Raw genomic sequence first — 230,686 nt, forward strand, 5'->3', positions numbered from 1 at the left:
ATGCCGTCTATGCCGAACGACAAGGTGTAAGGCGCGCTCTGTTGCATGGTACGGTTCCTGTAGCGATATTGTATGCCTCCAGGATCGGCTATCCAATCGTGGGAAGGTCAAGCGCATTGTAGCGCCTACCGCATCGACCGGCGCGTGCCTGCCGCGAACGGGCGCTCAGCGCACCACGCAGTCGGGACCGGCCGCCTTGTCTGCCGGGGCTGCGGGCGAGTCCGCCGTGCTGCCGCCGAACCTGGCAGGCGGCGTAAACGGCAGACCGGAACCGTTCGGCACCAGCACCGGCGGCGTGCCGGCAGCCTGCGTGTAGCCGAACTGGCCGGCGGCGACTGCCAGCGTGCCGCCCGCGTTGCTGACCACGATTTGCCCGGTGGTGACCGAGGTGTACAGGCCCGGCGCCAGCGCTGGCGCGGCCGGCCTGCCGGCCACCGGGACATCGATGCCGCCGGCGCCCAGGTATTCGGCAGTGAAATACGTGCCGCGGATGCCGATGGTGGCGACCGGCGTTTTCAGGCTGAACTTTTCCTTGTTACGCTTGCCCAGCAGGCCGGACAGCGAACGCAGTCCGCCCTTGACCAGGTTGAAACTGGCGCGGTCGTTGTCGGGCTGGCCGGCCTCGTAGGCAAACTGCTCCACCACGAACGTGGTGGCCGGTTTCAGCGTGACCTCGCTGTTGTCGATGAATTTCACCAGCGCATAGGTGTTCTTTTCGGTGATCAGCGTGTCGCCGGACTCCACCTCCGATCTGAGCGCCAGGATCCTGACCTTGCCGTCGGCCTTCCTGGCCATCATCGGACCGCTCAGCTGGGTGACCGTGCCGGCCACCTGGGCCAGCGCCGGCAAGCTGGCSCCTGCCAGCGCCAGCCAGCACAGGGCGGCCGCCAGCAGCGACCTAGTTGCAGTAGTTTTTCTTGATACCGTGCGTGGCGTCATCTGGTGCTTTCGTCGAGGCGTCCGATGTCGTGCCGGCCAGGAGCGGGCTGCTGACATCGTTGGGCGTGCTGAGCTGGTTGAGCGGGTGATAGGTGCTGGTGAGCGCCGTCACGGCGCTGCCGGCCAGCGCGGCCGGCACCACCGGCACGGTGGCGGGCGGGCTCACCGGCGGAGTTACCGGCGGACTCACCGGCGTCGTCACCGGCGGCGTGACCGGTGCAGCAACGATCACCGGGGCCGGCACCAGCACCTTGCCGTTGGGCGCCAGCAGGGACAGCGGCGCGCCGCGGCTGTTGATGCGCACGGTGTCGTCGGCGGTCAGGTCGCCGTTTTGCGCCAGCACGGCGATGCTGCCTGCCGCCTGCGTATCGACGGTGGCGGCACCGGCAAACGTGACGCCGGCGCCGGCAGTCACCGCCACCGTGCGCGCCGCGTTGACGCGCGCGCCATCGCCGAAGCGCACGTCGGTGCTGGCATCGATGGTCACATCGTTGGCGTCGATGGCGCCCAGCACGTTGACCGGGCTGTGCGCGACCAGGGTCACGTTGCCGCCACGGGTGGCGATGGCGTGGCTGTCGATGCCGCCCGTGCTCTCGATGCGGACATCGCCGGCGCCGGTCGCCAGGCTGCCCAGCACCAGCACGTCGGGCGCGCTGGTGGCGCGCAAGGCGATGCCGCCGCTGCCGCTGTTGCTGGCACTGAAGTGTTGAAGACGGTTGCCGGCGTCATCGAGCAGCGTGCCGTCCTGCGATTGCGTGACCAGGCTGCGGGCCACGACGGCGCCGCTCTGGCCGATGGCGCCCGTGCTGGCAGTCAGGCTGATCGTATCGGCTGTCAGCGCGGCAAAACGCAGGTCGCCTGCCGCCTGGCTGATGGTCAGGTTGCCGCCGATGTTGATGGCGCCGCCCGTCTGGCTGAAGCTGCTGCCGATGGCGACATTGCCGGCGCCGCCGAGCAGGCCGCCGTTCTGCACATAGCTGGCGGCGCTGAACAGGCCATCGACCACGAGGCTGCCGCCGCTCTGGCCATAGCTGGCAGCGTTGAAGGCGCCGCTCACCTGCAGGCTGCCATCGCTCTGGGCATAGCTGGTAACGTTGAAGGCGCCACCCACCTGCAGGCTGCCATCGCTCTGGGCATAGCTGGCAACGGTGAATGGACCGCCCACCTGCAGGCTGCCATCGCTCTGGGCATAGCTGGCCACGTTGAAGGGGCCGCCCACCTGCAGGCTGCCGCCGCGCTGGGCATGGTCGGCAGCGCTGAAGGCGCCGTTCACCAGCAGGCTGCCGCCGCTCTGGACATAGCTGGCCACGTTGAAGGGTCCGCTCACCTGCAGGCTGCCGCCGCGCTGGGCGTGGTTGGCAGCGCTGAAGGCGCCGTTCACCTGCAGGCGGCCGCCGCTCTGGCCATAGCTGGTCACGTTGAAGGGCCCGCTCACCAGCAGGCTGCCGCCGCTCTGCGCATAGCTGGCAGCGCCGAACGCGCCGTTGACCGCCAGGCTGCCGCCGCTCAGGCTCAGGCCGCCGCGCGAAGTAAAACTGTTCAGCACGGTATCGCCGGCTGCGGCGGTGTACAGCACGTTGCCGGTGGCGGCAGCCATGTCGGCGGCCAGCACGTTGTTGCCACTTGGGGCCACGCCGCCTTCCCAGTTGGCGGGGTCGCTCCACAGGCCGCCGCTGGCGCCGGTCCAGGTGGCCAGCGCGCGTTGCGCGATGCTGGCCTGCGTCAGGCCGCCGGTGGACGTCAAGCTGTAATTGCCGGCGTCGCTGCCGGTCAGCTGGAAGCCGCTGACCTGCACGGTCTTGCCGGTGCCGGCGTTGCGGTCGGCAAAGACGCCGCTGGCGCCGGTCAGGCTCACCGCATCCTGGCCGATCACACCGCTCACGGTGCCGCTGACGCTGGCTGCCAGGGTGCCGTCGTAGACCTTGTCGCCGGCGCTGATACTGTTCAAGGTCAGCGCGGCGCGGGCGATGCTGGCGGTCGTCACGCCGGTGCCGGTGGCCACGGTGTAGTTGGCCGCATCGCTGCCGGACACGCCGGCATTGCTGACGATGACCGTCTTGCCGCTGCCGGCATTCTTGTCGAGGAAGGCAGCGCTGGCGGTGGCGGTCAGCACGTCGCCGGCGATGCGGTCGTCGGCGATGATCAGCGTGGCGGCAGTGCTGCCATCGTAGGTCTTGTCGACGCCGGTATAGACTAGCGTGAGCACGCGCGCGGTGATGGCAGCGCTGGTGACGCCATCGGCGGCGTCGAGCACGTAGTTGCCCGCATCGCTGCCGGTGAGACTGCTGCCGGCCACGCTGTAGCGGACGCGCTTGGCGGCGCCCGCGTTCTTGTCGCTGAAGCTGGCGGCAAGCCCCGACAGCTGGACCTGGTCGCCGCCGATCACGCCATCGAGGCCGGCGCTGACGCTGGCGCTGGTGTTGCCGTCATAGACCTTGCCGGCGGCGCTGACCGTGCCCAGCCCCAGCGTGGCGCGCGCGATGTCGGCAGTGCCGCTGGCGGTAGGCGCCACGCTGTAGTTGCCGCGGTCGGCGCCGGTCAGGGTCAGGCCGCTGACCGTGACCGGTTTGCCGGCGCCGGCATTCTTGTCGGCGAATTGCGCGGTGCCGGCCGCGCCGACGCTGTCGCCGGCGACGGCATTGGTCAGGCTGAACGTGGCCTGGGAAAAGCCGAGCTGGCCGTCGTACACCTTGCTGCCGGCCACCGTCACCGCAAGGGCGCGCGGCGTGATCGACAGGCTGGTGGCGCCGGCGTAGCTGATATCGTACCGGGTGGACCAAAGCCCGCCCAGTGCGTAGGTGCCGACATTGCGCGCCGCGCCGTAGCTGGCCACGCCATCGGCGGCCAGGTCGCCATCGAGCAGGCCGGCATAGCTGAGCGGGCCGACGCCGGCCACCTGGCCATCGTAGACCTTGCTGGTCGCACCGCTTGCCGTCACCTGCAGCGGGGTCAGGAAAGCTTTCAGCAACGGCGTGGTATGGCCGTCGTAGATGCGCCAGACCGGATCCGCGCCGAAGCTGAAGCCGCGGTAGCTGTCCTGCTTCAGCATGTCGGCCGCACTGCGCCCGGTGGCGCCGCCCTGGTCGGCCACGGTGCCGGCCGTGCTGTTGTCGAAATATGCCGGTCCCACGGCTGCGCCGGCATCGGCGCGCCCGACCACGGCGCCCACGGTGCCGGCAGCAAAACCGCTGCCCGTCACCGTGCCGGAAAAATACAGCCGGGTCGCGCTGCTGCCCGCAGTGGTCCAGCCGATCACGCCGCCGGCATTGCTGCGCGCGATGCTGTCGAGGGAGCTGGCCAGGCCGACCACGCCGCTGGCGTAGGCGTCGGCAACGGTGCCGCCGTTGCGCCCGACCAGGCCGCCCACACTGGCGGCGCCGCTCACGGCGCCGGTGGCGTAGGCCTGCTCGATGGCGCCGTCGTTATTGCCGACCAGGCCGCCTACCTGCTGGCCCGGTGCAGCGATGGCGCCGGTAGCGCGCGCCACGCTGATGCTGCCGGCGCTGTCGTTGTTGCCGACCAGGCCGCCGATGGCCGACGTGCCCACGCCCGAGGCCAGGCCGGTCACGCTGCCGCTGGCGCTGGCATTGCCGAGCGTGCCGCTGTTGAACCCCACCAGGCCGCCGACATTGCTGGCGCCGCTCACCGCCATGCTGCTGCTGACATTGCTGAGCGTGCCGCCGCTGTTGGTGCCCACCAGCGCGCCGACATTGTTGCCGCCGACAACGCTGCCGCCGACCATCGCCAGGTCGCGCACAGTCGCGCCCGAGATCCGGGCGAACAGGCCGCTGCCGAAGTACGGCGGGTTGACGCCGCCATCGATGGTCAGGCCGCTGATGCGGTGATGGCCGCCATCGAACACGCCGGCGTAAGCATGGTCGTCGCCGGTAAACAGCGGTGCGAAGCCGGTGCGGCCCGCGCCCCGCTGCCAGTTGGCCGTGCCGCTGGCGTCGATATCGGCCACCAGCACCATGTTTTTATCGTAGCGCTGGGTGCCCATGCCTTGCAGGCCGTACACGTCGGCAAGCTGGTACGGCGTTGCCGCGTCGCCGGTGCCGCCCTTGACGCGCAAGAAGCTGCCCTGATTGATGCTGAAGCTGCCGGCGCTGAATAGGGGCAGACTGGCGCTGTTCTGCACCCAGTTGCCGCCGTCGAGCACGAAAGCGCCGCCGACCGTGACGCCGCCGCTGGCGGTCACGGTACGGTCCGACCCGTAGCCGCCGGCTGCCAGGGTCACATCGTTCGGCACGGCCAGGTCGCCGTTCAGGTTGATGTTGCCGCCGGTGCGCAGTGCCAGCAGGTTCAACCCGGCCGACGTGCCGAGGTTGAGTGCACCCTGCAGCGTCAGCGTCCCGGTCAGGTCGGCGCTGCCGATCGCGATGGCCGGTGCACTAACCGATTTCAGTTCGCTGTCGCTCAGGCCCAGCGTGTCGGCGCTGTCGGCTGCGGCGCTGCCGATGGCGATATTGCCGCCGCTGCTGCGGCGGTTCAGGCTGACCGTGCCGCTGCCGGCGGCGATCGACTGGGCGGCGCCGCCCAGGCGCATCTGGTCGGCCGCCAGGCTGACCGACGTGCCGGCCGCGAGCCCGCCGCCGCTGGCGACCGTCAGACCGCCGCCGGCCGTCACTGCCAGCGTGCTGTCGTCGCGCCGCAGGGACAGCTTGTTGGCGGCGGTCACGGCGCCGCCCGTTGCCAGGCTCAGGTTGCGGATGCCGCCTGCCGACTGCTGGCTGGCCAGGTTCACCGGCGCACTGATGGTGAGGTCGCCCGCAGCGCTGTCGCCGAGAATGACGGTGTTTGCCGCCACGCGGTTCAACTCGGCGCTGGTCAGCCCCAGCACGGCGAACGGTTTGTTGCCGAGATCGATCTGGCGTCCCGCCGTCAGCGGCTTGAACGTCAGCGTGGCGCCCGCGCCCGCGCCGCCGAAATTGAGGTTGCCGGTAAAGCTCATGTTATCGGCCTGCAGCAGCACGGTCTGCCCGGACGCGCCGCTGCCCAGCAGCTGGTCGCCGCTGCCGTTGAGCAGGATGCCGCCACCGGTCAGGTTGCTGCTCAGGCGCAGGTTGCCGCTGCCGACATTGATCGCGCCCGTGCCGATGATGCTGGCGGCCGAGAGCACCGCGTTGCCGTTGTTGGTGCTGATCGGGGCCAGCAGGATCAGGTTGCCGGTCAGGCCATACGCGCCGCCACCGCTGGCGTCGTTGGCGGACAAAGTGACCGCGCCGCCCCGGGTGGTGACCGGTGCATTGACATTGATCGCTTCGCCCGCGGTGGCGCTCAAGCCCACGCCATCGTTGACCATGGCAATGGCGCTGTTGATGTTGATGCGGTGCGTGGCCTGCAGCACCACGTTGCTGCCGGCGCTGGCAATCGTGCCGGCGCCGATGACGGCGCTGGCCGGCGCATCGGCAAACTGGTCGACGTTGGACAGGTCGCCGCCGGTGCCGGCCACGACATCGATATCCTCGGGATCGAGCAGCCAGGTGCCGCGCCGGCCGCGCGCAGCGCCGGTATCGACACGGATGCCGTCCACGGCCAGATAATGGCCCGAGGTTTCCACCACGCCGCCGTTGCCCGATGCCGCACCGCCCCGCGCCGAAATGGCGCCGGCGACGCGCGCGGTCTGGTCGCCCCACACCACCACGGTGCCGCCGTCGCCGCGCTCGATGGCATCGGCGGCGATCGTGGCGTCCTTGCCGACCGCGACCTGGCGCGCATGGGCGACCTCGGGATTCCTGCCCTGGTAATCGCCGCCGAGCAGCACCGTGCCGCCGCCGGTGGCGCCGCTGGCTTCCACCCTGGCATCGCCCTGCATGCCGACCTGCTCGCCCAGCACCATGACCGCGCCGCCCTTGCCGGCCGCAGCGGTGGCGCTGGTGACGCTACCGCCTTCCAGCAGTGCCTTGCCGCTGGCTTTCAGCACGATCTTGCCGCCCTCGCCGATCACCGCGCTATTGGCGTTGAGCACGCCGCGCTGGTTGAGCAAGGCGCCAGCCATGCCGATGCGCCCGCCTTGCGCCACCACCTGGCCGATGTTGAGGGCCTGGTCGCCCGGCGCCGACAGCACCACGCGCAAGTCCGGGTTGGCGGCGTCCGCCAGCTGCACGCTGTGGCCGGCCGCCAGCAGCACGTCGCCGTTGGGCGCCGTGATGATGCCGCTGTTCTCCACGCTCGGCGCGATCAGCAGGATCTGGCCGCCGCTGCCGGCGGTGAGCGCGCCCCGGTTGATCACGGCGCCGGCCTGCTCGCCGGCCTTGAAGCGCAGTTTGCCGGCCAGGAAATCCTGGTTCGACAGCGCCAGGCTCGACGCCACCAGCCCCGCCACGTCGACGCGGGCATCGCGCCCGAACAGCACGCCGTTCGGATTGATCAGGAACACCTTGCCGTTCGACTGCAGCGCACCGAGGATCTTGCTGGGATCCTGACCGGTGATGCGGTTCAACACGCTGCTGTCCGCGCCTTGCTGGACGAACCGCGCGACCTCGCCCGCCGCGACCGAAAAGCTCTGCCAGTTGATGATGGTGTTCGGGGTATTGGTGATGGTGAACAGATTGCCCTGCTGGTTGAACGTGGCCTGGCCGTGCACCACCTGCGGCGCGACCGGGCCGGCATGCGCGGCGTGGAAGCAGGCGGCGATCAGCGCAGCCAGCGTGGTGCGGCGCAGCGACACCGGCGCGGGGCCGGCGGAACCGCCGGGGCCACGGGCGGGCGCGGTGTGCAACAGTTGGGCTTGATTCATCATGGTTATCCTTGAAGCGCGGTACCTGCGGTACATTAATACGACAACGCCACCCGGAAATGCAGGCGGTTGGCGTCGCGGCGCCCGGTGTGGCCGGGGTTGACCACGTGGGCAACATCGAGCTGGGCGTTGATGTAACGGTCGAGCAGCATGCGCACGCCGAGGCCGGCCGAACCGATCGCCGTGCTGGCGACTTCACCGGGCAGCACGTGGTTGCGGCGCACCCAGCCCGTGTCGTAGAAGGCCAGCGCGCGGCACTGGTAGCGGCCGGTACCGCACCAGCTCGGCGTGTACAGTTCCAGGTTCAGGTTGGCGCCGCTGTCGCTGGCCACTTCGCGTTCGAGGAACCCGCGCACCGACGCTGCGCCGCCGACGCCGAATTGCTCGCCGGGCACCAGCGCGTCGGGCGTGTACTGGCCGTTGAACAGCGCCCGTCCCTGCCAGTCGCCGCCCAGTACCTGGCCCAGGCTGGCGCTGAGGCGCACGGTGCTGTAGTCGGCCTTGGCGCCCGCGCGCGCCATGCTGAAGTCGCGCTGGCGGCCATGCTCGCCGCCGGGCAGATTGCGCGCCAGGGTCAGGCCCAGGTTGGCCTCGCCGCCGGGCAGGCTCCAGGCGCCGAGGTAGGCGATGCTGAGCGGGTGCACGGTCACGTCGGTGCCGAGTTCGGTACCGACATACTGCAGGCTGTTGCGGTAGGCCTTGAAGTCGACCCCATAGACCAGCTTGGGCTCGTAGTTGTCGCGTTTGCCGAAGTTCTGGTTGTAGCGCGCGCCGGCAGTGAGGCCGCGTCCGCTGACGGCCAGATCGACGATGCCGGCCGATACCGTGCCCGAATCGACGTTCGAGTAGCTGGCGAAAAAGTCCAGCGCGTCGCCGAGCGCATACAGCGGCACGTGGTAGCCGGCGCCGTACACGCCGATCTGGCTGCCATGTTCGAGCGACGTGGTGTATTGCAGGCTGGCCACGTGGTCGCGGCCCCACAGGTTGGCGTGCTGCAGCACCACGCCGGCGTGCGTCTTGCCGGACGCGTCGCTGCCGGTGTTGTCGAGGTTGAGCGTGGCTTTCCACGGGTTCTCGTCCACCACCGTGACGGCGGCGTCGAGGGTGGCATCGGTGCCATCGGTGCCATCGGTGGCATCGGTGGCGCCATTGGCCAGCTTGACTTCCAGCTTGCGGGCCGGGTTTTCATTGGCCAGCTTCAGGCTGCGGCCCAGCTCTGCCATATTCGGCGTCTGCCCTGCCACCAGGGCCGGCAGCGCGCGCCGCACATTGGCGTCATCGACGTAGCGCTGGCCGGAAATGACGATCCGGCCCACCGGCATCTCCAGCACGTTCAGGCGCACGGCGCCCTGGTCGAGTTCCTGCTCGGGCAGCATGACCTGCACCAGCGTGTAGCCGCGCGCGCGGTAGGCGTCTTCCAATGCCTCGACCGCTTGCTGGATGGTGCCGAAATCGCGCTGCGGGCCCGTAAACGGCGCCACCAGCGCCTGCACCAGCGCGGGGCCGAGCAAGGTGTCGCCGCTGACCTGGTAGCGGGCGATCGTGAAACGGGGCGTGTCGGCCACGGCGGCGGCCGGTTCTGCAGCGAGGGTTTCCTGGGGCAGTGCGCTGGCGTAAGACGCGCCCAGCAGCAGCGCCGAACCTGCCAGCAGGTGCACCAGACGATGGTTCATGAGTGAGATTTCTGTGGTTGGCTGGCCCGCGGCGGCGTTACCGGGCCATCATGGAATGACTGGCAAATTTTAGACCGTTTTTTCTTTCCAGTCAGAAATTTCTTTACTACCAGTGGCTATTTCGTGTCGAAATTGGTCACACCGTCCCAGTCCGCCGGGGGCGGCGACTGGCGGTAGCCGCGCAGCCGCGCCGTATACAGCCGGCGCAGCCCGTCATCGGGCAAGGCCCGCAGCAGCGCCTCGGCGCCATCCCAGTCGCGGCTGCGCAGCAAGTCCAGCACGCGCGACCAGTTGGCCAACAAGGCGTGCTCCGCCGCATCGGCGTCGCCGAGCAGGCCGCGCGGCTCGAAAATCGTCACCGGCGCGGTCTTGCCCTTGACCCGCACGCGGTCCAGTTCACGGTACGCGAACTGCGGCGCCTGCGCCCGGGTGAACTCGCTCACGGCGATGCCCACGCCGTACACCTTGGTCAAGCCTTCCAGCCGCGCGCCCAGGTTGACGGCGTCGCCCATCACCGTGTATGCGCGGCGGATGCGCGAGCCCATGTCGCCCACATGCATCAGCCCGCTGTTGATGCCGATGCCGATCTGCAGCGGCGGCCAGCCGCGCGCCGCGAATTGCCGGTTCAGGCGCGCCGCACTGCGCTGCATCAGCAAGGCGCTGGACACGGCCCGCCGGGCGTGATCGGCAAACGCCACCGGGGCGCCCCAGAACGCCATCACGGCGTCGCCGATGTATTTGTCGAGCGTGCCGCCGTGGCTGTCGCGGATATCCTCGGACATGGCGGTCAGGTACAGGTTGATGTATTCGCGCAGCTCCTGCGGCGCCATCCGTTCGGAAATGGCGGTAAAGCCGCGTACGTCGGCAAACAGCACGGTCAGTGCGCGGCTCTCGCCGTCCATGTCGTAGCGGTCGGGATGGTCGGCCATCTGCGCCACCAGTTCCGGCGCCACGTACTGGCCGAAGCGCGACACCAGCGCCCGGCCTTTCCTCACCTCGAAAACATAGCCCCAGGCCAGGTTGGCCAGCAGCAGCGCGACGATCAGCAGCAGGAGAACGGCGCAATCGAGCACCGCGCCGGCGCTGTGGTACAGCCACCAGTTCAGCGCCAGCACGCCGGCCAGCGCGGCGGCGGCCAGCAGCACGGCCATCGCCGGCGCAGCCACCGCCAGCGCCGCGCCCAGCAGCAGGCCGACCAGCACCACCTGGCCGAACTCGATGGCCAGCGCGTAATCGGGCCGCGACGTGAACTGGCCGTCGAGGATGGACTTGATCAGGTTGGCGTGCACTTCCACGCCGGGAAACTCGGCATTGACCGGGGTCGCGCGGAGATCGTTTAAGCCGGCAGCGGTGGTCCCCACCAGCACGATGGCGCCGCGCAGCACGTCGGCCGGCACCGCCCCGGTCAGCACATCGGCTGCCGACACGTAGCGGAAGGCGCCGCCGTCAGGACCGCCCCTGCCGCGAAACACGATGGTGGTGGTCAGCGCCTCGCCGACCGGGATGGTGCGCTGCTCGCGCGGCGTAAACACGGCGATGCGGTCGATACCGCCATGGGCGCGCTCGGCCTGCGACATCGCGTCGGCCGCCTGGCCGAACACGGGGGCGATCGCGTGCGCCTGCAGGTACACGCTGGCCGTGGCCAGCGACAGCGACGGATAGTAGCCGTCGCCGATCCGCTGCAGCAGGGTCGAGGACCGCAGCACGCCGTCGCTGTCGGTCAAGGCCGTGAAGATGCCGGCGCCGCGCGCCGCCTGCTGCAGGCGCGCCAGGTTGGCCTCGTAGCCCGGTGCGCTGAACGCGGTCACCGTGCGGCCGCCCAGGTCGGCCAGCGTGAACGCCGGCGCGGGCAGGACGCCCTTCCTTTGCCGGTCCGACACGCTGTAGCCGAGCACCACCGGCTGGCCGCGCATGGCGTCCGCGAACAGGGCGTCGTAATCCATCTGCGGCTGCAGGCGTTGCAACTGCTGGCGCAGGCCCGGCACGCCGGCCAGTTCGGTGCTGGCCAGGCGCGCCAGCACGTCGTAGCCGGAACTGGTATCGGGCTCGGGAAACGCGATATCGAAGCCGACCACGGCCACGCCGTAATGACGGGTCAGCTGCGTCACCAGGCGCGCCTGGACATCGCGTCCCCAGGGAAAGCGGCCGATCCGGTTCAGGCTGGATTCGTCGATATCGACGATGACGATGCGCCGGTCCAGCTGCGGCGTCTCGACGCGCATGCGCATGTCGCCGAGCATGGCGTCGAGCCGGCCGATGGTGTCGCTGCCGAACAGGCCGATGCTGGCGGCGGCAGCGGCCAGCGTCAGCAGCGCGCCCAGCAGCAGCCGTGCAGCGTGGCGCGACCACCGCGGTGCCGGGCGCCAGCCCATCAGGGCACGTAACCGGGAATGCGCGACTCGTCGATGGCGTCGAGCTGGCGCGGGTCCATGTACTGCTGGGCAAAAGCGAGATAGACCTTGCTGCGGATGAAGATGTCGAACAGCTGCGGGTCGATGTGGCCGTTCAGCGCGAACCTGCCGAGGATGGCAAGCGCCTCCGACAGCATCTTGCCCTTCTTGTAGGGACGGTCGCTGGCCGTCAGCGCCTCGAAGATATCGGCGATCGCCATCAGCCGCGCCTGCACCGACATCTGGGCCCCGGTCAGGCCGCGCGGATAGCCTTTGCCGTCCATGCGCTCGTGATGGCCGCCCGCGTACTCGGGCACGTTGCGCAGGTGGCGCGGCCACGGCAGCGATTCGAGCATGCGCACGGTGACCGCGATGTGGTTGTTGACGATCGTGCGCTCGTCGTCGGTCAGCGTGCCGTACCGGATCGACAGGTTGCGCACCTCGTCGGCGTCAAGCAGGGTGCGCGCCGCGCCGTCGAGATCGGTCCAGGTCCGCGCGCCGATGGCGCGCACGCGCTGCTGGTCGGCCGGCGCCATGCCTTCGCCGCCCACGTTGGCCGTGCGCAGGAAGGCGCGCTCCGCGCGCAGCGCCTGCTGCTGCGCCGCCAGTGCCGCATCGATGGCGGCCATGGCGTCACCGTTCGCTGCGGCTGCGGGGGCCGCGCTGCCGGCGGCATCGGTCAGCAGCGCCAGCTTCCGTTCCAGCGCCGCGATACGGGCATCGCGCTCGAGCACTTCGTAGCGGGTATCGACCAGTGCGATGCGGTCGAAGATGGTTTCCAGCTTGGTGGCCTTGTCCACCACGTGGACCGGCGTGGTGATCTTGCCGCAGTCGTGCAGCAGCGCTGCCATCCACAATTCCTTGCGGTCGGCGTCGGTCATGCGGAAGTCGGCCAGCGGGCCGCTGTCGGTCGCGTCCACCGCTTCGGCCAGGCGCATGGTCAGCTCCGGCACGAACTGGCAGTGGCGGCCCGTGTAGGGCGACTTCTCGTCGATGCCGATGTTGATCAGGTTGACCAGCGACTCGAGCAGCGTCTCCAGCTGCGCGATCAGGCGCTGGTGCGTGAGCGCCACCGCAGCCTGCGCCGCCAGCGCCTCGATGAAGCGCTGGTCGGTCCGGGTAAAGGCGATGATGTCGGCGCTGGCGCCGCCCTGCGGAGCACGCGCATTGACCAGCTGCAGCACGCCGGCCAGCTCGCCCTCGTGGTCGCGCATCGGCACCGTCAGGATCGATTGCGAGCGGTACCCGTGTGCGCGGTCGAAATCGCGCATGCCGGAAAAATTGAAACCGGCCGCCTGCGGCTGGTACACATCGGCCACGTTGACCGACTGGCCCCGGTGCGCCGCGTAGGCCGCCACCGCCGACAGATCGGGCGCACCGGCCGCATCGACCAGCGGCAGCGGCGGGATGCGCACCGGCGCCCCGCCGGGGCCGCCCTGGCGGATCTGCAGCGTCTCGTTGATCAGGATGTGGAACGCGAGGGCGCGGCGGTCGTCGCTGGGCAGGTACAGCGTGCCGCCGTCGGCATGGGTCATGCGCATGGCCACCTGCAGGATCTGCTCGAGCAGCGCGTCGGTGTCGTGGGCATTGCCGAGCGCAACACTCAGTTCGGTCAACAGATCGAGGCGTTGGGCGATTTGCGGTGGCGTAGGTTCTTGCATTGAAGAATTTTATCCTCGGTGCAAGTCCGTGTACACGCCAAATTACCGGCCCGTGCCACTTGCGCGCCGGCTGTTGTGTTTTTACCCCCGGTCAGGGAAATACCGCTATCATCGGCCTGCACGACGACACGACAACGCGACACCAGATCGCTGGCACAACAGGGAACCGCATGAAATTCACATTCTGGGGAGTGCGTGGCTCGATCCCCACGCCGGGACCGCGCACGGCGCGCTACGGCGGTAACACGACCTGCATCGAAGTTCGGACCGACAACGACACGCTGCTCATCCTCGACGCCGGTACCGGCCTGTTTCCGCTGGCGCAATCGCTGGTGCAGCGCAAGGGCGACACCGGTGCAGACATCGAGGCCAATATCTTCATCACCCACAGCCATTGGGACCATATCCACGGCCTGCCGTTTTTTACGCCGCTGTTCATGCGCGGCAGCCGCGTGCGCCTGCATGGCGCGACCGACCCCGACACGGGCCAGGGCATCGAGCACGTGATGAACGTGCAGCTGCAAAACAGTTATTTTCCGGTCAGCGAAACGCAGCTGAGCGCCGTCATCGAATACCGCTCGCTGACCGCCGGCATACCGGTCACGGTGGGCGACGCAACGATTTGCGGCGTGGTCATGAACCACCCGGTGATCAACCTCGGCTACCGCATCAGCTGCTGCGGCAAGTCGCTGTTCTTTACCGGCGATCACGAACCGTTTTACAACCCGTATCCGGCCGACCATCCCGGCCATGCGGCAGCGATGCAGCAGATGCACGCCCGCAGCGGGGCGATCGACGCCGTGGTGGCGGGTGTCGATGCGCTGATCGTCGATTGTTCCTACACGCGCGAGGAATATCCGGCCAAGCGGGGCTGGGGCCATGGCACCTTCGACGCGGCGGTGGAACTGGCGCTGCGGTGCGGCGCCAGGGCGCTGTACTGCACCCACCACGAACCGACCCGCAGCGACGACGCGCTGGAAGCGGTGTTTGCAGAGGTGATGGCGCGCCACGCGCCGCGACTGGGCCAGCTGACAGTCACGCTGGCTTACGAGGGATTGCAGGTCGCGCTATAGGCTGCTAGCGCAGGCGGCGCCCCGCGGTGGGGGCCAGCCGGGTGGGTGCACGGGGCACGTGACAGGCACGTGACTGAGGAGGTCAAGCCAGCTCATGCACTGAGCTTATGCTGATGCATTAAGCGGCCATCGGTGCAGCCTTGGTGCGCGGCAGCGAACGGCGGTCGGCCAGCGCGCGCAGGCGCGCCACGGCGGCCTGCAGGTTGAACGATTTGCCGGCGCGCAGCGCCGACACCATCTGGGTGGCGATACGCAGCGCCGGTGCGGCAGCAGCGCGGGCGCTGGCGCCGTACGGCAGCACCAGGCGGTAGCGCCCGTGCGTGCGCGGCACCACGCCGACGAAACCGACCGAGACTTCATTGAGCGCCAGCCGGCGCAGCTCCATCGCGACCTGCTGCACCACGCGCACGATTTGCGGCACGCCCTCGGCGCGCATGCCGACCATGGCAGCCTGGTTGCGCACGCCGGGCAGCAGCGCCAGCAGGCGCTGGTCCAGCGACGCCATCGCTGCCGCATTGGCAGCGGTCTCGTCCACTTCGAGGATGCTGAGCAGGCAAGGTTGGGTGGAGTAGCGGTTGTCGCCGGCCATGTAACGCTGATCGATGATTTTCATGTTCTGCTTTGATGATTGAAACGTGCCGGTATTGTGCCGGTCGGACCGCGTTTCGGTAAGCAGCTAAAGGAGTATTCTTACGTAGGAGCACTCCCACACTTAAGCCCTGCGTAATCAACAGTCGGTAGGAATGTGAAGGGCAGTCACACGCATGGCGCGTTGCAGCATATTGTAGCCGACCGCGGCGACAAAGCCCGCACGCTTTGGGTATGCTGGCAGCAAACGATGTCCGCCTCATCCTTTACCAGGAGCCCCCGATGACCACCGACTTCCCTGTTCCGGCTAAAGACCTCCGCCTCGACGACGACCTTGCCCACGCCGCCACCATCACGCGCCTGCAGGCCACGCTGGCCGCGCGCGGCCTGACGCTCGAAGAATCTGCGCTGCAGCATCCGGTGCCCGGCGTGTGGTCGCTGCGCGTGCAGGACCGCGACTGCCCGCTGCTGTTTGCCAACGGCAAAGGCGCCACCGAGCTGGCCGCACGCGCCAGCGCCTACAGCGCATTTGCGGCGCGCCTGGCCACCCGGTATTTCTGGGCCTACTATCACCTGGGCGCCGAGCGGGCCAACGCCCCCGTGGTCCACGATGTGCGCGAAAAATGGTTCGTGCCCGGCGCCGGCAACGCCTGGCCGGTGGATCTGCTCAACCCGGCGCTGCATGCGCTGTACAACCCGGACGGCGATATCCCGGCCAGCGCCCTGGTCGATCTGAACTCGGGCCATGCCGCCCGCGGCATCTGCGCCCTGCCCTATACCCGCCTGCGCGATGGCGCGACCACCTGGTTCCCGGTCAACATCATCGACAACCTCTACGTCAGCAACGGCGTGGCGTCCGGCCAGACGCTGACCGCAGCGCGCGTGCAGGCGCTGACCGATATCGTCGAGCGCGCTATCAAGTCGCGCATCATCGCGGAAGGCCTGTGCCTGCCCGACGTGCCCGACGACGTGCTGGCGCGCTTCCCGCGCCTCGGCGCCGGCATCGCGGCGCTGCGCGCAGCCGGCTTCGGGGTGCTGGTCAAGGATGCTTCGCTGGGCGGCAAATACCCGGTCATGAACGTGACGCTGGTCCACCGCGGCGACCAGGGCGTGCTGTCCGCTTACGGCGCCCACCCGCGCATGGAGATCGCCCTCGAGCGTGCACTGACCGGGCTGCTGCAAGGCCGCCCCCTCGCCGCCCTGGCCGGCCTGCCGCCACCGGGCTTCGACATGACCGAGATTCATTCCGTGGTGAACCTGGAGAGTCATTTCATCGACTCGAGCGGCGTCGTCAGCTGGAACTTTTTCAGCGACACCTACGATTATCCGTTCGTGGACTGGCATTTCAGTACCGGCGCCGTCAGCGACGAGCAGTGGCTGGTCGAGACGCTGCAGGCCGAGGGCCATGACATCTACGTGGCCGACTTCGACGAGCAGGGCGTGTCCGTCTGCCGGGTCGTCGTGCCCGGCTTTTCCGAGATCTATCCGATCGACGACCTGGCATGGGAAAACAATAGCGCGGGCAACGCGCTGCGGCCGCTGCTGGCGCGCCTGCACCAGCTCTCGGTGCAGGAATGCACCTCGCTGCTGGCCGCGCTGCAGACGTCAACCTTCAGCGATGAGCGGCCCGTGTGGCAAATCCTGGGCCTGGCCGTGGCGGCCGGCACGCCGTGGAAGCAGCTGCGCATCGGCGAACTGAAAACCCTGCTGGCGCTGGTGGTCGGCGACGAGGAAGCCATCCTCGCGGGCTGCGACTGGATCGGCCACTACCGCGATTTGCCGGCGCAGCGCCTGCTGGTGTACCGCTGCATCGAAACCATCCTCAAGCTCGACGAGCCCGAGAACTACCGCCAGTCGCTGGCCCTGCTGTACGGCGAATCCACGCTGGCCCTGGCCGAAGCGCTGCTCGACGGCGCCGAACGCTTCTTCGGCCTCGACCCGCTCGGGCCGAACTTCGAGGGCAGCGCCTTGCACCAGTCTTTGCTGGCGGCGTACGATAAATTGGCGCAGTTGTGAGCTGAACTTGTCGGCGCGCGCCAGGTCAAATCATGGTTGATAAAGGAGGCGCCATGCACGCGACCAAGGCATTCAAGACCGGCAATTCGCAGGCGGTCGAAATTCCGGCAGAGCTCGCTTACAGCACTACCGATCTCGACCTGGAAATCGAAAGAGTGGGCGAGGAACTGCGGATCCGTCCGGCCCAGCGATCGCTGGCTGGCGTGCTCCGAAAATTCGCCCGTTTTTCGCCCGATTTTCTGGTTGAAGGCCGCGGCCCGCAGGAGCAGGAAGACCGCGAGAAACTCTGATGTCGCGCTACATGTTGGACACCAACATCTGCATCTACCTGATGACAAACCAGCCTCCTGCGGTAGCCCGGCGGTTTGCAGCATGCCGGGTTGGCGATGTCATCATTTCAGCCATCACATTTGCCGAACTGGAGTTTGGCGTCGCAGCCAGCCAGCATCGCGCGCGGCAACGCAAGCATCTCAACGATCTGATCAAGTCTATCCCGGTCGCGCCCTTCGACGCGCGCGCAGCAAGCGCGTATGGTCCTGCACGTTACGCCACGCGCGAGCGAAAACGCGATCAGCTCGACAAACTGATCGCAGCGCACGCATTGTCGCTAAAAATTATTTTGGTGACGAACAACGTCCGCGATTTCGCTGCCTATCCTGGTCTGCGCATCGAAAATTGGCTCGACACATCTGACCCGGCACCCTAGTGGCGTTCGGCATCCACCAGCAACCGCGCCTGCAACGCCCTGATCCGCAGTTCGGTGAAGTAGCCGCCCGCTTCGTTGTAGCGCAGGTAGTGGCGGCCGCAGTCGCGGCAGCGGGCCACCTGGCTGAGGTTGCAGGGGTAGTAGCGCGGCGCGATCGGGGCGTCGGGGCTGTCGTAGCGGGTGCCGTGCGGATGGTATTCGGCGAAGGTCGGTTCGTCGTACGGGTCATCGACCAGCGTGCCCACTTCCTCGAAGCGGTCCAGCTCCAGCGTCATCGGCAGCGCCTGCCACGCGGTCAGCGGGACGCGGTTGCAGCGGCAGTCGCCGCTCACCGCATCGGACGCCAGCGCCAGGTCCAGCAATTGTGAATAGATGATTTGTGCCATAAAAAAAGGGGAGCTTGCGCTCCCCTTCTCCGTTTGCAAATTTACAGGAGGTGACGGCCGGCCCACCAGGCGATCGCCGCCACGAAGGCCGACGCTGGAATGGTGAAGATCCAGGCCCAGACGATATTGCCGGCCACGCCCCAGCGCACGGCCGACATCTTTTGCGAGGCGCCCACGCCGACGATGGCGCCGGTGATGGTGTGGGTGGTCGAGACCGGCACGCCGAGCGCGGTGGCCACGAACAGCGTGACCGCGCCACCCGATTCGGCGCAGAAGCCGCCGACCGGTTTGAGCTTGGTGATCTTCTGGCCCATGGTCTTGACGATGCGCCAGCCGCCGAACAGCGTGCCGAACGAGATCGCCGTGTAGCACGAAATGATCACCCACAGCGGCGGCTGGGCGTCGCCGGCCTGCGAATAACCGGCAGCGATCAGCAGCATCCAGATGATGCCGATGGTCTTTTGCGCGTCGTTGCCGCCGTGGCCGAGGCTGTACGACGCGGCCGACAGCAGCTGCAGGCGGCGGAACCATTTATCGACCCGGCGCGGCGTCGAGCGGACAAAAATCCACGACACGATCAGCATCATGATCGAACCGAAGATGAAGCCCATCACGGGCGCCAGCACGATGAACACGACGATCTTGATCAGGCCGGCCGAGATCAGCGCGCCGGTGCCGCTCTTGGCCACTGCCGCGCCCACCAGGCCGCCGATCAGCGCGTGCGACGACGACGACGGAATGCCGTAGTACCACGTGACGATGTTCCAGACGATGGCGCCGACCAGCGCCCCGAATATCACGTACTGGTCCACCACCGAGGGGTCGATGGTACCCTTGCCCACCGTGGCGGCCACGGTCAGCTGGTGGAACACGAAGATGGCGATAAAGTTGAAGGCGGCGGCCATGGCCACGGCCGTTTGCGGCTTGAGCACGCCGGTGGAGACCACCGTGGCGATCGCATTGGCGGCGTCGTGGAAGCCGTTCATGAAGTCAAACACCAGTGCCAGGGCGATCAGTATGCCCAGCACCCAGATGCTGATTTGAATGGAATTCATCTGTTGTTCTTTTTCTGTTGGTTACGCGTTTTCGACGATGATGCCTTCGATGATGTTGGCCACATCTTCGCAACGGTCGGTCACGGTTTCCAGGATTTCGTAGATGGCTTTCATCTTGATCAGGTTGCGCACGTCCGGTTCGTCGCGGAACAGCTTGGACATGGCGGCGCGCATCACGTGGTCGGCGTCCGATTCCAGGCGGTCGATCTCTTCGCAGATGGCGACGATGGCGCGCGAGTTGTCCATATTGTGCAGCAGGCCGACCGCCTGCTTGACCTTCTCGGTGCAGGCCAGCACCAGCTCGGCCAGGCGCTGCGCTTCCGGGGTCACCGAGTGCAGGTCGTACAGCGAGACGGTCTGGGCCGCGTCTTCGAGCAGGTCGAGGATGTCGTCCTGGCGCGTGATCAGCTTGTGGATGTCGTCGCGATCGATCGGCGTGATGAAGGTCTTGTGCAGCAGGTCCACGGTCTGGTAGGTGATCTTGTCGGCCTGTTTTTCGATGCTCTCAATCGCGTGCACGCGGTTTTCCAGGTCGTCGAAGTTGGACATCAGGCCCAGCATTTCTTTTGCACCTTTGACGCACAGGTCGGCGTGTTGGTTAAACAGGTCAAAAAATTTGCCCTCGGAGGGCATCAAACGTCCAAACATGTGTTTCTCCGATCAATAATTCGTCATTACTACAGATTGCCGGCCCGTGGTACGGGCGCGGCGTCAGGATGCGTCGATCTGGTGCAGCCAGGGTTTAATCACCCTGGTACAGGGCCAGGTTACCGACGTAATTGCCAAACTTGGTGTACTGGCCGATCCAGGTCAGGCGTACCGAGCCGATCGGGCCGTTACGCTGTTTACCGATAATGATTTCAGCCGTTCCCTTGTCCGGCGAGTCGGGGTTGTACACCTCGTCGCGGTACAGGAAAATGATCACGTCCGCATCCTGCTCGATTGCGCCCGATTCGCGCAGGTCGGACATGATGGGTCGTTTGTTGGGGCGTTGTTCCAGCGAGCGGTTCAGCTGCGACAGCGCGATCACCGGGCAGCCCAGTTCCTTGGCCAGGCCCTTGAGCGAGCGCGAGATCTCGGAAATTTCCGCGGTACGGTTGTCGCCCTGCTTGGAACCCTGCATCAGTTGCAGGTAGTCGACGATGATCAGGCCGAGCTTGCCGCACTGGCGCGCCAGGCGGCGCGCGCGGGCGCGCATCTCGATCGGATTCAAGGCCGGGGTTTCGTCGATGAACACCTGGGCGTCGTTCATCTTCTGGATCGCATGGGTCAGGCGCGGCCAGTCCTCGTCGTTCAGGCGGCCGGTACGCAGGCGGTGCTGGTCGAGCTGGCCGACCGAACCGAGCATACGCATGGCCAGCTGGGCGCCGCCCATCTCCATCGAGAAGATCGCCACCGGCAGGCCGGCGTCGATGGCAACGTTTTCGCCGATATTGACCGAGAACGCAGTTTTACCCATCGACGGCCGGCCGGCCACGATCACCAGGTCGCCTGCCTGCAGGCCCGAGGTCATGCGGTCGAGGTCGATAAAGCCGGTCGGCACCCCCGTGATTTCGGACTGGTTGTCGCGCGAATACAGTTCGTCGATGCGCTCGACCACTTGCGTGAGCAGCGGCTGCACCGGCAGCCAGCCGGCGGCGCCGCGGGCGCCCTGCTCGGCAATGGCAAAGATCTTCGATTCGGCCTCGTCGAGCATCTGCTTGACTTCCTTGCCTTGCGGGCTGAAGGCCTGGCCCGAGATCTCGTCGGCCACCGTGATCAGCTGGCGCAGGATCGAACGATCGCGGACGATCTCGGCGTAGCGGCGGATATTGGCAGCCGATGGCGTGTTTTGCGCCATCGCGTTCAGGTACACCAGGCCGCCCACGTCGTCCGCCTTGCCCAGCTGGGTCAGCGTTTCGAACACGGTGATCACGTCGGCCGGCTTGGACGCGTTGATCATCTTGACGATCTGTTCGAAGATGATGCGGTGATCGTACCGGTAGAAATCGTCCGGATTCATCATGTCGGCGATGCGGTCGAACGCGGCGTTATCGCGCAGCAGGCCACCGATGACGGACTGTTCTGCTTCGATGGAATGCGGCGGGACGCGGAGCGAATCGACTTGCGGATCGGAGGGGGCGTTCATGGCGCGAATTATACCTGCTTAGTGCAGTTGCTTAGGCCGAGCAACCAAAAATTTGGCATGAAAAAAGCCGGGCGAACCCGGCTTTTTCCAAGATAGTAACAACTCGACGGGCCGAAGCCCGGTCAAGTCTTAGGCAGCTTCGCCTACGACAGCAACGGTCACTTCGACCACCACGTCGGTGTGCAGCGCAACGCTCACCGGGAATTCGCCGGTGGTTTTCAGCGGGCCGGTTGGCATGCGCACGGCAGCTTTTTCAACGGCGAAACCGGCTTTGCTCAGGGCTTCAGCGATGTCGAAGTTGGTCACGGAACCGAACAGGCGGCCGTCAACACCGGCTTTTTGCGAAACGGTCACGGTCATGCCGTTCAGTTTCTCGCCTTGGGCCTGGGCAGCAGCCAATTTGGCGGCAGCGGCTTTTTCCAGTTCGGCGCGCTTGACTTCGAATTCCGCAACGGCAGCAGCGGTAGCGCGGCGGGCCATTTTTTGCGGGATCAGGAAGTTACGTGCGTAACCGTCTTTGACTTTAACGACTTCACCCAGGTTGCCCAGGTTAACGACTTTTTCCAACAGAATGATTTGCATAGTTCTTCTCCAGATGCTTGTCTAAACTACGCAATTAAGCGTGGTGCAGATCGGTGTATGGCAGCAGGGCCAGATAACGGGCGCGCTTGATCGCGGTGTCCACTTGACGCTGGTAGTGCGCCTTGGTGCCGGTCAGGCGTGCTGGCATGATCTTGCCGTTTTCCTGGACGAAGTCTTTCAGGGTGTCCACGTCTTTGTAGTCCACTTGCTCAACGCCAGCGGCGGTGAAGCGGCAGAACTTCTTGCGCTTGAACAGTGGATTTTGTTGCTTGCGCTTTTCTTTCAGCTTGAGCTTGTTTTTGTCGAACTTTTTACCGAATGCCATGTGAGGCTCCTGTATCTAAATTGAGCTGTCTGTGACAGCACTAAAATCAATGATGTGAAACACCAGGCTTTTGCTATTGCGTGTCTTTTTGTTCAGAAAACCGGTGAACCGGTATACGCCGCCCAGCGGCGCCGCGTCGAACCTGCCTGAGATCTCGCCGGCAGCGACTGCGGCAATCTCGAACTCGCTGGTCCGGGCGATCCCCGCCTCCACTTGCTGCGACCGATGCTGGAGTACAGCATTGATGATCGGCATGCCGGCCGGGGTGTAACGCAAGGCGTCACGCTCGGCGATGAGGGCGGTGAACTGAAGCTGGTTCAGCTCGGTTCCTTGAACAATCAGGCTGCGGCAGGAGCAGGAGCAGCTGCTGGCGCCGGGGTTTCTGCGCGATGCGACTTGGCCGCATCTTCACGCTGAACCGTCTTCATCATTGGCGAAGGAGCGGTTTCCGCTTTCTTCTGCTTGACGGTCAGGTGACGCAGCACGGCATCATTGAATTTGAATGCGGTTTCCAGCTCGACCAGGGTCTCGTTGTCGCATTCGATGTTCAGGCAGATGTAGTGTGCCTTGGCCAGTTTCTGGATCGAGTAAGCCATCTGACGACGGCCCCAATCTTCAACACGGTGCACGGAACCACCGCGCGACGTTACGGTGGTTTTGTAACGTTCGATCATCGCGGGCACTTGCTCGCTCTGGTCCGGGTGGACGATAAATACGATTTCGTAGTGACGCATGAAAACTCCCTTAAGGACTTGTGAATAGTGCCCACCCTGGCGTCAAGACAGGTGTGGGAAGAGGTAAGCCCGCGACTATAACAGCTTTTGGGGCGGAAATCCAGCGCCTTCGGCCGATGCCGGCATGCTAAGCTTTATGACATGTAGAAAGATTTCAACGGAGTCCATCTTGCCGATCATTCGTAAGCTGCTGCCTGCGCTGATGCTACCGCTGCTCGTATTGGCGCAGGCTGCCGATGGTGGCGGTAACGCCACCGCTGCAGCCCAGCCAGCGCCGGTCTATCCGGCCGTCGCCACCCGCGCCTACGGTACCCGGCAATTCCTGCTGGCCCTGCGCCAGGATACCCAGACCCTGGCCCGCCTCGACCCGGTCAGCGAACCGGCGTTCGACTTCGTGCCCGGCGCACGCAGCGCCGAGCGCCAGTTCGACGGCTATGCCCACATCGGCGACCTCAACCTGCGGCTGCGGTCCGGTGCCGAGCCGGCATGGCGCGACTACGCGTCCTCGCGCAGCCGGCGCCCGATCCGCGCCCTGCCCGCCGGCGGCGCCACGCTCGCGGCCGCCGACATCACGGCCACCATGGGCGACGGCCTGCCGCTGCGCATCGAGCGCCGCTGGCTCGACCAGGACGGCGTGCTGGTGCTGCGCTTTACGCTGATCAATCCCACCGCTGCCCCGATCGAGATCGGCGGGCTCGGCATGCCGATGGTGTTCGACAACATCATCACCGACCGCACGCTCGAACAAGCACATGCCAGCGCCAGCTTCGTCGATCCGTACATCGGCCGCGACGCCGGCTACCTCCAGGTCACGCGCCTCAATGGCAAGGGGCCGGCGCTTCTGGTGCTGCCCGACGCGCGCACGCCGCTCGAAGCCTGGCGCCCGCTCGACGACCGCAGCCCGCGCGCGCAGACCGCAGAAGGTTTTTATGACTGGACCGTGGCCAGCAAGGCTTACGCAGAGCAGGACTGGAAAAACGCGGGCGAGCAGTGGAACACCCCGACCAGCATCACGCTGGCGCCGGGCGCGCGGCGCGAGATCGGCGTGCGCTTCACGCTGGCGCCCGCCATTCGCGCCATCGAATCGACGCTGATCGCCCAGCGCCGGCCGGTGGCGGTCGGCATTCCCGGCTATGTCGTGCCCACCGACCTCGACGCCACGCTATTCCTGCACAGCCCGCAAAAGGTGACCGCCATCGCCAGCGCGCCGGCCGGCGCGCTGGTGGTCACGCCGGCTGCCGCCCAGGCCAGCCCCAGGGGCTGGCGCCGTTACACGGTGCAGGGCCGCAGCTGGGGACCGGCGCGGCTCAGCATCAGCTATGCCGACGGCAGCGTGCAGACCGTCAGCTACTTCGTCACCAAGCCGCTGGCGCAGGCGGTGGCCGATCTCGGGCGCTTCACCACCACGCGCCAGTGGTTCGACGATCCGCGCGATCCGTTCGGCCGGGCGCCGGCCATCCTCACCTACGACCGCGAGCAGGACCGCATCGTGACCGACGACGCGCGCGTGTGGATCTCGGGCATGAGCGACGAGGGCGGCGCCGGCAGCTGGGTGGCGGCGATGGCCAAGCAGCTCGACAATCCCGACGCTGAAGAGGTGGCCAAGCTCGAACGGCTGGTGAACGAGACCGTGGTCGGCAAGCTGCAGGTGGCCGACGGCCCGCACACAGGCGCCGTGCGCAAGAGCCTGTTCTACTACGACCCGGCCGCCTTCCCCGGCTACTACGCTGCCGGGACCGACTGGCGCACCTGGACGTCGTGGTCGAAAAAACAGGCGGACGACCTCGGCCGCGCCTACAACTATCCGCACGTGGCGATCGGTCACTGGGTGCTGTACCGTCTGGCGCGCAACCACCAGGGCCTGGTCACGCGGCACGACTGGCGCTGGTACCTCGAGCACGCCTACCGGACCACGGTCGCCATGATGCGCGACGCGCCCGAATACACGCAGTTCGGCATGATGGAGGGCGATGTGTTCATCGACATCCTGAGCGACCTGCAGCGCGAAGGGCTGACCGCCGAAGCGGCCGACATGCAGCGCCTGATGCAGCAGCGCGCCGACCACTGGCGCCGTTTGACCTTCCCGTTCGGCAGCGAGATGGCGTGGGATTCGACCGGCCAGGCCGAGGTGTATGCCTGGATGCGTTACTTCGGCTTCCAGCCGCAGGCCGACATCACGCGCGAAGTGATCCTCGGCTACGACCCGCTCATACCGAGCTGGGGTTACAACGGCAACGCGCGCCGTTACTGGGACTTCCTGTACGCCGGCAAGACTGCGCGCATCGAGCGCCAGCTGCACCACTACGGCTCGACGCTGAACGCGGTGCCGCTGTTCGACGCCTACCGCGCCAACCCGGCCGACCTGCACCTGCTGCGCGTGGCCTACGGCGGCCTGCTCGGCGGAATCACCAATATCGACCGCGACGGCTTTGCTTCGGCCGGCTTCCACGCCTGGCCCGACATGATGCGCTGGGACGCCTACAGCGGCGACTACGGCATGGGCTTCTACGGCCACGCGATCGCCAGCGCCACATATCTGCTCAAGGATCCGACCTTCGGCTGGCTGGCCTTTGGCGCCAACCTCGCGGTACAGGCCGACGGCACCGTCGATATCACCCCGCGCGACAGCGCCCGCACGCGCCTGTTCGTGGCGCCGGCGCGGGCCTGGATCACGCTCGAAGCCGGCAAGATCGACGGCGCCCGCTACGATCCGCGCAGCGGCGCCATCACGCTCGAGCTGGCGCCGGCCACGCCGGCCACACCAGCGGCGCGGCTGCTGGTGCAAAGTCCGGGCAATCGCCTCAAGCCGCGTGAGTCCGCGCCCGGTCAATTGTTAATTGACCGCGGTGGCTACACGGTCCCGCTGACCAGCACGCCGCTACGGGTGGTGCTGGCGCCGCTATGAGGACCGGTCGAGGACGGGTCGAGGACGCGCTGAGGACGCGCTGAGGACAGCGATTGATGACGGCACCAACAAATTTTTTACATTATTTCGCTCAATACAAGAAATTCCCTTGCATTGCGGGGCATACTGTACAAAAATACAGACTGTCTATATCTACAGCCTACTTGGTTGATCCAGTCCACCCTTTCACCGCTTACGCCCATGATCAAGCTCACCGCACGCCAGGAACAAATTCTCAATCTGATCAAGGACGCCATCGAAAACACCGGTTTTCCACCGACCCGCGCCGAGATCGCCAACGAACTGGGCTTCAAGTCCGCCAACGCTGCCGAAGAACACCTGCAGGCGCTGGCACGCAAGGGGGCGATCGAAATCGCGGCCGGCACCTCGCGCGGCATCCGCCTGCTCGGCGCGCACGCCGAACCGGCCGCACCGAAGGTGCCGGCTGCGCTGATGATGTCGCTGCCGCTGATCGGCCGCGTGGCTGCCGGTTCGCCGATGCTGGCGCAGGAAAATCTGGAAACCAACTACAGCGTCGATCCGGCCATGTTCTCGGCCAAGCCCGACTACCTGCTCAAGGTGCGCGGCGAATCGATGCGCGATGCCGGCATCATGGATGGCGACCTCCTGGCCGTCAAAAAGATCGACAGCGCCAAGAACGGCCAGATCGTCGTGGCCCGCATCGGCAACGAGGTGACGGTCAAGCGCTACCGCAAGACCGGCTCGCTGGTGGAACTGCTGCCGGAAAACCCCGACTTCAAGATCATCAAGGTCGACCCGGAGGCTGACGAATTTGCCCTGGAAGGGCTGGCGGTAGGCTTGATGCGCACCTGGCACTAACAACCAATTGGATCCCCGCCTGCGCGGGGATGACGTCGCGCCGGTCGGCGGTGTAACCGCCAGAGCCGACGGGCCAGAAACCGTCACCCCGGCGCCGGGTCCGTCACGTCACGCAGATCCGTCATCCCCGCGCAGGCGGGGATCCAGTTGAATCAGCTACCCGCCAGCGCGCAGCGGAAGTCTTCCAGCAGGTCGGCTTCGTCCTCGATGCCGACCGAGACCCGGATCAGCGACTCGGCGATCCCCATCGACGCCCGCCGTTCGGCGCCCATCTCGTAAAAGATCGTGTGCGCCACCGGGATGATCAGCGTGCGCGTGTCGCCGAGGTTGGAGGCGGGAATGGCCAGCGTCAGGCGGTTGAGGAAGTCGAAGCAGTCGATGCCGTCCTGCAGTTCAAAGCTCAGCAGCGAGCCGTGGGCGCGGAACAGCGCGCTGCTGGTGCCATGCTGCGGGTGCGAGGCCAGGCCCGGGTAGTACACGGCCGCCACCCGCTCATCCCCTTCGAGCAGCTGCGCCAGCGCCAGCGCGTTGCTGCTGGTGCGCTCCATGCGCAGCGCCAGCGTCTCGGCGCCGACGGCAATGTGGTGCGCCGCTTCCGGCGCCAGCGAGGCGCCGAAGTCGCGCAGCGCCTTGGCGCGCAGTTGCGCCAGCCCCCATTGCTGCGGCTGGGCCTTCTTGTAGTTCTCGTAGATATTCGGAAAGCGGGTCCACTCGTAGGCGCCGGTGTCGGTGACGCTGCCGCCGAGCGCATTGCCGTGGCCGCCGATCGACTTGGTCAGCGCATTGACCACCAGCCCGGCGCCGACCGACTTCGGACGGAACAAATACGGCGTGGTCATGGTGTTGTCCACCACGTACAGGATGCCGCGCGCCTGGCACAGTTCGCCGATGCGCCGGAGATCGGCTACCTGGGTGCGCGGGTTGGCGATGGTTTCCACGAACACCACGCGGGTCTGGTCGGTGATGGCGGCCGCGACGTTGGCGACATCGGTGGCATCGACGAACGACACGCCCACGCCCTGCGCCATCGTGGTCTGCCACAGGCTGTTGGTGTTACCGAACAGGAAAGACGACGACACCACGTGGTCGCCGGCGCGCAGCAGCGCCTGGAACACGGCACCGATCGCGCCCATGCCGGTGGCGAAGCAGATCGTGCCCACGCCCTGCTCCATCTGGTTCACCTTGTCCTCGAGCGCAGCGATGGTCGGGTTGCCCTGGCGGCCGTAGCGGAAACCCGGCTCCTTGCCCTGGAACACCGACGCCAGCTGGCGCGCATCGGCATAGCCGAACGCTACCGACGTGTGGACCGGCTTGTGCAGCGAGCCGTGCTCGATGCCCTTGCGGCGGTCGTTGTGCACGATGGTGGTGGTGAAGCCGTAGCTTTTCTGGTCGCTCATGCGCTCAGGCCTCGTTGGTGGCCAGGTTCAGATTCAGCTGCGAACGGGCCGCGTCTTCGGGCGGCTTGGCCTTGGTCGGGTTGTTGCGCGCATCTTCGAGCTTGTCCAGGTATTCGCGGCTGACGTCGCCGGTGATGTAGACACCGTCGAAGCACGAGGCCTCGAAGTTGGTCAGCGCCGGGTTGACGTCCGAGATCGCGCGTTTCAGGGCGTCGATGTCCTGGTACACCAGGGCGTCGGCCGTGATTTCGCGGCACACTTCCTCGACCGTGCGGCCGTGGGCGATCAGCTCGTCCCGGGTGGGCATGTCGATGCCGTACACGTTCGGGAAGATCACCGGCGGCGCGGCCGAGGCGAAGATCACCTTCTTGGCGCCGGAGTCGCGCGCCATCTGCACGATTTCGCGGCTGGTGGTGCCGCGCACGATGGAGTCGTCCACCAGCAGCACCACTTTATCCTTGAACTCGTCCGGAATCGCGTTGAGCTTCTGGCGCACCGATTTCTTGCGCGCCGCCTGGCCCGGCATGATGAAGGTGCGGCCGATATAGCGGTTCTTGATGAAGCCTTCGCGGTACTCCTTGCCCAGCGCCAGCGCCAGCTGGATCGCTGCCGGACGCGACGAGTCAGGAATCGGCATCACCACGTCGATGTCGTCGGCCAGGCCCTGGCGCTGGATTTTTTCGGCCAGGTATTCGCCCATTTTCAGGCGCGTGTTATAGACCGAGGCGCCGTCGATCACGGAGTCGGGACGGGCCAGGTAGACGAATTCGAACACGCACGGGTTCAGCGACGGATGGTCGGCGCACACGCGGCTGTGCAGCTGCTTGTCGTTGTCGATGAACACCGCTTCGCCGGGCGCGATGTCGCGCACGAAGCGGAAGCCCATGCCTTCGAGCGCCACCGACTCGGACGCGATCAGGTATTCGTTGCCCTGCTCGGTTTCATTGATGCCCAGGCACAGCGGACGGATGCCGAACGGATCGCGGAAGGCCAGCAGGCCGACACCGGCGATCTGCGCCACAGCCGCATAGCCGCCGCGCACGCGGCGCATCAGGACGGTCACGGCCTGGAAGATGGTTTCGGCATCGATCGAGATATCGACCGTGGCTTTCTGGATTTCGTGGGCCAGCACGTTCAGTAGCACTTCCGAGTCGGAATCGGTGTTGATGTGGCGGCGGTCGTTCTTGAACATCTCTTCCTTGAGCTGTTCCCAGTTGGTCAGGTTGCCGTTGTGGGCCAGCGTGATGCCGAACGGCGCATTGACGTAGAACGGCTGCGCCTCTTCCTCGCTCGACGAACCGGCGGTCGGATAACGGCAGTGGCCGATGCCCGAGTTGCCCTGCAGCGTACGCATATTCCGGGTACGGAACACGTCGCGCACCAGGCCGTTCGCCTTGTGCATCGCGAACATGCTGCTGTGATTGGTTGCGATACCGGCCGCATCCTGGCCGCGGTGCTGCAGCAGCAGCAGTGCGTCATACAGCAGTTGGTTGACAGGTTGATGGGAGACGACGCCGACGATGCCACACATGTTGAGACTCCTGGACTGGACTAGCAGATTAAGACGCTATTTCAAAACACTTAACTTCAAAAATTCACATGCTGCGACATCGCAGCGGGAAGGTAGTCCTTGACCATGCGCGCGCCCAGTTCGCAATACGGGCTCAGCAGCGCATCCTTCCACAGCGGTTCCTGCGGCAATGCCGTCATGCCACCCAAGATGACGGCGGCCAGCACGATAACAAGGCCCCGCCCGAGACCGAACACGGCGCCGAGCAGGCGATCGAACAGGCTCAGGCCACCGGCATCGAGCAAGGCGCCCAGCACCATGGACAGCAAGCCCATTAGTATCCGGGCGCCGATGAACAGCGCAACGAACGCCAGGATCAGCCGCAGCACCTCGCCCGGCACCGCTGCCGGCAGCAACAGCGCCAGGTGCGCCGCGTAGGCATTGGCCACCACGAAGGCCACTACCCAGCCCGCCAGCGACAGCACTTCCCTGACCAGGCCGCGCACCATGCTGATGACCACGGACGCCGCCAGCACGAAAATCACCAGGTAGTCGAAGATGGTCACGGCAGCCGGCTCGGAAAATCAGGCGAATTGGCCGATCAGACCGTTTCCAGGCGGCCGGCCAGGCCCATGCTCTGCAGCTTGGCGCGCACTTTTTCCGCCTCTTCCTTGCTGCCGAACGGGCCCACGCGCACGCGCGTCACCTCGCCCGACGGCGCTTTCTGCGTGTACGAGCTGATGCCGGCCTGTTTCAGGCGCTCACGCAGCTCGCTGACCTTGGTCTGGTCGCTGAGCGCGGCCACCTGCAGCACGAATTTCTGGCCGGCGTCCGGCGTCACGTTGGCGGCATTGGCCGGCTTGGTCGGCTTACCTTCGAGAATGGCCAGCGCGCGGGCGTCCTGCGCCTGCTTGCTGTCGGCGGCGGGCTTGGCGGCGGCTTTCGCTTCCGCCGCGCGGGCGTCCACCAGCTTGCGCTCGGCATCCGCCCTGGCCTTGGCGTCTTCCCTGGCTTTCAGGCGAGCCTTGGCTTCGGCATCGGCCCGGGCTTCCGCCTTGGCGTCAGCGAGCTTGCGCTCGGCATCGCGCCTGCGCTCGAGTTCGGCGCGGCGGTCGGCTTCCTGCTTGTTGCGGGCATCGGCTTCGGCCTTGGCGCGCGCTTCGCTGGCGGCTACCGAACGGTCGAGCTCATCGGAATGGGCCTGGGCCTGCGCCGACAGGCCGCTGTCGGGCCGGGTTGCGGGCTTGGCTGCGGCGGTTGCAGCGGCAGACCTGGCGTCGGGCTTGCCATCAGGCTTGACGTCGTCGACGATTTCCTCGCGGCTGTCGAGGGTGTCGCTGTCCGGAATCGGCACCGGCTTGCGGTCGGTGCGCGCGGCATCGGCCGGGCGGTCCTTGGACGGAATCTTGATGTCGATGTCGGACGCCAGCGGCTTGGGCTCGGAATCGAGCACCATCGGCAGGCCGATGGCGACGGCCAGCGCCAGCGCAATGGCACCGACCAGGCGCCGGCGCGCACGTTTTTTCTCGGGCAGGATGGGATCGTCCGCTTCGCGGTCGCGCGTGCGGCGGCGCGGTCCGTCGTTGTTGGACGAGGCGCGCTTGGAACGGGCGCGCTCCAGTGCGGCCTGGTCATCGGCACTGGTGTAATAGCCGCTGTCCTGCGCGGATGCTTGCTTGTTTTTGCCGAATTTCGAGAACAAGCCCATGCGTGATTTCAGTCCTGTGTGTTCAATGGAATGCGGATTTTCGCGCTGCCATGACGCCGGCAACGGTGAGGAAAGATCCAAAGACCACAATTCTATCATTCTCGCCGGCCCGGCTGACCGCATTTGCGTACGCCGCCGCCGGATCGTCGAAGATGGTGATCGTGCGTTCGGCCCGGTCCGGCTGCACGATCTGCACCTTGGCCGCCAGTTCCGACGCCGTGGCCGAGCGCGGCGATGGCAGCGTGGCCAGGCACCAGTGATCGACATGCTCGGCCATGGCGGCAATCACGCCATCGATATCCTTGTCCTGCATGGAGCCGAACACGGCATAGGTGTACGGGTGGAAGCCCATGTTGCCGAGGTTCTGGTTTAGCGCCGAGGCCGCATGCGGATTGTGGGCGACATCGAGGATCACGGTCGGGCGGCCGGGCAGTACCTGGAAGCGGCCCGGCAACTCGACCGTCACCAGGCCGGTGCGCACTTCCTGCGCGCCCACCGGCAGTTCGATGCGCAGCGCTTCGAGCGCGGCCAGCGCAGCGCAGGCGTTGAGGATCTGGTTGGCGCCGCGCAGGCTCGGGTACGCCAGCGCGTTGCGGCGCTGCCCGCGCCCGCCGTAGTTCCACTGCTGCTTGTCGCCGGCGTAATTGAAGTCGCGGCCCATCAGCCACAGGTCGGCGCCAATGGCCTCGGCGTGGTCGATCAGCGTTTGCGGCGGCACCGGGTCCGAACAGATCGCCACTTTGCCGGCACGGAAGATGCCGGCTTTTTCGAAACCGATCGCTTCGCGCGTATCGCCGAGGTAGTCGGTATGGTCGATATCGACGCTGGTGACGATGGCGACGTCGGCATCGACGATGTTGACCGCATCGAGCCGCCCGCCCAGTCCCACTTCCAGGATCACCACGTCCATGCCGGCGCCTGCCAGCAGGCGCATGATGGCCAGCGTGGTGAATTCGAAATACGTGAGCACGGTGTCGCCGCGCGCGGCCTCGACCGCATTGAAGGCCTCGACCAGCGCAGCGTCGCTGGCCAGCTCGCCGTTGACGCGGGCGCGCTCGTTAAAGTCGAGGAAATGCGGCTTGATGTACAGCCCCACCTTGTAACCGGCGCGCAGCAGTATCGACTCGAGCATGGCGCAGGTCGAGCCCTTGCCGTTGGTGCCGGCGACCATGATCACCGGGCACGAAAATGCCAGCTGCAGGCGCTGCTTGACGGCGAGCACCCGGTCGAGGCCCATGTTGATGACGGTTTCCGCATGGCGCGACTCGAGCAGCGCAAGCCAGGCGGGCAAGGTGGTGGGGAGATTGGACATGGTGGGACTCAAAATGGGAAACGGCGCGCAGACCGGATCATATCCGAATGCGCGCCGCGTGGTGGGAACCTCGCCAACCTGCTGCGCGATCCGCTATCGCCGCTGCGTTGCTCAGCGTACATGCGTACGCTTGCGCTACTCCCGACGATAACGAAGCGCTCGCGGCGGTTGGCGAGGTCCCTTTAGGCGATAACTTCTGCAGGTTGATTTTGTAACAAGGCGAGCAGGCGGGCGATTTCTTCGCGCATCTTGCGGCGGTCGACGATCATGTCGATCGCGCCCTTGGTCACCAGGAACTCGGACCGCTGGAAGCCTTCCGGCAGTTTTTCGCGCACGGTGTTCTCGATCACGCGCGGGCCGGCAAAGCCGATCAACGCTTTCGGTTCGGCCATCACCACGTCGCCCATGAAGGCGAACGAGGCCGAGACGCCGCCCATGGTCGGGTCGGTCAGCACGCTGATGAAAGGCAGCTTTTTCTCGGACAGCCTGGTCAGCATCGAGGTGGTCTTGGCCATCTGCATCAGCGACAGCAAGCCTTCCTGCATGCGGGCGCCGCCGGTGGCGGTAATGCAGATGAACGGCACTTTCTGTTCCAGTGCAGCCTGGGCGCCGCGCACGAAGCGCTCGCCGACGACCGAGCCCATCGAGCCGCCCATGAATTCGAATTCGAAACACGCCACCACGACCGGCATGCTGAGGATGGCGCCGCCCATGACCACCATCGCATCGGTTTCGCCGGTGGCTTCCATGGCCTGCTTGAGACGGTCAGGATACTTCTTGCTGTCCTTGAACTTCAGGGTATCGACCGGCAGCGTGTCCATGCCGATTTCGTAGCGGCCGCCAGCGTCGAGCAGGCTGTCGAGCCGTTCGCGCGCGCGGATGCGCATGTGGTGGTCGCACTTGGGGCACACGTGCAGGTTCGATTCCAGATCGGTACGGTACAGGACCGACTCGCACGACGGGCACTTGACCCACAGCCCTTCGGGCATGGTCTTGCGCGCGGCGACGTCGGTACGCTGTATGCGCGGGGGCAGCAGTTTTTCCAGCCAACTCATTATTTCTCCTTGCAGCTTACTCGTGGCGGCAGTGTAGCCGTTTCTGGCGACCGTGTCGAACATTGCAATACATTAATTTTGAACTTTCGTCATGCATGCAATGGCGCTTTAGAGGGAAATACCCAACCGTTCGACCGCCAGCGAAGCGGGCGGTCGAACGGACCATCAGGCGTCGAGCGCGCTGCGGATGCCGGCCACGAAGGTCTGCACCGCGGCCACGGCGCCGTCCGCGCCATGCTGTTCGATTTCCTGGATGATGCGGCTGCCGATCACCACGGCGTCGGCCACGTCGGCCACGGCGCGGGCGGTGGCGCCGTCGCGGATGCCGAAGCCGACGCCGATCGGCAGCGTCACGTGCTGGCGGATCGCGGCCAGGCGCTGGGCCACGTCTGCCGTGTCGATATTGCCGGCGCCGGTCACGCCCTTGAGCGAGACGTAATAGCTGAAGCCGCCACCGACGCGCGCCACCTGGCGGATGCGCGCTTCGGTGGACGTGGGCGCCAGCAGGAAGATCAGGTCGAGGTCGGCAGCGCGCATGGCGGCAGCGAACTCCTCGCACTCCTCGGGCGGATAATCGACCACGATGGCGCCGTCGGCGCCTGCCGCCTGCGACCGGGCGATGAAGGCCTGGGCGCCGATGCGCTCGATCGGGTTGGCGTAACCCATCAGCACCACCGGCGTGGTCTGGTCGGTCTTGCGGAATTCGGCAACGTAATCGAACACGTCGCGGATGCCGACGCCGTGCGCCAGCGCGCGCTCGCAGGCGCGCTGGATCACCGGGCCTTCGGCCATCGGGTCCGAAAACGGCACGCCGAGTTCGATGATGTCGGCGCCGCCGGCCACCAGCGCGTGCATCAGCGGCACGGTCAGCGCGGGGCCGGGGTCGCCGGCGGTGATGAAGGTAACCAGGGCGGTCTTGTGTTGCGCTTTTAAAGCGGCAAAGGTGGCAGCGATACGGGACATGGCAGGCTTTCTATGGGGTGGAATGGGGCAATCGTTTCAGGTCGACTTCAGCTGAAATTGAGCCCCATCCGCTCCGCCACCGTGTGCATGTCCTTGTCGCCCCGGCCCGACAGGTTGGCCAGGATGATCTGGTCCCTGGGCAGCGTGGCTGCCAGCTTGACTGCATAAGCGAGCGCATGGGCCGACTCCAGCGCCGGGATGATGCCCTCGATGTGGCAGCAGTCGTGGAATGCCTGCAGCGCTTCCTCGTCCGTGATCGACACGTATTCCGCGCGGCCGATATCTTTCAGGTGCGCGTGCTCGGGCCCCACGCCGGGATAGTCGAGGCCGGCCGAGACCGAGTGTGTCTCGATGATCTGGCCGTTCTCGTCCTGCAGCAGATAGGTGCGGTTGCCGTGCAACACGCCCGGATAGCCCTTGGTCAGCGAGGCCGCATGCTTGACGCCGTCGAGCCCCTCCCCGGCCGCTTCCACGCCCACCAGGCGCACCTGCTGCTGGTCGATGTACGGGTAGAAAATACCCATGGCGTTGGAACCGCCGCCGATGCAGGCGGTCACCACGTCGGGCTGGCGTCCCGTCATTTCCGGCATCTGCACCAGGCATTCCTCGCCGATCACGGACTGGAAGTCGCGCACCAGCATCGGGTACGGGTGCGGGCCGGCCACGGTGCCGATGATGTAAAAGGTGTTTTCGATATTGGTGACCCAGTCGCGCATCGCTTCGTTGAGCGCATCCTTGAGCGTCTTGGAACCCGATTCGACCGGCACCACGGTCGCGCCCAGCAGCTTCATCCGGTACACGTTCTGGGCCTGGCGCTTGACGTCCTCGCTGCCCATGTAGACCACGCATTCGAGGCCGAAGCGGGCGCAGATGGTGGCGGTGGCCACGCCGTGCTGGCCGGCGCCGGTCTCGGCGATGATGCGGCGCTTGCCCATGCGGCGCGCCAGCAGCGCCTGGCCGATCACGTTGTTGATCTTGTGGGCGCCCGTGTGGTTCAGGTCTTCGCGCTTGAAATAGATTTGCGCGCCGCCGGCGATCTCGGACCAGCGCCGCGCGTGGTAGATCGGCGATGGCCGGCCGACAAAGTGCTTGAGCTCGTAGCGGAATTCCTGCAGGAAGTCCTGGTCCTTGCTGTAGCGCTCATAGGCGGCGTTCAGTTCGGCCAGCGCATAGGTCAGGGTTTCGGCCACGAACGCGCCGCCGTAGGGGCCGAAGTGGCCGGTGGCGTTGGGAAAATCGTAACCGGTGGCGTGGAACAGGGGCGCAGCGGCGCCGCCGTCGATGGAGTCTTGCTTGGTGTCTGGCGTGATGGTGTCTTGCATGATGGTGTGCTTTCAGGAAGCTCTGTCGAACTGGTCATCTCCGGCCCGCACCGCCGCGATGAAATCGGCGATCTTGCGGGCATCCTTGATCCCCTTCGCTGCTTCGACACCACTGCTGATGTCGACCGCGTAGGGACGTACGTCGACCACCGCGTCAGTGGCGTTGTGTACGCTCAAGCCACCACTCAAAACGACCCGAGGCGCGAGCTCTTTTGGAATGAGAGACCAATCAAAACCCTTTCCTGCGCCGCCATAGGCATCCACATATGTATCCAGCAACAGGCTGGCAAACAGGGGACTGGCGGCACGGCATAGACGCTCGTATTCTAGCAAATCGGCTGGCGCCGTGTCAGGCTTGACCCGGAATACGCGCAGGAACTGGCGTCCGCAGGCGGTGGCGATCGCGGCCGACTGCGCGATGGTCTCGTCGCCATGCAGCTGCACCAGCGAGACCGGCGCCACCTTGACCGTTGCCGCCACTTCGTCCGGCGCAGCATTGACGAACAGGCCGGTACAGGTGACGAACGGCGGCACCGCTGCGATCAGCGCAGCGGCCTGCTGCGGCGTGACATAGCGCGGACTTTTCGGATAGAACACGAAGCCGATGGCGTCGGCGCCGAGCGCCACTGCCGCCTGCACGTCTTCCACGCGGGTCAGGCCGCAGATCTTGATACGGGTACGGTGCATGATAGTCCTCGGCAGCCCTCAAAACCAGGGCAAGGGGCTGGTGGTTTCCAGCGGCAGCTCCCACTTGGGGTCGTAATCGATCCTGGCCAGGTAGAGGCCGTCCGGCATGAAGGTCGGCGCTGCTGCGTGGCGGTCCTTCGATGCGAGCAATTCGCCGAGCCATTCCGGCCGCTGGCGGCCGGTGCCGATGTACACCAGCGAGCCCACCAGGTTGCGCACCATGTGGTGCAGGAAGGCGTTGGCGGTAATCGTGAACACCACCAGCTCGCCGTGGCGCCTGACTTGGATATCGTGCATCAGCTTGACCGGCGACTTGGCCTGGCACTGCGCTGCGCGGAATGCGGTGAAGTCGTGCCAGCCCAGCAGCGGCTGCACGGCCTGCTGCATCAGGTCCACGTCGAGCGGACGGAAGCAGAAACCGGCGCGCCCTTCCAGCAATGGCGAACGGGTGGGATTGTTGTACAGCACGTAGTGATAGGTGCGCGCGCGGGCGCTGAAGCGCGCGTGAAAAAAATCATCGACGCCCGGGTCGCCGGGCAGCTCCCTGGCCCAGCGCACCGCGATCGACGGCGGCAGGAAGGCATTCACGCCGCGCAGCCAGGCGTGGGTATCGCGGCTCAGATCGGTATCGAAATGCACGACCTGTTCCAGCGCATGGACGCCGGTATCGGTGCGGCCGGCGCAGGTGGTGGCCAGCGGCACCCGGGCAAACCGTTCCAGCGCCTGTTCCAGCTGGTCCTGCACCGTGCGGCCGCTTTCCTGCTTCTGGTAGCCGTGCCAGGCGCTGCCGTCGTACTGCAGGCCGATTGCGATCCGTTTCAATTGCTGCCCAATCTGAATTTCCGAATCGGCCATTATAGCGCCTGCGCCTGCCGCGATCAGCCCAGCTTTTCCTTCATCGCAGTAGCCTTGGCGACCTGCTCGTCGCTGCCGCCGCGCAGCACTTCGTCGAGCAGCTCGCGCGCGCCTTCCTTGTCGCCGATTTCCTGGTAGGCCACTGCGAGGTCGAGCTTGGTGTCCATTTCCATCTGCAGCGCAGACATGGGCTCGGCACGGCCAGTCTCGGCACGGCCAGTCTCGGCACGGCCAGTCTCGGCACGGGCGGTGTCAGCAGGGCCAGTCTCGGCACGGTCGGTCTCGGCACGGTCGGTCTCGGCACGGTCGGTCTCGGTGCGGCCGGCATCGGCACGGTCGGCATCGGCACGGTCGGCATCGGCACGGCCAGTATCGGCACGGCCAGTGTCGGCACCTGCCGTATCGGCGGCCTGCGCCGGGGTCGGCTCGCTGCTCAGATCGAAATCGATGCCGGAGAGGTCGAACTCGGGCGGCGCTTGCTTGTCGGCCACGGCCGGTGCTGGGGCGGCCGGCTCGGCCCCGAGCGACGGTTCGGCCGGCGGCACGGCCAGTGCCGGTACGTCCGGAATGGTGAAGTCGGCGGCATCGAAGTCCAGCGGCACGCGGGTGGCTTCAGCGCTGGCGTCCGGTGCCGGCGCGGCGCTGGCCGGGGCGGCAGGGTCGGTCGGCAGATCGAGCGTGAAGTCCATGCTCGGGTCGTACGCCGGCTCGGGCGCCGGCGCCGGCGTGTCATACGACAGGTTGAAATCGTCGTCCTGCAGGAACGGTGCCGCATCGGCCGGCACCTTGGCCAGCGGGTCTTGCGCGTAAGGGTCTTGCGCGTAAGGGTCGGGGGCAGACGAGGCCGGCGCGGCCTGTTCTGGCGCTGCGAAGTCCAGGTCGCCCAATCCGAAATCGGCCTCGTGGGATTGCGCAGCCATCGAAGCGGGCGAAATGGCGGCATCTGCCGCTGGCGGCAAGTCCTGGTCGATTCCGCCATCGCGTTCGCCATCGACACCGGCGTCGTAGGCGCCTGGCGCAGCCGCTGCCGCAACCCCGGGTTCGCCATCGTCGTGATCATACGCGGCGTAGGCGGCGGCAGCGGTGGCGGCAGCGACTGCGCCAGCCGTCGCGGCCAGCGGCGCAGCGCCGAAACCGTCCGCGCCTTCCGGCGTGGCGCTGGCGTACAGCGGATTACCGGGCTCGAGCTCGCGGCCCATGCGGGCAGCCTGTGCCCAGTCGTCGCCCTGCCCGCGCGTGAGCGCATACAGTTCCGACGCCTGGGTTTCGAAGGCGCGCGCATCCTGGCGGTTGGCATAGATCTCGAGCAGTTTCAGGCGCACGGCGTCGCGCTCGGGATGGGTGCGCAGCGCTTCCTTGAGCAGTTCCTCGGCCTGGGTATCGCGGCCGTAGGCGATGTACACATCGGCTTCGGCCACCGGATCGACGTCGTTGTTATCGAGCTGGCTGGCCGATGGCGCGAACTGGGGATCGAGGTGGGCATCGAGGTGACTTTCGAAGGCGCTGCGCTCATCGCCTGCCTGCGAGGCTGCAGCGGCAGCGGCAGCTGCAGCGGCTGGCGCCGCCGGCGCCGGATCCCAGGCCGGCGCTGCATCGAGACCGTCCGGGCCCGCGTCGTCGCGCGGCACCACGAACTTGCGGCGGCGGCGCGCGGCCACGGCGGCCAGCGCCGCCACCACGGCCACCAGCAGGCCGGCAACCAGCAAGCCCACCATCTGCGAATTGGCCATCAGCTTGCCGAACAGGCCCGGCTCTTCGAGCTTGCGCGGCGGAATGACCGGCGCCATTTTCGCCGGTGCAGCCGGCGCGCTGGCAGCGGGCGCCGTGCCAGCGGGCGCCGTGCCAGCGGGCGGGCTGGCCGCAGGGGCCGACGCTGCAGCAGTCTCGGCCGGCGCAGTAGCGGCCGACTTGCTTTTCACTTCCATCAGCTTTTCAAGGTCCGTAACGTTTTTTTCCAGTTCCTTGACCCGCGACGACGCATCGTCCACCTGCTTTTGCCGGGCGATCTTGTCTTCGACGGCGGCGCCGGTGTTGCCCTCGCCGGGCTTGCCGGACGTGGCCTTGGACAGGGTGAGCTTGTCGCGCGCGGCATTGACCGCGTTCGGCTTTTCCTCGACCTTGGCAGTGATCTTGCCCGACGAATTCTGGCCGGTGCCGGCGTCGGCAGCTGGCGTGCTGTTGGCGACCTGGCCCGCCAGGCGCGCGCGGTAGGCGTTGAAGTCGCGCGCATGCGCCACCACCACGCTACGCGCGCTGGCCTCGGCATCGCCCTCGCCCGCGTTGGCGGCGCGGATGGCGCCGGCGTCGGGCACGGCCAGGATCTGGCCGGACTTGAGGCGGTTCATATTCTTGCCCATGAACGCTTCCGGATTGGCGCGGTACAGCGCCACCAGCATCACGTCGAGCGACACGTCTGCCGGCTTGACCTGGTTGGCGATGGCGGTCAGGGTGTCGCCGCGCTTGACGGTGACTTCCTCGACCGCTGGCTTGTCCTTCTCCTTGCCCTTCTCCTTGCCGGCTTCGCCGGCTGCAGGCGGCCTGGCCGCGGCCGGGGCGGCCGCAGGTGCCGCAGGCGCAGCCGCTGCCGTAGTGGTTGGCGTGCGGGCAGGCCCCAGGTCCACCGGCGCGGCAACCTGCGGCGAGCGGGCCGCGCGCATTTCCGGCGGATCGAGCAGGAACGTGTATTCGCGCACCATGCGTCCACCGTTCCAGTTCAGTTCCAGCAGCAGGTCGACGAACGGCTCGTTGAGCGGCTGGCTCGATGACACGCGTACCAGTGGCCGGCCGTTGCGCTGCTCGACCTCGAAACGCAACGCCGACAAGGCGGGATTGAAGTCGATATTGGCCGTGCGGAAGGCCTCTTGCGACGCCAGCCGGACCGACAGGCCGCCGGCCTCCTCGGCGGTCACGGCGCTGACCTCGATTTCGGCGCGCAGCGGCTGGCCCAGCGCGGACAGCACGGTCAGCTTGCCGAGTCCAGCAGCGTTAGCCGATATCAGCACCGCACTGGCAACGGCGCCGGCAAGGGTTTTCAACGCGAATGAGACGATGCTGGAGCGATTGTTTACAGGCATGGTGGGAAGACGGCAAATGGTTGTTAGAGGAAAAATGTTACTTTCCCAGATATATCAACATAACATCATGGACCCACCGGAGGCAAGCCTCGCACGCCGCGACGCCCCTTTGCCGCCGCCCGTGCGGCAAAAAATCCACCCTCTACCGAGCCCGTGCGGTTACCTGAAACGCCCACCGCGCCCCGCTTTTTTTCTCGTCAAGCGATCCCGCATCAATTGATTTACGCGTAGGCAGAGATAATCTGCAGCGGCCAATTTCTATATCGAATGACAGCAGAAATGAATCTTAATTCATGTGCCAGCCATTATTGCAGCGCTCAACCGAAAACAGTTAAACGGAATATTTTTATTTACATCATCTGAATTGTTTTTTCGATACTTTCTGCGACGGCGCAGAATGACGCTGAAATGTGACACCTAGTGAAATAATCAACGCGAAAAGTTAAATTTTCCGTTACCATGGGAAATAGTTTCCTTGCGGATTCAAAATCATCGTGGGCCGCCTATTAACTATTCCACAGGAAACGATAGATTTGGAGAGTATTGAAAACTCCATCGCTATTTAATTACCACATCCAGGGGATAAACAATGAAGTTTTCAACGAAGAAGCGCGCTACCCGCCTTGCCGCAATCGCCGGCCTGCTTGCTGCAGCTTGCAGTCCCAGCAGCTTTGCGTGCACCGACACGCCGGTTCTGGCCAGCATCTGCGCGATGGCAGTGCCTTACACATTCGGCAATTTCAATCACCAGTACATGCTTGCGGCCGGGCAGGAATTATCGATCAATCAGTACACGGCGCTGTATGCGCTGATCGGCACCACGTATGGCGGCACTGGCACGACCACCTTCAAGCTGCCGGACCTGCGCGGCAAGTTCATGGTCGCTGCCGATGGCGGCGCGACCTACCCGACCGGCGGTACCGGCGGCAAGAACAGCGTGGCGCTGACCAGCGCCAACCTGCCGGCGTTCAGCTTGCCGCTCAATGCGGCCACGGTCAACCTGGGCCAGGTCACGGTCACCACGACGCTGCCGACGCTGAGCGGCACCGCAAACATCGCCGCCGTGGCAGCGACCGGCACCGTGTCGAATCTGAAGCTCAATGTCGTCAACACCAGCGGGGGTGCCGCCACGCCATCGGGCAACTATCTGGGCAAGAGCGCCAGCAGTTCCGGCAATATCTATTCGGCTGCAGCGCCGGACGCCTCGCTCAATCCCGGTGCCATCAGCGGCGGCACGGTCGCGGTCAACGTTCCAGCCAGCAGTGCGCCGCTGGTGCTGACCTGGACCGGCGACACCAAGAGTGTCGTGGGCGGCACGGCCACTGTAGCCGGCAACGCCGTGTATCCCGGCACCGGCGTGGCGTTCGATGCGCGGCCGCCGTACATGGCGCTGACGTACTACATCGCCGCCACCAACGGTCTCTATCCAAGCAGAGACTGAGACTGACTGCTGGCGCACCGGGTGCGCCAGTTGCGGTGGCAGGCCGACACGTCTGCCACCGTCGATGAATTAACCAGGAATACTATCGTGCGCACCGCCGCCGCTCTCACCTTCTCTGCCCTGCTGGCGGTCACCCTGCATGCAGGTGCTGCACCGCGCAATCTGTCCGAAGAACTCAAGCCTGCCGACCGCGCCCTGGCTGCGCAACAGTATGCGCGCGCTTACAGGCTGTATGCGCGTGCAGCGCCACGCAATCCGCTGGCGCAATTCAGCCTCGGCCTGATCGAGCAAAAGGGATGGGGCCGCCCGGCCAACCCGGTGGCGGCCTGCGCCTGGTATGGCAAGGCAGCGCAGGGCAATATCCCGGCCGCACAACAGTCGTTTGCCGACTGCCTGGCCAGCGGCACCGGTCAGGCGGCCGACGGCCAGGCTGCGCTCGCATGGTACCGGAAGGCCGCCGAATCGGGCATCGCCTACGCACTCTGTTCAGCCGGCGAACTGTCGATACGCGGCAAAGTCGTCGCCAAGGATGTGGCCCATGGCCTGGCCCTGTGCACCCAGGCCGCCCAGGCCGGCCTGGCGCCGGCCATGCTGCGCCTGGCCGACTACTACCGCGATGACCAGGACGTCCCGCAGAACCTGGCCGCTGCGCGCGCCTGGTACCAGCAGGCAGCGGAACACCGCCTGCTGGTGGCGCAGTACCGCCTGGGCCTGATGCTGAGCCAGGGCGAAGGCGGCGCTGCCGATCCCGCCGCGGCATTGTCGTGGCTCGAACATGCGGCCTCCGAAGGGTATGCACCGGCGTATCTGCCGGTTGCTATCTTGTATGGCAACAGTGCACCGGATCCGGCCACCGGCGCGCTGACGCCGGAACACCTGGCAAAAATTTACATGTGGACCAGCGCTGCCAAAGCCACCGCGACCAGTCAGGCCGACCGGGCCGAAATCGACAAGATCGAGCAGCTGGTCGACCGGGTGATGCCGGCGCAATGGAAACCGGAACTCGACCGGCGTGTGGCCGAACACCTCGGCAAATTCGCCGCGCCCTGAACCACCCGCGCGTCGCCCACCGGGCGACCCGGACAATTCAAGCAATCCAAGCCAATTCAGCTCAGGCACCTCAACCAGGAAAAACCATCATGCATGCTTCCATGAACAGAATCTATCGCCTCGTCTGGAGCCATGTGCACCAAACCTGGGTGATCGTGCACGAGCGCGCCAGGGGCCGGGGCAAATCCGCCAATCGCCGCCTGCTGGCCAGCGTGCTGCTGGCCGCCTCGCACGCAGCCATGGCGGGGCCGACCGGTGGACAGGTCACGGCCGGCAATGCCACGATCAATCAGAACGGCGCCACCACCACGGTCACGCAAGCGAGCCAGAACCTGTCGCTGAACTGGCAGTCGTTCAATACCGCCAACGGCGAGACCGTCAACTTCGTCCAGCCCTCGGCCAGCGCCATCGCGGTCAACCGCATCAGCGACAACAACGCCACCCAGTTCTACGGCGCGCTCAACGCCAACGGCCAGGTGTACCTGGTCAACCCGAATGGGGTCGTGTTCGGCAGCGGATCGCAGATCAACGTGGGCGGGCTGGTGGCCTCGACGCTCGATGTCAGCGATGCCAGCCTCAACAGCGCCACGCGGCAATTCAGCGGCGCCGGCACCGGCAGCATCCTCAACCAGGGCACGATCAGCACGGCGCGCGGTGGCTATGTCGCCCTGCTCGGCAACACCGTGCGCAACCAGGGCGCCATCCATGCCGGATCGGGCGCCGTGGCGCTGGGGGCCGGCAGCGATGTCACGCTGTCGTTCGCCGGCAACAGCCTGGTGCAGTTGCAGGTCAACCAGGGCACGCTGAACAACCTGGCGGACAACGGCGGCCTGGTCAAGGCAGACGGCGGTGCGGTCTGGCTGTCGGCAGGCGCCAGGGATGCCGTGCTGGCCAGCGTGGTCAACAACACCGGCATCATCGAGGCCAAGAGCGTCGCGCAGGTGGGCGGCACCATCATCCTCGGTGCCGGCAGTGCCGGCACCGCCAGCAATAGCGGCACGCTCGATGCGTCGGCCAGCCAGGCCGGCGGCGTGGGCGGCACCGTCAAGGTGCTGGGCGGCGCCGTCAGGCTGGCGGCGGGCAGCACCATCGATGTCTCGGGCGACAGCGGCGGCGGCAGCGCGCTCATCGGCGGCAATTTCCTCGGCACGGGGCCGGAAATGAACGCCCACGCCAGCACCGTCGAGACGGGCGCCACCATCCGCGCCGACGCCATCACGGCGGGCCACGGCGGCAACGTGGCCGTGTGGTCCGACCATGCCACCCGCTTCGACGGCAGCATCAGCGCGCGCGGCGGCGCGGTGTCGGGCAATGGCGGACAGGTCGAGACCTCGGGCCAGCAGCTCGGCATCAGCGCCGGCGCCACAGTCAGCACGGCTGCGCCGCACGGCAAGTCGGGCGAATGGCTGCTCGATCCCGACGATATCGTGATCGGCAACGGCAGCGTGCGCCCGGCAAGCGCCAACATCAATGTCGATGTCCGCGCGCTGACCAATGCGCTCAACAGCGGCAACGTCACCATCAAGACCACGGCGTCCACGGCCAGCTGCAGCGGCACCCTGTGCACCGGCAATGCCGGCAATGGCGACATCATCGTGCTGGACCTGATCGGCACCGGCACCGACTACGCCAATGGCAACCAGGGTTTCAACTGGACCAGCAACACCAGTCTCACGCTGAGCGCCTACCGCAACGTGGTGTTCAAATACACGCCCAACCTGGCCTATCCCGGCTTCACCCAGGATGCGATCGGTGGCGTCTACGCGGATGGACTGGCCAATGTCGTGATCAAGTCCGACAATACGGCCAGGGGCACCGGCACCGTGATTTTCGAGGCGCCCGGCCAGTTCAACATCTACCTCTACGATCCGGCCAGCACGGCCAGCATCTACTACAACGCCAACAACTACACGCCGGTCGACTACACGCCGTACATGGACGGCAGCGGCTCGCTGACCACCTACATGGCGGTCAACGTGGCCGGCGCGGTGGCGTCGAAAGTCTATAACGGCACGACCGCCGCCAGCCTGACGCTGACGCCGCCGGCCTCCCTGCCCTCCGGCGTGACGCTCGATACCAGCAACAGCGCAGCCGTGTTCAGCGATAAAAATGTCGGCACCAACAAGGCGGTGACCATCACCGGCGTGAACTTCACCGGTGGCGGCACCACCATCAGCCGTAACGGCCAGAACTACTACATCAATGGCCTGAGCAGCGCGACCGGGACCATCACCGCCAAGGCGCTCGGGGTCAACGTCTCCGCCAACAGCAAGACCTACGACGGCAACACCACGGCGACGCTGAGCGGCGCCACGCTGGCCGCGGGCGGTGTCATCGCTGGCGACAACGTCACGCTCAACGCTGCCAGCGGGGTCGGAACGTTTGCCAGCGCCAACGCCGGCGCCAGCCAGGCGGTCACGGTGGCCGGCTACACCCTGAACGGCACCGACAGGAACAACTACACGGTCACGCAGCCGACCGGCGTGACTGCCGCCATCGCCAAGGCCAACCTGGTCCTGACCGGCACCCGGGCCTACGACGGCACGTCGGCCGTTGCCGGCGGCACCCTCACGGCGACCGGCGTGAGCGGGCAGACATTTGCGATCACCGGCGCCGGCGACGTCTCCAACCTGGCCAGCAAGAACGTGCAAGGCAGCGCAGCCCTGGCCAGCATCACCGGCCTGGGCGTGGGCAGCAGCAGCAACGGCGGCCTGGCCAGCAACTACAATGCGCTGACCACGGCCGGCAGCAGCTACAGCGTGACCGCGAAGCCGCTGACGCTGACCGGTCTCACCGTCAACAGCAAGACCTACGACGCCACCACGGCTGCCACACTCAATACCGGCGGCGTCGGCTACACGGGCGTGATCGCCGGCGACAGCGTGTCGCTGTCGGGCAGCGGCACGGCCTCGTTCGTGAACAAGAATGCGGGCGCCAGCAAGGCGGTCAACCTCTCGGGCTTCAGCCTCGGCGGCGCCGATGCGGGCAACTATGTGCTGACCCAACCGGCCGGCCTGACCGGCACCATCGGCAAGGCCGACATCGTGGCGACCGGGATCGCTGCGGCCAGCAAGACCTATGACGGCACCACGGCCGTGACCCTGACCGGCACCCCCACGGTGACCGCCTTGGCCAGCGATGTGGTCACCATCGGCGGCACCGGCAGCGGCAGTTTCGCCGATGCCAACGCCGGCGCCGGCAAGGCGGTCACGGTGACCGGCTATACGCTGGCCGGCGCCGATGCCGGCAACTACAACCTGGTGCAGCCCAACAGCGTGAGCGCCACCATCAACCAGGCTGCCGTGACCTTAAACGGCAGCAAGACCTACGATGGCACGACGGCGGTGGCCGGCAGCACGCTCACCGCGGTCGGGATCGGCGGCCAGACGTTTGCCGTGACGGGCACGGGCGACATCTCCAACCTGGTCAGCAAGAACGTGCAAAGCGGTACAGCGCTGGCCAGCATCGCCGGCCTCGGCCTGGGCGCCAGCAGCAACGGCGGTCTGGCCAGCAACTACGTGCTGAGCACGGCAGGCAGCAGCTACGCGGTCACCCCGAAAGGCATCGTGCTGACCGGCCTCACTGCACTTGACAAGGTGTATGACGGCACGACCGCCGCCACCCTCAATACCGGCAGCGTCGGCTACGCGGGCCTGGTCGGCGGCGACAGCGTGACGCTCGCCGGCAGCGGCAGCGGCGCGTTCGCATCGAAGAACGCGGGCGCCAACAAGGCAGTCATCGTGTCCGGCTACAGCCTGGGCGGCAGCGACGCCGGCAACTACGTGCTGTCGCAACCGGTCGGCCTGAGCGCGACCATCGCCAAAGCCGACCTGGTGGTCGCCAACCTCGCCGCTGCGAACAAGACCTACGATGGCACCACCAGCGCCACGCTGAGCGGCACGGCCATGGTCACGCCGCTCGGCAGCGACGCGGTCGCGCTGACCGGCTCCGGCAGCGCCAGCTTTGCCAGCAAGAACGCGGGCGCCAACCAGCAGGTCACCGTCACCGGCTACACGCTGGCCGGCGCCGACGCCGGCAATTACAACCTGGTGCAGCCGACCGGCCTGACGGCCACCGTCAGCAAGGCCAACCTGGTGGTGACCGGTGTGACGGCCGCCAGCAGGGCTTACGATGCCACCACCGTCGCCACGCTGAACGGCACGGCCACGGTGGCAGCGCTGGGCGGCGACCTGGTGTCGGTCGGCGGCACCGGGACCGGCGCCTTTGCCGACCCCAATGCGGGCGCCGGCAAGGCCGTCGCCGTCTCCGGCTACACGCTCGCCGGCCTCGATGCCGGCAACTACAACCTGGTGCAGCCGAGCGGCTTGAGCGCCACCATCAGCCAGGCGACGCTGTCGCTGGTCGGCAGCAAGATCTACGACGGCACCACGTCGGTGGCGGGCAGCACGCTTACCGCGGTCGGGGTCGGCGGCCAGACCTTTGCCGTGACCGGCGCGGGCGATGTCTCCAACCTGGTCAGCAGGAATGTGCAGGGCGGCGCAGCGCTGGCCAGCACCACCGGCCTGACCCTGGGCGCCAGCAGCAACGGCGGCCTGGCCAGCAACTATGTGTTCGGCACCGCGGGCAGCAGCTATGCCGTGACCCCGAAGGGCCTGACCTTGAGCGGCATTACCGCCTTCAACAAGGTCTACGATGCCACCACGGCAGCCAGCCTCGATTCCAGCAACATCAGCTACGCGGGACTGGTCATTGGCGACAGCGTGACGCTGGCCGGCAGCGGCACCGGCACCTTCGCCAGCGCCGATGCCGGCATCAACAAGACCGTCACCGTGTCCGGCTACAGCCTCGGCGGCAGCAGCGCCGGCAACTATGTCGTCTCGCAACCGGCAGGCCTGAGCGCCACCATCAGCCGCGCCAGCGTCACGGTGAGCGGCAGCAAGATTTACGACGGCACCACCGCCATGGCGGGCAGCACGCTGACGGCGACCGGCGTCGCCGGCCAGACCTTTGCGGTCACCGGCGCCGGCGACGCGTCCAACCTGCTCAGCAAGAACGTCCAGAGCGGGACCGCGCTGGCCAGCACCACCGGCCTGACCCTGGGTGCCAGCAGCAACGGCGGCCTGGCCAGCAACTACGTGCTGAGCACGGCAGGCAGCAGCGTGGCCGTCACGCCGAAAGGCCTGACGCTGAACGGCATCACCGCCCTCGGCAAGACCTACGACGCCACCACCGCAGCCAGCCTCGATACGAGCAACGTCGGCTACTCGGGCCTGGTGGGCGGCGACAGCGTGACCTTGTCCGGCAGCGGTACCGGCACGTTTGCCAGCGCCGATGCCGGCAGCAACAAGACCGTCACCGTGTCCGGCTACAGCCTGGGCGGCAGCGACGCCGGCAACTACGTGGTGTCGCAGCCGAACGGCTTGAGCGCCACCATCAGCCAGGCCAGCGTGACGTTAAGCGGCAGCAAAATCTACGACGGCACGACGGCCGTGGCAGGCGGCACGCTGACGGCGACAGGCATCAACGGCCAGACGTTTGCCGTGACCGGCGCTGGCGACAGCTCCAACCTGGCCAGCAAGAACGTGCAAGGCGGCGCAGCGCTGGCCAGCACCACCGGCCTGGTTCTTGGCGCCAGCAGCAACGGCGGCCTGGCCAGCAACTATGTACTGGACACGGCCGGCAGCCGCTATGCCGTCACGCCGAAAGCACTGGCCTTGACCGGCATCAGCGCGCTCGACAAGACCTACGACGCCACCACCGCCGCCACGCTCGACAGCCGCAACGTCGTGTACGCGGGCCTGGTCGCCGGCGACAACGTGACGCTCGCCGGCGGCACCGGCACCTTCAGCAGCAAGGATGCGGGCGCCAATAAATCGGTGACCGTTTCGGGCTTCGGCCTGGCTGGCAGCGATGCCGGCAACTACGTGGTGGCGCAGCCCGGCGTGCTGAGCGCCGCCATCACCAGGGCCAGCCTCGCGGTCGGTGGCCTGAGCGCTGCCGACAAGACCTACGACGCCACCACAGGCGCCACGCTGACCGGTAACGCCACGGTGGCGGCGCTGGGCGGCGATGCAGTGTCCGTCAGCGGCACCGGGGTCGGTACGTTTGCCGACGCCAATGCCGGCGCCGGCAAGGCAGTCAGCGTGACCGGCTACACCCTGGCCGGTAACGATGCCGGCAACTATGACCTGGTGCAGCCAGCCGGCGTGACCGCCACCATCCGGCAGGCCAGCGTGACCCTGAGCGGCAGCAAGACCTACGACGGCACGACCGCCGTGGCAGGCAGTACGCTGACGGCAACCGGCATCAACGGCCAGACGTTTGCCGTGACCGGTGCCGGCGACAGTGCCAACCTCGCCAGCAAGAACGTCCAGGACGGCGCAGCGCTGGCCAGCACCGCGGGCCTGGTTCTTGGCGCCAGCAACAACGGCGGCCTGGCCGGCAACTACGTGCTGGACACGGCCGGCAGCCGCTACACGGTCACGCCGAAAGCACTGGCCTTGACCGGCATCACCGCGCTCGACAAGACCTACGATGCCACCACCGCCGCCACGCTCGACAGCAGCAACGTCGCCTATGCGGGCCTGGTCGCCGGCGACAATGTTACGCTCGCCGGCGGCAGCGGCGCATTTTCCAGCAAGGATGCGGGTGCCAGCAAGTCGGTGACCGTGTCCGGCTATCGCCTCTCCGGCAGCGACGCCGGCAACTATGTACTCGCGCAACCGGCCAGCCTGACCGCCACCATCAACAAGGCCAGCCTGGTCGTGTCGGGGATCACGGCCGACAACAAGGCCTTCGATGGCACCACTGCCGCAACGGTCAATACCGGCAATGCCACGCTGGCCGGCCGGCTGGGCACGGACGTGGTCACGCTCGCTGCAACCGGGCAGTTCGCCGACGCCACTGCCGGTACCGGCAAGCCGGTCAATCTGACCAGCAGCTATGGCGGCGCCGATCTCGGCAACTACACCATCACCGGCCAGTCGCAGGCGTTTGCCAACATCGTCGGCGCGCCCGTGGTGGTGCCCGATACGCCGGCCCCTGCCACGGCGCTGCCGCAGCCGGTGCAAAACGTCGTCACCCAGGTGCAGGCGTCGCTGCTGCCGCCGCAGGCGACCACGCAGCCGCAGGTGCTGACGCTGTCTTCGACCCTGGTGGTGCAGCAGACCGCCGATGCCGGAGGCAACGGCAGCAGCAGCAGCAGCGACAGCAGCGCGGAACGCACCCAGGAGCGCAGCGCCGTGCCGGTCATCAACACGACTGCCGCGTTCGGCATGCCTGCGCCGCTGCTGCGCATCCAGAATGGCGGCATGCAGTTGCCGCTCGTCGCCACCAGCATCAAGGAATAAGCCACCCCATGACACCCATGCACAAGCCTCGCCCCGTACTGAAACCCCTGCTGGCCGCCCTGCTGGTCGGCGCCGCGCCCGCCCACGGCTTGGCCCAGGTGGCGGCCCAGGTGCTGGCCCAGCAGGCGCCGCCCAATGCCGGCGCCATCCTCCAGCAGATGCAGCCGCCCGCACCGCCGGTCGCCCCGCAGAAGTCGCCGACGCTGGAAGTGCGGCCGAAAAGCGACGCCGGCCTGCCGACGTCGCAGCCGATTGCCGTCAAGACCCTGCGCATCACCGGCAACACGGCGTTTGCCACCGAAACGCTGCATGCGCTGGTGGCCGACCAGGAAGGCAAAAGCCTGACGCTGCAGCAGCTGGAAGCGGTGGCCGCACGCATTACCGCCTATTACCAGGCCAATGGTCATCCGGTCAGCCGGGCCGTGATTCCGGTGCAGTCGATCACCGACGGCACCATCATCATCCAGGTGGTCGAAGCCCGCTACGGCAACGTACGCCTGAACAATCGCAGCGGTGTCGGCGACGCCGTGCTGAACGCCACGCTGGCGCCGCTGGTCGCAGGCGCGCTGATTGCCGATGCCGCGCTCGACCGCACCCTGCTGCTGCTGTCCGACGTGCCGGGCGTGGGCGTGAACGCCGTGCTCAAGCCGGGGGCGACGGTGGGCACGTCCGATATCGAGATCGAGGCGCGCGAGACCGGCACGTCGTTCGCCAACCTGGCGCTCGACAACTACGGCAACCGCTACATCGGCCGTGCGCGCCTGAGCGGCAATGTCAGCGTACTCAATCCCCTCCATGCCGGGGACGTCCTCAGCGCCGGCATCACCACCACCGGCGACGGCATGAACTACGGCCGCCTCGCGTACGACGCCCTGCTGAACGGCCAGGGCACCCGGGTCGGCAGCGCCTTCTCGGCCCTGCGGTACCGGCTGGGCAGCACCGCCAGCGCGCTCGACGCCAATGGCACGGCCACGGTGGGCAGCGCCTGGATCCGCCACCCGTTTATCCGCAGCAAGCAAACCAACCTGTACGCGCAAGTCCAGTACGACGCCAAAAAGCTGCGCGACCATATCGATGTCTCCGACCTGCGCACCGACCGCCACCTGCGGAACTGGATCGTGAGCGTCAATGCCGACCAGCGCGACACCGTGCTGGGCGGCGGCATGAGTACCGCGACCCTGAGCTGGACCAGTGGCCGCAGCGTGTTCGACAATGCCGACGCGGCAGCAGCCGATGCGGCGACCGCGCGCGCGCGCGGCGGTTATGCAAAGTGGAACCTGAATCTGGCGCGGCTGCAGGGTCTCACGCCGCGCGATACGCTGTACCTGGCGTTCGGCGGCCAGTGGGCCGACCGCAACCTCGATTCGGCGGAGAAGATGAGCGCGGGCGGCCCGTACACCGTGCGCGCCTACGACATCGGCGCGGTGTCGGGCGACACCGGCTACACGGCCAGCGCGGAACTGCGCCACGAGCTGGGCACGCTGCTGTCGGGCAGCTGGCAGGCGCAGGCGTTCATCGACAACGCCCGCGTCCGCATCAACCGCCAGCCCTGGACCAGCGCCGAGAACGGCGTAACGCTGTCCGGCGCCGGCGTGGGCCTGAACTGGACCGGCCCCGACCAGTGGCGGGCGACCGCCGCAGTGGCAGCGCGCCTGGGAGCGGCCCCTGCGCTGCTGAGCAGGCAGTCGTCCGTGCGGGCCTGGCTCGTCGTCAACAAGAATTTCTGACGGCCCGCCGATAGGGAACAGAAGCACGGGGCAGACGCGCAAGCGTCTGCCCCGTCGTCCTTATGCCTCGAGCACGATGCGCAGCATGCGGCGCAGCGGTTCGGCGGCGCCCCACAGCAGCTGGTCGCCGACCGTGAAGGCCGACAGGTAGTCCGGCCCCATGCTCATCTTGCGCAGGCGGCCGACAGGAATCGTCAGGCCGCCGGTCACCGCTGCCGGCGACAGGTCTTTGACCGACGCCTCGCGCGTGTTCGGCACCACCTTGGCCCACTGGTTGGCCGAAGCGATGATGTCGGTGATTTCGTCCAGCGGCACATCCTTTTTCAGCTTGATGGTCAGCGCCTGCGAGTGGCAGCGCATGGCGCCGATGCGCACGCACAAGCCATCGACCGGGATCGCCGCCGAACCGAAGTCCGCACCGAGGCCGAGGATCTTGTTGGTCTCGGCGCCGGCTTTCCACTCTTCTTTCGACTGGCCGTTGCCAAGGTCCTTGTCGATCCACGGAATCAGGTTGCCGGCCAGCGGCGCGCCGAACTGTTTGATCTCGTCGGCCGACAGGCCGTGCTGGGTCGCCAGCACCTGGCGGTCGATTTCCAGGATGGCCGACGCCGGGTCGTCGAGCAGCGGTTTGACGGCGCCGTTGATGGTGCCGAACTGGGTCAGCAGTTCGCGCATGTGCTGGGCGCCGCCGCCCGATGCGGCCTGGTAGGTCATCGACGTCATCCAGTCCACCAGGCCATGCTGGAACAGGCCGCCGAGGCCGATCAGCATGCACGACACCGTGCAGTTGCCGCCGATGTAGTTCCTGACGCCCTTGCCCAGCGCGTCCTTGATCACGTGCATATTGACCGGGTCGAGCACGATCACGGCGTCCTTTTCCATGCGCAGCGTCGAGGCGGCGTCGATCCAGTAGCCGTTCCAGCCGGCTGCACGCAGTTTCGGGAACACCTCGCCGGTGTAGTCGCCGCCCTGGCACGAGATGATGATCTCGCACTTTTTCAGTTCATCGATATCGGTCGCGCTCTTGAGCGTGGTTTCGTTCTTCGCCATCGCCGGCGCCTTGCCGCCCGGGTTGGACGTGGTGAAGAACACCGGTTCGATGTGGGCAAAATCGCCCTCTTCCTGCATGCGCTGCATCAGGACCGAACCGACCATGCCGCGCCAACCTACGAGACCTACGAGTTTCATTGTTAATCCTTGAATATTATTTAGACGATCCATGACCGCACCAGCGTCGTACCCGCGCAGGCGGGTATCCAGTCTTCCGGCGCCGTCGCACATCGCATGGGATCCCCGCCTGCGCGGGGATGACGACTTTGCGGCCTCAGGCTGCCAGCGCTTTCACCACCGCGTTGCCCATCTCCTCGGTGCCCACCCTGGTGGTGCCCGGCTCGAAAATGTCGGCGGTGCGCAGGCCTTGCGCCAGCACCGACTTGACGGCCGTTTCGATGCGGTCGGCCTGCTCGGTCTTGTCGAATGTGTAGCGCAGCATCATGGCCGCCGACAGGATGGTGGCCAGCGGGTTGGCGATGCCCTTGCCGGCGATGTCGGGCGCCGAGCCGTGCGACGGTTCGTACAGGCCCTTGTTGCTGGCGTCGAGCGAGGCCGACGGCAGCATGCCGATCGAGCCGGTCAGCATGGCGGCGCAGTCGCTGAGGATGTCGCCGAACATATTGCCGGTGACGATGACGTCGAATTTCTTCGGCGCACGCACCAGCTGCATGGCGGCGTTATCGACATACATGTGCTCGAGCGCGACGTCCGGGTATTCCTGGTGGACGTCGGTGACGATGTCCTTCCAGAACTGGAACGTCTCGAGCACATTGGCCTTGTCCACGCTGGTCAGGCGCTTGCCGCGCTTTTGCGCCGCCTGGAACGCCACGTGGGCGATGCGGCGGATTTCGCCTTCGGCATAGCGCATGGTGTCGTAACCTTCGCGCTGGCCCTGGAACGGACCGTCGGGACATTCGCGCACGCCGCGCGGCTGGCCGAAATAGATGTCGCCGGTCAGTTCGCGCACGATCAGGATGTCGAGGCCCGACACCACCTCGGGTTTCAGGGTGGAAGCGCCGGCAAGCTCCGGATAGAGGATGGCGGGACGCAGGTTGCCGAACAGGCCCAGCTGCTTGCGCAGGCCGAGGATGGCCTGCTCGGGGCGCAGTGCGCGTTCGAGCTTGTCGTACTGGTAGTCGCCGACCGCGCCGAACAGCACGGCGTCGGCCGCTTTCGCCAGCGCCAGCGTGTTCTCGGGCAGCGGGTGGCCGTGGGCGGCATAGCCGGCGCCGCCGACGGGGGCGGTTTCGAGCTCGAACGATTCGCCGAGCACGTTCAGGACCTTGACGGCCTGGTCGATGATTTCCGGGCCGATGCCGTCGCCCGGGAGGATTGCGATTTTCATGTGGTCTGTCTCAGATAGCGTTGGCCAACCAGGGTTGGTTTGCCAGATGACGCTGTTCGAAGTCGCGGATAGCGTCGGCATGACGCAGGGTCAGGCCGATATCGTCGAGTCCGTTCATCAGGCAATATTTGCGGAAGGCGTCGATCTCGAAGGGATACGAGACGCTGCCGTTGCTGGTGGAAATGCGTTGCTGTTCAAGGTCCACCACCAGGCGGTAACCGGGGAAGGCCTTGACTTCATTGAACAGATGATCGATCTGCGCTTCGGGTAAAACGATGGGCAACAAGCCGCTCTTGTAGCAGTTGTTGAAGAAGATGTCGGCGAACGACGAGGCGATGATGGCGCGGAAGCCATACTGGTCCAGCGCCCATGGCGCATGTTCGCGCGAGGAGCCGCAGCCGAAGTTTTTGCGGGTCAACAGGATCGAGGCGCCCTGGTAGCGCGGCTCGTTGAGCACGAAATCCGGGTTCAGCGGCCGCCGGCTGTTGTCCATGCCCGGTTCGCCGTGGTCGAGGTAACGCCATTCGTCGAACAGGTTGGGGCCGAAACCGGTGCGGTGGATCGATTTTAAAAACTGCTTGGGGATGATGGCGTCGGTATCGACGTTGGCGCGGTCCAGCGGCGCGACCAGTCCTTCATAAATCGTAAATTTTTCCATGATGCTCTCGATGGGCGGCCGCTGCGGCGCCGGGCGCCGCGCAGCCGCTGGTGTCATAGTCAATGGCCTGAGGCGCCCTGCACCGCCTGCCCGGCGCGCTGGATATCCTTGCCGACGCCGGCAACAGTATTGCAGCCGGTGAGCAGGACGGTGGCGATCAGGGTGAGGGTGGCGATTTTTTTCATGCTGGGCTTTCTGTCAGACGGTAGGTTTCATGTTCGGGGCGGCGCCTGGCGCCGCCCGCAGGCGGCAAGGGTCAGCGCAGGCTGCGCACATCGACGAAGTGACCGGCAACGCCGGCCGCAGCGGCCATGGCCGGCGACACCAGGTGGGTGCGCCCGCCCTGGCCTTGCCGGCCTTCGAAGTTGCGGTTCGAGGTCGAGGCGCAGCGCTCGCCCGGTTCCAGGCGGTCGGCGTTCATCGCCAGGCACATCGAGCAGCCCGGTTCGCGCCACTCGAAGCCGGCATCGCGGAAGATGCGGTCCAGGCCTTCGCGCTCGGCCTGTTCCTTGACCAGGCCCGAGCCGGGCACCACCATCGCCAGCTTGACGTTGGACGCGCGCTGTTTGCCGCGCACCACGGCCGCTGCCGCGCGCAGGTCTTCGATGCGCGAGTTGGTGCAGGAACCGATGAACACCTTGTCGATGCGGATGTCCTCGATCGCCGTGTTGGGCCGCAGGTTCATGTACACCAGCGCTTTTTCCATGGCGTCGCGCTTGACGCTGTCCTTTTCCTGGTCCGGATCGGGTACGCGGCCGTCGATGGCCACGACCATCTCGGGCGACGTGCCCCAGGTGACCTGCGGCTTGATCTGGGCCGCGTCGAGCGTGACCACCAGGTCGAATTGTGCGCCCGGGTCCGAATGCAGCGTGCGCCAGTAGGCCACGGCCTGGTCCCAGTGCGGACCGGCCGGCGAGAACGGCCGGCCCTTGACGTACTCGATGGTGGTGTCGTCGACGCCGATGATGCCGGCGCGCGCACCGGCTTCGATCGCCATGTTACAGACGGTCATGCGCCCTTCCATCGACAGCGCGCGGATGGTGGAGCCGCCGAACTCGATGCAGTAACCGGTGCCGCCGGCCGTGCCGATCTTGCCGATGATGGCCAGCACGATGTCCTTGGCCGTCACGCCGGCCGGCAGTGCGCCATCGACCTGCACCAGCATGGCTTTCGATTTCTTCTGCAGCAGCGTTTGCGTGGCCAGCACGTGCTCGACCTCGGAGGTGCCGATGCCGTGCGCCAGTGCGCCGAAGGCGCCGTGGGTGGACGTGTGCGAGTCGCCGCAGACGACCGTCATGCCCGGCAGGGTGGCGCCCTGCTCCGGTCCGATCACGTGGACGATGCCCTGGCGCTTGTCGTTCATGTTGAAATACGTGAGGCCGAACGCGGCGGTGTTCTTGTCCAGCGTTTCGACCTGCAGCCGCGAGACCGGATCGGCAATGCCGTCCGCGCGGCCGGTGGTCGGCACGTTGTGGTCGGCCACGGCCAGGTTGGCCGACACGCGCCACGGTGCGCGGCCGGCGCCGCGCAGGCCGTCGAACGCTTGCGGGCTGGTCACTTCATGCACCAGGTGACGGTCGATGTAGAGGATGGTGGTGCCGTCGTCTTCGGCCTTGACCACGTGGGAATCCCAGAGTTTGTCGTAAAGCGTCTTCATCATGATGTGTGCTGCTACAGCCTGTGTGAGTGATGCTGGTTGATTATGCCATAGTGTGCAAATGGAAAGCAGCCGCCGGAGGCCGGCCTCGTGAGCCCGCGCGGTTCCGCCTTTTCCTGCACTGCCCATGACGCCCAAGAAAACCGTCAAAAATCGGTAAAAAAAAAGCCTGCAAAACGCAGGCTTTTGATATTGCTGGCCGAGTCTACCGACTCAGGCCGCCATGCGTACACTACCCCGACAACCGTCCATCAGGAACGATAGGCCCACCACTAGCACCAGTTCGCCTTCGGCGGAACGGGCGGTACCGGTAATGCCCTCGACGGTAATCGCGGTCATCGGCTTGATCACCAGGTCGGCGGTGCCGTCCACCGCTTCCACGGCCAGGATGTAAGGCTGTGGCGCCGAGACAACGATACCGACCTTCTCGCGGCAGCTCTCGTAGCCGAGCGAGTCGGCCAGCGAGCGTACCGGCAGCGGCCGGCCCTGGTCCTTGAGGACCGGGGCGCCGCCCACTTCCATGAACACTTCCGGCAATTCCACCACGCGCTGCACCACCGCCATCGGCAGCGCCAGCGCGGCGCCGGACGTGGAGACCAGCATGGTCGGCACGATCGACAGCTCGATCGGCAGGCGGATCGAGAACTTGGTGCCCTTGCCGAGGCCGGACTCGATATGGATCGCGCCACGGTTTTTCTCGACTGCGGTTTTCACCACGTCCATGCCCACGCCGCGGCCCGACACGCTCGACGCCACTTCCTTGGTCGAGAAGCCCGGCAGGAACACCAGCTGGTAGCATTCCTCGGTGGTCAGGTTGGCCGATTCGCTGATCAGGCCTTTCTGGGTTGCCTTGTTGCGCAACATCACTGGGTCCATGCCCTTGCCATCGTCTTGCAGCACGATCATCACGCTGTTGGCTTCCTGCCACGCCTTGAGCGAGATGTACGACTTGGCGGGCTTGCCGGCAGCGAGACGGTCGGCCGGCGACTCCACGCCATGGTCGAGCGAATTGCGCAGCATGTGCACCAGCGGATCATACAGGCTGTCCACCACCACGCGATCGACTTCGGTTTCCGCGCCTTCGATGGTCAGTTCCACTTCCTTGCCCAGGTCCTTGGCCAGCTCGCGCACCAGGCGCGGGAATTTCTGGAACAAGCGGCCCACCGGCTGCATGCGCGTTGCCAGCGTGGCGCGCTGCAGCTCGGTCGAGTAGCGCGACGCCCGCTCCAGCGTTTCGGCCAGCGTGGCCATCAGGGTCTGGGCCTGGCCTTCGAACTTGAACTGCATCAGGCGTTCGAGCAGCACGGCAGCCTGGTTGGCGGCCTGTACCGATTCACCGGCCACTTCGAGCAGGGCGTCCAGTTTAACAGCATCGATGCGGATCGACTCTTCTTTGGCCGGCGCGCTTTGCGGACGTTCGTCGCGTTTCTCCGGTGCTTCGCGGCGTGCCGCCGGCGCAACCGGCACCACGGCCGCGGTTGCGACAGCAGGCGTGGCCGCTGGCGGTGCCGACGCCGGCGCTACCGCGTTGGCAGCCGTGACGGCAGCAGGCGCCACCGCAGCGACCGTCGGGCGGGTATAGCTGCCGGCCGGCATGACCGCTTCGTACATGCCTTCCCAGTCCAGGCCGTCTGGCGAAGCGGTGGACACTGGCGCAGCGGGGGCTGCGGCGACCGCGGCCGCTGGCGCAGCCACCGGCGCGGCAGCAACTGGCGCCGGCGCAGCCGGTGCAGCGGCAGGCGCGGCAGCGGCGGGCGTGCTGTCGGTCTTGCCGGCAATGGCGTCGTTGAGCAGGCTTTCCAGGTCCTGCGGCAAGGCCGGCAGGGTGTCCGGCTGGGCGCCGTTGTTCAGCTCGGCCAACTGGTCGGCCACGAAGCCCGACGCCTGCAGCGCCGCTTCGATCGCCAGCGGCGTCACCGGCGCGGCGCCCGTGCGCAGCGCATCGAACAGGTTTTCGGTCAGGTGACAGGCGGTCACCATGGCCGGCAGGCCCATGAAGCCGGCGCCACCCTTGATGGTGTGGAAGGAACGGAACACCGCGTTGAGGGTTTCCTTGTTGTCAGGATCGCGTTCGAGCGCCAGCAGGTGCTCTTCCACGTTGACCGCAAGATCCATCGCCTCGACGACGAAATCCTTGAGCATATCGTCCATTAGAACCCCAGATCGGCAAGCAGGTCATCCACGCTGTCCTGGCTCAGCGCCACGGCCGGCGCCGAGGGACCGGACATCAGGGTCACTTCTTTCTGGGCGATCTTCTCGCGCACCGCCGGCGGTGCGTTATCGCGCAGCAGCTGCGCCAGTTCCGCCTCGACGGTCTTGGTGATGATGACCACTTTCTTGATCAGCTGGCCGGTAATGTCCTGGAAGTCCTGTGCCATCATGATTTCGAGCAGGCGCGCCTTCTCGGTCTCGGTGGCGGCGGAAACGGCTACCGCAAATGCTTGCGAATCGCCGGCCAGCTGCTTGAACTCTTCCAGGCTCAGCTTACCCGCGAACAGGTCGGCCCAGCGGTTTTCCATGTCTTTCGACTGCTTCGACAGCACGTCCTGGTCGGGCATGGCTTCGTCGAGCGTGTTGAGCACCTTGTTGGCGGCCTGTTCGGTCAGCGTGGCGACGTATTCGAGGCGGTCCTGGGCGTCGTTGATCTGGGTCGATGCTTCGGTCAGCGCCTTGTCGTAGCCCAGTTCGCGCAGCGAATCGTGCAGCAGGCGCACGATGCCGCCCAGGCGTTCGAACATCGGCTTCTCGGTCTCGTCACCGTCGGCGCCATCGGCGGCCACTGCTGCAGGCTCGGGTGTCGGCGCCGGTGCTGCCGGTGCTGCTGGCGCAGCGGCGGCGCCAGAGGCGAGCTGGTCGAACAAGCTTTCCAGGTCGTCCTCGTCGGCTGCTGCCGGAGCCGGAGCTGGAGCCGGTGCTGGAGCAGCAGTTTTGCTTTGAGCGGACACTTCTTCAAATAAGGCGTCGAAATCGTCAGCGGCGTTGGTCATAATCCCTGCTTCTCCATAATTTGTAAAATTGCTGCCCCACGATGATGATGCACGGCAATAAAACACTATCGCGAGTGTAGCAGGGCCGCGCGGGATGTGCCAAACCCGCCAGCGGCAATTACCTGGACGGCATCACATTCCGTTGTATTTGACGATACTATCACCGGATATAGTCGCAAAGCACGGTCGATGACACAAAAATGATGCCTCTGTGCAAAAAAAGAACGGTGACTTCGCGCTTTTCGACCGGCGAAATTTGTTATGTTTGACAATCATCAACTCTTTCCTTACTGGCAATAATGTAAATCGCGTCTACAATTCACCTCGTGTCCCACCTTCCCGGGAGTTCACCATGTACCGAAAAATTCTGATCACGACCGACGGGTCCGCCGTGTCCAGCAAGACTGCCTGCGCCGGCGTCACCTTTGCCGAACAGCTCGGTGCCGAAGTGCTGGTCCTGTTTGTCGCGCCCGCTTACCAATATCCGATTTACGTGGAAATCATCCCGCCCAGCTATCCGAGCGAGGACGAATACCGCGCCTCGCTGCTGCACGCGGGCGAAGAATACGTGCGCGACGTGGTCCAGGCGTGCCAGCGACGCAACATCGTCTGCACCGCGCTGACCACGTTTGCCGAGAATGCGGCCACCGAAATCGTCGCCACCGGCGTCCGCCATGGATGCGACCTGATCTTCATGGGTTCGCACGGGCGCAGCGGCTGGGGACAGTTACTATTGGGCAGTGTGACCAACAAGGTGTTGTCGCAATCACGCATTCCAGTGCTGGTGCACCGCCTGATTGCCGAACCCGAGTACAAAAGTTAGGATACTCGGTAACTTTTTGTAGTAGCATTACAAGATTACCTCAATCGCAACAATTTTTACTTTAAAACATTCTCCCGCGCAAGCAAACCACGATGATACGAATAGTTATTGCCGACGATCACACCATCATGCGCGAGGGACTCAAACGCATCCTCGACGGCGCGCCCGACATCGATATCGTTGGCGAGGCCATCGACGGCTTCGAGGTGCTCGGCCATGTGCGCCAGGGCGGCTTCGACCTGCTGCTGCTCGACCTGTCGATGCCGGGCCGCAGCGGCGTCGACCTGATCCGCCAGATCAAGGCCGAAGCGCCCAAGCTGGCCATTCTGATCCTCACCATGCACGAAGAAGAGCAGTACGCAGTGCGCGCCATCCGTGCCGGAGCGCAAGGCTATCTGACCAAGGAAAGTGCCGGCACCCAGCTGGTGGGCGCCATCCGCAAGGTCGCCGCAGGCCGCCCCTACATCAGCACCGAGGTGGCGGAGCAACTGGCGCTCAACATCATGATGCCCAACCAAAGCCTGCTGCACAAACAGCTGTCGGACCGCGAATTCGAGGTCTTTTCGCTGCTGGTGGCAGGCAAGTCGATCACCGAAATCGCCAACGGCCTGTACCTGAGCGTCAAGACGGTCAGCACCCATAAGACCCGGATCATGCAGAAAATGGGCATGAGCTCATTGTCAGAAATGGTTCAATATGCCGTAGCGCATCGCCTGCTGTCGCCGTTCAAAACCTGAATTTTGCCCCTCAAGTAGGACTTCTCCTACACACCTTCGCACGCTCCTACGTGCATATTCAGCCATTGCTGATATCCAGTCCCGGCCCCTGTTGGCATACTGAAATCACTGATTCATGCTGCACGGCATCAAGCGTGCCGTGCGCGCCGCTCACCCTTTTGCGCATGGTTTGCGCACGATCCGGCGGCTTTCCTTCCACTGTTTCGAACCGCATCACGTGCACACAGGAGCTCACCATGCTGTCAACGCAAGCGTCTGAAATTCGCCCGGTCACGACGACCCTGCAATCGTCGTCGATGGAAGCCGGCCGCCAGCGTCAGGGGCGCCTCTGGTCCAACCTCAAGGAAGTGTGCGATCTGCTGCACATTCCGTCGGCGGCATCGGTCACCACCGAAGAACTGTTGTTCCAGCACGTGCAGTTCAAGACGGGCCAGCGCATCCATACCATTGGCCAGCCGTTCGACACGCTGTACATCGTCAATTCCGGCTTTCTGAAAACCGTGCTGATCGACGAGTTCGGCAACGAGCAGGTCCTGAGTTTCCCGATGAAGGGCGACATGCTCGGCGTCGATGGCATCCACACCCGCCACTACTCGTCGGAAGCGGTGGCGCTGTCCGACTGCGACCTGATCCTGTTGCCGTTCAAGAAGCTGACCGCGCTGGGCCGGGTCCACCTGGAGCTGGAAAACATGATGTACGGCGTCATGAGCCGCGAGCTGGTGCGCGAGCAGACCATGATCGGCATGCTCGGTGCCCTGTCCGCCGAAGCGCGCGTGGCGCGTTTCCTGGTCATGCTGGCCGACCGTTTCGCCCAGATGGGCTACTCTGCCAAGCTGTTCAACCTGCGCATGACGCGCCACGAGATCGGCAGCTACCTGGGCCTGACGCTGGAAACGGTCAGCCGCACGCTGTCGGCCTTCAACGAGATTGGCCTGATCAGCGTGGACCAGCGCACCATCGGCATCAAGGACGCCGAGGCGCTGAAAACCCTGCGCCGGCTGCCACCCTCGCGCACGCGGGCCAAGCAGCTGGCGGCAGCCAAGAGCAAGAACCAGTCCGCCACGCCGGCGCAACTGCTGGCCGCCCTCTAAAAGCCTGCAACACGTCACGCGTTCTCACCCAGCTTTGCGCCCGGCCCTGCGGCCGGGCTTTTTTTTGCCTGCCATGCTGCCGTTTCCTGATTTTTCCGGCAATTTTTTGCATCCGTCAAAATACCGCTTGCATTCCCCTCCACCTTCCTCAATAATGAACGCAAATACGAATCATTCTTATTTGAAGGAGAGATGCGATGCCTGCCGCCCTGCCCGTCCACCCGCCCGCAATCAGTGTCCGTTCCACCGTCGCCGTGCCGGCGGCTGCTGCTGTCGTTCCCGTCAAACGCGTCAGCAGCGCCGGGCTGATGGATGGTGGCCGTGAACTCGAAATCGAACATGCGGGCCGCGTCTACCGCCTGCGCGTCACCCAGCTCAACAAGCTGATCCTGACCGCCTGAGACCGTTTCTGCCCGTTTTTGCCGCACGGGGAACATGCCGGGCGCCGCCCGGCGCCTGCCCTTCGAGTTTGCCAGCCGCAGCCTAGCGTGTGCATTGCCAGCCGAGCTCCCTTTTTCCACACCAGGAGTGTTTGATGGCTATCCACATCGACCGTACCGATCCGATCTTCCAGACGCCCGCGCAGGGTGGTCACCAGCCCGAGCTGATGCTCTCGGCGGTGCTGCACCTGATGTCGCATTACACGGCCAGCAATGACGCCGATGGCGGCTGCATCAAGCTGGCCGCCGTCATCGAGCGCCACCTGAAAGCGCTGGCCAGCCTGCCCGACCTGGCGCCGGTGCTGAGCGCCACCTGCCAGCAACTGCACGAGCAGTGGGCGGCCGTGGTCGAGCGCAATCTGCAACAGCAGGAAAAGACCAATTTTCTCGGCCGCATCATGGCGCGCGCCCGCAGCGCACCGGCCACGGCCTGACACGGAGCCCTTCACCATGTGCGAAAAACACGATCCGCTGGCAGCGATCATCGCTGCCGCAATGCCCCACCGGGCCGGCCTGCCCGGCGCCACAACATCATCGGCCGCCACGCGGGCCACCACAGGGGCCCCCGGGCCGCAACCGGCACAGCCGCTGCCGCAGACACCAGCGGCAGACGCAGCGCAGCAGCAGATGGTGCGGCCGGCAAAACCGCTGATCCACAACGTCGCCAGCGCCAGCGCCGAAGCGCAAGCGTCACGCCGGCGGCGCCTGTGGGAACTGGGCCACGCCTGCCATTGCCCGCTGGTCGGGGTCGGATTCCCGCTGGGCGTGCTGCGCAAGCTGGTGGACAAGGTCACCCACGGCAAGGTGCTGGCCGACGACTACGAAGTGCACGTCGGTGCGGTCACCGAGTGCGCCACCCGCAACCGCCTGTCCGAGGCACTGCAAAAGGAACTGGAACGGCGCTATGCGCCGGTGCTGCTGCGTTTTCGCGCGGCCAGGACCACCGAGCAGGTGGCCGGGCTGTGGCGCGCCGCCGTCGCTGCCGGCGATGTGGCAGGCGCCTTCTGGGCGGGCCTGACCCATCCGCGCTGCAGCCCGGAACTGGAAGAACAGATGTGCCGCGACCTGCACATGGTGCAGCACCAGGCCGGCGCCTGCGTGCGTGCCGACATCAGCAAATTCAACGCCACCGTGCGCGAAAACGCCCGCCTGACGCAGGAGCTGGCCAGGTCGCAGCAACGCGCCGCCGCCCTGCTGGCGGAAAAAACCGCCGATGCCGACAGGCACGCGGCCGAACTGATGCAGCTGCGCGCGCAGGCAATCGGCAAGGACAGCCTGGCCGATGCGCTGCGCAGCGAACTGGACGCCTTGCGCGCATCGATCCCGGGACTGGAAACGCGGGCCCGGCTGGCGGACCGGCTGCAGCAGATGGACGAGCGCGAACGCGCCATGCGCCAGCAGATCGCCGACCTCAAGCTGGAACTGGCGCGCGCGGCAGAAGCCCCGCCGGCGCTGCCCCTGCGCGACGCCGCCCACGCCGATGCCAGCCGGCAGGTGGTCGAGCACGTGATGAAAATGCCGCTGCGCCTGAGTGAGCGCGCGGTCTTGTGCGTGGGCGGGCGCAGCGGCAATGTCGCCACCTACCGCGAGCTGATCGAACGCGAGGGCGCGCAGTTTTCGCACCACGACGGCGGCCTGGAAGACAACGCCAACCGTCTCGACGCCAGCCTGGCCGCAGCCGACCTGGTGATTTGCCAGACCGGCTGCATCAGCCATAGCGCCTACTGGCGGGTCAAGGACTATTGCAAGCGCAACGGCAAGCGCTGCGTCTTCATCGACAACCCCAGCATTTCCAGCCTGGCACGCGGGCTGGAGCAGGTCGGCGCGGACTGAAGTGCAGCAGTAAGGCGCCCGCGCCCGACGCCGCATCGCTTCTGCGCAGTGCAATCGGACTGCCAGCTTGATGCGCTGATAAAACGCGCGTGTCCAGTGACAAAAAAACCCTGCGCACTTGCGGGCGCAGGGTCTGGATCGTGCCAGTCAGCGTTAGAACGTGTAGCTGCCGGTCAGGTAGAACGAGCGGCCGATTGGATCAGCATAGCGGGCGTCATAGCCGATCTGGTGACCGGACGAAGCTCGCAGAGACAGTGGCGGCTCGCGGTCGGCGATATTCTTAACGCCGGCACGCAAGGAGATCTCTTTGCTTACCTGCCATTTGCCCTGCCAGTCGAACGTCAGGTAGGAAGGCACTTCGATGCGGAACGTCTCATTCGCATTCGTGCCCAGGTTGTACGAAGTCGCCGAGGCATCGGTGTAACCGTTACGGTAATTAGCGATGAGCGTGTTGGTCACGGCACCCGTATCGAGCGAGCTCGACAAACGAACAACGTGGCGGAACGACACGGAATCGTCGATACCGAAGAAGTTCATGCTATTGACGAAATCGTTCGACGTGCCTGGACGGGTATAGTCAGACTTGATCAGATAGGTGCCGTTCAGGGTGGTGGTCAGGTTGCCGATATCGAAGCGATGACGATAGCTGGTTTCCCAGTCGATACCTTGGTTGTGGGTCTGGCCGATGTTGACCGACAAGGTCTGCTTGGCCCAACGGGTCTGGCCGCTACCTGGATCGACGAAGGTGGTAAACAGCGAACGGAACTGGACAGGGTCGGCAAAGATCTGCGCCTCGGAGACCGCCGAAACTGCGTCACGGATCTTCACGTCCCACAGATCAGCCTGTACGTAAAACGCCGGCGTCGGTTCGAAACGGAAGCCGACCGTGTATTGCTTGGACTTCTCCGGTTTCAGATTTTCGTTGCCGCCCGAAATGACGTTGTACTGCGCCACGCCCGGCAGGCAGTAGGCCGAGTTTTCCGCAGCCAGGTTGGCCGGGCAAGCCCAAGAACGGGCCGTGAAACCGGCGCTGACCAGCGGCTGGCCGATGTCGAGCATCGACGGCGCCTTGAACCCGGTGCCGTAGGAGCCGCGCATCAGGAACGACTGCGATGGCTGCCAGCGTGCCGTGACCTTGTACGTGCTGGCCGATTCCTTACGACCCATCTCGCGGTTGGCCACATGGTTCTTCACAGCTTCGATCGTGTCATAGCGGCCAGCTGCAGTCACCTCGACAGTTTTAGTGAGCGGCGCATTGAACTCGGTGAATACACCGTAGTTGTTACGCTCCATGTCATACTTGGGCGAGGTGCTGAAGCCGTAGATGTCGTTCGACGTGGCGTTAGGAGTCTGCTCGTAGTGGTAGTTACGGTAGTCGCCACCGAGCGCCATGCTCAACGCTCCGGCAGGCAGCTTGAACAGCTCGCGCGATGCGCGTGCGTCGATGCCCTTCAGGGTCGTCGACGCTTCGCGGATCGAACCCTTGAATACCGAGTTGGCGATCAGCGCGTTGGTTGCGGGGCTTTGCTGGCCAGCGGGAATAAACGGGTTGAACTGGTTGTTGGTCAACATGCTGCGGAACTCGGCGTTCTTCACGTAGCCGCCGACATAGCGCTCATCGATGGCGTTCTGCGACCAGGTCAGGCCGGTGCCAAAGTTCCATGCACCGACATCGCCTTCGGCAGCCAGTACCAGGTTCTTCGATTCAGTAATGGTCTGGCTGTTGCGATTGCCCCAGTCGAAGGTACGGTAGGTCGCCGTGGTACTGGTCACATTGGCGTTTTGCGCGGTAGTGAGGTATGGGCGAACGTAGGTGTTATACAGCGGCGAGCCTTTCGCTATCGCGATCGACGCGGTATTCGGCGCAATGCTGGCAGTCAGGTCGAGGCGCGAATAGGCCGCTTCGAGCGAAACTTCAATGCTGTCGGTGGCCTTCATCGTTGCCTTGCCGAAGAAGCTGTCACGCTTGCTTTCCGGAACGATCTCGACGGTGGCTGCCGAATCGTAGCCGCAGTTCTGCACGGTAGCGGTATTGTTGAACGAAGGCCGGTTCATCGGGCCACATGCGCCGTTGATGTTGCGGTACGGATTGAAACCGACAGTCTTGCTGATCGGCTTGCCATTCGCGTCGACGCCGTCGTTATAGTTGACACCGACGTTGGCCGGTACGGCCGAGGTGCTCGAACGGTCGTGGATGTAGTTCTGGCCGTTCCAGCTGAACGGCACGAACGAACTCTTTGCGAAGTTGCGGTCGGTCGCTTTCAACTGGCCTTGCTCATCGTGACGGGCCGACAGCAGCACATTGTAGCGATTCTCGTCCAGGTCACCGAAGCCGAACGTGGCACTGATGTTGGAACCTTCGCCGGCACGGCTCTGGCCCGGTTGATTCCAGTTACCTTCGATAGTGCCACCTTGCAGATTTTTCTTCAGGATGAAGTTGATCACGCCAGCAATGGCGTCGGAGCCGTACAGGGCAGAGGCGCCATCGGTCAGGATCTCGACACGTTCAACTGCGCCCATCGGAATGGCATTCAGGTTGATCGACGATCCCGAGCCTTGCGGCGCGATACGGCGGCCATTGAGCAGCACCAGCGTATAGCTCTCGCCAATATTGTGAATCGAGGCGGACACGCGGCCGCCGGAGTTCGTGCCCGCGGCCACGGCGGCGATGGTAAAACCTTGCATCGAAGGCAGCGCCTGAATCAGTTCGGCAACCGAGGTCGCGCCGGTCTTGGCGATCTGTTCCGAGCTCAGACGCTGAACTGGCAATGCGCCCTCGACATTGATCCGTTTGATCGCGGAGCCGGTAATTTCCACTTTCTGGATGCCCGGGGCATCTTGCGCAACGGTCTGGCCTGCCAACAGTGTGGAACCGGCCAATACTGCGAGTGCCAACCGCACCGAACGGGCGCCTGCTTTCTCTTGCAATTTCATTCACTACTCCCTGAATATGGTTTTAGTCACATGAGCAGAGGCGTGGTGGTGGCTCCCCTGTCTCAGCGAGCAGGGATTATGTAATGAATGTGTAACAAAGTGTGAGCCTATTTCCGGTAATTTCGACGATCTTGCACTTGCTGGACGACAATCGTGGATTGTTCAGAAAAACTCGCCGATTCATAAAATTTTATTTCTTTAAATAAGCATTTCACCATACACAACTGTAGTGAAGTTACAACATTTAGTAAGGAAATTTGATTAATAGACGTCGCGCTGGTATCGGCGTGTAACAACTAAATTATCGAGTGCTTCGCGCCCGAGCAGGCGTTCGAGCGCCCGGTCGACGTCGGCCGCCATGCCGTGCAGGCTGCCGCATACATAAATCGCCGCCCCGTCCGCCAGCCAGGCGCGCAGCTTGTCCGCGCGCGCCGGCAGCAAGTCTTGCACGTAACGCTCGGTGCCGCCGTCGCGCGACCAGGCCAGGTCGAGGTCCAGAAGGCCTTGCTGCTGCCATGCTTCGAGCTCCTCGCGGTAATGGAAATCATGGGCGCTGCTGCGCTCGCCGAACAGCAGCCAATTGCCGCCCTGCCCCGCCTGCGCCCGTGCGCGCAGGTGGCCGCGCAGGCCCGCGATGCCGCTACCGTTACCGATCAGGATCAGGCGCCGGTCGGCGTTGCCGTCGAGGCGGAAACGCCGGTGGGCGCGCAGCCGCAGCGCGATCGCAGCGCCGACCTGCGCCTGCTGCGTGAGCCAGCCCGAGGCCACGCCGGGGCTGCCGTCGGCATGGCGGTGCAGGCGCACCAGCAGGTGCACGCGGCCATCGGTCGGGACCGACGCGACCGAATATTCGCGCGGACGGTCCGGTTCGGCCGGTGCTGCCACCTGCACCAGGTCGCCGGATTGCCAGGCGGCGCAGCCGTCGGGCGCGCTCAGTTCCAGGTGATAGACGGGGGCGCCGACGCTGCCCGGATTGAGCAGCCGGCGCGCCGCCAGGGTCCACGGCTGGTAGGACGGCGCCCCCCAGTCGGGCGCGTCGCTGGTCCCGGCCAGGTGGCTCAGTTGCTGGCGCCACGCGGCGATGGCAGCGTCGGCGCTGCGGTCGACGTCGATGCGCGGAAACAGGCTGTGGGCGCCCTGCGCCTGCAGCCAGCCATCGAGCGCGCGGCCGAAGCCGCAAAACTGCCGGTAGGCGCTGTCTCCCAGCGCCAGCACGGCGTAATGCAGCCGCGGCAACGGCAAGCGGGTCGTCATCACGCGTGCGGCAAAGGTGGCGGCGCCGTCCGGGGCATCGCCTTCGCCGTAGGTGCTGACCAGGAACAGCACGCGTTCGGTGTGTTGCAGATCGTCAGCCTGCAAGTCCGACAACTCCCGCAAGTGCGCCGCGATGCCGGCCAGGCGCAGCGTGGCCACGGTCTGCCCGGCCAGCGCTTCGGCATTGCCGGTCTGGCTGGCATAGGCGACGGTCCAGCCTGGCGCGGCGACCGCCTCCGTCCTGGCGCGGGCGGCAGCGCGGCGCTTGCGGCGCTCGCGCAGTATCGGCTGCAGGCATACCAGGCCATAGGCGGTAGCGCAGGCCGCCACCAGCAGCCAGCGATGGGGGTCGTGGGTCCAGATCATGCGTCCAGCATGCCGCGTAAATGGCTGCTCAGGTATTCGGTGTACGTGGGCCGCGCACCGGCCACGCCATCGGCCGCCGTGCGCTCGACGAAGCGCGCGGCCAACCCCAGGCGTTCGGCCAGCGCCAGCCCTTCCTTTCGGCCCAGCACGGTCAAGGCGGTGGACCAGGCGTCGGCTGCCATGCACTGGGCGTGGATCACCGTCACCGAGGCCAGGCCGTTCGCCACCGGCATGCCGCTGCGCGGATCGATGGTGTGGCTGTACCGCACGCCGTCGCGCTCGAAGTAGCGCCGGTAGTCGCCCGAGGTGGCGACCGCCAGGCCGTGCAGGGCCACCACTGTTTGTTGCTCATCATTGTCAGAATCGACCTGCTCGAGCGCCACCCACCAGGGCTGGCCGTCGGGTTTGACGCCGGCGCCGCGCAGCTCGCCGCCCACTTCCACCACGTAATGGGCATGGCCCTGGCTTTTCAGGTAATAGGCCAGGCGGTCGACGCCATAGCCCTTGGCCACGGCCGACAGGTCGAGCGCGATGCCGCCGGGCTGGAAGGCGCGCCGCTGCGGATCCGCGGCCGATGGCGGCGCCAGCGCCACGGCGTGGCGCACCGCCGCCAGCCGGTCGCGGGCGGCGGCCACCGCAGCCGCAGTAGGCGCACTGAAATCGGCGCGGCCGAAGCGGCCGTGCGGACCGAAGCCCCACAGGTTGACCAGCGTGCCGGCGCACGGATCGCAGGCGCCGCCGCTGGCGCGCGCCACGTCCAGCGCGAACGCCAGCACGTCGAAGAAGGCCGCCGGCAGCACCTGCCAGCTGCCGGCCGGCGCGCGGTTGTAGCGCCCGAGATCGGAATCGGCTTCCCAGTGGCTCATTTCCGCCACTACGGCGTCGAGCTGCTGCTGCAAGCCCTGCTGCAAATGGGACGTTGCAGCGGTGGGCGCGGCCACCAGCCGCACCGACCAGCTGGTGCCCATGCTGCGCCCGGCGAAATCGTGCAGCACGCCAGCCGCAGGCGCCGGGTCTGCGGAAATATGATGAGGCAGGATAACCCGGCGCATCCCCCTTATTCCGGCAGGATTTCGATGGTGGCAGCGTAGCTGGCGCGGCGCTCGGGCATCTGCGGCGGCTGCCCTGGCTTGGACGGCGCAGCGGCCGGCCAGGTGCTGCTGACCAGGTACATGCCGGCCGCCGGCAGCTCGAAACTGAGTTCGCCGTTGGCGTCGGTATTCTTGCGGATTTCGCCCAGCGTGCCGCGATAGCGCACGCCGCCCGGTATCAGGCTCACGCCCTGGTTGGCGGCAGGCTTGCCGTCCAGCAGAAAACGCCAGGTGGCTTTTTCGCCGGCGCGCAGGTCGTTCGGGTGGGTGACCGGCACCAGTTCCAGTCCGACGCCGGTCGGCTTGAAGACGGCCATATCGGGCTGGCCGGTGCTGACGAAGGTCTCCACCCGGCCCTGGGTGCGCGAGACCTTGAGGTCGGCCGCATCGGCCGGTACGTCCTTGGCAAAGCCGGCTTCGTCGCCGCGGAAACGCTTGGTCTCACCGGCCTTGTCCTTGTAGCTGGCAAACACGCTTTGCGACACCAGCGCGATCTTGTACGTGCCAGGCTTGGGCAGCTTGAGGTCGAAGCTGTTGCGCAGCTTGCCGGTGGCGACGTTCTGCATCTCCAGCTTGGCGCCGTCCGGACCGGTGATGGTGATGCCGTCGAGCTTGAGCGGCATGTGATCGACATTGAACAGGCCTTCGGAAATGGCGGCGTCGATGGTGACCCAGTTGTCGCGGGTCTCGACGATGGTGGACGTGGGCAGCAGCCACGGCTTGTGGGCATGGGCATTGAAGCTTGCGCCGGTCAGCGCCAGGGCCAGCGTCAGCAATAACGGCGTCTTGTTGAATTGGTTCATATCGGCTTTCCGCGTAAGGTTTCGCTCAGGGTTTCAGTTGGACCACAACCGCGCCCAGTTCTTCCTTGCCCTGGCCGGTGGCTTTTTGCGCCGCCTTCGGCGGCCATTGCAGCGGCACCTTGACCACTTCGCGGCCGCCGGCTTCGCGCGCCGCTTCCACCAGCAGCGTGTACTGGCCGGCCGGCAGCTTGTCGAGCACTGCCTTGGCAGCCGGGAAGGTCAGCGAGATTTCACCGGGGGCCTTGGTGGCGCCGCTGACGCCGTCGAGCGGCATGGTCACGTCGCGCCCGGTCTTGCGCCACCACTGGCGCATGTCCTTGAGCCATTTCGTGCCGGCGTTGTCGCGCTTGCCCGTGTCGTACAGCACGGCCAGGTTGGTGACCACCTTCTGATCGGCGTTTTCCAGCCAGGCGGCGATGTACGGGCGGTGATACTCGGCGACGTTGAGCTGCGGTACATCGATTTTCAGCGCCAGCTCGGCGCCCAGGGCCGAAGCACTGGCCAGCGGCAGGCTCAGGGCAATGGAATAACGTAATTTCATGGGGGTCCTGGAGTGAATTGAGACAGTTAGTGGATGAACAGCAAAGCGATAACGACAGGAACCAGCGCACCGAGGCCCACCATGGGCCAGGTGAACGGCCGCTTGGCTGCGTGGAACTTCAGGATCAGCAGGCCGGTGAGGCAGAACACCAGGCACATGACGGCAAACAGGTCGATGAACCAGTTCCAGGCCACACCGGTGTTGCGGCCCTTGTGCACATCGTTGAGCCAGGAAATCCAGCCGCGATCGGTTTTTTCGTATTCGGCCGTGCCGCCTTCGAGCTCGATGCGCACCCAGGCATCGCCGCCGGCGCGCGGCATGGCCAGGTAAATGTCTTCGGCCGACCATTCGGCCGCGCGCCCGCCCGCCTGCACCTGCCAGGTGTCTTGCAGCCATTGCTCGGCCGGCGGCGGCAGCGGCGCCTTGGCGCCGTCGTGCGTGGCCGCGTCGGCGCGCAACTGCGCCAGCAAGGCGGCAGGCACCGTCGCCTCGCGGCGGGTGATGGTGGGCTTGGCCTCGATTTGCGCAGCGTGGTTGAGCGTGATGCCGGTGATCGAAAACAGCAGCATGCCGAGCAGGCATAACGCCGAGCTGATCCAGTGCCACTGGTGCAGGTGCTTGAGCCACACGGCGCGGCTGGCCTGGGCAGCCTGGGCGAGCTGGGGAGCATGGTGGACGGGCGGTGCGCTCAACGGTAAATCCTCGATGAAATTTAAGGTAACAAACTGCCACCAACCGAAATGATAATAATTATCATTTATGATGTCAATCCGGGCTGTGTATCCGTCATGTAAAGTCGCGGTGGCAGTTAGGTGCGTGCGCGAACGGAATCGCCGGCAACGCCGGCCTACCCTCTACCCCATTTGAATTTCACCGTGGAGGCGCACCATGCCCTTGTACTCGCAAGACCAGATCCAGACCATTGCCAGCAAAATCAAGGATGTGCGATTCGGCATGTTCACCACCTGCGACGCCGATCAGCTGCTCACGAGCCGGCCCCTGACCACGCAGCAGATCGACAACGAAGGCAATCTCTGGTTCTTCACCACCGACGAGGCCGCGTTCACGCTGGACCTGCCCAGGCACCCGGACGTCAACATCAGCTATTCGGCCCCCGAGCGCCAGCTCTACCTGTCGATCGCGGGCCAGGCCTTCCTGCTCAAGGACAAGGCCAAGGCGCGCGAATTGTGGACGCCGGAAGCGCGCAACTGGTTCCCCAAGGGCGTGGACGACCCGCACCTGACGCTGATCCGCGTGCGCATCCAGTCGGCCGAATACTGGGATGCCGGCTCCAGCAAGATGACCCAGCTGGTGCAGATGGCCAGAAAAGCCCTGACCGGCCGCTCGACGATCCGGATGGACCGTCCGACCACGATCTGCCTGTAACACGCGTCCCTGCGCCCGCACCGGCGCCCGCTGGCACCCGTCCAGCGCGCCAGGCAGTGTCCGGCTAGCGCCCTTCCCTTCGCACCGTTGCCGGCACTTCCACCACGGCGTCGCCGCTGGTGACGAACAGGCGCTCGTCCGGTGCCGGCACCACCGCATGGCCGCCGGTAAAGGCGCCGAAGGCGGGCAGCACGATGCGCTGGCCGTCCGCCATGAAGCACGGCAGCGACACCGATTCCCACCCCGAGCGCAGGCGGTACACCGGATGCACGTGGCCGGCCATCAGGTAGCCGGTCGCCAGCAGATCCGGGTGGTGGCAAAACGCGAACGGCCCCTGGTGCATCGGTTCGTCCGCCATGGCCATCGCCAGCCACGGCGGCGGATCGCCCGCATGCAGGTCGTGGTTGCCGCGCACCAGCGTCAGCCCCAGCGCCGGCTGCTGCGCGCGCCAGTGCCGCAGGGCCGCCATGGTCGATGCCGCGTGCGCCGCCTTTGCATGCAAGAAGTCGCCGAGAAACAGCACCTGGCGCGCGCCATGGCGCGCCACCAGGCGGTCGAGCGCCGCCAGGTTGGCCAGCGTCGTGCCGCCCGGGACCGGCACGCCGAGGGCGCGGAACGAGGCCGCCTTGCCGAAGTGGATGTCGGCAATCACCAGCATCCGTTCGCGCGGCCAGTACAGCGCCTTTTCGGGCAGCAGCCAGACCAGTTCACCGGCCAGCTCGATCGCCAGCGCACCGTGCTCGTCGGGCAGCGCGCTCATGGTCCGGCCGCCTTTTCCAGTTCGCGCACCATGCGCGCCACCCGGTCCGACAGTTTTTCGGTACTGAGTTTTTCGCGGAAGCGTTCCACCATCAGCGCAAAGCCGAACGGCGTGGCGCGCGCGGTCGCATGAAAGCTGATGCGGCGCGCCTGCAGTTCTTCCAGCGTGGCGCGCAGGCGCGTGAGCTCCAGTTCCTGCTCCAGCACTTCGCGCTGGGCCTGGGTCAGCAGCAGGTTGCCGGCATCGTGCTGGCGGAACACGGAAAAGAACAGCGCCGACGACGCCTGCAGCTGGCGCGCGCTCTTGGACTGCCCGGGAAAACCCTGGAAAATCAGGCCGGCAATGCGGGCGATTTCGCGGAAGCGCCGCTGCGACAGCTCGGTGGCGTTCAGGCTGGAGAGCACGTCTTCGAGCAACCGGTCGGTGCCGAACAGGCCGGCGTCGGCGCCGTGGCCCACGTCCAGTACCGCCGCCCAGTCCACCTCCTGCGCTGCCAGCAGTTCGAAACCGTAGTCGTTGACGGCGATCGAAAACGTCACCGGCGTCAGGCGCGCCACGCGCCAGGCGATCAGCGAGGCCAGGCCGATGTGCACCGAGCGGCCGGCAAACGGAAACATGAACAGGTGCCGCCCTTCGCGGCTGTGCATGGTCTCGATCACGGTGGTGTCGGGCGTGGGCAGCGCCGACCATTTCTGCTGGGTGGCCAGCAGCGGCGCGATCGCCCGCATTTCCGGGCCCAGCGTGTCGGCGCCGTTCATCGTGGCCAGGCGCAGCTGCTCGAGCGCGGCGTGGGCCAGCTCGGACGACATCGGCATCTTGCCGCCCTGCCAGCGCGGCACGGCGCCGCGGCTGCCGGTGGCGCGCCGCACGTAGGCCGTCATTTCGTGCAGGCGCACGAATTCCAGGATGCGGCCGGCAAACAGGAAATGGTCGCCTTTCTTGAGGCGCGAAATGAACGATTCCTCGACGCTGCCGAGACGTCCGCCGCTCACGTACTTCACCTGCAGGCTGGCGTCGGACACGATGGTGCCGATGCCCATCCGGTGGCGGCGGCCGATGGTGACGTCGGGCACGCGGTAGACGCCCTCCTCGTCCGGCAGCACGCGCCGGTATTCGGGATACACGGCCAGGGTCTGTCCGCCACGGGCGACGAAGTCGAGCGCCCACTGCCATTCCTCATCGGTGAGGTCGCGGAACGACCAGGCAGTACGCACTTCTGCCAGCAGCTCCTCCGAGCGGAAGCCGCCGCCCAGGGCGATGGTCACCAGGTGCTGCACCAGCACGTCGAGCGGCTTGTAGGGCACCGGCCGCGCCTCGATGTCGCGCGCCGCCACGGCCTGGCGCGCGCCGGCCGCTTCCAGCAGCTCCATGCTCTGGGTGGGCACCAGCGTCAGGCGCGAGACGCGGCCCGGCGCGTGGCCGCTGCGGCCGGCCCGCTGCAGCAGCCGGGCGATGCCCTTGGCGCTGCCGATCTGCAGCACCCGCTCGACCGGTAAAAAGTCGACCCCCAGGTCCAGGCTCGAGGTGCAGATCACGGCTTTGAGCTGGCCGCTTTTCAGGCCCGATTCGACCCAGTCGCGCACCTCCTTGGCCAGCGAGCCGTGGTGCAGCGCGATCAGGCCGGCCCAGTCGGGACGGGCGTCGAGCATGTTCTGGTACCACAGTTCCGCCTGCGAGCGGGTGTTGGTAAACACCAGCGTGGTGGCGTGCTGCGCGATTTCCGCAATCACGCGCGGCAGCATCTGCAGTCCCAGGTGGCCGCCCCACGGAAAGCGCGACGGATGATCGGGGATCAGGGTATCGACCACGATGTCCTTGGCGACATGGCCTTCGACCGCCACCCCGTCCGCCATCAGCGCCTGCCGCGCCTGCGCCAGGTTGCCCAGCGTGGCCGACAGGCCCCAGACCACCAGGCCCGGATTCCATTGCCGCAGGCGCGCCAGCGCCAGCTGGGTCTGCACGCCGCGCTTGTTGCCCATCAGTTCGTGCCATTCGTCGATGATCACCATGTCCAGCTGCGCAAACTGGGTCAGCGCATCGGCCTTGCTCAGCATCAGGGTCAGGCTTTCCGGGGTGGTGACCAGCGCATCGGGCAGGCGCTTGTTCTGGCGCGCGCGCTGGGCCGAACCGGTATCGCCGGTGCGCGCCTCGATCTGCCAGGACGGCAGCAAATCGGTGGCCGACTCCTGCAAGGCGCGCAAGGTGTCGGCGGCCAGCGCCCGCATCGGCGTGAGCCACAGCACCTTGATGCCGGCGCGCGGCCGCTTGGGCAAGGCTGCGCGCTGCAGGGCCGCGAACCACACCGCATAGGTTTTACCGGCGCCGGTGCTCGCGTGCAGCAGGCCCGACTGGCCGGCCAGGGCCGCCTGCCAGACCTCGCGCTGGAATGGAAACACCTTCCAGCCGCGCGCAGCAAACCAGGCCCTGGCCTGGGTCGGCGACGGGCCGCTGGCTTTGCGGGCAGTCATCGCTGCGCGGTCCCCGGCGGGTTTTACTGCCCGCGCGCCTCCCGGCGCACCTTTTGGCGTGCCTCCCGGCGCGTCTTTCGGCGTGCCCTCCGGCGCGTCTTTCGTCGTGCCCTCCGGCGCGTCTTTCGGCGCGCCCTCCGGCACACCTTTTGGCGAGCCTTCCAGCGCACATTTCGGCGAGCATTCCGGTGCGTCTTTCGGCGCGCCTCCCGGCGCGTCTTTCGGCGTGCCTCCCGGCGCGTCTTTCGGCGTGCCCCCCGGCGCGTCTTTCGGCGAGTCTTCCGGCGCGTCTTTCGGCGTGCCCCCCAGCGCGGCTTTCGGCGTGCCCTCGGGCGCGGCAGCAGCTTTGCGACCGGCACCGCCTGCAGTTTCCGCCGACAGCGCAGGTGCCGGTGCCCCAGCGGCCCTGGCGCGCCGGCTGCGCGCTGTGGACGCGACGGCAAGCTGCGCAGCACTGACGGCAGCAGCATCGTCTGGTGTGGCGGGACCGCCGGTATTGGCAGCCTTTGCCGTGCCGCCATGACGGTTCGCTGCCGTCATCGCGGTCGCCTCGTCGTTGTCCGGTCCGGCGGCGGGATGGCCGGAAGCGCCGGGCGTGACCGCCAGTGCTGGCGGGCTTTGCGGTGCGGCGCCCGCAGACCCTGGCTTGTTGCGCGGCCGGGCCAGCTGGGCGCGCAAGGTGGCGCTGTGGCGCGCGGTCATGGCGCGACCAGCAGGCTTTTCAGCGCATCGAGCGTGTCGGCCTGCTCGACGGTCTTGTCGGTGCGCTGGCGCAGGATGCGCGGGAACCGCACCGCGATGCCGGACTTGTGGCGCGGCGAGCTGGCAATGCCCTCGAAGCCGATCTCGAACACCATGCTCGGCGTGACGCTGCGCACCGGGCCGAATTTTTCGATCGTGGTGCGGCGGATCGCATGATCGACCTTGGCGATCTCGGCGTCGGTCAGGCCCGAGTAGGCCTTGGCGAACGGCACCAGCTTGCGCCCGCCTTCCGCGGCGCTGTCCTCATCCCACACGGCAAACGTGTAATCGGTGTAGAGCGAGGCGCGGCGGCCATGCCCGGCCTGGGCGTAGATCAGCACGGCGTCGATGCTGTACGGGTCGATCTTCCATTTCCACCAGGTGCCGACGTTCTTGGTGCGGCCCACACCGTATTCAGCATCGGCCGCCTTGAGCATCATCCCTTCCACGCCGCGCTGGCGCGATTCGGTGCGGATCTCGGCCAGGTGCTCCCAGCTGTCGGCACGGATCACCGGCGCCAGGCGCAGCTGCGGTGCGCCCTGCTGCACCTTGAGCGACGCCACCAGTTCTTCGAGCATGGCGCGGCGCTGCGACTGCGGCAAGGTGCGCAGGTCGCGGCCCTCGTATTCGAGCAGGTCGTAGGCGACCAGCACGACCGGCAGCTCGCCGAGCAGGCGCGCCGAGACCTGCTTGCGGCCCATGCGCTTTTGCAGGTCGGCAAACGGCGCCGGTGCATCGCCGCCGTGCCAGACCAGGATTTCGCCGTCGATCACCACGCCGTCGGGCAGGCGCAGCACGGCCAGTTCCGGAAAGCGTTCGGTGATCAGGTCTTCGCCGCGCGACCACAGCCAGTTCTGGCCGTCGCGGCTGACCAGCTGGGCGCGCATGCCATCGTACTTCCATTCCACCTGCCACTGCGCCAGGTCGCCCAGTGACGCCGGTTCGCGGTCGAGCTGATGGGCCAGGAAGAACGGGTAAGGCTGGCCGCCGCGCTGCGCGTGCTCCTCGGCCGTGTGTTCGGCGATCAGTTGCTGGAAGCCGGCTGCGGTGGGCTTGATGCTGCCGTCGGTCCAGCCCATCAGGCGCTGGGCGATCAGCTTGCTGTCCAGGCCGGCAATCGCGCTCAACGCGCGCGTGACCAGCAGGCGCGAGACGCCGACCCGGAAGCCGCCGCCGATCAGCTTGGTCAGCAGAAAGCGCTCGCGCGTGTCGAGCTGGTCCCAGTAAAGCAGCAAGGCGCTGCGCACGGTGCCGGGGTCGGCGCCGCGCAGCGGGGCGATGCCCAGCTCGATCCAGTCGGCCAGCCCGATCTCGCTCGGCTGGTTCGGCGGCGGCAGGATGTGGGCAATGGTCTCGGCCAGGTCGCCGACCGCGTGATAGCACTCGTCGAACAGCCAGTCGTCGAGGCCCGAGTATTCGATGGCAAACTGGCGCAGCAGCTTGGTAGGCACGGCCTGGCGCGGCTTGCCGCCGGCCAGGAAATACACGGCCCACGCAGCGTCGGCCGGTGCGGCGGTACGAAAATACTGCTGCAAGGCGTTGAGCTTGCGCGTGGTGGACGTGGTTTCGTCGAGTTCCGCATACAGCTGGGCAAAGTCACGCATGGCCGGCCCCCGGTGCGCTGCCGCTGTCCGGCCCAGGGGCGGCCGCGCTGGCGACCGGTGCCGTCCCGGCAGCGACCGGCTTGCTGCCGGTGGCGCCGTCCGCCGCCCGGCTGGCGGCGCCGGCTGCGCCAGCATCGGCGGCGCGCGCTGCCGCACCACCGGCGGCGCCCGCCGGCGCAACATCGGAGACGCCCGGCGCAGCAGCAGCGTCGTCCGCCTCGTCGTCGCCGTACTCGGTGTCGAAGCCGCTGGCCTGCAGGCCCTGCTGCTGCAACCAGCGCACCAGCACCGCAATCGAGCCATGGGTGACGATCACCCGCTCGGCGCCGGTGGCGCTGATCGCCTGCATCAGGCCGGGCCAGTCGGCGTGGTCGGACAGTACGAAGCCGCGGTCGACGCCGCGCCGCCGGCGCGCGCCGCGCAGCTGCATCCAGCCGCTGGCAAACGCATCGGAAAAGTCGCCGAAGCGCTTGACCCAGGGCGAGCCGGCCGCCGAGGGCGGCGCGATCACCAGCGCACGCTTGAGGTCTTCCTTGGCCACGTCGCCCACCATGACGGTCGGCGGCAACCATACGCCGCTGTCACGGTACACGGTATTGAGGGTCTGCACGGCGCCGTGGCAGACGATGGGGCCGATGTCGGGCTCGAGGCCGCTCAGGATGCGCTGCGCCTTGCCGAAGCTGTAGCACTGCATGACGCTGGCACGCCCCTGTTCGGCGTTGGCGCGCCACCAGTCGTTGATGTCGGCATAGACCTCTTCCTGCGGCTGCCAGCGGTAGATCGGCAGGCCGAACGTGGATTCGGTGATGAAGGTATCGCAGCGCACCGGTTCGAACGGCGTGCAGGTGCTGTCGGCCTCGACCTTGTAGTCGCCCGACGCCACCCAGACTTCACCGCGGTACGCCATGCGCACCTGCGCCGAGCCGAGCACGTGGCCGGCCGGGTGCAGCGAAATGGTCACGCCGTTGTGGACCACGGTCTCGCCGTAGGCCAGGCCGTCGATGTGGATGTCGCCGAGGCGCGATTTCAGCACGCCGACGCCGGGCGCGGCAGCCAGGTAATGGCGATGACCGCCGCGCGCATGGTCGCCGTGGGCGTGCGTGATCACGGCCCGTTCCACCGGCCGCCAGGGGTCGATGTAGAACTGCCCGGGCACGCAATACAGGCCTTCCTTGCGCACCACCACCATGTCGGACGTCATTGCACACATACGCGGCTTTCAGAACTCGATAAGCCGATTCTGCCGCGCTTGCGCACTGCCGTCTGTCACGCACCGCACCCAGCCCCGGCGGCTGGCGTCGGTGGCCGACTGCGAAGACTTCGCGTCCGCTCAGGCCGGATCGATGACTTCGGCGATACCGTGCAGCTCGTCGTCTTCCGATTCGTCGAGGTAGACGCGGTCGGCGCCGACCGTGAGCAGCATCGCCAGCAGGCGCGCGCGCGCTGCCTGCGTGATGTGGCGGGGCGGCGGATGGCCGCGGTGGCGGGTGGCAGCAGAAGCGGAAGTGGGCTGGCCCGTGCGCGACGGGTTGGGATTGCGTTTGCTGGTGGCCATGGATTTCCCCAAAAACGCCGTGGCGGCGTGTGCGAACCAGAGTAGCGCGCACGATAGCACTGCGCCATCGGACACGGCTTAGTATGCTGTAGGAGGAACTGACGGCAACCGCGCGCTTGCGCTAACATAGGCGTTTTTCCCGTTCCGACAGCCGACCACCATGACTTTTACCCTCAACGACACCGCCTACGGCACCGACACCCCGGCAGCCAAGCACGCCATGTTCGACGACCTGCGCGCGCAGCTGACCGGCCTGGTGCACGGCGAGTCCGACCTGATCGCCAACTCTGCCAACTTCAGCTCGCTCGTGTTCAACGCCATGCCGGGGCTGAACTGGGCCGGTTTCTATTTCCTCCAGGGCGATGAACTGGTGCTGGGACCGTTCCAGGGCAAGCCGGCCTGCATCCGCATCAAGAAAGGCCGTGGCGTGTGCGGCACCACGGTCGTGGAAGGCAAGGCCATCGTCGTGCCCGACGTGCACGCGTTCCCGGGGCATATCGCCTGCGACGTCAATTCCCGCTCGGAGCTGGTGGTGCCGGTGCGCCGTCCTGACGGCCAGATCATGGGCGTGTTCGACCTCGACAGCCCGCTGCCGAACCGCTTCGACCAGGACGACGCCGACGGCATCGCGTCGCTGGTGGCGATCCTGGAAAAAACCCTGGCCTGAGCCCGGTAACCGCAACCGGCCTCAAAACATGCGCTGGCGCTTTTGCAGCGCTTCGCGCAGCACGCCTTCGAGCAGTTCGGCGCGCAGCTTTTCTTCGGCGGCGCGCATTTCCGGGGTGAACTCGCGCTGTTCGCGGCGCTCGCACACTTCGCGGATTTCCACCGTCACCGTCCCTGCTCCCGCCGCCGCTTGCGGGTACGGGCAACCACAGGCCCAGGCGATGGCCGCGTCCAGCGTGGCGGCCTGGATGATCCAGTAGCCCGCCACCAGTTCCTGCACATCGGTAAACGGTCCCGGCACCAGCGAGGTGTTGGCGTTGGCAAAGCGCACGCGCGTGGCCGTGCGGGTGGGACCGAGCGCGCTGCCGGCCAGCAGCACGCCTGCTTGCACGCTGCGCTCTTCGTGGGCGCGCATGCGGGCGCGCGCTTCCGCTGCGGCATCGGCAGCGACACCGGGCTCGGCCTCGCTGTCCGCATCGGCGCGCAGGAACACCAGGTAGCGGGTCCAGTCGGGATTGCGGACCGGCGACGGAATGGCGTCGTGACCGCTGCCGGTCACCGCCGGTCCCTGGTCGCGGATTTCATACACGGCGCCGGCGTCGAACAGCGGCCACCAGCGCACCTGCTCGATCACGTCGGCGCGCGACGGCGCCTGCACCAGCGTCAGCCCGGCCACGACTTCGCGCGGCGCATACGGCCCGCTCGACCGGCGCCAGACGCCTTCGCGGTGCGTCAGGCGCAGTGCGCTGTCGCTGGGACGCAAAAACACGCCCGGCTCCAGCGCCGGCGGCTGGTCGCCGCGCTCGGTACTCTGGTTGGCGCGGCGCAGGACCACGAATTCCATGCTCGACTCCTGAATAATTTCCTAAAGGCATTATCCCAACGGAGTGCGGGCGGCGGCAAGCTTTCTCGGCCTGCCGCCGCCCGCGCGTGGTCAATTCGTCACCGGGCCGTTGTTACGGCGGTACGGGTGGGCGGCACCCCCTCCCGGCGCCGGCGCCGCAGCGTCGCCAGCATGGTCAGCATCGACAGGCCCGCGCCAAAGCTCAGGTAGGCCGCCGGTTCCGGCACTGCCGCCAGCACCTGCGGACCGTACTGCACCGCCACGTCGCCGAGCCCGGAGTCGAGCAACAGCACATCGGTGAAGTCGACCGTGCTGCTGCCGCTGCCGATCACATTGAAGGTGTAGCGGGCCAGGCTGCCGCTGCCGCTCACGCCAGGCACGGCGCCGTACAGCGCACCGAAGGCGAACGCTATCCGGCCGACGGCGTTGTCCGGTGTGCCGCCATCGAGCACGGCGTTACCGCCCGCCGCCAGGAAGCTGCCGGCTGCGTAGCCGGCAAACTGCAGCACGGTCGGGTCGAACACGAACGAATACTGGTAGGCGGCCAGGTCGGTGACGTCATCGATACGGATATCGATGGCGACCGTGCTGCCGGGCTTGAGCGGCGCCGACGGCGCCGCCGTCAACGTGGCGGCGTACGCTGCCGGCGCGGCCAGGGCCGCCGCCAGGGTAGCCGCCGAGGTGGCCTTGAGCAGCCATTGTTTCAGAGACGAACACTGCATGATGGTTCCTTTGTCCAGGGGTTAGCGGCAGACGATGTCGGCCGGCAGTGCACGGGTGACCATGGCGATGTCGCGCACATCGACCAGGTTGTCGCGATTGAGGTCGGCGTCCGCCAGGTAGCCGGACTGGCCGCTGCGCCGTCCCAGCGCGCCGCGCGCCGCTGCCAGGTCGGCGCAATCGACGACGCCGTCGCGGTTGACATCGCCGGCCAGCGTGATGGCGAAGTCGGCGTGCGAGATGTCGAAGAACACATTGCCGATCGCCTCGACCTTGATGCGCGCCCGGTTCGTTGCCACCGCTGGCAGCACCACTGCGCGGTTACCATTGTTGGGCGTGCTGGCAGCGAGCACGGTCGGGAAGGTCAGCCCGCCGTCGGTGGACAGCGCAATCCTGACATTGGCCGTGCCCACCGGCGCGGCGCTGGTGTTGGCCACATTCCAGGTCACGTTGAGCGTGGTGCCGCCGACCGCGCTGGCGCCAGCGGCGGGCGCCGTCACCAGGAACGGTCCGGCATTGGCGGCCAGCACCAGCTGGGTGCTGGCGCTGCCCACGCCGCCGCGGCCGTCGCGCGCGGTGAGCTTGAAGTTGAGCGATGCCGGGCTGGCGTTGACACCGGCCAGGCCCACGTAGCTGGCGGTCGGCAGGAACTCGGCATAGCACTCGATCACGGCCGCACTCGGTGTGCCGGACACGGTCGGGCAGGCGCCGGTGGCCGCATTGGTATTGTTGGCAACGATTTGTGCCAGGTCCGGGAACACCCGCAGCGGACTGGTGGTGACCTGGTTCTCGCCGGCCGAGTTGTATTGCCCGGTTTCGCTGGCGCTGACCACGGCACGCACACCGAACTGGCGGAACAGCGGACCGTTGGTCTTGGCATTGCTGATCAGGCCGGTGCCAGTGCTGCCGCCACGGTCGTTCTGCTCCCACAGGTAGGTGATGATGTCGCCGTCCGCATCCTCGGCGGTGCCGGTCAGCGCGAATGGCGTGCGCAGCGGAATCGTGTAGCTGGGGACCACCGTCACCACCGGCGCACTGTTGCCGGTACTGGCCACGGCGCCGCCGCGCGCGGTGGCGCCGCCGGTCGTGATCTCGCCCACGTAACCGCTGACGCCGGTGCTTGGCGAAACCAGGCTCAGCGGCGCAACATTGGTGCCGGCCGCCGTACCGCCGAAGGTCACCGTGAACGCGGTGTCGGTCAGCGCGCCGACGATGACGGTGGCGCCGGCCGGCCAGCCGGCGATGGCCTCGATGGCCGCCTTGACGCCGGCTGCCGTGTAGTTGGTGCCGCGCACGATGGGCGCCGAGTTGGCGCCGTTGTAGCGCAGGCGGAAGCTGGCGCCGTTGGCCGTGAAGCCGGTCAGCACCGCCATCTGCACTTCGTTGAGCTGGGACTCGGCCGCCGACGTGTACGCGACGATTTCATCGAAGCTGCGCTGCGACCAGTACGGATCGCTGTGGGTCTGGGTATTGTCGGTGCCGCAAATGCCGGCGTAAGCCATGATCGACGAGCCGCTGCCCGGCTCCACCGACGTCGCCGCGTTGCGGTTGCCGCCCGAGCAGCTGCCGATCACGCCGTTGAAGGTGTGGTTGCCGGCGAACTGGTGACCGAGTTCGTGGGCCACGTAATCGACCGCGAACGCGTCGCCTACCGGGCTCGGCAAACCGGTGCAACCCTGGGCCTTGGCGCTGCCGCCCACCACGCCCAGGCTGGCGATGCCGCCGCCGTCGAGGCCGAGCGCGATATGGCCCACGTCGAAATTGCCGGCGCCGGCCAGCAGGCCCGCCACCACGCGGTTACGGCTGAGCGTACCGCTGCCGCAGGTGGACGCCTGCGCGGTTGTGAAGCAGGCCGAGCCGCCGCATGGGCCGTTGGTGCCGGTCATCATGGCTGCCGTGTTCAGGTTGAGCGCGTCGGTCTGGTTGATCAGCACCAGGCGGATCGCGGTTTCATCCTCGTAGATCTGGGTCACGCGGTTGATCAGCGTGACCTTGGCGGCCGTGACGTTGGCGGCGCCGAAAAAGCTGGCGTACGACGGGTCGGTGACCAGCGCCAGGCGGTAGGTGCGCAGCAGGTTGCCGGTGGCGGCAGTCGGCGCGACGTCGTCTTCCACCACCCGGTACTGGACCGTGCTGGTGGCGCGGCCATCGCTGGCGCTGACCTCGTAGGCGCCGGCCTCGCCCGACGGCTCGGCCACCAGCGTGGTCTTGACCACGCCGTCGCGGTCGGCGTTGACCACCACGCTCTGGCGCGGCCCGGTATCGGACTGCGGGTTGCGCACGGCGATGCTGACGGCGGCGCCCGGCGCGAAGCCGGCGCCGCGCACCTGCAGCGGGTCGCCGGCGTGGTAGAAGCCGCGCTCGAGCCCTAACTGCGGTTCGGCCAGCGGCGCTTCGCGCAGCGGGCCGCGCCGGTTGGGCAGATCGCGCGCGTGATAGCTGTGATAGACGCTGTCGTCGTGGACGGCGCGCGGATCGACGAACCAGCGGCCCTGCGGCGAACGCACCGATGCATGCAGGCCCAGCGGCGTGATATCCATGCGCACGGTGGCGGCAGGATCGTCGACACCGCGGCCGGCATAGGTGCGGATGTCGGGGTGCTTGGCCGCCAGTTCCGCTTCCATCACGGGCGAATCGACGATGGCGAAGCGCTGGTAGCCGCCGTCGGGATGGGGCAGCGAAATGATCAGCGGCGCCGTGGCGGCATCGACCGAGCGCTCCTGCGGCGCCCGGGCCATGAAGGCCTTGATGCCGCTGCGGTTGAGGGTGGCGGCGTGGTAACGCAGCGGCCCCTCGCTGTTGCCGGCCGTGCTGCGCTGGACGCTGGCGACGGCGTCGCCAGCGCCGGCATCCTGCCAGAAGTCGCCGCTGGCCTGCACCGCGGGGGCAGGCAGGGCCGGCTTGGCAGCGCCGGCAGTGTCGGCAGCTTCGACCGCAGAGGCCGGGCCTGTCGTCAGGTACATTGAGCAGCCCAGCGCTGCGCTCAGCAACGCCAGCCGCGCGTTATTCCAGGGGAGGTGTGATCGCTTCATCTCTACAATGCCCTTTCGGTGAATATGAACGTCGACGTATTCCGCTTTGTTGTTTTTATAATTAATTATTGTTTAATTATTTATTTACAACAAGCTTTGATTCACATTTTTTGCATTGCTACAACAAAACCACCTTCCCCCAACAATCAGAACGTGTAATTCACCCGCGCGTAGACGAACCGTCCGCCGCGGCCGAACGGCGCCCGGTTCGAAAACGGCGCGGCCGCGTTCGACGTCAGCGAGGCCGGCAAGCCGTCCGGGTAGATATCGAACAGGTTGTCGGCACCGAGCGCCAGCTGGGTTTGCTTGTTGAGCGCGTAGCGGCCCTCGGCGTTGACGATGGTCTGGGCCGAGACGGTAACGTCGGTGGCGGCCGTGGTGCCGGCCGAGACGATCGAGCCATAGCGGGTGGCGCTGGCGCTCGCGCCCCAGGCGGCCTGCTCCCAGTTGACCGAGGCCGTCACCTTGTTCTTCGGCTGGCCTTTTTCCAGGCTGATCACGTTGGCGCGCCCGAACAGCACCGGCGCCGGATCCAGTGCCGCCAGCTCGGCCGTTTCCGGCACCCGCTTGACGTCGGTCTTGTTGTAATTGCCGGCCAGCGTGAAATCGAACTTGCCGTACGCTGCCGAGCGCCACGGGTAGTTGGCGACGATGTCGATGCCGTCGGTGCGGGTATCGACGCCGTTGATGAAGAAGCGCGCGCCGCCGATGCCGGCATAGCCGCGCGAGGCCAGGTAGGTGCGGACATTGGCTGCGTTTAGGTTTTCCGACAGCACGATACGGTTGTCGATATTGATGCGGTAAGCGTCGGCCGTGATGCTGAGCGCACCGAAGCGCAGCACGGCACCGAGCGAGAAGTTGACCGATTTTTCGGCGTCGAGCGGCTTGGCGCCGAGCGCTGCCGCAGCGGCGTCGGTCGGACGCAGGGTGACGATGTCGAACGGCACGCCGTCGATGAAGTTGGTCGAGGTGGACGTGTACAGCTGCTGCTGCGGCGACGGCGCGCGGAAACCGTTCTGCACCGAGCCGCGCAGCGCGAACGCGGGCGCAAAATCGTAGCGGGCGGCCAGCTTGCCGGTGACATTGCTGCCGAAATCGGAGTAATGCTCGGCGCGCGCTGCAAGCGAGGTCAGCAGCTTATCGGTCAGATTGGTTTCGAGGTCGATGAAGGCGCCGGTGGCATGGCGGCCCTTGTCCACCGCGTTCTCCGGGCGGTAGCCGGGGAAACCCTGGGCGCCGGCGGCAGCCGGCGTGCCGTTGGTCAGCAAGGCGCCGCCGTAACGGTAGGAGTCCGGTTCGCCGGCCCACAGTTCGTAGTTTTCCCAGCGCGCCTCGGCGCCCACGGCCACGTTGAGCGGCTTGGGCAGCACGGCCAGTTCGACCGGACGCACGGCCGAGAAGTTGGCCGACAACTGTTCGTAGGCGAAGCCGCCGGCGTCAAACGCGGTCTTGCTAATCGGGCCGATCGAGCGGTTCAGCGTGTTGGTGACGTCGAACGCCATCTTGTTCTTGCCGTAGGTGAGCGAGGTATCGTAGTCCCAGCCCTGCCCGCTCCAGGTGGTGCCGAGCGCGGCGCTGAAGTCGGTCACGGTCGGTTCGATCACGGGCAGAAAGCCGTCCGGGTAGATCGCTGCAATATTCTCGTCCTGCAGCGGACGGCGGAAGAAGGCGGCCGATTCCGAGGCGCGGCGCTGGTAGCTGGCCCAGCCATAAACTTTCTGGCCGCTGGCCAGGGTCTGGCCGGCGTTGGCAAACAGCGTCGCCTGCTTGAGGTTGGGGTCGCCCGACCAGGTGTCGTACCGGTTGACGGTCAGTTCGCGCGGGTCGAACGCGCCGCTGCTGGCATTGCCCACGCGCGGGTAAAACTGGCGCGTGTCGTAGGCACTGCGTTCGCTGTGCCGCTGTTGCTTGAGTTCGGCGGCAACGGTCAGGAAACCGTCGTCGCCAAGCGCAAAACCTTTCCAGCCGCCGACCGTGTAGGTCTGGCCGTCGGTGCGCTGGCGTTCGGTGGGCACGGAAAGGCCGAGGCCGGTCGGCGGCGTCACCGGGTTGAAGCTGTACTCGGTCTTGCGCACGCCGCCGGTGGCGGTCAAGGCGCCACCGCTGCGGTTTTCGCGCAGGCGGAAGTTGATCACGCCGGCAATCGCGTCGGAGCCGTACTGGGCGGCAGCGCCGTCACGCAGCACTTCCACCGTGTTGATGATGCCGGCGGGCAGGGTGTTGATGTCGGTGGACGCCGAGCCACGGCCGATGGTGCCGTTGACGTTGACCAGCGACGAGGCATGGCGGCGCTTGGAATTGACCAGCACCAGCACCTGGTCCGGCGCCAGGCCGCGCAGCGTGACCGGGCGCACGGTGTCTGTGCCGTCGGTCAGGCCCGGGCGCGGAAAGTTCAGCGCGGGCAGTACCTTCGACAGCGATTCGCTCACTTCCGTTACGCCGTTGTTATTAAGCGTCTTGGCCGAGATCACGTCCACCGCCGAGGCGGTATCGAGCACGGAGCGGTTGGACACGCGGGTGCCGGTCACCACCACCGTCGCCTCGGGGGCAGCGGCAGCAGGCGTGTCCGCAGGCGCATCGGCGCTCTGGGCGTGGGCAGTCAAGGTGGTGGCGCACAGCGCGCCGATGGCGGCGCTGAGCAGACGGCGTTGCAATTGCGGAGGAAACTTGTGCATGGTAGACCGATCATCGTTGCGGGTTGTTTTTATACCAAAATAATATAAAGCTTGCACTGCTTTAAAGGAACGAACGATTCGGCATAAGCTTTACAGGAAAAAATCGTTGCAAGCTGAGGCGGGCGCTCGACTTTGTCCATTGCACTGCCATTGCAGTCCTACACGACCCGCCATGGCTTTCCTACACGCCGTGCCGCCCACGCCGCGCATCATGGATTTTCGACCGGCAGACACTACCGTCCGCCACACCGACAAGGAGATTCCATGTTTGCCCATACCAAGCGTTTGCAATACACCGTGCGTGTCAATGAACCCAATCCCGGACTGGCCAACCTGATGCTGGAACAGTTTGGCGGTCCGCAGGGCGAGCTGGCGGCTGCCTGCCGCTACTTCACCCAGGCCCTGTCCGAGGACGATCCGGGCCGCCGCGACATGCTGTTCGATATCGCCACCGAGGAACTGAGCCACCTCGAAGTAATCGGCAACATCGTGGTCATGCTCAACAAGGGCGCCAAGGGCCGACTGGCCGAAGGCGTGGACAGCGAAGGCGAGCTGTACCGCTCGATCACGGGCGCCGGCAACGACAGCCACGTTACCCAGGTACTGTTCGGCGGTGGCGCCCCGCTGATCAACTCGGCCGGCGTGCCGTGGACGGCCGCCTACATCGACACCATCGGCGAACCGACCGCCGACCTGCGCTCGAATATCGCGGCCGAGGCGCGCGCCAAGATCGTCTACGAACGGCTGATCAACGTCACCGACGACCCCGGCGTCAAAGAGGCGCTCGGTTTCCTGATGACGCGCGAAATCGCCCACCAGAAGTCGTTCGAGAAGGCGCTCTACGCGATCTCGCCGAACTTCCCGCCGGGGAAAACCGCAGGCGATCCGCGCTTTACCAGCGTGTACTTCAACATGTCGCAGGGCGGTCCGGAAACGCTGGGACCATGGAACGACGGGCCCGAGTGGCAGCGCGTCGATACGCGTGACGACCAGGTCGCGGTCGATGGCGGCGACGGCAGCGCCAGCGTGCAGGTCTCGGCGGAAGACGCCCGCCAGCTCGACCAGCTGGCGGCGCGCACCATGTCCGATCCGTCCGCCGATCCCGTCACCGGCGCCGAACGCGGCATGCGCGCCGATGGCGACGGCGCCAACCAGTCGCCGATCCGCTGAAGGAGCACACCATGACCACCACTCCCCGCGAACACCTGGTCGACTGGCTGCGCGACGCGCACGCCATGGAGCAGCAGGCCGAAGCCATGCTCGAAGCGCAGGCCGAACGGCTCGACCATTATCCGCAGTTGCGCGAACGCATCCGGCAGCACATCGACGAAACCCGCTGGCAGCGCGACCAGCTCGATGGCTGCTTGCAGCGCCAGGGCGCCAGTCCATCAACGCTGAAAGACCTGTCCGGCAAGCTGATGGCCTTCGGCCAGGGCGTCGGCGGCATGCTGGCCAGCGACGAAGTGGTCAAGGGCGCGATGGCCGGCTATGTCTTCGAGAACCTCGAGATCGCCAGCTACACGGCGCTGATCGTGGCGGCCGAGGCAGCCGGCGACGACCTCACGGTCGGCGTCTGCCGCAACATCCTGGCGCAGGAACATGCGATGGCGGCCTGGCTGCTCGAGCATCTGCCCGAAACCACCGCTGCCTTCCTGTCACGCTCGGCCACACCGGGCGTTACTGCCCGCCATTGAGCGATCGGAGGTGCGCTGCTGCATGGCTGGATCAGCCATGCAGCAGCCGCACATAGTCGCCGAGCGCAGCGCGCACGGCGCCCACGCCCTGGTCCACGCTCGGGTGGTGCACCTTGCCGGCCAGGCGGTCGGCGGCAGCCACGATGATATTGGGCGATACCTTGCCGCCGCGTTCGAGCGCGGTCGCATATTCGCGTATATCGACCAGGAACTGCCGGATGGACGGATGGGTACGCTGGTCCAAGGCAGCTGGCGTGGTCAGCCAGGCTGCCACCACGTGTTCGAGGTCGGCGATAGCGTGGAACAGGCAGGCGCGCGCGTCGTCCACGGCCTGGTCAGGCGCGCCTGCGGCCAGTTGGCGGTTGCCGGGCGGCGACGCAGCAGAGCGGGATGCGAAAGAATTGGACATGATCGATGAGCGGAAAGCAGTGGCGAGCGGAAAGCACTGGCTGGCGACAGCCATACCCGCCAGACGATTCATATGAAAAAATTTGAATCACCGACCGGGCGCAGCCGATAAAGCAGTCGGTAAATAAGCAGTCGATAAGTTCTGCAAGCGGTATGCAGATCAGCCGCCTGCCGCCCTGCCCTGGCGGATGGCCATGGCAAAGCGGCAGACTGGCGTGGTAAGACTTCGCTGCAACAGCGCGCTGCAACGGCGGCGCTGCGTCAGCGGTTCTTGTGACTTTGACGGCCGGCTTCGGCGTGCTGTTCCGGCGTGCCGCCACGGGTACCGGTCGCGCCGGACGAACCGGAACCGGAGCTACCGGAACCGCGGCTGCCCGAGCCCGAGCCGCTCTGCTGGTTGCCGTCGTTCTTGTGGCTCTGGCGCCCGGCTTCCGCGTGCTGTTCCGGCGTGCCGCCTCGCGTGCCGCGCGAACCGCTGCCACCGGACGAACCGGACGAGCCGGACGCGCTCTGCTGGCTGTTGCTGTTCTTGTGACTCTGGCTGCCGGCCAGGCGCGCTTCTTCGGAATCGAACTCGTGGGCGTTGCCGGAGGCGTGCGCCGCACGTCCGCCTTCGGCAGCGATCTCGCGTTGACGTTCCGGGTCCATCGAGGCGAAGCCGCGGCCGCCGCCCTGGTTGCCGGACTGCTGGTTGCCGGATTGCTGACTGCCTTTGTTACCTTGGTTCGAGTTTGCCATGATCAGTCTCCTGAAAGATCTGCGTAACCGACTATCGGTCACGGCAGGGTTCCCATGATGCGCAGTGCCACGGCGACAAGATATCGGCCTTGCACTTGGAAAGGAGTAGGATGGTTCCCACGCAAAATGATGCGCAGACAGCGCTGTGTCGCCTCAGCAAGGCCCAGCAGCGGATCTGCCGCTTCCCTCGACATCAGACCCTGGCGCCGCCCAAAAGTTCCCGGCGCCGCACCGCCGCGATCCGGCTGCAGACGACACGTTTTGCGGCAGGCGGCTACAATGGTTGTCACCCGTACGACAACCGATGAGGAGAAGCAACCATGAGTGATACCACCGTCAAGATCGATATCGGCCTGTCCGACAAAAGCCGCGCCGAGATCGCCGCCGGCCTGTCCGGCCTGCTGGCCGACAGCTACACGCTGTACCTGATGACCCATAACTTCCACTGGAACGTCAAGGGACCGATGTTCAACTCGCTGCACCAGATGTTCATGGCCCAGTACACCGAGCAGTGGGCCGCGCTCGACCTGATCGCCGAACGGATCCGCGCGCTGGGCTACCCTGCGCCCGGCACCTACGCCCAGTTCGTGCAGCTGGCCACCATCAAGGAAGTGGAAGGCGTGCCGAAGGCCATGGAAATGGTGCGCCACCTGGTCAATGCCCAGGAAGCCACCGCCCGCACCGCGCGCAAGCTGCTGCCGCTGGTGGGCGAGGCCGACGACCAGCCGACCGCCGACCTGCTGACCCAGCGCCTGGACGTCCATGAAAAGACCGCGTGGATGCTGCGCAGCCTGCTCGAAGAATAAGCGCCATCGGTCCGATGCGCCGGGATCGACAGGTCCCGGCGCACGTCATTTTTAGTGCCCCCAACTAACATTTACTCTAACTTTTGCTGTACGATACCTGACTCATCCGTCAGTTAAGACCGGATGCATGGTTGTTTTCGCCACCTTCATCAGCCGGTGCTGCGGAAATTGTATATTCAGGGCAAGAGGATCAAAGGCGTTTGCTTCCTTCGTGTCCCGCTCTCTTGGAGACGGAATGGGAGCAATTCCCTTAGCCATACAACGGCCTGCGCGCCGTGGCCGACTATTGGCGCTGCTGTGCATCGGCGCCGCCGTGCTGGCGGTCGGCGCCGAAGCCTGGCGCTGGTCGCGCGCCGCGCTGCACCACGAACGCCCTGCCCTCGTCGCCCATGCCGGCGCCCCGGTGGCCAGCGTCACCGAACTGTCGCACGCCCTGATTCCGATGCCTGCCGGCGTGCCGTCCGCACACGCCAGTTCGCTGGCCAGCCTGCCCGGCGGCGGCCTGGTGGCGTTCTGGTGGGCCGGCAGCCGCGAAAGCGGTCCCGATGTCAAGGTGTACGCCGCGCGCTGGTCCAACGGCAAGTGGAGCGACAACTGGGAAGTGGCCAGCCGCGACACCCTGAGCCGCGCGCTCGGCTACGGCGTGCGCCGCATCGGCAACCCGGTCGCCTGGACCGCCACCGACGGCACGCTGCACCTGTACGTGGTAGCCACCGGCCTGGGCGGCTGGGCGGCGGCGCGCGTGGTGCAGATGCAGTCGCACGACCAGGGCGCCAGCTTCACGGTCATGCGCGTGCTGCCGATGTCGCCGCTGTTCAATACCAGCACCCTGGTGCGCTCGGCGCCGGTGGCGCTGGCCGACGGCGGCTGGTGGCTGCCCGCCTACTTCGAGATCGGCCTCAAGTATCCGATGCTGGTGGCGTTCGACGCCGACGGCGCGCCGCAGCGCGTGACCCGCATCGGCACGCGCATCCGCTCGCTGCAACCGAGCCTGGCGTCGATCTCGCCTACCGAAGTGCGGGCCTGGATGCGCGATAACGGCGTCTCGCGCCGGGTGCAGCAGGCCATCAGCCGCGACGGCGGCCAGACCTGGAACGACCTCGATGCCACCAGCCTGTTCAACGACAGCACCGCGCTGGCCGTGCTGCGCCTGTCCAATGGCAGCCTGCTGATGCTGCACAACCGCGAAGACACGGACGGCAGCGCGCGCAGCGCGCTGACCCTGTCGCTGTCGACCGACGCGCGCAACTGGCGCCCGCTGATCGACATCGTCGACGGCGGCGCCGGCGACGAATTCTCGTATCCCGCCATGTACCAGGTCGGCAACGAACTGCACATCACATACACCTATCAGCGGCGCGCCATCGCCCACCATCAATTCAGGATCAACCTGCAAGAGGAAAAACCATGAGCCTGCCCGATCTCGTGCTGCAGACCGCCTACGGACGCCTGGCCTGGGCGCTGGTGGTGGCCGCCATTATGCTGGCGCTGCTGCCCAATGTCCGGCAACAATCGAAGCTGCTGATCGTCGGCGTCACGGCGGCGCTGATGGCGCTGCCGGGCGCAGCCTCGCCGGCCTATTGGCTGACGCTGGCGTTCCAGTATCCGAGCGGCCTGATGACCGGCTTCTCGGTCCTGGCGCTGCGCGCGCGCTGGCAGGGTCGGCGCGCCCGCTACACCATGCCCGGCCGCCTGGCGGTGGGGGTGGCCGTGGTGGGCCTGGTGCTGTATCTCGATACCTTCGGCGTGCTGGCGCTGGGACTGTACTATGGCGGCTTCAACCCGGTGGCCGCGCCGCTGCTCGCGTGCGCCGCCGCCATCGGCTTCGCGCTCAAGGCCTGGCGCGGCCAGGCGGCCGGACCGTCGGCCGCCATGCTGGTCGCGGTGCTGCTGTTTTCGCTGCTGCGCCTGCCGACCGGCAACCTGTGGGATGCGATGCTGGACCCGGTACTGTGGGCCTGGGCGCTCGGCTCGGTCCTGATCGCCGTGCGGCACAGGCTGGCCGCGCACCGGCCCCGGCGCGCGCACCGTCAGCACCGGCCCGAACCAGCGCAGGAGCCGGCGCCGGCCCGCACCGTCGCCGCCGAATGACGCGGCCGGCACCGGCAGCGCCGGCAATGCAAACAATATAAACAATATAAATACAACCGCAACAAGGAGCAGGTATGGGAAACAAGAAATGGTACGGTCACCCGGTCGTCGCAATGGGTGTCCTGATCAACGTGTTCGTGATGGTGCTGGCGATCTACTGGTCCAACGATCCGAAGGCGCTGTGGCGCCTGGTGGTGGAAGACGGCATCGTCGAGTGGATGCAGTTCCTGTGCTTCGCCCTGCTGTCTGGCCTGCTGGGCTTCCTGGCGGTGGAACAGTGGCAGCGTACGCCCAAGGTCAACCTGCAGCTGCTGGCCTTTGTTTTCCTGTGCGCGCTGGTGGGCCTGGCCGCGCTCGAGGAAATCAGCTGGTTCCAGCGCATCCTCAACATTCCTTCGCCGGCGTTCTTCCTGGAAAATAACAAGCAGGCCGAAACCAATATCCACAACCTGGCCATGGGCAGCGGCAGCCTGCACAAGGTGCTGCTCCTGAAAATCATCGCCATCGTCGGCCTGACCCACAACATCATCCTGCCGATCGTGGCGCGCAAGCGTCCGGCCGTGCAGCGCTGGGTGGAGAGCCTGGGCCTGTACCTGCCGCCGCTGTGGCCATCGGTGATCTACGTGGTGCTGGTCGCCATTTCGCACCTGGTGATCGACCATCCGCGCAAGGGTGAGCTGGGCGAGATGTTCGGCGCCGTGCATTACCTGGTGACCGTGTTTGCCGCCTACTTCATGGGCGCCGGCTACGGCCGTCCGGCCGTGTTCCAGGACGCGCCCGACGCCCGCCGCGTCTCCACCCTGTTCTGCATGCTGCTGGTGTTCCTGCTGATGACGGGCTGGATGCTGTCGGCCGGCGCCGGCGCCAGCAGCTACATCGCCACCCATCCCGGCTTCGGAGCGGAATGATGGCCGGGCGTGGAGACACCTGGCTGCAGCGCGGCGGCGCCCGGCTCGCGCGGCTGACGCGCTGGGCCGGCCCCTACGCCCCGCTGCTGCAGTTGCTGCTGCTGGGCGCCGTGCTGCTGACCGTCTCGCGCCTGGGCCTGATGGCCTGGCAGTGGGACCGCGTGGCCGCCACCGGCATCGTCGCACGCATCGTGGTGCAGGGTGTCCGCGCCGACCTGATCCTGCTCGGTTACCTGCTGGCGCTGCCGCTGGTGCTGGCGCCGCTGCTGGCCTACCAGAAGACGCTGCGGATCTGGAAAGCGGTCGCGGTCAGCTGGGCGACCTTCGCGCTGATCTTCATCGTGTTCATGGAAGTGTCCACGCCGCAGTTCATCATGCAGTTCGACGTGCGCCCCAACCGGCTGTTCGTCGAATACCTGTCCTACCCGAGCGAGGTGATGGCCACGCTGTGGAACGGTTTCCGCATCGCGCTGGTGCTGGGCGTGCTGGCCACCATCGCCTTCACCGTCGCCATCTACCAGCTGCTCAAGGCCGCTGCGGCCGGTCTCACCACGTGGCGTGCCTGGCAGGTGCTGGCCGTGTGGCCGGTGCTGATCGTCGTGGTGTTCCTGCAGATCCGCTCGACCACCGCCCACCGCCCCGCCAACCCGGCGCTGTTCGCGCTCACCGGCGACGCCATGGTCAACTCGATCATCATCAATTCGCCGTGGTCCGTGCTCGACGCCATCTACTCGATGGGCAAGGAAGCCAATTCGTCGGAAATCTACGGCGAGTTCCCGCGCGCCAGGGTATTGAGCACCGTGAAAAACGCGCCGTGGCTGCGCGACCTGCCGTTTACCAACCCCGAGCTGCCCACGCTGCACCGGCAGACGGCCGTCATGCAGCGCGACCGTCCGCTCAACCTGGTGATCGTGCTCGAGGAAAGCCTGGGCGCGACCTTCGTGCAATCGCTGGGCGGGCTGCCGGTCACGCCCGAGCTGGAAAAGCTCAAGGGCGAGGGCTGGTGGTTCGACCAGCTGTACGCGACCGGCACGCGCTCGGTGCGCGGCATCGAAGCCGTGGTGGCCGGCTACCCGCCCACCCCGGCGCGCAGCGTGGTCAAGCTGTCGCTGGCGCAGCAGAACTTTTACACGCTGGCGCTGGGCCTGGGCCAGCACGGTTACCACACCGAGTTCGTGTACGGCGGCGAGGCGCACTTCGACAATATGCGCGGCTTCTTCACCGGTAACGGCTTCCAGACCGTGGTCGATCGCAAGTCGATGCAACCGGTGTTCGAAGGCAGCTGGGGCGCCTCCGACGAAGACCTGTTCGACAAGTCGCTCGAACGCCTGAAAACCCTGCACGCGAACGGCAAGCCGTTCTTCAGCCTGATTTTCACGTCGTCGAACCACGAGCCATTCGAATTCCCGGACGGCCGTATCGCGCTGTACTCGCCCGACAAGCAAACCGTCAACAACGCCGTCAAGTATGCCGACTACGCGCTGGGCCGCTTCATCGCGCAGGCCAAGAAGGAAGCGTACTGGAAGGATACCGTGTTCCTGATCGTGGCCGACCACGACAACCGCGTGTACGGCGACAGCCTGGTGCCGATCAAGAAATTCCACATCCCCGGCCTGATCCTGGGCGCCGACGTGCAGCCCAGGCGCATCGAGACCATCGCCAGCCAGGTCGATCTGGCGCCGACGCTGCTGTCGCTGATCGGCATCTCGAGCGAGCACCCGATGATCGGCCGCGACCTGGCCCGCGACAGCACGACGCCGGGCCGGGCGCTGATCCAGTTCGATAATTATTTCGCCTGGCTCGACGACAGCTCCGCCACCATCCTGCGCCCGGGCCAGGCGCCGCTGCTGGGCGCCTACGATTTCGCCACCGGCGTGATGACGCCGCAAACCGGCGCGCCCGACCCGGCCAAGGTCGACCAGGCCATGGCGCACGTGATCCTGCCGTCGATCCTGTACCGGGAACAGCGCTACAGGCTGGCGAAATAAGCTGGTACGGCGATCGCATCTGCCGCCCGGTCAGCTGACGCTGACCGGGCGGTTTTTTTCGCAGGTGCACGGCGATCGCGCAGTTCACTACTGGTCCGCCAGCGACCAGCTGAAGCGCGACCCGTCAGCGCCATCGGGAACAGGCCCGGCGGAATCGGCCCGCACGCCGCGCGCCGCCTCGCTGCCGACGTCGGTGCGCATGACCGCACGCAGGTCCGCAGGCGCGTCGGTGCGACCTTCTGCGCCCGCAGGCACGCTGCGCAGATAGCGGTTGGTCGCCAGCGCCATCAGCAGCAGTTCGCCGGTCGGCGTTTCCATCCACTGGAAGCTTTCCGCCACGCCCGGCGCACCGGCGCGCAAGCGCACGTTGCCGGCGGCATCGATCGACAGGTAACCGGTCCGCGCGCGCAAGGCCACCCGGCCCAGGCCCATGTCCTCGACGCCGAAGGCCTGCGGCGCCGCCAGCACCTGCAGCACCGTTTGGCCGCCGCGCTCGGCCAGGCCGGCGCCGCCCGGTACCGCGCGCAGCGTGATCGACTTGCCGAACGGGATGGCGCGCATCAGGCCGCGCGGATGCGCTTGGGTGACGGCGAAGCTGTCGAAGTCGGCGTAGCCGCCGGTATGGCGGCAGCGGTTGTAGCTGAACAGCGCGTAACGCACGCCCTGGAAGGTCTTCAGCTGGAACACCATCGTGAACGGTTCGCCGATCGGCTGGAAGACCTTGCCGTCGAGCGAGTAGCTGAAGGTGGCCTGCTCGGTCAGGAAGTCGCCGTGCACGCGCAGCCAGATCCTGGTGCCATCGAGCGGCACCACCGTGCGGCGCTGGCGCAGCTGGTCGAACAGCACCAGCGAGCGCCGGTTGCCGCTGTCCTTGCCCTGCTCCACGCCCAGCGTCGCATACGGCAGGTTGAGCAAGGCCAGGCCGGCCGTGTCGCCCGGCGCCATGCCGGCCGTATCGAGCACCGTGGTTGCCTCCGACACCGGCCCGATGGCGCGCTGCGTCAAGCTGTTGCGCGCGTTCCAGAACGTGTCGGCCGGGTCGGCATGCAGGCGCAGGTAGCCGGGGCGCTCGGCAAGCGACCAGCGCTGGTCGGCCGGCGCATGGTTCCATTGCCACACCGCTTGCAGCGGCCCGCTGAAATCGTCGTCGCGCTGGAACGGTAGGTGCACCGGAGGCACGGCGTCGGTCTTCGGTTTGACCCAGGTACGCGGATTTCTGCCCAGGTTGCCCGGCAGGCCGAAATAGGGCCAGCCGTCCTGCCACGTGACCGGTGCAAGACTGGTCAGGCGTCCCACCGAGTTATAGTCCATCATGGAAAACCCCCACCACTCGCCGGCAGCAGTCTGCACGATGCCGCCCTGGTGCAGCGCCGTGGCGTCGCGCGACGAGGGGTCCGGCGGCGTCGGCTGGAACGGCGGATCGAAGGACGGGAGCCGGTAACCGCGCGCCATGCCGAAGCCCTCGTCTTTGCTGATCGCCTGGTTCACTTCGTAGGGACCGTACACGTGGTCGGCGCGCGCGGCCGGCATGCGGAAGCCGCCGGCGTAGTTGGAACTGAGAATGTAGTATTTGCCGGCGATCTTGTAGAAGTGCGCGCCTTCGCCCATGCCGTCGGTCTTGCTGAACAACACGCGCTCGGTGCCGGGGACGATGTCGGTCAGGTCGGCATTGAGTTCGGCGATCTTCATCTGCTGGTGGTCCCATACCACGTAGGTCTTGCCGTCGTCGTCGAACAGCACCGACAGGTCGTGGAAGCTGCGCAGCATTTCGTGGTGGCGCCACGGACCGCGCGGGTCGCTGGCCGCGTACACCTGCGTCTTGCGCCCGTTGACGTTGGTGAAGATGTAGAAGGTACCGTCGCGGTAGCGCAGGCTCGGCGCCCAGATGCCGCGCCCGTAGATCGACTGCCCCTGTTCGAGCCGATAGGCGGGTCCGTAGTCGAGGCGCGGCGCGGCGTAGCTGAGAAACTCCCAGTTGACCATGTCGCGCGAGCGCAGCACGGGCAGGCCCGGCATCGCGTGCATGGTGGTGCCGGTCAGGTAGAACCAGTCGCCGACGCGGATCAGGTCCGGGTCGGAAAACTCGTCGTAAAAAATCGGGTTGGTGAAGGTGCCGTTGCCGTTGTCGGGCGTCCAGCTGTCGGGAGCCGCCGCCAGCGGCGGCGCTGCCAGCGACGAGACGATCGTGAAGGCGGCAAACAGCAAGCAGGGCAAACGGCGCATATTTTTTCCAGAAACGTGGCGGAAGCGGGAGACCGCCAGCGGTCTCCCGGCTGACGGTCAGAACGTGGTACGCGCGGACAGCGTGTAGCTGCGGCCCGGCTTGTACTCGTCGAAGATCGCATTGCTGTACTGCGTGTAGGTCTGGCTGATGGCATTGCCCACGTTCCAGACACTCAGCGTCAGGTCCACATCATACGTGTTGAACAGCTTTTTCAGGTTGGCGCCGACCGACAGGTCCACCTGTTTGCGCTCGGTGGTATAGGCATAGGCGCCGCCGGGTACGTTGAGACCGGTGCTGGTGTTGACCACGTACGCTGCCGTGTACTGGCGCGACACCCGCGCATTCAGGCCGTTGCGCTCGTAGTACAGCGTGAAGTTGTTGGTGCGCGGCGGTACACCGGACACCGGCGGCGCGTTCGGCGCTTCATCCTTCTGCTTGGCATAGGTGAAGTTGCCGGTGAAACCAAAACCTTTCACCGGCAGCATGTCGAGCGGCTGCTGCCAGGTGAATTCCACGCCGCGTATCTTGAGCTTGCTGTCGATGTTGAACGGCTCGGTGATCTCGACCAGGTGCTTGTCGCGTCCGCCGCTGGCAGCCACCGCCAGGGCCTGGGCATCGGTCAGCCCGATGGTGGTGCCGAACATGGTGTCGAGCTGCGCCAGCGAGTAGGTGACGATGCGCGAGCCGGGGCGGCTGGTCAGGTCCTTGGCAAAGCCGCTCAGCGCCACGTACGCTTCGCGCGTAAAGTAGTACTCGAGGCCCAGGTCCAGGTTGTTGGCCTGGAACGGCTTGAGGTTCGGATTGGTGATGCTGCCCTGGCGCGCGCCCTGGTCGCCCAGTGTCAGCGTGGTCTGGCGCAGGTCGGCCGGATTGGCGCGGTTGACCGATTTCGAGGCCGACGCCCGTGCAATCAGTGACGGCGTGATGTTGTAGGCCAGCGTCGCTGACGGCAGCGTGTTGCTGTAGCGCGTAGTCTCGTAGGCCCAGATGCCGAGATTGTCGTACAGGCCGCCGTTCTGCAGAGTGGCGTTGCGCGGATCGGCCCCGATCGACAGGTTGCCGATGGTCTGCTTGGTGCGCGCATAGCGAACGCCGGCGTTGTAGCGCAGCGTGCCGCCGAATACTTCGCTGCGGCCATTCGCTTCGACGTAGGCGGCGCTGACCACCTCGCGGATGTAGCCGCCGCTGCCGTTACCAAAACCCTTGTAGATATTGTCGCGGAAGTACTGGTAATCGGTGGCCTTGGCAAACTTGTCCCAGTCCGCCGTGATAAAGCCGTTGCTGCCGGGGTGGGCATACTGAGGGATGGCGGCGTTGGTGACCACCGAGCCCAGGTAAGCGAGCGGCGGCGCACCCGTGGTCGATCCCGTGCCATAGCCGGGGTAGGCGGTGGCGGCATCGGTCACCGGTCCCGGTGTGCTGCGGCCGTCGCAGCCGGGCTGGCGCAGCTGGGTGTTGGGCTGGAACAGCCGGGTGTTGACGTTGTTGCCGCAAGCGACGTTCATCCAGGCGTCGGCGGTCGAGTAGGAGCGGTAGCGCCGTTCCATATCGTCGTAGGCGCCGCCGACCTTGAGCGAAAAGTCGCTGTCGCCCCAGTTGACGTTCAGGCGCGAGCCCTTGGTGGTGTTGTTGCGCTCGTACAAGTCCATGCGCAGCCCGGACAGGCCCTGCCCTGCCTGGTACCAGCCGAAGTTAGCCGGGTTGTTGATGTCGAGGTTGCCGGTGTACACGGGCGTCTGACCCGGCGTCGTATTGTCGTACTGGATCACCGAATTGGCTGACCCGGTGGCCAGCAGTATGGTCGGCATGTCGCGGTAGAAGCTGCTGCTGGTGTAGTTGAGGTGGCCGTCGATGGTCCACTTGTCGGCGGGTCGGAATTCGAAGCCGGGGTTGATACTGCGAAACACGGTCTTTTCCTTCATCGGCCGGAATTCCAGTGACCAGAACGTATTGGCCAGCGTGGCCTTGGTCACGGTGCAGCCGGTCGAGCAGTCGCTGCGGTCGAACTCCATGCCGATCGGAATCACCGTGTTGGCGCGCGTACCCACGTTCATGCCCTCGGACACCATGTCGTTCTTCTTCTGGGCGAACACGGTGTCGAGGTAGAGGTCCCACTTGTCGTTCGGCTGCCACTGGAAGCTCAGCACCTCGCCGGCCCGCTTGCGTTCGCCCTGGTAGACGATGTGGCGGCCCAGGCGGCCCATCAGCCCGTTGTCGATCTGCTGCAGGGTGGCGCCCGGGTTCAGGGCCAGCAGCATGGCGGCGTCGATTTGCTTGCCCGGCACCAGCACCGCCTGCGCATAGCTGGGCAGGCTCGACAGCGGCAGGCCGGACGGCACCGTGTCCGGCGTCGACTGCGAGCCGCCGCCGGTACCGTTGAGCGTGTAACCGGGCGTGCCCTGGAACGACTTCAACTGCAGGTTGCGCATGTCGACGGTCTGGAAGGCATCGGTCTTGTACTTGGTATTGCCCCAGGCCACCCCGCCCAGCACCCCGAACTTGCCGAAGCTGGCGCTGTTCCAGGTATTGCTGATCAGCGCAGAACCGGTATTGCCCCACTGCCCCTGCTGGTCGCGGTAATTGCCGCTCAGCGTAAAGGCGGTGCGAAAGCCGCTCTTATCGAACGGCCGCACGCTGCGCATGTTGACGGTGCCGGCGATGCCGCCCTCGATCAGGCTGGCCTGCTGGCTCTTGTACACGCTGGCGCTGCGGAACAGCTCGGATGGCAGGAAGTCCATGTCCACTTCGCGGTTGGCGCTGATGTTGCCGCCCCAGCTGCCGGCCGAGGCCGACGCCATCGGTGCGCCGTTGAGCAGCACGCGTGTAAACGCCGGGCCCATGCCGCGGATCGACACGTTCAGGCCTTCGCCGTCGATCGAGCCGCGCGTCACCTGCACGCCCGGCACCCGCGCCAGCGCGTCGGCAATGTTCGGATCGGGGAATTTGCCCATGTCTTCGGAAAACACGGTGTCGCTCAGGCCGATGTTGTCGCGCTTTTCGTTGGCCGACAGCGCCAGCGAGCTGCGGTAGCCGCTGACCGTGACCGACTTGATCGGCTGGGTGGGATCGACCGGCGCGGCGCTGTCGCCGGTGGCGGCCGGGGTGGCGCCTGCTGCGGTTGGGCGCTCCTGCGCCCAGGCGGCAGAAATCATGCCCGCCATCACCGTCAATGCCAATACCGTGCGCCGACGGCGCTGCCGACGGCCCGATGCCGTGCTGTTATGCTGTTTCATCCATGTCTCCTGATAAGGCCTTTGCGGCCGATTATTCGCGCGCGTCTGCGCGTCGTTTTGTGTTACTGGATGGTAATTACCGTGAAATGATATACGCAACCATTTTTTGGGGTGTGGTGCGAATTTAGGTGAAGAGTTATCGGGATGCTAATAACTTATTTTACGCAAGCGATATCGCTTTCGATATGGATGGGGGACTGCGCGCGCCGCTCTCCGCTGCGATCACAGCACCTGCCGGCAGCACTACGGCGCGGCGCGATTGTCGGTATAATCCTGCCTCCGTATTGCTTGTTGCAGTGCGAACGGCACCGCCTCTAAGTGATTGAATGAGTTAAACATTTTCAACGCATCTTTTTTTGCGCCCGCCACGCTTCCAGCATTTATTTCTTCCCGCTGCCATCGTTTGTCTGTGCGTTTTTTGCAGAAAAAACCGTGCGGCAAGTTGCAAAAAGCTGCATCACGCCGGGGCCTTTGAAAAATGTGCCAGCACCCGATTCAACAGCAAAAAAACAACAGAACTGAGCAAAGCCCATGACCGTCAAACCTGCCGAAAAGTTAACCCCGATGATGGCCCAGTACATGGGCATCAAGGACCAGCATCCTGACATGCTGGTGTTTTACCGCATGGGCGACTTCTACGAGCTGTTTTACGACGATGCGGAAAAGGCGGCGCGCCTCCTGGGCATCACGCTGACCGCGCGCGGTTCGTCGGGCGGGCAGCCGATCAAGATGTGCGGCGTGCCGTTCCATTCGCTCGAGGGCTATCTGGCCAAGCTGGTCAAGATCGGCGAGTCGTGCGCGATCTGCGAGCAGATCGGCGATCCGGCCACCAGCAAGGGGCCGGTCGAACGCAAGGTGATGCGGGTGGTAACGCCGGGCACGCTGACCGACGCCGACCTGCTGCCGGAAAAGGCCGAGCGGCCGCTGCTGGCGATGTGCGTCGTCACCCAGCGCAAGGTGGCCACTGCCGGCCTGGCGTGGCTGTCGCTGGCCAGCGGCGCGCTGCGCCTGATGGAATTCTCGGGCGATGTCGCCACCGTCACCACGCGCATGCTGCAGGAGCTGGAACGGATCGCACCGGCCGAGGTGCTGCGCGGCGATAGCGGCGACCTGTTCGAGGAAGCGCTCACCTGCCACGTCAACCGGGTGCCCGACTGGCATTTCGATGTCGCCAGCGGCCACAAGGCGCTGCTCGACCAGCTGTCGGTGGCCACCCTCACCGGCTTCGGCGCCGACAACCTCGGCGCCGCGTTCGGCGCGGCCGGCGCGCTGCTGCGCTACGCGCAATCGACACAGGGGCGCGGCCTGCAGCACGTGCGCACGCTGACCACCGAGACCGAGAACGAATTCATCGGCCTCGACGCCGCCACGCGGCGCAACCTGGAGCTGACCGAAACCATCCGCGGCCAGGAATCCCCTACCCTGTTCTCGCTGCTCGACCATTGCCGCACCTCGATGGGGTCGCGCCTGCTGCGCCACTGGCTGCACCATGCGCGGCGCGACCAGGGCGTTGCCCGCGCGCGCCACGCGGCCATCGCTGCACTGGGCCAGGCCGACGTGACGGCGGCGCTGTCGCACACGCTGGCGCAGGTGCCCGATATCGAACGCATCACCACGCGCATCGCGCTGCTGTCGGCGCGCCCGCGCGACCTGGCCAGCCTGCGCGACGGCCTGCAACAGCTGCCGGCGCTGCGCCAGGCGATGCAGCGCGCGCTGACCGACGGCGCCCTGCTGGCTGCGATCCACGCCGACACGGCCACGCCGCAGGCGTGCCTGGACCTGCTGCAGCGCGCCGTCGCGCCGGAACCGGCCACCATGGTGCGCGACGGCGGCGTGTTCGCGCGCGGCTTCGACGCCGAACTCGATGAGCTGCGCGCCCTGTCCGAAAACGCCGGCCAGTTCCTGGTGGACCTGGAAACGCGCGAGCGCGCCCGCACCGGCATCGCCAACCTGCGGGTCGAGTACAACAAGGTGCACGGCTTCTACATCGAAGTGACCAACGGCCAGGCCACCAAGGTGCCGGACGACTACCGCCGCCGCCAGACCCTGAAGAACTGCGAGCGCTACATCACGCCGGAACTCAAAGCCTTCGAGGACAAGGCACTGTCGGCGCAGGACCGCGCGCTGGCGCGCGAAAAGATGCTGTACGACGTGCTGCTGGCCGACCTGGCGCCGTTCATCGGCGAACTGCAAACCGTCTCGAAGGCGCTGGCCCAGCTGGACGTGCTGGTGTCGTTTACCGATCACGCGCTGCGCCACAACTGGTGCGCGCCGCAGCTGGTCGACAGCGCCTGCATCAACATCGTCGAGGGCCGCCACCCGGTGGTGGAAAACCAGATCGAGCGCTTCATCGCCAACGATTGCCGCTTCGTCGACGAGCGCCGCCTGCTGCTGATCACCGGTCCGAACATGGGCGGCAAATCGACCTTCATGCGCCAGGTGGCGCTGATCGTGCTGCTCGCTTACGTGGGCAGCTACGTGCCTGCGGCCAGCGCGGCCATCGGCCCGATCGACCGCATCTTCACCCGCATCGGCGCCACCGACGACCTGGCCGGCGGCCGTTCCACCTTCATGGTCGAGATGACCGAAGCGGCCGCCATCCTCAACGGCGCCACCGCCAACTCGCTGGTGCTGATGGATGAAATCGGCCGCGGCACGTCCACCTTCGACGGCCTGGCGCTGGCCTGGGCCATCGCCCGCCACCTGATCGACAGCAGCCGCAGCTTCACGCTGTTCGCCACCCATTATTTCGAGCTGACGCAGCTGCCCGACAGCCATCCCACCGCCGCCAATGTCCACCTGTCGGCCGTCGAGCACAAGGACAGCATCGTGTTCCTGCACGCGGTGCAGGATGGCCCGGCCTCGCAAAGCTACGGCCTGCAGGTGGCGCAGCTGGCCGGCGTGCCGCAACCGGTGATCAAGGCCGCGCGCAAGCACCTGGCGCGCCTCGAAGCGCAGGCGCTCGACGCCACGCCGCAGCTGGACCTGTTTGCCGCACCGGCGGTCGATGCCAACGACGATGCGGTGGCAGTGGCGGAGCCCGTGGCAGCGGCGGTGTCGCCGGCCATGCGCGAGCTGCTCGAAGCGCTGGACGAGCTCGATCCCGATGCGCTGACCCCGCGCGCGGCGCTCGAGCAGCTGTACCAGCTCAAGCGCCTGACGGAGACGGCGCAGGCATGAGGCCCGCGGCGCACGCGGCCACTGGCGCGGCACGGCGCCGGTCCCGGGTACGCCTGGTGCGTACCGGACTGGCGCTGTCGTTGACCGCCTGCGCCTTGGGGTTTGTGCCGGCCCATGCGCAGGGCCAGCCGGAGCCGAGACCGGCATCGGCATCGGCATCAGAACCGAAACTGGAAGCGAAGCCGGAATCGAAGCTGCCGGCGCGGTCCGACCTCGCGGCCGGCAGCTTCCGGTTCGGCGTGATCGGCCATTCGTTCAAGACCGGCGCCGACGAGACGGTGCTCAAACGCGCGATTGCGGGCGCCACGCAGGGTCGTCCGGCCTTCGTGGTGGCGACCGGCGTCAAGGCCGAGAGCGAGCCGTGCAGCGACAAGCTGTACGCCAGCCGCTATGCGCTGCTCGATGCGTCGAGCGTGCCGATGGTGGTGTCGCTGGCCGGCAGCGACTGGAGCGCCTGCCTCAACTCGGCCGGCCGTTCGAACGCCATCGACCGCCTGAACCGCCTGCGCGAACTGTTTTACCGCGACAGCGAAACGCTGGGCGCAAAACGCCTGCCGGTGACGCGGCTGTCGGGCAGCGCCAAGTTCCGCAGCTATGCGGAGAACGCGCACTGGCAGGTGGGCAAGGTGCTGTTCGCCACCATCAACCTGCCGGCCAATAACAACCACTACCGCGCCGAGGCGGGCCGCAACAGCGAATACGAAGACCGCCTGGTGGCCAACCGCGCCTGGCTGCACCGGCTGTTTACGCTCGCGGTGCGGCAGAAAATGGAAGGGCTGGTGCTGTTTTCGGACGGCGACGTGGGCCTGGAGACGGAACCGGGTTTTTCGCTGCTGCCGCGCTTCGAGACCAAACGCGACGGCTTTGCCGAACCGCGCAAGCAGATCAAGACGCTGGCCGCAAAATTCAGGGGGAAGGTGCTGCTGGTCGATACCCAGATCGTCGAAGCGGCTGCCAAGGAGCCGTCGATCCACTGGCAGGACAATGTAGGACATCTGAACCTGGCCGCCGACTGGACCGAGGTGCGCGTGGCGCCCGCGAGCGCCACGCTGTTTGCCGTCAGGGGACCTGCAGACACCGTCCCCTGATCATCGCTGTCGGGACCCGCAAGACGTTGCGGGCGACCCGTCAGTGGATCGGGTGAATGGCGACGTGATCGCCTTCTTCGCCTTCGTCCTCGTCATGGCCGTGGTGGTGGCCATGGGCGCCGTGCACGTGGCCGTGGGCGATTTCTTCTTCGGTTGCTTCGCGCACTTCGGCCACGTCGAGCGAGAAGCGCAGCGCCATGCCGGCCAGCGGATGGTTGCCGTCGAGGACAACCTTGTCGTCGGCGATATCGGTCACGGTGAAGATCAGTGCTTCCTCGTCGCTGTCGCCATCGGGCGTGCCCTCGAACTGCATACCCACTTCGAGCGGCTCCGGCAGGCGGTTGCGTGGCTCGACCTTGACCAGGGCGGCGTCGTATTCGCCGAAGGCGTCTTCCGGTTCGATCTGGATGATGGACGAATAACCGACTTCCTTGCCGTCGAGTTCTTCTTCGATTTTAGGCAGGGTGTTTTCGTATCCGCCGTGCAGGTACACCATCGGCTGGCGGCCGTCTTCGATCAGATTGTCCTGGGCATCGGACAGTTTGTAATTCACAGTCACGACCGTGTTCTTGGCAATCTTCATTTGGCATTCCTTTCAGTGATTAGCCTTCGGATTATACCGCTTCTTACATCGCGCCTGGCCTTCGGCGCAATCACGCCGCTGCGGCATCGGCGGGTACGGCGGTTTATAATGCCGTATGCAAAAACTACCTCTTCTCGGCAACATCACGCCGGCGCAGTTCCTGCGCGACTACTGGCACAAGAAGCCCCTGCTGATCCGTAACGCCATCCCCGGCTTCAAGCCGCTGCTGACGCTCGACGCACTGGTGCAACTGGCCTCCACCAACCATGCCGAATCGCGCCTGATCACGGCGGTCGACGGCCAGTGGGACATGCAGCACGGTCCGCTGGAAAAGCTGCCTGCGCGCAGCGAACGCGAATGGACCATGCTGGTCCAGGGCGTCAACCTGTTCGATGCCGGCGCCGACGCGCTGCTGCGCCAGTTCCGCTTCCTGCCCGACGCGCGCCTGGACGACCTGATGATCAGCTTTGCCACCGATGGCGGCGGCGTCGGTCCCCACTTCGATTCCTACGACGTGTTCCTGCTGCAGGCCCAGGGTCAGCGCCGCTGGCGCATCGGCCCGCAAAAGGACCTGAGCCTGATCGAAGGCCTGCCGCTGAAAATCCTGGCCAACTTCACGCCGGACCAGGAGTTCGTGCTCGAACCGGGCGACATGCTGTACCTGCCGCCCCACTACGCCCACGACGGCGTGGCCATCGGCGACTGCCAGACCTATTCGATCGGCTTCCGCTCGCCGTCGTACCAGGAACTGGGCGAAGGCTTCCTGCAGTTCATGGCCGACTCGATCGACCTGCCGGGCCGCTACGCCGATCCGGAACTGCAGGCGACCGCCAAGCCGGCCGAGATTCCGCGCCACATGCTCGACACCATCATCGAGGAGATGAACAAGGTGCGCTTCACCGAGGACGACATCACGATCTTCCTCGGCGAATACCTGTCCGAGCCCAAGCACAACGTCTTTTTCACCGGCCCCGCCAAGCCGCTCACGTTTGGCAAGTTCGGCGACGCGGTGGCGAAAAAAGGGCTGGTTCTCTCGCGCAAGACGCAGATGCTGTACCGCGGCAAGAACGTCTTCATCAACGGCGAGTCGTTCGGCGTCGGCCGTGCCGACAAGACCACCCTGGAGCTGCTGGCCAACCAGCGCGCCCTGACCGGCGCGCAGTTCGGCGCCGCCTCGGAAGACGTGCTCGAAGCGCTGTACACGTGGTACCAGGATGGCTGGGTGGAACTCGGTTAAGCACGGAAACGGCTGGCGTGGGGTGTTGGCTACGAATTATTACAATTTGTCTTGCAATAAGTGTGCGCTTGATAACAAACCGGACTGGACTCTTAGCAAGTTCCGAGTAAAATGCCAATGTTCTGGCGAAAGCTGGTGACGACTTAGTGCGGACGTTTTGTGGATCGAATTTAAATGTTGCGGTATCGCAAAATTGTTCGGTGAACAGGATGTTGTCCTATTGCGACGCACTAAAAATCGCTATAATATTCGGTTAGGAAGTTTCCGTTGTCTGGCAGGCACCATTCAGGTACGAAAGCCTTCGAAGACGACCTAATGAGCGATAATTACCGGTAATTATTCATCGCAACACTGTGTTTAAATTTGAATTAACTAAGGAAAACAAATGAAAAAATCCCTGCTGATCGCTTCCCTGCTGGCCGTAGCTGCTCTGACCGCTTGCTCGAAAAAAGAAGAAGCTCCTGTTGCTCCAGCTCCAGTAGCTGCTCCAGAAGCCGCTCCAGTTGTGACCCCAGCTCCAGCTGCTGACGCTGCTGCTGCTCCAGCTGCTGCTGACGCTGCTGCTGCCGCTTCGCAAGCTGCTTCGGCCGCTGCTGACGCAGCTGCTGCTGCTTCGACCGCCGCTTCGGCTGCTGCTTCGAAGTAATTCGACAGCATTATAAAGACCGGCCTGCGGGCCGGTTTTTTTTCGCCTGGGTTTTTATAAGGCCAATAACCAGGACATAAAAAAACCGGCGCGAGGCCGGTTTATTTTTTTGCAGTGCATTATTTATTTCAACTGGTCGTACAGCACGCTCATGATCTTGTCGCCGACCGGGGTGGCTTCCGGTGCGCCGGCATTGGTGAGCACGGTAACGGTGCTGGTGCTGGCCTCGCCGGCCTTGACCTGGATCCGGTAACGCTGGGCTTCCTTGTCCGCCTCCGAGGTCGAACCCCAGCTGAACAGCTTGCTGAAGAAACCTTTGCTCTCGGCGGTATCGTCCACGTAGCGCACGAAATAGGTGCCGGTGGTGCGGTCGCGGTCTTCCACCGTGAAGCCGGCGCGGTCCAGCGCCAGGCCCACGCGGCGCCAGGCGCGGTCGAAGCCCTCGTCCACCTGCACGTAACGGGCGGCGCCGGTGCCGACCAGCGACGCGTGCTGCGGCTGCACCACGGCCGAATCGACGGCAGCCTTGACGGTCGGCGCATCTTTCTTGACGTCGCCGTTGCCGAGGCGGGTCATCAGCTTGGCCAGCAATTCCGCTTCCAGGCCCGGATCGTTGGGGCGCGCGGTCCAGATCGCGGTTTCCTTCTGGGCGCCCTGCAGCACTTCCTGCACGCCGCGGTGGCTGATATAGATCTCGCTGGAGCCGTCGGCGCGGCGCTCGATGCGGGTACGGAACTTGTCGCGCTCGCCGGTCGAATAGGCCGAATCGAATACCTTGCCGATCGTGCTGCGGATGAAGTCCTGCGGGATCTTGGCGCGGTTTTCGGTCCACTCGGTTTCCATGATGCCTGCCGCCGGCACTTCCTGCGCCAGCTTGAAGCCCGAATCTTCCCAGAACTGGGTCAGCTGCGGCCACAGCTGTTCCGGGGTCTGCTTGACGACCAGCCAGCGCTGGTTGCCGTCGCGCTCGACCTTGATGTCGTTGATCGACGTCGGCACCACGGTGCCGGCGGCCGGCTGGCCCGGCGCCACGGCGGCGCCATCGGCAACGGCAGCGGCCGAGCGCGCGGCGTTATAGCCGGACGCGGTGGCCACGCCATTGCTCGAATCGGACTGGGCGTAACGGCTGTCTTTTTGCAGCTGGGTCAGATCGGGCGGCACGTCGAGCGGTGTGGCCTTTTTGGCGCCCTTGTAATCGACCTTGTCGTTGCCGATGACGGAACTGATCATGCCGCAACCGGTCAGGCTGGCCATCAAGGCACCGGTCACCAGCACGCGCTGGGAAGTGGTAAAAGCTGTCTTGCGAATAGTCATGTATTTATATGCAGCAAAAGTTAATCCCGGCAATTCGGGACGGGATGCTTCTTCTCAACCAGGTGATGACAGGACGCCCGCTTCGCGCAGCGCTGCACGCACGGCTGCGTGGCACTCGTCCGCGAGCGGCACCAGCGGCAGACGTATGCCGGCCGGCATCTTGCCCATCTCGGCCAGCGCCCATTTGACCGGCACCGGGTTCGGCTCGATGAACAGCTTCTGGTGCAGCGGGAACATCTGGTTGTTGAGCGGCACGGCCTTGGCGACATCGCCGGCGATGGCCGCCGCGCACATCTGCGCCATGGTGCGCGGCATGACGTTGGCGGTAACCGAGATATTGCCGGCGCCGCCAGCGAGCATCAGCGCCATGGCCGTGGGGTCGTCGCCCGAGTACACGGCAAACCCTGCCGGCGCCAGGCGCAGCAGGTCGAAACCGCGCGCGATATTGCCGGTTGCATCCTTGACGCCGACGATGTTGGGGATCTCGGCCAGACGCAGGATGGTGTCGTTGCTCATGTCGGCCACGGTACGGCCCGGCACGTTGTACAGGATCACCGGCAGATCGACCGCTTCGGCGATCGCCTTGAAGTGCTGGAACATGCCCTCTTGCGTGGGACGGTTGTAGTAAGGGACCACCTGCAGCGTGGCGTCGGCGCCGGCTTCCTTGGCAAAACGGGCCAGCTTGATCGCCTCGGCAGTGGAGTTGCCGCCGGCGCCGGCGATGATCGGGATGCGGCCGTTGGCATGGGTCACCGTTGCCTTGATCAGTGCGCAATGTTCTTCCACGCTGACGGTGGCCGATTCGCCGGTGGTGCCGGCGATGACGATGCTGTCCGTACCTTCGGCGATGTGCCAGTCGATCAGCTTGTTCAACCCATCGAAGTCCAGACTACCGTCCGCGTGCATCGGAGTGACGATTGCTACTATGCTGCCCTTGATCATAGGAAATAACTGCATAAAGTATTAAAACAACGATTGTAGACGATGACTCGCCGGTATGGTGCTTTTCGCGCTGTTACAAACATAAATTCGAGGCAATCCCGGCAGTTCACAGCGGCGGCAGCAGCGCCGCCGAGCGCGGAAATCCGGGCTTCACGGCGCACAGGCGCTGCACCATGGCCGGCTTGGGGACCTGGGTGACGCCATCCTCGTAAGCGACCACCCGCAGGCCGTGCTCGGCCGCCAGCGCCAGCAATTCGCCCGGCTGCAGCAGGAAATCGGGGTTCGACGGCTTGCCGAACTGGGCATTACCTTCGGCAAAGGTCTCGTAGATCAGCACCCCGTTTGGGGCCAGGCTGGCCAGCATGTCCGCCATCAGCGGACGGTGCAGATAATTGGTGACCACGATGCCGGCAAAGCGCCCGGGACCGAACGGCCAGACTGCGCCCGGCTCCTCGAGATCGATCGGCGTGGTGGTGATGCCGGGGCCGGCAGCTTCCAGCAGGGCTTCCGGGTTGCCGTCGAGCGCCAGCACGGCGTGGCCGAGCGTGACCATGTGGCGCGCATGGCGGCCCTTGCCGCAGGCGAGGTCCAGCACTTCGCCGCCGGGAACCAGCGGGGCGTAGCGTTGTACCCAGGGGGAAATGGTGTCGCTCATGGTGTCTCTACGATATCGGTCGCGGCGCGCTTACTGCAACAGCCAGATCAGCGGCAGGACCAGCAGGTGAAAAATGCTCTGCACGAAGTGCATGCCCTGGATGAGCACGCCGTCGAGCAGGTCGAAATACAGCATCAGGACCAGCGCGATGAACACGAGCATGCTGAACCGCTCGATCTGCGCATAGCGGCGCGCCAGCGGCAGCGGCAACAAGCCGGTGACGATGCGGCCGCCATCGAGCGGCGGCAGCGGAATCAGGTTGAATACCAACATGGCCGAGTTGACGCCAATGCCGGCGCGCGCCATCAGCACGAAGAAATCGTCCTGGTCTAGGTGCAGCAGATAGATGAAGATCACCCACAGCGCCATCCAGCCCAGGCCCATGGCAAAATTGGCGCCCGGCCCGGCGGCGGCGACGAACGCCATGTGCTTGCGCGGATTGCGCAGGCGCTCGTAGGCGACCGGCACCGGCTTGGCATAACCGAGCGGGGGAAATTTCATCAGCGCCAGCATCAGCGGCAGCAGGATGGTGCCGAACAGGTCGATATGGCGCGCCGGATTGACGCTCAGTCGCCCCTGGTCCGCTGCCGTGGAGTCGCCGAAATAGCGGGCCACATAGCCATGCGCCGCCTCGTGCAGTGAAATCGCAAACAGAACCGGAATCGCGTAGACCGTCGCGGTCCGGATGATGGTGTCAATGTCCATGAGGCAGGATTCTATCAGACGCGCCGCGCGGGATTCGGAGCGATGGCAGCCGCCGGCGCGGCCCCGCCAGGTTCAGCCGCGCTCTACAGGCCAAAGACCGACGCATCGCCCCGCCCTTGTCGCACCAGCTCGGCCTCGGGACCGGTCAGGTCGATCACGGTGGTCGGCTCCATGCTGCAGGCGCCGCCGTCGATCACCAGTTCGAGCTGCTTGCCGAGGCGCGCGCAGATGGTGTCGGCATCGTTCAGCGCCTCGGTCTCGTCCGGCATGATCAGCGTGGTGCCGAGCAGCGGCTGCGCCAGTTCGGCCAGCAGGGCGTTGATGATGGCGTCTTCGGGCACGCGCAGGCCGATGGTCTTGCGCGACGGATGGCTCAAACGGCGCGGCACCACCTTGGTCGCCTCGAGAATGAAGGTGAACGGCCCGGGCGTGGCTGCCTTCAGCAGGCGGAACTGGCGGTTATCGACGCGCGCGTACACGCCCAGCTCGCTCAAATCGCGGCACAGCAGGGTCAGGTGATGCTTTTCGTCGATGCTGCGCAGGCGCCGCAGCCGCTCCACCGCGCCCTTGTCGTCGAGGTGGCAGACCAGCGCATAGCTGGAGTCGGTCGGCACGGCGACGATGCCGCCGCCGTGGATGATCTGTGCGGCCTGCTTGATCAGGCGCGCTTGCGGGTTGACGGGATGGATCTGGAAAAATTGGCTCATGGTGGTGACAATCAGGCGCGCAGGTTTTGCAGCGCGGCGATACGTTCTTCAAACGGCGGATGGGTGGAGAACAGGGCGCTCCAGCCACGGCCACTGGTAATGCCGGCCGCCGCGATCGATTGCGGCAAGGCGCCGGGGGGCACGCCGTTCAGGCGCGCCAGCGCGTGCTGCATCGGCGCGGTGCTGCCCAGCAGGCGGGCCGAGCCGGCGTCGGCGCGGAATTCGCGCTGGCGCGAGAACCAGGCCACGATCAGCGACGCGGCCAGGCCGAAAATCAGTTCGCACACGAACACGGTCACCATGTAGCCGACGCCCACGCCCTGGCGGTCGGTATTCTTGAGCAACACCTTGTCGACAAAAAAGCCGACCACGCGCGCCAGGAACACCACGAAGGTATTGACCACGCCCTGGATCAGGGTCATGGTGACCATGTCGCCGTTGGCGATGTGGGCCACCTCGTGACCGAGCACGGCTTCCACTTCCTGCTGGTTCATGTTCTGCAGCAGGCCGGTGGAGACGGCCACCAGCGCCGAATTCTTGAACGCACCGGTGGCAAACGCATTCGGTTCGCCGTCGTACACGGCCACCTCGGGCATGCCGATGCCGGCCCGCTCGGACAGCTGGCGCACGGTATTGAGCAGCCACGCTTCGGTCGCATTGGCCGGCTGGCCGATCACGCGCGCGCCGGTCGACCACTTGGCCATCGGCTTGCTGATCAACAGCGAAAAGATCGCGCCGGTAAAGCCTACCACCAGCGAAAACGCCAGCAGGCTGCCCAGTTGCAGCGTATTGCCGGCGCCGGGACGGCCGATCCCCAGCAGCGACAGGACGATGGACAGCACCAGCATCACGGCCAGGTTGGTGGCGATAAAGAGGACGATACGTTTCATGGTGTTTTTCTCCGTGCGGACGAGTTTGCCCAGATCATAAAGTATGACCGGCTTGACGCAAAATCAAGAGGCGACGGTGAAGATCGGTCAAACGGCCGTGAAAGCCGGTCAGAACCAGTCGTGCCACACGGGCGTGACATTGGCCGGCAGCGGCGGCAGCGCGGCGAAATCGACGCGCGACTCGCCCGGCGCATGGAAGTCCGAGCCGCGCGAGGCCAGGAAGCCGTAGTAGTTGGCCAGCTGCGCATACTCGGGATACTGGTCCGGCGTATGGCTGCCGGTGACCACCTCGATGGCGGCGCCCCCGAGCTGCCTGAATTCGTCGAACAGCTGGCCCTGGGCCAGCTGGCTGAAGCGGTAGCGGCCCGGGTGGGCGATCACGGCCACGCCGCCTGCCGCGCGGATCCAGCCGACCGTTTCGGCCAGCGTGCCCCAGGCATGGGGCACATAGCCGGGCCGCCCTTCGGACAGGTATTTGCGGAACACTTCCGCGATGTTGGCGCAGGCGCCGATCTCGACCAGGTAGCGGGCGAAATGGGTGCGCGACATCAGGTCGGGATTGCCGACATATTTCAAGGCGCCCTCGTAGGCGCCGTCGATGCCGGCCGCAGCCAGCTGGCACGCAATCTCGCGGGCCCGGTGGTCGCGCCCGGAGCGGATGCGCGCCAGGCCGGCCGTCAGCACCGGGTGCTGCTCGTCGATCTGCAGGCCGACGATGTGCACGGTTTCACTGGCCCAGGTGATCGAGATTTCCACGCCGGTCACGAAGCGCATGCCCTGCTCGGCCGCCGCTGCGCGCGCATCGGCAATGCCGCCCACCTCGTCGTGGTCGGTCAGCGCCCACACGTCCACGCCGCCCTGGCGCGCATGGGCGGCCACCGCCTGCGGCGTCATGACGCCGTCGGAAACGTTGGAGTGGCAGTGCAGATCGACTTTGAGCATGGAAAGTTTTTTGACGGTTGAGCGTTCATTGTACGCTGCCTGCGCGATTTTCACCGCAGCGGCACGTCGGACTAGTCCGCCAGAAAATCCTCGATCAGGCGCGCCAGCGCGGCCGGCTGGTCGTGGTGCAACATGTGGCCGGCGCCGACGAGGGTGGCGCGCTGCAAATGGCGCAGGTGGCCGAGGCGGCGGTCGAGTTCGCCCCGCCCTGCCGGTTGCGCACCGAGCCAGTCCCACATATTGGTCTGGTCCGCTTCCACCCACAGCACCGGCGCGGTGATGGCGTCCCAGCAGGCCAGCACGTCTTCCACGTGATACGGCAAGGGGCCGGCCTGCTTGTGGACCGGGTCGCCAAGGATGTCCCACTGGCCGGCGGCGTTCTGCGCCGCCCAGTGCTGCGCCAGGAACGCCGCCTTCTCGTCGGACAGGCGCGGATTGGTCTTTTGCAGGCGCGCCGCCACGGCGGCGAGCGTCGGATAGCTGCGCAGTTCCGGCTGCTGCTGCAGGCCTTCGAGCCACTGGGCATAGCGGCCCGGGGTCTGCTCGGGACGGTGCGCGCGCAGGCCCGCGCCTTCCAGGTTGATCAGCTTGCGGATACGCTCGGGCCGGGCGCCCGCGTACAGGCCCACCACGTTGCCACCCATGCTGTGACCGAGCAGGTTGATCGCCTGCCCCGGCGCATAGTGACGCACGATGGCGTCGAGGTCGGCCAGGTAGTCGGGGAACCAGTAGGTATCGGCGCCGCTGCGCTGCGACAGGCCGAAGCCGCGCCAGTCCGGCGCGATCACGTGCCAGTCGCCCTGCAGGGCATCGACCACGAACTGGAACGAAGCGCCCACGTCCATCCAGCCATGCAGCATGAACATCTTGGATGCGCCTTCGCGCCCCCAGTGGCGGATGTGGCTGCGCAGGCCACGTATGGTCAGAAACTCGGAACGCGACGGCGTATAGGTCATGGTGTGCCTTGAAAATGAGAAGTCCGGCGCAACATCGAAGGATTGCTGGCCGCAGATGACGCGCAACGCGACGATGCAAAATAATAGCACGACCGTTCGCTGCGAGGGTGCGCCCTGCGCCAGCGTAAAATAGCGACCCGCACCAACACGCCGCCAACCCAGACTGGATACCCCTATGAGCACTCCCCTGTCCCCGGACACCCTGCAAAAATTCATTTTCGACAATGCTGCCGTGCGCGGCCAGTTCATCGACATTTCCGCCACCTGGCGCGAGGTGCTGGCGCGCCACGACTATCCGGCACCGGTCAAGAAGCTGCTGGGCCAGATGGTGAGCGCGGCAGCGCTGCTGTCCGCCAACCTCAAGTTCAACGGTTCGATCGTCATGCAGATCCATGGTGACGGTCCGGTGCGCCTGCTGGTGGTCGAATGCGACGCCGACCTGCGCCTGCGCGCCACCGCCAAGCTGGCGCCGGACGCCGCGATCGCCGACGACGCCTCGCTGGCGTCGCTGCTCAACGCCGGCGGCCAGGGCCGCTTCGTGATCACGCTCGATCCGGCCGACAAGGTGCCGGGCCAGCAGCCGTACCAGGGCATCGTGCCGCTCGACGGCGAGGACGTGGCGACCGTCATCGAAAACTACATGATGCGCTCGGAACAGCTCGACACCAAGTTGTGGCTGGCCACCGACGACACCACGGCGCGCGGCCTGCTGCTGCAAAAGCTGCCCGACCACGGCGGCAAGGCGGGTGCGCAGCCGCTGTCGGCCGACGAGGCGCTGGAAACCTGGAATCGCGCGGTGATGCTGGGCGGCACGCTGAAGGAACAGGAAATGCTGGAAACCACGATCGACGTGCTGATGCAGCGCCTGTTCTGGGAAGAGACGATCCGCGTGTTCGAGCCGCTCACGCCTTCATTCCACTGCAACTGCACGCGCGAAAAGGTGGGCAATATGCTCAAGATGCTGGGCCAGCAGGAAATCGAGAGCGTGGTGGCCGAGCAGGGCCACGTCGGCGTGAACTGCGACTTCTGCGGCCAGTACTACGAGTACGACAAGGTGGACGTGGCCCAGCTGTTCGCCACCGATGCGCCCGTGGAAACGCTGCTGCCACCGGGCGACGCCAAGCACTGATCAGGTCAGCGCGGCCGTCTCTTGCTTGTCGGCCGCGCTGGCATAACGCTGGGCCAGCACCGCGCACACCATCAGCTGCAGCTGGTGGAACAACATCAGCGGCAACACCACCGCGCCCAGCGCACCTCCCGCAAACAGGACTTTTGCCATCGGCACGCCGCTGGCCAGGCTTTTTTTCGAGCCGCAAAACACGATCGCAATGCGGTCTTCGCGGCTGAAACCCAGCTTGTTGCTGGTCTTGGCGGCAACCACCATCACCAGCGCCAGCAGCACCGCGTCGATCACCAGCAGCCCGGCCAGCGAGCGGCCCGAGACCTGGTGCCACAAGCCCTGCCCCACCGCCTCGCTGAACGCCGTGTACACCACCAGCAAAATCGAGCCCTGGTCCACCAGCCGCGTCACCGCCTTGTTGCGCTCGACCCAGGCGCCGATCCAGCGCCGCGCCACCTGGCCGGCAATGAACGGCAGCAGCAGCTGGGTGGCGATCTGCACGAACGATTCGAGCGAGGACCCGCCCTGCATCTTTGCCGACGTCAGCAGCCCGACCAGCAGCGGCGTGATGAATATCCCCAGCAAATTCGAGGCCGACGCGCTGCAGATGGCGGCCGGCACATTGCCGCGCGCGGCGGCCGTGAACGCGATCGACGACTGCACGGTCGATGGCAGCATGCACAGGAACAGGATGCCCAGGTACAGATCGGGCGTGACCAGCCGTTCGAGCAGCGGCCGCAAGCCCAGGCCCAGCAGCGGGAACAGTGCGAACGTGCACAGCAGCACCAGCAGGTGCAAGCGCCAGTGCGTGATGCCGGCCACCACCGCCTCGCGCGACAGCTTGGCGCCGTGAAGAAAGAACAGCAGGCACACGGCCACGTGGGTAATGTGGTCGAACACCACGGCGGCCTGGCCGGTACAGGGGAACAGGCTGGCGGCGCCGACCGTGACGATCATGGCCAGCGTAAAGTTATCGGGTAAGAGTTTCGGTCGAGCCATTGGGTTACCTGGAACATGTGATTGCAAGAATGTCGATGCCGCCGACGACGCGGACCGACGCGGCGCTGCGCACCAGGTCCACCCGCTCGATGCAGGTCCCGCGCAGCAGGCTTTCCTGGCTGCGCGTACAGACCGTGAGCGTGCCGGCGCTGCTGCTCTGGCAGTCGAACTGCTCGGCGCGCATGCGCACCAGCGCCTCGTCGAGCGTCATGCCGGGTGCGATGGTCGAGGTGACGAAGTTGCCCAGCTGGCCCTGGTTGGCGACATAGCAGCCGGCGAGGGGCAGCGCCAGCGCCATGGCGGCGAGTATGGCGGGGATGCGCATGGTGTGATTCCTGGTTATTTCCATCGGGCACAGTGTACCAGCCCGGCCGTCCGCCAGCCATCGGGCTGTCACGGCGCCGTCACCGAGCCGTCATCAGCTTGTCACACTGCCTCCCTATCATGCGCCACGTTGTGATTCACTTAATCTGGCTACAAGGCAAAAATGAACAAGAAATCAGTTGCAGTGCGCTCGGTGTGCTTCCTGGCCCTGGGTCTTCCGATGCTGGCCATGGCCGCCAACGTGGCGGCCGCCGTGGCCGCGATGGCCGATGTGGCCGAGGTGGCAGCGCCAGCCGCCGCTGCGGCCGACGCCGCCACTGTCGGCGCTGCCGGCGCCCCGATCGCCACCGTCGAAGTGGCCAGCCGCAAGACCCGTTCCTCGGTCGAGATGAGCAAGAGCGACATGCAGAAAATCCTGCCGGGCATCAACCCGCTGAAAGCACTGCAAACCCTGCCCGGCGTCAGCTTCCAGACCGCCGACCCGTGGGGCAACAACGAGCAGAACCAGTCGCTGTTCATCCACGGCTTCAGCGGTCCGCAGCTCGGCTACACGCTCGACGGCGTGCCGCTCGGCGACCAGCAGTACGGCAACTACAACGGCCTGTCGCCGCAGCGCGCGATCACCAGCGAAAACGTCGGCAGCGTGATCCTGTCGTCGGGCGCCGGCGACCTGGCCACCGCTTCCACCAGCAACCTGGGCGGCACCATCGAGACCTTCTCGAGCGACCCGGGCCAGGCGCGCAACCTGGCCGTGCAGCAGACCGTGGGCAGCCACACCACGTCGCGCACCTTCGTGCGCTACGATACCGGCGCCTTCGGCGACGGCAGCAGCGCCTACCTCTCGGCGCTGCACCACGAACAAAAGGCGTGGGACTTCGATGCGCGCCAGGGGGGCGACCAGTTCAATGCCAAGTACGTCAACCAGAGCAACCTGGGCAAGCTGACGCTGTTCCTCAACTACTCGGACAAGATCGAGCCGAACGAGGACAGCACCGTGCGCTCGGCCAGCGAAAAATACCAGCCGTACACGCGGCCGTTCATGTACCCGAACTTCCAGCAGGCGCTCAACTACCTGTCGGCCACCGGCGCCACGCCTGCAGCCGACGGCAACAACTACCGCAATTATTACGGCGACGCCCAGCGCACCGACTACCTGACCTACGCCAAGTTCGACCTCAACGTCAGCGACAACACCACCTGGTCCAACCAGGTCTACTACCACAACGACGATGGCGTCGGCGTGGTGGCCGGTCCGATCGGCGTGGCCGGCCTGCCGGGCCTGTTCTCGGTGTACTTCCCGGGCCAGGACTTGAAACAGGTGTTCGGCGGCTCCGGTTACGCCACCCGCACCACCGAGTACAAGATCAACCGCGCCGGCTGGCTGTCCACCGTGCGCAGCGAGATCGGCGACCACAAGCTGCAGGCCGGCCTGTGGTTCGAGCACAACCGCTCGCAGGCGTACCGCCGCTGGTACGCGTTCGACGTCAACAATCCGAGCTCGCCGTACGACCGTCCCAGCAATCCCCTGATTACCCAGTACGGCAGCGAGATCGACAACAAGGTCGTGCAGCTGCACGTGCAGGACGAATGGCGCGTGCGCGACGACATCGCGCTGCAGGCCGGCGTCAAGTCGAGCCTGCAGTTTGCTGACGGCCAGTTCCCCGTGCAGCCGAAGCTGGGCGCCATCGCCAACGGCTCCACTGCCCTGCCGGTGGGCAAGATCGACACCAAGAAATGGCTGCTGCCGCAAGTCGGTGCGCGCTGGGACATCACGCCGCACGACCAGCTGTTCGTCAACGTGCAGAAAAACATGCGCCAGTTCGTCACTTACGGCGGCGGCGGCGCCTCGCCGTGGAGCCTGGCCAGCCAGCCGGCGTTCGACCTGTTCCGCGACACGGCCAAGCCGGAAACCTCGATCACGTATGAAACGGGCCTGCGCACCAGCCACACGCTGAACTGGGGCGCGCTCTCGGCTTTCGACGGCCAGGTCAACCTGTACCACGTCGACTTCAAGAACCGCCTGCTGACCATCAGCCCGACGCCGGTGATCACGTCCATCATCGGCGGCAACCCGGTGCTGGCCAACGTCGGCAGCGTCAAGACCGACGGCGTCGACCTGTCCGGTACGCTGCATTTCGGCCGTGGCTTCTCGTTCTACAACGCGCTGTCGTACAACCGTGCCGAGTACCAGGACAATTACAACAACGGCGCCGCCGTGGTGCAGACTGCCGGCAAGAACATTCCTGGCAGCCCGGAATGGATGAACAAGTTCGTCGCCACCGCCACCGTGGCCGACACCGAGTTCCAGCTGATCGGCGACTACGTCGGCAAACGCTACGCCACCTACACCAACGACCTGTCGGTGAACAGCTACTTCCTGATGAGCCTGGGCATATCGGGCAAGCTGCCCTTCCTGAACGGCAGCTGGATTCGGAACGCGCGCTACCGCGTCAACATCAGCAACCTGGCCGACAAGAAGGGCGACCTCAACGTGGTAGTCGGCGCCGCCAGCGGCACGTACAATACCTTCCCGATCGCCCCGCGCCAGGGTTTCCTGACTTTGATGGCAGACTTCTGATGACCACCCGAACTTTTGCAATGCCTGTGCCCATGCCACTACCGCGCAGCCTGTCGCGGCGCGGTTTCATCCGCACGGCAAGCGCTGCCGGCGCTTCGCTGCTGCTGCCGGCGTCGGTGCTGGCGGCGCCGGCAGCCGCCACGAATACCGTGGCCGGTGCTGTGGCCGGTGGCGACCAGTCCGGCATGCCCGGGATCGCCGCAATCGGCACCGGTGTTCAGCCCAGGCCGCTGGTGTTCGGCCACCGCGGCGCCAGCGCGCTGCGTCCCGAGCACACGCTGGCGTCGTACGCCAAGGCCATCGTCGATGGCGCCGACTACGTCGAGCCGGACCTGTGCGCGACCAAGGACGGCGTGCTGGTGGCGCGCCACGAAGCGTTTCTCAGCGAGACCACCGACGTCGCCAGCCGCAAGGAGTTCGCCAGCCGCAAGACGCGCAAGACCATCGACGGCGACACCCACGAAGGCTGGTTCGTCGACGACTTTACGCTGGCCGAACTGAAGACGCTGCGCGCGGTCGAGCGCATTCCCCAGTACCGTCCCGGCAGCGCCGCCTACGACGGCATGTTCCAGGTGGTGACGTTCGAGGAAATCATCGACTTCGTCGCTGCCGCAGCAGCCGCGCACGGGCGCATCATCGGCATCGTGCCCGAGCTCAAGCACTCGACCTATTTCGCCAGCGTCGGTCTGCCGCTCGAAGAACGCTTCCTGTCCATCATCGCTGCCCACGACTACACGCGCCGCAACCCGCTGGAAATCCAGTCGTTCGAAGTGGCCAACCTGAAAGCCCTGCGCGCCAGGCTCGGCAGCCGCGCCAATTTGCGCCTGATGCAGCTGGTCATCACCGACAAGGTGCGGCCGATGGACGTGGCGGCAGCCGGCGGCACGCTGACCTTCGCCGAGATGTGCACGCCGGCCGGCCTGCGCGACATCGCCCGGTACGCCGACGTGGTGGCGCCACCGACCCGCGCCATCATCCCGCTGAAAAAAGACGGCAGCCTGGCGGCGCCGAGCTCGCTCGTCGAGGACGCCCACCGGGCCGGCCTGCGCGTCGAACCGTGGACCTTCCGCCCGGAAAACCATTTCCTCGCCGCCGACTTCCGCAACGGCCCCGACACGGCCCGCAACGAAGCCGGCTCTATCGCCGAAATAAAACGCTACCTCGCCACCGGCATCGACGGCTTCTTCACCGACGACCCGGCTTTGGGACGCAAAGCCCTCGCTGGCTGACCGCTGCCTTAGATACCTGGTTTGCTGTGGCGACTGGCGTGCCACCGGGCCAGGATCTCGACGCGTACCAGAGACCTGACCACTGCTGATTGATGTATTGATTATCGCTATGACGTCTGCCTCGCCAGCGCCGCCTTCACCGCCGGCAGATGGCGCTCGCTCACCGGCAGCAACTGGCCGCAGCGCAGCGCCACCACGTAGCTGCCTTCCTGCACCTGGCGCAACGCCAGCACCTCGCTGCGGCGGACCAGGATGCGGCGGTGGAGGTGCAGGAAGATGGCCGGATCGAGATAACGCATCAGCTCGGTCAAGGTGGTCCGGTGCAGCAGCACGCGCTGCGCCAGATGCAGTTCGACGTAATTGCCTGCCGTTTCCATCCACCGTACCTCGTCGAGCGCCACCCGGTCCATGCGCCCGACCGAACGCACGATCAGCTCGGTCCAGTAACCGGGGGCAGGGTCGGTGAACTGGCGCAGCGCGCGGGCATAGGTGGCGCGCTGGTCCAGCACCGCGCGGGCCCGCTCGAGCGCCTGGTGCAGGCGGCGGTCATCGACCGGTTTGACCAGGTAGTCGAGCGCGTGAACGTCGAACGCATCGAGCGCATGATCGCGCCGGGCGGTAACGAACACGATCAGCGGTGGTGCAGCCTGCAAGCTCAGCGTGCGCGCCAGGGCAAGGCCCGACTCGCCCGGCATCTGCACATCGAGCAGCAGCAAGTCCACCTGGTGTGCGGACAGGAAGGCGCGCGCGCTGGCGGCGCTGGGACACTCGGCTGCCACCGTCCAATCGGGCAAGGCCGCCAGCGCCAGCCTGAGGTTGATGCGTGCATGCGCTTCGTCATCGACGATCACTACCTGGAATGCCATCAGTGCGCCGCCGTCCATGGCAAGCGCAGCAAGGCCACGAAGCGGCCATCGGTCTGCGCTGTCGTCAGCGACGCCAGCTTGCCGTACGCCAGGTCGAGGCGGGCGCGCATGCCGCGCAAGCCGATGCCCAGCCCTGCGGCAGGCGCCTCCTGCGGATGGACGCCATTATCGACCTGCACCAGCAGGAAGGCGCCGTCGCGGCGGAATGTGACGCCGATGTCGCTGCTGCCGGCGTGGCATTCGAGGTCGTGGCGCAGCGCGTTTTCCACCAGCGGCTGCAACAACATCGGGGGACAGTCACAATCGTCGTCGAGCAGCCCGGCGCCGTCGATCCGCACCTGCAGGCGCGGGCCGAACCGCAATTGCTGCAGGTCCAGGTAGCCGCGCACGAATTGCCATTCTTCGCGCAGGCTGACGGTGTCGCGTGTGCTGTTGGACAGCGCGTAATGCAACAGGTCGGCAAGTCGCGCCAGGCCGTCGAGCGCCAGCGGCTTGTCGTCGGTACGCACCAGCGCGCCGATTGCGCTGAGGGTGTTGAACATGAAGTGCGGTTCCAGCTGGCCGCGCAGTGCGGCCAGGCGTTGCTGTTCCAGCGCCAGGCGCATGTCGGCCAGCTCGCGCGCCTGCCCCCGGCGCTGTTGCCACAGCCGGTGCGCCACCACCACGCCGAACGCCATGGTCAGCAGCACGAACACCACGAACCATTCGAACTTGTCCATCGCCACCCAGTAGTGCCAGGCGTTGGCCAGGCCCGGTTCGAGACCGACCTTGAAGCAGCGCCGGTACGCCAGTCCCAGCATGGCCAGCGGCCAGCTCATCGCGATGAACAGAAGGTAGCCGGCAGCGATGCGCGCCGGCGTGGCAAGCCAACCGGGATGGCGCCGGTACGCCAGATCGGCCGCATAGCCGAGCAGCATCATCACCAGGTAACCGCACCACCAGCCCACGGTCATCAGCCAGAAGCTGCGATGGTCGCCGTGGCGCGTGCCGTCCAGGTAAGTACCGATGCCGGCGACGGCGCACAGCACCGTCCACAGCAGCAGATGAATGATAAGCGTGCGCAACCAGGCTGGCATAGGGATCGATGCTTGAGTAAGGAGGTAAGAAAAAAGTATAGCAGCCGGGCGCCGGCCTTCGTCCCTGAAACGGCGGCGTTCGTCACACACGGGACCAGTGCTGGCAGGCAGCGCGCTAGGCTGGCGACTTTCCCGCTTCCGGTATCCCATGACCATGCGTCGTTCATTGTTGATTGGCAGTGCGCTGCTGCTCCCTGCTGCCCCCCATGTTACGGCCATGGCCGCCGACGAAAAACAGCCCCTGCAACAAGTGGAGATCAACGGCCCCGACAGCGGGCAGCGACGGCGCGACGACAGCCTCGGTCGCATCGCGGTGGGCCGCGACGCGCTGCAACGCTACGGCGATACCTCGCTGGCCGACGTCCTCAAGCGCCAGCCCGGCCTGTCCGTGGTCGGCGGCGAACTGCGCATGCGCGGCCTCGGTGGCGGCTATACCCGGATCCTGATCGACGGCCAGCCGGCACCGGCCAACTTCGACCCCGCCACGCTGTCGCCGGACCTGGTGGAACGCGTGGAGCTACAGCGCAGCGCGCAAGCGGACGCCAGCATGCAATCGATAGCGGGCACGCTCAACATCGTGTTGCGCAAGGCCACCGGCGCAGCGCGCGGCAGCGCCAAGCTCAGCGCCGAGCGGCAGGCCGGCGTCACCAGCCCGGCGGCGACCGCGCAGTGGATCGGTCGCAACGGCTTGCTCGGCTACGGACTGACGACCACCGTCATCGTCCCGCAGCGGCGCGACGATGCCCTCACCGACAGCTACGCGCGCCGCGCCGCCGCTACCGCCAGCCAAGTGATCGTGGCGCAGCGCCGCCTGCGCGAGCGCCAGGACAGCCGCACCCGGCGTTTTACCGCGGCGCCCCGCCTCGACGCCAGACTGGACGGCGGCAGCAGCGTGACGTGGCAGGGCCTGGTCGATCTGGCGCAGCTTGCTGCCGACGGCACGCAATCGGAACACACCGTGACCGGCCTGCCCACTGCCTGGCCCGAAAACGGGTGGCGCAGCCGGTCCGATGACCGGCTGCTGAAATCCGACCTCGGCTGGGAGCAGCGTTTCGGCACATGCAAGCTGACCTTGAGAGCGGGACTGGACGCCAGCCACCGCGACAGCCGCTACCGCTTCCTTGGCGTGGACGCTGCCGGCAATGCCGGCCTGGACCGGGCCGTCGCGTCGCTGGCCGACGAGCGCCGCGCCAGCACCAGCGGCAAATACCTGGCGCCGCTCAGCGCCAGTCACGACATCGCCATCGGCTGGGACGCCTCGCGCGTGCGCCGCGCGGAGACCCGCCATCAGCGCGACAGCGGTCATGGCGACGACGCCGGTTCGGACGCGCCCGCCGTGACCACGCTCGACCAGGATTACGCGGCAACGGTGCACCAGCTGGCGCTGTTCGCGCAGGACGAGTGGACGGTCTCGCCGCGCCTGCAAGCCTACCTGGGCCTGCGCTGGGAAGGGCTGGCCACGCGGGTGGCACTGCCTGGCGCGGCCGGCGCTACCGGCGCCACCAGCACCACCGGCGCCACTAACACTACCACCACCACCGCCCGCGTCTGGAGTCCCGTGGCGCAACTGGTCTGGAAGCTGCCCGACAGCGCGCGCACGCAGTTGCGGCTGGCGCTGGCGCGCACGTATAAGGCGCCGCAGCCGCGCGACCTGGTGCCGCGCCGCTACACGGTCAACAACGACAACAGTGCTACCCAGCCCGATTACCAGGGCAATCCGCTGCTGCGCCCCGAGCTGGCCTGGGGGCTCGATGCGGCGCTCGAAGTCGGCTTTGCCCGCGACGCCATGCTCAGCGTCTCGGCCTATGCACGGCGCATCCGCGACGTGGTGCAGCGGCAGTTATGGCAGGAAAACGGCGTGTGGGTGAGCAGCCCGGTCAACCATGGCAACGCCAGCGTGCACGGACTGGAACTCGATATGCGCCTGCCGCTCATGCCCGCAGCCGGCCTCGACCTGCACGCCAACGTCGGCCGCAACTGGTCGCGGGTGGACGCGGTGGCCGGTCCCGACAACCGCCTCGGCAACCAGGCGCCGCTGACGGCGAACCTGGGGCTCGACAGGAAGACGGCCGGCGGCCTGAGCGCCGGCGCCAATCTGCGCCTGGTCGGCGGCTGGCGCGCTGCCACGGCGCAGTCGCTGACCGATACCACCGGCGTGGTGCGCGAACTGGAAGCCTATGCCGCATGGCCGGCGGCGGGCGGCCACTGGCGGCTGACACTGGCCAATCTGCTGCGCCCCGACCGCCGCTCGGCAGTGCGCTACGACGATGGCGTCGACAGCAGCGAGCGCTACACCGCGCGGCCGCAACATCCGCTGGTACGGCTGCAGTACGAGGTGCAACGCTGACGGCGCTGTCGCTAGCCGGTTACCGGCTCAGCCAGGTAATTATTCTTCACCCGCACATAATGTTCGGCCGAATACCGGAGATAGGCGATTTCCTCGGCGCTCAGGGCCCGGACCTTGGCTGCCGGACGGCCGATGTAGAGGTGGCCGCTTTCGAGCACCTTGCCGGGCGAGACCAGGCTGCCGGCGCCGACCATCACCTGGTCCTGCACCACCACGTCGTCCATGATGATCGAGCCCATGCCGATCAGGCATTCGTTGCCGATGGTGCAGCCATGCAGGATCACCGAGTGGCCGATGGTGACGTAGTCGCCGATGGTCAGCGGCGAGCCGTCCGGTTTGGCGGCGCTCTTGTGCGAGACGTGGCCCATGGCAAAGTCCTGCACATTGCTGCACTGGCCGACGACGATGCGGTTGACGTCGCCGCGCAGCACGGTGTTGCACCACACCGAGCTGTCGCGGCCGAGCTGCACGTCGCCGATCACCTGCGCCGACGGGTGGACATACACGTTGTCGTCGAGGACAGGACTGGTGCCGAGGTAGGAAGTAAGGGGCATGATGACTTTCGGTGAATTAGAGACGGCCGGGAACGAACGATAGGAAGGCGAAGCTGGCCTGGTAGCCGGCCGCCTGCGGGCTGCACGCATACAGGCCGCAGGCCACGCTGGCGGCCGCGCCGCGCTCGGCCAGGTGGGCGATGCGCAGCTGCGTCCACTGCTCGCCGTCCAGCGACGATTCGACGATGCAGTCCTCGGCCTCGGCGCGGATGCGGAACCAGACCGTATCGATGTGCTTGGGCAGCGGCTGGGTGGACCAGTCCGAATAATGGCCGTTGGTGACGACCGCGCCGAGGCGGTTGTCGCCGTCGGGCTCGAACTCCACCGAGGTCTTGAGCCAGCAGCCGTCCGACAGCCGCACCATCAGCCCGGCCTGGTCGTACTGGTGCTGCGGATGCGACGTCACCCTGGTGGTGAGCACGAAGTCGCCCTGCGCCTGCAGCGACAGGAAGTGACCGTTATCGACCTGGAAGCCATAGTGGGTGCGCTGCCAGAAATCGGTATTGGCGTCGGGCGCGATCAGCAGCGATGAGGCATCGGTGTCGATGCGCCAGTCTGCAGGCGGGCAGCGCCATTGCAGACGATCATCGAGCTCGGCATTGTCAAAGTCCTGGTACAGCGCGGTATCGGTCATGCGGCATCCTCGTTAGCAAAAACGCCAGTGTAACCCGCTCACGCCTGCAATAACACGGTCGCGCCGCGCGTAATGGCTTTCACCACTTTCATCACGTCCCAGTTGGTCAGACGGATGCAGCCATGGGACTGGGTCTTGCCGATGTTGGCCGGCTCGGGCGTGCCGTGGATGCCGTAGTGATCCTTGCTGAGGTCGATCCACGCCACGCCCACCGGGTTGTTGGGCCCGGGCGCGATGCGGGCCTTGGTCTCGCCCGGCTTGGCGTCCCAGAACAGCTTGGGGTTGTAGCGGTAGTCGGGATTGACGGCCACGCCCAGCACGGTCCAGCGCCCTTCCGGCAAGGGATCGTGCTTGCTGCCGGTACTGGCCGGGAATTGCGCGATCGGCATGCCGCCCGCGTCCAGCAAGGTCAGCGTGCCTTCGGTGGCATCGACCAGGATGGTGGCCGCCTTGGGCAGCGGCGGCGCGTTGACGACATTCGGTACCAGCAGCTGCTCGCCGGCGCGCTTGAAGGTCTTGCCGGGATTGAGCTTGCGCAGCAGCGCCGGGCTACAGTGGAACTTTTCGCCGAGCGCCTCGAGCAGACTGGCGTAACCGAGCCGGGGCAGCCTGGCCTTGTCGGCCATGGTGGCTGGCACCGGCACATACGGACCGGCGATATCGTCGGCGGTGAGCGTGTAGCTGTCGAGCGTGGGCGCCGGGTCGGTCTTGAGCGCGGTCCAGGTGGCGTCATCGAGCTTGCCGCTGACCGGCAACTGGTGCAGCTTCTGGAAACCGGTCACCGCGCGCCGCAGATTGCTGCCCACCGTGCCATCGATTTCGCCCGACGAGAAGTGGGCGCGGTCGAGCAGCACCTGGGCGCGCAGGACACTGTTGACCACGGGTGGCGCGATGGTGGCGCTGGCCGCGGTGGCGGCAGCATTGGCGTTGTTAGTAGCGGGGACAGTGGCGGCGCCGGCATGAACGCTGGCAGCGAGCAGCAGTGCAGGAATCAGGAATGTCAAAACGAACTCGGTGCTTGAAGCGGAGCCATATTGTAGCCGCAGTGCGCCAGGGCCGCTGGCACGTTACACGCCCTCAATCCGGCAGGCGGTACTTCTGGACCGTGTAGCCGAGCCGGTTGCGGTTGGCGTCGAGCCAGGCCCACAGCGCTTCGACCTGCTGGCGGTGCGCGCGGTAATAGCTGTCGTTGAAGGCCAGCCACACGCGCGTGTTGAGCAGGGGCCGGGGCAGTTGCACGATGGCGCCCTGGTAGCGCGCCAGCAGGCGCTTCACATGCTCGGGCGTTACGGTTGCCGTCACCACGCCATCGACCCGGCCCAGTTGCAGCTTGTCGATCGTGCGTGCCTGGTCGCGGGCGCCGTCGTCGATCTTCAGGCCCGCTTCGCGCAGGCGCGCGGTGTAGCCCTGTCCCAGTGCCACGCCGAGCACCTTGCTCTTGAAATATTGCATGGGATCGGTACTGGCGGGCAGCCTGTCGCGCGCGCGCACCAGCACCACCAGCGTGTTGTGCATGGCGCGGTCGACGTCGATATTGCCGCTCCTGTCGCGCGGCAGCGCGATGCCGGCGGGATAAGCGGACATTTCGCCGAGCGGCGTCATGTCAATGTCGCCATGGGCAAGCGCCAGCGGCAGGCGCGCCAGCGGCAAGCGCACGAGCGCGGGCGCGCAACCGAAGCCGGCGGCCTGGACCGCGTCGCGCATCAGGTCCACGGCGGCGCCGGGCGGCTCCGGCACCTGCTCGCCCTCGCCCATCCAGTATGGCGGGCGGTGCTGATCGATATAGCCGATGCGCAGCGGGACGCAAGTGTCGGCAGCAGCAGCATTGGCAGCAGGCGCAGGCACCTGCCCCGCAGCAGGAGTGGCTCCGGCAACGACGGCAGCGCCGGCGGTGGCAGCAGCAACTGGCGCGGCCCTGGCAGCAGAGTCGCCGTTGGCGGCAGGCGCGACGGTCGTGGCGGTAGCAGATTTAGCGGGGGTGACCGCGGCAGCGCCGGTGACTGCGGTAGCAGCTGTGACGGACCTTGCAGCGGTAGCAGCGGCAGCGCCGGTGGCAACAGTACTGGCTGTGGCGGCCCCGGCAGCGGTAGCAGCGCTGGCAACACCAGCGCCGGCATCGCCAGCCACGACGGCGGCGGCCAGCACGGTCGTCCACAGCATGATGGCGTGCCGTCTCATGGTCAGTGCGCGGCGGGCGGGTTGGCGCCTGCTGCAGGCGGCGCTGCCAGCGGCACGTTGGGCACGGCGTGGCCCTTGCCGACGATCTGCACGAAAATCTCGTTTTCCTTGATCATGCTGAGTTCGTAACGCGCGCGTTCCTCGACGGCGCCGGTGCCTTCCTTGAGGTCGCGCACTTCGGAATCGAGCTTGGCGTTGCGGGCCAGCAGTTCGGCATTTTTCTTGTGGGCCGTATCGACCTGGGCTTCGAAGTCTTTGACGCGCAGCCAGCCGCCTTTGCCCAGCCACAGCGGGTACTGGATCAGCAGCAGCAGCACTGCCAGGCCTAAGGTAATCAAACGCATGGTGTAGGGAGCATGAAAAAGCGGCCGGAGATTCCGGCCGCTCGGTACAGAATTACTTCAGGTTGTAGAAGGCGTCACGGCCCGGGTAGGAGGCGATGTCGCCCAGGTCTTCCTCGATGCGCAGCAGCTGGTTGTACTTGGCCATGCGGTCCGAGCGCGACATCGAGCCGGTCTTGATCTGCAGGGCGTTCAGGCCCACGGCGATATCGGCGATGGTCGAATCTTCGGTTTCGCCCGAGCGGTGCGAGATCACGGCCGTGTAGCCGGCGCGCTTGGCCATTTCGATGGCGGCGAAGGTTTCGGTCAGGGTGCCGATCTGGTTGATCTTGATCAGGATCGAGTTGGCGATGCCTTTCGAGATGCCTTCCTTGAGGATCTTGGTGTTGGTGACGTACAGGTCGTCGCCCACCAGCTGGACTTTCTTGCCCAGTTCCTTGGTCAGGATGGCCCAGCCGTCCCAGTCGCCTTCGTGCATCGCGTCTTCGATCGAGATGATCGGGTACTTGTCGCACCAGGTGGCCAGCAGGTTGGTGAACTCGGTAGCGGTCAGCGACAGGCCCTCGCCTTCCAGTTCGTACTTGCCGTTCTTGTAGAACTCGGACGCGGCGCAGTCCAGGCCCAGCGCGATCTGCGTGCCTGGCTCGTAGCCGGCTTCTTCGATGGCCTGGATGATCAGCTTGATCGCTTCCTCATGGTTGGCCAGCGATGGGGCGAAACCGCCTTCGTCGCCGACCGCCGTGCTCAGGCCTTTCTTGTGCAGGATTTTTTTCAGCGTGTGGAACACTTCCGCGCCGTAGCGGATCGCTTCCTTGAACGTTGGCGCGCCGACCGGGATGATCATGAATTCCTGGATGTCCAGGTTGTTGTCGGCGTGGGCGCCGCCGTTGATCACGTTCATCATCGGTACCGGCAGCTGCATGGCGCCCGAACCGCCGAAGTAGCGGTACAGCGGCAGGCCGGCTTCTTCGGCAGCAGCCTTGGCCACCGCCATCGACACGGCCAGCATGGCGTTGGCGCCCAGGCGGCTCTTGTTTTCGGTGCCGTCCAGGTCGATCAGAGTGCGGTCCAGGAAGGCTTGCTCATTGGCGTCGAGGCCCATGATCGCTTCCGAGATTTCGGTGTTGATGTTTTCGCAGGCTTGCAGCACGCCCTTGCCGAAGTAACGCTTCGGATCGCCGTCGCGCAGTTCGATCGCTTCGCGCGAACCGGTCGAGGCGCCCGATGGCACCGCAGCGCGGCCCATCACGCCGGATTCCAGCAGCACGTCGCATTCGACGGTCGGATTGCCGCGCGAATCGATGACTTCACGGCCGATAATATCAACAATAGCACTCATTTAATTCTCCAAAGTTAGACGAAACAGTGTGCGCTCGATGCGTCTTGCGCGCATTGGGCGAGTCAGAATACAGGGAATATAACGGGAAATGCACCCGGCGCGCGCAAGTTTGGCAGGCGCACCGGGCATGTTGCTTCAGAGGCCGTTTCAAAAAGCGCGCAGCGTTGTGGCAGCTGCCCGCTGCGCGCATGTGGAAACAAGCTCTCAGTTGAAGCTGTTTTCAAGGAATCCAGCTTTTTTGGTGATACGGTCCAGCTCGATCAGGGTCGACAGCAGTTCCTTCATGCGGCCCAGCGGCACCGCGTTGGGGCCGTCCGACAGCGCTTCGGCCGGGTTCGGATGGGTTTCCATGAACAGGCCGTCGACGCCGACCGCCACGGCAGCGCGCGACAGCACCGGCACCATCTCGCGCATGCCGCCCGACGACGTGCCGTTCCCGCCCGGCAGCTGCACCGAGTGGGTGGCGTCGAACACGACCGGGCAGTTCGATTCGCGCATGATGGCCAGCGAGCGCATGTCGGACACCAGGTTGTTGTAACCGAACGAGGCGCCGCGTTCGCAGGCCATGAAGTTGTCCTCGGAAAGACCGGCTGCCCTGGCGGCGGCGCGGGCCTTGTCGATCACGTTCTTCATGTCGTGCGGAGCCAGGAACTGGCCCTTCTTGATGTTGACCGGCAGGCCGGACTGGGCGCAGGCGACGATGAAGTCGGTCTGGCGGCACAAAAAGGCCGGCGTCTGCAGCACATCGACCACGGCCGAGACTTCGGCGATTTCATCGACCGAGTGGACGTCGGTCAGCACCGGCACGCCGAGCTCGCGCTTGACGTCGCCGAGGATCTCGAGGCCCTTCTCGCGGCCGGGACCGCGATAGGTGGCGCCGGACGAGCGGTTGGCCTTGTCGAACGAGGACTTGTAGATGAACGGGATGCCCAGTTCGGCGGTCATTTCCTTGAGGATGCCGGCCGTGTCGAACGCCATCTGGCGCGACTCGATCACGCAGGTGCCGGCGATCAGGAAGAACGGTTTATCGAGGCCGACGTCGAATCCGCACAGTTTCATGCCGCTTCTCCTTGCAGTGGTTGCGCTGGCTGCACCCCGGCGCCAGCGGCCTTGTGGGCCAGGGCAGCCTTGATGTACGAGGTAAACAGCGGGTGGCCGTCACGCGGGGTCGATTTGAATTCCGGGTGGTACTGCACGCCCATGTACCACGGGTGGGCATTGTCGCCGGTACGCGGCAATTCCATGATTTCGCACAGGTCTTCGGTCGGGGTACGGGCCGCCACCACCAGGCCGGCCGCTTCCACGCGCGGCAGGTAGTGGTTGTTGGCTTCGTAGCGGTGACGGTGACGCTCGGTCACCACCGCGCCGTAGATCTCGGCCGCCAGCGTGCCCGGCTTGATGGCGCAGGTTTGCGCGCCCAGGCGCATGGTGCCGCCGAGGTCCGAGTTCTCGTCGCGCTTTTCGACCTTGCCGTCCTGGCCTTGCCATTCGTCGATCAGCGCCACCACCGGCTGCGCGGTGTCGAGGTCGAATTCGGTGGAATTGGCGCTGGTCAGGCCGGCCTTGTGGCGCGCGTATTCGATCAGCGCCACCTGCATGCCCAGGCAGATGCCCAGGTAAGGGATCTTGTTTTCGCGGGCAAACTGCGCGGCCATGATCTTGCCTTCCACGCCACGCTTGCCGAAGCCGCCCGGCACCAGGATGGCGTCGTACTTGGCCAGCGCGGCGCAGCCGGTGGTCTCGATGTCTTCCGAATCGATGTACTCGATGTTGACCTTCGACTCGTTGTGGATGCCGGCGTGACGCAGCGCTTCGGTCAGCGACTTGTACGACTCGGTCAGCTCGACGTATTTGCCGACCATGCCGATCGACACTTCCGTCTTCGGATGCTCGAGCGTGTAAATCAGTTTGCTCCAGACCGACAGGTCGGCCGGCGCCGGGTTCAGGTCGAGCGCGTCGCAGATGATCGCGTCCAGGCCCTGGTCGTGCAGCATCTGCGGCACCTTGTAGATGGTGTCGACGTCCCACACGGAAATCACGCCCGCTTCCTCGATGTTCGAGAACAGCGAAATCTTGGCGCGCTCGTCATCGGGAATCGGACGGTCGGCGCGGCACAGCAGCGCGTTCGGGAAGATGCCGATTTCGCGCAGCTTCTGCACCGAGTGCTGGGTAGGCTTGGTTTTCAGTTCGCCGGCCGAGGCGATGTACGGCACCAGCGTCAGGTGGACAAACGCGGCGTTCTTGCGGCCGGCGCGCAGGCTCAGCTGGCGCGCCGCTTCGAGGAACGGCAGCGACTCGATATCGCCGACGGTGCCGCCGATTTCGCACAGGGCCACGTCGTAGCCTTCGGCGCCGCGGCGGATGTAGTCCTGAATTTCGTTGGTGATGTGCGGGATGACCTGCACGGTTTTACCGAGATACTCGCCGCGGCGTTCCTTGCGGATCACCGATTCGTAGATCTGGCCGGTGGTGAAGTTGTTCACCTTTTTCATGCGGGTGGAAATGAAGCGCTCGTAGTGGCCGAGATCGAGGTCGGTTTCGGCGCCGTCGTCGGTGACGAACACTTCGCCGTGCTGCATGGGGCTCATGGTGCCCGGATCGACGTTGATGTACGGATCGAGCTTGAGCATGGTGACTTTGAGACCGCGCGATTCGAGGATGGCGGCGAGGGAGGCGGCGGCGATCCCTTTACCAAGGGAAGACACAACGCCACCGGTGACGAAGACAAATTTGGTCATTGCAGATGGTGCCGAACGGCACGTGCGGGAAATTGAAATTATATCCTAAAACCGCCGAACCAGCAGCATTGCCCCGGGATAATTCGGCTTCGCCAGCCCCCGGCGACTGTGGCAAACCGTACAGACGGCGCGCCCCGACGAGATAAAAATGACAACTCAATAACCGACAGGAGATCACCATGAGCTATACCGAACGCGACCCATACGGCATGTACGTGGACAATGGCCGCAAGGGCCCGGGACCTGAACTGATGGGCGCCGACACCCTGATTGGCGACCACGTGCACAACCTGCAGAACGAGCACCTGGGCGAGATCAAGGAAATCATGCTCGACATGCGCACCGGCAAAATCGCCTACGCGGTGATGGCCCACGGCGGCGTGCTGACCATCGGCGAAAAACTGTTCGCGGTTCCGTGGGAAGCGCTGACGCTCGACACCATCAACAAGCGTTTCACGCTCAATATCGACAAGGAGCGCATCGAGAACGCGCCCGGTTTCGACAAGGACAACTGGCCCAATATGGCAAACCAGACCTGGGCCTCGCAGATCGACAGCTATTACGGCACCACCCGCCACAGCAGCCTCAATTCCCCGATCGATTAAGGGAACCTCGTCAAACCTGCTGCGCGACCCGCTATCGCCTCTCCGTTGCTCGGCGTACCTCCGTACGCTTGCGCGACGCAAGACGGTAGCGGGCGGCCCGCCACGGTTTTTCAAGGCCCCTGAACAGTGGGTGCGCCGAAACCACTTTATTTTAAGGGTGAATCACCGTTCTCCGTAAAACTACGTAACGTTGAAACCTTAAAACAACAGTAATAATGTTTGATCCGCCAAAGCGTGAAAAATAAGCATGTTCTGATGAGCAATCTGACTAGAATCGGATTTTTATTCATCGGAGATGCCACGTGTTTGCAGTGACCCATTTGCGTAAAGCCGTCTTATTCAGCCTGTACGGCGCCTCGGCCATCACCACCCTCACCCTGACGCCCGGCGCCCACGCCCAGACCGGCACCCAGGCATCCGACGCCTCGGCCATGCAATCGGTCACCGTGGTCGGGTCGCGCCGCGCCACCTCGTCGTCCACCGACACCGTGGTCCCGGTCGATCTGATTCCGATGAATAAACAGGCCGAGCAAGGCGGCCAGTTCGACCTGGCGCAGACGCTGACCTATATCTCCCCGTCGTTCAACTCCACGCGCCAGAGCGGCGCCGACGGCGCCGACCTGGTCGATTCGGCCGCGCTGCGCGGCCTCGGCTCGGACCAGACCCTGGTGCTGGTCAACGGCAAGCGCCGCCACACCACGGCGCTGGTCAACCTGTTCGGTGCGCGTAACCGCGGCAACACCGGCACCGACCTCAATGCGATCCCGATGCTGGCGATCAGGGATGTGCAGATCCTGCGCGACGGCGCCGCCGCCCAGTACGGCTCGGATGCGATTGCCGGCGTGATGGACGTCAGCCTCAAGAAGAGCAAGGGCTGCGAAGCGATCGCCGGCTACAGCCAGTACTCGGCCGGCGACGGCCAGAACTGGCTCGGTTCGGCCTACTGCGGCTTCGACCTGGGCAACGGCGGCGTGCTGGCCCTGACCGGCGAGTACCTGGACCGCGGCCGCTCCAACCGCGCCGAGCCCGACAATCCGCGCATCATCGGCGATACCAAGACCGAGAGCCAGACCGTCTACGCCAACGGCGAACTGCCGACCACCGGCAACGGCCGCCTGTACTTCACGGCCGGTGCGCAAAAGCGCGACGGTTCGAGCGCAGCGTTCGCGCGCGGCGGCATCGGGTCGGACGACATTCCGAGCCGTAATTCGGCTGCCATGTACCCGAACGGTTTCGTTCCCTTCATCAACGCCAGGATCGAGGACCGCACGGCCATCCTCGGCCACCGCATCGAGCTCGGCGGCTGGAATACCGACATCTCGCAGACGTACGGCTATAACAAGATGAAGTACGACATCACCAACACCATCAACGCCTCGATCGCCAATCTCGACCTGCAAAACGGCGGCCGCGGCGTCAGCGCCAGCGCGTTCAATGCGGGCGGCTTCTCGTTCCAGCAAATGACCACCAACCTCGACCTCAGCCGCTACTACGACGGCGTCATGGGCAAGGGCTTGAACGTGGCGTTCGGCGGCGAATACCGGCGCGAACAGTTCAAGATCTTTGCCGGCGAGCCGGGCTCGTACATCGACGCCGACGGCGTGGGCAACGGCGGCAATGCCGGCAGCCAGGGCTTCCCCGGCTTCCAGCCCGGCGACGTGACCAACGCCAAGCGTCACAGCAATGCGGCCTACCTTGACCTGGAGGCGGACCTGACCGACGCCATCAAGACCCAGGCCGCCGTGCGCTACGAAAAATTCAGCGACTTCGGCTCCACCGTGACCGGCAAGCTGGCCGGCAGCATCCGCACCACCGACAGCGTGCTGCTGCGCGGTTCGGCCAGCACCGGCTTCCGCGCACCATCGCTGCAGCAAAGCCATCTGTCCACCACCTTCACCGACTTCATCGGCGGCGTGCCGAAGGAAGTGGTGCTGGCGCCGAACGGCGGCGTGGTGGCCAACGCGGCCGGCATTCCCAAGCTGAAGGAAGAAAAATCGACCAGCTTCACGCTGGGCACCACCTGGACCCCGAGCCAGGCGGTTTCGCTGACGGCCGATGTGTACCACATCAAGATCAAGGACCGCATCGTGCTGTCGGGGCGCTTTACTGCCGACAACTACCCGGACCTGGCCACGCGCCTGGCCGCGCTGGGCGTGGGCGAAGCGCAGTTCTTCGTCAACTCGGCCGACACCAAGACCCAGGGCATCGACCTGACCGCCTCGCACAAGGCCACGGTGATGGGCGGCCGCCTGAACACCTTCCTGGCCATGAACGTGAGCAAGACCGAGGTGACCGATGTCCATGCGCCCGCTGCGCTGCGCGGTTTCGAAGACGTGCTGCTGTCGGAAAAGGAAAGGCTGTACATCGAACAGGGCGCACCGCGCTCGAAATTCACGCTCGGCTTCAACTACGGTCTCGGCGACTGGGACACCGACCTCAAGATCATCCACTTCGGTCCGCAGACGCTGGGCACCTTCGATGGCACCGCCGCCGGGGTGCCGAACCAGCACTACAAGTCGAAAACCTCGGCCGACCTGGCATTTACCTACAATATCAGCAAGGATGTGAAGCTGACGTTCGGCGGCAACAACCTGTTCAACGCCAGGCCGACCAGCCAGGATCCGGACCAGACCGACAATGGTTTCAAATATGAAAGCGTGCAGTTCGGTCTGAACGGCACCTCGTACTTCAGCCGCCTGTGGGTCAAGTTCTAAACTGAATCTGTTATAGCTTCGACATCGAAGCCGCCATTCCTTCACGGAATTGGCGGCTTTTTCGTTGCAGGTGCAGCGTAACGTTTGCTTACAGCTGCTTAACTCCGTCCAACTTCTGCCCACAATACACTATACTCATCTTTACCATAAGCAACGGAACGTCCCATGCGCCCCGCCCTCTCCCTGATTTTTCTCGCTGCGCTGCTGCCCAGCCTCCCTGCTGTTGCCGCCCTCGGCAGTACGCCGTCCGACTTCGGCGGCACACCGGTACGGACCGCGCGCAGCCTGAGCCAGGCGCCAGCCGGCAGCGCCATGGCCGTCTACACCATCAGCCAGAGCACGCTCGACAGCGGCACCCTGGTGCGTGAATACATGGACGCCAGCGGCCAGGTGTTTGCCGTGAGCTGGAGCGGCCCGACCCTGCCCGACCTGCGCACCCTGCTTGGCGCCAAGTTCAGCGCCCTGACCGACGCCACCGGCCGGCGCACCCAGGCCGGCCACTCGCAGCTGGCGCTGCAGCAGTCCGACGTGGTCATCGTCTCGAGCGGCCATATGCGCGCGTTCGCCGGCCACGCCTTCATCCCGTCGGCAGTGCCGGCCGGGTTTGACACCACCACGATCAACTGAGGAAGTTCCGCATGATCAGCCTGCTGCAACGCGCTCGCGCGGTATTGCTTCCTGCCCGCCCGGCGCTCACGTCCGATATTTGTGCCACCGCCGGCCTGCCTGCCAGGTCGGCGCGGTCCGGCGCGTCCGCTACTGCAGCCACCGCTGTCGCAACATTGCTGTGCCTGGTGCTGAGCGCCTGCGGCGGCGGTTCGTCCGGCGGCAGTACCAGCACGAGTACCGGCACCACGCCTGCCGGCACGACGCCGGCCGGCAACACGCCGGCGCCCGTGGTCAGCATCAGCGCCACGCCCACCGCCACCACGGTCGGCCAGGTCGTGACGCTGACCTGGAGCGTGAGCAACCCTGCCGGCACCACCTGCACCGCCTCGGACGCCTGGAGCGGCACGGTCGCTACCAGCGGCACGCAAACCGTCACCGCCGGCGCGGCCGGCACGGCGCGGTATGCGCTCACCTGCAGCGGCGTCACCAGCAGCACCTCGGTCACCATCAGCACGCCGCCGCCGGCGCCCACGGTCAGCATGACGCTGGCGCCGGCGTCGATCACCACGGCCCAGACCTCGGTACTGAGCTGGTCGTCGGCCAACGCCAGCAGCTGCACGGCCAGCGGCGCCTGGATCGGCACCAAGGCGGCGTCCGGATCGGTGACGGTATCGTCGGCGGTGGCAGGCAATATCACGTACAGCCTGCGCTGTACCGGCGATGGCGGCGAGGCCGACGCCAGCGTCTCGCTGGGCGTGACCGCGCCGCTCAGCAACAGCGTGCCGATCACGGTGGACAACGGTCCGGCCGGCGCCAGCGGCGTGATCAATGTGCCGTACGTGAACGTGACCATCTGCACGCCGGGCACCAGCACCTGCCAGACCATCGACCACGTGCTGCTCGATACCGGTTCCTACGGCCTGCGCGTGCTCGCTTCCGCGCTCGATGGCAGCATCGCCCTGCCGGCGGTACAGGCTGCCGGCGGCGCCAGCGCCGGCGAGTGCGGCAAGTTCATCAGCGGCTATACCTGGGGGTCGGTGCGCCAGGCCGATGTCAGGATGGCCGACGAGGTAGCGTCCGGCATTTCGGTGCAGGTGATCGGCGACACCGACGCTAATTTCGCGACCACGCCATCGAGTTGCAGCAGCGCCGGCAACAATCTCGGTTCGCTCGGCGCCATCGGCGCCAAGGGCATCCTCGGCGTGGGCCTGTTCAAGCACGACTGCGGTCAGGCGTGCGCGCAGGCGCCGATCAGCGGCACCTATTATGCGTGCACGGCCGGCAGCTGCACCGCCAGCGCCATGGCGCTGGCCACGCAGGTGACCAACCCGGTGGCGTCGTTTGCCGTGAATAACAACGGCGTTCTGCTGAGCCTGCCGACGGTGGGCCCCAACGGCCTGACCTCGGTCAGCGGCACGCTGGTCTTTGGCGTCAACACGCAAAGCAATAACATGATCGCCAATGAAACGCTGTACCGGGCCAACAGCAGCGGCAACTTCAGCACCACGTACAAGAACAAGACCTATAACGCCAGCTTCATCGACAGCGGCTCGAACGGCTATTTCTTCAACGACAGCGACATCCGCACCTGTTCAGGCGGCGATTTCTTCTGCCCTGCCGCCACGCTGGCGCTCTCCGCCCTGAACACGGCAGCGGACAACAGTGCCAGCGGCGTGGTCAACTTCAACATCGTCAACCTGGTGCAACTGCCCTCGACCATTCGCGCGGCCCAGGTGGGCGGCACGCTGAGCGGCTCGGCCTCGTCGGGCACGGCCTTCAACTGGGGACTGCCGTTCTTCTACGGGCGGCGGGTCTTCGTGGTGATGGACGGGGCGGCGGTTGGCGGCAATGCCGGTAGTCAGGGGCCGTTGTGGGCGTATTGATGTGTCACGCAGCGGTCATGTAAGCTGGTTACACTGCCTACCTTGAATTTTAATCATCTCGAGGTAAGGCATGGCAATGAAACAGGCGAATTGGGTGCTGCTGGCAGCGATGACGGCAGCCGGCGTGGTCGGTTGTGGTGGTGAGGCGAATCCGGTGCCGCCGGTGCAGGAAGGTACGACCGTCTCGCTGGCGTTGATGGAGACCACCGACCTGCACGCCAACGTCATGAGCTACAACTATTATTCGCTGACCGAGGACACCAGCCTGGGACTGGAACGCACGGCCACCCTGGTCAGCGCTGCACGCGCGGAAAACCCCAACAATGTCCTGCTCGACAACGGCGACACCATCCAGGGCACGCTGCTGGGCGACCTGCAGGCGGTGACCAAGCCGGTGGCCTGCTCCGAGACCATGGCCATCCACAAGGTGATGAACGCCATGAAGTTCGACGGCGGCGGCTTCGGCAACCATGAATTCAACTACGGCTTGCCGCTGCTGAGCCAGATCACCAATACCGACTTCGGCATTCCCGGCGTGAGCAAGCCGGCCGGCAACTGCGGCGCACCGGTGTTCCCGCTGGCGCTGAGCAATGTGACAGGCGTGGCCAGCGGCAAACCGATCGTCCAGCCCACCGCCCTGCTGCCGCGCACCTTCCGCGCCACCGCGCCCGATGGCAGTGCGCTCGACGTCAAGATCAATATCGGCATCATGAGTTTCGTGCCGCCGCAGATCCTCGAGTGGGACCAGAAGAACCTGGCCGGCAAGGTGGCCGTCACCGGCGCCGTGGAAGCAGCCAGGCAATATGTGCCCGCGCTGCGCAACAAGGGAGCCGACCTGGTGGTGGCGCTGTCGCACGGCGGTCTGGACCCGAGCCCGTACAGCCCGAAGATGGAAAACCCCAGTTACCACCTGACCGGCACCGGCATCGACGCCCTGCTGATCGGTCACTCGCACCTGATCTTCCCCAAGGGTAAAGAAGCCGGCGCTGCCGCGCTGGACGCCTCGTTTGCGGCGTTCCCGGCCAGCGCCAACATCGACGCCGTCAACGGCTTCGTCAATGGCGTACCGACCGTGATGGCGCAAAGCTGGGGCCGTCGCCTCGGCATCATCAAGATGACGCTGGTGTACCAGGGCGGCAAATGGGTGGTGCAGCCGGCCAAGACCAGTGTCGAATCGCGCGGTTTCAAGTACACCGACGGCAAGACCAATATCGCTGCCGATCCCGCGATCGCACCGCTGGTGGCCACCGAGCACGCGGCCACCATCGCCTACGCCAAGCAGCCGCTGGGCGTGTCGACCGACTTCGAGATGTCGTCGTACTTTGCGCTGGCCGGCGACGTGTCGGCAATCCAGCTGGTCAACCAGGCCCAGCTGGACTACGTGAAGAACTTCATCGCCACCAGCACCGACGCCACCATCGCCAGCTACAAGAACATCCCGGTCATCTCGTGCAGCGCGCCGTTCAAGGCCGGCCGCAACGGGCCGTCGGACTTCACCGACGTGGCGCCAGGCGCCAGCGCTGGCGCACCGGTCGGCCTGCAGGTGCGCAACCCGGGCGACCTCTACCTGTACAGCAATAACAACCTGCAGGCCGTCAAGATCAAGGGCTCCGACCTGAAGGCCTGGCTCGAAACCTCGGCCAAGCAGTTCGCCGCAATCAACCCGGCCTTGACCACCGAGCAGGACCTGGTGCCCAGCTATTCGACCATCTACAACTACGACGTGTTCTATGCCGAGGGCAATGCGCTGACGTACCAGATCGACGTCACCAAGCCGGCCGGCAGCCGCATCGTCAACCTGGTGTACCAGGGCAAACCGGTCGCCGATGGCGACGACTTCATCGTCGCCACCAACGATTACCGCGCCGGCGGCGGCGGCGCCGTGCCCGGCATCGACGGCAGCAAGACCATCATCAAGTCGCCGGACGCCAACCAGACCGTGGTCAGCAACTACCTGGCGGCGCGCGGCAAGGCCACCGGCAAGGTCAGCCTGGCCGATAACGGCAGCGCGCGCAGCTGGAGCTTCGTCAAGGTGGCGACCGCCGGCCCCGTGATCCTGCGTTCGGCGCCGGGCCACCTGGGCCTGGCGAAAAGCACGGGCATCACGGCGGTGGCGGCAGAAGGCAGCCTCGACGCCAGCGGCTTTGCCAAGTACACGATCGACCTGAGCAAATGATGGTGGATTGCTGACCATGCGAACCCGAACCATGAAAACAGCGGGCACGGGCTACCCCGGCTATCGTCACAGCGTGCTGGCTGCGTTGCTGGCCGGTACGGCTTTGCTGGCCGGCTGCCAGCTCCAGCGCAGCGCGCCCAGCAATGCCGAAATCGAAGTGGTCGGCATGAAGGCGATCCAGGAAGCGGACGCCAGCGCCGAGCGCAAGCTGCTGTCGTGGTCGCAGCAAAACCTGCCGGTGGCCCAGCGCGAACTGGCGCTGGTGTACCGGCAGCGGCCGCAGCAGCGCAACGCTGCGCTGCGCCTGTTCGAACAGGCCGCGCGCGGCGGCGACGTGCAGGCAGCCTTCGAGCTGGGCGAGATGCTGCGGCTGGGCGTGGTGAATGTAGCGCCGCAGCCGCTGGCCGCAGCCGCGTGGTACCGGCAGGCGGCGCAGCAAGGCCACGCGCGCGCCGCGCTGGCGCTGGCGCTGCTGTACAAGAACGGCAGCGGCGTGGCCCGCGACGATACGCAGGCTGCGCACTGGCTGCAAGCGGCCAGCGACGCCGGCAACGCGCACGCGATGTTCCTGCTGTCGTACTTCTACCGCGCGGGCCAGGGCGTGCCGCAAGACGCCGCCCGGGCGCGCACGCTGCTCGAAGAATCGGCCGAACACGAATACCCGCCGGCGATCCAGGAACTGGCGATGACGGTCGAAGTCGGCGACGCCCACAGCCCCCGGGACCTGCACCGCGCCAGCCACCTGCTCAAGGAAGCCACCGAGCACCGCCACAACAACTGGAACCGCTACTAAACTTCCGGGTTGGACCCTGATGCCGTCAAGTCAAGGGCACCTCGAAAACCGTAGCGATAGCAGGTCGCGCAGTAGGTTTTTCGAGGTCCTCTTTATCGAAAGTATTGATGTTGTTGGCATAAAAACGTCGTCCCCGCGCAGGCGGGGACCCCATTTGGCTGGCATGCCGACGCATGTCGCTGTACTTGGGTACCCGCCTTCACGGGTACGACGGCGATGAAGACCTTCACGGCATGAGGACCGGCCCCCGCAGTCAGGCGGCAAGGTGGGCGATTTCGCGCTGCATGTTGTCGATGGCGCGGTCGTTGTATTGGCTGGCGAAATACGGGTCGCAGAACAGCTGGCCGGCCTGGGCTTTGCGGCTCAGGTGGGCCAGGGCGCCGGTGCGCTGGTGGCGGTAGTCGGCGTCGGGCAGGTGGGCGTATTCCTGGCGGATGCCGCGGGCGTAGTTGCGGTAGACCTCGTCATCCTGGCCCAGGATGGCCAGGTCCACGCACAGCATCACGGCCTTGAGCGGATGTTCGATGGCCGCTTCCTGGAAATGGTCGGTAGCCCGTATCAGCGCGGCGGCAGGTTCCATTTCCTGGCCCAGGTGGCTGCCCAGCCAGAGCCGGGCGCTCGCTTCCTCGTTGCTGGGCACCCCCTCCCCCAGGCCGTGCGCGTATTCGGCGTCGTGGAACCAGAACGCCTGCTTGACGATCTCGATATCGGCCGCAGACGGCTTGGTGTTGGCAGCCCAGGCGCGGATTTCGGACAGGCCGTGCACCAGGTGGTCGAGGTTGTGATAGTGGCGCGCCGTGCCGCCGTAGGCGGTGGCGCCGGTCAGGCGCGCAAACCAGGCGTCGGCGTGGTTGATCGCGGACTCGTCTGCCTGGGCGTAGTCCCACAGCAGTTCCCACTCGTTGCGCAGCCAGCCCAGCACCCAGGCGTGATAGGCCGGGCCGGGCACGAATTTTTTCATGATCCAGTTCCAGCCGATCGGCCCTTCCAGCGCCTTGACGAAGCTCGAACTGACGGAGCCGAGGTCGCGTGGCGGCATGACGAAGATGGTCTTGGCGCCTTGCAGCACATCGACATTGGTTTGCTGGATCAGGTTTTCGTAGTCGAAGTCGGCGGTGGTGCGGATGCCGCGGATCAGGTATTCGGCGCCGTGCTTGCGGGCCGCGCGCGCCGTGTAGTCGCCACGCACGATCACCACCTGGACATTGTCCCAGCCCTGCTCTGCGCAGCTGAGCGCGATGATGCTCTTGCGCTCCTCGGCCGTGAACTTGGGTTTCTTGGCGGTGTTCTCGGACAGGAATACCACCACCTCGTCCGCCATCGACCGGGCTTCGTTGATCACCCACATGTGGCCGTTGGTGATCGGGTCCAGCGTGCCCGAGAATCCGATTTTTTTCATCTTGCCGTCCCGCATATCAAAACGGCATTTTAGACCGGAGTGGGCCTCGCAGTCTCGGGAAAATCGATGCTGATCTTCAGGCCGCCGAGCCGTGCGGACGTATCGAGCGTCAGCACGGCGCCGTGGCGCTCGGCGATCGACTTGATGATGGCCAGTCCCAGCCCGCTGCCCCCGGCCTGGCTGCCCGGCACGCGGTAGAAGCGGCTGAACACGCGTTCGCGCTCGTCGGGCGGAATGCCGGGGCCGGAATCCTCGACGCTGAGCAGCACCCTGCCCGGCGCCGCCACGCCCTTGACCTTGCCGGCACCTTCGTTCGGAATGCGGCGCAGCGCGATATCGACGGTGCCGCCGGAAGGCGTGTACTTGATGGCGTTATCGACCAGGTTGCGCAGCAGGATGATCAGCGCGTCGGGCTGGCCATCGACAGCGACATCGTCGGCATGCTCGAGACCGAGGTCGATCTGGCGTGCCTGCGCCAGGCCCGCCATGTCGCCCAGCGTGCGCTTGACCAGCTCGGACAGGTGGACGCGGTCGAGCCGCACATCGTCGACCGAGCCTTCCTGGCGCGCCAGCACCAGCAATTGCTCCACCAGCCGCGTGGCGCGCTCGATGCCGGCCGTGACACGGCCGATGGCCACGCTGCGCGCGGCATCGTCCTGCGCCCGCTCCAGGCTCAGCACCTGCAGCTTGAGCGCGGCCAGCGGCGAGCGCAGCTCGTGCGCGGCGTCGGCCACGAAATGCTGCTGCGCCTCGAACGCGGTGCGCACGCGGCCGAACAGCAGGTTCAGCTCGTGCACCAGCGGCAGCACCTCGTCGGGCAGATCGTTTTCGGACACCGGCGACAGATCGTCGGCCTGGCGCGCCGCCACCTGGCGCTTGACCCGCGACACCGGCGCCAGCGAACCGCTGACCACCCACCACACCACCAGCATCAGGATCGGCGCCATCACGGCAATCGGCCCCACCGTGCGCAGGGCCAGCGTGCCGGCCATGCGCTGGCGCACGGCCATGTCCATCGCCACCTGCACGGTCTGGTTGCTGGTCTGCACCGAGAAGATACGGTAGGTGGTGTTGTTGGCCTTGACGTTGGAAAAACCGAGCACGGCCCGCTGCGGCAGCGCCGCGCGCGACAGCGAACGGAACACCTGGGCGCCGTCGGGCGTCCACACCTGCACCACGAGGTCGTCGTTGCCGGGATCGGGCGAGGCGTCGGCCGCCTTGTTGGTCAGCGTGGCGCTCGAACGCAGCGACATCGCCATCTGCTGCATGTGGTAATCGAAAATCTGGTCGGCGTCGCTCAGTGCGCTGCGGTAGGCGATCGCTGCCTGGGCAATGGCTGCCATGGTGATCGCTGCCAGCAGGAACCACAGCAGGCGTCCGCGCAGCGAGTGCGTGACCACCGGCACCCGCGGCATCGTCGGCAGCTTCACCTTCATCCTCATAGCTTGGGCACCATGTAGCCGAGGCCGCGCACGTTCTGGATCAGTTCGGCCCCGAGCTTCTTGCGCAGACCGTGGATGTACACCTCGACCGCATTGCTGTTGACTTCATCCTTCCAGCTGTACAGCTTTTCTTCGAGCTGGTGGCGCGACAGCACGATGCCGGGCCGGGCGATCAGCGCCTCGAGCACGGCCCATTCGCGCGCCGACAGGTTCACCTGCTTGCCGTCGGCCAGCACTTCGCGCGTCTGCGGATTGACGCTGACGCCGCCGTGCTCGAACACCGGCTCGGCGCGTCCGGCCGAGCGGCGCAGCAGGGCGCGGATCCGGGCCAGCAGTTCGTCGAGGTCGTAGGGCTTGAGCACATAGTCGTCGGCGCCGGCGTCGAGGCCGGCAATGCGCTGCTCCTTGGCGTCGCGCGCGGTGGCGACCAGCACCGGCGTCAGCTCCTTGCGCGCCCGCATCGAGCGCAGCACTTCGAGACCATCCTTGCGCGGCAGGCCGAGGTCGAGCAGCACCAGGTCGTAGGTCTGGGTTTGCAGCGCGGTGTCGGCCATGTCGCCGTCCTTGACCCAGTCCACGGCGTAGTGCTCGGCCCGCAACAGGTCGAGCACCACTTCGCCGATCATGGTGTCATCTTCTACCAGCAGAAGTCGCATGGTGGTTTCCTTTTCTTGTTGTTGCTGCGTTCTGCCGGGACGGCGTTCATGTCATCGGGGCGGAGTCGGTTTAGCCCAGACGCACGGGAATAAAGATTGTATCGCCGCCCCGCTGGATCAGCAACGCGACCGACTTGCCGGACTTGTTCACCACCTGGCGCACCTGGTCGATATTGGTGACCGCGTAGCCGTTGACCGACAGCAGTACGTCGCCCGGCTGCACGCCGGCGTTTTGCGCAGCGCCGCCGGCGTCTTCGATCACCAGGCCGTTGGCGATGCCGCTGTCGCGGCGCTCGTTCGGATCGAGCGGGCGCAGCGACAGCCCCAGCTTGGCGCTGGCCTGCTCGGCACGGTCGCTGGTGGCCGAGACGGCCGCCACCTTGTCGTTCAGGTTGCCGAGCGTGGCATCGAGCGCAATCAGTTTGCCCTGGCGCCAGACTTCCAGCTTGACCGTGCTGCCCGGCTTGATCAGGCCGACCATGGCCGGCAGGTCGATCGAGCTGACGACTTTCTTGCCATTCATGCTGCGCACCACGTCGCCCGCTTTCAGGCCGGCCTTGTCGGCCGGACCGCCGCGTTCGACGTTGGCCACCAGCGCACCTTCAGGCGTGGCCAGCTTGAACGAATCGGCGATGTCCTGCCCCACTTCCTGCACCGTCACACCAAGCTTGGCGTGTTCGACCTTGCCGGTGGAGACGATCTGGTTGGCGATCGTGGTGGCCACTTCGATCGGGATCGCGAACGACAGGCCCTGGTAGCCGCCGGTCTGGCTGTAGATCTGCGAGTTGATGCCGACCACTTCGCCACGGGTATTGAACAGCGGACCGCCGGAGTTGCCGGGATTGACGGCCACGTCGGTCTGGATGAACGGCACGTACGAATCGTCGGGCAGCGAACGGCCCTTGGCGCTGACCACGCCGGCCGTTACCGTGTTGTCGAGGCCGTACGGCGAGCCGATCGCCAGCACCCACTCGCCGACCTTGACATTGTCGGCCTTGGCCAGCGGTACCACCGGCAAATCCTTGGCATCGATCTTCAGCACGGCGACGTCGGTTTTCGGATCGGAACCGAGCACCTTGGCGCGGAATTCGCGGCGGTCGGTCAGCTTGACGGTCACCTCGCGCGCATCGCGCACCACGTGGGCATTGGTCAGGATGATGCCGTCGGAACTGATGATGAAGCCCGAGCCCATGCCGTGGGTCGGCACTTCGCGCTGGCCGCCACGAGGACCCTGGCCCTGGAAGCGGCGGAAGAATTCCATGAACGGATCGTCGCCGAAGGCGTCGGCGCGGCCCTGGCCCGGCCCCTGGCCCGGCCCCTGGCCATCGTACGAGGTCTTGGTGGTGCCGCGGACGTCGATGTTGACCACGGCCGGGCCGTTCTTGGCCGCCACCACGGAGAAGTCGGGCAGGGAAATCGACGGTGCAGCCACGGCAGCCGGCGCACCGGCGTTGGCCGATGGCGGCGCCAGCGCTGCCACCGGCGTACTGCCGGCAGCTACCGCGTTACTCTGCTTGACAGCAACCGCCCCCCCGGCGCCGATGGCAGCCACGATGGCCAGCGCGGCGACGGTGCGTTGGAAGGTTTTCGATCCGGGTTGGATAGTCTGGGACATGTTGCGCTCCTGATTGAATTAGGAATTTCGATGTCTTCAATATGAGGCAAAAAACTTAGACCCTACTTAACGAAATTTCCACGGAAACATATGCTTACAACACATGCCGGCCGTGGATATGGACTATAGACGTGGCACTGGCCGGAGGTTCCGGCCAGTGCTTGGGTCATGCCTCTAGGGAACCTCGCAAAACCTACTGCGCGACCCGCTACGGTTTTTCGAGGTCCCCTCTACGGGCAAATTACGCCGATTACGCTGCCTGGCGCTGCTCCAGGGCGGTGACGTTGCCGTTCTGACCGTCGATGACGATCTTGCGGGGCTTGAGCGCTTCGGGCACTTCACGCACCAGTTCAATGGTCAGCATGCCGTTGTCGAAGCTGGCGCCCGTCACCTTGACGTGGTTGGCCAGCTGGAAGCGCTGTTCGAAGTCGCGCGCTGCGATGCCGCGGTGCAGATAGGTGCGCTCGGTAGCGTCTTTCTGCTTGCGGCCGACCACGTGCAGCGAGTCGCGCTCGAAGGTGATGTCGATCTCGTCGCGGTTGAAGCCGGCCAGCGCCATCACGATGCGGTACTGGTCATCGGACACGAGTTCGATGTTGTAAGGGGGATAGCTGGGCGACGCATCGGCGCGCTGGGCATCGTTGAGCATTTGTGCCAGGCGATCGAAGCCGATGGCGGAACGGTACAGCGGAGTCAGGTCGAAAGTACGCATGATAAATATCCTTGTCAAGTTAAGCGATAAGTTGTTTCCCCCTCGGAAGCGCTCCTCGGGGCCCGTGGTCCCCTGCTGGGCAACCACTGGTTCCGATATAGGATGGGGGCCAAATGCTTTCAAGGGCTTTTTTTCACATTTTTTTTGCGCCTTTTTTCGGGTCTTTGCGGGTTTTTGCCGCTCGCCCTGCGTGCTACACTCTTTCTCTTGTTCAATCACGATCCGAGTCCTCAATGTCCCTCACCCGTGCCGCACTCGCCGTCCTGCTCGCTACCTCGTTCAGCGCCCAGGCAGAGACGATTTCCGAACAGCCTTACCCCGGCACTATCATCCTGAAAGTGGACGCGTCCAACACGGCGCAGCAGATTTTCCGCGTACGCCAGACCATCCCCGCCAGGCCCGGTAAGCTGACCCTGCTGTATCCGCAGTGGGTGGTGGCCAATCACGGTCCCAGCGGCGCGTTGAACCAGTTTGCCGGCCTCCAGACCAGCGCCAACGGCAAGCCGGTCGCATGGCACCGCGACCCGCTCAATGTGTGGGCGTTCGTGGTCGATGTGCCGGCCGACGCCAATGCGGTCGAGGTCGAATTCCAGTACCTGTCGCCGGTGGAAGCGAACCAGGGTCGCACCACGTTTACCAACGACATCCTCGGCGTGCAATGGCAGTCGCTGGCGATCTACCCGGCCGGCTACCGCAGCCGCAACATCACGATCCAGCCGAATCTGACCGTGCCGCCGGGCTGGCAGTTCGGCACTGCGCTGGAGACGGCCGCGCGCAACGGCGACGAGATCGCCTTCAAGCCGCTGGACTTCGAAACCTTCCTCGATTCGCCGCTGTTTGCCGGCCGCTATTTCCGCCGCATCGACCTCGACCCGGGCGCGAAAATCCCGGTCCACCTGAACGTGGTGGCCGACAGCCCCGAGCAGCTCGACGCGACGCCGGAACAGATCGCCCCGCACCGCGCGCTGATCCAGCAATCGTATAAACTGTTTAACTCGAAACACTACAAGCACTACGATTTCCTGTTTGCCATCAGCGACGAATTCGGCGGCATCGGCCGCGAGCATCACCAGTCGAGCGAGAACGGCGTCAAGTCCGGCTACTTCACCGAGTGGGCCAAGTGGGAAGCGCGGCGCGAACTGCTGCCGCACGAATTTGCCCACTCGTGGAACGGCAAGTTCCGCCGCCCGGCCGGCCAGGACGTGCCCAACTTCAACACTCCGCTCGACAACTCGCTGCTGTGGGTCTACGAAGGCCAGACCCAGTACTGGGGCGCGGTGCTGGCCGCCCGCTCGGGCCTGATCAAGCCGGAAAACACGCGCGACCTGCTGGCCGCATCTGCTGCCCGCCTCGACAACGTGCGTGGCCGCGCGTGGCGCGCGGTGCAGGACACCACCTACGATCCGATCATCAACGCCCGCCGTCCGCAGGTATGGAACAACTGGCAGCGCGGCGAGGACTATTACCAGGAAGGCCAGCTGATCTGGCTCGACGCCGACACCCTGATCCGCGAACTGTCGGGCGGCAAGCGCTCGCTCAACGATTTCGCCCGCAACTTCTTCGGCGTCGATGACGGCGTCAACGTGGCCAAGCACTACACCTTCGAGGACGTGGTCGCTGCCCTGAACGCGGTGCAGCCGCACGACTGGGCCACCTTCCTGCGCAGCCGCGTGGAGGGCCACGGTCCGGGCGCCCCGCTCGACGGCCTGACCCGCGCCGGCTGGAAACTGGTGTACACCGACAAGCAGACGCCGTTCCTGAAGGCCCAGGAAGAGCTGAGCAAGTCGGCCAACTTCCAGTACTCGCTCGGCTTCTCGGTCGGCGAAGGCGGCAAGCTCGAATCGTTCATCTGGGAAGGCATCGGCTTCAAGGCCGGCCTGTCGGGCAACTCGACGCTGCTGGCGGTCAACGGCCGCGCCTACAAGCCCGAGGTGCTGCGCACGGCGATCACGGCCGCCAAGGGCGGCAAGGAGCCGATCGAGCTGCTGGTCAAAAAGGGTAACCTGTACACCACGTACGCGATCGACTACCACGACGGCCTGAAATACCCGCGCCTGGAACGCATCAAGGGCACGCCTGACCGCCTGGAAGCAATTCTGCAGCCGTTGAAGTAAGATGCCGTGACACCCACCTTGCCGAGGACCACATGCTGACGTTGTACACCTGGACCACCCCGAACGGACGCAAGATTCCGATCATGCTCGAAGAACTGGGACTTCCGTACGAGATCAAGACCGTCAACCTCGGCAAGGACGAACAGTTCTCGCCCGCCTTTTTGGCCATTTCGCCCAACAACAAGATTCCGGCCCTGGTCGATCATGGCGCCGAGGGCGGCCCCCTCAGCATTTTCGAGAGCGCGGCCATCCTGGTCTATCTGGCCGACAAGACCGGCAAGCTGCTGCCGGCAGCCGGTCCGGCCCGCTACAAGGTGCTGGAATGGCTGAGCTGGCAGATCGGCGGTCTCGGTCCGATACTGGGCCAGGTCGGCTTTTTCGAAATCCATTCGCCGGAAAAATCGGCGCTGGCCAGCAAGCGCTTCCTGGAAGAATCGGACCGCCTGCTCGGTGTGCTGGACAAGCAATTGTCGCAACACACGTATGTCGCCGGCGACGACTACAGCATTGCCGACATCGCCTGCTACCCGTGGGTGGCGGTGATCGACGACGCGCTCAAGCCCGCGCTCGGCGCGCGCCTCGCCGGCAAGCCGCATGTACGGCGCTGGATGGACCTCTTGGCCGCGCGCCCCGCCGTGCAACGTGGCATGGCTTTACCAAAAACGACTGACTAAATCCAAGGAACAACATGAGTGCTGATACCGACATCCAACTGAGCGGCCCGTTCAAGGCCACCGACGGCGCCGGCCGCGCCCACGACGCCAAGGCGATCCGCATCTTCGACGAAGGTTACGGCGCCATCGACGTGTACGTGGACTTCAGCGCCTCGATCAGCGGCCTGCACAAGGACAAGACCCTGATCGACGCCGTGTTAGCACAGCTGCGCACGGTCGGCTACAAGGGCCCGGCCTTGAGCGCCGGCGATCCGGTGCTGCAGGAAAACAAGCTGCTGGTGCTGGAAGCGCCGGACGCCTTCAACACCTTCGCCGCCAGCAAGGGCTGGAAGGACCTGGCCGAGGAATTCGGCGGCGAATAGTGACAGGTTGCTTACCTGATGTAGCGGCGGCTCCATGCCGCGATCAGGTCGGCCACATACACCGCATCTTCGCGCCGGGTCAGCAAATGGTCGGCGCTATCGAGCGATACAAAACTTTTCGGGTGCCTGGCGGCGGTGACGATTTCCATCGCATTGGTCACCGGCACCGTGTCGTCGCCCGGCGCATGCATCACCAGCAACGCCCGCTGGAGGCCGGCGATCTTCGGTTTCAGCGCATACGCTTCGGCGTCCTCGAAAAAATGGCGCTTGATGCGGAACGGCCGTCCGGCCAGCGGCACCATGGCCTCGCCCTGCTGCCGGATCAGTGCCTGGTACGGGCTACCGAACAGGCTCGGCATGTGAGTCGGATCGCTGGGCGAACCGATCGTCACCACGGCCGTCGCTTCGGCGATCTGTTCAGCGGCGGCCAGCATGGCCGTGCCGCCCAGGCTATGGCCGATCAACAATTGCGGCGCCGCGTGCTGCGCGCGCAGGAAATCGGCCGCTGCCACCAGGTCCGCCACGTTCGAGGAAAAATTGGTGTCGGCAAAATCGCCCTCGCTGCCACCAAGTCCCGTGAAGTCGAACCGCAGCACGGCGATGCCATGGCCAGCGAGCGCCTGCGCCAGCCGGTGCGCGCCGATCGCATCCTTGCCGCAAGTAAAACAATGAGCAAACAGCGCATGGGCGCGGATCGCGCCATCGGGTACGTCGAGCTTGGCGGCCAGCTTGTGACCGTTGGCGATAAATTCCTGTCTTTGAGAACGCATGCACACTCCTGCAACTTCGATGAGGCCGTACTCTGACGCATAAGTGCTGGCGGGACAAGTCCATGCCCGTGAACTTTGCATAAACGCCTTGCAAAATGCCTCGTTTGAGCTAGTCTGATTACTCAAAGGAGACAGATATGTCCAATCTCATGAAGAAGTCCGCCACCGCATCCGCCCCGGCACCCATCAAGGTCCCCAAGACGAGTCACAGAACCGCCAAGCCGCAGCACAGCGCTCACGTCAGTCCGCTCGCGAACCTCAATCCGCAAGGACGGATCGCGTTGATACGGCAAGGTATACCGGCCTCGTCGATCAGCAGCCTGTCCGCGCGCATGGGCTTGAGCAAGGAAATCTTGCTCACCAGCCTGGGCCTGTCGCGCGCCACCATCAGCCGCAAGGAAAAAGATGCGATCGTGCTCTCCAGTGACGAATCGGAACGGGTGCTGGGCGTGGAAAACCTGATCGCCATGGTGCAAACCATGGTCGAAGAGTCGGGCGACCCCACCGGTTTCGATGCCGCCCGCTGGGTCTCTGAATGGCTGACCGAACCGTTGCCCGCGCTCGGGGGCGAAACCCCGGCCAGTTATATGGACACCTTCGAGGGGCAGAAGCTGGTGGCAGGATTGCTTGCCATGAGCCAAAGCGGCGCTTACGCATGACAGCGACGGTGTGGCGCATTGCGGTGGAAGCACCGACCTATGCAGCCAACGACTTGAGCGGCACGGGCGCCAGCCTGACCGGTGGGCGCTGGAACAGTATCGGCACGCCGCTCATATACTGCGCCACCAATATTGCGCTGGCAACGCTTGAGACAGTGCAGTACACGAGGATCGGTCGCCTGCCGTACAACCGTTATTTGGTGCGCATCGACATTCCCGATGCCGTCTGGGCCGCGTGCCAAGTCCTCGCGCCCCTGCCCGGCGGCTGGGATGCCGTGCCTGCCGGCCTCACCTCGATGGCAGCAGGCGATGCCTGGGTCGCTTCCGGCACCAGCGCCCTGCTGCGCGTGCCATCGGTGATGGTGCCCGACGAAGACAACGTGCTGATCAACCCCCAGCACCCCGACACGGCTGCCATCACCGCCACCACGGTCAAGCGCTGGCTGTACGATCCGCGTTTTTTCAAACGCTGATTGACTGTTACCAGATATAGCCGCACGACAAGCAAATCGGTCTTGCATATTGGCGCAAACGGGGATTATACTGTACATACATACAGTATCAATCTAATAACAACCATGCTTACGCCACCGCTCCCCATCACTGCCGCAGCCGCCCAGGCTGGCCGCCTGGTCATGCGCGATGTGTGGCGCGCCAGTGAACTGGCCATTTCGCGCACGACCACCTGCCCCACCGGCCACGCCCGGCTCGACAGCGAACTGCCCAACGGCGGCTGGCCGCGTTCGGCGCTGATCGAACTGCTGGTACAGCAACATGGCATCGGCGAAATGCAGTTATTAAAACCGGTGCTGGCCAGCCTGGCGGCGCGCCAGCGGGTGGCGCTGGTGCAACCGCCCTATCTGCCGCACGCCATGGCCTGCCGCGCCTGGCAGGTCAACGACCGCAACCTGTTGTGGCTCAAGCCGGCCAGCAGTGCCGATGCGCTGTGGTCGGCCGAGCAAATCCTCAAGAACGGTGCCTGCGGCGCGGTGCTGCTGTGGCAGGCCCATGTCCGGCCCGAGGCGCTGCGCCGGCTCAACCTGGCGGCGCAAAGCACCGACACCTGGCTGTGGCTGCTGCGACCGATCGCGGCAGCAGCAGACGCCTCGCCGTCGCCGCTGCGCATGACCCTGCGCCCGGCCGCCGGCGGCATCTCGCTGGACATCATCAAGCGCAAGGGGCCTCACTGCGACCAGCCCCTGTTCATACCCCTGGCCGATATGCCGGTTCCCCTGCATATGCCGCTGCAACCTGCCACCCACGATCATGAAACTGCTGTTAAGCGTCCACCTGCCATTGTTGCCGCTCGAAGCGCAACGACCGTGCTGGTCTGAGCCGGCGCCGATGGTCGTCGTCGAGCACGGCCTGGTGCTGGTCATGTCGCGCCAGGCTGCGCAGGCCGGTGTGCGCCTGGGCATGCGCGGCGGCGGCGTGGCGGCCATCGCGCCCGACACCGTGCTGCTCGACCGCGCGGCCGAGAAGGAAGACCAGGCGCTGGTCGCGATTGCCACCGCGCTGATGCAGTACACGCCCGACATCAGCTACCAGCCCGACTGGTCGCTGCTGCTGGACGTCAGCGCCAGCCTGACCCTGTTCAAGGGTCCCCATGCGCTGTGCCGGCGCGTGCTGCACAGCGTAGCCGCGCTCGGCTTCACGCTGCAACTGGGCGCCGCGCCCACGGCCGAAGGCGCCTGGCTGCTGGCGCGCAACGAGCGGCGCAAGGAGCAGCCCAAGGGGCGCCGCGTGGCGTCGATGGAGCGCCTGCAGCAGCGGCTCAACCAGTTGCCGTGTGCGCTGATTCCGGCCGCTGCGCCGTTCCAGGGCTGGCTCACCGACATCGGCGCGCGCGACCTGGGCGCCTTGCGCCGCCTGCCGCGCGCGGGGCTGCTGCGGCGCACCCACAAGGATGTGCTGGCCGCGCTCGACCGCGCCTACGGCGAGGCGCCCGAAATGTTCGAGTGGATCAAGCCGCCGTTGCAGTTTGCCGCCCGCATCGACACCTTCGAGCGCGTGGAGCACGCCGAAGCCCTGCTGCACGGCGCCGCCAGCCTGATCCTGCAACTGGTGGGCTGGCTCGCCGCCATGCAGCAGGCCGTGCGCGCCTTCACGCTCTACCTCGAACATGAACGGGGGCGCGCGGCAGTGGCGCCCACGGCGCTGGAGATCATGCTGGCCGAGCCGGCGTGGCACGAGTCGCACCTGATCCGCCTGCTCAAGGAGCGCCTGGCCAAGGTCGAGCTGCAGGCGCCGGTCATCGCGCTGCGGCTCGAGGCGGATAAGCTCGACGCCATGCTGCCGCCCAATGCCTCGCTGTTTCCCGAGCCGGGCGGCACGCCGCAGGATTACCACCGGCTGCTGGAACTGCTCACCGCGCGCCTCGGCGTCGACAACGTGGTCACGCCCGCCACGGTGGACGATTACCGGCCCGAAATTTCCAACACCTGGCTGCCAGCCACGGTCAAGCGTCCGCGGCCAGCGCCCGGCGACGTGTTCGACGGCCGGCCGTTCTGGCTGTTGCCCAAGCCGATTGCGCTGCTGATGCGCGATAACCGGCCGTTCTACGGCAGCGCCCTGAAAATCCTTTCCGGTCCCGAACGCCTGGAGGCAGGCTGGTGGAACGACCAGAGCGCCGCCCGCGATTATTTCGTGGCCCAGGGCAGCGACGCCAGCTGCTACTGGATCTACCTCGAACGCACCACCGATGCGCGCTGGTTCTTGCACGGACTGTATGCCTGACCATGGACGCCCTGCCCCCGCTCCCGCCTGTCATCCTGCCCGACTATGCCGAGTTGCAGGTCTTCAGCCATTTCAGCTTTTTGCGCGGCGCCTCGCCGCCGGACCAGTTGGTCCGGCGCGCCCACCAGCTCGGCTACAGTGCGATCGCCATCACCGACGAATGCAGCTTGGCCGGCGTGGTACGCGCCCACGTGGCCGCCAAGGAGTGCGGCCTGCACCTGGTGATCGGCAGCCAGATGACCATCACGCCCGAAGACGGCAGCCCGCCGTTCAACCTGATCATCCTCGCCACCAACAAGCACGGCTACGGCAACCTGAGCGAGTTGATCACCGTGGGCCGCATGCGCGCCGACAAGGGCACCTACCTGGTGCGCCCGCGCGACATCGCCCAGCCGGTCGGCGACCTGGTGCACCTGCGCGGCCTGCCCGACTGCCAGTTCATCCTGGCGCCCCGCTACTGCGCCCCGTACGAGGAAGTGGAGCGGCAGGCGCAATGGCTGCTGCACAACGCGCCGGGCCGGGTGCGGATCGCGCTCACGCTGCACCACCGCACGCGCGACGCGCAGCACCGGCGCCTGATCGACAGTATTTCGGACGAATTCGCGATTCCCGTGGTGGCCACCGGCGACGTCTGCATGCACCTGCGCTCGTACAAGCCGCTGCAGGACACCATGACCGCGATCCGCCACGGCATCCCGGTGGCGCAGTGCGGCTACAAGCTGGCGCCCAACGCCGAGCAGCATCTGCGCTCGCGCGTGCGGCTGGGCAACCTGTATCCGCGCGCGGCGCTGGACGAAACCGTGAGCCTGGCGCGGCAGTGCACGTTCTCGCTCGACGAACTGCGCTACGAATACCCGCACGAACTGATACCGGACGGCGAAACGCCGGCCAGCTATCTGCGCAAGGAAGCCTATGTCGGCGCCCGCTGGCGCTACCCGCACGGCATACCGGCCAATGTCCAGGAGTCGCTCGAGCGTGAGCTCGACATCATCGCCGACATGCAGTACGAAGCGTATTTCCTGACCGTGTACGACATCGTGCGCTTCGCCCGTGGACAGCACATCCTGTGCCAGGGGCGCGGCTCGGCCGCCAACTCGGCCGTGTGTTACTGCCTCGGCGTGACCGAGGTCGATCCGTCGCGCGGCACGCTGCTGTTCGAGCGTTTCTTGTCGAAGGAGCGCAACGAGCCGCCCGACATCGACATCGACTTCGAACACCAGCGCCGCGAGGAGGTGCTGCAATACGTGTACAACAAGTATGGCCGCATGCGCGCAGCGCTGACCGCGGTGGTCATTTCCTACCGCCCGAAAAGCGTGCTGCGCGATGTCGGCAAGGCACTCGGCGTCGATCTGTCGGTGGTGGACAAGGTGGCCAAGGCCTCGCACAGCTGGGGCGGGCGCGCCGACCTCGAACAGCGTCTGCTCGACTGCGGCTTCGATACCAGCTCGCCCGTGGTGGAAAAATGGAATTACCTGGCCGATATGCTGATGCACTTCCCGCGCCACCTGAGCCAGCATCCGGGCGGCTTCGTCATCTCGCACACCAAGCTGTGCCGCCTGGTGCCGATCGAGAACGCCGCCATGGTCAACCGCAGCATCGTGCAATGGGACAAGGACGATCTCGATGCGGTCGGCCTGATGAAGGTGGACCTGCTGGCGCTCGGCATGCTCAGCTGTATCCGCCGCGCGCTGGACATGGTGTCCGAGCGGCGCGGCCAGCGCTTCGAGATGGGCGACATTCCGGCCGAGGACCGGGCCACCTACGACATGATCTGCCAGGCCGACACCATCGGCGTGTTCCAGATCGAATCGCGGGCCCAGATGTCGATGCTGCCGCGCCTGCGGCCGCAAACCTTTTACGACCTCGTGATCGAGGTTGCCATCGTGCGGCCCGGGCCGATCCAGGGCGAGATGATCCACCCGTATCTGCGGCGCCGGCAGGGGATGGAGCCGGTGTCGTACCACAATGACGCCATCAAGGGTGTGCTCGAAAGAACGCTGGGCATTCCGATCTTCCAGGAACAGGTGATGCAGATCGCCATCGTCGCCGGCGGCTTCACGCCTGGCGAGGCCGACCAGTTGCGGCGCGCCATGGCGGCCTGGAAGCGCAAGGGCGGACTGGAGCCGTTCCAGGAAAAGCTCAAGGCCGGGATGGATGCGCGCGGCTATCCCCCCGAATTTGCTAAAAGCATCTTCAACCAGATCAAGGGCTTTGCCGAATATGGTTTCCCGGAATCGCATGCCTCGTCGTTTGCGCTACTGGCCTATGCCTCGAGCTGGCTCAAGTGCCACGAACCGGCAGCTTTCCTGGCCGCCCTGCTCAACTCGCAGCCGATGGGGTTTTATTCCCGCTCGGCGCTGGTGCAGGATGCGCGCCGCCATGGCGTGGACGTGTATCCGGTCGATGTGGCCGTGAGCACCTGGGCAGCAGCGCTGGAACCGGCCGCCAACGGCATGCCGGCCGTGCGCCTGGGCCTGAACAATGTCGACGGCATGGAACAGGAGGCCGCCTGGCGCATCGAGGAAGCGCGCGCGGTCGCCCCCTTTGCCGACACCGCCGACCTGGCCGCGCGTGCCGGCCTCGACGCACGCCAGATGACCCACCTGGCCAGCGCCAACGCGCTCGCCTCGCTGGCCGGCCACCGCCGTCAGGCCATGTGGCAAGCCGCGTCCAGCGTGCCCGACAAGGGTTTGCTGCGCCCGGCCACCGTGCACGAAGACGCGGTCGTGCTCGAAGCGCCCTCGGCTGCCGAAAGCGTGGTAGCCGACTACCGCCACCTGGGCCTTACCCTGGGCCGGCACCCGGTCTCGTTCCTGCGCGAACGGCTCTACAAGATGCGCTTCACGCCCTCGGACGTGCTGATGGGATTTACCAACGGCCAGCTGGCGCGCGGCTGCGGCATCGTCACCGTGCGCCAGCGGCCGGGCACGGCCAAGGGCGTGGTGTTCATCACGCTTGAAGACGAAGCCGGCACGGTCAACGTGATCTGCTGGAAAAGCCTGGTGGAACAGCAGCGCCGCGAAGTGATGGGTGCGCAGCTGCTGGGCGTATATGGCGTATGGCAAGCGGAAAACAATGTGCGCCACCTGGTCGCCAAGCGCCTGGTGGACCTGTCACACCTGCTGGGCGCGCTCGATACGCGGTCGCGCGATTTTCACTGAGGAGTCTGCATGGCGGCAAGCGTCGCCCGCAAGACCGCGCAGGCATGGTCGTACCCGGGATGGCATCGCTGCCGGTCGCGTACTGCTGCAATAGTTTTGCAGGCTGGCGGCTACAACGGGGACCTGTCCCCGCAGGAGGTGAGGCGCTGATCAATGTGCTGGCAATGCGCTGGCAATGCGCTACGATAGCGCCTGAATTTTACGACTCACAACCTGGGGAACACTCTCGATGCGCGCCACCAATCTCCTGCTCTGCCTGCTATTGACTGCCACCGCAAGCACCACGCTGGCAGGGCCGGCGCAGCAGCTGGCCGGCATTACGGCCAGCGGCGAACTGCGCGTCGGTACGCCGGCCGATTACAAGCCCTACACCTATCGCCTCGGCCACAGCAGCGACTATCTCGGGCTCGATATCGCCCTTGCTGCAGGGCTGGCCCGGCACCTCGGCGTCCGGCTGACCATGGTGCCGACCAGCTGGCCCACGCTGCTGCAGGACTGGGAGGCCGACAAGTTCGACATCGCCGTGGGCGGCATCTCGATCACGCCGGAACGGCAGCAGCACGGCCTGTTTTCAATGCCCTATCAGCGCGACGGCAAAACGCCGATCGCGCGCTGCGAGTACCGGCAGCGCTTCCAGACGCTGGCGCAGATCAACCAGCCCGACGTGCGCCTGATCGTCAACCCGGGCGGCACCAATGAGCGCTTTGCCCGCAGCCAGGCGCCGCGCGCGCAACTGACGGTCTATCCCGACAATGTGACCATCTTCGGCCAGCTCGTTGCCGGCAAGGCCGACCTGATGCTGACCGACGCCATGGAAGCGCGGCTGCAGCAACGGCTGCACCCGGAACTGTGCGCGATCCACCCGGAGGCGCCGTTCGACAGCGCCGACAAGGCCATGCTGCTGCCGCGCGATCCCGCTCTGAAAACCGTGGTGGATCAGTGGCTGCAGGCGCGCCTTGCCAGCGGTGCGCTGCAAGCCGATGTCGATCACTGGCTGACGTTTCCGTGGACGCTGGAGCCGCTGCGCCAGGCCATCGATGAGCGCCTGCTGCTGGCCGAACCGGTGGCGCGCGCCAAGTGGAACCGGCAGGCGGCGATCGAGGATCTGCCGCGCGAAGCGCAGGTGATTGCTGCCGCCGTCAGACAGGGCAGCGCGCTCGGATTGCCGGCGCAGCGGGTGGAGGCCGTGTTCCGGGCCCAGATTGAAGCATCCAAGACCGTGCAGCGCGAACTCTATGCCCGCTGGCGCGCCGAACATGCCGGCCGCTTTGCCGACGCGCCCGACCTGGCCGCCGACATCCGCCCCAGGCTCGATGCCATCACCACCGCGCTGCTGGCAGCGCTGGCAGCCAACCGGTCCGTGCTCGACGACGCCAGCCGGCGCGACGACGTGGCGCTCGCCTTGCGCACGCTCGACGCCAGCGCACTGAGCCCCGCCGCCGCCCGGCAAGCACTGGCGCCGCTGACCGGACGTCAATGAGCGCTGCGGCGCAACATAGGACCGGTGCATCCCGTGTTGCCGCTCATGCTCGAGCAGCGCAGGCAGTCCAATTGCGACTGGCGTCTGCTACAGCCCGGCCTTTCCGCTGCCGGTCGCTACAGGTTGCGGCCGGTTCCCTAACCTATCAGGCGCACCACGGCTCGTGCAGAATTCCCTGCTATGATCTGCCGCATTCACCATCCATCGGAGGCTGACATGCAACGTGTGACTGGCATCGGCGGTATCTTTTTCCACGCAAGAGATCCGGCAGCCTTGCGTGCCTGGTACCAGCGCCATCTCGGCATCGACGTCCAGGCCTGGGGCGGCACCGCGTTTGCCTGGACCGACGCTGCCGGACAGCCCAGCGGCGGCAGCACCATCTGGTCGATCGGCGCAGCCGATGCATCGCCATTCGCGCCCGGCCAGGCGTCGTTCATGGTCAACTACCGCGTGGCCGACCTCGACGCCCTGCTGGCGGCCTTGCGCGACGAAGGCTGCCAGGTGCTCGACAAGACCGACGATTCGTCCTACGGCAAGTTCGGCTGGGTGATCGACCCGGAAGGCAACAAGGTCGAGCTATGGCAGCCGCCGGCCGGGCAGTAATCAACCCGGCTGGCGCCGGTGTCGCGCAAAAAATTCCAGCATCATGCGGGTGGCGTCGGGGCCGGCCCTGTCGTTGAATTTCAGGGCCGGGTCGCCGCCGCTCCAGGCGTGCTCGAGGGCGTCGATGCGGGCCACGCGCAGCAGCAGCTTGCGGCCAGCGTAATAGTCGTCGATCCGGTGGGCGCGGTGGCGCGATGTGCTGCCCTGCGCCTTGTGGGTGATCCTGGCCGGCGTTCCGGGCGCCAGGCCGTTGAGCGCCAGTGCCTGGCGCGCCAGTTGCAGCTGGTTGATCGGCCGCACCACGCTGTCGCCCTCGCCCTGGACCAGGATGGTGGGCATGCCGGGAAAGCGCGTGTGGCGGGCCAGCACTTCTTCCACCGCCAGCTCGGCGCGCGATGCGGCGCCATGCTGCATCACGCCCAGTGCGCCCACCGTGCTGTGACCGGCGCCGAAGACGGGTCCCGAATGCAGGCCGACGGCGGCAAACAATTGCGGATGGTTGAGGGCCAGGATATGGGCCATGCCGGCACCGGCCGAGATCCCGGCCACATAGATGCGGGAACGGTCGATGGCGTACGCCCCGGCCACCTTGTCGATCATGGCGACGATGGTCGGCACATCGCCACCGCCCTCCTGGGTGGCGCGGTCATACCATTTCCAGCAGCGCTGGGCCTGGTTGCTGACCAGCTGTTGCGGGTAGAGCACGGCGTAGCCCTTGCGCTCGGCCCACTGGTTCATCCGCGTGCCCTCGGCGAACTGGGTGGCGGTCTGGTGACAGCCGTGCAGCATGACGATCAGCGGCAGGCCCTGCGCGATGGTCTCTTCGGGCATGTGCTGCGGCAGGTAGAGCCAGAAGCGCACGCGGCGCGCATTGGCGCTCTCGACGTGCGAAGTGAGCCACTTGCCTGGCGCCGCTGCCGCAGAAGCAGCAGACGCCGCAGGCTTGCGTGGTGCGGCAGCCTTGCGCTTGGGCGCCGGCGCCGGCGTCAGCATCGCCGTCACCAGTTTGTTGACAGCCGCCCCCTGGCGCGCGGTCCTGATCGACGTGCGCATCAAACTGCGGAACAGACCGGCGGCTTTCTTCATCGCACCTCCTGCGAACTAGCGTTGCATCGACTCCCACACTTTTTGCAGGCGCTTGACCGAGACCGGCATCGGGGTGCGCAGTTCCTGGGCGAACAGGGAAACGCGCAGTTCTTCCAGCATCCAGCGGAACTCGACCAGTTTCGGGTCGGTGTTCTTGCCGGCGCTCTTGTCGCGGTGCAGGCGCAGGTACGGCGCAGCAGCGGACTGCCAGTCGGCCATCAGCCTGGCGTCGCGGGCGGGGTCGGCGCGCAGCTTTTCGATGCGCACGTTCATCGCCTTCAGGTAACGCGGGAAGTGCGCGAGCTGGCTGTAGTCGTTGTCGGACAGGAAGCGCTTGTGCACCAGTCCCTGCAACTGGGCCTGCATGTCGCTGGCAGCCGCTGGCGGCAAGCCTTGCAGGCGCTTGGGCAGGCCGTGGAACTCGGTCAGCACCTGCGACAGCAGGCGCGCCACTTCGTTCACCAGCAGCACCAAGCGCGACTTGCCCTCGTCCTTGCGCTTGCTGAAACTGGCGGCATCGACCGGCAGCGGATCCTGCAAACAGGCGATGTCGAGCGCCTTGTTGATGATCTCGTCGCGCAGTTCTTCCTGCGTGCCCATGGCCATGTACTGCATGCCCATCTGCTGCAGATTCGGGATGCTTTTCTCGATGAACTTGATCTGGTCCTTCATCTGCAGCGCGAACAGCCGGCGCAGTCCCTGGCGATGGATGCGCGCGGCCACCGTCGGGTCGTCGAACACTTCGAGGTCGCAGTGGGTGCGCTTGTCCACCAGCGCCGGGAAGCCGATCAGCGTGAGCTTGCCCTGCGGGATTTCGAGCAGCTCCGGCAATTCGCCGAAGGTCCAGTTGGTGAGATTGGTGAGGTTGGACGGCTCGGCAGCACCAGCCTGGGACGCAGCAGCATGCGCTGCGCTGGCCGACTTGCCGGCCGTCGCAGCAAACGGCTGGGCAGCCCCCGCCTTGCCACCGACGCCGGGGCGGGCGCCGTTGGCCGGCTGGGCGGCAGCCGACAGCGCGGCCGACGACACGGTCGTGCCCGACGTCTCCGCCATCTTCTGGAAACTCTCGCGCGCCTGGGCGCCGAATTCGGCCTGCAGCGTGGCCAGGTTGCGGCCCATGTCAAGCTGCCGGCCGTGCTCGTCGATCACCTTGAAATTCATGAAGTGGTGGGCGGGCAAGGTCTCCGGCTTGAAGTCGGTGGTCAGCACGGCAATCGTCAGCTGCTTGCGGATGTCGGCGATGATGGCGTCGATCAGGTCGCCCCGGCCGAAGATGCCGGCCTCGTTCACGCGTTCGCAGAATTTTGCCGCGTAGTCGGGCAGCGGCACGCAGTGGCGGCGCAGCTTTTGCGGCAAGGATTTCAGCAGCAGGTGCACCTTCTCTTTCAGCATGCCCGGCACCAGCCATTCGCAGCGCTCGCGCGGCAGCTGGTTCAGCGCATACAACGGCACGGCCAGCGTGACGCCATCGCGCACGCTGCCCGGCTCGAAGTGGTAAGTGAGCGCCAGTTCCAGCCCGGTGACCGACATGATCTTCGGGAACAGCTCGGTGGTGACGCCGGCCGCTTCGTGGCGCATCAGTTCGTCGCGATTGAGGTACAGCAGCCGTGGCTCAGCCGCGGTGGCGTCCTTGTGCCATTTTTCGAAGCCGGCGCCGTTGACCACGTCGGCCGGAATCAGCTTGTCGTAGAAGGCCGCGATCAGTTCGTCATCGACCAGCACGTCCAGCCGGCGCGACTTGTGCTCGAGGTTTTCGATTTCCCTGATCAGTTTGTGGTTGTGGGCGAAGAACGGCGCGCGCGTGTCGTAGTCGCCGCCGACCAGTGCATCGCGGATGAAGATCTCGCGCGCTTCGACCGGATTGAAGGCGCCGTAGTTGATGCGGCGCTGGCTATACACGACCAGCCCGTACAGCGTGGCGCGTTCGGACGCGGTCACCTGCGCCGAGCGTTTTTCCCAGCGCGGCTCGCCCCACGATTTTTTCAGCAGGTGGCCGCCCACTTTTTCCAGCCATTCGGGCTCGATGCGGGCCACGCAGCGCGCATACAGCCGCGTGGTATCGACCAGCTCGGCCGCCATGATCCACTTGCCCGGCTTTTTCAGCAGCGACGAACCGGGCCAGATGTGGAACTTGATGCCGCGCGCACCGAGGTAGCCGGCGCCCGGCTCGTCCTCGCTCTTGAAGCCGATATTGCCAAGCAGGCCGGTCAGCAGCGCCAGGTGCAGGTTTTCGTAGGTGGCCGGCGCTTCGTTCACGCGCCAGCCCTGCTCCTTGACCAGCGTGATCAGTTGCGAGTGCACGTCGCGCCATTCGCGCAGGCGCAGCTGCGACAGGAAATTGGCGCGGCAGTTGTCCATCAGCTGGCGGTTGGTTTTCTTGTGCTCGATGGCGTTCTCGAACCAGCGCCAGATCTTCAGGTAGCTGAGGAATTCGGACTTTTCATCGGCGAATTTCTTGTGCGCCTCGTCGGCCGCCTGCTGGTGTTCGAGCGGCCGGTCGCGCGGGTCCTGCACCGACAGCGCGGAAGCGATGATCAGCACTTCGCTCAGGCACACGTTGTCGAGCGCGGCGAGGATCATGCGGCCCACGCGCGGGTCGAGCGGCAGCTTGGCCAGCTTGCGGCCCAGTGCCGTGAGCTGGTTGTAGTCGTCCACCGCGCCCAGTTCCTGCAGCAGCTGGTAGCCGTCGGCAATCGCGCGCGCCAGCGGCGGCTCGATGAAGGGGAAGCTTTCGACGTCGGTCAGGTGCAGCGATTTCATGCGCAGGATGACCGACGCCAGCGACGAGCGCAAAATTTCCGGCTCGGTGAATTTCGGCCGCTGCAGGAAATCCTGCTCGTCGTACAGGCGGATACAGACGCCGTCGGCCACGCGGCCGCACCGGCCGGCGCGCTGGTTGGCGGCCGACTGCGCGATCGGCTCGATCTGCAGCTGCTCGACCTTGTTGCGGTAGCTGTAGCGCTTGACGCGCGCCAGGCCGGCATCGACCACGTAGCGGATGCCGGGCACGGTCAGCGAGGTCTCGGCCACGTTGGTGGCCAGCACGATGCGGCGCGCGTTGGTGAGCTTGAATACGCGCTCCTGCTCCTCGGCCGACAGCCGGGCGAACAGCGGCAGGATTTCCACGTGCGGCGGATGGTGCTTGCGCAGCGCCTCGGCCGTGTCGCGGATCTCGCGCTCGCCGGGCAGGAATACCAGCACGTCGCCGGAACCGATGCGCGCCAACTCATCGACCGCATCGACCACGGCGTCCATCAGGTCGCGCTTCTCGCGCGCGGCAGCGGTGCGCTGGCCCTTGCCTTCGGCATTGGCGATGGCTGCCGCGTTGCCGCCCGGGTTGGCCTTGCTGGCGACATCGCTGTCGATCGGCCGGTAGCGCACTTCCACCGCGTACAGGCGCCCCGACACCTCGATCACCGGCGCCGGCTTGTCCGGCGTGCCGAAGTGGCGCGAAAAACGGTCGGCGTCGATGGTGGCCGAGGTGATGATGATTTTCAGGTCGGGCCGGCGCGGCAGCAATTGCTTGAGGTAGCCGAGCAGGAAGTCGATGTTCAGGCTGCGTTCGTGCGCCTCGTCGATGATGATGGTGTCGTAGGCTTTTAACAGCGGATCGGTCTGGGTTTCGGCCAGCAGGATACCGTCGGTCATCAGCTTGACCGACGCGCCCTTTTGCAAGGTATCGGCAAAGCGCACCTTGAAGCCGACGTGCTGGCCCAGCGGCGAATCGAGTTCGGCCGCGATGCGCTTGGCGGTGGACGAGGCGGCGATCCGGCGCGGCTGGGTGTGGCCGATCAGCCCGTTCTGACCGCGCCCCAGCGCCAGGCAGATCTTCGGCAGCTGGGTGGTCTTGCCCGAGCCGGTTTCGCCGGAAACGATGATGACCTGGTTGGCCTGCAGCGCAGCGGCGATCTCGTGTCGGCGGCCCGAGACGGGCAAGTCTTCCGGGAACGTGATCGGCGGCAGCGGGTTGCGTAAGTTGCGCTCGGCCTCGCGGTCCGCCGCGCGCGCAGCCTGCTCCGCCGGCGTCAGACGCGCGCGGCCCGGCGACGCCCCCGTTCCCTTGCCGTGGCCCGCGGCGCCAGCAGACACAGCGGAGGATCGCTCGCCACCGGATGGCGGCCCCTTCGGCGCAACGCGGCTCGATGAAACGCTTCCGCTGCGGGCCTGGACGCCGGCGCCTGCGCCAGCGTTCGCGCCGCCGCTCCTGGCAGCGTTCGCGCCAGCGCCAGTGCCAGCGGTGTCAGCGCTACTGCCAGCAGTGGCGTCAGCGCTTGTGCCAAGGGTATTGCCACTACCCGCGGCGGTGTCAGTGTTTGTGCCCGCGGTAGCCCCGGCGCTTGCGCCAGCAGTAGTCCCGGCGTTGGTGCCAATGACGGCGCGAGCGCCGGTGCCAGCGCTGGTGCCCAGAGGGCTGCCGGTGCTGGCGCCCAGATCAGCGCTTGTGCCAGTGGTGGCGCTAGCATCAGTGCCAGCGCCCAGGGTGCTGCCGGTGCCAGTGTCCAGACCAGCGTTGGTGGCATCGCTGGCGCCCGCATTCGTGCGCAAAGCGGTGGTGCTGCTTGCGCGAACGGCGGCGCCTGCGCGGGTTCCTGCGCTGGCGCCGGCAGTCTTTCCGGCAGTCGCTGGCGTCGCTGGTGCACGCTGATCGCGTCCGCCGTTGCCGGTAGCCGGCCGGACGGCCCGTTCACCTGGCGCCGGGCCCTCGGCGCCAGATGCCGGGCGGGCGGCAGGCGCGCGGTCGCCGCGTCCCTCGCCCGCAAATGCACGCGGCGCAGCACCCGCCGTGCCCCGCCCCACAGCAGTGGGGTCAGACACCGTGGTCACTGCCCCCCGCAGCGCAGCCCAACGGTCGGGAGCCTTGCTTGCGGTCCCCACCGCCGCAGTCCCGGGCGCGGCCCCCTTGGTCGCCATGCCCCACGCCGCAGCCCCACGGTCCGGTGCCTTGTTCGCTGTCCCCACCACAGTCCCGGTCGCGGGGGCCTTGCCCGCCGCGCCACGTGGTACGCCGCTCGGGTCGGACACCTTGCTTGTCATCCCGCGTGGCACGCCGCTCGGGTCGGGCACCTTGCCTGCCGCACCGCGTGGTACGCCGGTCGGGTCAGGCGCCTTGCTTGTCATCCCGCGTGGCACGCCGCCCGGGTCGGGCACCTTGCTTGTCATCCCCCGTGGTACGCCGCTCGGGTGGGGCACCTTGCCTGCCGCACCGCGTGGCACGCCGCTCGGGTCGGGCACCTTGGCCGCCGGGCTGTTGCCTCCCGTCTTGACGGGGACGACACCCTTCAATGCCGCCGCCAGCTGGCTGAGCGGGGCGGCAGCGGGACGGCCTGGCGGGGTGTTCGGGGGGCTTTTAGGCTTGTTGCTGGCTTCTGACATTGTTTTTTACAAGTATAGGGTGCGGAATTCGCGCACCGAATTATAATGCCGGTAATGGAAAACCCTACCCAATTCGTCCAATGGCTGCGCTCCGTCGCACCGTACATCCACGCCTTCCGCGGCAAGACCTTCGTGGTGGCCTTCCCCGGTGAACTCGTTTCCGCAGGCGCCCTGCAGGTGCTGGCCCACGACCTGTCGCTGCTGCATGCGCTCGATATCAACGTGACCGTGGTCTATGGCTCGCGCCCGCAGGTGGCCGAGCAGCTGGCCCTGCGCAATGTCGAGGGCCGCTTCCACAACGGCGTGCGCATCACCGACACGGCCGCCATGGAGTGCGCCAAGGAAGCCGCCGGCGAACTGCGCCTCGACATCGAGGCCGCGTTCAGCCAGGGGCTGCCGAATACGCCGATGTCGAATGCGGCGATCCGTATCATTTCCGGCAACTTCATCACGGCCAAGCCGCTCGGCGTGATCGACGGCGTGGACCTGGAACTGACCGGCGTGACACGCAAGGTCGATGCCGAAACCATCCATTCCATCCTCGGCTCGGACGGCCTGGTGCTGCTCTCCCCGCTCGGCTTCTCGCCCACCGGCGAAGCATTCAACCTGACCATGGAAGACGTGGCGTGCAGCGCGGCGATCGCCCTGCACGCCGACAAGCTGGTCTTCATCACCGAAACGCCGATGATGACCGACGCCGGCGGCACCGAAATCCGCGAACTGTCGTCGCACATGGCCGAAGCCGTGCTGGACGCCGGCTTCCTCGACGACGCCACCGCGTTCTACCTGCGCCACTGCATCAAGGCCTGCGACAACGGCGTCGAGCGTTCGCACATCGTGCCGTTTGCCATGGACGGTTCCGCCCTGCTCGAACTGTTCACCCACGATGGCGTGGGCACCATGATTTCGCATGAAAACCTCGAGTCGCTGCGCAAGGCCACCATCGAGGACGTGGGCGGCATCATCAAGCTGATCGAACCGCTGGAAGCGGACGGCACGCTGGTCAAGCGCGGCCGCGAGCTGATTGAGCGCGAAATCGACTATTTCTCCGTCATCGAGCACGATGGCGTGATTTTCGGCTGCGCCGCGCTGTACCCGTTCCCCGAGCAGAAAATGGCGGAAATGGCTTGCCTGACCGTCAATCCCGACGTGCAGGCCCAGGGCGACGGCGAGCGCATCCTGAAACACATGGAAAACCGCGCGCGCGCGCTCGGCGTGACCAAGCTGTTCGTGCTCACCACGCGCACGTCGCACTGGTTCCAGAAGCGCGGCTTCGTGCCGGCCACGGTGGACGCCCTGCCCAAGGACAGACAGCACATGTATAACTGGCAGCGTAAATCCCAGGTCCTGATCAAGTCTTTATAAGTGAATCTCCAGGGGAGGATCCCTTTATAATGACGTTTTCACGTTACCGCTTTAGGAGCAACCCAGATGGCCCGCACCGTACAATGCATTAAACTCAACAAGGAAGCCGAGGGCATGGACTTCCCGCCCGTTCCCGGCGAACTGGGCAAAAAGATCTACGAGTCGGTGTCGAAAGAGGCATGGGCTGCGTGGATGAAGCACCAGACTATGCTGGTCAACGAAAACCGCCTGAACCTGGCCGACCTGCGCGCCCGCAAATACCTGGCGCAGCAGATGGAAAAGCATTTCTTTGGCGACGGCGCCGATGCAGCCATGGGCTACGTGCCGCCGACCGAATAATACGCAGGTAATTCGTCGGGAGTGAGTCCGTCATTCCCGCAGAGGCGGCAATCCTGGTTCGTCGAGCCGACGGCGACCCAGGCACATTGGATCCCCGCCTTCGCGGGGATGACGGAGCCGGCGCAGTAGTCCTTAAAACTTCAGGGTTTTCACACCCTCGGCCATCCCCAGCAGGCACACATTGGCGCCGCGCGCGGCAAACAGCCCCACCGCGATCACGCCCACGATCTGGTTGATCTGCGCTTCCAGCGCCACCGGGTCGGTAATCGACAGTCCCGACACATCGAGCAGCTGACCGCCATTGTCGGTCACGAACGCCTCGTCGGTCCCCGCTTTCAGACGCAGCTTCGGTACGCCGCCGAGCGCGGTCAAGGCGCGCGCCACCGCTGCCCGCGCCATCGGCACCACTTCTACAGGCAGCGGGAACTTGCCCAGCACGTCCACCAGCTTGGAACCATCGGCGATGCAGACGAACTGCTGCGCGACCGAGGCGACGATTTTTTCACGCGTGAGGGCAGCGCCGCCGCCCTTGATCATGGCGCCGGAAGCGTCGATCTCGTCGGCGCCGTCGATGTAGACGGCAATCGACGGCACGTCATTGAGGTCATACACCGCGATGCCGTGGCCGCGCAGGCGGGCGGCGGTCGCTTCGGACGAAGCCACGGTGCCCTTGATGCGGTGCTTGATCTTGGCCAGTTCGTCGATGAAGAAATTGGCGGTGGAGCCGGTACCGACGCCGATGATCTCGTTATCGACCACGTAGCCGATGGCGGCACGGGCTACGGCTTGTTTCAGTTCGTCTTGGGTCATGATGTTTTAGGCAGTAAAAAAGAAAGCGGAGGAATCAGTGGCGCTATTTTAACGGATAGACACCAGGCAAAACCCGAGTATGCGAGAATGACTGAACAGCCCCAGCCAGGAGGTGACATGACAGACGTTGCAACGAAGCAAACGAAAACCGTGTTGATCGTCGACGACAGCCGCGTCTCGCGCATGATGGCGCGCCAGTACATTCTTCACTTGCAACCGGCATGGCAGGTCGTGGAAGCGGGGACCGGCGAGGAATCGCTGGACAAGGCGCGCGAAGCGCAGCCCGACCTGGTGCTCATGGACGTCAACATGCCCGGCATGGGCGGCATTGCCGCCGCCGAGCAGTTGCGGCGGGCCTCGCCCACGCTGCCGATCTCGCTGCTGACCGCCAACGTCCAATCGGCCACCCGCGAGCGGGCCGAGGCGCTGGGGCTGGGTTTCATGGAAAAGCCGATCACCGAGGCGCGCATCGCCCAGCTGCTGGCGCTGGCGGAAGACTGACATGGCCGAACTGTCCGAGCTGGAAAACGACGCCCTGATCGAAATTTTCAATATCGGCGTGGGCCAGGCGGCCGCCTCGATGAGCGCGCTGGTCAACGAGGAAGTCCGGATGTCGGTGCCGTCGATCAGCTTCGTCAACCGCACCGAGGCGGCGCGGCTGCTGGGCAGCCGGCTGGCGGCCGAGGCCGATGCGCCGGACCGCATCTGCGGCGTCAGCCAGCACTACGAGGGCGCCTTCGATACCGAGGCCATCCTCATGTTCCCCGAAGACAAAAGCCTGGAACTGGTGCGCCTGATGGTCGGAGAGACCGTGCCACTGCAGGAACTGACCGACATGGAGCAGGAAGCCATGTGCGAGATCGGCAACATCATCCTCAATGCCTGCATCGGCACGCTGGCCAATGTCTTCCAGCAGGAGCTGCGCGGCTCCCTGCCCGAATACCACGTCGGCACCAGCGACGACATCCTTGGCATTGCCGGCAGCGAGCCGGACAGCGTAGTGCTGATGCTGCACATCGACTTCGCGCTCGACAAGCACCAGATCCTCGGCTACGTCGCCTTCGTGCTCGACGTCTCGGCGCTGCACGACCTGAAGGAGCAGATCAACCGCTACATCGCGCGCGCGATGGGACAGGCCTGAGGTGGGCATGGATAGCGACACCTCGCTGGACCTGCTGCACAGCGTGCTCAACGCCGTCACCCTGGGCGCCGTGGTGCTCGACCAGGATCGCCGCATCGTGCTGTGGAACGACTGGATGCACCGGCACGCGCAACTACCGCCGCAGCAGGCGCTCGGCGCCGACTTCCTGGCGCTGTTCCCGGCCCTGCGCGGCACGCGCGTCGATGCGGCCATCGACCAGGCGCTGCGCCACCATTTTCCGTCGCTGCTGTCGCAGTCGCTCAACAAGGCGCCGTTTCCGTTGTACGCCAGCGCTGCTGCCGCCCGCGCCGATGAGCGCCTGCAGCAGGCGGTGGCGATCACGCCGGTGGACGTGCGCGGTGCGCCACGCCACTGCCTGATCCAGATTAGCGATGTCAGCATCGCTGTCGGCCGCGAAAAGCTGCTGCGCGAGCAGACCCTGGTGCTGCGTTCGCAAACCTTTGCCGACGGCCTGACCGGCATCGCCAACCGCCGCCATTTCGATGTCGCCATCGAACGCGAACACCGGCGTGCACGCCGCCAGGGCGCGCCGCTGTCGCTGCTGATGATCGATATCGACCACTTCAAGGCCTACAACGACCACTATGGCCACCAGAAAGGCGACCAGTGCCTGATCCAGGTGGCCGCTGCACTGTCCGCCATGCTCAAGCGTTCTGCCGACCTGATGGCGCGCTATGGCGGCGAGGAGTTCGCCATGATCCTGCCCGACACCGACGCCGACCAGGCCAGGCAGATGGCCGAAGCGATCCGCGCCCGCGCCCAGGCGCTGGCGATTGCCCATGCCCACACCAACGATGCCGGCCACGGCGTGGTCACGGTCAGCATCGGCGTGGCTACCCGCAGCGCCGAGTCGCCGGTCGATATCGACACCCTGATCGGCCACGCCGACCGCGCGCTGTACCGCGCCAAGAAGAACGGCCGTAACCGGGTGGAAGCGCAGCCATCCCCGTCCCGCACCCAGTGCTACTAACCGCCAGGAGCCCACACTTGCTCGCCCTCGCCAGCCTCCCACCGCCCCGGCATTTATCGGCCTTGACCCTGTCTGCGGTGCGCCCGCGCCGACACTCGCAGCGCAGCGGAGGGTAGGCGATGCGCTTCAAGTTCGAGACCCGGCGCCACGGCCGCTGCCTGGCGGAAGCCGAGCACAGTGGCGACAAGATCGCCGTCGACATCTGGTGGGACCAGAACACCGATCCCAAGCGCGTGGAATACCTGCTGCACATCCAGGACCTGCCGCTGCCAAAACAGATCCCCGAAGGCGGCGCCTTGCAGGATGCCGTGCGCATCGCCGTCAACCACTTCGAAACCTTCAAGGTCAAGGACGGCGACGACTTCGAATTCCACTGCAGCCGCATCACGATGCGCTGGAGCGGCACGCTGTATAACAAGATGGGCGGCTGAACGCGGGGATGTTACGACCGGCGGTGCGCGGCAAAGCCGCTCAGTCCGGACGCCAGATCGTCGCGCAAGGTCAGTGCGGGGATTTCGTAGTCGCCCCGGTTCTGGAGCCGGAACGGAATCGGCGCGGTGGTGGACAGCGTATCGAGGCGCAGTGCCAGCTGGTGGCACAGGGCGCCAAATCCATGCTCGTCGACCTTGCCGGTGCGGTACACCACGAACGGCGGCAGCACGTCGAAACCCGGGTAAAACAGGATGCCGTGCTGGATCGGGAACAACAGGTCGTCGATCGGGCCGTTGATGCCGCGTGCGCCGTAATGCGACGCCCAGCCGCCCGTAGTCACCATCAACATGGCGCGCTTGCCGGCCAGCTTGCCCTCGCCATAGCGGTCGCCCCAGTGCCGGTCCGAATGCTCGCCCACACCGTAGGCAAAACCGTTGGCGTACACGCGGTCCACCCAGCCCTTCAGAATGGCCGGCATCGAAAACCACCACAGCGGAAACTGCAGGAGCACGGTATCGGCCCATAGCAGCTTGTCCTGTTCGTGCGCGATATCGGGGCTCTGCCGGCCGCTGTCGTACGCGCGGCGCGCGTCGAGCACGGGGTCGAAGCGGTCTTGCGCTGCGCCATCGAGACTATCGCGTGCGTCGAGCGCGGCTTTCCAGTCCATCGCGTACAGGTCCGACACCTGCACCGCGTGTCCTGCCGCCTGCAAATGGCGCACGGCGAAATCCTTGAGGGCGCCGTTGAGCGACCGCGGTTCGGGATGGGCGTAGACGATCAGAATATTCATGCTGGTGCTCCGGTTAGGTGGAAAGCTGCCAGCGTAGTACGTGCGCTGATATAGTAGAAATGAATTCCTTCGATAACAGGTATCGACAATATTAATACATGAGCCTTGCGATGACCGATCTCCGCCAACTGGACCTGAACCTGCTCGTCACCCTGGACGTGCTGCTGGCCGAACACAATGTCACGCGTGCAGCGCGCCGCCTGCACCTGTCGCAGCCCTCGGTGAGCGTGCACCTGGCCAGGCTGCGCGAGATGTTCGGCGATCCGCTGCTGCTGCCGGGACCGCGCGGCATGCGGCCCACCGCGCGCGGCGAATCATTACGTGAACCGCTGCGCCTGGCACTCGAAGCGCTGGGACAGGCGGTGGCGCCGGCCAGCGCCTTCGACCCGGCCGTCGCCACGCAGACCTGGCGCGTGGCCGCCACCGACTATGGCGAATCGACGATCGTGCTGCCGGCGCTGGCCAGCCTGCGTCAGCAGGCGCCCGCCACCCGGCTGGCGGTGCTGGAACTGGCGCCCGACCGCATCACCCGCCAGGCCGAGCAAGGCGAGATCGACCTGGCCTTCCACACCAGCGCGGGCGCACCGCCGGGCTTGCGCCGCCGCACCCTGTTTGCCGAGCGCTACGTGCTGGCCGGCCGCATGGACCATCCGCGCCTGCAGCGCAAACCTACTCTCAAACAGTTCTGCACACTCGAACACGTGCTGGTCTCCAACAGCGGCGGCTTTTATGGCGTCACCGACGAGGTGCTGGCGCAAGCGGGCCTGAGCCGGCGCGTGGCGCTGTCGGTGCCGCACTTTTTGTTCATGATCGCCGCGCTGGCCGCCACCGACCTGGTGGCGCTGGTGCCCGAGCGCCTGGTGCGCGGCAACCGGGCCCTGACCACCGTCGCCCCGCCGGTCGCAGTGCCCGGCTACGAGATGGCGATGCTGTGGCACGAACGCGCCCACCGCGATCCGGCGCATCAGTGGTTGCGGGCGCAGGTACAGCATGCGGTGATGCCGGTGAGCTGAATGCTTTTGGCCGGAATCCAGGCGGCACTCCGGGTAAAATCAACGCTCCTTTCGGCGCTGGAAGGATATGCCGAAGCGCAGGGCATCGGCTATCAAACCCTGATCAACGCCGCGCTGCGCAAGGCGATGCAGTCGGCAAAAGGCGCGCCGCTGACGGTGGCCAGCTTGCGCACGGTGCTCAGGCAAGAGCTGGCAGCCATCGGGAACCAGAGCGCCTGACGAAAAAAAACGACGCGCGCAGCGTCGTTTTTTGATCGGCACCCGGTTGCGGCGCTTAGATCCGCAGTCCGCTGGCCGCCTTGGCCAGGTCGGTGATGCGGTCCCAGTCGCCGGCGGCAATCGCGTCTTTCGGGGTCAGCCACGAGCCGCCCACGCAGGCCACGTTTTTCAGCTTGAGGAACTGGCCGGCCGTCTCCTGCGAAATGCCGCCGGTCGGACAGAAGGTCACGTCCGGCAGCGGGCCGCTGATGGCGCTGAGCATGCCGGCGCCGCCGGCCGGCACGGCCGGGAACAGCTTGAGCTGCTGGAAGCCGTGCTCGCGCGCAGCCATCACTTCCGACGGCGTCATCACGCCCGGCAGCAGCGGCAGGCCGCTCGATTTGGCGGCCTGGATCAGCGCAGGCGTCAGGCCCGGCGAGACGCCGAACACGGCGCCGGCGTCGCGCGCGGCAGCGAATTCCTCGGGCTGGGTCAGGGTGCCGACGCCGACGATGGCGCCTTCCACCTCGGCCATGGCGCGGATGGCGCCCAGGCCGTGCTTGGTCCGCAGGGTCACTTCCAGCACCCGGATGCCGCCGGCCACCAGCGCCTTGGCCAGTGGTACCGCGTGTTCGGGTTCGTCGATCGCGATCACGGGGATCACGGCGGAAGTACGCATAATGTCGAGCAGGGTCATGGTCATGATTACACTTCTTTCTTCATCGAGAAATCTTCATCGGAACCCGGCACGGTGTTACCGACCGGCTCTTTGTCATGCAGGCCCACCACGGTCGGGATCGGCGACGGCAGCGGGAAGGTGGTGGCGCCCGTTTCCGCTTCGGAGACGCTGTGACGGAACATGGCGAACAGTTCGCGACCCATGCCCACGCCGTTCGGCGTCAGGTCGGCGGTGGCCTGCTCGCGCGCATTCCAGGTGCTGGCCTCCACCTTGGCTTCGAGCGTGCCGGTACGGGCGCACACGCGGATGATGTCGCCGTCACGCACGCGGCCCAGCGGACCGCCGGCCAGGATTTCCGGCGACACGTGGATCGCGGCCGGCACCTTGCCCGACGCGCCCGACATGCGGCCGTCGGTCACCAGCGCCACGTGGCGGCCGGCGTCCTGCAGGTTGGCCAGCGCCGGCGTCAGCGCGTGCAGTTCGGGCATGCCGTTGGCGCGCGGTCCCTGGAAGCGCAGCACGGCCACGAAGTCGCGGTCGAGCTGACCGGCCTTGTACGCTTCCATGAAATCTTCCTGCGAATTGAACACCAGCGCCGGCGCTTCCACGGTCTGGTGCTCGGGCTTGACGGCCGACACCTTCATCACGGCGCGACCGAGATTGCCCTTGACCAGCACGGTGCCGCCGTCGGGCGAGAACGGTGCAGTAATCTTGCGCAGCACCGCCTCGTCGCCCGACTGCTCGGGCGCCGCTTTCCACACCACACCCTGGCCGCCTTCGCCAAGGAACGGTTCGGTGCAGTGGGCGCGCAGGCCCTTGCCGAGGATGGTGGTGACGTCGTCATGTAGCAGGCCGCCGTCGAGCAGCTCGCGGATCACGAAACCGGTGCCGCCGGCCGCGTGGAAGTGGTTGACGTCGGCGTTGCCGTTCGGGTAGATGCGGGTCAGCAGCGGCACCACTTTCGACAGCTCGTCGAAATCGTCCCAGTCGATCACGATGCCGGCCGCCTTGGCGATCGCCACCAGGTGCAGCGTGTGGTTGGTGGAGCCGCCGGTCGTCAGCAGCGCGACGATGGCGTTGACGATCGACTTTTCATCGACCACGTGGCCGACCGGCAGATACTCGTCCGACTGGGCCGTGATCACGGCGGCGCGGCGCGCGGCGGCCTTGGTCAGCTCGGCGCGCAGCGGCGTGTTCGGGGTGATGAAGGCGGCGCCCGGCAGGTGCAGGCCCATCACTTCCATCAGCATCTGGTTGCTGTTGGCGGTGCCGTAGAAGGTGCAGGTGCCGGCGCCGTGGTACGACTGCGACTCGCCTTCGAGCAGTTCGGCGCGGCCGACCTTGCCCTGCGCGTACAGCTGGCGGATCTTGGCTTTCTCGGAGTTGGACAGGCCGGTGGTCATCGGGCCGGCCGGCACGAACACGGCCGGCAAATGGCCGAAGTGCAGCGCGCCGATCAGCAGGCCCGGCACGATCTTGTCGCACACGCCCAGGTACACGGCCGCATCGAACATATTGTGCGACAGCGCGATGGCGGTGGACATGGCGATCGCGTCGCGCGAGAACAGCGACAGTTCCATGCCGGGCTGGCCTTGCGTGACGCCGTCGCACATGGCAGGCGTGCCGCCGGCAAACTGGGCCACCGCGCCGACTTCGCGCACGGCCTCCTTGATCAGCGCCGGGAAGCCCTCGAACGGCTGGTGCGCCGACAGCATGTCGTTGTAAGCGGAAACGATGGCCACCGACGGCTTTTTCAGCTCCTTCAGGGCGAGCTTGTCGTTGGCCGGAAAGGCGGCAAATCCGTGCGCCAGGTTGGTACACGCCAGCGTGCCGCGCTGCACGCCCTTCACGCGCGCAGCGTCGAGGTGCGCGAGATAAGCCCCGCGCGACGGTTTGCTACGTGAAATGATGCGCTCGGTGACGGATTTCAGTACGGGATGCAAGGCCATGGTGATTCCTTATCGATGAACTTCGCGGTGACTAATTCGGCGAACTGATGCGGTTAATTATGAAATTTTACTACAAAACGGCGCAGCCATCGATTTTTCGTGTCGACTTCGCGATATCCACAGGGCTGGCTGGCTATTTCAATGAAATCGGCTAGCTGATTACTACGCAAGAAAGCCTGCTTTTCGCCGCGAGAAAATTCCATAATCTCAACAGAACCGTAGTGAATTTACCGCTTTTTCCTGTATTATTCAGCCATCTTATTCTTTCTTCCAATCGACGCCCAACACTATGCGCCAACCTGCCCTTACCTCGACCGCCAGCTACCAAGCCCTTGCAGCCCACGCCGTTGACGCCCGCCAGTGGCAGATGCGCCAGCTGTTTGCCGACAATGCCCAGCGCTTCCCGCAACTGACGGTCGATGCTGCCGGCCTGTTCCTCGATTATTCCAAGAACCGCCTCGACGCCGACACCGTCGCCCGGCTGGTGGAACTGGCGCGCGAACGCGGCGTGGAAGCGCAGCGCGACGCCATGCTGCGTGGTGACAAAATCAATCTTACCGAACATCGTGCCGTGCTGCATACGGCGCTGCGTTTGCCGCGCGGAAAAAGCCTGGTGGTCGACGGCCGCGACGTGGTGCCCGACGTGCACGCCGTGCTCGACCAGATGCGCGACTTCACCGACAAGGTGCGCAGCGGCGCCTGGCTCGGCTACAGCGGCAAGCCGATCACCGACATCGTCAACATCGGCATCGGCGGCTCGGACCTGGGTCCGAAGATGGCGGTGCTGGCGCTGCGCTCGTTCGCCCATCCGCGCCTGACCATGCATTTCGTCTCCAATGTCGATGGTCACGACATGGACGCCGCGCTGGCCCGGGTCAACCCGGATACCACGCTGTTCATCATCGCCTCGAAGACCTTCACCACGGCCGAGACCATGCTTAACGCGAATACGGCGCGCAACTGGTTCCTGCAGTCGGCCGGCGAGGCCGACCTGGCGCGCCACTTCGTGGCCGTCTCCACCAATCTGCAAGCGGTGCAGGCGTTCGGCATCGACCCGGCCAATATGTTCCCGTTCTGGGACTGGGTCGGCGGCCGGTATTCGGTGTGGTCGGCGATCGGCCTGTCGGTGGCGCTGGCAGTCGGTTTCGGCTACTTCAGCGATTTCCTGGCTGGCGCCCACGCCATGGACGAGCACTTCCGCGAAGCGCCGCTGGAACAGAACATGCCGGTGCTGCTGGCCATGATCGGTTTCTGGAACCGCGAGTTCCTCGATGCCGGTTCGCTGTCGATCGCGCCGTACCACCAGGATCTGAACCGCTTTCCGGCCTACCTGCAGCAGCTCGACATGGAAAGCAATGGCAAGCGCGTCACGCGCGGCGGCGCGGCGATCGATACGGCCACCTGCCCGGTGGTGTGGGGCGAATGCGGCACCAATGCCCAGCACGCGTACTTCCAGCTGCTGCACCAGGGTACCGACATCACGCCGATCGACTTCATCGCCGCGCTGCGCGCCACCCACGACCTGGCCGGCCACCACGACGCGCTGCTGGCCAACTGCTTCGCCCAGTCGGAAGCCTTCATGACCGGCAAGACCGGCGACGAAGTGCGCGCCGACCTGGCCGCGCAACAATTGTCCGCGACCGAGATCGAGGAACTGGTGCCGCACAAGACCTTCCCCGGCAACCGGCCGTCGAATACCATCCTGATGGATCAGCTGACGCCACGCACGCTGGGCGCCCTGATCGCGCTGTACGAGCACAAGACCTTCGTGCAGGGCGTGATCTGGGACGTCAACAGCTTCGACCAGTGGGGCGTGGAGCTGGGCAAGGTGCTGGCGAAGCATATCCAGGCCGAACTGCAGGGCGAGGTCCAGCCGGCGCGCCACGACAGCTCGACCAACGGCCTGATCGCCATGGCGAAAGCGGCGCAGCACCTGTGACCGCAGGCACCCGGTCCGTCATTCTCGCGCACGCGAGGATTCATATGATCGTCAACGACATTGTCCAGGCAAACTATGCACAGTCGTCCTATGGATCCCCGCGTGCGCGGGGATGACGGACTTGAGGATAACGAAAAATGGAAAATACGCCCATCATTCAAGTCGCCTACGACGCCGTCATGCAAACCGGCGAATCGCCGCTGTGGCATGCCGATGAACAGGTGCTGTACTGGGTCGATATTCCGGCGCGCACCGTGCACCGGCTCGACCCCGCCAGCGGCGCGCATCATGAATGGCTGCTCGAGAGCGAGCCGGCCAGCTTGGCGATTGCCGACCGCAAAGGCCTGATCGTTGCCACCCGCAAGGGCGTGCTGCACCTCGATACAGCCAGCACGGCATCAAGCGCCACCGACGTCCGTACCGCCGAAGTGCGCACCACCATGATTGCCCCCGCCCCCTACGACACGGCCATCACCCGCTTCAACGACGGCAAGGTCGATGGCGCCGGCCGCTACTGGATCGGCACCATCTACGAGCCGCGCGACCGGCCGGCCGCCGAGATGTATGTGCTGGAAAAAGGCCGGCTGCGCCGCGCCTGGGCCGGCGGCATGACCAATTCCAACGGCCTCGCCTTCAGCCCCGACCAGCGCACCATGTACCACGCCGATACCAGCGCCCACCTGCTGCGCCGCTTCGACTACGATGTGGCGAGCGGCACCGTGGGCGAGGAACGGGTGTTCCGGCAGTTCTCGGCCGACAAGGCCAGCAATTACGGCGGCCGCCCGGACGGCGGCGCCGTCGACAGCGAAGGCAACTACTGGAGCGCGCTGTTCGAGGGCGCCCGGCTGGTCAAGCTCTCGCCACAGGGCGAGGTGCTGGCCGAGCTCGCGCTGCCGGTGCGCTGCCCGACCATGGTCGCGTTCGGCGGCCCCAACCTGCGCACGCTGTACGTGACCAGCGCCGGCGCCCGGCCGGCCGAAGAACTGGCACAATACCCGTTCAGCGGCAAGCTGCTGGCCCTGCAGGTGGACGTGGCCGGACGGCCGGAACCGGCCTACCGTGCGTAACACGGGCAACTGCCGGCCGAATGTAGTAAAGTTTCTTGCCTTTTGCATTTCAGCGTAGTAAATTTACACATCAACCCTCACGCTTTTTTACCTCAGATCTCACTATGGCTCTTACCGATTTTGACCTGGTTCTGTTCGGCGGCAGCGGCGACCTGTCGATGCGCAAATTGCTGCCCGCCATGTATGCGCGCGACGTCGCCAACGACCTGCCCCCTACCGCCCGCATCATCTGCGTGGGCCGGGCCGAGGCCAGCCAGGAAGAGTTCCTGCACACGGTAGAAACCACGTCGCGTCCGCTGATCAAGTCGCCGGCGGTGGTGCCGGCCATCTGGGCGCGCTTTACCGCGCGCATCGTGTACGTGTCGCTCAATGCCACCGACAGCCGCAGCTACGGCCCGCTGGTCGAGGCGCTGCGCCAGGACAGCGCCCTCACCCGCGTCTATTATCTGGCCACGCCGCCGGCGATCTTCGCGCAGATCTGCGACAACCTCAAGGAAAACGGCCTGGTCACGCCGAGCTCGCGCGTGGTGCTGGAAAAGCCGCTGGGCCGCGACCTGGCTTCGGCCAAGCAGATCAATGCCGAAGTGGGCAAGGTGTTCGAGGAATCGCAGATCTACCGCATCGACCACTACCTGGGCAAGGAAACCGTGCAGAACCTGCTGGCCCTGCGCTTCGGCAACATCCTGTTCGAACCGCTGTGGCGCCGCGAATGGATCTCCGACGTGCAGATCACCATCGCTGAAAAGCTGGGCGTGGGCAACCGCATGGGGTACTACGACACCTCGGGTGCGCTGCGCGACATGCTGCAAAACCACCTGCTGCAGCTGCTGTGCATCGTGGCCATGGAACCGCCGACCTCGATCGCGCCGGACGCCGTGCGCGATGCCAAGCTGCAGGTGCTGCGCTCGCTGAAAAAATTCACGCCGACCACGCTGGCGCAAAACATCGTGCGCGGCCAGTACCGCGCCGGCCATGTCGACGGCAAGGCCGTGCCGAGCTACCGCGACGAACCCGACGCACCGGAACATTCGCGCACCGAAACCTTCGTTGCCATGAAAGCCGAGATCGACACCTGGCGCTGGGCCGGCGTGCCGTTCTACCTGCGCACAGGCAAGCGCATGGCCGACAGCCTGGCCGAGATCGTCGTGCGCTTCAAGCAGATCCCGCACTCGATCTTCGCCCAGCCGACCAATAGCTTCCAGCCCAACTCGCTGGTGATCCGGCTGCAGCCGGACGAAGGCTTGCGCATGAACCTGATGGCCAAGACTCCGGGCGACGGCATGCGCCTGAAGCAGGCCGAACTCGAACTCGACTTCCGCGAGCAGTTCAAGTCGCCGCGCATGGAAGCGTACGAGCGTCTGCTGCTCGACGTGTTGCGCGGCCAGCTGACGCTGTTCATGCGCGGCGACGAGCTGGAAGCGGCCTGGGAATGGGTCGAACCGATCCTCGACCACTGGGAATCGGACGACAGCTATCCGGTGCCGTACTCGGCCGGCACCTGGGGCCCGGCCGCCTCGTCGGCACTGATCAGCCGCGAAGGCTTGCAGTGGCGCGAAGAAGCGCTGCCCGAAGACTGAGCGGACCACGTCCCGCATGCTGCTCGACTCGATCCGCACCCAGCTCGACTCGCTCTCCAAGTCGGAGCGCAAGGTCGCGCTGGCCGTGCTCGACCATCCTGGCCAGACCGTCAGCCAGAACATCACGGCGCTGGCCAAGAGCGCGCAGGTGTCCGAGCCGACCGTGGTGCGCTTTTGCCGCACGCTCGGCTACGACGGCTGGCACGAGTTCAAGCTCAAGCTGGCGCAAGGCCTGGCGCTGGCCCTGCCCGGCCTGAACGAGCAGCCGACCCAGGACGACCTGGCGTCGGACCTGGTCAACAAGATCTGCAGCCGCTCGATCAACACCCTGCTCGACCTGCGCAACAACCTCGACCCCGACGCCATCCAGCAGGCGCTCGACATCCTGTCCAAGGCCAACAAGATCGAGTTCTATGGCCAGGGCACGTCCGGCATCGTTGCTGCCGACGCCCAGCACAAGTTTTTCCGCTCGGGCGTGCCGACCGTCGCCTATGCCGATCCGCACATCCACAGCATTGCCGCCGCCCTGCTGCGCGCGGGCGACGCCGTGGTGGCCATCTCGCAGCGCGGCAACAGCCCGTCGCTGGTGCGCTCGGTGAAACTGGCGCGCCGCGGCGGCGCCGACGTCATTGCGCTGGCGCCGTCGGGCACGCCGCTGGCCGACCTGGCCACGGTGCTGATTCCGATCGACCTGATCTTCAATACCGACCCGTACACGCCGATCTCGGCGCGCCTGGCTTACCTGGTGGTGATCGATGTGCTGGCGGTGGGACTGGCCCTGCAACGCGGTCCGGATTTCCGCAAAAAAATGCAGAACGCCCAGAAAGCCCTGCAGGAATTCGACTTGCAATTCGACTCCTTCATCGGTTGATGTCATAATTTGACAACCTTGCACCGGCCTTGTGCGTCGGTGTGTTGTCGCACATGGCCGACGCCAGAGTACTTCTATACTTCCCTTATGCTACAGTGTGAATAATTCTCCATATGCAAGTTTGCACAATGGTTAATTTCACGCGTGGCATGTAGTGCCCGTGAGAGTGGACATGACCAACTTTTCTTTCGCCAACCCTTCCTCCGATACCGTCTTATCGGCCCGCATTCCGCTGTTGCAAACCGGTGTGCCGGGGTTCGACCAGATTCTGGGCGGCGGCTTTCCCGCGCACAGCCTGTACCTGCTGCAGGGCCTGGCCGGCAGCGGCAAGACCACGCTGGCCTGCCAGATCGGCTACCACCACGCGCACCAGGGCAAGAAGGTGCTGGTGCTGACCCTGATCGCGGAAACCCACGGCAAGATGCTCAACCACCTGAGCAGCTTCTCGTTCTTCGACGAGCAGCTGGTGGGCGACCGCATCGTCTTTCTCGGCGCCTACCCCGAGCTGCTCAAGGGCGGCCTGCGGCAGTTACTGAAGTCGATTGCCAGCACGCTGGCCGAGCAGCGCCCCGACATCATGATCATCGACGGCTTTCGCACCGTGCGCGAAGCCAAGCCATCGGACGTGGCGCTGTCCGAGTTCATGCTGTCGCTCAATTCGCTGGTCTCGACCATGCGCTGCACGACCTTCCTGCTCTCGCCCACGGAAGGCAACGTGGCGGACTCGGAGAATACGCTGGTCGATGGCTTGATCGAACTGAGCCAGTATGAGCACGGTCTCAACCTGATCCGCGAGATCAAGGTGTTCAAGCTGCGCGGCAGCAAGCACCTGCTGGGCCGCCACGTGTTCGAGGTGGGCGCCGACGGTGTCGCCATCTATCCGCGCCTGGAGGCGGTGAGCACCGCCAGCGGCGCCACGCCCGGCGTTTCGCGCCAGCGCCTCGGTTTCGGTATCGAAGGCTGGGACCGCCTCACGCACGGCGGCGTCACGCGGGGCTCCACCACGGCGCTGCTTGGCAACCCGGGCGTGGGCAAGACCCTGATGGGCATGCATTTCATCTACGAAGGCCTGAAGCGCGGCGAACCGTGCCTGGTGGTCGGCTTTTACGAGTCGCCCGAAGCGCTGCTGGAAAAGGCGCGCAGCGTGGGCCTGGACTTCCGCAGCTATTACGAGAGCGGCGCCTTGCAGGTGATCTGGCATCCGCCGCTCGAAATCCTGGTCGACAGCCTGGCCCACACGGTGCTGCGCAATGTCGAGGCGCGCCAGGTCTCGCGCCTGCTGATGGATGGCATCGACGGCATGCGCGAGATCGTCATGCACCCGGGGCGTTCGCGCTCGTTCCTGTCGGCCTTCGTCAACGAGCTGCGCTGCCGCAACGTCACCACCTTCTTCACCCAGGAGCTCGCGTATTTCGGACAGAGCCCCGGCGATGGCGAGATCGCCGCATCGATGCTGTTCGAAAACATCATCCTGCTGCGCTACGTGGACGTGAACGGCATCAACCGCCGCCAGATCGGCGTGCTCAAGCTGCGCGAAAACGGCTACGACGCCGCCAACCACATCCTGCTCATTTCCGATCAGGGCATGAGCATCGAAGAAGCGGTGTCGGGGCCGGTCCACCCGACGCCGCCGCTATAGAAGAGATGCCATGAGTGACTTCCCCCTCCATCCCGATACCCACCAGGACGGCAAGCTGATCCTGGTGGTGGACGACGAATTCGACGTCCTGTCGGCCTATACCATGTTGTTCGAGTACCGCGGCTACCGCGTGTGCACGGCCGGCAATGGCGAGGAAGCGCTGGCGGTGGCTGCCGTCGAGCGGCCCGGCATCGTGATTTCCGACTACATGATGCCGGTGATGGATGGCGCCCAGCTGTGCCGCCAGTGGCGCGACGACCCTGCGCTGCGGCACATACCGTTCATCCTGACCAGCGCCGGCCTGCTGCGCCGCGGCGACGTGCTGCCCTACGATGCCTTCTTCCGCAAGCCGGTGCCGTTCGAACCGTTGCTCGCCGAGATCGCCCGCCTGATCGCCGCGCACAAATAGGTTGTTGTTGTACGGTGTTATCTTTCCGCTTTGTCCATGCTTGAGTACAATGAAGCAATCACTCACTCGGGCAGCGCCATGAACCAACTCGAACAACTCAAGCAATTTACCACCGTGGTCGCCGACACCGGGGATTTCCAGTCCATCCAGGCCTACACGCCGCGCGACGCCACCACCAACCCGTCGCTGATCCTGAAAGCGGTGCAAAAGGACGAGTACAAGCCGCTGCTGGAAAAAGCCGTGCGCGACAATCTCGACCGCTCCACCAGCGACACCATCGACCACCTGCTGGTCGCCTTCGGCAAGCAGATCCTGCGCGTGATCCCGGGCCGCGTCTCGACCGAAATCGACGCCAGCCTGTCGTTCGATACCGAGGGCTCGATTGCCAAGGGCCGCGAACTGATCAAGCTGTACGAGGCCGCCGGCATCGAGCGCGAGCGCGTGCTGATCAAGATGGCCAGCACCTGGGAAGGCATCCGCGCCGCCCAGGTCCTGGAAAAGGAAGGCATCCACTGCAATATGACGCTGCTGTTCTCGCTGGGCCAGGCGATCGCCTGCGCCGAAGCGGGCGCCCAGCTGATCTCGCCCTTCGTCGGCCGCATCTACGACTGGTACAAGAAGTCGACCGGCATCGAGTACGCGCCGGCCGACGATCCCGGCGTGCAATCGGTCAAGCGCATCTACAACTACTACCGCAAGTTCGGCTACCGCACCGAGGTGATGGGCGCCAGCTTCCGCAACACGGGCCAGATCCTGGAACTGGCCGGCTGCGACCTGCTCACCATCAGCCCCGACCTGCTTCAGCAGCTGGCCGACACCGAAGGCACGGTCGAGCGCAAGCTGAGCCAGGAAAGCGCCCCGGCCGCTGCGGCGATGAAGATGAGCCTGGACGAAAAGAAATTCCGCTTCCAACTCAACGAAGACCAGATGGCCACCGAAAAGCTGTCCGAAGGCATCCGCGCCTTCTGCGCCGACACGGGCAAGCTCAAGCAAATCATTTCCGGCATGCGCTGACACTTCTCACACTTCGGGGTCCGATCCCAATGCCGTGAGTTAAGCGAAAAGTATTAATTTTGTTAGCATGAAAACGTCGTCCCTGCGCAGACGGGGACCCAATTGGGCTGACACGTCGACGCATCTCGCAGAACTTGGGTACCCGCCTTCGCGGGTACGACGGAGATGAAGACCTTAACTTAACGGCATTGGGGTCAGATCCGAAACAGGCGGTAAATGTTGATGTCTCCAATCACGATACGGCTGGGCCAGGCGGCGCGGGAGCGGATTGCGCGCGAGGGGGTGCGCGCTGCCGATGTGGCCGTGGTGCCGGCGGCGGCCGGTGGGCCCAAGGGGCTGATCCTCAATGGCCTCGATCTGTGGCTGTTCGGCAGTTTTCTCCAGCAGGCGCCGCGACCGCGCAAGCTGGTCGGGGCGTCGATCGGCGCCTGGCGCATGGCCGCCTCGGCGTTCGATGACCCGGTGGCCGGACACCGGCGGCTGGCGCACCTGTATGCGCATCAGCGCTACCCGGCCAAGGTCACGCCCGCCTATATCAGCCAGAACATCGGCCAGCTGCTGGACGAACTGCTCGATGGCCGCGCTGGCGAAATCCTCGGCCATCCGCACCATCACCTGAATGTGCTGACCGTACGCGGTACCGGGGCGCTGGGGCGCAGCAACGGCGTGCGCTGGCGCGAGACGACGGGCTTCCTGCTCGCTGCTGCCGGCAACGCCATGGCGCGCAGCAGGCTGGCCGCATCGATGGAGCGCGTGGTGTTTCATCACCCGCACGACGATGCGCACTGGCTGCGCCAGCCGTTCGATGCGTTCGCCGGTCATTTCGTGGCACTCGGCCACGCCAACCTACGCGACGCCCTGCAGGCGTCGGGTTCGATTCCGCTCGTGCTCGAAGCGGTGACCGGTATCGCCGGCGCACCGCCGGGGCCGCACTGGGATGGCGGCCTGATCGACTACCACCTGCACCTGCCCTACCAGCGCGACCCCGGCCTGGTGCTGTATCCGCACTTCAGCGACCACCTCGTGCCTGGCTGGCTCGACAAGTCCATGCCCTGGCGCCGGGCCCGCGGTGCGGCGCTGGATAATATGATCCTGGTGTCGCCCTCGCCCGACTTCGTTGCCGGCCTGCCCAACGGCAAACTGCCGGACCGCAAGGACTTCACGGTCTATGGCCAGCATCACGACACCCGCATCCGTCACTGGCTGCACGCGATCGGCGAAAGCGAACGGCTGGCCGAGGCCTTTGCCCGCTGGTGCGAGAAACCGGACCTGAACGCAACATTGCCACTGTAAGTAAATCACATTGTTACCAATAAGCAACAATGGAATCCGATTATCAGTGACTGCCATGTTTCCCACAGGCATACTTGAGCCCTGCTAGCCAGCATCACACACAACAGGGATCACACCATGAAGTTTCTTACGCACACGCGCATCGGCACGCGTCTGGCCGCTGCTTTCGGCATCGTTCTTTTACTGGCACTGGTCGCCACCACGGTCGGCCTGCTCAATGCCCGCCAACAGGCAGCCGCCACCCGCGACATGATGGAAAAGCCGCTGGCCAAGGAGCGGCTGGTCTCCGACTGGTACGTACTGATGTATTCGGCCATCGCCCGCACCGAGCTCATCGCCCGCAGCTCGGACACCGCGCTGCCGACCGTCTTCGCCGACGTGATCGCCGCCAGCAGCAAGCGCGGGGCCGAACTGATGGGCAAGGTCAAGGAGCTGGTGGCCAGCGACGAGGAACGCGCCATGTTCGACCGGATCGTGGTCTTGCGCACCAATTACCAGAACCTGAAAACGGCGGTCGGCAATGCACGCAAGGCCGGCGACGCGGCTGCCGCCGAAAAAATCTTCAACGATGAATTCACGCCGGCCGCCAAGGCCTACACGATCGCGGTCGAGGGGCTGCTGACGTACCAGCGCAAGGCGATCGACGACACCGCCCGCGCCATCGACGCCGCCAACGTCCGCGCCAACGGCTTGCTGTTGCTGCTGACGGTACTGATGGTCACCATCGGCTCGGCGGCAGCGTGGATCATTACCAGGTCGATCACGGCGCCGCTCAAGTCGGCCGTCGACATTGCCGCCACCGTGGCCAGGGGCGACCTCACCACCCGCTTCGACGCGTCGGTCCAGCGCTCGGAAATCGGCGAACTGATGACGGCATTGAAGGGCATGAACGATGCGCTGCGCAACGTGGTCAGCCAGGTGCAGACCGGCACCCGCACGATCGCCAGCGCTTCGCAGGAGATCGCCGCCGGCAACCTGGACCTGTCGCAGCGCACCGAGGAGCAGGCCAGCTCGCTCGAGGAAACCGCGTCGTCGATGGAGGAACTGACCTCCACCGTGCGCCAGAATGCCGACAATGCACGCCAGGCCAACCAGCTGGTCAAAACGGCGTCGGACGTGGCTGAAAAAGGCGGCGCCATCGTCAGCCAGGTGGTCGATACCATGGGCAGCATCAACGATGCCTCGCGCAAGATCTACGACATCATTTCCGTGATCGACGGCATCGCGTTCCAGACCAATATCCTGGCGCTCAATGCGGCAGTGGAAGCGGCGCGCGCGGGCGAACAGGGACGCGGCTTCGCCGTAGTCGCTTCGGAAGTGCGCAACCTGGCGCAGCGCTCGGCCGGCGCGGCCAAGGAAATCAAGGAACTGATCGGCAATTCGGTGGAGCAGGTCGACATCGGCGCCAGGCTGGTGCAGGATGCCGGCACCACCATGGACGAAGTGGTGGCCAGCGTGCGCCGCGTCACCGACATCATGGGCGAGATCAGCTCGGCGTCCAGCGAGCAGAGCATCGGCATCGATCAGGTGAACTCGGCCATCACGCAGATGGACCAGGTGACGCAGCAGAACGCGGCGCTGGTGGAGGAAGCGGCGGCAGCGGCGTCGAGCATGCAGGAACAGGCCGAGCGCCTGGCCGAGGTGGCGGCATCGTTCCGGCTGGAACCCGGCGCGGTGGTAACGCCGGCGGCGCACCGTCCGGCGCCGGCCTCTCAGTTGGCAACCGCGTCGGCAACGGCGTCGGCACACAGGCCAGCACACGGGCCGGCCAGCAAGCCGGCCAGCAGGTTGACCATGAAGTCGACAATCACGTCGCCGATACCGCCGGCCGCCGAGCCGAAGCCGGCTACGGCGTCGCGCAAGCCGGCCACCGTCGGCAGCGATAGCGACTGGGAAGAATTTTAAGCAGCGAGCGCAGGTCCGTCACCTTTGTACCGGCGGACCGCCGCGCAAGCGCGGATCCAGTTTCCTCGCGCAGCCATCGCGCCATCAGCATCCCGCTGCGCGCCGACGGCTGCAAGGGTGACGCCCGCCTCACGCCGCCAGAAACATCTGCTGCAGATCGTTGAGGAAACGCTGCCCCAGCTCGGTCGGCCGGATTACCTGGTAATCGCGGTAAATCAGTCCCTTGGCCTCCGCCGCATTCAGGGTTTTTTCAATCGCATTGATGCTCATGCCGGTGCGCTCGGCAAACAGGTTGGGGTCGAAGCCGCCGCGCAGGCGCAAGGTGTTGAGCATGAACTCGAAACCCATGTCCTCGCGTGAAATTTCATGCTCGTCCTGCACCGGCGCACCGAGCCTGACCTGGTCCATGTATGCGCGCGGCTGCTTGTAGCGCGCCTGGCGCAGCACCCGGTGCGGGAACGACAGCTTGGAATGGGCGCCGGCGCCGATACCGAGGTAGTCGCCGAATTCCCAGTAATTGAGGTTGTGGCGCGCGCGCCGGCTCTCTTTCGCGTACGCCGACACTTCGTAGTGCTGGTAGCCGTTGGCAGCCATGACGTCGGCAATCATGTCCTGCATGTCGGCGCTGGCGTCGTCGTCGGGCAAGGCCGGCGGATACTTGGCAAACAGCGTGTTGGGCTCCATCGTCAGATGGTACAGCGACAAGTGCGGCGGCGCGAACGCCAGCGCGGTGTCGAGGTCCTGGCGCGCTTCGGCCAGCGTCTGCGACGGCAGTGCGTACATCAGGTCGAGGTTGAAATTGTCGAAATGGTCGCGCGCGATCTCCACCGCGCGCCTGGCTTCGCCGTCGTCGTGGATGCGGCCCAGCGCCTGCAGGTGGCGGGCATTGAAACTCTGGATGCCGATCGACAGGCGGTTGACGCCGCTGGCGCGGTAGCTGCGGAATTTCTCGGCCTCGAAGGTGCCGGGATTGGCTTCCATCGTGATCTCGGTATCGCTGTCGAGCGGCAGCAGCGTGCGCACGTCCGACAGCAGCCGGTCCAGGCCGGCGGCCGACATCAGGCTTGGCGTGCCGCCACCGATGAAGATCGTGTAAATCTTCCTGCCCCAGATCAGCGGCAGCGCCATTTCCAGGTCCAGCCGCAGCGCATCGAGGTATTCCTGTTCGGGGAAGGCGCCGCCGTCCTTCGCCTCGTGCGAATTGAAATCGCAATACGGGCACTTGCGCACGCACCACGGAAAATGGATGTAGAGCGACAGCGGCGGCAGCGCGGTCAGGTTCAGTGCACCGCTTTTCAGGTACTTGAGGGCGACACCGGCCGCGTCGCCGAGGTCGACCGGCGCGGCTGGCGTGCTGGTGGCCTTGCCAGCGGCGCCGACGATCTTAATCGGGATCATTTCAGCTTCTCGACCAGCGCGCGCAGGGCCTGGCCGCGGTGCGACAGCGCGTTCTTCTCATCGGACGTGAGTTCGGCCGCGCACTTGCCCAGTGCCGGGACGTAGAAGTACGGATCGTAGCCGAAGCCGCCGCTGCCGCGCGGTGCGTCGAGCATTTCGCCATGCCACATACCGTCGGCGATGATCGGCTGCGGGTCGTCGGCATGGCGCACGAACACCAGCACGCAGTAATAATAGGCCGAGCGGTCGGCGTGGCCGGCCAGGTCGGCCACCATCTTGGCGTTGTTGCGGGCGTCCGATTTCGGTTCGCCGGCAAAGCGCGCAGAATGCACGCCGGGCGCGCCGCCGAACGCGTTGATGCACACGCCGGAGTCGTCGGCCAGCGCCGGCAGGCCGGTGATGCGCGCCGCGTGGCGGGCCTTTTGCAGCGCGTTCTCCACGAAGGTGTGGAACGGCTCGTCCGCCTCCGGCACGTCGTACTCGCCCTGGGCGTGGACCGAGTAGCCGACGGTGGCAAGCAGCTGGTTGAATTCCTTGAGTTTGCCGGCGTTATTGGAGGCGAGGATCAGGCGTTGGGTCATGGCGATGGCAGCTTCGGATACGGGAAGCCGCCATTGTAAACCGTTTGCAGGAAAGCGAACCTCAGGCCAGGCCCAGCGCCTGTTTTTGCAGCACGATCAGGTCGGCAATGCCGGCTTGGGCCAGGTCGAGCAGGCGGTTCATGCCGTCGCGGTCGAAGGCCGCGCCTTCGGCCGTGCCCTGCACCTCGATGAAATGACCGGCGTCGTTCATGACCACGTTCATGTCGGTATCGCAGCTCGAGTCTTCGAGGTAGTCGAGGTCGAGCACCGGCATACCCTGGTACACGCCGACCGAAATGGCGGCCACGAAGTTTTTCAGCGGGATGGCCGGCACCGCGCCGCGCGCCACCAGCTTGGCAAACGCATCGTAGGCGGCCACCATGGCGCCGGTGATCGACGCCGTGCGGGTGCCGCCGTCGGCCTGGATCACGTCGCAGTCGAGGTGGAGCGTGCGTTCGCCGAAGGCCTCGAGGTCGAAGGCAGCGCGCAGCGAGCGGCCGATCAGGCGCTGGATTTCCTGGGTGCGGCCCGACTGCTTACCGCGCGCCGCCTCGCGGTCCATGCGGGTGTGGGTGGAACGCGGCAGCATGCCGTATTCGGCCGTCATCCAGCCCTGCCCCTTGCCTTTCAGGAAACCCGGCACCTTGTCCTCGATGCTGGCAGTACAGATCACCTTGGTGTCGCCGCATTCGATCAGCACCGAACCTTCGGCGTGCCGGGTGTAGTCGCGGGTCAGGCGCAGCGTGCGCAGGGCGTCGACGGCGCGGCCGCTCGGGCGGGATTGGAAAGTCATGGTGTAATTCCTTGCAGTTTGATCGTCCGGCAGCATAGACCACAACGTGCGCCAGCACAACCGGGCTGAAACTGGCTGTAGTTCCGGTAAACAATACTGAACCCACTGGACGTAATTTTCTTTACAATGCAGTTTCCAGCAATTTCCAGACCAGCGGGCAAGGGTAAAGGGGGCGTGGTGGAGCGCAGCCACCCATCCTGCTGAACCGGCCGGAAGCTGGATCGATGACTGTTTTGTAAAAGATTAATCGGGGATATCCATTGAGCATTTCCAGCATGACGGGTTACGCGGTCGCCACCAGTGAGAGTGCGGCAGGCACACTGACCATCGAGATCAAGAGTGTCAACTCCCGGTTTCTCGACCTTCAGTTCCGAATCAACGACGATTTACGCGCGCTGGAACCCGATCTGCGCGCGGCGATCATGGCTGCCATCACGCGCGGCAAGGTCGAACTGCGCCTGAGCTTTGGCCGCAAGGCCGCCACCGGCGGCGCCCAGGCGCTGAACCTGCCGCTGCTCACCGAGCTGCAACGCCTGCAGGCCGAGGTGGGCGCGCACTTCCCCGCCGCGCAGGCGATGTCGGTGGCCGAGCTGCTGCGCTGGCCCGGCGTGATCGAGGAAGCGCAAATCGGCCAGGAGTCGCTGCAGGCCGACGTGGCCGCACTCACCGTGCGCACGGTGCAGGCCTTCGTGCAGAGCCGGCAGCGCGAAGGGGCGGCGCTCGAAGCGATGCTCATTTCCCGCATCGAGGCGATGGAAGCGATCGTCAAGCGCATCACGCCGCTGATACCGCAGGTGGTGGCGGCGTTCCAGCAAAAAGCGGTCGAGCGCATGCAGGATGCGCTGGGACTGGCCTGCCAGGGATCGAATTCGTCGCTGTCGCGCCAGGATGCGCTCGAGCGCATCCGCCAGGAAGTGATCCTGTACGGCATCCGCATCGACGTGGCCGAAGAACTGGGCCGGCTGTCGGCGCACCTGGGCGAAACCCGCCACATCCTGAAAAAAGGCGGCCAGGTCGGCAAGCGCCTCGACTTCATGATGCAGGAACTCAATCGCGAAGCCAACACTTTGGGCGCCAAGGCGTCGGTCAAGGAGCTGGCCGACGCGTCGATGGAGCTGAAACTGCTGATCGAGCAGATGCGCGAGCAGGTGCAGAACCTCGAGTAAGCGCGTTACCGCAGCCGACTACAGCAGCTTGTCGAGCTTGAGCACCTGCACCTCGGCCTTGCCGGCCACTTCCTGCAACAGCGTCTGGAAATGGGGCGTGGCTTCATGCGCGGTCAGCGCCTGCTGATCGCGCCACGTCTCCAGCATCACGAACCGTCCCGCCTGGCCGATATCGGCATGCAGCTCGTAGCGCGCGCAGCCCGCTTCGGCGCGGCTGGGCGCAACGATTTTTTCCAGCGCGGCCTGCAGTGCGGCTTCGTGGCCGGGCTTGGCGGTCAGGGTGGCGACGACGATCAGGTCTTTCATGGGTTTTCCCGTTCAATGAGTAATACGGTCACTATTGGGTTCGTTTGCAAAAGGAAAAGAGCCCGGCCGTAAAAATCCCGCTATGATCGCAGCTCAACTTGGCTGGGGAGCGCAGCATGGCGACGTCAATTCGGGTGGGCATCGGCGGATGGGAGTATGCGCCCTGGCGCCAGACGTTTTATCCGCCAGGCGTGACGCACAAAAAGGCGCTGGCGTATGCCAGCCGCCAGGTGACCAGCATCGAGATCAACGGCACCTACTACCGCACCGCCAAGCCCGAGCACTTTGCCGCCTGGCATGCGCAAACGCCGGACGACTTCGTCTTTTCCGTCAAGGCCAGCCGCTATGCCAGCAACCGCCGCGTCCTGGCCGAAGCGGGCGAGTCGGTCGAACGTTTCGTCCACAGCGGCCTGGCCGAACTGGGCGACAAGCTCGGCCCCCTGCTATGGCAACTGGCGCCCACCAAGCAGTTCGATCCCGACGACCTCGCAGCTTTTTTCAAGCTACTGCCGGCCAAGCTCGGCACGCGCAAGCTGCGCCACGTGCTCGACGTGCGCCATCCGAGCTTCATGTGCGAGGAGTACCTGAAGCTGGCGCGCAAGCACAAGGTGGCCACCGTGTTTGCCGACGCACCCGACCTGCCCTCGTTTGCCGACGTCACCGGCAACTTCGTCTATGCGCGCCTGCTCAACGCCAGGAGCGCCCGTGCCACCGGCTACACGAAGCCGGCGCTGAAACAATGGGCCGAGACGGCAGGCCAGTGGCAGCAAGGCGGCACCCCGGCAGCGCTGCCGCTGGTAGGCGCCGCGCGCGACAGCAGCAAGCCGCGCGACGTCTTCATCTATTTCATCAACGGCGCCAAGGAGCGCGCGCCGGCAGCGGCGCAGCACCTGCTGGGATTGTTGTAAATCGGAGCGCATGCATGGCTCTTGGTAGAATACGTCTTTGAGCGCCGGTCCGGCGCTTTTTGACGTAGTCTGAAAGAAAAACATGAGCTTAACCAATGCTTTCGCCGGCAGCCTGTTCGTGGTCGCTGCGCCGTCCGGCGCCGGCAAGTCCACCCTGGTCAACGCCCTGCTGGCGCAGGAACCATCGATCAAGCTGTCGATTTCCACCACCACGCGCCAGCCGCGTCCCGGCGAGACCCACGGCGAACAATACTGGTTCACCACTGCCGAGGATTTCGTCGCGCGCGCCGAGGCCGGCGAATTCCTGGAATGGGCCGAAGTGCACGGTAATTACTACGGCACCTCGCGCATCATGGTCGAGCAGCAGATGAAAACCGGCACCGATATCCTGCTCGAAATCGACTGGCAGGGTGCACGCCAGGTGAAGAAGCAATTCCCGCAGGCGACCGGCATTTTCATCCTGCCGCCATCGATCGCCGCACTCGAGGAACGGCTGAAAAAACGCGCCACCGACGAGCCGCATGTGATCACCCGCCGGCTGCTGGCCGCAGGGGGCGAAATCGCCCACGCTCCCGAGTTCGAGTATGCTATCATCAACGAAGAATTCGCAGTCGCGCTGTCCGAGCTGACCGCGATTGTCAGAGCGGCCCGTTGCCGGTTTGCGCAACAAGCGGCACGCAACGCCTCGCTATTTGCCCAGTTGGGTATCCACGCCGAATAAAGATTTTAGGAGCTACACCATGGCACGCATTACTATTGAAGATTGCCTCAAGAACGTCCCTAACCGTTTCCAGCTGACCCTGGCTGCTACCTACCGCGCGCGCCAGCTGCTGCAAGGTCACACCCCGAAAGTGGAAGCCAAGGACAAGCCTACCGTCGTCGCCCTGCGTGAAATCGCCGCCGGCAAAGTCGGTCTCGAAATGTTGAAAAAGGTTCCCATGTAAGGGCACCCGCGTTCCGCAGATGGAGCATGCAAAGAGCGATCCCGCGGCGGCGGTCCGGCACGCCGGCAACGCCGCCGGTCGTCCGGTAGTATGATGACACTGCAAGCTGCTCTCCAACCTGCCCACGGAACGCATACGTATGAATCTGATCCCTGCCGACCCGACACTGAACGCCAAGCCCGCCCGGGCCAAACAGACGGCCAGCACGCCGGCTGCCGCTGCGTCAGGTGCGGCGTCGGTTGCGCCTTCGGGCGCACACGCAGGGGATAGCACCGCCTCCACCATCGCAGCATCCGTGCCACCACCAGCTCCCCCCGTGATTTCCTCGTCGCCCCTGGCCACGCCCACGCTGACCGCCGGCGTCGCCTCGGTTACCCACCTGACCGAAAAACTGGCCGACTACATGCAGGCTGCCGACCTGAAAAAGGTCAAGGAAGCCTACCGCTTCTCGGACGAAATGCACCTGGGCCAGGTGCGCAAGTCAGGCGAACCGTACATCTCGCATCCGATCGCGGTGGCCGAGATCTGCGCCGACTGGAAGCTCGACGCCCAGGCCATCATGGCGGCGCTGCTGCACGACGTGATGGAAGACCAGGACGTCAAGAAGGACGAACTGATCGAGCGCTTCGGCGCGCCCGTGGCCAACCTGGTCGATGGCTTGTCCAAGCTCGACAAGATCGAGTTCCAGAGCCAGATCGAAGCGCAGGCGGAAAACTTCCGCAAGATGCTGCTGGCGATGGCGTCCGACGTGCGCGTCATCCTGATCAAGCTGGCGGACCGGCTGCACAATATGCGCACCATGGAGGTCATGGCGCCGAACAAGAAGGCCCGCATCTCGCGCGAGACCATGGAAGTGTATGTACCGATCGCGCACCGCCTGGGGCTGAACAATATCTACCGCGAGCTGCAGGACCTGTCGTTCTCGCACCTGTACCCGCTGCGCTACCGTACGCTGGCCAAGGCGGTCAAGGCGGCGCGCGGCAACCGGCGCGAAGTGGTGACCAAGATCCTCGAATCGGTCAAGAATACGCTGGGCGTGGCCGGCATCGAGGCGGAAGTGTATGGCCGCGAAAAAACGCTGTTCGGCATCTACAAAAAGATGCGCAGCAAGCACCTGTCGTTCTCGCAGGTGCTCGACGTGTACGGCTTCCGTGTCGTGGTCGATACCTTCCCCAACTGTTACGTGGCGTTGGGCACCCTGCACTCGCTGTACAAGCCGATGCCGGGCAAGTTCAAGGACTATATCGCGATCCGCAAGCTCAACGGCTACCAATCGCTGCACACCACGCTGATCGGCCCGTACGGCACACCGGTCGAGTTCCAGATCCGCACCCAGGAAATGCACCGCACTGCCGAGTCCGGCGTGGCCGCGCACTGGCTGTACAAGAACGCCGAGTCGAATCTGACCGACATGCAGCAGCGCACCCACGCCTGGCTGCAGTCGCTGCTCGACATCCAGCAGCAGACCGGCGACTCGGCCGAGTTCCTCGAGCACGTGAAGGTCGACCTGTTCCCCGATTCGGTGTACGTGTTTACGCCCAAGTCGAAGATCATCGCCCTGCCGCGTGGCGCCACGCCGATCGATTTTGCCTACTCGATCCATACCGGCATCGGCGACCACACGGTGTCGGCCATGATCAACCACGAGCCGGTATCGCTGCGCACCGAACTGCGCAACGGCGACATCGTCGAAATCGTCACCGATGCGAATTCGCGCCCGAGTCCGAGCTGGCTGTCGTTCGTGCGCACCGGCAAGGCACGCTCGGCGATCCGCCACCACCTGCGCACCATCAATCTGCCCGAATCGATCACGCTGGGCGAGCAGCTGCTGTCGCAAGCGCTGACCTCGCTGGGCATGGCGCCGGCGCTCGAAGAGCACCTGACCGAGCGCCTGCTCAACGAATCGAGCGCCCGCTCGCTCGACGAGCTGTATGCCGACATCGGCATCGGCAAGCGCATGGCCGCCCTGGTGGCGCGCCACATCTTCGGCCTGCGCGGCGGCGAATCGGCCAGTGCGCCGATCGACCACAACAGCGCCGCCGAGCTCGATCCGGTCACCATCTGCGGCAGCGAAGGCGTGTCGGTCCAGCTGGCGCCATGCTGCCTGCCGATCCCGGGCGACGCCATCATCGGCCAGCTGCGCCGCGACCAGGGCTTGCTGGTGCACACCAACGACTGCACGGTGGCCAAGCGCCAGAAGATCAAGGAACCGGACCGCTGGATCGCGGTCAAGTGGGGCAGCGGCATGAACCGCCGTTTCGATTGCCGCATCAAGCTGTTGATCAACAACGAAAAAGGCATCCTGGCCCGGGTAGCGGCCGAGATCGGCGAATCGGACGCCAACATCACCTATGTCGGCATGGACGAGGACAAGGACAACGTGCTGCACCAGCTGCGCTTCACGATCCAGGTCAAGGACCGCGTCCACCTGGCCGGACTGCTGCGCAATGTGCGCCGCGTGACCGGAGTGAACCGCATCCTGCGCGAGCGCAGCTGAAGCAGCCTGGCGCTCAGTGCGGCGCCGGGTAACTCACCGACAGGATTTCCAGCTCATCGACCCCATGCGGCGCCTGGAAGGTGATCACATCCCCTTCGCGCGCCTTGGTCAGTGCGCGTGCCACCGGCGCCACCCAGCTGATCTTGCCGTTCAACGGGTCGAGCTCGTCGATGCCGACGATGGTGATGGTGCGCTCCTGTCCGTGCTGGTCGCTGTAGGTGACGGTGGCGCCGAAGAAGATCTGGTCGCTGCCGTGGTGGACGCTGGGATCGACGATGGCGGCCGAGTCGAGGCGCTTGGTCAGGAAGCGGATGCGGCGGTCGATTTCGCGCAGCCGCTTTTTGCCGTAGATGTAGTCGCCGTTCTCGGAACGGTCACCATTGGAGGCGGCCCAGTGGACGATGCGCACGACTTCCGGCCGGTCGACATCGATCAGCTGCAGCAATTCGTCCTTGATGCGCTGGTAGCCCTCGGGCCGGATATAGTTCTTGGACCCGGGCGGGATGGCCAGCGCCAGCGCGACGGCTTCCTCGTCGTCGTCACCGTCCGATTCTTTGACAAAGGCTTTATTCATGCGGCGTATTGTACCGCGCTGCTTTTCCGCAAACGTTTTTGTTTGTTTCACGTATTATGCAGCCAGAGAACCGACCCGAGGCCCGATGAACTATTTCCGACGCTTGCACCGCTGGCTGTTCGCACCGCTCGTGTACCTGGCCGCGCTGCTGTTGCTGCTGGAAGACTGGCTGTGGGACCTGGGCGCGGCACTGATGCGCCGCCTCACCGCCTGGCCACCGCTCGCGCACCTCGAGCAATGGATCTGTCGGCGCGGACCTTACGCCGCGCTGGTGCTGCTGCTGTTGCCGGCCGCGCTGCTGTTTCCCGTCAAACTGCTGGCGCTGTGGGCGCTGGCCCACGGCCATGCGCTGCTGGGCCTGCTCGTGATCGTGCTGGCCAAGGTGGTGGGCGCTGCTGCCGTGGCGCGCCTGTACCTGCTCACGCGCCCGGTGCTGCTGACCATCGTCTGGTTTGCCCGCCTGCTGGGCTGGTTCCTGGCGCTCAAGGCGCGCTGGATTGCGCGTCTGCACGCTACCGCCGCCTGGCAAACCATGCTGGCGCTGGCGCAGCGCCTACGCTGCTGGCGCCACAGTTCTCCGCTGGCGCCGCGCAGCTGGCGCGGGCGCTTCCGCCGCCTGCTCAAGCGGGTACGCGCCCGCCTGCGCGCCTGACTCCCCACCACGACAAGCGAATGCCATGAGCGCAGACTTCCCGCCCCCGCCCGGTGTTGTACCCGGTGTTGTACCCGATATTATCCCCGCTGTTGCCTCCGACCTGGCCGCCGAGCTGGCGCAGATGCGCGCCCGGTTCGAAGCCATCGTGTCCAATACGCCCGGCCTGGTGTACCAGTTCGTGCGCGAAGCCGACGGCAGCGTATCGTTTCCCTACCTGAGCGACGGCTGCCAGGCCTTGCTGGGCCTGACGCCGGCGGCGCTGCACGCCGCGCCCGAACACTTTCTCGACCTGATCCTGCCCGAGGACCGCGGCGCCTACCTGGACGCCATGCAGGCCTCGGCCAGTGCGCTGTCGGGCTGGAACTGGGAGGGCCGGATCTGGATCGACGCCTGGAAAGACGTCAAGTGGATCAACCTGCGCGCCACGCCGCATCCGCTGCCCGGCGGCGCCGTGCGCTGGGATGGCATGATGACCAACATCACCGCGAGCAAGCAGGAGCAGCACGAGGTGCGGCAGTCGCGCGCGCGGCTGGCCGAACTGAGCGCCCACACCGACCGCGTCAAGGAGCAGGAACGCACCCGCATCGCGCGCGAGATCCACGACGAGCTGGGCGGCAACCTGACCGCCATCAAGATGGCGCTGGCCATGCTGGCCGCGCGGCTCGACGACGCCGACCCGGCCCTGCGTGAACGCACCGACTACCTCGACGCGCTGGTGGACCGCACCATCGACGCCGTGCACCGCATTTCGCTCGACCTGCGCCCGGCCCTGCTCGACCTGGGCCTGGTCGCGGCGCTCGAATGGCAGGTGCGCGAATTCGACCGGCAGGCCGGCATCGACACCACGTTCAGCTACAACCAGCGCGACATGGGCCTGGACGAAGACCAGTCCACCGCGCTGTTCCGCATTGCCCAGGAGGCGCTGACCAATATCGCCAAGCATGCGGAAGCGTCGCGGGTCAGCGTCAAGCTGGCGCGGCTGCGCCACTACGTCAGCCTGAAGATCACCGACGACGGGCGCGGCATCCGCCAGGCCGATCGCGCCAAGCCGGCCTCGTTCGGGCTGCGCGGCATGGCCGAGCGCACCCGGGCACTGGGCGGCACGCTGACCCTGAGCCATGCACCGGGCGGCGGCACTGTGGTGGCGATCAAGATCCGCCACGAAAGCCCGTGCGGCGCCGCGACGGGGCTACAATAAGCGACGCCATCATCCCAATGCGCCACAGAGCGCTTGCACCATAGAGAACACCCCATGAGCGAAAAAGCCATCATCAAGGTCTTTATTGCCGACGACCATGCCATCGTGCGCGAGGGCCTGAAACAAATCCTGGCCGAGACGCGCGACATCATCGTGGCCGGCGAGGCTGAAAACGGCCTGGAAGCGGTCAAGCTGTTCCGCAAGTCCGGTTGCCAGGTCATGCTGCTCGACATTTCCATGCCCGACCGCAGCGGCATCGACGTACTCAAGCAGATCAAGAAGGAAAAGCCGGACCTGGCAGTGCTGATGCTGTCGATGCACCGCGAAGACCAGTATGCGATCCGTTCGCTCAAGGCCGGCGCATCCGGCTATCTGACCAAGCAGAGCGCGCCGCGCGAACTGGTCAATGCGATCCGCCAGGTCGCGGGCGGCCAGAAATACATCAGCCCGGCACTGGCGCAGGAGCTGGCCAACCACGTGGGCGAAGACCACGAAGCGCCGCCGCACGACACGCTGTCGGACCGCGAATACCAGACCCTGATCATGATTGCCTCGGGCAAGCCGGTCGGCGTGATCGCCAAGGAGCTGTCGCTGTCGGTCAAGACCGTCAGCGAATACCGTGCCCGCCTGCTGGTCAAGATGAAGCTCAAGAACAGCGCCGAATTGACACACTATGCGATCAAGAACCAGCTGATCGATTAAGGAGAACCACGGTGGGCGCTGGCGCGGGTAAAATAACAACCACTAGTTCCATGTTGATTGCCAAGCAGTACATAGTCTATACAGGAAGGAAAGATGTATTTCCGCGCCTGCTCCGCGCAATGAGGTGTGCGGCATGGGCCTATCATGCTACAACCAACTAAAAAGCCCACAGAGGTTCCATGTCCAGCAAACCCGCCTCCCCCGAGCAGAACCCGGCAGACATCGCGCGCGAAGCCTTCAAGCGCCTGGCGATGCGCCGCATCTCGCCGACGCCCGACGCCTACCGCGAGATCTACAACGAAATCGCCGGCATCACCGAGCCGGCCGCAGCGGCGCCGGTAGCCAGCATCGACCCGGGACCGGAATCGGTGCTGAGCCAGTTTGCCACGCGCCTGACCGACGGTACCGGCGACCTGGCCGACTTCGGCCGCCGCTTCAACCGTGCCGTCAAGTCGCGCGACTGGGACGGCTATGCGCGCATGTTGTCGCAACTGGTAGAAAAACATTTTATTAGCAAGAAGCCCGGCATCGAAGTGGCCGGCATCGGCAATGTTGGCGGGGTGGCCGGCGCTGCCGGCCCCGAGGCCGAGCAGAGCCGCGCCTTGCGCGAACTGCTCAGCCGCACGCTGACGTTCGCGGTGGCGTCGCTGCTGGCGGGCGCGCCGGCGCTGGCGGCCGAGGCCGAATCGCTGGGCGCGGCCACGCGCGAAGCCCACAGCGAGGAAGCGCTGACCGAGATCGGCCTGCGCCTCAAGCAGCTGTGCTTCCAGATCGAGGTGCGCGGCGCCGACAGCGGCGAACAGCAGGAATTGCTGCTGCGCCTGTTCAATCTGCTGCTGGAAAACGTCAGCGAGCTGCTCGACGACGACAGCTGGCTGCGCGGCCAGATCGAAGCCGTGCAAAACCTGATCGCCGGCCCGCTCGACGTGCGCGCGCTCGAAGACGCCACCCGCAGTCTGAAGGAAGTCATCTACAAGCAGGGCCAGCTCAAGCACAGCCTGTCGGACGTCAAGCTCACCGTCAAGAACATGATGATGACGTTTATCGACCGCCTCGGTGCCGTGGCCGCGTCCACCGGCGACTTCCACGAAAAGATCGGCGGCTACTCGGACAAGATCAGCAAGGCCGACAATATCGCCGAACTCAACACCATCCTCGACGACGTGCTCAAGGAAACCCGGCTGGTGCAGGCCGAGGCGCTGAAAGCGCGCGACAAGATGGTGCTGGCGCGCCAGGAAGTGCAGGACGCGGAAAGCCGCATCCACGCGCTCGAAGCCAAGCTCCAGCATTTGAGCGAACTGGTGCGCGAAGACCAGTTGACCGGTTCGCTCAACCGGCGCGGCCTGGACGACGTGTTCGAGCGCGAAACGGCCCGCTCGGACCGCCGCGGCACGCCGCTGTGCATCGCCGTGCTCGACCTCGACGATTTCAAGAAGCTCAACGACACCTACGGCCACATCGCCGGCGACGCCGCCTTGAAGCACCTGGTGAAAATCGTCAAGGAAACGCTGCGCTCGATGGACGTGATCGCCCGCTTCGGCGGCGAGGAATTCCTGATCCTGATGCCGGAAACCTCGATCGAGGCGGCGGCGTCCACCATGACCCGCCTGCAGCGCGAACTGACCAAGCACTTCTTCCTGCACGATAACGAGAAAGTCCTGATCACGTTCTCGGCCGGCGTCGCGCTGCGCCGTCCCAACGAGGAGCAGACCGAACTCGTCAAACGTGCCGACAAGGCCATGTACACGGCCAAGCAGACCGGCAAGAACCGTGTGGTGATGGCGGAATAAGACACTCGAGCTTAGCGAATAAGAAATTTCTCGCCATCCCTAAATTATTGCGGCATGCTGACGTAGAACAAAATAACGACGGTTTGAGTGCCTCGTCGCGCGGAGGCAGACCAAAGTGAACTGAGCACCCAGCTTGCACGGTAGTAGTCTGGAGAATGGTCATGGCACAAATCATCAACAGCAACATCCAGTCGCTGAATTCCCAACGTAACCTGAGCAGCTCGCAAACGAGCCTGTCATCGTCGCTGCAACGCCTGTCGTCGGGCCTGCGCATCAACAGCGCCAAGGACGACGCTGCCGGCCTGGCGATTTCCGAGCGCTTCACGTCGCAAATTCGCGGCAACCAGCAAGCGGCGCGCAATGCCAACGATGGCATTTCCCTGGCACAGACGGCGGAAGGTGGTTTAAGCACGGCAGGCGACTTGCTGCAACGTATCCGTGAACTGGCAGTCCAGGCCGCCAACGGTACGAACTCCGATTCCGACCGTGCATCGATCCAGAATGAAGTTTCCGCCCTGTCGCAGGAGCTGGACCGGGTTGCCAATACCACCCAGTTCAACGGCCAGAATGTGCTGGACGGCTCGCTGACCTCGGCGCAGTTCCAGGTCGGTGCCAACTCCAACCAGACCATCGACGTGGGCGTGCAATCGGCCAAGGCAGCCGATATCGGCAACAACACGCTGAGCGGCAGCTATGGCGACGGCAAGATCTCCACCTCGACCGCCACCACCAGCAACAATGTCACCGCGCAAACGCTGAGCTTTACCTCGGGTTCCGGCACGGTGACCAATGTCGGCGTGGGGCTCGGCGATTCGGCCAAGCTGATCGCGTCCAACGTCAACGCCCTGTCGGCATCGACCGGTGTGGTGGCCTCGGCCAAGACCACCGCTACGCTGACGGGACTGGCAACGGGCGCCAATGGCTCGGTGCAGTTCCAGTTGCGCGGCCAGAATTCACTGGCCAACGATCCCAACTCCACAGCCGTCACCATCTCGGCCAAGATCAAGGGCAACGATTTGTCGGCACTGGCGCAGGCCATCAACGCCCAGTCCGGCACCACCGGCATTTCCGCGACCGTCAAATTGAACGCGACCACCCAGGCCAAGGAAGTGGTCCTGGAAGAAAAGGCCGGCAACGACATCAGCATTACCAATGTTAACGGCGCGGGCGACGACTTGCTCGCGGCAGCCTCGCTGCGCGGTGCCGACAAGCCTGCCAATAACACCGACCCGGCAGCCAGCGCACCGGCCGCGATCGGCGCCGGTTCGGCCACCGTTGGCGGCCATCTCGACTTTTCTTCCGACATGGGCTTTTCGCTGTCGTCGACCGCGGCAGACATCGTCACCGCCTCGAAAGGCAGCGACCTGCAATCGGTGTCGAAAATCGATGTCAGCACCGTGGCGGGGTCGAACGACGCGTTGCGGACCATCGACTCGGCGCTCAACCAGATCAACAGCAACCGGGCCGCACTCGGGGCGATCCAGAACCGCTTCGCTTCCACCATTGCCAATCTGAACACGACCACCGAGAATCTGTCGGCCTCGCGCAGCCGGATCCAGGATACCGACTTTGCCCAGGAAACAGCGAACCTGACGCGCGGCCAGATCTTGCAACAAGCGGGCACGGCGATGCTGGCCCAGGCCAATTCGCTGCCCAACGGCGTGCTGTCGCTGCTGCGGGGGTAACGACCGGCGGCTGAAATATTGGCAAAACCAGCAAGAAAAGAGCAACCCGGCCCTGGCGCCGGGTTTTTTTTTGCCCCTAGCCCTGCGAAAAAATATTTTTTTTTGCCATAAAGATTCTCTTTTTACGGTCGCTTAGACGCGCCGCGCCAGCGAACTTAAGGGGGGTGGAACAAATATATTGTTTGTTGCCGCCCCTAAATTTTCCCGCACGGCAACCGAAAACAATTACAACGGCGGTTTGATTGTCTCGGAACGCAGAGGCAGACCAAAGTGAAATGAGCATCTAGCCCACACCGTAGTAATCTGGAGAATCATCATGGCACAAGTCATCAACAGCAACATCCAATCGCTGAATTCGCAACGTAACCTGAGCGCCTCGCAAGCCAGCCTGTCTACCTCGTTGCAACGTCTGTCGTCCGGTACGCGTATCAACAGCGCCAAGGACGATGCAGCTGGTCTGGCAATTTCCGAGCGTTTCACGTCGCAAATCCGCGGTAATCAACAAGCAGCACGTAACGCCAACGATGGCATTTCGATGGCTCAAACGGCTGAGGGTGGCTTGAGCACGGCTGGCGATCTGCTGCAACGTGTCCGCGAACTGGCAGTGCAGTCCGCCAACGGTACCAACTCGGATTCGGATCGCAAGTCGATCCAGAACGAGGTGTCGGCGCTGTCGCAAGAACTGGACCGCGTGGCCAACACCACCCAGTTCAACGGCCAGAACGTACTGGACGGCTCGCTGACCTCGGCACAATTCCAGGTGGGCGCCAACGCCAACCAGGTCATCAATGTCGGCGTGCAGTCGGCCAAGGCATCGGACATCGGCAACAACACGCTGAGCGCCAGCTATGGCGACGGCAAGATCAGCACCAGCACCGCTACCACGACCAACAACGTCGCAGCACAAACGATGACGTTCAAGTCGGGCACTGGCGCCACCACCAACGTCGACGTCAAGCTGGCGGATTCGGCAAAGGCAATCGCTGCCAACGTCAACGCCCTGTCCGGCAGCACCGGTGTCACGGCCTCGGCAAAAACTTCGGCAACGCTGTCGGGCCTGACCACCGGCACCGACGGTTCGGTACAGTTCCAGCTGCGCGGCCAGAACTCGATCGCCAACGATCCGAACTCGACCGCAGTAACGATTTCGGCCAAGATCAAGGGCAACGACCTGTCGGCCGTGGCGCAGGCGATCAATGCCCAGTCGGGCACCACCGGCATCTCGGCCTCGATCAAACTAAACTCGACCACCCAGCAGAAAGAAGTGGTTCTGACCGAAGCGAACGGTAACGACATCAGCATCACCAACATCAACGGTGCTGCCGATGACCGTCTGGCTGCAGCCTCGCTGCGCGGTGCGGAAAAGCCGGCCACCAACCCGGACACCGCAGCCGCCGCGCCGGCACCTATTGGCACCGGCTCGGCCACGGTTGGCGGTCAGTTGGAGTTCTCGTCGGACAGCGGCTTCACCCTGTCGTCGACGACCGCCGACATCGTGTCGGCAGCCAAAGGTAGCGATCTGCAATCGGTTTCCAAGATCGACGTCAGCACGGTCGAAGGTTCGAACGCTGCACTGAAAACCATCGACTCGGCGCTGAACCAGATCAACAGCAACCGCGCAGCGCTCGGTGCGATCCAGAACCGTTTCGCATCGACGATCTCGAATCTGAACACGACCACCGAGAACTTGTCGGCATCGCGTAGCCGGATTCAGGATACCGACTTTGCGCAAGAGACGGCCAACCTGACCCGCGGCCAGATCCTGCAACAGGCAGGTACGGCAATGCTGGCCCAGGCCAACTCGCTGCCGAACGGCGTGTTGTCGCTGCTGCGTGGCTAATCTTTAGGATGAGCTAGCTCAGAAAATTTGCGCTAACCACGCTCCCCGGCTGACTTTGTCAGTCCGGGGATTTTTCATAAGGACGCATCATGACTATCGACTCAATAGGTTATGCCACCACCGGACGCCCGATGGAACGGCAGATCGCGGGCGCCGACGCCGCCCCGATGGCAGCCAAGCGCTCGCCGGCCACCAGTGTCGACACCGCCAATGCCGTCAAGGGCTCGCCTTCTCTCGATGAAGTCAACCGGGCAGTTTCCGAGTTGAACCAATCACCGCAGGCCAAATCCCAAGGACTCGAGTTTTCCATCGATAGCGACAGCAAACGCACCGTGGTCAAGGTGATTGACCAGAGTACCAAGGAAGTATTGCGCCAGATTCCGACGCCCGAGGCGCTGGAAATCGCCAAGGCAATGGAAAAGACGTCCACCAAGGGCGTGCTGATACAACAAATCGCCTGACGCAGCAGTACGGCGCGCCTGGTGCGCGCCGTTTTTTTCTCCCGCATGGCAAGCTGATTCCTGCGTGCCGTTTCCCCCTTTTGCCGCAACGGCAACACCGCCCCGACTTTCTTTCGCTAAGTGGGAACTGGCGGGTATTCTTCCCTCTCAAGTCCGGTTTGATTCTGCCGTTATTGCCTTATATTATTGTTTTACACAGGAGCGTAACGTGGCTATCTCGACCTCCAATATTGGATCAGGTCTTCCGATCGACGACATCATCACCAAGCTGATGGCGGTGGAGTCTGCGCCGCTCGCGCAATTCGACAAGAAGTCCGCCAGTTTCCTGGGCCAGGTTTCCGCTTTCGGTAATCTGTCGAGCGCCCTTGGCACCTTCCAGTCCGCCCTGTCCGGCCTGACCTCGCAGACCAGCTTCCAGACCATGGCGGCGGCGCCGGGCGACACCTCGATCTTTACGGCCACGGCGCTCAGTACTGCCAAGCCTGGCAGTTACCGCGTCAATATCGCCCAGATCGCGCAAGCCCAGACGCTGGCCTCGGGCGGTTTCAAATCGACCACCGCAGCCATCGGGCTCGGCAGCAAGACAACCATTAATTTCTCGCTGGGAACGGTCAGCGGCGGCTCGTTCGGCATGACCGGCACCACGCTCGGCGCCAGTCTGAGCACCGGCGGCCTGACGCCCGGTGCGCTCAGCATCAACAACACTGCCATTGCGACCGATGGCACGACCCGCAGCGCACGCCTGCTGGCCGACGCCATCAACGCCAAGAGCAGTACCACCGGCGTGTCCGCCAAGGCGGCGCCCACGGTCACCAGCGCCACGCTGTTCGGCAGCGGCGGCGCGACCAGCTTCGGCAATGTCGATACCAGTGGCGGCGGCCGGTATTCGCTGTCGGTCGGGGGCGTGGAAATCGCCGTGCAGGAGGCAGACATCGCTGCCGGCGCCAGCGGTGGCGTGACGGCAGCGTCGATCGACGCTTCGCTGACCGGCAACACCGCCGTGGCGCGCGCACTTGCCGACGCCAATATCACCGTGACCGGGACGGCGGCGGATGGTACGCTGCAATTTACCAATGCAGATGGCAGCAATGTCGCCATCGCCGAAGCGGTGTCCGGTTCGGTAAAGGGCGGCATCGGCAACAACGGCGGCACCAACATCGGTTCCACCACCACGGCTGTCGGCTCGATTTCGCTGGTTTCCGCAGATGGCAGCCCGATCAACATCGGCGGCTCCAACCCGGCCGGCGCCGGTTTTGCGGCCGGCATCGGCGGTGCCTACCTCGGCGCCAGCTTCGCGCCCGATGCCGACCGCACCAGCGGTAATATCGTCATCGACAGCAGCAATAATTCGCTGACCGGCATCATGGATGCGATCAACAAGGGCAACTTTGGCGTCACCGCCAGCATTGTTTCCGATGGTTCGACGGGTGCCAACGCCACGCCGAACCGCCTGATCCTGACCTCGACTGCCACCGGCCAAGCATCGACCATGAAGATCTCGGTTGCCGGTTCTGGCGGCGAGCCGGCCGACAGTGAGCTGGTCAAACTGCTGGCCTACGACCCGTCGGGCACGCAAAACCTCAGCCAGAAAGCGGCCGCCTCCGATACCAAGGCAACCGTCAACGGTATCGACGTCACCAGTTCCAACACCTCGATCTCCGGCGCCATTACCGGGGTCACCATCAGCGCTACCAAGGTCGGCAGTTCCACGCTGAGCGTGACCAAGGACACGAGTTCGCTCAATACCGCAGTGAGCGGTTTCGTCAAGGCGTATAACGACCTCAATTCGCAGTTCACGCAACTGGGCGGCTACAACGCCGATACCAAGACCGGCGGCCCGCTGCTCGGCGACTCCACGCTGCGGAATCTGCAGGCCGATATCCGTCGCCAGATGTCGAGCAGCATTACCGGTTTGCAGGGCAGTTCCCTGACCAACCTGGGCCAGCTGGGGATCGCCTTCCAAAAAGACGGCAATCTCTCGCTCGATACGGCGAAGCTGCAAAAGGCGATCGACAATAATTACAACGACATTGCCAGCCTGTTCGCTGCAGTGGGACGCGGTACCGACCCCGACGTGAAATTCGTCAGTTCCACCGGCAAGAGCGCTGCAGGCGACTACGCGATCAATATCACCAAGCTGGCCAGCAAGGGCGTGATTCAAGGCACCAATGTGCTGCCGGCCGAAACCGTGATCGAAGCCGATACGTCGTGGACCGTCACCCTGAACGACACCACGCCGTCCGTGCTGACCAGTACGGCGACGGTCAGAATTCCCGCCGGCAGCTACAACCCGACCCAACTGGCCTCGATGTTGCAGTCCACCATCAATGGCGTGAGCGGCTTCTCCTCGGCCGGCTCCACCGTGTCGGCCACCGTCGGCGATGACGGCAAACTCAAGCTCGAGTCCACGCGCTATGGCTCGAAGTCCAACATCTCGGTCGCCAACGAGGCGGGCACCGACGTCTCGGTGGCTTTCGGCAGCGGTAAATCGGTCAACGGCGTCGATGTCGAAGGCACCATCGGCGGCTACACCGCCACCGGGGACGGCCAGACCCTGACCGGTTCTGCTGGTGCCCCGATCGATGGGCTGAAGTTGACCATTGCCGGCGATACGATCGGCAACCGCGGCACGTTCGGTTTTTCCCAGGGGTATGCCTATCAGCTCAATACGCTGGCAACCAGCTATCTCGGTACCAACGGCGCCATTCCCAGCCGCACCAAAGGACTGAACGACACCGTCAAGGACATCACGGCGCAGCGCGATAAATTCTCGGCCCGCCTGGTCGACATCGAGGCCCGGTACCGCAAGCAGTATTCCTCGCTCGATACCATGATCGCTGGCCTGAACTCCACGCAGACTTACCTGACGCAGCAATTGGCAGCGTTGGCCGCGAACAGATAACGCCCATTTAAAGGAGAGAAAGTATGTTTGGATCTCGACAGACCGGCGTGCATGCCTATGCCAAGGTTGGCATGGAAACCGGCGTCGTCGCCGCCAGCCCGCACAAGCTGATCGTCATGCTGTACGACGGCGCGCTGGTTGCCCTCAACAGCGCCCTGGGCGCCATCCGCAGTGGCAACATTGCAGAAAAGGGAAAGTCGCTGTCCAAGGCCATCCTGATCATCGACAGCGGCCTGCGCGCCGCGCTCGATAAAAAGGCCGGTGGCGAGATCGCCGAAGGCCTCGATTCGCTGTACGAATACATGAGCGGACGCCTGCTGACCGCCAACATCCAGAACGATGCCGGCATCGTCGAAGAGGTGCAGCGCCTGCTGATCGATTTGCGTGATACCTGGAACGCCATTGCCGACACCCCTGCCGTCACCGGCCGCCCACAACCTACCAATCTTGCGAGCGTTTGACCCATGATGACGAATCAAGAAGCCTTATCCGCCTACGCCGCCATGGCAGCACTGACCGAACAGATGGTGCAGGCCGCCAGCGCCAGCGACTGGGATACGCTGGTTGCGCTCGAGCAGCGCGTGGCTGCCCACGTGCAGACGCTGCGCGCCGAACCGGCAACGCCGATGACGGGCGCCGACCGCGAACGCAAGATCGAACTGATCCGCCGGATGCTCAATGCCGACCGCCAGATCCGCGACCTCACCATGCCGTGGATGGCGCAATTGTCCAAGCTGATCAGTTCCACCAGCACCGAACGGCGTGTGGTTAACGCCTACGGCAACGTCTAAAGCAGGCGCGCGCCATGTTGCCGCGCATTGACGCCAGCACCCGGCCGGTCGGCCAGTCCGACGGCGCCGGCAGCGGCGTCGCAGTCGGCGACAATCGCCAGGGCCAAGTGGCGCTGCAAAAGGCGCTGCAAGGCCTGGTCGGCCAGAATGTGCCGGCCGTCGTGCAGTCGCGGTTCAGCGACGGCAGCGCCCTGGTCAAGGTCGCCGAGCAGAACGTGCGCATGATGTTGCCGGCCGACGTCAAGACCGGCGCCGCAGTCTCGCTGACCGTGCTCAGCGCCTCCCCCCGCCCTACTTTCCAGTTCGGTACCGGCACCACCGGCGCCACCGTCGTCTATCCCGATGGCGACGGCCAGCCGACGCTGCTGGCCTCGCAAAGCGCGCCGGCCACGCTGCCGGGCAATGCGCGCGGCAGTGTCGCGGCCGGCCTGCCCGCCGGCGCCGAGGCGGCTGCAGAGTCGGCGTTAAAGGCAGATGCCCGGCCGGCCGCCGATCCTGCGACCGCCCAGGGCGGGCGCGCTGCCGGCGCCGAGGGCGCCCGGCCGCAGAGCCTGGGCGCCATCCTGCTGGGCAAGGCGCCGCTGACCGCCAGCGCCGACCTGCCGGGACTGGACCACACCACGCCGCAATCGACACTGAGCCCGACCGCGCGCGCGCTGGCCACCATGCTGCCGGCCGGCGGCCAGATGGCGCAACTGGCGCTGGTCGGCAAGACTGCCCTGTTCGGCAATGCTGCGCCCGATACCGACAAGCTGGCCCAGAAACTGAGCGACACGATTTCCAAGAGCGGGCTGTTCTACGAATCGCATGTCACCGAGTGGGTCAAGGGCGAGCGGCCGCTGGCCGACCTGATGCGCGAGCCGCAAATGCAGCAGATGCAGCAGTTGCAGCGGCTGGCCCAGCAGTCGGGCGAAGCGCTGGCGCGCCTGGGGCCGGGCGGCGACCTGACGCCGGCGCAAATGGTCAACCAGCAGTTGCACACCCACGAGCAGGGCCGCGTGCAATGGAACGGCGAAGCGTGGCCCGGTCAGGCCATGCAATGGGAAGTCAAGCGCGAGCAGCGCGACGGCAGCCGCCAGCAACACGCGCCGCACGAGGGCGACGGCCAGGACCCGGTATGGCGCAGCGGCGTGCGGTTCCGGCTGCCGGCGCTGGGCCAGGTAGCTGCCACGGTGACCATGGTGGGCGACCAGGTCCACGTGCAGCTCAATACCGACACCGGCGATGCGGCCGATGCGTTGCGCGCCTACGCCGGCCGGTTCGAATCGGCGATGGCAGCTGCCGGCGCGCTGCTGTCGTCGCTGGCGATCACGCAAGCCGATGACGGGGCGGCGCCCGGGGGCGACCATGGTCGCTGACGCGCGCAAGCCGCTGCAGCAGGCCGTCGCCCTGGCCTACCAGGAAGGCGCCCCGGCGCCCAAGGTGGTGGCCAAGGGTCGTGGCCTGGTGGCCGAGCAGATCATCGGCGTGGCGCTCGAAGCAGGCGTGCACATCCACGAGTCGAAGGAACTTGTTTCTTTGCTCATGGACGTGGATCTCGATCAACAAATCCCTCCCATGCTATATCGCACGATTGCGGAACTGTTGGCGTGGCTCTATTATATTGAATCTGCGCAAAAGTCCGGCCAGCCGCTGCCGGCGGCTCCCGACCTCAGCCTACCTCCCGGCGATACTTCACTTTGACTTGACTGGCCTTCGATGTACCCTCATTTTCAGGACGCGGAATTGGAAAACTGGCACGATTTCGAGATCGAAGCGCGCAAGGAGATCGTCGCCCTGCTGCGCAACATCGGTCAGAAAAACCAGCTGATCCGCATGCTGATCGAAGGCGAGACCGATGTCTGCGTGACCTCGATCCTGGAGGTGGACGACCAGCGTGACAGCGTGGTGCTCGACACGTCGATCGATGAGGAACAGAACCGGCGCATCGCCCGCGCCCAGCGGCTCTCGTTCGAAACCACGCTCGACAAGGTGCGCATCCTGTTTGCTGCCGAACGCATCGAGACCATTACCCACGAGGGCGAGCCGGCATTTCGCATCAGCGTGCCGCCGACCCTAATCCGGCTGCAGCGCCGTGAGTTTTATCGCATGAGTACGCCTGTGACCAACCCGGTGCGCGTGGTGATTCCGCTGCCGGACGAATTGGGCGGCAACACCAGCTTCCCGCTGGCCGACATCAGCTGCGGCGGCATTGCCATTCTCGACAACAAGATGCTGCTGGGCGACGCGATCGGCAAGGTGTTTACCGGCTGCCGCATCGACCTGCCCGAGATCGGCGCCGTGACCACGTCGCTGCAGGTGCGCAACTCGCTGGACATGACTCTGCTCAACAACAAGACCAACCGCCGCCTCGGCTGCGAATTTTCCGACATCCAGCGCAGCATGCTCGCGTACGTTCAACGCTACATCACCAAGCTCGAACGCGAGCGCAATGCCCGCATCGCCGGCCTGAACTAATTGCGGTAGCCCTTGCGATAGGCCGAGGGTGACAACTGCAGCGTCGCCTTGAAATGCTGGCGCAGCGACAGGGCCGATCCGAATCCCGCCTGTTGCGCCACCAGCTCGATGGCGGCGTCGCTGCTCTCCAGCAGCCGCCGCGCCTGCGCCAGCCGCTGCGCCAGCAACCACTGCTTGAACGACGTGCCGGTCGCCTGGCGGAAGTGGCGCGTGAAATGGCGCCGGCTCATGGCCGCCCGGGCAGCCAGATTGTCGATGCCATGGGCTTGCTCGAGCCGCGCTGCGACCCAGGCCAGCACCTCGGCAAAGCGGCCGTCGCTGCGCGAGACCGGCAACGGCCGTTCGATGAACTGCGCCTGGCCGCCCTGGCGGTGCGGCGCAATCACCAGCTGGCGCGCCACCGCATTGGCCAGCGCAGCGCCGCACAGCTGGCGCAGCAGGTGCAGGCAGCAATCGAGCCCGGCAGCAACGCCGGCTGCTGTCAGCACGTCGCCCTGGTCCACGTACAACACGTCGCTGTCGACCTGCACGCGGGGAAAACGCTGCGCCAGCTGCCCTGCATAAGCCCAGTGGGTGGTGGCGGTCTTGCCATCCAATAGGCCGGCCTCGGCCAGCACGAACGCCCCCAGGCACAGCCCCATCACCCGCGCCCCGCGGCCATGCGCCCGCCGCAGCGCGTCAAGCAGGACCGCCGGCGCCGGCCGGCAATCGTCATGCCACGAAGGCATCACCACCAGCTCGGCCGTATCGAGCGCGGCGAGGCCGTGCCCGGCCACGATCGAAAAGCCGGCCGAGGTGCTCAATGAAGCGCCCTCGACGGCACACACCCGTACCGCGAAACGGCCGTCGCGCGCCGCCTCGAACACCAGCGACGGCACCGACAGGTGGAACGGGGTAATGCCGTCAAAAGCGATCACGGCGACTTGGATAGGAATGATGGGCATGGCCCGATTGTATCGTATCGATGCCTTCAGGCCACTGGCCCGCAGGCGATGGCGGACCGACAATCGCAGCTCATCATCTTTTCAGGAGACCCTGCCATGCCCACCGCCCCACGCCGCGCCCTGCTCGTGATCGACGTCCAGAACGAGTACTTCACCGGCAAGCTGCCGATCACCTATCCGCCGGTCGCCACATCGCTGCCCCATATCACGCTGGCGATGGACACGGCTACCGCGCACGGCCTGCCGGTGATCGTGGTGCAGCACGGCACGCCAGCCGGCGCGCCCGTCTTCGCGATCGACTCGCCCGGCTGGGCCCTGCACCCGGACGTCGCAGCGCGCCCGGCCGACCACCGCGTGCACAAGACCCAGGCCAGCGTCTTTGCCGGCACCGACCTTGCCGACTGGCTCACGGCGCACCGGATCGACACCTTGACGGTAGCCGGCTACATGACCCACAACTGTAACGCCTCGACGATCTTGCAGGCTGCGCACGCGGGCTGGCAGGTCGAGTTTTTGGCAGACGCGAGCGGATCGCTCGCCTACGAGAACGGCGCCGGCAAAGCCAGCGCGGAAGAGATCCACCGCGTATTCAGCGTGGTATTCCACTCGAACTTCGCGGCAGTGACCGACACCGCAGCCTGGATCAAGGCGGTGACTGATGGCGTGGCGCTGGAAAAAGACAACATCGTCCTGTCCAACCAGCGCGCGCGGCAATGAATCACACCGCAGCCGCAGCAGCTGCTTGAAAGCGCCCAGGGCGAGGCGCAGCGGCGCAGACAGTGCGTTAGCACGGCAAGCCGCTGCAACGACTCCTGGGGACTCGNCAGCAGCTGCTTGAAAGCGCYCAGGGCGAGGCGCAGCGGCGCAGACAGTGCGTTAGCACGGCAAGCCGCTGCAACGACTCCTGGGGACTCGCAGCCGCAGCGGCTGCTTGAAAGCGCCCAGGGCCAGGCGCAGCGGCGCAGACAGTGCGCTAGCACGGCAAGCCGCTGCAATGAAGTCCTGGGACTAAGTGGCAGCCGCAGCGGCTGCTTGAAAGCGCCCGGGGCGAGGCGCAGCGGCGCAGACAGTACGCCAGCACGGCAAGCCGCTGCAACGAAGTCCTGGGACTAAGTTGCAGCCGCAGCGGCTGCTTGAAAGCACCCGGGGCGAGGCGCAGCGGCGCAGACAGTGCGYTAGCACGGCAAGCCGCTGCAACGACTCCTGGGGACTCGCAGCCGCAGCGGCTGCTTGAAAGCGCTCAGGGCGAGGCGCAGCGGCGCAGACAGTGCGTTAGCACGGCAAGCCGCTGCAAYGAAGTCCTGGGACTAAGTAGCAGCCGCAGCAGCTGCTTGAAAGCGCCCAGGGCGAGGCGCAGCGGCGCAGACAGTGCGTTAGCACGGCAAGCCGCTGCAACGACTCCTGGGGACTCGNCCCCGGAAAAAAGCGAAAATACCCATGAGTTCCTTATGAATCACACCGCAGCCGCAGCAGCTGCTTGAAAGCGCYCAGGGCGAGGCGCAGCGGCGCAGACAGTGCGTTAGCACGGCAAGCCGCTGCAACGACTCCTGGGGACTCGCAGCCGCTAGACTTGCATGTTCATGATGTCGTGATAAGCCGTCACCAGCTTGTTGCGCACCTGAATCGCCGCCTGAAAGTTGATGCTCGACTTCTGCATCGTGATCATCAGGTCCGACAGACTGACGCTGTCGTCGCCCATGGCAAAGCGCTTGCCCATCTCGCTGGACTTGACCTGGGAAGCGTTGACCGAGTCGAGCGCGGTTTTCAGGGCGTCCGAGAATTCCGCCTTGGGCGCGGCCACCGTTTCGGTCTGCACCACGGGCGGGGTCAGCTGCGGGCGCGTGGCGTGCGCCTTCAGCTGCGCGATCATGGACTGGATCTGGCTGCTATCGATTCCACCGGTTCTCATTACGACTCCTGTTATGCTCTTGGCGTTGCTTTAACGAAACAAATTTCACGTTTTCGCGTGCTGCGGCGTTACAATACCGAACGCCCTGGATGACGCGGTTCCTTTATGTAGCGCTGACAGATTACCAAGACCGGGGCAAGCGCCCTGGATCGAGCAGGACCGGAAACAGCGCGCTATTCAGGCGTTTGAATTGCCGGGGGTCAAGTGATAATGGACGTCACGCTCCCCCCTCCCACGTACCCGGAATTGAACCATCATGGCCGTAGCCGAACAACTCGACCCTGCCACCACGCAGCCCGCCGCCGCTGTCGATGACGGCGCCGAACGCCTGCCGTTCCTGCAAACGCCGATGGGCCGCAACGTCTTGCGCGGCGGGGCGGCGGCTGCCATCGTGGCGGTGTTGATCGGCCTGTACCTGTGGAACAAGGCGCCCGACTACGGCGTGCTGTTTTCCAATTACACCGACCGCGACGGCGGCGCCATCACGGCCGAGCTGGACAAGCTCAACATCAAGCACAAGTTTTCCGAGAACGGCACGGCGATCCTGGTGCCCACCGAGCAAGTCCACGATGCGCGCCTGAAGCTGGCTGCGCTCGGCCTGCCCAAGGGCGGCAATGTCGGCTTCGAGCTGATGGAAAACCAGAAGCTCGGCGTCTCGCAATTCCTGGAGCAGGTCAACTACCAGCGCGCGCTCGAGGGCGAGCTGGCGCGCTCGATCCAGTCGCTGGCGGCGGTGGAAAACGCGCGCGTGCACTTGGCATTGCCGAAACCGTCCGTGTTCGTGCGCGACCAGCAAAAGCCGACCGCCTCCGTGCTGCTGACGCTGCACCCGAACCGCATGCTCGATCCGTCGCAGACGGCCGCCATCGTCCACCTGGTGGCCTCGAGCGTGCCGGAACTGATGCCGGCCAACGTCACCGTGGTGGACCAGGCCGGCAACCTGATTTCGGACCAGAACAAGAAATCGGGCCTGAACGCCAAGAACATGGATGAAACGCAGCTCAAGTATGTCAAGGACATGCAGACGCAGATCATCAAGCAGGTCGAGTCGATCATCATCCCCATCGTCGGCGAAGGCAATGTGCGCGCCGAAGCGACGGCCGACGTCGATTTCTCGCAGATCGAACAGGCTGCCGAAACCTTCAAGCCGAACTCGCCGCCGGCCGCCTCGGCCATCCGCAGCCAGCAAAGCACGGAAACCAACGGCGGTGCGCCCGCCAACCCGGGCGGCATTCCCGGCGCGCTGTCGAACCAGCCGCCCGGCACGGCGACTGCGCCGCTCGACCAGATCGCCGGCGGCGCCGGCGCCGTACCGCCCGCACCGGGCACGCCGACCGGCACCCCGGCAGCCAATGCGGCCGCCACGCCCACCCACAAGGAATCGACCACCAATTACGAAGTGGACAAGACCGTGCGCTACGAGTCGCGCGGCATGGGCGGCCTGCGCCGGCTGACGGTGGCAGTGGCGGTCAACTACAAGCGCATCATCGACAAGGATGGCAAGGTCACGATCAAGGCCTATACGCCGGAAGAGATGGCCAAGATCAACGACCTGGTCAAGCAGGCGATGGGCTACAACCAGGACCGCGGCGACGCCGTCAGCGTGGCCAATTCGCCGTTCGACGGCGTCGATCGGCCGTTCGAGAAGCCGCTCGACTGGTGGCGCGATCCGGCCAACCTGCCGATGGCCAAGGACCTGGCCAAATTCCTGATCACGGCCCTGATCCTGCTGTACATCGTGCTGCGCATCGTGCGGCCGATGATGCGGCCCGTGTTCAAGAAAATCGACGAGATCAACACGCCGGAACCGGAACCGGAAGTACCGGAAGAAGTCATCGAGGAAGGCCCGGACGAGGCGCTGATCGCCGAAGAGGAACTGCGCAAGATGGAAGAAAACACCGTGCGCTCGTACCGCGAAAACCTCGCCATGGCGAAAAAACTGGCGGTCGACGATCCGCGTATCGTCGCCAACATCATCAAGGACTGGATAGGCGCAAATGACTGAGAATACCGGACTTCAAAAGGCAGCAATCCTGATGCTGGCCATGGGCGAGAGCGAGGCGGCCGAGGTGATGAAATTCCTCGGCCCGCGCGAAGTGCTCAAGCTCGGCGCCTCGATGGCGACCATGAAAAACGTGCCGCACGAAGAGGTGGTGAGTACGCTGGAAAACTTCCGCGACATGGTGGCCGCCGCGTCCACCGTGGGCCTCGATTCCGACGAATACATCCGCCAGGTGCTGACCAAGGCGCTCGGCGACGACAAGGCGTCGGTGCTGCTCTCGCGCATCCTGGGCGGCAAGGATGCGTCCGGTATCGAATCGCTGAAATGGATGGATTCGCAATCGGTCGCCGAGCTGATCCGCAACGAACACCCGCAGATCATCGCCACCATCCTGGTCCACCTGGAGCGCGACCAGGCCTGCGAAATCCTCAGCCACTTCACCGACCGTCTGCGCAACGACGTGGTGCTGCGCATCGCCACGCTCGACGGCGTGCAGCCGGCCGCGCTGCGCGAGCTCAACGACGTGCTGACCAAGCTGCTGTCCGGTAACGAGAACATCAAGAAATCGTCGCTGGGCGGCGTGCGCACGGCTGCCGAGATCCTCAACTTCATGAGCGGCGAGCAGGAAAGTTCGGTGATGGACAACATCAAGAACTACGACAACGACATGGCGCAGAAGATCATGGACGAGATGTTCGTGTTCGACAACGTGATCGACATCGACGACCGCGGCATCCAGCTGCTGCTGCGCGAGGTGCAGTCCGAGATGCTGATCGTGGCCCTGAAGGGCGCGTCGCAGGAGCTGCGCGAAAAGATCTTCAAGAACATGTCGGCACGCGCCAGCGAAATGATGCGCGAAGACCTGGAGTCGAAAGGCCCGGTCCGGCTGTCGGAAGTGGAAAGCCAGCAGAAGCAGATCCTGCAGATCGTGCGCCGCCTGGCCGACGAAGGACAGATCGTCCTCGGCGGCAAGGGCGAGGATTCCTTCGTTTAATGATTGCCCGGTAGTTCATGTCCACCATACCAAGAGAAAAGCAGACCGCCTTCCAGCGCTGGGAAATGACGTCGTTCGGCGACGAACGCGCCAGCGTGGTGGCCGAGCGCGAGGCTCAGCAGCGCGCGCAGGAAGCCGAACAGGCGCGCCTCGACGCCGAACAGCGCGTGTACGAAGAACTCGAAGCGCAGCAGGAACTGGCCGACATCGGCCCGCCGGTGCCGCCGCCCATCGTTTATCCGACCGTCGAGGAACTGGAAGCGATCCGCGAGGAGGCGCGCACCTCGGGCTACGAGGAAGGCCACCAGGCCGGCCATGCCGACGGCCGCCAGGAAGCGCTGGAAGCGGGTAAGAAACTTACCGACGAGGCGCTGGTCCACGTGCGCGCCCTGGCCGACAGTTTCGGCACCGCGCTGCGCGAGGCCGACCAGCTGATCGCCAACGACGTGCTGGAACTGGCGTTGCAGCTGGCCAAAGGCATGCTCAAGACCGCCCTGCCCGCCAAGCCCGAGCTGGTCATTCCCATCGTGCGCGACGCCATCGAATATTTACCCGTGCTGCAGCAGCCGGCGCTGCTGGTACTGCACCCGGACGACGCCGAGGTGGTCAAGGCCGGCCTCGGCGAGGAACTGGCCAAGGGCGGCTGGCGCGTGGTGCTCGACGCCAGCGTCGGCCGTGGCGGCTGCAAGGTCGATACCGCCAGCAACCAGATCGACGCCACCGCTGCCGCCCGCTGGGAACGCCTGACCAATGCGCTGGCCAAGGACATCGGCTGGCTGGACTGACATGAGCGCCGACATCCCCACGCCCGATGCAACCGACGCGGCGCAGCAGCCGGCCGAAGGCCTGATCCTGCCGCCCGACGAACTGCCGCCCGCGCTGCAAACCCGCTTGCCGGCCGGGCTCGACTTGCCGGACGATCGCGACATGCCGGCGCCAGCTTCCCCCGGCCCGACGGCCGCCGCAGCGCCGGCAATAGCACAATCGACGTCACCCACAGCGGCGACAGCCGCGCAGCGGGCTCCGGCGCCGGTGACGCCGGCAACCGCGCAAACTGCTTCCGCGCCTGCTGCGACAGCAGCGGCACATTCCGCATTGGCGGCGGCGCCCTCGACAGCGGCGCCAGCGCTATACCCGGGAACCGCCCCCGCAACCGGTTCGGCTGCAGGCACTGCAGACGCTGGCGCCGCAGCGCCACCGGCCGCCGCCAGCGCAGCAGCACCGGCAGCAGCCCCCAACCCGCACGCCAGCCGCTGGCAAGCCTATCTCGGCGACTGCGCGGCGCTGGTCGGGTTCGTCGAGCCGATGCAGGTCTCGGGCCGCGTCACCCGCGTGGCCGGGCTGGTGATGGAAGCGGTGGGTCTGCGCCTGGCCGTCGGTGCGGCCTGTACGGTGCCGCTGCCATCGGGCGGGCGGATCGAGGCCGAAGTGGTCGGCTTCGAAGGCGACAAGCTGTTCCTGATGCCGCAGAGCGATGTCGAAGGCGTGGTGCCGGGCACCCGCGTGTTCCCGGTGGAGCCGGCGATTCCGCGTCCCGGCACCGTCAACCACCCGCGCCGCCGTCCCAGCGACCGCGCGCGCCACCTGCCGGTCGGGCCCGAGCTGCTGGGCCGCGTGCTCGATGCAGCGGGCCGCCCGCTCGATGGCCTGGGCCCGCTCAACGCATCCGACAGCGCCCCCGTCAACACCCGCCCCGCCAATCCGCTGGGCCGCGCGCCGATCGTCGATACGCTGGACGTGGGCGTGCGCTCGATCAACGCCATGCTGACCGTGGGACGGGGCCAGCGCATGGGCCTGTTCGCCGGTTCCGGCGTCGGCAAATCGGTGTTGCTGGGCATGATGGCGCGCTACACGGAGGCCGACATCATCGTCGTCGGGCTGATCGGCGAACGCGGACGCGAGGTCAAGGAATTCATCGAGCAGATCCTGGGCGAGGAAGGCCTGGCGCGCTCGGTCGTGGTGGCCGCCCCGGCCGACACGCCGCCGCTGATGCGCCTGCAGGGCGCGGCCTATTCCACCGCCATTGCCGAGCACTTCCGCGACAAGGGCATGAACGTGCTGCTGATCATGGATTCGCTGACCCGCTACGCGATGGCGCAGCGCGAAATCGCCCTGGCGATCGGCGAACCGCCTGCCACCAAGGGTTATCCGCCGTCGGTGTTCGCCAAGCTGCCGGTGCTGGTGGAACGGGCCGGCAACGGCGAACTGGGCGGCGGCTCGATCACCGCCTTCTACACCGTGCTGACCGAGGGCGACGACCAGCAGGATCCGATCGCCGACTCGGCGCGCGCGATCCTGGACGGCCACATCGTGCTCAACCGCCGCCTGGCCGAGGCCGGCCACTATCCTGCCATCGACATCGAGCAATCGATCAGCCGCGCCATGCACTCGATCACCCCGCACGAGCACCAGCAGCGCGCGCGCCAGCTGAAACAGTTGTTTTCACGCTACGAACGCAGCCGTGACCTGATCAGCGTAGGCGCGTATGCTGCAGGTACCGACCCCGTGCTGGACCAGGCGATTGTGCTGCACGATAAAATCGAGCATTTCCTGCAGCAGCAGATTACCGAACGGGTGACCATGGACGAGAGCTTGGGGCAACTTACCACGCTGTTCAACTGATTGACGGCGCAAGCCGCGACCTATAATCGGTGTCATTATGGCTTCCAAAGCACAACTCGAAACCCTGATCGACCTGGCGCGCCGCGAAACCGACGATGCGGCCAAGCGCCTGGGCGCCGCGCTGAAGGCGGTGGACGACGCGCGCCAAAAACACGAGATGCTGGTCGGCTACCGCGAGGAATACGTCAAGCGCTTCCAGGATGCGCAACTGGCCGGCATCACGCCCATGGCCTACCGCAACTTCCAGGCCTTCATGGACAAGCTCGATGTGGCCGTCAAGGGCCAGCAGGACATGGTCGTGCGCGCCGAGCAGCGCGGCGAGCAGGAAAAGCTGGCCTGGCAAACGGCCGAGCGCAAGCGGGTGTCGTATTCGACCCTGAACGAGCGCGCCGACGCTGTGGCGCTCAAGCTCGAAAACAAGCGCGACCAGAAGCAGATGGACGAGCACGCTGCACGCCAGGCGTTTTACAAGCGCTGATTTTCCGATCCCCCGACATCACCGTCCACCATGCAAAACGCCTTCCTCCCGTCGCTGAACGCCACCACGTCCCCCAAGTCCACCCAGGCCAGCCTCGCCGCCAGCCAGGCCAAGGCCGACCTCGGCGCCGGTGGCGCCAACGATGCCTTCAAACAGGCGCTGTCGCAGCAGCTCGACCAGCGCCAGTCGGCCAGGAATGCCGAGGCAAGAAGTGCCGCGACCAGGAATGCCGAAGCGAGGAACGCGGAGGCCAGGACCACCGAAGCGCGGGCCGCCGAGCGCCAGGCGGCCAGCCGCGCCGCCGACGCCAGGCCACAGGCAGCTGCCAGGCCGGCGCAGCAGGATAAAGCCGCCGACCGGCGCGCCGAAGCCAAGCCGGCCGAACAACAGGCCGCTGCAGCCACCGGCACCGGCGGCGCCAGCCAGGCCGGCAGCGGCGACGACGATAGCGATCACGACGCCGCCCAGCAGCCGGGTGCCGGCCAGCCAGCCGACCCCATGACCGCCATGCTGGCCCTGGTGGCGGCCTACAACCAGCGCGTCGATGGCAGCGCGGCGCAGACGGCAAGCGATGCCGCAGCAGCCGTGGCCGGCGGCGAGCATGGCAGCGCAGCGGGTGCGTCGAAAGCGGTCGATGCCGCCACCCTGGCCGCGCTCACTGCAGCCGAGGCCAGCACCGGGGCCACGGCCGACGGTGCCGATGCGCCCGCCATGACCGATGCAGACTTCAAGGCCGCGCTCGGCCGCGCAGCCGACGCCCTGCACGCCCCGGCGACCGGCAGCGATGCCGACGCCGGCAGCAGCCTGACGTCGCTGCGCGCCGAACTGGCGCAACAGGCGGCCAAAGAACCGCACGACGGCAAAGCGTCCGGCGTCACGCCGGCTGCTGGCGCCAAGGCAGCCGGCGTAGGGGCGGCCACGTCGGCAAGCGCTTCGGCAACGGCAGCAGCAGGCGACGCGGCCGCCAGCGCCGGCAACGCGCCCGGCGCCAACGCGGTGTCGCCAGCCGACACCGGCAAATTCGGCCAGCACCTGGCCGCTGCCACGGCCGGTGGCGACGCCAGGGCCGACAGCGACGCCGCGCTCGCTGCCAAGGAGGCAACTGCGGCCACGGTGTCGCCAGCCCATGCGCAGGCCGCCGGCGCCGCCGCTGCGCCGGAGGTCGCCAGGGCCGCCGCCCCGGCCACCACGCTGTACAGCCGCGTGGGCACGCCCGCGTGGGACCAGCAACTGGGGCAGAAAGTGATCTTCATGGCAGCCGGCGGCGAGCACAGCGCCACTATGGAGCTCAACCCGCCCGACCTCGGGCCACTGCAAGTGGTGCTGAGCGTGAACAAGGACCAGGCCACGGCCGCCTTCACCGCGGCCGCGCCGGAGGTGCGCCAGGCGCTCGAAGCCGCCCTGCCCCGGCTGCGCGAAATGATGGGCGACGCCGGCATCATGCTCGGCAATGCCACCGTGTCCTCGGGCGACCAGAGCGCCAGCGCGCGCATGGCCCAGGACAATGGCCGCAACGACCAGCGCGGGCGCAGCAGCCTTGCCAGCGGTAACGGTGGCAGCGGCGAGATTGGCGGCGTGAGCGCTGCCGCGACCACCCGCACGGTGCGGCTCGACAACGGCGCGGTCGATACCTTCGCCTGAACGGCTTCCCGCCCGGCCCCATCCACAGCGCCGGACTTGTTGCATGTTCCACTAAGGAAACACCGAGCAAGCGGGGGTTCGCCCCTCTTTTCGGTCGATCTTGCTGCGCAGGCACAAGCGATAATGACATAATGGCGGTACCGATTTAACACCCAGGGGCATTTTTTTTGAAAGCGAACCCAAAAATGAAGGCTGATCAGAAAGTGGAAGCGCCGGCAGGCGGCGGCAGCAAGAAGCTGATCATCATCATCGTGGCGCTGGTACTGGTGCTGGGCGCCGGTGGCGGTGGCGCCGCCTGGTATTTCATGCACGACAAGGGCGATGCGGCGCACGAGGAAGAAGCCCCGGCCAAGAAGAAGAAAAAGGACAAGAAGGCGGGGCCGCCCGAATACCTGCCGGTCGATCCGTTCACGGTCAACCTGCAACCGGGCGAAGACGGCGGCGAGCAGTATCTGCAACTGGCGTTCACGCTGGAAGTGGGCAGCGCCGAGGAAAAGGAAAACCTCAAGACCAATATGGCCAAGGTGCGCAGCCGGGTGCTGCTGCTGCTGTCGAGCAAGCGCGCGGCCGACATCAACACGCCCGCCGGCAAGATGCAGCTGGCCAAGGAAATCGTCGAGCAGACCAGCGAACCACTCGAGCAGCGCGGCGAAAAGCAGGACGTCGTCGATGTGCTGTTTACCGCGTTCATCATTCAGTAAGTAGCGTCACTCAAGCGAAGCAGGCAGTCACACCATGGCCGATAATTTTCTCTCCCAGGAAGAAGTCGATGCCCTTCTGAAGGGTGTCAACGGCGACCAGGACGATGCCCAGGCGCAGGAAGATGTCGCGGGCGTCCGCACCTACAACCTGGCCACCCAGGAACGCATCGTCCGCGGCCGCATGCCGACGCTGGAGATCATCAACGAGCGCTTCGCGCGCCTGTTGCGCGTCGGCCTGTTCAACTTCCTGCGCCGCAGCGCCGAGGTCTCGGTCGGCTCGGTGCGGGTGTCCAAGTACAGCGAATTCATCCGTAATCTGGTGGTGCCCACCAACCTCAACCTGGTGCACATGAAGCCGCTGCGCGGCACGGCGCTGATGGTGTTCGACCCGGGCCTGGTATTCCTGCTGGTGGACAACCTGTTCGGCGGCGACGGCCGTTTTCACACGCGCGTCGAGGGCCGCGACTTTACCCAGACCGAGCAGCGCATCATTTTGCGCATCCTCGACATCGTGTTCGAGGCTTACACCAAGTCGTGGGAACCGGTGTACCCGGTCGAGTTCGAATACATCCGGTCCGAGATGAACACCCAGTTCGCCAACATCGCCACCCCGAACGAGGTGGTGGTGGCGTCCACGTTTACGGTGGAACTCGGTTCGGTGTCGGGCCAGATCCACTTCTGCATGCCCTACTCGATGATCGAGCCGATCCGCGATTCGCTGACCTCGAGCCTGCAGGGCGAGGCGCTCGAAGTCGACAAGCGCTGGATCCGCCTGATGACGCAGCAGATCCAGATCGCCGAGGTGGAGGTGGTCGCGTCGCTGGGCACGGCCAAGGTCAATTTCGACGAGATCCTGAACATGCGTGTCGGCGACATCATTCCACTGCAGATCCCGGAATTCATTTCCGCCACCGTGGACGGCGTGCCGGTCATGGATTGCAGCTATGGCGTGATGAACGGCCAGTACGCGCTCAAGGTGGAAAAGCTGCTGGCCAATACCGATAACCTCAAATAACACGCCGGCGCTTTCAGGCGCCGGTCACCGCTACACAGGAGAGCAACATGTCGGACAATCAAGACGACCAGAACATGGATGACCCATGGGGCGCGGCCATCGCCGAGCAGGCCGAGGCGGAAGCGGCGGCGCTGGCCGCCCAGCAGTCGCAGCAGGCTGCGTCGGCAGCCGTCTTCAAGGATTTTTCGAGCACGCCCAGCAAGAACGAAACCCATAACGATATCGACTTCATCCTCGATATCCCGGTCCAGCTCACGGTCGAACTGGGCCGCACCAAGATCGCCATCAAGAACCTGTTGCAGCTGGCGCAGGGTTCGGTGGTGGAACTCGACGGCATGGCCGGCGAGCCGATGGACGTGCTGGTCAACGGCTGCCTGATCGCCCAGGGCGAGGTGGTGGTGGTCAACGACAAGTTCGGTATCCGCCTGACCGACATCATCACGCCGTCCGAACGCATCCGAAAACTGAATAAATGAAGCACACCTGCGCTGTTTCCCTCCCCGCCCTGATCCTGACCGCCGCGCTGGCCACCATGGCCGGCGCGCCCGCCCTAGCCCAGCAACCGACACCCGCCACCCAGCCAGCGGCCGCCACCACGGCAGCGCCCGGTACTGCCGCAGCGGCGGCTGGCGTGACTGCCGCGCCGGCCGGTGCGGCCACAACTTCTGCCGCGCCGGCCGGTGCGGCCACAAGCGCTGCGGCGCCAGTGCTTCCTGCCGACGACCGCGTCACGGTCCCTGCATCCGCCCCACCGGCAGCGACCGCTGCCGACGCCAGCGCAGCGCCAGCTGCCGGTAGCGAGACCACTGCCGCGCCCAACCCGGCGCGCGCGCCGCTGGGCGTGCCGGCCGCCCCCTACTCGAACGCCGCCACCGGCGGCGGCCTGCTGCAGACCACGTTTGCGCTGGCCTTCGTCATCGCCCTGCTGCTGGGCGCCGCCTGGCTGCTCAAGCGCTTCGGGCCGCGCGGCTTCGGCGGCGGCAGCAATACCGTCAAGCTGGTCGGCGCGCTCAGCGTGGGCGCGCGCGAACGCATCCTGGTGGTGGAAGTGGGCGAGCAATGGATCGTGGTCGGCGCCTCGCCCGGCCGCATGAACGCGCTGGCCACCATGGCGCGCCAGGAAGCTCCGGAAGCGGCACCGGGCAGCCAGCCGATGGCGGCGCCGGCCAGTTTCGCCGACTGGATCAAGCACACGCTCGACAAGCGCCAGGGCGGCAAGGCCGGCCCGTTTGACAGCGGCAAGCCATGATGCGCCATCATCGTAGTCACCTGAAAATCGTCACCGGCCTGCTGCTGGGCGGCGCGCTGGCGCTGCCGCTGCTGGCGGCCGCGCAGTCGAGCGTGGGCATCCCGGCGCTGACTGCCACCCCGGCCCCGGGCGGCGGCACCAGCTACACGCTGCCGCTGCAGACCATGCTGCTGATGACGGCGCTGAGCTTCATCCCGGCCGCGTTGCTGCTGATGACGTGCTTTACCCGCATCATCATCGTGCTGTCGCTGCTGCGCCAGGCGCTGGGCACGCAGTCGGCGCCGCCGAACCAGGTGATGGTGGGCCTGGCGCTGTTCCTGACCCTGTTCGTGATGGGCCCCACCTTCGACAAGATCTACACCGAAGCCTATTTGCCGCTGCAGGAAAGCCGGATCAACATGAGCGAGGCGCTCGACAAGGGCGCGGCGCCGCTGAAAGCGTTCATGCTCAAGCAGACGCGCCAGGCCGACCTGGCGCTGTTTGCCAAGCTGTCGCGTACGCCGGCGATGCAGGGGCCGGAAGACGTGCCGCTGCGGATCCTGGTGCCGGCCTTCGTCACCAGCGAACTGAAAACGGCGTTCCAGATCGGCTTTGCCATCTTCATCCCGTTCTTGATCATCGACATGGTGGTGGCCTCGGTGCTGATGGCGATGGGGATGATGATGATGTCGCCGGCCGTGATCTCGCTGCCGTTCAAGCTGATGCTGTTCGTGCTGGTCGACGGCTGGCAGTTGCTGCTCGGTTCGCTGGCCCAGAGCTTTTACTGAGGGACGCCCATGACACCGGAAAGCGTGATGACCCTGGGCCGCCATGCGATGGAAGTGACCCTGATGATCGCGGCCCCGCTGCTGCTGGTGGCGCTGGTGATCGGCCTGATCGTCAGCATCTTCCAGGCCGCCACCCAGATCAACGAATCGACGCTGTCGTTCATTCCCAAGCTGGTCGGGGTGTTCGTGGCGCTGGTGGTGGCCGGGCCGTGGATGTTGTCGATCATGCTCGACTACATGCGTGAGGTGTTCGGCGGCATCCCCAACCTGGTCGGCTGACGGTTTCATGATCACCATCGCCAGCAGCGACCTGAACATCTGGATCGCAAGTCTGCTGTGGCCGCTGACCCGCATCCTCGGCATGATCGCTGCCGCGCCCCTGTTCGGCAACAGCGCGGTGCCGGCGCGCGTCAAGGTCATGCTCGGCGTGCTGCTGGCGATGATCGTCGCCCCCACCGTGCCGGCCGCGCCGGCGGTCGAGCCGCTGTCGTGGGCCGGCCTGCTGATCCTGGTGCAGGAAATGCTGGTGGGCGTGGCGATCGGTTTCACCATCCGCGTGGTGTTCGCGGCAGTGGAGATGGCCGGCGAGATTTCCAGCCTGACCATGGGCCTGGGCTTCGCCACCTTTTTCGATCCCAATACGCGCGGCCGCTCGTCGGCCATCAGCCAGTTCCTGTCGCTGGTGGCCACGCTGGCCTTCCTGTCGGTGAACGCCCACCTGGTGCTGCTGTCGGTGCTGGTGGAAAGCTTCAGCACCTTGCCGATTTCGGCCAGCCCCATCTATAGCGGCGGTCTCAAGCAGATGGCCGACTGGGGCGCCACCGTGTTCAGCACCGGTGTGCAACTGTCGATGCCGATCGTGGCCGCACTGCTGCTGACCAACGTGGCGCTGGGCATTTTGACGCGCGCCGCCCCCGCATTGAACCTGTTCGGCATCGGCTTCCCGATCACGCTCGGCGTCGGCCTGCTGGTGGTGGCGGTCACCCTGCCCTACCTGGTACAGCCGATGCAGAACCTGTTCCTGAACGGCATCGAACATGCGCGCCTGATGCCGCGCACCTGGCACGAACGGGTGCCGCCGGTGGTGCCGGTGCCACCGGCGCCCGCAGTGCCGGGACCGGACGTGCCGGCCCCGCAGGCGCCAGCGGTACCGGCGCCGCCTGCCACGCCGGCACCTGCGGCCGGCACGATCCGATAGCACGCGTGGCGGTTGTCCTGGGCCCGCTTCTTTCGTAGACTGTTTGCAAGTCCACCACCGGTCACGCGCATGCCCACCCGCCTTCTCCAGTTCGACAACCAGAGCGTGCGTCTCGACGCCCGCGCCGACCGTCTCGACCTGCGCGACCGTCCCTACGCGCCGCCCGTGTCCGCCCTGCCGCCGCAGTGGCCTGCAGAAACGCGCCTGCGCCAGCTGCTGCCCGATTACATCCGCCAGGGACTGGTGCTGGACCAGGGCGCGCAAGGCAACCAGGGCGCGTGCACCGGTTACGGCCTGGCGGCCGTGGTCAATTTCCTGCTGTGGCAGCGCGACGGCGCCGGCGGTATCGGCGGCGGCGCCGGCGTCAGCCCGCAGATGTTGTACGACCTGGCGCGCTTCTACGACGAATGGCCGGGTGAGGAATACGAGGGATCGAGTTGCCGGGGCGCCATCAAGGGCTGGAGCAAGCACGGCAGTTGCCTGGCACCGCTGTGGCGGGCCAGCGTCCATCCCGACCAGGCTGGCCAGGACGCCGGTGATCAGGATGTCCGTAGCGGCTACCGTCCCGACCCGCGCTGGGCGGCAGACGCCGCCACCCGTCCGCTCGGTGTGTATTACCGCGTGGACAGCGACGCCATCACCGACATGCAGGCCGCCCTGCACGCCATCGGCGCGCTGTACGTCTCAGCCACCGTCCACCCCGGCTGGCTCGCGGTGCCCGCCAGTACGGCGCTGCCGGCCAGCCATGGCGAGCTGCCGGTGATCGCCTGGGACGGCATGCCGGCTGGAGCCGGCAACCACGCATTCGCCATCATCGGCTACAACGCGTACGGCTTCGTGGTGCAGAATTCCTGGGGCGAGGACTGGGGCGCGCGCGGCTTTGCCGTCTTGCGCTACGACGACTGGCGCATCAACGGCCTCGACTGCTGGGTGGCGGCGCTCGGTGTACCGCAGGCAGCCATGACAGCGGCGGTCGCCACCGTGCCCGGCATGGCATCCGGGCATGGCGCAGACGCTGCCGGGAACGCCAGTCCCCCCGGTGCAGCAGCTGTGTCCGCGGTCGCCTGCCGCCCCGGCAGCAGCACGGCCGGCGCGCTTGCCGCCAAGTCGCGCTGCCCGGGACCGTCGCTGGCCAGCGCCGATCCACCGGCGCCGCCCAACCCGGCGCTGGTCAGCGTGCTGCCCTGGTCCACCGCCACCGCCTATGCCCACACGCTGGTCAGCGGCAACAACGGCGTGCTGCGCAGCACCCGGCCCGATATCGGCCGGGCCGCCGACCTGGTGGACGTGGTGGTGAACGAGGGCCTGGGCGCCTGGCTGGCTCAGCTGGCTCACAATGCCGACAACAGCAGCGCGGCGCCGAAGCTGGTGATCTATGCCCATGGCGGCCTCAATTCGGAAGCGGCGTCGCTGCAGCGCGTGCGCACGATGGGGCCGTATTTTGCCGCCAACGGCATCTACCCGCTGTTCTACACCTGGCGCACGGGCTTGCTCGAAACGCTGGGCGACGTGCTGCAGAACGCCGTGGGCGGCACCCCGGCGCCTGCCCAGGACGGTCTTGGCAGCGCGTTGGGCGACGCCAAGGATGGCTTGCTGGAAATCATCGCCCACCAGGTCCGCTGGATATGGCGCGAAATGAAAAACAACGCTGCCATGGCCGCCCAGGACGGCGGTGCGCTGGCGCTGCTGTCGGCGGCGCTGGTGCGCTTGCGGCAGGCGCACCCGGCGCTGGAAATCCACCTGGCCGGCCACTCTGCCGGCGCCTTCGTCCATGGCCACCTGCTCGACCTGTGCCGGGCCGCGCAACTGCCGGTGGCCTCGGTCACGCTGTATGCACCGGCCTGCTCGCTGGCGTTTGCCCAGCGCACTTTCGTCGCGGCGGTGGACGCGGGCGTGGTGCCGCGCGACCGTTTCTGGCTGCACGTGCTGTCCGACGTCGCCGAGCGCAACGATACGGTGGGACCGTACGGCAAATCGCTGCTGTACCTGGTGGCGCGCGGAT

192 protein-coding genes and 1 pseudogene (2 of these 193 only partly in view) are annotated in these 230,686 nt (G+C 65.8%); 100 read left to right on the forward strand and 93 right to left on the reverse strand.

Annotation, left to right across the window (positions count from 1 at the left end):
* The 6 genes from ASF61_RS13635 to ASF61_RS13660 form a co-directional block, all read right to left on the reverse strand.
* A protein-coding gene (locus tag ASF61_RS13635) for a heavy metal translocating P-type ATPase (RefSeq protein WP_056156713.1) crosses the window boundary here: on the reverse strand, positions 1-47 show its beginning. 2,377 nt of this gene lie to the left of the window's left edge; 47 of the gene's 2,424 nt are visible here — the first part of the coding sequence; it begins with the start codon at positions 45-47; the stop codon falls past the left edge of the window.
* Between the two features lie 118 nt (positions 48-165).
* The gene (locus ASF61_RS13640) at positions 166-939 is read right to left on the reverse strand and encodes a FecR domain-containing protein (RefSeq protein ID WP_082491664.1); all 774 of its coding nucleotides are present in this window, start codon (positions 937-939) and stop codon (positions 166-168) included.
* A complete protein-coding gene (locus ASF61_RS13645; RefSeq protein WP_156369598.1) occupies positions 899-7,681 on the reverse strand; it encodes a YDG domain-containing protein in 6,783 nt (2,260 codons plus the stop codon). Before ASF61_RS13645 ends, ASF61_RS13640 begins: the two co-directional genes overlap by 41 nt.
* 32 nt (positions 7,682-7,713) lie before the next feature.
* Positions 7,714-9,351 (reverse strand): ShlB/FhaC/HecB family hemolysin secretion/activation protein, encoded by a 1,638-nt coding sequence (locus ASF61_RS13650; RefSeq protein WP_056156718.1) that lies wholly within the window; start codon positions 9,349-9,351, stop codon positions 7,714-7,716.
* A 116-nt stretch (positions 9,352-9,467) separates the two neighbouring features.
* On the reverse strand, positions 9,468-11,723 hold the full coding sequence (locus ASF61_RS13655; RefSeq protein ID WP_056156719.1) for a CHASE2 domain-containing protein: 2,256 nt from the start codon (positions 11,721-11,723) through the stop codon (positions 9,468-9,470).
* Entirely contained in the window at positions 11,723-13,402 is a 1,680-nt protein-coding gene (locus ASF61_RS13660) for an HD domain-containing phosphohydrolase (RefSeq protein WP_056156722.1), read from the reverse strand. The genes ASF61_RS13655 and ASF61_RS13660 overlap by 1 nt, the downstream gene beginning before the upstream one ends.
* Positions 13,403-13,572: 170 nt before the next feature.
* Between ASF61_RS13660 and ASF61_RS13665 the strand changes: the two genes are divergently transcribed.
* Positions 13,573-14,475: an MBL fold metallo-hydrolase gene (locus tag ASF61_RS13665; protein WP_056156724.1), complete on the forward strand. Its 903-nt coding sequence runs from the start codon at positions 13,573-13,575 to the stop codon at positions 14,473-14,475.
* A gap of 118 nt (positions 14,476-14,593) precedes the next feature.
* Here the strand turns inward: ASF61_RS13665 and ASF61_RS13670 are convergent, their stop codons facing one another.
* Positions 14,594-15,088 (reverse strand): hypothetical protein, encoded by a 495-nt coding sequence (locus ASF61_RS13670; protein ID WP_056156726.1) that lies wholly within the window; start codon positions 15,086-15,088, stop codon positions 14,594-14,596.
* Between the two features lie 257 nt (positions 15,089-15,345).
* Between ASF61_RS13670 and ycaO the strand changes: the two genes are divergently transcribed.
* Genes ycaO through ASF61_RS13685 form a run of 3 tightly spaced genes read left to right on the forward strand, consistent with a single transcriptional unit; the run spans position 15,346 to position 17,785 of the window.
* A complete protein-coding gene (gene ycaO / locus ASF61_RS13675) occupies positions 15,346-17,079 on the forward strand; it encodes a 30S ribosomal protein S12 methylthiotransferase accessory factor YcaO (RefSeq protein WP_056156727.1) in 1,734 nt (577 codons plus the stop codon).
* 53 nt (positions 17,080-17,132) lie between these two features.
* Positions 17,133-17,369 carry an antitoxin gene (locus ASF61_RS13680; RefSeq protein WP_056156729.1) on the forward strand — a complete coding sequence of 79 codons (237 nt, stop codon included), beginning with the start codon at positions 17,133-17,135 and terminating at the stop codon, positions 17,367-17,369.
* Positions 17,369-17,785 carry a type II toxin-antitoxin system VapC family toxin gene (locus tag ASF61_RS13685; RefSeq protein WP_056156731.1) on the forward strand — a complete coding sequence of 139 codons (417 nt, stop codon included), beginning with the start codon at positions 17,369-17,371 and terminating at the stop codon, positions 17,783-17,785. The genes ASF61_RS13680 and ASF61_RS13685 overlap by 1 nt, the downstream gene beginning before the upstream one ends.
* Here ASF61_RS13685 and ASF61_RS13690 read toward each other — a convergent pair.
* The 8 genes from ASF61_RS13690 to rpsF all read right to left on the reverse strand — a co-directional run bounded on the left by ASF61_RS13690 (position 17,782) and on the right by rpsF (position 22,995).
* Positions 17,782-18,171, reverse strand: a complete 390-nt coding sequence (locus ASF61_RS13690) for a hypothetical protein (protein WP_056156732.1) — start codon at positions 18,169-18,171, stop codon at positions 17,782-17,784. The two genes, ASF61_RS13685 and ASF61_RS13690, sit on opposite strands and share 4 nt — an antisense overlap.
* 41 nt (positions 18,172-18,212) lie before the next feature.
* Positions 18,213-19,226, reverse strand: coding sequence for an inorganic phosphate transporter (locus ASF61_RS13695; RefSeq protein ID WP_056156735.1), 1,014 nt, complete (start codon positions 19,224-19,226; stop codon positions 18,213-18,215).
* Between the two features lie 21 nt (positions 19,227-19,247).
* Positions 19,248-19,874 carry a DUF47 domain-containing protein gene (locus ASF61_RS13700; protein WP_056156737.1) on the reverse strand — a complete coding sequence of 209 codons (627 nt, stop codon included), beginning with the start codon at positions 19,872-19,874 and terminating at the stop codon, positions 19,248-19,250.
* Between the two features lie 94 nt (positions 19,875-19,968).
* A complete protein-coding gene (locus tag ASF61_RS13705; protein ID WP_056156739.1) occupies positions 19,969-21,354 on the reverse strand; it encodes a replicative DNA helicase in 1,386 nt (461 codons plus the stop codon).
* A gap of 129 nt (positions 21,355-21,483) precedes the next feature.
* Entirely contained in the window at positions 21,484-21,936 is a 453-nt protein-coding gene (rplI, locus tag ASF61_RS13710; protein ID WP_056156740.1) for a 50S ribosomal protein L9, read from the reverse strand.
* Positions 21,937-21,970: 34 nt separating this feature from the next.
* On the reverse strand, positions 21,971-22,261 hold the full coding sequence (rpsR, locus tag ASF61_RS13715) for a 30S ribosomal protein S18 (RefSeq protein ID WP_019922639.1): 291 nt from the start codon (positions 22,259-22,261) through the stop codon (positions 21,971-21,973).
* A gap of 15 nt (positions 22,262-22,276) precedes the next feature.
* Complete coding sequence (gene priB, locus ASF61_RS13720; protein ID WP_056156742.1) at positions 22,277-22,582, reverse strand: primosomal replication protein N; 306 nt, start codon at positions 22,580-22,582, stop codon at positions 22,277-22,279.
* A gap of 17 nt (positions 22,583-22,599) precedes the next feature.
* Positions 22,600-22,995, reverse strand: coding sequence for a 30S ribosomal protein S6 (rpsF, locus tag ASF61_RS13725; RefSeq protein ID WP_056156744.1), 396 nt, complete (start codon positions 22,993-22,995; stop codon positions 22,600-22,602).
* 169 nt (positions 22,996-23,164) lie between these two features.
* On the opposite strand from rpsF, the gene ASF61_RS13730 reads away from it, so the two are divergent.
* Complete coding sequence (locus ASF61_RS13730; protein WP_200919867.1) at positions 23,165-25,900, forward strand: DUF5695 domain-containing protein; 2,736 nt, start codon at positions 23,165-23,167, stop codon at positions 25,898-25,900.
* Positions 25,901-26,101: 201 nt separating this feature from the next.
* Positions 26,102-26,740 carry a transcriptional repressor LexA gene (lexA, locus tag ASF61_RS13735; RefSeq protein WP_056156749.1) on the forward strand — a complete coding sequence of 213 codons (639 nt, stop codon included), beginning with the start codon at positions 26,102-26,104 and terminating at the stop codon, positions 26,738-26,740.
* 152 nt (positions 26,741-26,892) lie between these two features.
* Here lexA and ASF61_RS13740 read toward each other — a convergent pair whose 3' ends face one another.
* The 11 genes from ASF61_RS13740 to ASF61_RS13790 form a co-directional block, all read right to left on the reverse strand.
* Positions 26,893-28,137 (reverse strand): cystathionine gamma-synthase family protein, encoded by a 1,245-nt coding sequence (locus ASF61_RS13740; RefSeq protein WP_056156751.1) that lies wholly within the window; start codon positions 28,135-28,137, stop codon positions 26,893-26,895.
* A gap of 4 nt (positions 28,138-28,141) precedes the next feature.
* Positions 28,142-29,668, reverse strand: coding sequence for an amidophosphoribosyltransferase (gene purF / locus ASF61_RS13745; RefSeq protein WP_056156753.1), 1,527 nt, complete (start codon positions 29,666-29,668; stop codon positions 28,142-28,144).
* A 56-nt stretch (positions 29,669-29,724) separates the two neighbouring features.
* Positions 29,725-30,213, reverse strand: coding sequence for a CvpA family protein (locus ASF61_RS13750; protein WP_056156756.1), 489 nt, complete (start codon positions 30,211-30,213; stop codon positions 29,725-29,727).
* Between the two features lie 35 nt (positions 30,214-30,248).
* A complete protein-coding gene (locus tag ASF61_RS13755) occupies positions 30,249-31,355 on the reverse strand; it encodes an SPOR domain-containing protein (protein WP_056156758.1) in 1,107 nt (368 codons plus the stop codon).
* 22 nt (positions 31,356-31,377) lie between these two features.
* Complete coding sequence (gene folC, locus ASF61_RS13760; RefSeq protein WP_056156760.1) at positions 31,378-32,667, reverse strand: bifunctional tetrahydrofolate synthase/dihydrofolate synthase; 1,290 nt, start codon at positions 32,665-32,667, stop codon at positions 31,378-31,380.
* Positions 32,668-32,849: 182 nt separating this feature from the next.
* Positions 32,850-33,722: an acetyl-CoA carboxylase, carboxyltransferase subunit beta gene (accD, locus tag ASF61_RS13765; protein ID WP_056156762.1), complete on the reverse strand. Its 873-nt coding sequence runs from the start codon at positions 33,720-33,722 to the stop codon at positions 32,850-32,852.
* Between the two features lie 165 nt (positions 33,723-33,887).
* Positions 33,888-34,685 (reverse strand): tryptophan synthase subunit alpha, encoded by a 798-nt coding sequence (trpA, locus tag ASF61_RS13770; protein WP_056156764.1) that lies wholly within the window; start codon positions 34,683-34,685, stop codon positions 33,888-33,890.
* Positions 34,686-34,732: 47 nt separating this feature from the next.
* Positions 34,733-36,007 carry a tryptophan synthase subunit beta gene (trpB, locus tag ASF61_RS13775; protein ID WP_056156766.1) on the reverse strand — a complete coding sequence of 425 codons (1,275 nt, stop codon included), beginning with the start codon at positions 36,005-36,007 and terminating at the stop codon, positions 34,733-34,735.
* 12 nt (positions 36,008-36,019) lie between these two features.
* Positions 36,020-36,694, reverse strand: coding sequence for a phosphoribosylanthranilate isomerase (locus ASF61_RS13780; protein WP_056156768.1), 675 nt, complete (start codon positions 36,692-36,694; stop codon positions 36,020-36,022).
* A gap of 18 nt (positions 36,695-36,712) precedes the next feature.
* Positions 36,713-37,516: a tRNA pseudouridine(38-40) synthase TruA gene (gene truA / locus ASF61_RS13785; protein WP_056158112.1), complete on the reverse strand. Its 804-nt coding sequence runs from the start codon at positions 37,514-37,516 to the stop codon at positions 36,713-36,715.
* Positions 37,517-37,572: 56 nt separating this feature from the next.
* Positions 37,573-40,584, reverse strand: a complete 3,012-nt coding sequence (locus ASF61_RS13790) for a FimV/HubP family polar landmark protein (RefSeq protein WP_304438302.1) — start codon at positions 40,582-40,584, stop codon at positions 37,573-37,575.
* A 751-nt stretch (positions 40,585-41,335) separates the two neighbouring features.
* Between ASF61_RS13790 and ASF61_RS13795 the strand changes: the two genes are divergently transcribed.
* The 4 genes from ASF61_RS13795 to ASF61_RS13810 all read left to right on the forward strand — a co-directional run bounded on the left by ASF61_RS13795 (position 41,336) and on the right by ASF61_RS13810 (position 52,151).
* On the forward strand, positions 41,336-42,064 hold the full coding sequence (locus ASF61_RS13795; protein WP_082491752.1) for a phage tail protein: 729 nt from the start codon (positions 41,336-41,338) through the stop codon (positions 42,062-42,064).
* 87 nt (positions 42,065-42,151) lie between these two features.
* The gene (locus tag ASF61_RS13800; RefSeq protein WP_056156770.1) at positions 42,152-43,114 is read left to right on the forward strand and encodes a tetratricopeptide repeat protein; all 963 of its coding nucleotides are present in this window, start codon (positions 42,152-42,154) and stop codon (positions 43,112-43,114) included.
* A gap of 101 nt (positions 43,115-43,215) precedes the next feature.
* Positions 43,216-50,424, forward strand: coding sequence for a YDG domain-containing protein (locus tag ASF61_RS13805; protein WP_162242001.1), 7,209 nt, complete (start codon positions 43,216-43,218; stop codon positions 50,422-50,424).
* A gap of 17 nt (positions 50,425-50,441) precedes the next feature.
* Positions 50,442-52,151, forward strand: a complete 1,710-nt coding sequence (locus tag ASF61_RS13810; protein WP_229205851.1) for a ShlB/FhaC/HecB family hemolysin secretion/activation protein — start codon at positions 50,442-50,444, stop codon at positions 52,149-52,151.
* Positions 52,152-52,211: 60 nt separating this feature from the next.
* On the opposite strand, the gene asd is transcribed toward ASF61_RS13810, so the two are convergent.
* From asd to ASF61_RS13840, 7 genes are all read right to left on the reverse strand, one after another.
* Entirely contained in the window at positions 52,212-53,339 is a 1,128-nt protein-coding gene (gene asd / locus ASF61_RS13815; protein WP_056156776.1) for an aspartate-semialdehyde dehydrogenase, read from the reverse strand.
* A gap of 136 nt (positions 53,340-53,475) precedes the next feature.
* Positions 53,476-54,549, reverse strand: coding sequence for a 3-isopropylmalate dehydrogenase (leuB, locus tag ASF61_RS13820; protein WP_056156777.1), 1,074 nt, complete (start codon positions 54,547-54,549; stop codon positions 53,476-53,478).
* A gap of 10 nt (positions 54,550-54,559) precedes the next feature.
* On the reverse strand, positions 54,560-55,207 hold the full coding sequence (gene leuD, locus ASF61_RS13825) for a 3-isopropylmalate dehydratase small subunit (protein WP_056158120.1): 648 nt from the start codon (positions 55,205-55,207) through the stop codon (positions 54,560-54,562).
* A 59-nt stretch (positions 55,208-55,266) separates the two neighbouring features.
* Complete coding sequence (locus tag ASF61_RS22870) at positions 55,267-55,392, reverse strand: entericidin A/B family lipoprotein (protein ID WP_082491668.1); 126 nt, start codon at positions 55,390-55,392, stop codon at positions 55,267-55,269.
* A gap of 71 nt (positions 55,393-55,463) precedes the next feature.
* Positions 55,464-56,867 carry a 3-isopropylmalate dehydratase large subunit gene (leuC, locus tag ASF61_RS13830; protein ID WP_056156779.1) on the reverse strand — a complete coding sequence of 468 codons (1,404 nt, stop codon included), beginning with the start codon at positions 56,865-56,867 and terminating at the stop codon, positions 55,464-55,466.
* A 210-nt stretch (positions 56,868-57,077) separates the two neighbouring features.
* Positions 57,078-59,015, reverse strand: coding sequence for a chemotaxis protein CheA (locus tag ASF61_RS13835; RefSeq protein ID WP_056156781.1), 1,938 nt, complete (start codon positions 59,013-59,015; stop codon positions 57,078-57,080).
* Positions 59,015-59,851 carry a protein phosphatase CheZ gene (locus ASF61_RS13840; RefSeq protein ID WP_056156783.1) on the reverse strand — a complete coding sequence of 279 codons (837 nt, stop codon included), beginning with the start codon at positions 59,849-59,851 and terminating at the stop codon, positions 59,015-59,017. Before ASF61_RS13840 ends, ASF61_RS13835 begins: the two co-directional genes overlap by 1 nt.
* 352 nt (positions 59,852-60,203) lie before the next feature.
* Here ASF61_RS13840 and ASF61_RS13845 point away from each other — a divergent pair, with 352 nt between their 5' ends.
* The 6 genes from ASF61_RS13845 (at position 60,204) to ASF61_RS13870 (ending at position 64,775) form a co-directional block, all read left to right on the forward strand.
* Positions 60,204-60,674: a universal stress protein gene (locus ASF61_RS13845; protein ID WP_056156785.1), complete on the forward strand. Its 471-nt coding sequence runs from the start codon at positions 60,204-60,206 to the stop codon at positions 60,672-60,674.
* Positions 60,675-60,766: 92 nt separating this feature from the next.
* Positions 60,767-61,411 carry a response regulator transcription factor gene (locus ASF61_RS13850; protein ID WP_056156787.1) on the forward strand — a complete coding sequence of 215 codons (645 nt, stop codon included), beginning with the start codon at positions 60,767-60,769 and terminating at the stop codon, positions 61,409-61,411.
* A 296-nt stretch (positions 61,412-61,707) separates the two neighbouring features.
* The gene (locus ASF61_RS13855; protein ID WP_056156790.1) at positions 61,708-62,502 is read left to right on the forward strand and encodes a Crp/Fnr family transcriptional regulator; all 795 of its coding nucleotides are present in this window, start codon (positions 61,708-61,710) and stop codon (positions 62,500-62,502) included.
* Between the two features lie 197 nt (positions 62,503-62,699).
* The gene (locus ASF61_RS13860) at positions 62,700-62,903 is read left to right on the forward strand and encodes a hemin uptake protein HemP (RefSeq protein ID WP_056156792.1); all 204 of its coding nucleotides are present in this window, start codon (positions 62,700-62,702) and stop codon (positions 62,901-62,903) included.
* Between the two features lie 134 nt (positions 62,904-63,037).
* Positions 63,038-63,376 (forward strand): hypothetical protein, encoded by a 339-nt coding sequence (locus ASF61_RS13865; RefSeq protein WP_056156794.1) that lies wholly within the window; start codon positions 63,038-63,040, stop codon positions 63,374-63,376.
* A gap of 16 nt (positions 63,377-63,392) precedes the next feature.
* Positions 63,393-64,775 carry a DUF2325 domain-containing protein gene (locus tag ASF61_RS13870; protein ID WP_082491670.1) on the forward strand — a complete coding sequence of 461 codons (1,383 nt, stop codon included), beginning with the start codon at positions 63,393-63,395 and terminating at the stop codon, positions 64,773-64,775.
* Between the two features lie 153 nt (positions 64,776-64,928).
* Here ASF61_RS13870 and ASF61_RS13875 read toward each other — a convergent pair whose 3' ends face one another.
* From ASF61_RS13875 to ASF61_RS13900, 6 genes are all read right to left on the reverse strand, one after another.
* On the reverse strand, positions 64,929-67,709 hold the full coding sequence (locus ASF61_RS13875) for a TonB-dependent receptor (RefSeq protein ID WP_056156796.1): 2,781 nt from the start codon (positions 67,707-67,709) through the stop codon (positions 64,929-64,931).
* Between the two features lie 261 nt (positions 67,710-67,970).
* A complete protein-coding gene (locus ASF61_RS13880; protein ID WP_056156799.1) occupies positions 67,971-69,329 on the reverse strand; it encodes a sulfite reductase subunit alpha in 1,359 nt (452 codons plus the stop codon).
* Complete coding sequence (locus ASF61_RS13885) at positions 69,326-70,381, reverse strand: FAD:protein FMN transferase (RefSeq protein WP_056156801.1); 1,056 nt, start codon at positions 70,379-70,381, stop codon at positions 69,326-69,328. The genes ASF61_RS13880 and ASF61_RS13885 overlap by 4 nt, the downstream gene beginning before the upstream one ends.
* Positions 70,382-70,386: 5 nt before the next feature.
* A complete protein-coding gene (locus ASF61_RS13890) occupies positions 70,387-71,223 on the reverse strand; it encodes a DUF4198 domain-containing protein (protein WP_056156802.1) in 837 nt (278 codons plus the stop codon).
* A gap of 25 nt (positions 71,224-71,248) precedes the next feature.
* Positions 71,249-71,764, reverse strand: coding sequence for a DUF2271 domain-containing protein (locus ASF61_RS13895; protein WP_056156804.1), 516 nt, complete (start codon positions 71,762-71,764; stop codon positions 71,249-71,251).
* A 26-nt stretch (positions 71,765-71,790) separates the two neighbouring features.
* Positions 71,791-72,456: a PepSY-associated TM helix domain-containing protein gene (locus ASF61_RS13900; protein ID WP_056156806.1), complete on the reverse strand. Its 666-nt coding sequence runs from the start codon at positions 72,454-72,456 to the stop codon at positions 71,791-71,793.
* A 196-nt stretch (positions 72,457-72,652) separates the two neighbouring features.
* Here ASF61_RS13900 and ASF61_RS13905 point away from each other — a divergent pair, with 196 nt between their 5' ends.
* Positions 72,653-73,150: a pyridoxamine 5'-phosphate oxidase family protein gene (locus ASF61_RS13905; protein WP_056156808.1), complete on the forward strand. Its 498-nt coding sequence runs from the start codon at positions 72,653-72,655 to the stop codon at positions 73,148-73,150.
* Between the two features lie 64 nt (positions 73,151-73,214).
* Here ASF61_RS13905 and pdeM read toward each other — a convergent pair whose 3' ends face one another.
* From pdeM to ASF61_RS13930, 5 genes are all read right to left on the reverse strand, one after another.
* Positions 73,215-73,910: a ligase-associated DNA damage response endonuclease PdeM gene (gene pdeM, locus ASF61_RS13910; RefSeq protein WP_056156810.1), complete on the reverse strand. Its 696-nt coding sequence runs from the start codon at positions 73,908-73,910 to the stop codon at positions 73,215-73,217.
* Positions 73,907-76,378 (reverse strand): ligase-associated DNA damage response DEXH box helicase, encoded by a 2,472-nt coding sequence (locus tag ASF61_RS13915; RefSeq protein ID WP_056158127.1) that lies wholly within the window; start codon positions 76,376-76,378, stop codon positions 73,907-73,909. Before ASF61_RS13915 ends, pdeM begins: the two co-directional genes overlap by 4 nt.
* Before the next feature lie 698 nt (positions 76,379-77,076).
* Positions 77,077-78,723, reverse strand: coding sequence for an ATP-dependent DNA ligase (locus ASF61_RS13920; RefSeq protein WP_056156812.1), 1,647 nt, complete (start codon positions 78,721-78,723; stop codon positions 77,077-77,079).
* Positions 78,716-79,924 carry a ligase-associated DNA damage response exonuclease gene (locus tag ASF61_RS13925; protein WP_229205890.1) on the reverse strand — a complete coding sequence of 403 codons (1,209 nt, stop codon included), beginning with the start codon at positions 79,922-79,924 and terminating at the stop codon, positions 78,716-78,718. Before ASF61_RS13925 ends, ASF61_RS13920 begins: the two co-directional genes overlap by 8 nt.
* Before the next feature lie 129 nt (positions 79,925-80,053).
* A complete protein-coding gene (locus tag ASF61_RS13930) occupies positions 80,054-80,278 on the reverse strand; it encodes a hypothetical protein (RefSeq protein ID WP_056156815.1) in 225 nt (74 codons plus the stop codon).
* A 160-nt stretch (positions 80,279-80,438) separates the two neighbouring features.
* Here ASF61_RS13930 and ASF61_RS13935 point away from each other — a divergent pair, with 160 nt between their 5' ends.
* Positions 80,439-80,945: a GAF domain-containing protein gene (locus ASF61_RS13935; RefSeq protein ID WP_056156817.1), complete on the forward strand. Its 507-nt coding sequence runs from the start codon at positions 80,439-80,441 to the stop codon at positions 80,943-80,945.
* A gap of 21 nt (positions 80,946-80,966) precedes the next feature.
* Here ASF61_RS13935 and ASF61_RS13940 read toward each other — a convergent pair whose 3' ends face one another.
* From ASF61_RS13940 to ASF61_RS13955, 4 genes are all read right to left on the reverse strand, one after another.
* Positions 80,967-81,788: a YciI family protein gene (locus ASF61_RS13940; protein WP_056156819.1), complete on the reverse strand. Its 822-nt coding sequence runs from the start codon at positions 81,786-81,788 to the stop codon at positions 80,967-80,969.
* A 98-nt stretch (positions 81,789-81,886) separates the two neighbouring features.
* Positions 81,887-82,510, reverse strand: coding sequence for a cohesin domain-containing protein (locus tag ASF61_RS13945; protein ID WP_056156821.1), 624 nt, complete (start codon positions 82,508-82,510; stop codon positions 81,887-81,889).
* A gap of 21 nt (positions 82,511-82,531) precedes the next feature.
* Positions 82,532-85,540, reverse strand: a complete 3,009-nt coding sequence (locus tag ASF61_RS13950) for a M12 family metallo-peptidase (RefSeq protein WP_200919868.1) — start codon at positions 85,538-85,540, stop codon at positions 82,532-82,534.
* Between the two features lie 146 nt (positions 85,541-85,686).
* Positions 85,687-88,215: a TonB-dependent siderophore receptor gene (locus ASF61_RS13955; protein ID WP_056156824.1), complete on the reverse strand. Its 2,529-nt coding sequence runs from the start codon at positions 88,213-88,215 to the stop codon at positions 85,687-85,689.
* Positions 88,216-88,479: 264 nt separating this feature from the next.
* On the opposite strand from ASF61_RS13955, the gene ASF61_RS13960 reads away from it, so the two are divergent.
* Entirely contained in the window at positions 88,480-89,385 is a 906-nt protein-coding gene (locus tag ASF61_RS13960; RefSeq protein ID WP_056156826.1) for a manganese catalase family protein, read from the forward strand.
* 11 nt (positions 89,386-89,396) lie between these two features.
* The gene (locus tag ASF61_RS13965) at positions 89,397-89,909 is read left to right on the forward strand and encodes a ferritin-like domain-containing protein (protein ID WP_056156828.1); all 513 of its coding nucleotides are present in this window, start codon (positions 89,397-89,399) and stop codon (positions 89,907-89,909) included.
* Between the two features lie 31 nt (positions 89,910-89,940).
* Here the strand turns inward: ASF61_RS13965 and ASF61_RS13970 are convergent, their stop codons facing one another.
* The gene (locus ASF61_RS13970) at positions 89,941-90,318 is read right to left on the reverse strand and encodes a hypothetical protein (protein ID WP_156369599.1); all 378 of its coding nucleotides are present in this window, start codon (positions 90,316-90,318) and stop codon (positions 89,941-89,943) included.
* Between the two features lie 260 nt (positions 90,319-90,578).
* Positions 90,579-91,055 carry a KGG domain-containing protein gene (locus tag ASF61_RS13975; RefSeq protein ID WP_082491674.1) on the reverse strand — a complete coding sequence of 159 codons (477 nt, stop codon included), beginning with the start codon at positions 91,053-91,055 and terminating at the stop codon, positions 90,579-90,581.
* Between the two features lie 320 nt (positions 91,056-91,375).
* On the opposite strand from ASF61_RS13975, the gene ASF61_RS13980 reads away from it, so the two are divergent.
* The 5 genes from ASF61_RS13980 (at position 91,376) to ASF61_RS14000 (ending at position 96,848) form a co-directional block, all read left to right on the forward strand.
* Positions 91,376-91,861, forward strand: coding sequence for a Dps family protein (locus tag ASF61_RS13980; protein ID WP_056156833.1), 486 nt, complete (start codon positions 91,376-91,378; stop codon positions 91,859-91,861).
* A 235-nt stretch (positions 91,862-92,096) separates the two neighbouring features.
* Entirely contained in the window at positions 92,097-93,272 is a 1,176-nt protein-coding gene (locus ASF61_RS13985; protein ID WP_056156835.1) for an exo-alpha-sialidase, read from the forward strand.
* Positions 93,269-93,952, forward strand: coding sequence for a hypothetical protein (locus ASF61_RS13990; protein ID WP_056156838.1), 684 nt, complete (start codon positions 93,269-93,271; stop codon positions 93,950-93,952). Before ASF61_RS13985 ends, ASF61_RS13990 begins: the two co-directional genes overlap by 4 nt.
* Positions 93,953-94,026: 74 nt before the next feature.
* Positions 94,027-94,860 carry a hypothetical protein gene (locus ASF61_RS13995; protein ID WP_056156840.1) on the forward strand — a complete coding sequence of 278 codons (834 nt, stop codon included), beginning with the start codon at positions 94,027-94,029 and terminating at the stop codon, positions 94,858-94,860.
* Positions 94,857-96,848 (forward strand): LTA synthase family protein, encoded by a 1,992-nt coding sequence (locus ASF61_RS14000; RefSeq protein ID WP_229205852.1) that lies wholly within the window; start codon positions 94,857-94,859, stop codon positions 96,846-96,848. Before ASF61_RS13995 ends, ASF61_RS14000 begins: the two co-directional genes overlap by 4 nt.
* Positions 96,849-96,935: 87 nt before the next feature.
* Here the strand turns inward: ASF61_RS14000 and ASF61_RS14005 are convergent, their stop codons facing one another.
* Positions 96,936-99,071: a glycoside hydrolase 43 family protein gene (locus ASF61_RS14005; RefSeq protein ID WP_056156845.1), complete on the reverse strand. Its 2,136-nt coding sequence runs from the start codon at positions 99,069-99,071 to the stop codon at positions 96,936-96,938.
* 57 nt (positions 99,072-99,128) lie between these two features.
* On the reverse strand, positions 99,129-102,305 hold the full coding sequence (locus tag ASF61_RS14010; RefSeq protein WP_082491676.1) for a TonB-dependent receptor: 3,177 nt from the start codon (positions 102,303-102,305) through the stop codon (positions 99,129-99,131).
* Between the two features lie 531 nt (positions 102,306-102,836).
* Between ASF61_RS14010 and mutS the strand changes: the two genes are divergently transcribed.
* Both mutS and ASF61_RS14020 read left to right on the forward strand, forming a co-directional pair.
* Positions 102,837-105,485, forward strand: a complete 2,649-nt coding sequence (gene mutS, locus ASF61_RS14015; RefSeq protein ID WP_056156849.1) for a DNA mismatch repair protein MutS — start codon at positions 102,837-102,839, stop codon at positions 105,483-105,485.
* Complete coding sequence (locus ASF61_RS14020; protein ID WP_082491678.1) at positions 105,482-106,573, forward strand: hypothetical protein; 1,092 nt, start codon at positions 105,482-105,484, stop codon at positions 106,571-106,573. Before mutS ends, ASF61_RS14020 begins: the two co-directional genes overlap by 4 nt.
* 40 nt (positions 106,574-106,613) lie before the next feature.
* On the opposite strand, the gene ASF61_RS14025 is transcribed toward ASF61_RS14020, so the two are convergent.
* The gene (locus ASF61_RS14025; RefSeq protein ID WP_056156851.1) at positions 106,614-107,156 is read right to left on the reverse strand and encodes a peptidylprolyl isomerase; all 543 of its coding nucleotides are present in this window, start codon (positions 107,154-107,156) and stop codon (positions 106,614-106,616) included.
* Positions 107,157-107,271: 115 nt separating this feature from the next.
* Between ASF61_RS14025 and ASF61_RS14030 the strand changes: the two genes are divergently transcribed.
* Entirely contained in the window at positions 107,272-108,393 is a 1,122-nt protein-coding gene (locus tag ASF61_RS14030) for a cupin domain-containing protein (protein WP_056156854.1), read from the forward strand.
* 385 nt (positions 108,394-108,778) lie between these two features.
* On the forward strand, positions 108,779-109,039 hold the full coding sequence (locus tag ASF61_RS22880; protein WP_082491680.1) for a hypothetical protein: 261 nt from the start codon (positions 108,779-108,781) through the stop codon (positions 109,037-109,039).
* 123 nt (positions 109,040-109,162) lie between these two features.
* Here the strand turns inward: ASF61_RS22880 and bamC are convergent, their stop codons facing one another.
* The 8 genes from bamC to ASF61_RS14070 form a co-directional block, all read right to left on the reverse strand.
* Positions 109,163-110,353 carry an outer membrane protein assembly factor BamC gene (gene bamC / locus ASF61_RS14035; RefSeq protein WP_200919869.1) on the reverse strand — a complete coding sequence of 397 codons (1,191 nt, stop codon included), beginning with the start codon at positions 110,351-110,353 and terminating at the stop codon, positions 109,163-109,165.
* Between the two features lie 54 nt (positions 110,354-110,407).
* The gene (gene dapA / locus ASF61_RS14040) at positions 110,408-111,295 is read right to left on the reverse strand and encodes a 4-hydroxy-tetrahydrodipicolinate synthase (RefSeq protein ID WP_056156856.1); all 888 of its coding nucleotides are present in this window, start codon (positions 111,293-111,295) and stop codon (positions 110,408-110,410) included.
* Between the two features lie 106 nt (positions 111,296-111,401).
* Positions 111,402-111,950, reverse strand: a complete 549-nt coding sequence (locus tag ASF61_RS14045) for a bifunctional 2-polyprenyl-6-hydroxyphenol methylase/3-demethylubiquinol 3-O-methyltransferase UbiG (RefSeq protein ID WP_056156858.1) — start codon at positions 111,948-111,950, stop codon at positions 111,402-111,404.
* Between the two features lie 30 nt (positions 111,951-111,980).
* A complete protein-coding gene (locus ASF61_RS14050; RefSeq protein WP_056156860.1) occupies positions 111,981-112,655 on the reverse strand; it encodes a site-2 protease family protein in 675 nt (224 codons plus the stop codon).
* Between the two features lie 83 nt (positions 112,656-112,738).
* Positions 112,739-113,362, reverse strand: a complete 624-nt coding sequence (locus tag ASF61_RS14055; RefSeq protein ID WP_056156862.1) for an L-threonylcarbamoyladenylate synthase — start codon at positions 113,360-113,362, stop codon at positions 112,739-112,741.
* A gap of 11 nt (positions 113,363-113,373) precedes the next feature.
* Complete coding sequence (gene htpX / locus ASF61_RS14060; protein WP_056156864.1) at positions 113,374-114,252, reverse strand: protease HtpX; 879 nt, start codon at positions 114,250-114,252, stop codon at positions 113,374-113,376.
* A 108-nt stretch (positions 114,253-114,360) separates the two neighbouring features.
* Entirely contained in the window at positions 114,361-115,194 is an 834-nt protein-coding gene (locus ASF61_RS14065) for a 3',5'-nucleoside bisphosphate phosphatase (protein WP_056156866.1), read from the reverse strand.
* Between the two features lie 71 nt (positions 115,195-115,265).
* A complete protein-coding gene (locus tag ASF61_RS14070) occupies positions 115,266-116,150 on the reverse strand; it encodes an alpha/beta fold hydrolase (RefSeq protein WP_056156868.1) in 885 nt (294 codons plus the stop codon).
* A 175-nt stretch (positions 116,151-116,325) separates the two neighbouring features.
* Here ASF61_RS14070 and hslO point away from each other — a divergent pair, with 175 nt between their 5' ends.
* Positions 116,326-117,279, forward strand: coding sequence for an Hsp33 family molecular chaperone HslO (hslO, locus tag ASF61_RS14075; protein ID WP_056156870.1), 954 nt, complete (start codon positions 116,326-116,328; stop codon positions 117,277-117,279).
* On the opposite strand, the gene ASF61_RS14080 is transcribed toward hslO, so the two are convergent.
* Both ASF61_RS14080 and ASF61_RS14085 read right to left on the reverse strand, forming a co-directional pair.
* Positions 117,280-118,269, reverse strand: a complete 990-nt coding sequence (locus tag ASF61_RS14080; RefSeq protein ID WP_056156872.1) for a bile acid:sodium symporter family protein — start codon at positions 118,267-118,269, stop codon at positions 117,280-117,282.
* A gap of 4 nt (positions 118,270-118,273) precedes the next feature.
* On the reverse strand, positions 118,274-118,594 hold the full coding sequence (locus tag ASF61_RS14085) for a hypothetical protein (protein ID WP_056156874.1): 321 nt from the start codon (positions 118,592-118,594) through the stop codon (positions 118,274-118,276).
* Positions 118,595-118,756: 162 nt separating this feature from the next.
* Between ASF61_RS14085 and ASF61_RS14090 the strand changes: the two genes are divergently transcribed.
* Complete coding sequence (locus ASF61_RS14090) at positions 118,757-121,171, forward strand: TonB-dependent receptor (RefSeq protein ID WP_056156876.1); 2,415 nt, start codon at positions 118,757-118,759, stop codon at positions 121,169-121,171.
* Positions 121,172-121,269: 98 nt separating this feature from the next.
* Positions 121,270-122,400 (forward strand): glycerophosphodiester phosphodiesterase, encoded by a 1,131-nt coding sequence (locus ASF61_RS14095; protein WP_373994555.1) that lies wholly within the window; start codon positions 121,270-121,272, stop codon positions 122,398-122,400.
* 107 nt (positions 122,401-122,507) lie between these two features.
* Here the strand turns inward: ASF61_RS14095 and ASF61_RS14100 are convergent, their stop codons facing one another.
* Together ASF61_RS14100 and ASF61_RS14105 are read right to left on the reverse strand one after the other, a co-directional pair.
* Positions 122,508-123,266: a LytTR family DNA-binding domain-containing protein gene (locus ASF61_RS14100; RefSeq protein WP_056158137.1), complete on the reverse strand. Its 759-nt coding sequence runs from the start codon at positions 123,264-123,266 to the stop codon at positions 122,508-122,510.
* Entirely contained in the window at positions 123,266-124,342 is a 1,077-nt protein-coding gene (locus tag ASF61_RS14105; RefSeq protein ID WP_056156878.1) for a sensor histidine kinase, read from the reverse strand. The genes ASF61_RS14100 and ASF61_RS14105 overlap by 1 nt, the downstream gene beginning before the upstream one ends.
* Positions 124,343-124,490: 148 nt before the next feature.
* On the opposite strand from ASF61_RS14105, the gene ASF61_RS14110 reads away from it, so the two are divergent.
* Positions 124,491-126,689, forward strand: a complete 2,199-nt coding sequence (locus ASF61_RS14110; protein WP_082491684.1) for a TonB-dependent siderophore receptor — start codon at positions 124,491-124,493, stop codon at positions 126,687-126,689.
* Between the two features lie 11 nt (positions 126,690-126,700).
* Here ASF61_RS14110 and ASF61_RS14115 read toward each other — a convergent pair whose 3' ends face one another.
* The 8 genes from ASF61_RS14115 to ASF61_RS14150 all read right to left on the reverse strand — a co-directional run bounded on the left by ASF61_RS14115 (position 126,701) and on the right by ASF61_RS14150 (position 134,473).
* Positions 126,701-127,243: a gamma carbonic anhydrase family protein gene (locus ASF61_RS14115; protein ID WP_056156882.1), complete on the reverse strand. Its 543-nt coding sequence runs from the start codon at positions 127,241-127,243 to the stop codon at positions 126,701-126,703.
* Between the two features lie 16 nt (positions 127,244-127,259).
* Positions 127,260-127,877, reverse strand: a complete 618-nt coding sequence (locus ASF61_RS14120) for a DUF1349 domain-containing protein (RefSeq protein ID WP_056156884.1) — start codon at positions 127,875-127,877, stop codon at positions 127,260-127,262.
* Between the two features lie 38 nt (positions 127,878-127,915).
* Positions 127,916-128,881 carry a L,D-transpeptidase gene (locus ASF61_RS14125; RefSeq protein WP_156369600.1) on the reverse strand — a complete coding sequence of 322 codons (966 nt, stop codon included), beginning with the start codon at positions 128,879-128,881 and terminating at the stop codon, positions 127,916-127,918.
* A gap of 73 nt (positions 128,882-128,954) precedes the next feature.
* On the reverse strand, positions 128,955-130,055 hold the full coding sequence (locus ASF61_RS24125; RefSeq protein WP_229205853.1) for a hypothetical protein: 1,101 nt from the start codon (positions 130,053-130,055) through the stop codon (positions 128,955-128,957).
* 2 nt (positions 130,056-130,057) lie between these two features.
* On the reverse strand, positions 130,058-130,399 hold the full coding sequence (gene ftsB / locus ASF61_RS14135) for a cell division protein FtsB (RefSeq protein ID WP_056156885.1): 342 nt from the start codon (positions 130,397-130,399) through the stop codon (positions 130,058-130,060).
* Positions 130,400-130,451: 52 nt separating this feature from the next.
* A complete protein-coding gene (gene eno, locus ASF61_RS14140) occupies positions 130,452-131,735 on the reverse strand; it encodes a phosphopyruvate hydratase (protein ID WP_056156888.1) in 1,284 nt (427 codons plus the stop codon).
* A 204-nt stretch (positions 131,736-131,939) separates the two neighbouring features.
* Complete coding sequence (gene kdsA / locus ASF61_RS14145) at positions 131,940-132,794, reverse strand: 3-deoxy-8-phosphooctulonate synthase (protein ID WP_056156890.1); 855 nt, start codon at positions 132,792-132,794, stop codon at positions 131,940-131,942.
* Positions 132,791-134,473, reverse strand: a complete 1,683-nt coding sequence (locus ASF61_RS14150; protein ID WP_056156892.1) for a CTP synthase — start codon at positions 134,471-134,473, stop codon at positions 132,791-132,793. The genes kdsA and ASF61_RS14150 overlap by 4 nt, the downstream gene beginning before the upstream one ends.
* Positions 134,474-134,652: 179 nt before the next feature.
* Here ASF61_RS14150 and ASF61_RS14155 point away from each other — a divergent pair, with 179 nt between their 5' ends.
* The 3 genes from ASF61_RS14155 (at position 134,653) to ASF61_RS14165 (ending at position 138,419) form a co-directional block, all read left to right on the forward strand.
* Positions 134,653-135,078 (forward strand): PRC-barrel domain-containing protein, encoded by a 426-nt coding sequence (locus tag ASF61_RS14155; protein WP_056156894.1) that lies wholly within the window; start codon positions 134,653-134,655, stop codon positions 135,076-135,078.
* 302 nt (positions 135,079-135,380) lie between these two features.
* On the forward strand, positions 135,381-137,792 hold the full coding sequence (locus tag ASF61_RS14160) for a TonB-dependent siderophore receptor (RefSeq protein ID WP_056156896.1): 2,412 nt from the start codon (positions 135,381-135,383) through the stop codon (positions 137,790-137,792).
* Positions 137,793-137,957: 165 nt separating this feature from the next.
* Positions 137,958-138,419: a DUF2844 domain-containing protein gene (locus ASF61_RS14165; protein WP_056156898.1), complete on the forward strand. Its 462-nt coding sequence runs from the start codon at positions 137,958-137,960 to the stop codon at positions 138,417-138,419.
* Here the strand turns inward: ASF61_RS14165 and ASF61_RS24130 are convergent.
* The gene (locus ASF61_RS24130; RefSeq protein ID WP_229205854.1) at positions 138,412-139,098 is read right to left on the reverse strand and encodes a hypothetical protein; all 687 of its coding nucleotides are present in this window, start codon (positions 139,096-139,098) and stop codon (positions 138,412-138,414) included. The two genes, ASF61_RS14165 and ASF61_RS24130, sit on opposite strands and share 8 nt — an antisense overlap.
* On the opposite strand from ASF61_RS24130, the gene ASF61_RS14170 reads away from it, so the two are divergent.
* From ASF61_RS14170 to ASF61_RS14180, 3 genes are all read left to right on the forward strand, one after another.
* A complete protein-coding gene (locus ASF61_RS14170; protein ID WP_229205855.1) occupies positions 139,064-140,284 on the forward strand; it encodes a DUF3443 domain-containing protein in 1,221 nt (406 codons plus the stop codon). The genes ASF61_RS24130 and ASF61_RS14170 overlap by 35 nt on opposite strands.
* Before the next feature lie 76 nt (positions 140,285-140,360).
* Positions 140,361-142,460 carry a bifunctional 2',3'-cyclic-nucleotide 2'-phosphodiesterase/3'-nucleotidase gene (locus tag ASF61_RS14175; RefSeq protein WP_056156902.1) on the forward strand — a complete coding sequence of 700 codons (2,100 nt, stop codon included), beginning with the start codon at positions 140,361-140,363 and terminating at the stop codon, positions 142,458-142,460.
* Between the two features lie 31 nt (positions 142,461-142,491).
* The gene (locus ASF61_RS14180; protein WP_056156904.1) at positions 142,492-143,253 is read left to right on the forward strand and encodes a tetratricopeptide repeat protein; all 762 of its coding nucleotides are present in this window, start codon (positions 142,492-142,494) and stop codon (positions 143,251-143,253) included.
* 253 nt (positions 143,254-143,506) lie between these two features.
* Here ASF61_RS14180 and coaD read toward each other — a convergent pair whose 3' ends face one another.
* The 5 genes from coaD to ASF61_RS14205 all read right to left on the reverse strand — a co-directional run bounded on the left by coaD (position 143,507) and on the right by ASF61_RS14205 (position 149,077).
* Positions 143,507-144,652 (reverse strand): pantetheine-phosphate adenylyltransferase, encoded by a 1,146-nt coding sequence (coaD, locus tag ASF61_RS14185; RefSeq protein ID WP_056158146.1) that lies wholly within the window; start codon positions 144,650-144,652, stop codon positions 143,507-143,509.
* 29 nt (positions 144,653-144,681) lie between these two features.
* Positions 144,682-146,088, reverse strand: coding sequence for an ATP-binding protein (locus ASF61_RS14190; RefSeq protein ID WP_056156906.1), 1,407 nt, complete (start codon positions 146,086-146,088; stop codon positions 144,682-144,684).
* 2 nt (positions 146,089-146,090) lie between these two features.
* Positions 146,091-146,750 (reverse strand): response regulator transcription factor, encoded by a 660-nt coding sequence (locus ASF61_RS14195; protein WP_056156908.1) that lies wholly within the window; start codon positions 146,748-146,750, stop codon positions 146,091-146,093.
* A 70-nt stretch (positions 146,751-146,820) separates the two neighbouring features.
* Complete coding sequence (locus tag ASF61_RS14200; protein WP_056156910.1) at positions 146,821-148,365, reverse strand: DegQ family serine endoprotease; 1,545 nt, start codon at positions 148,363-148,365, stop codon at positions 146,821-146,823.
* 250 nt (positions 148,366-148,615) lie between these two features.
* Positions 148,616-149,077: an Hsp20 family protein gene (locus tag ASF61_RS14205; protein ID WP_056156912.1), complete on the reverse strand. Its 462-nt coding sequence runs from the start codon at positions 149,075-149,077 to the stop codon at positions 148,616-148,618.
* Positions 149,078-149,310: 233 nt separating this feature from the next.
* Here ASF61_RS14205 and ASF61_RS14210 point away from each other — a divergent pair, with 233 nt between their 5' ends.
* From ASF61_RS14210 to ASF61_RS14220, 3 genes are read left to right on the forward strand one after another with little or no spacing between them, the layout of a single operon-like run.
* Complete coding sequence (locus ASF61_RS14210; protein ID WP_056156914.1) at positions 149,311-151,191, forward strand: M61 family metallopeptidase; 1,881 nt, start codon at positions 149,311-149,313, stop codon at positions 151,189-151,191.
* 32 nt (positions 151,192-151,223) lie between these two features.
* Entirely contained in the window at positions 151,224-151,865 is a 642-nt protein-coding gene (locus ASF61_RS14215; RefSeq protein WP_056156915.1) for a glutathione S-transferase family protein, read from the forward strand.
* Positions 151,866-151,879: 14 nt separating this feature from the next.
* Positions 151,880-152,227 carry a hypothetical protein gene (locus ASF61_RS14220; RefSeq protein WP_056156917.1) on the forward strand — a complete coding sequence of 116 codons (348 nt, stop codon included), beginning with the start codon at positions 151,880-151,882 and terminating at the stop codon, positions 152,225-152,227.
* Between the two features lie 11 nt (positions 152,228-152,238).
* On the opposite strand, the gene ASF61_RS14225 is transcribed toward ASF61_RS14220, so the two are convergent.
* Complete coding sequence (locus ASF61_RS14225) at positions 152,239-152,997, reverse strand: S9 family peptidase (RefSeq protein ID WP_056156919.1); 759 nt, start codon at positions 152,995-152,997, stop codon at positions 152,239-152,241.
* Positions 152,998-153,134: 137 nt separating this feature from the next.
* On the opposite strand from ASF61_RS14225, the gene ASF61_RS24135 reads away from it, so the two are divergent.
* From ASF61_RS24135 to ASF61_RS14260, 8 genes and pseudogenes are all read left to right on the forward strand, one after another.
* Positions 153,135-153,656, forward strand: coding sequence for an antitoxin Xre-like helix-turn-helix domain-containing protein (locus ASF61_RS24135; protein ID WP_229205856.1), 522 nt, complete (start codon positions 153,135-153,137; stop codon positions 153,654-153,656).
* Entirely contained in the window at positions 153,653-154,129 is a 477-nt protein-coding gene (locus tag ASF61_RS14235) for an RES family NAD+ phosphorylase (protein ID WP_056156921.1), read from the forward strand. The genes ASF61_RS24135 and ASF61_RS14235 overlap by 4 nt, the downstream gene beginning before the upstream one ends.
* Positions 154,130-154,234: 105 nt before the next feature.
* Positions 154,235-154,990, forward strand: coding sequence for a translesion DNA synthesis-associated protein ImuA (imuA, locus tag ASF61_RS14240; RefSeq protein ID WP_056156924.1), 756 nt, complete (start codon positions 154,235-154,237; stop codon positions 154,988-154,990).
* The gene (locus ASF61_RS14245; protein ID WP_200919870.1) at positions 154,923-156,392 is read left to right on the forward strand and encodes a DNA polymerase Y family protein; all 1,470 of its coding nucleotides are present in this window, start codon (positions 154,923-154,925) and stop codon (positions 156,390-156,392) included. Before imuA ends, ASF61_RS14245 begins: the two co-directional genes overlap by 68 nt.
* A gap of 2 nt (positions 156,393-156,394) precedes the next feature.
* Positions 156,395-159,553 (forward strand): error-prone DNA polymerase, encoded by a 3,159-nt coding sequence (locus ASF61_RS14250; protein WP_056156927.1) that lies wholly within the window; start codon positions 156,395-156,397, stop codon positions 159,551-159,553.
* A 229-nt stretch (positions 159,554-159,782) separates the two neighbouring features.
* Positions 159,783-160,562: pseudogene (locus ASF61_RS24635) on the forward strand (transporter substrate-binding domain-containing protein); the annotation flags it as partial.
* A gap of 12 nt (positions 160,563-160,574) precedes the next feature.
* Complete coding sequence (gene aroQ, locus ASF61_RS24640; RefSeq protein ID WP_373994556.1) at positions 160,575-161,033, forward strand: gamma subclass chorismate mutase AroQ; 459 nt, start codon at positions 160,575-160,577, stop codon at positions 161,031-161,033.
* Between the two features lie 216 nt (positions 161,034-161,249).
* Positions 161,250-161,636 (forward strand): VOC family protein, encoded by a 387-nt coding sequence (locus tag ASF61_RS14260; RefSeq protein ID WP_056156931.1) that lies wholly within the window; start codon positions 161,250-161,252, stop codon positions 161,634-161,636.
* Here the strand turns inward: ASF61_RS14260 and ASF61_RS14265 are convergent, their stop codons facing one another.
* On the reverse strand, positions 161,637-162,722 hold the full coding sequence (locus ASF61_RS14265) for a PHB depolymerase family esterase (RefSeq protein WP_229205857.1): 1,086 nt from the start codon (positions 162,720-162,722) through the stop codon (positions 161,637-161,639).
* Between the two features lie 15 nt (positions 162,723-162,737).
* Positions 162,738-166,811 carry an ATP-dependent RNA helicase HrpA gene (gene hrpA, locus ASF61_RS14270; protein WP_056156933.1) on the reverse strand — a complete coding sequence of 1,358 codons (4,074 nt, stop codon included), beginning with the start codon at positions 166,809-166,811 and terminating at the stop codon, positions 162,738-162,740.
* A gap of 1,338 nt (positions 166,812-168,149) precedes the next feature.
* On the opposite strand from hrpA, the gene argA reads away from it, so the two are divergent.
* Together argA and ASF61_RS14280 are read left to right on the forward strand one after the other, a co-directional pair.
* On the forward strand, positions 168,150-169,460 hold the full coding sequence (argA, locus tag ASF61_RS14275) for an amino-acid N-acetyltransferase (RefSeq protein WP_056156935.1): 1,311 nt from the start codon (positions 168,150-168,152) through the stop codon (positions 169,458-169,460).
* A 66-nt stretch (positions 169,461-169,526) separates the two neighbouring features.
* Positions 169,527-169,799, forward strand: a complete 273-nt coding sequence (locus ASF61_RS14280) for an oxidative damage protection protein (RefSeq protein ID WP_056156936.1) — start codon at positions 169,527-169,529, stop codon at positions 169,797-169,799.
* Positions 169,800-169,931: 132 nt separating this feature from the next.
* Here the strand turns inward: ASF61_RS14280 and rpiA are convergent, their stop codons facing one another.
* Positions 169,932-170,609 carry a ribose-5-phosphate isomerase RpiA gene (gene rpiA / locus ASF61_RS14285; RefSeq protein ID WP_056156939.1) on the reverse strand — a complete coding sequence of 226 codons (678 nt, stop codon included), beginning with the start codon at positions 170,607-170,609 and terminating at the stop codon, positions 169,932-169,934.
* Positions 170,610-170,726: 117 nt separating this feature from the next.
* Between rpiA and ASF61_RS14290 the strand changes: the two genes are divergently transcribed.
* The 4 genes from ASF61_RS14290 (at position 170,727) to ASF61_RS14305 (ending at position 173,172) form a co-directional block, all read left to right on the forward strand.
* Entirely contained in the window at positions 170,727-171,110 is a 384-nt protein-coding gene (locus tag ASF61_RS14290) for a response regulator (protein ID WP_056156941.1), read from the forward strand.
* Between the two features lies 1 nt (position 171,111).
* Positions 171,112-171,750, forward strand: a complete 639-nt coding sequence (locus ASF61_RS14295) for a chemotaxis protein CheC (protein WP_056156944.1) — start codon at positions 171,112-171,114, stop codon at positions 171,748-171,750.
* A 7-nt stretch (positions 171,751-171,757) separates the two neighbouring features.
* Positions 171,758-172,741 carry a sensor domain-containing diguanylate cyclase gene (locus ASF61_RS14300; protein WP_056156947.1) on the forward strand — a complete coding sequence of 328 codons (984 nt, stop codon included), beginning with the start codon at positions 171,758-171,760 and terminating at the stop codon, positions 172,739-172,741.
* A gap of 119 nt (positions 172,742-172,860) precedes the next feature.
* Positions 172,861-173,172 carry a hypothetical protein gene (locus ASF61_RS14305; protein ID WP_056156949.1) on the forward strand — a complete coding sequence of 104 codons (312 nt, stop codon included), beginning with the start codon at positions 172,861-172,863 and terminating at the stop codon, positions 173,170-173,172.
* Between the two features lie 11 nt (positions 173,173-173,183).
* Here the strand turns inward: ASF61_RS14305 and ASF61_RS14310 are convergent, their stop codons facing one another.
* The gene (locus tag ASF61_RS14310; RefSeq protein WP_056156951.1) at positions 173,184-173,963 is read right to left on the reverse strand and encodes an NAD(P)H-dependent oxidoreductase; all 780 of its coding nucleotides are present in this window, start codon (positions 173,961-173,963) and stop codon (positions 173,184-173,186) included.
* Positions 173,964-174,073: 110 nt separating this feature from the next.
* On the opposite strand from ASF61_RS14310, the gene ASF61_RS14315 reads away from it, so the two are divergent.
* Both ASF61_RS14315 and ASF61_RS14320 read left to right on the forward strand, forming a co-directional pair.
* On the forward strand, positions 174,074-174,976 hold the full coding sequence (locus tag ASF61_RS14315; protein ID WP_056156953.1) for a LysR family transcriptional regulator: 903 nt from the start codon (positions 174,074-174,076) through the stop codon (positions 174,974-174,976).
* A gap of 6 nt (positions 174,977-174,982) precedes the next feature.
* Complete coding sequence (locus ASF61_RS14320) at positions 174,983-175,195, forward strand: hypothetical protein (protein WP_156369601.1); 213 nt, start codon at positions 174,983-174,985, stop codon at positions 175,193-175,195.
* A gap of 55 nt (positions 175,196-175,250) precedes the next feature.
* Here the strand turns inward: ASF61_RS14320 and eda are convergent, their stop codons facing one another.
* Together eda and edd are read right to left on the reverse strand one after the other, a co-directional pair.
* Complete coding sequence (gene eda / locus ASF61_RS14325) at positions 175,251-175,877, reverse strand: bifunctional 4-hydroxy-2-oxoglutarate aldolase/2-dehydro-3-deoxy-phosphogluconate aldolase (RefSeq protein WP_056156957.1); 627 nt, start codon at positions 175,875-175,877, stop codon at positions 175,251-175,253.
* A 2-nt stretch (positions 175,878-175,879) separates the two neighbouring features.
* Entirely contained in the window at positions 175,880-177,802 is a 1,923-nt protein-coding gene (gene edd / locus ASF61_RS14330) for a phosphogluconate dehydratase (RefSeq protein ID WP_056156959.1), read from the reverse strand.
* Positions 177,803-178,091: 289 nt separating this feature from the next.
* On the opposite strand from edd, the gene pgi reads away from it, so the two are divergent.
* From pgi to ASF61_RS14375, 9 genes are all read left to right on the forward strand, one after another.
* Positions 178,092-179,741, forward strand: coding sequence for a glucose-6-phosphate isomerase (gene pgi / locus ASF61_RS14335; RefSeq protein ID WP_056156962.1), 1,650 nt, complete (start codon positions 178,092-178,094; stop codon positions 179,739-179,741).
* Positions 179,742-179,878: 137 nt separating this feature from the next.
* Positions 179,879-180,808, forward strand: a complete 930-nt coding sequence (locus ASF61_RS14340; RefSeq protein WP_056156963.1) for an SMP-30/gluconolactonase/LRE family protein — start codon at positions 179,879-179,881, stop codon at positions 180,806-180,808.
* Positions 180,809-180,912: 104 nt separating this feature from the next.
* Entirely contained in the window at positions 180,913-182,385 is a 1,473-nt protein-coding gene (gene zwf / locus ASF61_RS14345; protein ID WP_056156965.1) for a glucose-6-phosphate dehydrogenase, read from the forward strand.
* A gap of 16 nt (positions 182,386-182,401) precedes the next feature.
* A complete protein-coding gene (locus ASF61_RS14350; RefSeq protein ID WP_056156968.1) occupies positions 182,402-183,256 on the forward strand; it encodes an SIS domain-containing protein in 855 nt (284 codons plus the stop codon).
* A 172-nt stretch (positions 183,257-183,428) separates the two neighbouring features.
* Positions 183,429-184,895, forward strand: a complete 1,467-nt coding sequence (locus ASF61_RS14355; protein WP_056156970.1) for an ATPase domain-containing protein — start codon at positions 183,429-183,431, stop codon at positions 184,893-184,895.
* 10 nt (positions 184,896-184,905) lie between these two features.
* Positions 184,906-185,304 (forward strand): response regulator, encoded by a 399-nt coding sequence (locus tag ASF61_RS14360; protein ID WP_056156972.1) that lies wholly within the window; start codon positions 184,906-184,908, stop codon positions 185,302-185,304.
* Between the two features lie 78 nt (positions 185,305-185,382).
* A complete protein-coding gene (gene tal, locus ASF61_RS14365; protein ID WP_056156974.1) occupies positions 185,383-186,318 on the forward strand; it encodes a transaldolase in 936 nt (311 codons plus the stop codon).
* Positions 186,319-186,537: 219 nt separating this feature from the next.
* Positions 186,538-187,611, forward strand: coding sequence for a lysophospholipase (locus ASF61_RS14370; protein ID WP_082491757.1), 1,074 nt, complete (start codon positions 186,538-186,540; stop codon positions 187,609-187,611).
* A 117-nt stretch (positions 187,612-187,728) separates the two neighbouring features.
* Positions 187,729-189,516: a methyl-accepting chemotaxis protein gene (locus ASF61_RS14375; RefSeq protein WP_056156977.1), complete on the forward strand. Its 1,788-nt coding sequence runs from the start codon at positions 187,729-187,731 to the stop codon at positions 189,514-189,516.
* Positions 189,517-189,645: 129 nt separating this feature from the next.
* Here the strand turns inward: ASF61_RS14375 and hemW are convergent, their stop codons facing one another.
* From hemW to rph, 3 genes are all read right to left on the reverse strand, one after another.
* Positions 189,646-190,914 carry a radical SAM family heme chaperone HemW gene (gene hemW / locus ASF61_RS14380; protein ID WP_056156978.1) on the reverse strand — a complete coding sequence of 423 codons (1,269 nt, stop codon included), beginning with the start codon at positions 190,912-190,914 and terminating at the stop codon, positions 189,646-189,648.
* Positions 190,911-191,495, reverse strand: a complete 585-nt coding sequence (gene rdgB, locus ASF61_RS14385) for an RdgB/HAM1 family non-canonical purine NTP pyrophosphatase (RefSeq protein WP_056156980.1) — start codon at positions 191,493-191,495, stop codon at positions 190,911-190,913. The genes hemW and rdgB overlap by 4 nt, the downstream gene beginning before the upstream one ends.
* Positions 191,496-191,556: 61 nt before the next feature.
* Positions 191,557-192,288 carry a ribonuclease PH gene (gene rph / locus ASF61_RS14390; RefSeq protein WP_056156982.1) on the reverse strand — a complete coding sequence of 244 codons (732 nt, stop codon included), beginning with the start codon at positions 192,286-192,288 and terminating at the stop codon, positions 191,557-191,559.
* A gap of 275 nt (positions 192,289-192,563) precedes the next feature.
* Between rph and ASF61_RS14395 the strand changes: the two genes are divergently transcribed.
* Positions 192,564-193,454, forward strand: coding sequence for a YicC/YloC family endoribonuclease (locus ASF61_RS14395; protein WP_056156984.1), 891 nt, complete (start codon positions 192,564-192,566; stop codon positions 193,452-193,454).
* An 18-nt stretch (positions 193,455-193,472) separates the two neighbouring features.
* On the opposite strand, the gene ASF61_RS14400 is transcribed toward ASF61_RS14395, so the two are convergent.
* Positions 193,473-193,760, reverse strand: a complete 288-nt coding sequence (locus tag ASF61_RS14400; RefSeq protein ID WP_056156986.1) for a putative quinol monooxygenase — start codon at positions 193,758-193,760, stop codon at positions 193,473-193,475.
* Between the two features lie 116 nt (positions 193,761-193,876).
* Here ASF61_RS14400 and ASF61_RS14405 point away from each other — a divergent pair, with 116 nt between their 5' ends.
* From ASF61_RS14405 to ASF61_RS14420, 4 genes are all read left to right on the forward strand, one after another.
* On the forward strand, positions 193,877-194,668 hold the full coding sequence (locus tag ASF61_RS14405; RefSeq protein WP_056156987.1) for a DUF72 domain-containing protein: 792 nt from the start codon (positions 193,877-193,879) through the stop codon (positions 194,666-194,668).
* 82 nt (positions 194,669-194,750) lie between these two features.
* Positions 194,751-195,389, forward strand: coding sequence for a guanylate kinase (gene gmk, locus ASF61_RS14410; RefSeq protein ID WP_056156989.1), 639 nt, complete (start codon positions 194,751-194,753; stop codon positions 195,387-195,389).
* Between the two features lie 19 nt (positions 195,390-195,408).
* Complete coding sequence (gene rpoZ / locus ASF61_RS14415; RefSeq protein ID WP_005665923.1) at positions 195,409-195,612, forward strand: DNA-directed RNA polymerase subunit omega; 204 nt, start codon at positions 195,409-195,411, stop codon at positions 195,610-195,612.
* Positions 195,613-195,751: 139 nt separating this feature from the next.
* Positions 195,752-198,109 (forward strand): bifunctional (p)ppGpp synthetase/guanosine-3',5'-bis(diphosphate) 3'-pyrophosphohydrolase, encoded by a 2,358-nt coding sequence (locus ASF61_RS14420; protein ID WP_056156991.1) that lies wholly within the window; start codon positions 195,752-195,754, stop codon positions 198,107-198,109.
* A 13-nt stretch (positions 198,110-198,122) separates the two neighbouring features.
* Here the strand turns inward: ASF61_RS14420 and greB are convergent, their stop codons facing one another.
* Positions 198,123-198,683, reverse strand: coding sequence for a transcription elongation factor GreB (gene greB, locus ASF61_RS14425; protein WP_056156992.1), 561 nt, complete (start codon positions 198,681-198,683; stop codon positions 198,123-198,125).
* A gap of 85 nt (positions 198,684-198,768) precedes the next feature.
* Here greB and ASF61_RS14430 point away from each other — a divergent pair, with 85 nt between their 5' ends.
* The 13 genes from ASF61_RS14430 (at position 198,769) to ASF61_RS14490 (ending at position 213,164) form a co-directional block, all read left to right on the forward strand.
* Entirely contained in the window at positions 198,769-199,335 is a 567-nt protein-coding gene (locus tag ASF61_RS14430; RefSeq protein WP_056156994.1) for a hypothetical protein, read from the forward strand.
* A 25-nt stretch (positions 199,336-199,360) separates the two neighbouring features.
* Positions 199,361-200,536 carry a histidine kinase gene (locus ASF61_RS14435; RefSeq protein ID WP_373994549.1) on the forward strand — a complete coding sequence of 392 codons (1,176 nt, stop codon included), beginning with the start codon at positions 199,361-199,363 and terminating at the stop codon, positions 200,534-200,536.
* Between the two features lie 54 nt (positions 200,537-200,590).
* Positions 200,591-201,238 carry a response regulator transcription factor gene (locus ASF61_RS14440; RefSeq protein WP_056156999.1) on the forward strand — a complete coding sequence of 216 codons (648 nt, stop codon included), beginning with the start codon at positions 200,591-200,593 and terminating at the stop codon, positions 201,236-201,238.
* Positions 201,239-201,417: 179 nt separating this feature from the next.
* Positions 201,418-203,028, forward strand: a complete 1,611-nt coding sequence (locus ASF61_RS14445) for a GGDEF domain-containing protein (RefSeq protein ID WP_056157001.1) — start codon at positions 201,418-201,420, stop codon at positions 203,026-203,028.
* 161 nt (positions 203,029-203,189) lie between these two features.
* On the forward strand, positions 203,190-204,713 hold the full coding sequence (locus ASF61_RS24395) for a flagellin (protein ID WP_056157003.1): 1,524 nt from the start codon (positions 203,190-203,192) through the stop codon (positions 204,711-204,713).
* A gap of 316 nt (positions 204,714-205,029) precedes the next feature.
* Positions 205,030-206,553 carry a flagellin gene (locus ASF61_RS14455; RefSeq protein WP_056157005.1) on the forward strand — a complete coding sequence of 508 codons (1,524 nt, stop codon included), beginning with the start codon at positions 205,030-205,032 and terminating at the stop codon, positions 206,551-206,553.
* An 89-nt stretch (positions 206,554-206,642) separates the two neighbouring features.
* The gene (locus tag ASF61_RS14460; RefSeq protein ID WP_056157007.1) at positions 206,643-207,014 is read left to right on the forward strand and encodes a flagellar protein FlaG; all 372 of its coding nucleotides are present in this window, start codon (positions 206,643-206,645) and stop codon (positions 207,012-207,014) included.
* 208 nt (positions 207,015-207,222) lie between these two features.
* Positions 207,223-209,916, forward strand: coding sequence for a flagellar filament capping protein FliD (gene fliD, locus ASF61_RS14465; RefSeq protein WP_056157010.1), 2,694 nt, complete (start codon positions 207,223-207,225; stop codon positions 209,914-209,916).
* 23 nt (positions 209,917-209,939) lie between these two features.
* Positions 209,940-210,377: a flagellar export chaperone FliS gene (gene fliS / locus ASF61_RS14470; protein WP_056157012.1), complete on the forward strand. Its 438-nt coding sequence runs from the start codon at positions 209,940-209,942 to the stop codon at positions 210,375-210,377.
* Between the two features lie 3 nt (positions 210,378-210,380).
* A complete protein-coding gene (locus ASF61_RS14475) occupies positions 210,381-210,707 on the forward strand; it encodes a flagellar protein FliT (RefSeq protein ID WP_056157014.1) in 327 nt (108 codons plus the stop codon).
* A gap of 14 nt (positions 210,708-210,721) precedes the next feature.
* Entirely contained in the window at positions 210,722-212,065 is a 1,344-nt protein-coding gene (locus tag ASF61_RS14480) for a flagellar hook-length control protein FliK (RefSeq protein ID WP_056157015.1), read from the forward strand.
* A complete protein-coding gene (locus ASF61_RS14485) occupies positions 212,055-212,390 on the forward strand; it encodes an EscU/YscU/HrcU family type III secretion system export apparatus switch protein (protein WP_056158159.1) in 336 nt (111 codons plus the stop codon). Before ASF61_RS14480 ends, ASF61_RS14485 begins: the two co-directional genes overlap by 11 nt.
* Before the next feature lie 15 nt (positions 212,391-212,405).
* The gene (locus tag ASF61_RS14490; RefSeq protein WP_056157017.1) at positions 212,406-213,164 is read left to right on the forward strand and encodes a flagellar brake protein; all 759 of its coding nucleotides are present in this window, start codon (positions 212,406-212,408) and stop codon (positions 213,162-213,164) included.
* Here ASF61_RS14490 and ASF61_RS14495 read toward each other — a convergent pair.
* Positions 213,161-214,108 carry a GlxA family transcriptional regulator gene (locus ASF61_RS14495; protein ID WP_056157019.1) on the reverse strand — a complete coding sequence of 316 codons (948 nt, stop codon included), beginning with the start codon at positions 214,106-214,108 and terminating at the stop codon, positions 213,161-213,163. The two genes, ASF61_RS14490 and ASF61_RS14495, sit on opposite strands and share 4 nt — an antisense overlap.
* Before the next feature lie 96 nt (positions 214,109-214,204).
* Here ASF61_RS14495 and ASF61_RS14500 point away from each other — a divergent pair, with 96 nt between their 5' ends.
* Positions 214,205-214,825, forward strand: a complete 621-nt coding sequence (locus tag ASF61_RS14500) for a cysteine hydrolase family protein (RefSeq protein ID WP_056157021.1) — start codon at positions 214,205-214,207, stop codon at positions 214,823-214,825.
* 847 nt (positions 214,826-215,672) lie between these two features.
* Here the strand turns inward: ASF61_RS14500 and fliE are convergent.
* Positions 215,673-216,017: a flagellar hook-basal body complex protein FliE gene (gene fliE, locus ASF61_RS14505; protein ID WP_056157022.1), complete on the reverse strand. Its 345-nt coding sequence runs from the start codon at positions 216,015-216,017 to the stop codon at positions 215,673-215,675.
* 256 nt (positions 216,018-216,273) lie between these two features.
* Here fliE and fliF point away from each other — a divergent pair, with 256 nt between their 5' ends.
* The 14 genes from fliF to ASF61_RS14575 all read left to right on the forward strand — a co-directional run.
* Complete coding sequence (gene fliF, locus ASF61_RS14510) at positions 216,274-218,022, forward strand: flagellar basal-body MS-ring/collar protein FliF (RefSeq protein ID WP_056157024.1); 1,749 nt, start codon at positions 216,274-216,276, stop codon at positions 218,020-218,022.
* Positions 218,015-219,013 carry a flagellar motor switch protein FliG gene (gene fliG / locus ASF61_RS14515; protein WP_056157026.1) on the forward strand — a complete coding sequence of 333 codons (999 nt, stop codon included), beginning with the start codon at positions 218,015-218,017 and terminating at the stop codon, positions 219,011-219,013. Before fliF ends, fliG begins: the two co-directional genes overlap by 8 nt.
* 17 nt (positions 219,014-219,030) lie before the next feature.
* Positions 219,031-219,798 carry a flagellar assembly protein FliH gene (locus ASF61_RS14520; protein WP_056157028.1) on the forward strand — a complete coding sequence of 256 codons (768 nt, stop codon included), beginning with the start codon at positions 219,031-219,033 and terminating at the stop codon, positions 219,796-219,798.
* 520 nt (positions 219,799-220,318) lie between these two features.
* Positions 220,319-221,635, forward strand: a complete 1,317-nt coding sequence (gene fliI / locus ASF61_RS14525; RefSeq protein WP_229205894.1) for a flagellar protein export ATPase FliI — start codon at positions 220,319-220,321, stop codon at positions 221,633-221,635.
* A 37-nt stretch (positions 221,636-221,672) separates the two neighbouring features.
* A complete protein-coding gene (fliJ, locus tag ASF61_RS14530) occupies positions 221,673-222,113 on the forward strand; it encodes a flagellar export protein FliJ (protein WP_056157031.1) in 441 nt (146 codons plus the stop codon).
* Between the two features lie 30 nt (positions 222,114-222,143).
* Positions 222,144-223,754, forward strand: a complete 1,611-nt coding sequence (locus tag ASF61_RS14535; RefSeq protein WP_056157034.1) for a flagellar hook-length control protein FliK — start codon at positions 222,144-222,146, stop codon at positions 223,752-223,754.
* Positions 223,755-223,939: 185 nt separating this feature from the next.
* Complete coding sequence (gene fliL, locus ASF61_RS14540; RefSeq protein WP_056157035.1) at positions 223,940-224,455, forward strand: flagellar basal body-associated protein FliL; 516 nt, start codon at positions 223,940-223,942, stop codon at positions 224,453-224,455.
* Positions 224,456-224,489: 34 nt separating this feature from the next.
* The gene (gene fliM, locus ASF61_RS14545; protein ID WP_056157037.1) at positions 224,490-225,470 is read left to right on the forward strand and encodes a flagellar motor switch protein FliM; all 981 of its coding nucleotides are present in this window, start codon (positions 224,490-224,492) and stop codon (positions 225,468-225,470) included.
* 47 nt (positions 225,471-225,517) lie between these two features.
* Positions 225,518-225,946 carry a flagellar motor switch protein FliN gene (gene fliN / locus ASF61_RS14550; RefSeq protein ID WP_056157039.1) on the forward strand — a complete coding sequence of 143 codons (429 nt, stop codon included), beginning with the start codon at positions 225,518-225,520 and terminating at the stop codon, positions 225,944-225,946.
* Positions 225,943-226,719 carry a flagellar biosynthetic protein FliO gene (gene fliO / locus ASF61_RS14555; protein ID WP_056157041.1) on the forward strand — a complete coding sequence of 259 codons (777 nt, stop codon included), beginning with the start codon at positions 225,943-225,945 and terminating at the stop codon, positions 226,717-226,719. The genes fliN and fliO overlap by 4 nt, the downstream gene beginning before the upstream one ends.
* Positions 226,716-227,486, forward strand: coding sequence for a flagellar type III secretion system pore protein FliP (fliP, locus tag ASF61_RS14560; protein ID WP_056157043.1), 771 nt, complete (start codon positions 226,716-226,718; stop codon positions 227,484-227,486). Before fliO ends, fliP begins: the two co-directional genes overlap by 4 nt.
* A 9-nt stretch (positions 227,487-227,495) precedes the next feature.
* Positions 227,496-227,765, forward strand: a complete 270-nt coding sequence (gene fliQ / locus ASF61_RS14565) for a flagellar biosynthesis protein FliQ (RefSeq protein ID WP_056157045.1) — start codon at positions 227,496-227,498, stop codon at positions 227,763-227,765.
* Between the two features lie 7 nt (positions 227,766-227,772).
* A complete protein-coding gene (gene fliR, locus ASF61_RS14570) occupies positions 227,773-228,684 on the forward strand; it encodes a flagellar biosynthetic protein FliR (RefSeq protein ID WP_056157048.1) in 912 nt (303 codons plus the stop codon).
* A gap of 69 nt (positions 228,685-228,753) precedes the next feature.
* Positions 228,754-230,686, forward strand: the 5' portion of a protein-coding gene (locus ASF61_RS14575) for a C1 family peptidase (protein ID WP_056157050.1). The gene runs 332 nt beyond the window's last position; 1,933 of the gene's 2,265 nt are visible here — the first part of the coding sequence; it begins with the start codon at positions 228,754-228,756; its stop codon lies off the right edge, out of view.

This window comes from Duganella sp. Leaf126 (assembly GCF_001423125.1).
Lineage (GTDB): Bacteria > Pseudomonadota > Gammaproteobacteria > Burkholderiales > Burkholderiaceae_D > Rugamonas.

Coding starts and splice junctions, on each gene's coding strand:
- ASF61_RS14235 (WP_056156921.1), top strand. CDS start 153,653: ATGACAGCGACGGTGTGGCGCATTGCGGTGGAAGCACCGACCTATGCA.
- ASF61_RS13670 (WP_056156726.1), bottom strand. CDS start 15,088: ATGAAAATCATCGATCAGCGTTACATGGCCGGCGACAACCGCTACTCC.
- rpiA (WP_056156939.1), bottom strand. CDS start 170,609: ATGACCCAAGACGAACTGAAACAAGCCGTAGCCCGTGCCGCCATCGGC.
- lexA (WP_056156749.1), top strand. CDS start 26,102: ATGATCAAGCTCACCGCACGCCAGGAACAAATTCTCAATCTGATCAAG.
- rpoZ (WP_005665923.1), top strand. CDS start 195,409: ATGGCACGCATTACTATTGAAGATTGCCTCAAGAACGTCCCTAACCGT.
- ASF61_RS14155 (WP_056156894.1), top strand. CDS start 134,653: ATGAGCTATACCGAACGCGACCCATACGGCATGTACGTGGACAATGGC.
- ASF61_RS14265 (WP_229205857.1), bottom strand. CDS start 162,722: ATGAAGAAAGCCGCCGGTCTGTTCCGCAGTTTGATGCGCACGTCGATC.
- ASF61_RS13930 (WP_056156815.1), bottom strand. CDS start 80,278: ATGGCCACCAGCAAACGCAATCCCAACCCGTCGCGCACGGGCCAGCCC.
- ASF61_RS14490 (WP_056157017.1), top strand. CDS start 212,406: ATGTACCCTCATTTTCAGGACGCGGAATTGGAAAACTGGCACGATTTC.
- ASF61_RS14405 (WP_056156987.1), top strand. CDS start 193,877: ATGGCGACGTCAATTCGGGTGGGCATCGGCGGATGGGAGTATGCGCCC.
- ASF61_RS14105 (WP_056156878.1), bottom strand. CDS start 124,342: ATGCCAGCCTGGTTGCGCACGCTTATCATTCATCTGCTGCTGTGGACG.
- ASF61_RS14400 (WP_056156986.1), bottom strand. CDS start 193,760: ATGAAAGACCTGATCGTCGTCGCCACCCTGACCGCCAAGCCCGGCCAC.
- gmk (WP_056156989.1), top strand. CDS start 194,751: ATGAGCTTAACCAATGCTTTCGCCGGCAGCCTGTTCGTGGTCGCTGCG.
- ASF61_RS13950 (WP_200919868.1), bottom strand. CDS start 85,540: ATGAAGCGATCACACCTCCCCTGGAATAACGCGCGGCTGGCGTTGCTG.
- ASF61_RS14180 (WP_056156904.1), top strand. CDS start 142,492: ATGAAAACAGCGGGCACGGGCTACCCCGGCTATCGTCACAGCGTGCTG.
- ASF61_RS14485 (WP_056158159.1), top strand. CDS start 212,055: ATGGTCGCTGACGCGCGCAAGCCGCTGCAGCAGGCCGTCGCCCTGGCC.
- fliF (WP_056157024.1), top strand. CDS start 216,274: ATGGCCGTAGCCGAACAACTCGACCCTGCCACCACGCAGCCCGCCGCC.
- ASF61_RS14460 (WP_056157007.1), top strand. CDS start 206,643: ATGACTATCGACTCAATAGGTTATGCCACCACCGGACGCCCGATGGAA.
- ASF61_RS14495 (WP_056157019.1), bottom strand. CDS start 214,108: ATGCCCATCATTCCTATCCAAGTCGCCGTGATCGCTTTTGACGGCATT.
- ASF61_RS14520 (WP_056157028.1), top strand. CDS start 219,031: ATGTCCACCATACCAAGAGAAAAGCAGACCGCCTTCCAGCGCTGGGAA.
- ASF61_RS13805 (WP_162242001.1), top strand. CDS start 43,216: ATGAACAGAATCTATCGCCTCGTCTGGAGCCATGTGCACCAAACCTGG.
- leuD (WP_056158120.1), bottom strand. CDS start 55,207: ATGGAAAAATTTACGATTTATGAAGGACTGGTCGCGCCGCTGGACCGC.
- ASF61_RS14245 (WP_200919870.1), top strand. CDS start 154,923: ATGAAACTGCTGTTAAGCGTCCACCTGCCATTGTTGCCGCTCGAAGCG.
- ASF61_RS14195 (WP_056156908.1), bottom strand. CDS start 146,750: ATGCGACTTCTGCTGGTAGAAGATGACACCATGATCGGCGAAGTGGTG.
- ASF61_RS14220 (WP_056156917.1), top strand. CDS start 151,880: ATGAGTGCTGATACCGACATCCAACTGAGCGGCCCGTTCAAGGCCACC.
- ASF61_RS14445 (WP_056157001.1), top strand. CDS start 201,418: ATGTCCAGCAAACCCGCCTCCCCCGAGCAGAACCCGGCAGACATCGCG.
- dapA (WP_056156856.1), bottom strand. CDS start 111,295: ATGATCAAGGGCAGCATAGTAGCAATCGTCACTCCGATGCACGCGGAC.
- ASF61_RS13940 (WP_056156819.1), bottom strand. CDS start 81,788: ATGGAATTCGTGGTCCTGCGCCGCGCCAACCAGAGTACCGAGCGCGGC.
- ASF61_RS13650 (WP_056156718.1), bottom strand. CDS start 9,351: ATGAACCATCGTCTGGTGCACCTGCTGGCAGGTTCGGCGCTGCTGCTG.
- ASF61_RS13920 (WP_056156812.1), bottom strand. CDS start 78,723: ATGCGTGACTTTGCCCAGCTGTATGCGGAACTCGACGAAACCACGTCC.
- ASF61_RS14455 (WP_056157005.1), top strand. CDS start 205,030: ATGGCACAAGTCATCAACAGCAACATCCAATCGCTGAATTCGCAACGT.
- fliR (WP_056157048.1), top strand. CDS start 227,773: ATGATCACCATCGCCAGCAGCGACCTGAACATCTGGATCGCAAGTCTG.
- mutS (WP_056156849.1), top strand. CDS start 102,837: ATGACCGTCAAACCTGCCGAAAAGTTAACCCCGATGATGGCCCAGTAC.
- pdeM (WP_056156810.1), bottom strand. CDS start 73,910: ATGAGCGCGCTGCCCGACGAGCACGGTGCGCTGGCGATCGAGCTGGCC.
- ASF61_RS13990 (WP_056156838.1), top strand. CDS start 93,269: ATGAGCCTGCCCGATCTCGTGCTGCAGACCGCCTACGGACGCCTGGCC.
- fliL (WP_056157035.1), top strand. CDS start 223,940: ATGAAGGCTGATCAGAAAGTGGAAGCGCCGGCAGGCGGCGGCAGCAAG.
- ASF61_RS14100 (WP_056158137.1), bottom strand. CDS start 123,266: ATGGCATTCCAGGTAGTGATCGTCGATGACGAAGCGCATGCACGCATC.
- ASF61_RS13655 (WP_056156719.1), bottom strand. CDS start 11,723: ATGGGCTGGCGCCCGGCACCGCGGTGGTCGCGCCACGCTGCACGGCTG.
- ASF61_RS14420 (WP_056156991.1), top strand. CDS start 195,752: ATGAATCTGATCCCTGCCGACCCGACACTGAACGCCAAGCCCGCCCGG.
- hslO (WP_056156870.1), top strand. CDS start 116,326: ATGAGCACTCCCCTGTCCCCGGACACCCTGCAAAAATTCATTTTCGAC.
- ASF61_RS13890 (WP_056156802.1), bottom strand. CDS start 71,223: ATGAACCAATTCAACAAGACGCCGTTATTGCTGACGCTGGCCCTGGCG.
- ASF61_RS14055 (WP_056156862.1), bottom strand. CDS start 113,362: ATGAGCCAATTTTTCCAGATCCATCCCGTCAACCCGCAAGCGCGCCTG.
- ASF61_RS13860 (WP_056156792.1), top strand. CDS start 62,700: ATGCCTGCCGCCCTGCCCGTCCACCCGCCCGCAATCAGTGTCCGTTCC.
- bamC (WP_200919869.1), bottom strand. CDS start 110,353: ATGACTATTCGCAAGACAGCTTTTACCACTTCCCAGCGCGTGCTGGTG.
- purF (WP_056156753.1), bottom strand. CDS start 29,668: ATGTGTGGCATCGTCGGCGTCGTCTCCCATCAACCTGTCAACCAACTG.
- trpB (WP_056156766.1), bottom strand. CDS start 36,007: ATGCAAGACACCATCACGCCAGACACCAAGCAAGACTCCATCGACGGC.
- ASF61_RS13645 (WP_156369598.1), bottom strand. CDS start 7,681: ATGATGAATCAAGCCCAACTGTTGCACACCGCGCCCGCCCGTGGCCCC.
- ASF61_RS14350 (WP_056156968.1), top strand. CDS start 182,402: ATGCTGCTCGACTCGATCCGCACCCAGCTCGACTCGCTCTCCAAGTCG.
- ASF61_RS13855 (WP_056156790.1), top strand. CDS start 61,708: ATGGAAGCCGGCCGCCAGCGTCAGGGGCGCCTCTGGTCCAACCTCAAG.
- ASF61_RS14340 (WP_056156963.1), top strand. CDS start 179,879: ATGGAAAATACGCCCATCATTCAAGTCGCCTACGACGCCGTCATGCAA.
- ASF61_RS13980 (WP_056156833.1), top strand. CDS start 91,376: ATGAGTGATACCACCGTCAAGATCGATATCGGCCTGTCCGACAAAAGC.
- ASF61_RS14090 (WP_056156876.1), top strand. CDS start 118,757: ATGAACAAGAAATCAGTTGCAGTGCGCTCGGTGTGCTTCCTGGCCCTG.
- ASF61_RS14020 (WP_082491678.1), top strand. CDS start 105,482: ATGAGGCCCGCGGCGCACGCGGCCACTGGCGCGGCACGGCGCCGGTCC.
- ftsB (WP_056156885.1), bottom strand. CDS start 130,399: ATGCGTTTGATTACCTTAGGCCTGGCAGTGCTGCTGCTGCTGATCCAG.
- ASF61_RS13665 (WP_056156724.1), top strand. CDS start 13,573: ATGAAATTCACATTCTGGGGAGTGCGTGGCTCGATCCCCACGCCGGGA.
- eda (WP_056156957.1), bottom strand. CDS start 175,877: ATGACCATGACCCTGCTCGACATTATGCGTACTTCCGCCGTGATCCCC.
- tal (WP_056156974.1), top strand. CDS start 185,383: ATGAACCAACTCGAACAACTCAAGCAATTTACCACCGTGGTCGCCGAC.
- fliP (WP_056157043.1), top strand. CDS start 226,716: ATGATGCGCCATCATCGTAGTCACCTGAAAATCGTCACCGGCCTGCTG.
- kdsA (WP_056156890.1), bottom strand. CDS start 132,794: ATGAAACTGTGCGGATTCGACGTCGGCCTCGATAAACCGTTCTTCCTG.
- ASF61_RS14200 (WP_056156910.1), bottom strand. CDS start 148,365: ATGTCCCAGACTATCCAACCCGGATCGAAAACCTTCCAACGCACCGTC.
- ASF61_RS14025 (WP_056156851.1), bottom strand. CDS start 107,156: ATGAAGATTGCCAAGAACACGGTCGTGACTGTGAATTACAAACTGTCC.
- ASF61_RS13840 (WP_056156783.1), bottom strand. CDS start 59,851: ATGACCAACGCCGCTGACGATTTCGACGCCTTATTTGAAGAAGTGTCC.
- ASF61_RS13865 (WP_056156794.1), top strand. CDS start 63,038: ATGGCTATCCACATCGACCGTACCGATCCGATCTTCCAGACGCCCGCG.
- leuC (WP_056156779.1), bottom strand. CDS start 56,867: ATGATGAAGACGCTTTACGACAAACTCTGGGATTCCCACGTGGTCAAG.
- ASF61_RS14000 (WP_229205852.1), top strand. CDS start 94,857: ATGATGGCCGGGCGTGGAGACACCTGGCTGCAGCGCGGCGGCGCCCGG.
- ASF61_RS14210 (WP_056156914.1), top strand. CDS start 149,311: ATGTCCCTCACCCGTGCCGCACTCGCCGTCCTGCTCGCTACCTCGTTC.
- ASF61_RS14070 (WP_056156868.1), bottom strand. CDS start 116,150: ATGACCTATACGCCGTCGCGTTCCGAGTTTCTGACCATACGTGGCCTG.
- ASF61_RS14225 (WP_056156919.1), bottom strand. CDS start 152,997: ATGCGTTCTCAAAGACAGGAATTTATCGCCAACGGTCACAAGCTGGCC.
- fliE (WP_056157022.1), bottom strand. CDS start 216,017: ATGAGAACCGGTGGAATCGATAGCAGCCAGATCCAGTCCATGATCGCG.
- ASF61_RS14250 (WP_056156927.1), top strand. CDS start 156,395: ATGGACGCCCTGCCCCCGCTCCCGCCTGTCATCCTGCCCGACTATGCC.
- ASF61_RS14115 (WP_056156882.1), bottom strand. CDS start 127,243: ATGCCCCTTACTTCCTACCTCGGCACCAGTCCTGTCCTCGACGACAAC.
- coaD (WP_056158146.1), bottom strand. CDS start 144,652: ATGAAAAAAATCGGATTCTCGGGCACGCTGGACCCGATCACCAACGGC.
- ASF61_RS13685 (WP_056156731.1), top strand. CDS start 17,369: ATGTCGCGCTACATGTTGGACACCAACATCTGCATCTACCTGATGACA.
- ASF61_RS22870 (WP_082491668.1), bottom strand. CDS start 55,392: ATGAAAAAAATCGCCACCCTCACCCTGATCGCCACCGTCCTGCTCACC.
- ASF61_RS14215 (WP_056156915.1), top strand. CDS start 151,224: ATGCTGACGTTGTACACCTGGACCACCCCGAACGGACGCAAGATTCCG.
- fliM (WP_056157037.1), top strand. CDS start 224,490: ATGGCCGATAATTTTCTCTCCCAGGAAGAAGTCGATGCCCTTCTGAAG.
- ASF61_RS14280 (WP_056156936.1), top strand. CDS start 169,527: ATGGCCCGCACCGTACAATGCATTAAACTCAACAAGGAAGCCGAGGGC.
- ASF61_RS13935 (WP_056156817.1), top strand. CDS start 80,439: ATGACTTTTACCCTCAACGACACCGCCTACGGCACCGACACCCCGGCA.
- ASF61_RS14430 (WP_056156994.1), top strand. CDS start 198,769: ATGAACTATTTCCGACGCTTGCACCGCTGGCTGTTCGCACCGCTCGTG.
- ASF61_RS14005 (WP_056156845.1), bottom strand. CDS start 99,071: ATGCGCCGTTTGCCCTGCTTGCTGTTTGCCGCCTTCACGATCGTCTCG.
- hemW (WP_056156978.1), bottom strand. CDS start 190,914: ATGATCCCGATTAAGATCGTCGGCGCCGCTGGCAAGGCCACCAGCACG.
- ASF61_RS14260 (WP_056156931.1), top strand. CDS start 161,250: ATGCAACGTGTGACTGGCATCGGCGGTATCTTTTTCCACGCAAGAGAT.
- ASF61_RS24135 (WP_229205856.1), top strand. CDS start 153,135: ATGTCCAATCTCATGAAGAAGTCCGCCACCGCATCCGCCCCGGCACCC.
- ASF61_RS13915 (WP_056158127.1), bottom strand. CDS start 76,378: ATGACTGCCCGCAAAGCCAGCGGCCCGTCGCCGACCCAGGCCAGGGCC.
- ASF61_RS14310 (WP_056156951.1), bottom strand. CDS start 173,963: ATGAATATTCTGATCGTCTACGCCCATCCCGAACCGCGGTCGCTCAAC.
- trpA (WP_056156764.1), bottom strand. CDS start 34,685: ATGTCCCGTATCGCTGCCACCTTTGCCGCTTTAAAAGCGCAACACAAG.
- ASF61_RS13780 (WP_056156768.1), bottom strand. CDS start 36,694: ATGCACCGTACCCGTATCAAGATCTGCGGCCTGACCCGCGTGGAAGAC.
- fliI (WP_229205894.1), top strand. CDS start 220,319: ATGCAGGTCTCGGGCCGCGTCACCCGCGTGGCCGGGCTGGTGATGGAA.
- ASF61_RS13705 (WP_056156739.1), bottom strand. CDS start 21,354: ATGAACGCCCCCTCCGATCCGCAAGTCGATTCGCTCCGCGTCCCGCCG.
- ASF61_RS14175 (WP_056156902.1), top strand. CDS start 140,361: ATGAAACAGGCGAATTGGGTGCTGCTGGCAGCGATGACGGCAGCCGGC.
- rpsR (WP_019922639.1), bottom strand. CDS start 22,261: ATGGCATTCGGTAAAAAGTTCGACAAAAACAAGCTCAAGCTGAAAGAA.
- ASF61_RS13740 (WP_056156751.1), bottom strand. CDS start 28,137: ATGAGCGACCAGAAAAGCTACGGCTTCACCACCACCATCGTGCACAAC.
- ASF61_RS13880 (WP_056156799.1), bottom strand. CDS start 69,329: ATGATCTGGACCCACGACCCCCATCGCTGGCTGCTGGTGGCGGCCTGC.
- eno (WP_056156888.1), bottom strand. CDS start 131,735: ATGAGTGCTATTGTTGATATTATCGGCCGTGAAGTCATCGATTCGCGC.
- ASF61_RS13875 (WP_056156796.1), bottom strand. CDS start 67,709: ATGAAATTGCAAGAGAAAGCAGGCGCCCGTTCGGTGCGGTTGGCACTC.
- ASF61_RS14150 (WP_056156892.1), bottom strand. CDS start 134,473: ATGACCAAATTTGTCTTCGTCACCGGTGGCGTTGTGTCTTCCCTTGGT.
- ASF61_RS14290 (WP_056156941.1), top strand. CDS start 170,727: ATGACAGACGTTGCAACGAAGCAAACGAAAACCGTGTTGATCGTCGAC.
- ASF61_RS14295 (WP_056156944.1), top strand. CDS start 171,112: ATGGCCGAACTGTCCGAGCTGGAAAACGACGCCCTGATCGAAATTTTC.
- folC (WP_056156760.1), bottom strand. CDS start 32,667: ATGTCCAATCTCCCCACCACCTTGCCCGCCTGGCTTGCGCTGCTCGAG.
- ASF61_RS13835 (WP_056156781.1), bottom strand. CDS start 59,015: ATGGACGATATGCTCAAGGATTTCGTCGTCGAGGCGATGGATCTTGCG.
- ASF61_RS13850 (WP_056156787.1), top strand. CDS start 60,767: ATGATACGAATAGTTATTGCCGACGATCACACCATCATGCGCGAGGGA.
- ASF61_RS14500 (WP_056157021.1), top strand. CDS start 214,205: ATGCCCACCGCCCCACGCCGCGCCCTGCTCGTGATCGACGTCCAGAAC.
- ASF61_RS13885 (WP_056156801.1), bottom strand. CDS start 70,381: ATGCGCCGGGTTATCCTGCCTCATCATATTTCCGCAGACCCGGCGCCT.
- ASF61_RS13700 (WP_056156737.1), bottom strand. CDS start 19,874: ATGTTTGGACGTTTGATGCCCTCCGAGGGCAAATTTTTTGACCTGTTT.
- ASF61_RS14110 (WP_082491684.1), top strand. CDS start 124,491: ATGACCATGCGTCGTTCATTGTTGATTGGCAGTGCGCTGCTGCTCCCT.
- htpX (WP_056156864.1), bottom strand. CDS start 114,252: ATGAAACGTATCGTCCTCTTTATCGCCACCAACCTGGCCGTGATGCTG.
- ASF61_RS13925 (WP_229205890.1), bottom strand. CDS start 79,924: ATGACGTCCGACATGGTGGTGGTGCGCAAGGAAGGCCTGTATTGCGTG.
- ASF61_RS13660 (WP_056156722.1), bottom strand. CDS start 13,402: ATGCAAGAACCTACGCCACCGCAAATCGCCCAACGCCTCGATCTGTTG.
- ASF61_RS13845 (WP_056156785.1), top strand. CDS start 60,204: ATGTACCGAAAAATTCTGATCACGACCGACGGGTCCGCCGTGTCCAGC.
- rpsF (WP_056156744.1), bottom strand. CDS start 22,995: ATGCGTCACTACGAAATCGTATTTATCGTCCACCCGGACCAGAGCGAG.
- edd (WP_056156959.1), bottom strand. CDS start 177,802: ATGGCCTTGCATCCCGTACTGAAATCCGTCACCGAGCGCATCATTTCA.
- fliS (WP_056157012.1), top strand. CDS start 209,940: ATGTTTGGATCTCGACAGACCGGCGTGCATGCCTATGCCAAGGTTGGC.
- rdgB (WP_056156980.1), bottom strand. CDS start 191,495: ATGACCCAACGCCTGATCCTCGCCTCCAATAACGCCGGCAAACTCAAG.
- ASF61_RS14120 (WP_056156884.1), bottom strand. CDS start 127,877: ATGACCGATACCGCGCTGTACCAGGACTTTGACAATGCCGAGCTCGAT.
- ASF61_RS13695 (WP_056156735.1), bottom strand. CDS start 19,226: ATGAATTCCATTCAAATCAGCATCTGGGTGCTGGGCATACTGATCGCC.
- ASF61_RS14065 (WP_056156866.1), bottom strand. CDS start 115,194: ATGCTCAAAGTCGATCTGCACTGCCACTCCAACGTTTCCGACGGCGTC.
- fliN (WP_056157039.1), top strand. CDS start 225,518: ATGTCGGACAATCAAGACGACCAGAACATGGATGACCCATGGGGCGCG.
- ASF61_RS13995 (WP_056156840.1), top strand. CDS start 94,027: ATGGGAAACAAGAAATGGTACGGTCACCCGGTCGTCGCAATGGGTGTC.
- ASF61_RS13960 (WP_056156826.1), top strand. CDS start 88,480: ATGTTTGCCCATACCAAGCGTTTGCAATACACCGTGCGTGTCAATGAA.
- ASF61_RS13970 (WP_156369599.1), bottom strand. CDS start 90,318: ATGTCCAATTCTTTCGCATCCCGCTCTGCTGCGTCGCCGCCCGGCAAC.
- ASF61_RS14395 (WP_056156984.1), top strand. CDS start 192,564: ATGACGGGTTACGCGGTCGCCACCAGTGAGAGTGCGGCAGGCACACTG.
- rplI (WP_056156740.1), bottom strand. CDS start 21,936: ATGCAAATCATTCTGTTGGAAAAAGTCGTTAACCTGGGCAACCTGGGT.
- fliJ (WP_056157031.1), top strand. CDS start 221,673: ATGGCTTCCAAAGCACAACTCGAAACCCTGATCGACCTGGCGCGCCGC.
- ASF61_RS14085 (WP_056156874.1), bottom strand. CDS start 118,594: ATGCGCATCCCCGCCATACTCGCCGCCATGGCGCTGGCGCTGCCCCTC.
- ASF61_RS13680 (WP_056156729.1), top strand. CDS start 17,133: ATGCACGCGACCAAGGCATTCAAGACCGGCAATTCGCAGGCGGTCGAA.
- ASF61_RS14440 (WP_056156999.1), top strand. CDS start 200,591: ATGAGCGAAAAAGCCATCATCAAGGTCTTTATTGCCGACGACCATGCC.
- ASF61_RS14165 (WP_056156898.1), top strand. CDS start 137,958: ATGCGCCCCGCCCTCTCCCTGATTTTTCTCGCTGCGCTGCTGCCCAGC.
- ASF61_RS14190 (WP_056156906.1), bottom strand. CDS start 146,088: ATGAAGGTGAAGCTGCCGACGATGCCGCGGGTGCCGGTGGTCACGCAC.
- ASF61_RS13870 (WP_082491670.1), top strand. CDS start 63,393: ATGTGCGAAAAACACGATCCGCTGGCAGCGATCATCGCTGCCGCAATG.
- ASF61_RS14315 (WP_056156953.1), top strand. CDS start 174,074: ATGACCGATCTCCGCCAACTGGACCTGAACCTGCTCGTCACCCTGGAC.
- ASF61_RS14300 (WP_056156947.1), top strand. CDS start 171,758: ATGGATAGCGACACCTCGCTGGACCTGCTGCACAGCGTGCTCAACGCC.
- ASF61_RS14205 (WP_056156912.1), bottom strand. CDS start 149,077: ATGCGTACTTTCGACCTGACTCCGCTGTACCGTTCCGCCATCGGCTTC.
- ASF61_RS13690 (WP_056156732.1), bottom strand. CDS start 18,171: ATGGCACAAATCATCTATTCACAATTGCTGGACCTGGCGCTGGCGTCC.
- leuB (WP_056156777.1), bottom strand. CDS start 54,549: ATGAAAATCGCAATCCTCCCGGGCGACGGCATCGGCCCGGAAATCATC.
- ASF61_RS24395 (WP_056157003.1), top strand. CDS start 203,190: ATGGCACAAATCATCAACAGCAACATCCAGTCGCTGAATTCCCAACGT.
- ASF61_RS14045 (WP_056156858.1), bottom strand. CDS start 111,950: ATGAGCGACACCATTTCCCCCTGGGTACAACGCTACGCCCCGCTGGTT.
- ASF61_RS14480 (WP_056157015.1), top strand. CDS start 210,722: ATGTTGCCGCGCATTGACGCCAGCACCCGGCCGGTCGGCCAGTCCGAC.
- ASF61_RS13985 (WP_056156835.1), top strand. CDS start 92,097: ATGGGAGCAATTCCCTTAGCCATACAACGGCCTGCGCGCCGTGGCCGA.
- zwf (WP_056156965.1), top strand. CDS start 180,913: ATGGCTCTTACCGATTTTGACCTGGTTCTGTTCGGCGGCAGCGGCGAC.
- ASF61_RS22880 (WP_082491680.1), top strand. CDS start 108,779: ATGAAAAAATCCCTGCTGATCGCTTCCCTGCTGGCCGTAGCTGCTCTG.
- ASF61_RS14435 (WP_373994549.1), top strand. CDS start 199,361: ATGAGCGCAGACTTCCCGCCCCCGCCCGGTGTTGTACCCGGTGTTGTA.
- ycaO (WP_056156727.1), top strand. CDS start 15,346: ATGACCACCGACTTCCCTGTTCCGGCTAAAGACCTCCGCCTCGACGAC.
- ASF61_RS14355 (WP_056156970.1), top strand. CDS start 183,429: ATGACCAACTTTTCTTTCGCCAACCCTTCCTCCGATACCGTCTTATCG.
- ASF61_RS14360 (WP_056156972.1), top strand. CDS start 184,906: ATGAGTGACTTCCCCCTCCATCCCGATACCCACCAGGACGGCAAGCTG.
- pgi (WP_056156962.1), top strand. CDS start 178,092: ATGCGCCAACCTGCCCTTACCTCGACCGCCAGCTACCAAGCCCTTGCA.
- ASF61_RS13975 (WP_082491674.1), bottom strand. CDS start 91,055: ATGGCAAACTCGAACCAAGGTAACAAAGGCAGTCAGCAATCCGGCAAC.
- ASF61_RS24125 (WP_229205853.1), bottom strand. CDS start 130,055: ATGAGACGGCACGCCATCATGCTGTGGACGACCGTGCTGGCCGCCGCC.
- ASF61_RS13895 (WP_056156804.1), bottom strand. CDS start 71,764: ATGAAATTACGTTATTCCATTGCCCTGAGCCTGCCGCTGGCCAGTGCT.
- ASF61_RS13795 (WP_082491752.1), top strand. CDS start 41,336: ATGGCAGTGCCTTACACATTCGGCAATTTCAATCACCAGTACATGCTT.
- fliO (WP_056157041.1), top strand. CDS start 225,943: ATGAAGCACACCTGCGCTGTTTCCCTCCCCGCCCTGATCCTGACCGCC.
- fliG (WP_056157026.1), top strand. CDS start 218,015: ATGACTGAGAATACCGGACTTCAAAAGGCAGCAATCCTGATGCTGGCC.
- greB (WP_056156992.1), bottom strand. CDS start 198,683: ATGAATAAAGCCTTTGTCAAAGAATCGGACGGTGACGACGACGAGGAA.
- asd (WP_056156776.1), bottom strand. CDS start 53,339: ATGAAACTCGTAGGTCTCGTAGGTTGGCGCGGCATGGTCGGTTCGGTC.
- ASF61_RS14030 (WP_056156854.1), top strand. CDS start 107,272: ATGCAAAAACTACCTCTTCTCGGCAACATCACGCCGGCGCAGTTCCTG.
- ASF61_RS14010 (WP_082491676.1), bottom strand. CDS start 102,305: ATGAAACAGCATAACAGCACGGCATCGGGCCGTCGGCAGCGCCGTCGG.
- ASF61_RS14535 (WP_056157034.1), top strand. CDS start 222,144: ATGCAAAACGCCTTCCTCCCGTCGCTGAACGCCACCACGTCCCCCAAG.
- ASF61_RS14475 (WP_056157014.1), top strand. CDS start 210,381: ATGATGACGAATCAAGAAGCCTTATCCGCCTACGCCGCCATGGCAGCA.
- ASF61_RS13965 (WP_056156828.1), top strand. CDS start 89,397: ATGACCACCACTCCCCGCGAACACCTGGTCGACTGGCTGCGCGACGCG.
- fliQ (WP_056157045.1), top strand. CDS start 227,496: ATGACACCGGAAAGCGTGATGACCCTGGGCCGCCATGCGATGGAAGTG.
- ASF61_RS13755 (WP_056156758.1), bottom strand. CDS start 31,355: ATGGGCTTGTTCTCGAAATTCGGCAAAAACAAGCAAGCATCCGCGCAG.
- ASF61_RS14375 (WP_056156977.1), top strand. CDS start 187,729: ATGAAGTTTCTTACGCACACGCGCATCGGCACGCGTCTGGCCGCTGCT.
- ASF61_RS14305 (WP_056156949.1), top strand. CDS start 172,861: ATGCGCTTCAAGTTCGAGACCCGGCGCCACGGCCGCTGCCTGGCGGAA.
- ASF61_RS13945 (WP_056156821.1), bottom strand. CDS start 82,510: ATGCAGTGTTCGTCTCTGAAACAATGGCTGCTCAAGGCCACCTCGGCG.
- ASF61_RS14080 (WP_056156872.1), bottom strand. CDS start 118,269: ATGGCTCGACCGAAACTCTTACCCGATAACTTTACGCTGGCCATGATC.
- ASF61_RS13905 (WP_056156808.1), top strand. CDS start 72,653: ATGCCCTTGTACTCGCAAGACCAGATCCAGACCATTGCCAGCAAAATC.
- ASF61_RS14050 (WP_056156860.1), bottom strand. CDS start 112,655: ATGGACATTGACACCATCATCCGGACCGCGACGGTCTACGCGATTCCG.
- imuA (WP_056156924.1), top strand. CDS start 154,235: ATGCTTACGCCACCGCTCCCCATCACTGCCGCAGCCGCCCAGGCTGGC.
- accD (WP_056156762.1), bottom strand. CDS start 33,722: ATGAGTTGGCTGGAAAAACTGCTGCCCCCGCGCATACAGCGTACCGAC.
- ASF61_RS13955 (WP_056156824.1), bottom strand. CDS start 88,215: ATGCACAAGTTTCCTCCGCAATTGCAACGCCGTCTGCTCAGCGCCGCC.
- rph (WP_056156982.1), bottom strand. CDS start 192,288: ATGACTTTCCAATCCCGCCCGAGCGGCCGCGCCGTCGACGCCCTGCGC.
- argA (WP_056156935.1), top strand. CDS start 168,150: ATGGAAAACCCTACCCAATTCGTCCAATGGCTGCGCTCCGTCGCACCG.
- ASF61_RS13810 (WP_229205851.1), top strand. CDS start 50,442: ATGCACAAGCCTCGCCCCGTACTGAAACCCCTGCTGGCCGCCCTGCTG.